The following is a 230,686-nucleotide window of genomic DNA, read 5'->3' as shown; positions in this document are numbered from 1 at the left end:
TCGCGGAAGTTCACGCCCGCCGCGCGCAGCGCGATCCGCACCTGACCGGGAGCCAGTCCCCGCAACTCCTCCGGCGTCTCCACCAGGGCGAGGTTGTCACCGGTCAACGTGCCCTTACCGGAATGGGCCAACCGCCATGCCCGCGAGCGGATCAGCTCGCTCGCGCCGACGAGATCGCCCGAACCTCGGCCCAGCCGGGGGGCGTACACCGCCCCGCGCCGGAGGGCCAGCTGGGGCTCGTCACCGATCGCCACAGCCACGGCCACCGCGCGCCGGTAATCGTCACGGTCGTCGACATCGACGACCAGGATTCGATCCGCGTGCTCACTCTGCGCCGTGCGCAACAGACCCCACGCCGCGGCCGCCGACAGATCCACCGATTCGCCCGGATGCGTGGCCACCGCGTGGTGGGTCACGACCACGATCGGTTCGTCGCGCACCAGCAGCCGCTGCATTCGCACTGTCAGCTCGGTAACCGAATCCCGCACGGCCGCAGGGAGATCGCCGGCGGCGCCACCGCTCGCGGGGTGAGCGGGGTCGAACCGCACGACCGCCACCCGCCGGCCCGCCACCGTCACGACTTCCTCGTCCTGCCCGGGACTCCGGGATTCGACGTCACCCGGTTCGTCCGGTGACACCGCTACCCATTCCACCCGGTAACCGACACCGTCACTGCGACGGCGGGCAGCGCCCAGGAGTGTGTCGGTCGAGAGTTGCCGCAGTGTCAGCGCCGCCACCTCGGCCACCAGCGCACCCGCGGCATCGGTCACGCTCACCGCGATCCGATCGGTGCCGGCGCGTGCCGCTCGTACCCGCAACGACGCCGCCCCGGTCGCGTACAGCTCGACGTTCTCCCAGAAGAAGGGAACGACCACCGTGTCGGCGCCGGCGTCGGAGAGCAAGTCGCTCAACAGGATCGCGTGCAGCGCGGCATCCAGCAGGGCGGGATGTATCCCGAACTCGCCGCCGTGCGGCCGCGCCGATTCCGGCAGCGCGACTTCGGCGAACACCTCGTCGTCGCGCCGCCACAACGCGGTGAGTCCCTGGAAGACCGGCCCGTACTCGTATCCGCGCTCGGCCAGAACCGCATACGCGTCCTCGACCGGCAACGCCGTCGCACCCGTGGGCGGCCAGGCGCCCGTCGCCGAGCCGACCGGCGGTGCCTCCGTCTGCGTGGTGATCGATCCTGCCGCGTGCCGGGTCCATTCCTCGGATTCGTCGGCGTCGTGCGCACGGGAGTACACCGACACCGGCCGTGCCCCGGTCTCGTCCGGACCACCCGCCATGACCCGCAATTCGACCGCCCCGGTGGTAGGCACCGGCAGCGGCGCCTCGAGCACCAGCTCCGCCACCCGCGGAGTTCCCAGCAGTGTTCCGACGTGCAACGCCAGCTCCACGAGCGCGGCGCCCGGAAGCAGGGCGACGCCCGCGACGGCGTGGTCGGCCAGCCACGGCTGATCGGCCGTCGAAAGCCTGGCGGTGAAGACCACATCCGGTGAATCCGGCAGTCGCAGCATCGCGCCCAGCAGTGGATGTCCGGCTTCGGCCAGACCCGACTGCCGTACGTCGGGCGCGGCGCCGGGCCGCAGCCAGTAGCGCCGGTGCTCGAACGCGTAGGTCGGCAACGAAACCCGATCGGCGGGGGCGGCCAGCGCCGTGGGCGCCACCGCCACGCCTGCGCAATGCGCCTGCGCCAAAGCCACGGCGACCTGCTCCGGACCGCCCCGATCACGCTGCAACGTCCCGAATACCGCCACCCGATCGGCCATCCCGAGCGATTCCACCGTCGAGGCCATCCCGACCGTCAAGACCGGATGCGGACTGACCTCGATGAATGCGTTCACTCCGCTCCGCGCCAATGCCGCCACCGATTCCGCGAATCGCACCGGTGCGCGCAGCCCCCGGTACCAGTAGCCGGCATCCAGCAGTTCGGTATCCACATAGTCCGCGGTCACCGTGGAGAAGAACGGCAGGGAACCCGATCCCGGCTCGACGGCGGCCAGCTCCGCTGTCACTCGATCCCGGATCGCTTCCACCGCCGCGGAATGCGATGCGTAGTCGACCGGAATCCGCCGCACCCACACGCCGTCGGCCGCACAGGCGGCGACGAACTCGTCCAATGCGGATGCCTCACCGGACACCACGGTTTCGCCCGGACCGTTCTCCGCCGCCACCGAAATCCGGTCGCCGAACCCGGCCGCACGCTGCCTCACCACCTCGGTGGTCGCGCGCACCGAGGCCATACCGCCGTGGCCCGCGAGCTCCTCGGCGACGATCCGGGAACGCAGGGCGACCACCCTGGCGCCGTCGGCCGTCGACAACCCGCCTGCGACCACCGCGGCGGCGATCTCGCCCTGCGAATGACCCAGCACCGCAACGGGTTCCACACCGTTCGCCCGCCACAGCCGCGCCAGCGACACCATCACCGCGAACAGCACCGGTTGGACCACATCCACCCGTTCCAGTGCGGCCGCGCCCGGTTCCCCGAGCAGCACCGCGGTCAACGACCAATCGACGAACGGTGCCAGCGCGGCCTCACATTCGGCGATAGACTCCGCGAATACCCCACCCGCGGCGAGCAATTCGGCGGCCATACCCACCCACTGGCTGCCCTGCCCCGGAAATACGAAGGCCACCCGCCGCGAGACGGCACGCCCGGACACGACGCCGTCGGCGGCAGCCGATTCGGCCAGTCGCGCCACACCGGCCGCCAGGTCCGCCGGTTCCCGTCCCACCACCGCAGCGCGCCACTCCAGCTGGGAGCGGTGCCGCAACAGTGAATGCGCGATATCGCCCGGTTTCGCATCCGGATGCGTCCCCAACCACTGCGCGAGGCGAACAGCCTGCTCCCGCAGCGCTTCCCGGCTCTGCGCGGACACCACCCAGGTGAAGGTGCGGCCGGCGTCGACCGGTCGCGTGTCGTCCGGCCCGGCCGGGGAGTCCGATGCGCCGGTCGGCACTGGCGCTTCCTCGAGAATCACATGCGCGTTGGTGCCGCTGATCCCGAACGACGACACCCCGGCACGCCGGACACGCCCGCTGTCCTGCCAAGGCCGAGCCTCGGTCAGCAACTCGACCGCACCGGCCGACCAATCCACGTGCGGGCTGGGCTCGTCCACATGCAAAGTGCGGGGCAACATCCGATGCCGCAGCGCCTGCACCATCTTGATCACGCCGCCCACCCCGGCGGCGGCCTGCGCATGGCCGATATTCGACTTCAACGACCCGAGCAGCAGCGGCTCCGACCGGCGCTGTCCGTAGGTGGCGAGCAGTGCGTTCGCCTCGATCGGATCGCCCAGTGGCGTCCCGGTCCCGTGCGCTTCCACCGCGTCCACATCCGGCGGTGTCAGGCCGGCATCGGCCAGCGCCGCCATGATCACTCGCTCCTGTGACGGACCGTTCGGCGCGGTCAGACCGTTGCTCGCGCCGTCCTGATTCACCGCCGACCCGCGCACGATGGCAAGAACGTCGTGACCCAGCCGCCGCGCATCGGACAGCCGCTCGACCACCAGCATGGCCGCCCCCTCCGACCAGGTGATTCCGTCCGCGGCCGCCGAGAACGACTTGCACCGGGCATCCCGGGCCAACCCGCGCTGCCGCGAGAACTCCACGAACACCATCGGTGTCGCCATCACCGTCGCGCCACCCACCAGCGCCAGTGAGCTCTCTCCTTGGCGCAGTGCGCGGCACGCGGTGTGCAACGCCACCAACGACGACGAGCACGCGGTGTCGACGGTCAGCGCCGGTCCCTCCAAACCCAGCGCGTACGACACCCGCCCCGAGGCCACGCTTCCCATGACACCGGTGACGGCATAGCCCTCGACCTCGGCCCCGGCCCTGCGCGTCACCTCCGCGTAGTCCTGGTACATCACGCCCGTGTAGACACCGGTATCGCTGCCCCGCAAGGACGCCGGGTCGATTCCCGCGTCCTCCAGCGCTTCCCACGCCACCTCGAGCAGTAGCCGCTGCTGGGGATCCATCGCCGACGCCTCCCGGGGCCCGATCCCGAAGAATCCGGCGTCGAAATCGCCTGCGCCGGTGAGGAATCCACCCTCCCGGATATAGGACGTTCCGGAATGCTCCGGATCGGGATCGAACAGCCGCTCCAGATCCCACCCGCGATCCGCCGGAAACTCGCCGATCGCGTCGGTTTCCGACACCAGCAGATCCCACAGCTGGTCCGGCGATCCGACGCCACCCGGATACCGGCACGCCATCCCGACGATGGCGATCGGTTCGTCCGCGCGGATCGGTGTCGCGCCGCGCTCTGCGGAGGCGGCGGATCCGTCCTTCTGTTCCACGAGCGACCGCACGAATGTCGCCACGGCCGCGGGGGTGGGGTGGTCGAATACCAGGGTCGAGGGCAGCCGCACGCCCGTCGCCTTGCCGAGCCGGTTACGGAACTCCACACCGCCCAGCGAGTCCAAACCCATGGCGCTGAACGGCTTTTCGACATCGACCTCGCCGGGCGAGGTGTAGCCCAGCACCGCGGACGCGTGCTCGCGCACGAGGTCGAGTATCACCTCACCGCGCCGGGCATCGGGCGCCGCGGCCAAGCGGGCGCCGAGCGCACCGGCCGTGCGGGCCACCGGCGCGGATGCGCGCCGCGCGAAGCCGCGCAGGACCGCGGGAACCGCGGCGACATCGGTCTGGCGGCGCACTGCCGTCGCATCGAACCGGATCGGCGCCGGCTGCGCCTCGGGGTGGACGAGGGCCTGGTCGAACAGCCGCACGCCCTCGGCCTCGCCGAGCTGACCGAAACCCAGTCGCTCCCAGCGCGCCATGGCCGCGCGGTCGAGATCACCGGTCATGCCGCTGTCCTGTTGCCACGGCCCCCAGGCCAGCGCTGTCGCCGGCAGGCCCGCTTCCCGCCGCTGCTGCGCCAGCGCGTCCAGGTAGCCGTTCGCCGCCGCGTAGTTGCTCTGCCCAGCCGAGCCGAGCGACCCGGCGATCGATGAGAACAGCACGAACGCCGAGACATCGCGGTCCCGGGTCAGCTCGTGCAGATGCCACGCGCCGTCCACCTTCGGCGCCAGCACTCGATCCACCTGCTCGTCGGTCAGCGACTCCACGGTGCCGTCGTCCAAGACCCCGGCCGTGTGAATGACGGCCAACCGGTCGTCGGATGCGATGGTGCCCAGCAGGTCTCGCACCGCGTCGCGGTCGGCGACATCACAGGCGACCACCCGGGCATCGGCGCCGGCCTGCGTCAACTCGCGCACCAATTCGGCCGCACCCGGCGCTTCGTGACCGCGCCGCGAGGTCAGCACCAGCCGTCGCACACCGTGTGCGGCGACGAGGTGGCGGGCGAACACGGCGCCGAGACCACCGGTGCCGCCGGTGATCAGCACCGTCGCGTCCGCCGGCGGCGCCGGCGGGGCAGCCGCCGGCGTGGGCACTCGTGTCAGCCGCGGCACCAGAATCTGCCCACCGCGCACCGCGACCTGGGGCTCGCCCGAACGCAGTACCGCGCCGATGCGGTCGGCCGACAGCGGCTCGGTGGGGTCCTCGTCGATCAGCACGAACCGATCCGGATGCTCCGACTGCGCGCTGCGCACCGATCCCCACACCGCCGCGGCGGCCGGGTGCGCGCCCGCGCCGACCGGCCCGGCGCCGCCCGTGGTGACCACCACCAACCGCACATCGGACAGAAGTTCCGCCGCGAGCCACGTCCGCAGCATCGCCAGGGTGGCGTGCACTCCGGTCCGGACCGGGCCCGGATCTCCCGCCATGGGATCGCCGACGGCACGGACGGGCGCCCGCCAGACGACGGCGCCCGGAAGATCCTCGGCCACAACGAGTTCGGCGAGCGAGGCATACGTCTCGCCGATACCGGCGATATTCGCGCCCGGCAGCGCAGCGAGGCCCGGTGCGGACGGATCCGCCGAATCCGACCGCGCCGCTTCCCAATCGATTCGATACAGGCCGGACCGATCCGCCGCCGCGTCGCCGAGTGCTCCCACGGGAATCGGGCGCATGGTCACCGCACCGATTTCGACAACAGGAACGCCGTGGGAATCCGTGAGCGACACCGTGATTCGCCGATCACCGCCCTCGAGATCGGCCGCCGCCAACCGGGCTCGCAGCGAGGTGGCCCCCACGGCACGGATGTCGATGTTCTCCCAGGAATACGGCACCAGAATCGTATCCGGCGCCGGCGCGTCCACCAGGCCGCCGGCGAGCAGCGCGTGCAGCACCGCATCCAGCAACGCCGGGTGCACACCGAATCGGCCCGCCGAGGTGTACCCCGTCGTGCGGCCGTCCGGGGACTGGGCCTGCTCCGGCAACGTCAATTCGGCGAAGACCTCGCCATCGTGCCGCCACAGTGCGGTCAGCCCACGGAAAGCGGGACCGTAGTCGTAGCCGCGCCCGGCCAGCTCCGCATAGGCGTCGTCGATCGACACGGGCTGCGCCGTGGCCGGCGGCCACCTGTCCGGCTGCTGCGCGGGCGCCGAGGGAGCTTCTGCCACAAGCGTTCCCGTGGCATGGCGCACCCACGGTGCCGCCTCCGCTTCGCCGTCGTGCTGGGGCCGCGAATGCACCGACAGCTGCCGGGAACCGCCGGCATCGGGACCGCCGACCATCACCCGCAATTCGACGGCGCCCGTCGCGGGCACGATCAGCGGGGCGGTCACGATCAGCTCGGCCGGCCGGGGACTGCCGACCACCGCCCCGGCGTGCAGCGCCAGCTCCACGAACGCCGTCCCCGGTACCACTACCGAACCGCCGATCGCGTGATCGGCCAACCACGGATGACTCGACAGCGACAGCCGGCCCGCCAGCACCACGCCGTCCGCTTCCGGCAGCCACACCGCCGCACCCACGAGCGGATGGTCGGTGCGATCCAGCCCCGTCAACCGCACATCGGCGCTGTCCGCGACATCGGGCAACCAATAGCGCCGACGTTGAAATACATACGTGGGCAGAGGAATTCGCTGCTGTGGACGACGCCGGAACAGCGCCGTCCAATCGACCCGGACACCGGACGTGTGGGCCTGCGCCACCATCGTCGACAACTGCACGGTCTCGTCGCGATCACGGCGCGCGGCCGCCATCACCACCGAATCCGCGCTTTCCCCGAGGGTCTGCCGGGCCAGCGCGGTGAGCACGGCGTCGGGGCCGACCTCCAGGAATCGACGCACTCCCGAAGCGTGCAACGTCTCGATCCCCGGCGCGAAGCGCACCGCGTCCCGCACGTGCCGCACCCAGTAGGGCGGCTCCAGCAGCTCGTCGCCCGCGAGCAGGCCGGACAGATTCGACACCACCGGCAGGCGCGGCCGATGATAGGTCAATTCCGCTGCCACAGAAGCGAATTCGTCCAGCATCGGCTCCATGAGCTCCGAGTGGAACGCGTGCCCGACCCGCAGCCGCGACGTCTTGCACCCGCGCCGGACGAACAGGTCCTCGATCTCGGCGACCGCCGCCTCCGCCCCCGACACCACGAGGGCCTCGGGCGCGTTCACCGCGGCGACGGACACGCGCCCGGAATACCGCTCGACGACCTCGGTCACGTCCGATTCGGCGGCCGCGACGGCCAGCATCGCGCCACCCGGCGGGAGCGCACCCATCAGGCGACCGCGGGCCGCCACCAGCCGGCAGGCGTCCGCCGTCGACCACAGGCCCGCGAGATAGGCGGCCGCGACCTCTCCGATCGAATGGCCGATCAGCACATCCGCAGTGACGCCGAACGATTCCAGCAGCCGATACAGCGCCACCTCGAAGGCGAACAGCGCGGGCTGGGTGAACTCGGTCCGAGCCAGCGCACCCTCGGTATCGGTGAACATCAGCTCGCGCAGGGAACGGCCGAGCAACGGATCGAAGTGCGCACACACCTCGTCCAACGCCACCGCGAATACCGGAAACGCCTGATACAGACCCGAACCCATCCCGACCCGCTGGGCGCCCTGCCCGGTGAACAGGAAGGCCGTGCGGCCCGAGCCGACGACGCCGTCGATCACCCCGGTGCCGGTTCCCGATTCGGCGAAAGTCGCCAACCTCTCGAGCACCTCGTCCCGGTCGCGCCCCAGGATCACACTTCGTGAATCCAGCTGCGCCCGCGACGTCGCGAGCGCGTAGGCCGCATCGGCGATATCCAGCTCCGGCCGCTCCGAGAGCCAGGCCCACAACCGAGCAGCCTGTGCCCGCAGTCCCGCCTCGCCCTTGCCCGACACCAGCAGCGGGACGACCGGCAGCGGGGCCGCGTAGTCGTCCTCGGCTGCCACGGGCGCGGCGTCCGGTGCTTCCTCGAGAATCAGATGCGCATTGGTGCCGCTGATCCCGAACGACGAGACCCCGGCTCGGCGCACCCGGTCGCCGGCGACCCACGGTTCGGCCTCGGTCAGCAGCCGCACCGCACCCGCGGTCCAATCCACATGGGGCGAGGGCGTTTCGGCGTGCAACGTGCGGGGCAGCCGCTCGTGGCGCAGGGCCTGCACCATCTTGATCACACCGGCGACCCCGGCGGCCGCCACGGTGTGGCCGATATTCGACTTCACCGAACCGATGCGCATCGGCTCCCCGGTATCACGCCCCTGGCCGTACACGGCGATCAGCGCCTGCGCTTCGATCGGGTCGCCCAGTGCGGTGCCGGTCCCGTGTGCCTCCACCGCGTCCACCGCGGCGGCCCGAATCCCGGCATCGGCAAGAGCCTGCGCGATCACCCGCTCCTGCGACGGCCCGTTCGGGGCGGTCAATCCGTTGCTCGCGCCGTCCTGGTTCACCGCGCTACCGCGGACCACGGCCAGCACGTGGTGGCCGAGCCGCCGCGCGTCGGACAGCCGCTCGAGGACGAGCACGCCCGAACCCTCGGACCACACCACGCCGTCCGCATCGGCCGAGAACGCCTTGCACCGGCCGTCGGGAGACAGGCCACGCTGGCGGGCGAAGTCCACGTACAGATACGGACTCGCCGCGACGGTCACACCGCCGGCCAGCACCAGCGACGTCTCGCCCTGGCGCAGCGCCCGGCAGGCCAGATGCACGGCCACCAGTGAAGACGAGCAGGCCGTATCGACCGTCACGGCCGGACCTTCCAGCCCGAGCACGTACGCGACCCGCCCCGAGACGACGCTGTGCGACGTGCCGGTCAGCCGGTATCCCTCCAGCTCACCGGTCACCCGTCGCGAGTAGCCCGAGGAGCAGGCACCGACGAAGACCGCGGTGTCGCTGCCGCGCAACGACGTCGGGTCGATCCCCGCGTCCTCCAGCGCCTCCCACGATGTTTCGAGAAACAGTCGCTGCTGCGGGTCCATCGCCGACGCTTCGCGGGGACTGATGCCGAAGAAGTCCGGGTCGAAATCGCCCGCATCACCGAGGAATCCGCCGCGGCGGGTGTACACCGTGCCGGGTTTCGCCGGATCGGGATCGAACAACCGCTCCAGGTCCCAGCCTCGGTCGGTCGGGAAATCGCCGATCACATCGCGGCCCTCGGCGGTCAGGTCCCAGAGGTCCTCGGCCGACCGCACCCCACCGGGGAATCGTGCGCCGATACCGACGATGGCGATCGGTTCGTCCGTGGTCGTCCGGCGCGTCACCCGGTGCGCCCCTCGGTCGGTGCCGGTGACCCGGGAGTGCAGCAGAGCGGCCACCGCCTCTGCGGTCGGATGGTCGAAGACGAGCGACGCCGGCAGCGCTACACCGGTGACCCGCTTCAGCCGGTTCTGCAGTGCGAGCCCGCTGACGGAGTCGAAACCGAGATCGGTGAACGGCAGGTCAGGGTGGATGGTCCGGGCAGAGTCGTGGCCCAATACCGCGGCAGCGTGTTCGCGAACGATATCGAGAGCGATTGTGCGGCGCTGATATTCGGGTGCAGCCAGCAGAAGGCGAGCCAGCGGGCTGTCGCCCGCCGCGCCGCCCGCGGAGATCGGAGCCACCGTATCGGTACCTGCCGTGTCGGCCGATGCACCGCTCCGGACGCTGCGCCGCTGGAACGCGTACGGCGGCAGTTCGACCCGCGCTCCGCCCGGCACCAGCGCGGCCGGATCCACCGGCACACCGTCGCAGTAGGCCTGGACCAGCGAGGTCAGGAATCGGGCTGGGTCCCCCGCGCCGCGCTGCAGCGATCCGACGACAGCAGGGCCGTCGGCGCCGACCGCCTCGGCGGTCCGGGCGATACCCATGGTGAGTACCGGATGCGGACTGACCTCGATGAATCCGGTGATGCCCGCGTCGATCAGCGCCGCGACGGCATCGGCGAATCGGATAGGTTCCCGTTCCGACCGATACCAGTACTCGGCGTCCAGTTCCGCCGTATCCAGCCGGTCGGCGACGACGGGAGAGAAATACGGCACCGAGCCGGACCGCGGGCGGATCGGCGCGAGTTCGGTGAGCAGCCGTTCCCGGATCCGCTCGACCGCCTGCGAATGCGACGCATAGTCGATCGCTACCCGGCGGGCCCGCACCTGCTCGCGAGCACAGTCGGCCAGGAACTCCTCGAGCGCAGACACGTCACCGGAAACGACGCTCTGCGCCGGTCCATTCACCGCGGCCAGCACCAGCCGGTCCCCGTACTTCGTCAGACGTTCTCGCACCGCCTCGGCGTCCAGCGCGATCGAGGCCATTCCGCCCTGTGCGACCAGCTCGTCGGCGATCGCCCGGGACCGCAGCGCCACCACCCGCGCCGCATCGTCCAGCGACAGTCCACCGGCAATGTGGGCGGCGGCCACCTCGCCGTGAGAATGGCCGACCACGACGTCCGGCTCGACACCGGCCGCTCGCCACATCCGGGCCAGCGAGACCACCACCGCGAAAAGAACGGGCTGCACCACATCCGCGGTCGCCGGCGCGGGCGCGTCCGCGTCGCCACGCAGCACCGCCGTCAGCGACCAGTCGACGTACGGGGCGAGGGCCGCTTCACATTCGGCGATCGACTCCGCGAAGGCGCGGTCCGAATCGAGCAGACCCCGCGCCATTCCCTCCCACTGGCTGCCGTTGCCCGGGAAGACGAAGGCGATGCGCCGCCGCTGCGCCCGGCCGGTGATCGGTTCGATCGCCGGGGCGGGTGCGGCCGGGTCGGCCAACGCCGCCAGGCCGGTCAGCAGTTCCGCGCGGTCCTGCCCGACAACGCCTCCGCGCCAAGGCATCCGGGCTCGCGTGGTGAGCAGCGAGTAGGCCACGTCGACCGCGTCCAGCTCCGGGTGACGCAGCAGCCATTCCCGCAACCGGGCCGCCTGGGCCCGCACGCCGCTCTCGCTCCGGGCCGAGACCACCCACGGCACCGCGGCCGGCGGCGCCACGATCGGACGGAGATCCGGGCGGCCCGGGTCGAACGACGACACGCCCGCGACCCGGAATTCCGCGACGGTCCATTCCTTGCCGTCGGCGTCGTCGCGGAACATATTGTCCGCGAATCGGTTTCGTCGATCCGACGCCGTGGAGTCCGGATCGGCACCCGACTCCGCGCCGCTCAGACGTAGTGCGGCCTCGATGAGGCTCGCGATACCCGGCGCGCTCGACGCTCGACTTCCATCACCCGCCGCACCTTCCCGGAGCACCGCATGGATCCGATCGCCGTCCGCGAGTGCCCGGGTGAGCGGTTTCAATACCACCATCCCGCCGCCCTCGCCGCGCTCCCACGACCCGCCGGCCAGCGCGAGCTCGCTGTCGCCGCCGCACACGCTCGCATATGCCAGCCGGACCGCCATCAGCGACGATGCGTGCGCGGCGCCGACCGTGACGCTCGGGCCCGCGAAGCCGAAGTGGCCAGATAGACGCTCAGCGATGCCGTGATCCTCGGCGCCGGATACGAAGACACCGCAGGGCAGTCCCTCGAGCGCGTTGGCGACCACCCCCGCGTTCTCGAGCGCCTCCCAGCCGAGTTCCAGCGCCGACAGATGCCGCGAGTCGATCGCCCGCGCCTCGTCGGGCGCGATCCCGAAGAAGTCCGCGTCGAATTCCGCTGCGATTCCGAGGAAATCGGCGCGCTCGGTGATGTCCTCCGGTCCGGCCGGGGCCCCGATCACGGCGGCGCGCCCGTCTCCGAGCATTTGCCGGTAACTGTCGAGATCGGCCGCCCCCGGCATTCTGCAGGACATACCGACGATAGCGACGGCATTTGCCGATCCGGTCACCTCTGAAATTCCTTCCTCGATGAACGCGCGAACTCGCGAACACCCTCGCCATTACTCGGGAGAGGGTACGAATTCTGCTTCTATACAACGTATTTCGACGCGTTCACGGCCCAGCGAAGAGTCCCGAACGATATATGAGCGCCATCCCCGCGCGGCCGGAGTCGACCCGGAGCAGAGGTTGCCGGCCGCTCCGATATGACGAGTTCGGCGCGGCAACCGACCCGCCGGCGACCGGAAGCCGGTGCGCTGCGGGGGTTCGCCGGAGTATCGGGGCGCGCGGAGAAGAGGTAGTGCCCGAGCGGGGTGCGTACGACGCATCTACGCTACGGCGCCGTGATCTATCACAAGGATCCCTTTCGGGGTTCGTACAACAGCACAGGACTCATAGTTACTGAACAGTATTTGGCCGCTCTCGGGCTTGCCAGCAGTGGGAATAGTGTGATGAGCGCCGCTGTCCGGTGACCGGTCGCACCACCGAGAACCGTCCACTGCCTGCGGGTTCGCCGCATCGACACCGCTTCGGCACCCGGATCGGGCAGTGTCGGCAGCTCCGCGACCGCTGAATAGCCGCCTCCGCCGCCCACGCGCTGCCATCGGCGCGAATCGAGGCGCGACCAGGCCCCGGCGGCATGACAGAAACGAAAAAGGTCCCGGAACCTTCTGGTTCCGGGACCTTTTCACTAGTAGCGGGGACAGGATTTGAACCTGCGACCTCTGGGTTATGAGCCCAGCGAGCTACCGAGCTGCTCCACCCCGCGTCGGTGAACACAACATTACACACGAGTCGACAGACGTAGCAAATCCTGTGGTCAGAGCGGTTTTCGAGAAGCGCAGACGCGATTTCGGCGCCGACCGCCGCGACCTCCATGAGCGGGTTCCACATCGCGGAATACCGTCGGCGACCCGGCTCTCACGGATCACGGGGGGCCATCGACCCGCCGAACAACGCGGGATCGCCACACGGATACGCCGAACCATTCGAACCGGCGACTCGATGCGGAAGCATCGCTTCACCCCGAATGACGGAGAACGTCTTGGGAAACGCGCGCGTTTCCAAAAGGCAGCCCGAAAAAACGTGACCCAGCCCACTATTTGCACGTGATTCATCGCACATAACGACCACATAACGAACGACTGGAATGTCCGACCACTGCATAGCCAACCTGCATCAACGCTGGAATCCGGTTATTCGCTTCATGCAATTGTGTCTGTTATCAAGACGTGATCTGTCGAGATCTCTTCGTTATGGTCGAACGCGGCCCGGAGCGAACCCGTGATGGGCATCCAGACCCGAACCGTTGCACACCGGCAACCCTGCCCCGCGGTTCGGGGATCCCCGACCTCCTGGGGGCAGGGACGCGGCGGACCATCGCCGAGCCGGCGGGCGCAGGGAGGGACACCACCATGAACAAGAACCGGAAGATCAGCAGTCGCGCCCTCGGCTTCGCCGCCGTCGCCGGCGCCCTTGTTGCCGTCCCGTTCGCAGCTTCCACCACTGCTTCGGCTGCGCCCGCCCACGACTGGGACGGTGTCGCGCAGTGCGAGAGCGGCGGCAACTGGAATATCAACACCGGCAACGGCTACTACGGCGGCCTGCAGTTCACGCAGTCCACCTGGAGCGCCAACGGTGGCAGCGGCTCGCCGCAGAACGCGAGCAAGGAAGAGCAGATCCGCGTCGCGGAGAACGTGCTGCAGACCCAGGGCTCCGGCGCCTGGCCGGTGTGCGGCCAGTACCTGCGCTACGCGCCCGCCGAGGAGACCCGGCCGGCCCCGCAGCCCGAGCCGACCGCTCCGGTCCAGCTGCCTAACGATCGCCAGGACCTGATCAACAAGGCCACCGACGCCGGCAAGCAGGCCGCGCAGCAGTTCGGTGTGGGCGAGCAGTTCCGGCAGATCCTCGACCAGAACAGCGGTCTGATCGACTCTCTCGGCCGCTGAGCCCGAGCGCGGTAGTACCGCGCACGCTTCTCATGCATTCGGCGCCGCCATCCGTGCGATGGCGGCGCCGAATGCCGTTTGTGGGTCAGGCCCGTCGTCGAGGCCGCCCGGCCAGGCACGGGCGCAGAACGCGAACGGCGCCCCGGGTGATCCCGGGGCGCCGTTGTCGTCGATCACCGGCCGCCGTTAACCGCCGGCCTTGTTGTAATCGTCGATGGCCTTCTGGAGCCCTTCCAGCGCCTTGCCCAGCTGGCCGAGGTCACCCGACTTCTGGGCGTCCTCGACCCCCTTCAGGGCGTCGTTGAGCTCCTTGACCGCCGCGTCCTTCCCGGCCGACCCGGTGGTCGGCGGCGGCGCTGTCGTGGACGGCGGTGGCGTGTTCTGATTCGACGGCGGTGGTGAGGTACTGCCCTGCTGGCCGGGCGGGTTGATCGCCGCCTGCCCCGGCTGCTGGGTGGTCGCGGCGCCCAGCCCGTCTTGCACGTCGTTGAGCGCATCACCCAGCGTGGACTGGTAGCCGACCTTGTCCCCATAGGAGGCGAGCACCTTCACCAGCTGTGGGAAGGACGCCGTGGTCGGTCCACTGTTGCGTTCCAGGTACCACGGTTCGACGTAGAGGATGCCGCCTTCGCCGATCGGCAGGGTGAGCAGGTTGCCGTATTTGATCTTGTTGGTGTTACCACCGGTCAGCAATGTCCGATCGTTCGAGACGCGGGCATCGGTGGTCATCGACGTCTGGACCTGTTGCGGCCCCGGCGTCTGCGAATCCGTCGGCAACTTGAGCACCGTGAACTTGCCGTAGTTCTCCGGATCGGAGGCGACCTGGATGTACGCCGCGAGGAACTGGCGTTTGAAGCCGACCATCGCACTGGTCAGATTGAACTGCGGCCGACCGGTTTTCGGATCACCGATGAGCACGTAGTACGGCGGCTGATGGGCGTTGGTCGGGGTGTCGGAGGTCGGATCGTTGGGCACCGACCAGAACGCGTTGTTGGTGAAGAACTCGCGCGGATCGTTGACGTGGTAGCGCGCCAGCATCTCGCGCTGCACCTTGAACAGATCCTCCGGATACCGGAAGTGGGCACGCAACTCCGGCGAGATCTCGCTCTGCGGCTTCACCGAGTTCGGGAACACCCCGCGCCACGCGTTGAGCACCGGATCGGTGGGATCCACGTCGTAGAGGTTGACCGTGCCGTCGTAGGCGTCGACCGTGGCCTTGACGGAGTTGCGGATGTAGCTGACTTCCTTGCGCGGCAGCGTGCGACCGGTGTTCTGATCGATGCTGTCCTCGGTGACTCCCTCCAGCGAGGTCCGCTGCGCGTACGGGAAGTTGTCGAGCGTGGTGTAGGCGTCGACGATCCAGAGGATGCGTCCGTTTACCACGGCTGGGTACATATCGCCGTCGGTGGTCAGCCACGGCGCCACCTGCTGTACGCGGCTGCGCGGATCACGGTTGTAGATGATCTTCGAATCCGAGCCGATGGCGCCGGAGAACAGGATGTTGCGTTCGGCGTACTTGGCGGCGAAGGCGAGCCGGTTGAACCAGTTGCCGATCGGGACACCGCCCTGGCCGGTGTAGGTGTACTGCTCGGTGCCGGTGTCGTATTCGCGCGGCGGCTGGTTGTTCCCGCCCACGATGGCGTAGTCGGCATCCGATTTCGAGATCATCTCGCCGTAGTAGATGCGCGGCTGATCGACCGGGATGGCCTGCCTGTCCTTCGGTGTGAACAGATCGCTGACCGTCGACTTGTCGCCGACGTTGAAGACCGGATATCCGTACCCGCCGCTGGAGCTGCTGGTGCCGGCGCCGGTGGCCGCCTGCTGGGTTTCCTTGGGCGGGGCCACGTTCACCCGGTTGGCCGGAGAGGCGACGAAGCCGTCACCGTGGGTGTAGACGGTGTGCTTGTTGATCCAGTCGGTCTGGTTACCCGACAGGTTCTGCGGCACCAGTTCGCGAGCCGCGACGATGTAGTCCTGCTTCTCGCCGTTGATGGTGTAGCGGTCGATGTCCAGCGGGTCCGGGAAGCCGTAGAAGTTCTGCAGCTGCTGGCGCTGGATGAAGGTCTGGGTCAGCAGATTCGGATCCAGCAGCCGGATGTTGCCGATGGTCTGCTGATCGGCCGGAATCGAACCCGGATCTTTCGTCTGCGAACCCTTGTAGTCGACGTAGGAGACCTTGTCGTCGGTGAGCCCGTAGGCCTGCCGCGTCGCCGTGATGTTGCGTTCGATGTACGTCGCTTCCTTGGTCGCGGCGTTCGGGCGTACCTCGAACTGCTCGACCACCAGCGGCCACACCGCGCCGACCAGGATCGACGACAGCAACAGCAGGGCGGCCGCCATCGCGGGCACGCGCAGATCGCGCAGCACCACGCCGGCGAAGAACGCGACGGCGCAGATGATCGCGATCGACATCAGGATCAGCTTGGCCGGCAGGACGGCGTTGATATCGGTGTAGGAACCGCCGGTGAAGGTGGGTTCCTTGCGGGTGCTCGACAGCAGCGAATACCGGTCGAACCAGTAGGCGACCGCCTTCAGCACCACGAACGTGCCCGCGATCAGCGCCAGCTGGATGCGCGCCGGGCGGGTCAGCGTGCCCTCCCGCCCGGACAGCCGCAGCCCGCCGAAGATGTAGTGGGTGACGAGGTTGGCGAAGAACGCGATCACCACCGCCACGAACAGCCAGTTCAGCAGCAGCTTGTAGAACGGCAGATCGAAGGCGTAGAAACCGACGTCGATGTTGAACTGCGGATCCTTGATCCCGAACGAGCCGCCGTGCAGGAACAGCTGCACCGTGACCCAGCTCGACTGTGCGACCAGCCCCGACAGCAGGCCGACCAGGACCGGGATGCCGATGCCGAACAGCCGCAACCGGCCCATCACGGTGGTGCGGTAGCGGGCGATCGGATCGCTGGGACCGGACACCGGGACGAAGACCGGGCGCGTTCGATAGGCGGCCAGCAGCGCCAGCCAGACCAGGGCCCCGACCACGATCGCGACGATGAGGAACAACAGGAGCCGGGTGACGAGCACCGTGGTGAACACCTGGCGGAAGCCGACCTCGCCGAACCACAACCAGTTGGTGTACGCGTCGGTCAACCGCGGGCCGACCAGCAGTAACGCCGCAATCACGAGCGCGGTGATCAGCAATATCCGGCTGCGGCGAGACAGCGAAGGTAAGCCTGTCGGGGGGCGCATGCCCACGATGCCACTCTCCCAGGTCCGGCGGCGTACCGAAGCGATTGTCGCCGATACACCGCAGTCCGATGATGCGTATGGTCCCTGCGGACCGTCTCTCGCGCCCCACTCTACGTAAAACGGGTCGGCTTGGATCGGGATGGCTCCGGTATGCCGTGGCGGGGACGCGGGCGCTCGCGCTGGACGTACAGTGTCGGCCGTGACTGTGGACAATCCCTCCTCCGCCCTGTACCGCTGCATCCGGGACGTGGCCGAGTTCGCCGACACCGAGGGCTGGGATCAGCCGCCGCAGTTGTTCGCGCTGGTGCCGACCGCCGACCTGGTGGCCGCCGAGCCGACGCTCGAGGATCAGCTCGACGACGGGGCCGCGTTGACTCCCATCGCCCAGGAACCGCTTCCGGACGATCTGAGCGGCGATTCGATGGCGCTCGACGAATTCCTCGCCACCACCAGCTGGCCGCCCGCCGTCGAGGGGGTGGTGCTGGTGCAGCAGATCGTGGTGCTGCCGCCGACCGCCGAACGCACGCTCGACGAGGCCATCGCACCGCTGCTGGCCGACCGCGACGCCGCCGACGCCGCCGGCCGCGACGCCGCGCAGACGCATCCCGAACGCCGCGACGCCCGGCTCTACGCGGGCGTGCTCCGCGACGGAGTCTCGTTGTGCCTGTTGCAGTTACGCCCCGAGGAGGACGAGGCCTTCCCCGAGCTGGATCTGCGCACCGCGCCGAACCTGGCCCCCAACCTGGTCGACGCGCTGCGCCACACGCTCGAGAACGAGCCGGATTAACCGCAGCTGGGGGCCGGGCGTCCGGCGTTGATGTCGTCCAGCGACTGCACCGCGGCGGTCAACGTGTCGACCTTCACGAGCTTCAGGCCCTCCGGGGTGCGCTGGCGTGCCTCGTTGCAGTTGTCGGCGGGGACCAGGAAGGTCTCCGCGCCGGCGTCGCGGGCCGCGATCATCTTGTACTGGATACCGCCGATCGGGCCGACCTTGCCCTGCGGATCGATGGTCCCGGTGCCGGCGACGAAGCGTCCGCCGTTGAGTTCACCGGGGCTGAGCTTGTCGACCAGGGCCAGGCTGAACATCAGGCCGGCCGAGGGGCCACCGATATCGGCGAGGTTGAAATCGACCTGCAGCGGACCGGCCGGCACCTGCTGCGGAGTGACGCCGAGGTAGGCCTTGTTCGAATCGTCCGGGCGCGCACCGAGTTTCACCTCGACCGTCTGTTCGGCGCCGCCGCGGCGGATCACCATCGGGATCGTCGTCCCCGGGGCGGCGCCCTGCACCGCGTCGATCACGTCCTTGGAGGTCGCGATCGGTTTCCCGTTCACGCTCACAAGTTCGTCGCCCTTCTGCAGCACCGCTTTGGCAGGGCCGTCGTCGGCCACCACGCGCACCTGAACCTTGGTCGGATACTTCAGAAAGTTCAGCGCCGCCAGTTCGGCGTTGTCCTCGGACTCCTTGAAATCGGCCTGGTTGGACTTGTCCACCTGGTCGCGCGGAACGCCGGGCGGGTAGACCTCGGCGCGCGGCACCAAGCCGTAGCGGCCGTCCACCCACAAGCCCATCGCCTCGAATATATTCAGCCCGTCGCGAACGGAGACCGTCGTCATGTTCAGGTGTCCCGAGGTCGGATCCACCGCGGCGCCCTGCACCGCGACGACCTGCTTGCCCTCCACCTCGCCGAGGGTATTGAAGGTGGGACCAGGGCCGAGAGCGACGAACGGCACCGTCACCGCACTGCCCACCACACCGAGGACGAGCACGGGCACCAGAGCCGCTATCAAGGTGATGATCCGACGATTCACCCGGCCCACAGTAGCGGCTCCACGATCACCATCCGCGTAGCCTTGGGGGCATGAGCGACGTGCCCTTCGGATTCTCGAACCGCGACGACGATCCCGACCGCGACAAGCGTGACGATCAGGCCGGTTCCGGAGCGAACAACCCCTTCGCCTTCGGCATGGGGTCTTCGGGCGCGGCCGGATTCGATCCCGCGGCCTTCGGGCAGATGCTGACCTCGCTCGGGCAGATGTTCTCCACCATGAGCCAGCCGGGCGGCCAGGCGAGTCCGGTCAACTACGACGTCGCCAAGCGGCTGGCTCGCCAGCAACTCGGTTCGACGGTCGCGCCGATCACCGACGGTGCGCAGCGCGCCGTCAGCGATGCCGCGCATCTGGCCGAACTGTGGTTGGACGCGGCGACCACCCTGCCCGCCGGGGCCACCAGGACGGTCGCGTGGTCGCCCAACGATTGGATCGAGCAGACACTGCCGACCTGGAAGCGACTGTGCGATCCGGTCGCCGAGCAGGTCTCGGGTATGTGGAGTTCGACACTGCCGGAGGAGGCCAAGCAGTTCGCCGGGCCGATGCTCGGCATGCTCGGGCAGATGGGTGGTCTGGCCTTCGGCTCGCAGCTGGGGCAGGCGTTGGGACAGCTCGCCCAGGAGGTGCTGACCTCCACCGATATCGGGCTGCCGCTGGGGCCGGCCGGAACCGCGGCGCTGTTGCCCAGTGCGATCAGCGAATTCAGCAAGGGCCTGGAACGTCCCGAAAGCGAGATCCTGGTCTATCTGGCCGCCCGCGAGGCCGCTCACCAGCGGCTGTTCGCCCATGTGCCGTGGCTGCGGCAGCAGGTGCTGGGCGCGGTCGAGGATTACGCGCGGGGCATCCGCATGGACTTCTCCGCGATCGAGGAGGCCGCGCAGAACATCGATCCGATGTCGCTGACCGATCCGTCGAAACTCGAGGAACTGCTGTCGCAGGGCACCTTCGAACCGCAGACCACCCCGGAGCAGAAGGCCGCGCTGGAGCGGCTGGAAACGCTGCTGGCACTGATCGAGGGCTGGGTTCAGGTCGTGGTGGCCGAGGCGGTCGGCGACCGGCTGCCCGGTGCGGGTGCGCTGGCCGAGACGCTACGCCGCCGCCGCGCCACCGGCGGTCCGGCCGAGCAGACCTTCGCCACGCTGGTCGGCTTGGAGTTGCGTCCGCGCAAGCTGCGGGAGGCGGCCACGCTGTGGCAGCGGCTGACCACCGACGCGGGAATGTCGGCGCGCGACGCGGTGTGGGCGCATCCGGATCTGCTGCCCAGCTCCGAGGATCTCGACAAGCCGAGCGGCTTCATCGACGGTGTGATCGGCGGCGGCGCCAATGTTTTCGACGATCCGCTGGCGCAGCTGGCCGAGACCGAGGCCCGCGAACGCCGCGAAGGCGCTGCGGCGCAACAGGAGCGGCCGAACGAGAACCCGGCAGGCGACAAGAGCCCGGAAGGCACTGCCGCCCAGGACGATTCCGGTTCGGGCACGAATCCGCCGGACGCCGGTGACGAGCGCGGCGAGAACGAGGATCGCTGACCGGCGGCGTCACCGAGGCCGGTCGGCCCGGCCTCAGCCCAGTCGAGCTTCGGCGGTCGCGTAGCCGAACAGCTTGCGCCCCTTGGACAATGCGTCGACCACGACGGTCACCATCCGGCGGCGCGAACTGAGCCAGCCGACCTGTCCGCCGAACAGGATCGACGCCGGAGCATCGGAGTCGACGGGCAGATAGTGCATCTTGGGCGCGTACTGCACCCGCAGTTTCGTCAGCGCGGTCGGATCGCCGAGCCAGCGACCGAGATATCCCGCGACCAGGCCGAACGTCAGCATGCCGGGCACCGTTCCCGTCGTGGTGCCGCACCGGTGCGGATCGACGACACCGGCGTGCCGCACCACATCGTCGGCCGCGACCGTGACGGTGTCGGCGGGCAGATCCGCGCCCACCGCCAGCGGGCCGAGATCCACGAGAGGGCGCGGCAGCGACGGTTGGATCCGGTCGCGCTGCGGCGTGCGCAGGCGCCGTGGCGCCGAAATCGGTTCGAGATCGTGCGGCCGGCCGGACGTCCCCGTTCGCGCACAGGTTCCGGGCTGGGTGTGCACCAGCAGCGTGGACGAGCCGCTGGTCACGACCTGGCCGTCGTCGTCGCGCAGCAGGGTGGTCACCGAGACCACGTCGTAGTCGCGGTAGTGGCGGAAGGATTCGAATCCGATTTCACAGCTGATGCGGTCGCCGGCCAGCAGTGGGCGCACGATTTCCAGCGTGCGGTCGGCGTGCACGACGCGCCCGTTGTGGAAGCCCGGCACGAGTGCCTCGAGCGTACTTTCCTCGGCGCGCATCCAAACCGTGGTGGCGAAGGTCGGCGGGGCCACCAGGGCATCGAATCCCCGAGCGGCGGCGGCACGTTCGTCGCAGTGGATGGGGTCGGTGGCGCCTATCGCCCGGGCGTACTCGCGAATCGCGTCCGCCGCGATCGGACGATCGCCGCGGCTCCGAAACCGATGTTCGCCGTGCAGCGATGCCACCGGTGGCACGTCGAGGGATGCGCTGACCATGTTGCTCCTTTAACCGACACGAATCGACCCGATTGTCGGCCGCCGGTGGCCGGGCGTTAGCACTCTCGGCGCCGGTCTGGAAAATTCACGGCGAGTCGTCGGCGAGTTTTGTGAAACGGTGCGTTCGGAGCGGGGCCGCGACTCGAGTCGAAGCACCCTGTGGACAACGTCGAACCTGTGGATAACCAGGGGTTTTCCTCCCGGTGCGAGCGGGGCCGGCGACAATACTGAGGCCCATGACGTTGTCACACGCACGTGGACCGATGTTGCATCCGCGGGTGGCGGTTCTGCGCCGGCCCTCGGGCGCGGTGCAATTGGGTTGGGATCCCGAACGCGCGGTACTCCTGCACCCGCCCGCCGTCGAGACCGATGCGGTCGTCGCCTTCGTCCGGCTGCTCGACGGTCTGCACAGCCATCCTCAGCTTCTATGGGAGGCCGGGCAGCTCGGTCTCGGTGGCGTGGCCCTGGAGCTGTTACGCGATATCGACGCGGCCGGACTGCTGGTGTGGCCGCGGGCGCGCCGCACTCGCGTGCGGACCGTGCACGTACACGGCCGCGGGCCCTTGGCGGATTCGCTGCACGGCGGTATTCGGCGACTGGGCATCACTCCGACGCGTTCGAGCGAGTACCGCGGCGGTACTTCGGATTCCCTGCCGTCCACCGATCTGGTGATACTCACAGATGCGCTGGTGCCGGTGCCGGAACTGGTCAGCATGCTGCTGGTGCGCCGGATCCCGCATCTGCAGGTTCGCATCCGCGACGGGCACGGTGTGATCGGGCCGCTGGTGCTGCCCGGCGGTACCAGCTGTCTGCGCTGCGCCGACCTGACCCGCACCGAATTCGACGCCGAATGGCCGCATCTGGCGGCGCAACTGCTCGGCCGGACCGGCTACGCCTCCCCCGCGACCATTGCCGCCACCGCCGCCCTGACACTGCGCGAGATCGAATCGATCATCGAGGATGCCGCCGACGACCCGCCCCGAACCCTGGACACCACACTGGAATTCGATCCACACACCCGGCGCGTCGCCCGGCGCCGCTGGACCCCGCACGCGGACTGCGCCTGCCGCCGAATCGCAGCCACGGTAACCGAAGCGGCGGCCGACGATCGCGCGGCATCCGTCGCCGGAGGATCGGTATGAGCGCGACGAAGGTGGCCCGCGCCGCAGCTCGGGCGGTGACAGAGTCTCGCCTCAGGGCCGCCGTGGTCTCGATCGCGAGGTGGGCGGGTTCGGTCGGATCAGTGCTCGCTGGTGGCCGAGTCGTTGAAGGACCAGACGGCCGCAGGCCGTCCGGTGGCCTTGGTTCGCATTCGTTCCCCGGTGCGGGTGAGGCCGGGGATCGCGGCCAGGGTGCGGTTGAGGTTGCCGGGGTCGGGACGAGTGCCGGCCAGCGCCGTCGCAAGGGCGACCGCGCGCGTGGCCGGGAACTGTTCGCCGATCAGGGGACGGGTGAAAGTGAGGTCCTTCCAGAGCATCTCGGCGAGCCGTTCCCGGGCGACCTCGACGATCATGTTGTGGTCGAAGGCCAGCGGCGGGACCGCATCGAACGAAACCCATCGAGCACCGGTGGGTGTTGCGGGGCCCCCGAGTACCGCCCACATCGCGATCGAGAGCGTCGGCCCGCGCGGATCGCGGTGCGGTTCGTCGAACGTGACCAGCTGACCGACGGCGAGAATCGCATCCTCGGGCACGCCCAGTTTGCTGTGTACCGCGCGGCGGGCCGCCGTAACGAGTCGCTCACCGCGGCCGAGCAGCACTCCGGGCAGGGCCAGCTCGCCGGCGAACGGCTCCCACTGCCTCGGCGCCACCCCGAAGGTGACGGCCGGGTCGTCGGCGCCGAATCGCAGGGCGAGGACATCGAGCGATACGGCGGATTGCTGCTCCACGGCCAACCATCATGCCGCAGCCGCGACCCGGGCCACGCGATCGGCGCGATCGGGGCCGTACCCGGTCAGCACCACCGGCGCGCCGAGCCGGCGTTCCAGGAATTCCGGAACGTCCGCCGGCAGCGGAACGAGATCCGGGGTGCTCTGCGCGAGGAGACCTGTCAGCCACCGCTGATGACCCAGATCCCGCCAGGCGCCACAATCGATCCGGTCCCGATATCCGTCCGGGGCGAAATATCCTGCGGCAGTGCGGAAGTCGTCACGACCGGCCACGAGATCCAGGTGGTTGACGGCGAGGGCGTCGACTCCCCCGCACGCCTCCACGGCATAGCGCAGCAGGACCGGATCCAGATGGCCGACGCGAAAGACGCCCTGATACGGGCCGGTGGCATTGTGCGGCTCCGGGACCGCCAATGCCGTGTCCTCGGTCGGAAAGGGGCCCGCGCCGTGGCGAGTCTGGTACGCACGTGTCACTCCCAGCACCGTGCCCGGTGCGCCGATGCGTGCCAGCATGGCGCGGGCATGGCGGGGTTCCACCGTCGACCAGGTGGTGTAGGGGTGCAGGCCCCGCCATTCGTCGAGCAGCACGCCCTGGGCGCCCTCGAAGACCAGCCGGCCCGCGGCGGCGAAGACCGCGAGCTGCTCGCCCGGCACCAGTGCGACCGTCCGCGCGAATTCCGTATACACCTCGACGAGGGCGTCGATCGGCTCCCAGCCGTGCCGCCCGCGCGCCAGCAGCGGCGCGTAGTGCCGCTCCAGCGCGATCAGCTTGCGGCGCAGGACATCCGGGCTCCGGCAGTCCCGGACCCGAGGCGCATCGTGCTCGAGTGCGTAGCGCACGGTCTCCCCGATGCCCATACCGCAGGAACCGTGCCGTGCGGCACCGCGCGCATCCTCGCGGCAGCGGTTGGCGGCTCCGTGGATCGGAGTGGTCAGCAGTGCGCGCTCGTCGACGACGATCGATCCCAGCGGATCCGCGACCCCCAACGCGGCCAACGCTTCGGCCTCGGCCGCCAGAGCGATCGGATCCACCAGCACATGCCGCGACAGCACCGTCGGCACGCCCGACAGCGTGCCCGATCCGAACTGCCGGAAGGTGTGGCGCCGGCCGTCGGCGATCACGGTGTGCGCGGCCTGCGCGCCGCCGTTGAAGCGCACGACGGCCGCCACCTCCAAGCCGGCCTGTGGCGAGCACAGCCAATCCACGGTGGCGCCCTTCCCGGCGTCGCCGAATCCCAGATCGACCACGATCACATGCCGGTCGCCGAACATGATGTGTTCCCTTCGCTTGTCGGATCGGGCTCGCGATCAGAACCGGACGTCGTCGTCGCCCGGGGTCGCCGCCGGCAGTGCGCCCGCACCGCGGGAGCGGACGGGAGTACCGATCGGGGCCAGCGCCTTACCGACGACCTCGGCGGCGTCGGATCCGATATCCCGCAGATCGGCCAGGCCGGCACCCAGATCGACGCGGTCCTCGCCGATCCCGATGGTCAGCGCGATGAGTTCGCACACCGCCGCCGGATCGTCCAACCGCAGCACCCGCTCTCCGAGCACTCCCCGCCAGTGCTCGAGAATCTCCGGGTCGGTGTAGTAATGGGACTGATTCGGCAGGATGTAGTACACATGCCACCGATCGGCCAGCTCGCGGTAGATCGAGGGAACCGAAATGTTTTGTGGCACATCGTCGCCGATTACCCGGCGTACATGCGCCGCCGCGAGTCGCGACTTGTTCAGCTCGTCACCCACGATGAACAGATAACCCTTGCGTCCGCGCTTGTCCCACGCGTCCGTCGCCGTGTGCCGGGCCATGAAATACGCTGCGAGTTCGTAACTTTCGGATTTCTGTCCGCCACCGCCCCCCTCCAGCAGAATCAGGCGCAGCTGTTCGTCCATCCGATTGTCGGACTCGAACTGCCCGATCTGCAGCGGCACCCGATCACAGTCCGCATCGCCGATTCCGCCGAACAGAATCTGCGGATCCTCCGCATATCCCTTGCGCTGCAACAGGCCGTGCAGGGTAGCCAGCTTCTCCTGCATGATGCGCGGGACCCGCCCCATCGACCCGGTGACGTCGAACAGCACCGCGATCGGCAGCGAGGCCCCGTGCTCGTCGGAATCGCGGGATTCGCGCACCCCGACGCCGAAGGGGTCGAGCAGCGGATGCGCGACCCATTCCGGATAGGGCTTGGCCCGCATGTCGGCGGTATAGCCGAAGTCGTCGAGTCCGCGGGCGGCGCGGAAGGTACGCGCGGCGTCGTAGGCACTGTCGTCCCACTGTCCGTATCCCATGGTGATCACTGTCCTTTCGGTAGTTCGAACGGCCGGAAGCGGCGGGCGCCGTACAGCCGGTCGAGCAGGTCGTCGAATTCGTCGAGCAGGGTGCGGGCGTCGGGCCGCAGCCGCGGCGCGGATTGCAGGCAGCCCTCGGCGAAGGCGCGCATCGGCGCGGGCGCGCGGTCGCCGAGCATGGTGAGCAGCAGCCGGTGGGCCAGATACACATCGGTGCGCGGGCAGACCCCGCTGCCCGTTTCGGGCGGATAGTCGATCGAGGCCGGCGTGGCCGCCGGCACCCGCCCGGGCCGGGTCGCGAACGACCAGCCGACCAGCACCACCCCGTGCAGACGGGGATGGATGAGCACGTTCTCCGCGGATACCGCGGTGTGCACCCAGTGCGCGGTCGCGGCACCGGCGAGGCAGCGCAGCAGCCGGCGGTGCATCCAGGCATAGTCGCGTGGGTCGAGTCCGCGCGGATACGCGGCGCGGACTCGAGCCAGCGTCACGAACCCTTCGGTCAGCGCGTCGAGCACGTTGATCGCGCGCACCTCGCCGGATTCGGTATCGGTGTGGTCGACGGTGTCGATCAGGCGCGGGTAGTACGGCGTCAGCCACTCGTGCTCGCCGGTGAGCGCGGCGATATCCGTCAGCGCGTTCCGCTCGTTCGCCAGCAGCGAATTCGCGGCCTGCCGCCGTGCGATCTTCACCACGGCGGCCGCCGAGTCGGTGCGGTACAGGTCCGCGACGGAACCGGCGGCGTGCAATGCGCCGAGGCGATACCGCCCCCGCATGCCACACACCTCGAAGGTGTGCTCGGCCGCCAGCCAGCTCCGATACAACTCGCCGAGGCGGACGAATGCCGCGGTGGCCCGCTCGGCGTCGGCCACGGCTACCCGGTCCGGATGCAGCGCGGCGGCCAGCCGCAGATACGTCCGATGCGCGATGCGGCGAGCGGTGGAATCCGTTGTCGCCACGCCGAACAGGTCTTCCGGACGCCGCACCTTCCGGAGGGTCGCCGCGGCTGCTCGCAGTGTCGTCATAGTTTTAGTCTAACCGACTAAAACACCAGGACACAGAGATTCGCGCCAACTTTTTGTCGTTATGACCAAAATAGGCGACGAACACCCGCCGACCACCACCGATAAGCCGTTTCCCAGGGATTCGCACACGCAGACCACGGCCCCGACCGGCCCGACTGTGACCGATGACACGTCTCGCTCCAGGGGTGGAGTTCACGCAATTCACATGGCACGCGACATGGTGGGTCAGCCATGATGGGGGTGTGTCTGAGATTGTGCGCCGTAGCTCATCCCGCAACGCCAAGTTGGCGAAGATTCCACTCGGTATCGCGGGACGGGCCGCTGTGGGGTTCGGCCGCAAACTCGCCGGCGGCGACAAGGGCGAGATCAATGCCGAGTTGAATCAGAAGGCCGCCGAGCAGATCTTCTCCGTTCTCGGCGAGCTCAAGGGCGGCGCAATGAAATTCGGCCAGGCGCTGTCGGTGATGGAGGCCGCCGTACCCGAGGAGTTCGGCGAGCACTATCGCGAGGCGCTGACCAAGCTGCAGGCCGCCGCGCCGCCGCTGCCGGCCGCCGCGGTGCACCGGGTGCTGGACCAGCAACTGGGCACGGCCTGGCGCAAGCGCTTCCGTTCCTTCGACGACGCCCCTACCGCCTCGGCCAGTATCGGACAGGTACACAAGGCCGAGTGGTCCGACGGCCGCACGGTGGCGGTGAAGGTCCAGTACCCCGGCGCCGACGAGGCGCTGCGTGCTGACCTCAAGACACTCAATCGGATGGCCGGCATGATCGCCGCCGTCGTCCCCGGCGCCGACGTCAAACCCATCCTCGCCGAGATCACCGAGCGCACCGAGGAAGAGCTCGACTACCGCACCGAGGCCGCCAACCAGCGCCGCTTCGCCAAAGCCTTCGACGGGCACCCGAGGTTCCTGGTACCCAAGGTGGTGGCCGGGGCACCGAAGGTGATCGTCACCGAGTGGCTCGACGGCACCCCGGTCTCCCAAATCATCAAGCGCGGCCACCAGGATCCGGCGGGCACGGTCGAGCTGCGCAACCGCGTCGCAACCCTGATGGGTGAATTCCACTTCTCCTCCCCCGCCCTGGCCGGCCTGCTGCACGCCGATCCGCACCCCGGCAATTTCATGATGCTCGACGACGGCCGGTTGGCGGTGCTCGATTTCGGCGCCTGCGCCCCGCTGCCCGACGGCTTCCCGCCCGTGCTGGGCCAGATGGTGGCGATGGCGGTCGAGGATCGGTTCGAGGAACTGACCGAGCTGATGTACAGCAACGGCTGGGTGATACCCGGCCGCAGCGTCACGCATGCCGAGATCGCCGACTATCTGCGCCCGTTCACCGATCCCATCCGCGAGGATTCGTTCCACTTCACCCGCAAGTGGATGCAGCGCGTGGCGGGCAAGGCAACCGACGTGAGCCGCCCGGAGATGAAAACGGGTATGTCGCTGCAACTTCCGGCCGAACACATCATGGTGTTCCGGGTGCTGATGGGTTCGATCGGCATCTGCGCGCAGCTCGACGCCGAGGTTCCGTTCATGAAGCTGATGCACGACTGGGTACCCGGCTACGCCGAATACCGAAGCGCCAGCTGATCGTTCACCTACCCCGAATATGGGACGAGCCCCGCATCCGACAAAGATGCGGGGCTCGTTCGTGCTCCCAGAGGTGGCCGAGGCGGATCCGCGCTCGGCCCGAACCGGCGCCGATCACGCCAGTGCGACCTTACGCGGGCGGCCGCGCGGCCGCTTGCGGGCGATCACGACGCCCTGTTCGAAGATCTCGCCGCCCCAGACACCCCAGGGCTCGGCGCGATCCAGGGCAGCCGCGAGGCAGCCCTTGCGGATCGGGCAGGAAGCGCACAGTGCCTTGGCCTCTTCCAGCTGGGTCGGGCTTTCGGCGAACCACAGGTCCGGGTCACCGACTCGGCAGGGCAGGGTCAGCGCGACACCGCGGGTGCGGGCCGGCCTCGAGGCCTGGGTCGATCGGCATGTCGCGCGAGTAACGGTCGCGGTGGACACGTCTTGCTCCTTCAGCTCGTGCAGCGGTGGTTTCGTTGTCTTCCGCGAAACCGGTGCCGGTGGCTGGAGGCCGAAAAGAACTATGGCCACGGTTTCGCTTCGGGCGATCCGTGGCCAGGAGGCTGTGGTAGTGGGTTCTACCTGAACCGACTTCGGTGTCGGTTACTGATCACGGTCGCTGGGTGTGCGTTGCGGAGGCGGGCTGCCTGCAGATTCGCCGTCATACGATCGGCTTCGACTGCGAAGGCGTGGGCTGCGTCGGTGTGGAAACCGACGTGTGCCGGGTGCCAACCCCACTCGGACTTGTCTGCGGCAATTGCATATGCGGGCGCTTGCGGTCGAGCACCGATAATGCTTGCGACAGACAGACCGGTCCCCTGCAAGGCGAGGACCCCCCGGGAGGCGGACACGACAGAAACCACCGGTGCCACAACGCTTCTCGAAGCGAGAGTCACGATGTTGTTCATTTTGTCTACCTCCCTCCTACTCGTTATCCGACTGATCACTGTGCGCGCCGGAATGCCCTCCCAGCGCGTGATCACCACCCTACGGGTGCGATACACAACCGCACAACCTATTTTTCACCTGCGGTTTTGTCACTCGCGCAGCCTCACCGAATCACCGGTTGCGCACCCGGGATCGCACGATCGCCAGCAGCTCCGGGCCGAACTGCTGCGACTTCTGCTGTCCGATACCCGGAATCGCGGCGAGCGCGTCCTCGTCCATCGGCACCTGTTCGGCGATCGCGGTCAGCGTTTTGACGCTCACCACCGCGAACGGTTTGATCTGCAACTCCTCGGCCCGCTGTCGTCGCCACTCCTGCAGCGCGCCGAGCAGTTCGGTATCCACCTCGGCCGGGCAGCCCGAGCAGCGGCCGAGCAGCGTGTCGGTCGAATTGAGCAGGGAACGCCCGCAGACCCGGCAGACCGGCAGCCGGCGGCCGCGACCACCCCGCGCACCGGCCTGCTGGGCGACCATCGACGCCGGAGAATCCTCCGGCACCAGCCCGGTGAGGAATCGGCTGCGCCGCCGGTTGCGGCGCCGGCCGTCGGCACGCGCCAGCGCCCACGACAACCGCAGATGTTCGCGCGCGCGGGTCACGCCCACGTAGAGCAACCGCCGTTCCTCCTCCAGCGCGGCCTCGTCGGTCACCGCGCCGCCCTCGCCCAGAACATGGGCGATGGGCAGGGTGCCGTCGGTGAGCCCGACCAGGAAGACCGCATCCCATTCCAGCCCCTTCGCCGCGTGCAGCGAGGCCAGGGTCACACCCTGCACGGTCGGTGGGTGGCGGGCCTCGGCGCGGGCGGCCAGTTCCCGCAGCAGTCCGGCGAATTCGAGGCCGGGATCGTGGGCGGCGAGTTCCTCGGTGAGCTGTACCAGTGCCACCAGCGACGACCAGCGCTCGCGGGCCTGCGCACCGGCCGGCTCCTCGGCCGTGAGCCCGAGCCGGGCCAGGACCGCGCGCACGAGCGTCACCACCTCGGGCCCGCGGGCCGCGGGCAGGTCGTCGCGGGCTCCGGCCTGCCGCAGCGCCTGCACCGCCTGCCGGACCTCGGCCCGCTGGAAAAACCCCTCACCGCCGCGGACCTGGTAGGGGATGCCCGCCTCGGTCAGCGCCTGCTCGTACACCTCGGACTGGGCGTTGATGCGATACAGCACGGCGATCTCGGCGGCCGGGACACCACGCCCGAGCAGACCGGCGATGCCCTTGGCGACGGCGGTGGCCTCGGCGACCTCGTCGTCGTATTCGGCGAACGACGGTTCCGGCCCGTCGGCGCGCTGGCCGACCAATTGCAGCCGGGTCCCCGCGATGCGTCCGCGCGCGGCGCCGATCACGCGATTGGCCAGCGACACCACCTGCGGCGTGGATCGGTAGTCCCGTTCCAGCCGGACCACGGTGGCGTCCGGGAACCGGCGAGAGAAATCGAGCAGATAGGCGGGGCTGGCGCCGGTGAACGAGTAGATCGTCTGATTGGCGTCGCCGACCACGGTCAGATCGTCGCGATCGCCGAGCCACGCGTCGAGTACCCGCTGCTGCAGCGGGGTCACGTCCTGATATTCGTCGACGACGAAGCACCGGTAGCGGCCACGGAATTCCTCGGCCACGGCCGGGTAGTCCTCGAGCGCGGCGGCGGTGTGCAGCAGCAGATCGTCGAAATCGAGCAGCAGACCGTCCGCGGTGTTCTTCAACGTCTCGTAGCCGGTGTAGACGGCCGCGACCTTGTCCGCCTGATACGGGATGTCGCGGTGGTGGCGGTGGGCGGCGCCGGGGTAGTCCTCCGGCGCGATGAGCGAGGCCTTCGCCCATTCGATCTCACCCGCCAGATCACGCACGTTCTCCGTCGCGGTCGGCAGGCCGACGCGCTGGGCGGCCTGGGCGACGACCGCGAATTTGGAGTCGATGAGTTTCCACGGCACGTCGCCGACGATCTGCGGCCAGAAATACTTCAGCTGCCGCAGCGCCGCGGCGTGGAAGGTACGCGCCTGGACGGTCTGCGCATCGCCACCCAGGCCGAGCGCACGCAACCGGGAGCGCAGCTCACCGGCCGCCCGGGCCGTGAAGGTCACCGCCAGCACCTGGTAGGCACGCACATGCCCGGCCGAGACCAGATGGGCGATGCGGTGGGTGATGGTCCGGGTCTTGCCGGTGCCGGCGCCCGCGATCACACACACCGGCCCACGCGGCGCCCGCACCGCGGCTGCCTGCTCGGGATCGAGCCCGTCGAGCCGCAGGCTGGTCGATGAGGTCGGGACAGGCACGCGCTCCATCATGACAGGCACCACCGACATCCGTGCCGCCGCGACGACGCCCCCGGTTGCCCGGCGCCACGGGGGTCCCGCCGCGGCTCCCCCGGCCGGCGCGCCCGTCGCTCAACTCCGCGCGTCCCGCAGCGTCCGCAACGACGCGGCGAAGTCGGCGGTACGGGCGTGCAACGGCCCGAAGAACTCCCGGTCGCAGTCCTCCACCGCGACGATCGCGCGATTGACCAGTGCCACACCGGCTTTCGTCGGAACCAGGGATTTCGCGCGCCGATCGTGCGGATGATCCCGCCGCTCGATCAGGCCCTTCTGTTCCAGGGCGCGCAACACCTGGGAGGTCATCATCGGGTCGGTGGCGGCATGGGCGGCGAGATCGCGCTGCGTGATCGGGGTGCCGGCGTCCGACCCGCCGAACCAGGTCAGCGCGGCCAGCAGAACGAACTGCACGTGAGTGAGATCGAACGGGGCCAGCGCCGCGCGCACCGCTGCCTGCCACCGGTTGGTCACCTGCCACAACAACAGGCCGGGGCTTTCGTCGGCGCTGCCGAATTCGGTTCGCAGGGCACGATTTTCGTCACTCACCGGGCGGCCGCCGACATCTCGCCCGCGTCCTCGCCCAGCATGGCCCGGGAGATGACCTCGAAGTCGTGCGCGCTCAGTTCCACCACGCCGCGCCGGAGGACGATGCCCCAATGGGGGACGCTGGTGAGATCGAGGTCACCGCGCACGGTATCGATCGCGACATCGCGCGCGTCCGGGCGGTAGGTCACCGCGCGCCGCCACGGCCGGAAGCAGCCGCCCTGATCGTCGGCCTGCCACACGGGCCGATCGTCGATCGTGCCGATTGCGGTGAACGACTTCACCGCGTCCCCCTCGCGCATCCCGGTTCTGGGCGAGTAGTAGACGAGCCCGTCACCCGGCCGCATCCGTTCGACCGCGGTTCGCTTGCCATGATTGGCCTGCGCGATGCCCAGCGCCACCCCGCGACGCACGTGATCGCGGGAGACGACGGCCAGCCAGTACTTGCTCATGAGTCCTCCTCGAACGATTCAGCGGGTGCCCGGAACAGCCCGGCGCGCCTCGGCCGTCTCGACCAGCGCCGCGAGGTCACGGTGGACCGAATCGGCCAGTCCGCCGCCCATCAACGCCGACCACAGCCGGCGCAGCGGGCCGGTCATCGAAATGGTCACCGACACCTCGGTGCCCGCGGCCGTCTCCACCACGTGGTGCGCGAAGATCAGCCGGGCGCCGAACAACCGGGAGACGTCGACGAACTCCTCGCCGGTCAGCTTCTCGATCACGAACGCGACCTTTGGGCCTCCCTTCGGCTTCAAGGTGCCCGTCGCCCCCTCGGCGAAGGGGCCGTCGAGCCGGACCCACTCGGTGTCGGCATTCCATTCCGGCCAGGTGGCCATATCGGCCCAGACCGCGAAGAAGTCGGCGGGTGCGGCGGTGGATACGGCGTGAGCTGCGGCAATCTGCGTCATGAATTTAGTATGCGCGCTTACTATCTGTTTTGGCAAGTCCCTTCCGGCGGACATCACAGCCAGCCGTGGGAACACGGAAAACCGATTCGATGTTCAATCAGGCGTGACTGCTACTGACCTGACCATGTACTCGACGACCTGGTGCGGCTACTGCCGCCGCCTGAAGAAGCAACTCGACGAGGCGGGCATCACCTACACCGTCGTCGACATCGAACAGGATCCCGACGCGGCCGAGTTCGTCGGCAGCGTGAACGGCGGCAACCACGTGGTGCCGACCGTCAAGTACTCCGACGGGTCCACCGCGACCAACCCGAGCCTCGCCCAGGTGAAGAGCGCCCTCGCCGCGATCGGCTGACCGACGGCGAGCGCGGGCGAATCAGCCTGCCGCAGCCCAGGATTCGACGATGGTGCGGGCGATCGAGATGGAGCCCGGCAGCAGGAGCCGTTGCTGCTCGGCGTTTCCGGTGTCGCCGGTGACCGAACCCCACGCGCCCGCGGCCAGTGCCGTGCGCACCTCGTCGCGGGTGAACCAGTGGGCCTCGGCGATCTCACCGTCGGAGAAGACCAGCGGTGCATCGGGATCGGCGACCGCGGCGAACCCCAGCATGAGCGAACGCGGCAGCGGCCACGGCTGACTGCCGAGGTAGCGGATGTCGCGCACCGCGACGCCGACCTCCTCGCGAATCTCGCGTTCGACGCAGCGTTCCAGCGACTCCCCCGCCTCCACGAAGCCGGCCAGCAGCGAGAACATCTTCTCCGGCCAGTTCTGCTGCCGGCCGAGCAGGACCCGGTCGCTACCGTCGTGCACCAGGCAGATGATGGCCGGATCGATACGCGGGAATTCCTCGTGTCCGGAGGCGTTGACACGCGACCAGCCGGCATTCGACACGGTGGTCGGGCTGCCGTCGACAGCGCTGTAGCGGGCGCGGTCGTGCCAGTTCAGCAGCGCCAGTGCGGTGGACAGAATGCCGAGAATCACGTCGTCGAGGTGCAGCGAGGTGCCCACCACCCGCAGGTCCATCAACTGACCCTCGAGCTCGTTGTCCCGAACCCCCCAGATGTGCGCGCCGTCGACCACACCGAGCAGGACCGCCTCGGGCACCGGCTCGGACGCATAATCCAACGCCGCCTCCAGCACCAGCTGATCACCGTCGATCCGAACCTGCCCCCGCCGGTTCATCCGCACCAGTTTGGCCTCGGCCCACCCTTGCTTCAATGCCTGCTCGTCCGAGCGCAACGTCTCCGCACGATCGAGGGCGGAACGAGACAGCAGTGGAAGACCATTCAGTTCGAATACCGACACGCTTCGAGGGTATCGCGGTGGTTGCGACCTGCGCGGAGCAGGCTTCCCCGGTCCGGGCTATTTGTGCACGCGGCGGATGTAGAGGAGTTTGTCGCCGGTTTCCAGGGCGTCCACCTCGGGCTCGTCGACCCGGATCAGCGTGCCCTCCCGGACCACGCCGAGCACGATATCCCGCAGATGCCGCGGCGAACCGCCGACCTCGTCGGATTCCACGTCGCGTTCGGCGATCGCGAACCCGGCCTCCGGGGTGAGCAGGTCCTCGATCATGTCGACGACGCTGGGCGTGGTGGTCGCGATACCGAGCAGCCGGCCCGCGGTCTCCGAGGAGACCACGACCGAATCCGCGCCCGATTGCCGCACCAGATGGGTGTTCTCGGCCTCCCGGATCGACGCGACGATCTTGGCCTTGGCATTGAGTTCCCGCGCGGTGAGCGTGACCAGCACCGCGGTGTCGTCCCGGTTCGCGGCGATGACCAGCGAGGCCGCGTGCTGAGCTCCGGCCAGCCGCAGCACATCCGATTGCGTCGCCGAGCCGTGCACCGTCACCAGGCCGGCATTGGCCGCGGCCTCCAAGACGGTCGCATCGGTGTCGACCACCACGATCTCGGCAGGTTGCACCCCGTCGCCGAGCATCGCGTCGACCGCGGTCCGGCCCTTCGTCCCGTATCCGACGACCACGGTGTGATTACGCACCTTCTGCCTCCATCGCTGAATTTTGAACGCCTGCCGGGACCGCTCGGTGAGGACCTGCAGGGTGGTGCCGACCAAGACGATCAGGAACAACACGCGCAGCGGGGTGATGACGATCGTGTTGATCAGGCGCGCCTGCTCCGTGATCGGGGTGATGTCGCCGTAGCCGGTCGTCGACAGTGAGACCGTCGAGTAGTAGGCGGCGTCGAGGAGAGTCAGTTCCTCGCCGCGGTTGTCGTGATAACCCGCGCGGCCGAAATAGACCACCAGCGTCGCCGCCACCAGCAGCAGCACCGCGAACGCGACCCGGCGGGTCAGCGAGACCCACGGGCTGGTCCGGATTTCGGGAATGCGGAGTATGCCGACCAGCGCGTAATCGGGACGATCCGTCAAACGGCCCAGACCTCGTGAGCTGTCACCGAACACGGTATCCCCCGGATATGTCGTTGCTCACCTGTGCCACAGATCGGCAGCGTACCGGCCGGAAGCCGGGTCGAGGGACTGGGCACGCGAGTAGGCAGGAGCGTAGCGTCACCACGGAGCGACCCCACTCGCGGCGGAGAGAGCGCGGAGCCGGGGCGGAGAAAGGAATACCGCATGAGTGACGCCGGTCGAGGCTCGCAGCGGCGAGCGGTGCTGATGAGTACCGCGCTGTTCGGCATGGGCACGCTGCATTTCGTGGCGCCCAAGCCCTTCGATTCGATCGTGCCGCCGGCTCTGCCAGGTCGGGCGCGCACCTACACCTACGCGTCGGGTGTGGCCGAAATCGGGGTGGCGGCCGCCTTGGCTGCCCCGCGGACCCGGCGGCTCGGGGGGCGGCTCGCGGTGCTGTTGTTCCTCGCGGTGTTCCCGGCCAACATCCAGTTCGCCGCCGATTCGGTGCGAAATCCGAAGGCGGCCAAGGCGATCAAGTGGGTATCGGTGCTGCGGCTGCCGTTCCAGGTGCCGATGATCACCCAGGCCCTGCGCATCAGCCGCGAAGCCGCCTGAGGCGCAACGGGTTTCACTCGGGCGGATAGTCGGGGGCGAAATCGGCTTCGGACATCAGGTCCGGGTCCGGCGGGGGTTCGGCACCCGGGTCGGCGCCGAACTCTTCGTCGGGCGGAAGGTCGTCGGCGGGCTCCAGGCCGTCCTGCGAGCCGGCGGGTGGCGCCCAGGCGGGCGCGACCTCGGCGATGAGTTCGGCCAGCTCGGCCGACCCCGGCAGTTCGGCGGGCGCGACCGTCCTGCCGCTGCGGACGTAATGGAATGCGGCACCGACCTTCTCCAGCACGAGCTCTTCGGCCTCCCCCGTCTGCGCGGCCATCATGCGAGCCCACGCGACCCGGTAGACGGCCAGCTGCATCGCGACCGAGCGTTCCTCCGCGCGTGTCGGTTCCGCGCCGGTCTTCCAGTCGACGACCAGCCAGCGGCCGCCGGGTTCGCTGAACACCGCGTCCATCCGGCCGCGAATGAGCGTGCCGCCGATGCTGGTCTCGAATCCCACCTCGACATCGACGGGGTTGCGGTCGGCCCACGGCGACGCCAGGAACGCCTCCTGCAGCCGGATCAGATCGGCGTCACCCGCATCACTGTCGGCGGCGCCGGGCAGTTCGTCGAAATCGAGCAGCCCGACCGCGCCGAACCAGCGCTGCAACCACGCGTGAAATGCGGTGCCGCGCCGGGCGAGTGGGCTCGGCGGATACGGCAGCGGCCGCCGCAGCCGGGCCGCCAGCTTGGCCGGATCGGCCCGCATATCCACCAGCGCGGTGGCGGGCAGCTGCGCGGGCAACTCCACTTCGTGAATGCCCTCGGCCGTCGTGAAGTGCTCGGTGAGCAGGGCGTCCACATCGGCCGCCCAGCCTTCGGGATCGGGGTCGGGCTCAGCGGGCGGCGCGCCTTCCTCCTCGCTCGCTCCGTTGCCGCCGTTCGTGCCGGAGGTCGCCGGGTCGTTGGTCAGGTCGGCGAAAAGGTCCAACTGGCGCGGAGTTTCGAGTGCGCCCGGGTCGTCGTGGGCCCGGCGGGAGGGAACCGAGGGAGCATCGTTCCGGACGGGAGCGGTGTGGCCGTTCGACGTCTGCTTGCGATGATCACGAGGGTCGGGCTCGGGCGGAAGGTGCGCGAGCGCGGTACGGACCAGGGCCGCCCCCGCTTCGACCGCCTGCCGCCGCACGCCGAGCGGGTCGCGGGGCCAGTCGGCCACGGCGGGATTGTCGGTGAAGGGGTTGGGCGCGTCGGGGGGTGGCGGGTCGGCCCAGATATCGACGCGCACGGTGCCGTGTCCGGGTGACTCCGGATGGTCGGTCCACCGCTTCAGTTCGAGCAGGAAATCCGAGGGGCCCTTCGGCGTCGAGCCGGTCTCGGCCCAGTGGTGGGCCGAAACGAACAGCGCGCGTTCGGTTCTGGTGAGGGCCACGTAGAACAGGCGGCGTTCCTCGTCGAGGCGGCGGCGGGCCAGCGCCTCCTTGTGCTGTTTGATCGCCCGTTCCAGATCCGTGCGGTCGTACAGTTCGGTGAGATCGAGGACCGGAACGCCGTCGCGCACCGGCGCGGAATCCGTCGTGTCGCCGTCGCTGTCGCGTTGCCGGTCACCACGCAGGGAGGTGGGGAGTTCGGCGAGCGCGCCGAGCCAGGTCGCGGCGGCGTTCCCGGAGGGAAACAGGCTCCGCGATACGTGCGGTACGGCCACCACCTCCCATTCCAGCCCCTTGGCCGCGTGCACGGTGAGTACCTGGACGCGGTCGTGGGCCACCTCCACTTCGCCCGGCTCCAAACCGTTTTCGACCTCTTCGGCGGCGGCGAGAAAGCTCAGCAACCCGGGCAGGGTGGCACGGTGGTCACCGGCGTAGCCCGCGACCACGTCGGCGAAGGCGTCCAGATGTTCACGCCCGGCGCCGGCGCCCGCGGCCGCGCGGCGGGTCTGGGTTTCCACCCCGACCCCGATCGTGCGTTCCACATCGGCGACCAGTTCGGGCAGCGACTGCCCGCTGCGCTCGCGCAGGGCTGCCAGCTCCCGCCCCAGGGCGACGATGCGCGCATAGCCGAGCTCCGAATACCGTTGCGCCGGACCGGGATCGGCGATGGCGTCCGCGATGCCCGCCTGTTCGGCGGGTTCGGGCGCCACGGCCCGCAACGCCTCCGACAACCCGGCCGCATCCGTGATGGCTTCCGCGCGACCCGGCGCCCCGACGATCGACAGTTCCCGCGCCCGCGCCGACAACGCCTTCAGATCGCTCACACCCAGCCGCCAGCGCGCGCCGGTGAGGATGCGCATCGCGGCGCTGCCGGCCGCCGGATCGGCGATCAACCGCAGCGTGGCCACGATATCGGCCACTTCCGGAGTGGCGAGCAGACCACCCAGGCCGACGATCTCCACCGGCAGCCCCCGCGCGCGCAGCGCCTCGGCCAGCGGCGCCGCGTCGGCGTTGCGGCGTACCAGGACGGCGGAGGTCGGCGGTGGCCGTCCGGCGTCGGCACACCGCTCCCATTCCGCGGCGATCCGCTCGGCGACCCAGTTCCGTTCCTCGGCAACGGTTTCGGTGAGAGCCAGTGCGACGGTTCCGGCCGTGGCCTGCGGCCGCGGGCGCAGCGCGTCGACCGTGACCCCGCCCTCGACACCGCGCAGCGGTTCGGCGACCAGATTCGCCAGATCCAGCGCCTCCGGCGGATTGCGCCAGCTCGTCAGCAGCGGCAGTACCGGCGCGGCGACGTTCGGCGCGGCCGGGAAATCGGTGGTGAAGCGGGGCAGATTGGCCGCCGACGCACCGCGCCAGCCGTAGATGGACTGCATCGGATCACCGACCGCGGTCACCGCCGGGCGGTTGGCGAATTCCGTCGCCGGCACCTCGTCGCCGAGACCGACCGCGCCGCGATCCCCGAACAATGCCGCGAGCAGAATGCGCTGCGCGTGCCCGGTGTCCTGATATTCGTCCAACAGCACTAGGCGGAACCGCTCGCATTCCGCCGCCCCGACCTCGGCGTGGGTGGCGGCCAGCCGCGCGGCCAGCGACATCTGCGAGCCGAAATCCAGTGCGCCGCGGCGCCGCAACTCCTCGCCGAGCCGCGCGACCAGCGGCAGCAGCGCCACCCGATCCTGCTGTGCTTTGACGATCGCGCGCAGCTCCTGATTCGGCCCGCCGCGTTGACGCGGGCCGGGCGGCAACGTCTCCACCAGCCGCTCCAGCTCCCGATGCGCTACCGCCAGTTGCTCGGGCGCCACCAGATGTTCGGCGAGCTGACCGGACAGCGCCAGCACCGCCTCGGTGACCGATACCGGCGTGCGCTCGGTATCGAGATCGCCGTCCCAGCCGGTGACCACGCGATGCGCGAGCTGCCACAACTGCGTTTCGGTGAGCAGGGTGGCCGAGGGCTCCACGGGCAGGAGCAGGCCGTGCTCGGACAGCAGCCGGCCGGCGTAGGAGTGATAGGTGCTGATCTCCGGTTCGGAGCCGACCAGTGTCGCGCGCAGACGACCGGTGCTGTCGATCTCGCGCAGCAGCGGCGATCCGGCCAGCCGCGCCAGACGGGTGCGAATACGAGTCGTCAACTGCTGCGCGGCTTTTCGGGTGAACGTCAGTCCCAGCACCGCGTCCGGGGCCACCAGCCGATTGGCGACCATCCAGACCACCCGGGCGGCCATCGTCTCGGTCTTGCCCGCGCCCGCACCGGCGACGACGAGCGTCGGGCCGAGCGGTGCTGCGATGACGGCGGACTGTTCGCCGGTGGGTGGCGGCAGGCCGAGTGCCTGCGCCAACTGCTCCGGCGTGATCGTCATCGATCCGTCACCTGGCGGCCGGTGTCCTGCACCGGGCAACTCCCGGCCACCTGGCAGTGCCGGCAGCCGTCGTTGCGCATGGCCAGGAAGCCGGGCCCGCGGGTGGCGGCCGCCGCATCGTGAATCGCCTTGCGCCACTGGGCGATACCGTCGGAATCCAGCGCGGTCTGCAACCGCTCGGTGGCCCCGTCGCGACTGGGTTTGGCGACGTAGACGAGGCGGGCGCCGCCCGGTTCGACACTGCCGCCGTCCACCTCGGCGGCGAATCCGCCCGCGCCCGCGGCCACCTGGTAGGTCGCGAGCTGGGCGTGATCCTGAGCGGCCTGTTTGGAGATCGGGGTCTTACCGGTCTTGACGTCGACGATGACGAAGCGCCCCAGCGCATCACGCTCCACCCGGTCTACCCGGCCGCGGATCCGCACCGGCACCTCGTCCGGATCGCGGGCCGGCAGCACACAGTCCACCGGCACCTCGACACCGACCTCGGCCAGCTCGGCGCGGGTGTTGCGCAACCAGGCCAGGAAGGTGTCGACCATGGATTCGGTGCGCCGCAACTCCAGCCGCGAGTGCCAGCTGTGCGGGCCGTCCTCGCCGGAAGCCGGGTCGACGGCCTTCCACGCCTTGACCAGCGCCGCCTTCACCTGATCCTCGGTCACCCGCCCGGCCAGCGCCTGGACCAGCGTGTGTACGAGATTGCCCTTGACGGCATGCGGGTTGTCCCCGTCGCTGCCACCGTGCCGCTCCAGTGCCCAGCGCAGCGGACAGGTCTGCAACAGCTCGACCGTCGACGGCGACAGGGCGACCGGGCCGTCACCGTCGTCCCACAGCGCCAGTTCCGAACTCGGGTCCGCGATGCCGTACCACTCGTCCGGATGCGCGCCGCGCACACCGGCCGCGGCCAGCCGGGCCAGCTGGGTGGCGGCCCGGTCCCGGCGGGCGGGATCGGCGCCGTCGTCACAGACCACACCGCGCAATTCGGCGATCAGGGCCTGCGCGACCAGTGCGCGCCCCGGATCGACCGGTGGCGGAATGCGTCCCGGCTCCCCCGGTTCGGCCTCCGGATCGAGTTCGGCCAGGAATCGGGAGGGCACCAGATCGCGGTCGCCGGTGACGGATTCGACCGCGGTCACCAGCAGGCTGTGCCGGGCCCGGCTGCACGCCAGCAGCAGCAGCCGGCGCTCCTCGGCGAGGATCGGCGCGGCCCGGCTGACCTGTTCGCCGGGATCGGCCACGCCCCCGACGAGGTCGACCAGTTCCTCGATGCCGAGCAGGGTCCCGCGCGGACGCAGGTTGGGCCAGATCCCCTCCTGCACCCCGGCGACGGCCACCACATCCCATTCCCGGCCGGCCGCGGCATGCGCGCTCACGATCGCCACCGCGTCACCGGGTTCGGTCAGCGGAGCCGAATCCTGGTTGATCTCCTGCTGTTCCAGATATTCGACGAACCCCTCGACCGAGGCGCCGGGCAGCCGGTCGACATAGGCGGCAGCGGCGTCGAACAACCCGACCGCGGCGTCCAAGTCGCGATCGGCCTGGACCGCACCGGCCCCGCCGCGCTCGGACTGCGCCACCCAGCGCTTCTCCAGCCGCGACGCGGTCCACAACGCCCACAGCGCATCCTCGACCCCGGCCCCGCGGCGCAGCGCCCGTCGCGCCCGGTCGACCGCCCGCAGCACCCGCACCAGCGGCGCCACCTCGACCTCGGTGAGCCGATCGAGCAGGGTGCGATCACCGACGCCGGTGATGAGGTCGCGCAGCACGACCGCCGAAGACCGGTCGAGTTCGGAGTAGGGGGCGAGGGCCTCCGGCGACTCCTCGACTGTCGACGCGCCGCGCGCCGGTGGTGCGGAATCGGCATCACCGGGCAGACTCGGCCCGGATTCGCCTGTCCGCGTAGGAGATTCGACTCCCGGCTCGCCGGCGCCCAGCTCCGCGTCGTCGTGGCCGGCCGTGCCAGGCTCGGTCCGGGGATACCCGCGGTCGATCAGCGCGCGGCGAACGCCTCGGCGCAGGCGGCGCAGACTGATCTGATCCGCGCCGCCGAGCGGGCCCAGCAACAGATCGAGCGCGTCGTCCTCGGAGAACATTTCCGGGCGACCGCGTTCGACCACCAGCAGGGCGCGCAGCGATTGCAGCATCCACGCCGCGCCGCGCCGCCGGGCCAGCGGGGTATCCGGTTTCGGTTGCAGCACCGGCACTCCCGCGGCGGTGAGCGCGCGGCGCAGCGGGCCCAGCGACAGCGGCACCGAACGCACCACGACCGCCATCCGCGACCACGGCACTTCCGCGGTGAGGTGGGCTCGCCGCAGGTGATCGGCGATCAGCGCCGCCTCTTTGGCCGGGGTCGTGAGTACCCGCACCAGCGCCTGCCCGTCGACGGACGGATCGCCGAGCAGATGGGGTCCACCGGTCCGCGCGTCGAAGCGGTGCTCGGTTCGCCCCGGCATGCGGGCGGCGATCCGGGCGACCGCGTCGTGGACCGCCGGCGCGCAGCGATGATCGTCGTGCAGGATGATCCGGCGTTCGGGCGGGGCGTCGGGTTCGGTGACGAAGCGGGTGTCCGCGCCCCGGAAACTGAACACCGCCTGATCCGGGTCGCCGGCCACGACAGTGGTCGCCGGGCCCGACCCGATCGCGCGAATCAGTTGCGCGGCAAGCGGATCCACATGCTGAGCGTCGTCGACCAAGAGGGTGCGGAGGCGTTCGCGCTCGGCGGCGAGCAGTTCGTCGTCCTCGATCAGCACGTCCAGTGCGGCGCCGACCAGTTCGGCGGCGTCCAGGGCGGGCGCACTGGCCTCGGGGGCTTGGACGCCGACCGACCAGCGCAACAGCATCGACTGTTCGTAGCGCTGCGCGAACGATCCGGCGGCCTCCCATTCCTCGCGTTCGTGCAGGCGCCCCAGCTCGATCAGATCCTCGGGTCCCAGGTCGCGCTCGGTGGCGCGCAACATCAGATCGCGCAGTTGCTCGGCGAAACCGTTGGTGCCCAGTGCGGCGTGCAGGCGCGGCGGCCACAGCACCTCACCGCCTGCCGACATGTCGGCGAGTTCGCCGCGCACCATCTCGCGCAGGACCACGTCCTGTTCGGCGCCGGTCAGCAGCCGCGGCGGCGGATTGCCCCGGGCGGCCGCGTGCGTACGCAGGATCGCGAAGGCATAGGAGTGCACCGTGCGCACCATCGGCTCGCGGCTGGCGCCCGGCACTCCGCCGAGTTCCGGCGCGAGGGCGGTCAACTGCCGGGTGAGGGCGTTGCGAACCCGCAGCGCGGCCTGTTTGGAATGGGTGAGCACCAGCACCGATTCCGGATCCGCACCCGCGACGATGCGATCGACGGCGAGATCGGTGAGCAGCGCGGTCTTCCCGGTGCCGGGACCCCCCAGCACCTGCCAGGGCCGCCAGCCCGGGTCGGCACCCGACCCACCCGCGAACAGCGTTCGGACATCGGCACCCCATTCGCGTGGCCGGGGTGCGGTCTCACTGCGGCGCACCAGTCGCACCGAGCTATCCGATCGCATCACACGCGCTATTTCAACAGACACCCCCGACAGAACTGAATTCCGTGACAGCAAACGCACCCCGTACATCCGATGTGTCCGAGCTGTGATCGGCGCCACGCCCCTCCGGGCGGTTTTCACGAATTCTCGACCGTCTCCTTCTGCGACCGATAATGCCTGGTAGAAGGCTTGTGAGTGAGGCCGCACGGCTGTGTCTCAGGGCCGCTGCGAATATCGGACCGAAAATCTCACCGCCGCAGTCCTTCCCCGGCAGTTCACCGGCGCGGCCAGCCCCCGGCTATCCCCCTGGCCGATTCGCGCGAACATTCGCCTGCGCACGAACACTTTCCGGGCCTCGGGTGTGCACCGGTCGCACCGCTGTGTCGCCGGCGGCACAATGATCGGGTGTCCGACGCCCATATTCATCGATTCGGCCCCGCCGACGGTCCGCTCGTCCTCGCCCTGCACGGGTTGACCGGACACGGGCGGCGGTGGGGCGCGCTGGCCGACGGGCACCTGCCCGAGGTGCGCGTCGTCGCTCCCGACCTGCGTGGGCACGGGCGGGCGAGTTCGCTCCCGCCGTGGACCTTCGAGCAGATCGTCGACGACCTGGTTCCGCTGCTCACCGAACCGGCGGTCGTGGTGGCTCATTCGTTCGGGGCGGCGGTCGCGATCCATCTGTCCCGTCACCGCCCCGACCTGGTCCGCGCGCTGGTCTTGCTGGATCCCGCAATCGGCCTCGATCCGGTACTGCTGCACGACATCGCCGAAGCGGGATTGGCCCGGCCCGACTACGGCGACATCGCCGAGGCACGCCGCGACAAGCTCGAGACGGCCTGGGCCGATGTGGACCCCGGACTCCTCGAGGCCGAACTCGCCGAACACCTGGTCGGCACTCCCGAGGGCCGGGTGACGTGGCGGATGAGCCTGCCCGCCGTCACCTCCTATTGGGGCCAGCTGGCGCGCGAGCTGGTTCTGCCGCCGCCGCGGATTCCGACCGTGCTGGTCCGGGCCGGCAAATCCCCGTTCGTCACCCCCGCGACCGTCGCGGCGTTCGCCACGCTGCCGCATTTCACGCTGCACGAATTCGACTGCGACCACATGGTCGCGCAGGCCCGGCCCGCCGAGACCGCCGACGTCGTGCGGTCGGTGCTCTGATGCCGACCACCGACGCCGAGATCGAGCGGGTGCGGGAGCTGGTCGCGGCCATTCCGCCCGGACGAGTCGCCACCTACGGGGATATCGCGGCGGCCGCCGGGCTGTCGACCCCGCGGACCGTCGGCTGGATCATGCGCACCGACTCCGCCGATCTGCCCTGGCATCGGGTACTGCGCGCCGATGGCACTCCGGCGGCTCATCTGGTGCGGCGCCAGTTGCGCCGGCTGGCCGAGGAGGGCTGCCCGATCCGCGGCGATCGCGTCGACCTGGCCGCCGCCCGGCATCGATTCGACGACTGACGACATCGCGAATCCGGCCTTCGAGCTCGGTGTCGACCCACGGATATCCGAATTCGCCCATTACTCCTGTTCCGCGGTTACCGTGGAGGCATGACCACCCGTCTGGCGTGCGTGGTGTTCGATGCGATCCGGCCACGGAACGTGGCGCGGTTCTGGGCGGAGTTGCTCGACTGGCAGATCACCGTGGACCGTCCGCACGCGGTCGAGGTGGCTGCTTCCGACCCGGATTCCGCTGATGTGTCGTTGATGTTCCTGCCGGCGGCCGGACCCAAGTCCGCGAAGAACCGCATCCATCTCGATGTGGTGGGTCGTTCGCTGGATCATCAACGCGTGCAGGTGGATCGGGCGCTGGCACTGGGCGCGCGGCCGATCGACATCGGGCAGGGCGCGGTGCCCTGGACGGTGCTCGCGGATCCCGAGGGCAACGAATTCTGTGTGCTCGAACCGCGCGAGGAATACGTGGATACCGGCGCGGTTGCCGCGATCGTCGTCGACACTCCGCATCCCACCCGGCTGGCCCGGTTCTGGGAGACCGCGGCCGGCTGGCCGCTGACCCACGACGAATCCCGCATGTCCGGCATTCGCTCGGCCACCGGCCAGGGTCCGTGGCTGGAATTCCTGCGCACCCAGGTCGCGGCCCGCGAAAGCGATCGCGTCCACCTCGATGTCGTCACCTACTCCACCGGCGATCCCGCGGACGAGGTCGCCCGGCTCACCGCCGCCGGCGCGGTTCCCTGCCAGGGCGCCGCGGTGCATCCGCCGGCTCAGGCGATGCTGACCGATCCGGAGACGAACCGGTTCCGGTTGCTGCGTGCGCCCTGCGATTGACGCGGCGGCGGCAGACGACGGGCGCGCGTCCGTCCGCGCCGTTCGCCGTCCGATGTGGGCGGATTACCATCGGTCCATGATCAACCTGCCGGGTGAGCCGCTGTGACGACTGTCGACGCGATCGTGCTGGCCGGTGGGCGGGCGACCCGGATGGGCGGGGTGGACAAGCCCGCGATCGCGGTCGGCGGGCGGGCGATGCTCACCGTGGCGCTGGACGCGGTCGCCGACTGCGTGCGCACGGTGGTGGTCGGCCCGCATCGGCCCGAACTGGCGCCCGAGATCCGGCAGGTGCAGGAGGTACCGGCCGGAGCGGGCCCGGTCGCGGCCGTCGCCTGCGCGGTGCGCGCCCTCGAGGAATGTGATTTCCCGGCCGATCTGGTCGTGGTCCTGGCCGCCGACCTGCCGTTCCTCACCGCCGCCGCGATTGGCGAATTGATCGGGCACGCAACGACTTCCGAGGCCGACGCGGTTTTCGCGACCGACGAATCCGGCCGACCGCAATATCTGGTCGGGGTGTGGCGGCGGGCGGCGCTGCTCTCGGCACTACGGCAACTGGATTCGGTGACCAATCAGCCGATGAAGGCGCTGGTTCCGGTCGACACCCTGATGGTGCCGCTGTCCGGTATCGCCGATTGCGACACGCCCGAACAGGTGCGCGCGGCCCAGGCCGCCGCACCGGCGTTGCCGTTGGCGCAGGCACGCGACATCCTGCGCACCGGTATCACGCGGCTGCCGGTGCACGAGGCCCGGCCGCCTGCGGTGCGGGGTGCGGCGCTGGCGGCCCCGCTGCGTGCCGCCTCGGCGCTGCCCCGCTTCGATGTGTCGGCCATGGACGGCTACGCGGTGGCCGGCGCGGAACCGTGGCGGCTGCGTCACGACGTCGGCTTCGCCGGCGGTGAGCGACCGGTGGGCCTGCTCGCCGGTGAGGCGGTCCGCATCGCCACCGGCGCCCATGTCCCGGAGGGCACCGACACCGTGGTGCGCGACGAATTCGTCCGGCTCGACGACGGGCTGCTGCGGCGACTGCCCGAGGCGCCGATCCGCGACGATGTGCGCCACCGCGGCGAGGACTGGCACACCGGCGATATCGTCGCCGCCGAGGGCACCCCCGTCGACGCGGCACTGATCTCCGTCGCGACCGCCGCCGAGGTGGTCACCGCCCAGGTCCGCGGGCCGGTCCGCGCGCGAATCGTCATGACCGGCGACGAGATTCGCAGCGAAGGCCCGCTGCGCAGCGGCCAGACCCGCGATTCGGTCGGCCCCGTCTTCCCGGAGTTGTTGTCCTGGCACGGAATAGAATCGTCGGACCGGGTGCATCTGCGCGATACGCCCAACGGCTTCGACGATGTGCTCTCCGATACGACCGACGACCATCTTCTGGTCGTGGTCGGCGCGACCGGCGGCGGCGCGGCCGACCAGCTGCGCGGCGCACTGGATCGGGCCGGGGCGCGCATCCTGGTGCACCGCTTGCGGATGCGGCCGGGAGGATCGACCGTGGTCGCGCAGATGCCCGCGGGCCCTGTGGTTCTCGGTCTGCCCGGCAACCCGTACGCGGCGGTGGCGACGCTGTGGGCGCTCGCCCCGGCCATCGTCTCCGGCCTCACCGGGCGCACACCGGCGCGGGTGCGCACCGGAGTTCTCCTGAATGCGGGACAGGTTTCCGGCCCGGTGCCGCGGGTCCTGCCGGCGCGCGCGGCCGACGAGGGCGGCTGGGTCGCCGACGGACATGTCCGCACCGCCCACCTGGCCGGGCTGCTCGATCGTGACGCACTGGTCGTCGTCCCCGCCGACGCCACCGACGGCGAGCTGGTCGAATATCTGCCGCTGCCGGGCTGAGGGAGACGCGCGGCAACTACCGCGTCGATCCGGCCGGCACGCCGTGGCCCCGGGCTATGCCGGGTAGTCGGTGGCCGGCCCGAAGGTGCCGTCCCCGTTGCCGTCACGCAGTGTGATGTTGCCCGTGAGGGTGTTGCCGATGACCACGTCGAGTTTCCCGTCACCGTTGAAGTCGGCGAGTGCCGGAGTGGACAGCGGGACCAGACCACCGGACGGATAGACCGCTGCCGGCGGGTCGAACGTGCCGCCGCCGTGACCGTGCAGGACCGCGATGTTCGAGGTGCCGCCGTTGGCTACCACCAGGTCCGGTTTCCCGTCACCGTCGACGTCGGCGACGTCGAAGCACTGCGGCAGCAGTCCACCGGTCGGATACGCGACGGCCGGTGAGAACGTGCCGTCGCCCCGGTTCGACAGGACCGAGACGGTCCCGTTGACGAGGTTGGAGAACAAGATGTCGGGTTTGCCGTCCCCGTCGACATCGCGCGCCATCCCGTACCACGCGGTCGCCGCCCCCGAATCGAAAGTGACCGGCGCATCGAAGGTTCCGTCTCCGTGGCCTCGATAGATCTGGATCGTGCTGTTGACGTAGTTGCCGCGGAGCAGGTCGAGGTTGCCGTCACCATCGAAATCGGCGACATCGGCCGAACCGGATCCGACACCGTCGGCGGTGGATATCGTCACCGCGGGCTGAAAGGTGCCGTCGCCGCGGCCGCGCAGCAGCGACCGCGACGGCGCCTGGTTCGAGGTCGCGATATCGAGGTTTCCGTCGTGATCGAAATCGGCGGCGACCAAGGCGCCCGGCGCGAAGTCGGTGGCGTAGTCGACCGCGGCGGCGAAGGTGCCGTCACCGTGGCCCAGCAGGATCGAGACGTCGCTCGAGGCGAAGTTCGTGACGGCCAGGTCCAGTGTGCCGTCATGGTCGAAGTCGGCGATGGCGACGTAGTCGGCTTGGCCGCCGGTGGCGTAGTGCACGGCCGGCCGCAGGCCACCTCCGGGCTTACCCAGGAAGACCGAGACGCCGCCGCCGAGAAGGTAGTCACTGAAGACGACATCGGGCACGCCGTCACCGTTGATATCGGCGATCGCCGGTACCGCCGGCCCCATGAGATCGGGCGGCACCGGATCCGCTTGCGCCACGGTGCTTGCGACCACCGCGTGAGCGGCGAGTGCCAGCGGCGCGAGAACGCCGGCAACGGTGATAGAGCGCGACATCGCTTCTCCTGCTGTTGGATTCGGGGGCAGCCTATGGCCTTCCCGCCGGTGGCGGCATCGCTGCGGCTATCCCCATCCGGTAGCGGTAATCGCCGTCACTTTCGCGTGCGCGCCGCTATCCCCTCGACTCGATCCGACGCCTCGACAATGTGTTAACAAATGTAAAACGCCCGCGAAGCGCCGGTTTCCAAAGCATCACCGGGGACGTGGACAGCGGCTCTCCACCGGTGGGCCGGCGCCGTGAGAATCGGTATCGCCGCAGGTCGGACCCGAATCACCCGGTGCGACCGGCAATTGCCCAGTGACCGGGACGTTTCCCCCACCTCACAGCTCACCGGTGACCCGCGCGCGGTGTGAGCGGATCGTTTTGCCGCCCCCGCGAGCGTCCTTACTCTCGGTCTGGTCAGCCCGGTTCATTTGTCTCGATGGGGGCGTTGTGGTCATTTCGCACAAGAAGGGTTCGGCCCCCTCGTCAGAGTCGAACGGCGTACCCGCAGCCTCGCGCGGCGCATCTACCGCGTCGAACGGCGTCCCCGAGTCGGCGGCCGACGCGCTGCTGAAGGTCGGGCGCTACTTCCAGCGCGGGGAGGTGTCGGATGACCTCCGCACCGTGCACAAGGTCGGCGGGCGCGAGGCCGACGAGTTCTATCGCGACCGCTGGGCCCACGACAAGGTGGTCCGTTCCACCCACGGCGTCAACTGCACCGGCTCCTGCTCGTGGAAGATCTACGTCTCCGACGGCGTGATCACCTGGGAGTCGCAACAGACCGATTATCCGTCGGTCGGCGCCGACAAACCGGAATACGAACCCCGCGGCTGCCCGCGCGGCGCCTCGTTCTCCTGGTACACGTATTCCCCTGCGCGCGTGCGGTATCCGTATGTGCGCGGGGTGCTGCTGGAGATGTACCGCGAGGCGAAGGCCCGGTTGAAGGATCCCGTACTGGCCTGGGAATCCATCGTCGAGGACCCGGAGCGGGCGACGACGTACAAGGCCGCACGCGGCAAGGGCGGATTCGTGCGGGCGGAATGGTGGGAAGCCGCCGAAATCGCCGCCGCCGCACACGTTTACACGATCAAACAGTACGGGCCGGACCGGATCGCCGGCTTCTCGCCGATCCCCGCGATGTCGATGGTGTCGCACGCGGTCGGCGCTCGGTTCATCTCCCTGCTCGGCGGATCGATGCTGTCGTTCTACGACTGGTACGCCGATCTGCCCGTCGCCTCGCCGCAGGTGTTCGGCGACCAGACCGACGTCCCGGAGTCCGCGGACTGGTTCGATGCCGGCTATCTGATCATGTGGGGTTCGAACGTCCCGGTCACCCGGACCCCGGACGCGCACTACATGACCGAGGCCCGCTACCGCGGTCAGAAGGTGGTGGTGGTCTCCCCCGACTACGCCGACAACACCAAATTCGCCGACGAATGGGTGCCGGCTCGCCCGGGCACCGACGCCGCCCTGGCGATGGCGATGGGCCATGTGGTGCTGCGCGAATTCTTCGTCGACCGGTCCACCGCCCGGTTCGACGACTACATCAAGCGCTACACCGACCTCCCGTTCCTCATCACGCTGGACGAACGCGACGGCGGCTGGAACAGCGAGGGCGAATACCGCGGCCACACCTGGCTGCCCGGAAAATTCCTCACCGCCGCCGACCTCGCCGCCGCCGGCGTCGCGGGCTTCGACGTGGACAACGCCGAGCACAAAACCGTGCTCCTGGACGCCGACGGACACCCCGTCGTTCCCAACGGAACCCTCGGCGACCGATTCTCCGAATCCGGCGCCGGGCGTTGGAATCTGGACCTCGGCGGCGTCGATCCGCTGCTGACGCTGTACGGCCGCACCGACGATGCTGCGGCCGTACAGTTCCCCCGCTTCGACGGTGAGACCGGCGTCGTCACCCGCTCGGTGCCGACCACCGTCGTGGCCGGACGCCGCGTCACGACCGTCTTCGACCTCCTGCTCGCGCAGTACGGCGTCGGGCGCCCGGATCTGCCGGGCGACTGGCCTACCGGTTACGACGACCCGAGCGCGCCCTACACTCCCGCGTGGCAGGAGTCGATCACGGGAGTGCCTGCCGCACAAGCGATTCGCATCGCCCGCGAATTCGCCGACAACGCCGATCGCTCCGGCGGCCGGTCGATGATCCTGATGGGCGCCGGGACCAACCACTGGTTCCACTCCGATCAGATCTATCGCGCCTTCTTCACGCTCACGCTGCTCACCGGATGCCAGGGCGTCAACGGTGGCGGTTGGGCGCATTACGTGGGCCAGGAGAAGTGCCGCCCGGTCACCGGCTGGTCCACCCTGGCGTTCGGCCTGGACTGGCAGCGGCCGCCGCGGCAGATGCAGGGCACGGTGTTCTGGTATCTGACCAACGACCAGTGGCGCTACGACCCCTTCACCTCCGAATCCTTCGCGTCCCCACTGGGTTCCGGCGCTTTCGCCGGGCGCACGGCCGCCGACAATATCGCCCTGGCCTCGCGGCTCGGCTGGATGCCGACGTATCCCACGTTCGATCGCAATCCGCTGGACCTGGTCGATGCCGCCGAGGCCGCGGGGCAGACGCCGCAGGACTATGTGGTCGGCAGCCTGAAATCCGGTGATCTCGAGTTCGCCTGCGAGGATCCCGACGCACCGCGGAACTTCCCCCGTGTTCTCACCGTGTGGCGGGCCAATCTGCTCGGCTCCTCGGGCAAGGGCAACGAGTACTTCCACCGCCATCTGCTCGGCGCGGATTCCAATCTGCAGGCCGACGATTCGGCCGGGGTCGCACCGCAGGAGGTGCGCCGGCCGGACCAGGCGCCCACGGGCAAACTGGATCTGCTGGTCTCGCTGGATTTCCGGATGACGTCGACGACGCTGTTCTCCGATATCGTCTTCCCGGCCGCCACCTGGTACGAGAAACATGATCTGTCCTCGACGGATATGCATCCGTTCGTGCACGCCTTCTCCCCCGCGATCTCGCCGCCGTGGGAGGCGAAGACCGATTTCGAGGCGTTTCACCGCATCGCGCGTGGATTCTCCTGGCTGGCCGAGAAACATCTCGGCGTCCGCAAGGATCTGGTCGCCGTTCCGTTGCAGCACGATTCGGCCGACGCCCTGGCCCAGGCGCGCGGGCGGGTGCTGGACTGGAAAGCCGGTGAATGCGAACCGATTCCGGGAAAGACCATGCCGAAGCTGGTGGTGGTGGAACGCGACTACCCGAAGCTGGCGGAGAAGATGGCGGCGCTGGGCCCGCTGATCGAAACGCTCGGGGTCACCACCAAGGGCGTCACCACCGTTCCCGACGCCGAGGTCGAGTACCTGCGCGGAGTCAACGGCACCGTGGTCTCCGGCGCCGCGCAGGGCCGCCCGTCACTGGCCAAGGATGTGCACGCCGCGGAGGCCATTCTGGCGTTGTCCGGCACCACCAACGGCCGGTTGGCGGTGGAGGGTTTCCACGCGCTGGAGCGCCGCACCGGTACCCGGCTGGCGGATCTGGCGGCCGAGCACGAGGGCAAGCGGATCACCTTCGCCGATACGCAGGCGCGGCCGGTGCCGGTGATCACCTCACCGGAATGGTCCGGATCCGAAACCGGTGGCCGGCGGTACTCCCCGTTCACCATCAATACCGAACGGCTCAAGCCCTGGCACACGCTCACCGGGCGCCAGCACTTCTACCTCGACCACGACTGGATGATCGAACTGGGCGAACAACTTCCGATCTTCCGGCCGCCGCTCGACATGTCGGCCCTGTTCCGCGAACCCGATGTGGGCGCGGTCGGCGAACGAGGGGTCACCGTGCGCTACCTCACCCCGCATTCGAAGTGGTCGATCCACTCCGCGTATCAGGACAACCTGCATATGCTCACCCTCTCCCGGGGCGGGCAGGCGATCTGGATGTCCGATCGCGACGCGGCGAAAATCGGTGTGGCCGACAACGATTGGATCGAGGCGGTCAACCGCAACGGGGTGGTGGTGGCCAGGGCGATCGTCAGCCACCGCATGCCCGAGGGCACCGTGTTCATGTACCACGCGCAGGATCGCGCGGTCGACGTGCCGCGCATCGAAGGCGGCCCGGAGCTTCGGGCCGGCCGCGGCAAACGCGGCGGCATCCACAACGCGCTCACCCGGATCATGATCAAGCCCACGCATCTGATCGGCGGGTACGCCCAGCAGTCGTTCGCCCTGAACTACCACGGGCCCACCGGAAATCAGCGTGACGAGGTCACCACGATCCGGAGACGCTCACAGGAAGTGGAGTACTGATATGCGTGTCATGGCACAGCTGGCCATGGTGATGAACCTGGACAAATGCATCGGCTGTCACACCTGCAGCGTCACCTGCAAACAGGCCTGGACCAACCGGGGCGGCACCGAGTACGTCTGGTTCAACAACGTGGAAACTCGTCCGGGACAGGGATATCCGCGGCAGTACCAGGATCAGGAGAAGTGGAAGGGCGGCTGGACGCTGGACCGCCGCGGCCGCCTCACCCTGAAGTCCGGTTCGCGCATGAAGCGGCTGCTCAACATCTTCGCCAATCCGGATCTGCCGACGGTGTCGGACTACTACGACCCGTGGAGCTACGACTACGACAATCTGCTGTCCGCACCGGCCATGGACACCACGCCGGTGGCGCGGCCGAAATCGCTGATCACCGGTGAGGATACGAAGGTCACCTGGGGCGCGAACTGGGACGACGACCTCGGCTCCGGACCGGATCAGGTCGGCCGTGATCCGTTGCTGACGCGGCTGTCGGAACAGGTCAAACTCGAATTCGAGCAGACCTTCATGTTCTATCTGCCGCGCATCTGCGAGCACTGCCTCAACCCGTCCTGCGGCGCCTCCTGTCCCTCGGGTGCGATCTACAAGCGCGCCGAGGACGGCATCGTGCTGGTCGACCAGGACAAATGCCGCGGCTGGCGGCAGTGCGTCACCGGCTGCCCGTACAAGAAGATCTATTTCAACCACAAGACCGGCAAGGCCGAGAAATGCACGTTCTGCTATCCGCGCGTGGAGGTCGGTATTCCGACCGTCTGCTCGGAGACGTGTGTGGGGCGACTGCGCTACATCGGCGTGATGCTCTACGACGCCGACGCGGTCCTCGAGGCGGCGTCGGTCACCGATCCGGAGCAGTTGTACCCGTCGCAGCTGGGCGTCTTCCTCAACCCGCACGATCCGCGCGTGATCACCGAGGCCGAACGCGCTGGGATCTCTCCGGAATGGATTGCGGCGGCGCAGGATTCGCCGGTGTACAAACTGATCGTCGACTACAAGATCGCGCTGCCGCTGCATCCGGAATACCGGACCATGCCGATGGTCTGGTACGTGCCGCCGCTGTCGCCCGTCGTGGATGTGCTGGCGGAGACCGGGCACGACGGTGAGGATGCCGGAAATCTGTTCGGCGCCATCGATTCACTACGGATCCCGGTGGAATATCTCGCCGAGCTGTTCACCGCCGGGGATATCGGACCGGTGCGCGCGGCGCTGCAGCGGCTGGCCGGGATGCGGTCGTTCATGCGCTCGATCAACCTCGGCCAGGAACCCGAACCGGCGATCCCGGGCGCCGTGGGCCTCGAGCCCGAGGAGATCGAGGCGATGTACCGGCTGCTGGCCATCGCCAAATACGAACACCGGTACGTGATTCCGTCGGGCGCGACATCCCGGGCGCACGAATTGGATTCGCTGGCGACGGGGTGCAGCCTGGAGGGTGACGGCGGGCCCGGGATGACGGCGTTCGATGTGACGTCGGAGAAGTTCGCTCTCGTCGACGCCAATACCGCTGCACCGGAGCGGAAGTCGTCGCGCATCAATCTGCTGAACTGGGACGGTGGGTCGACCGAGGGGCTGGTGCCCGAACGCGGCGGCAGTGACAACGGCAATGGCAACGGCGATGGCAACGGCGCCGCGCACACGAGTCCGGAAGCGAACGGGAACGCGGGCGATTCCGGACCCGGAGTAGCCGACGACACGCTGCCCGAGCCGACCGGAGCGACCCGATGAGGCCGTTTCGCCGCCCCCTGCCGAGCCCGGCCGGCCGCTCGAACGGCACCGCGCCCGCCGAGATCCATCGCCGCACGCTGCGCAGCTACGCATGTCCGGGCGGGCGACCCGGCCGACGAGGGATGTGACCGTGGGACTACTGACTCTCCGACGCCGGCCCGCACCCGTGGTCGAGATGTCCGAACGCGATCGCCGGCTGGTCTGGCGTATCGCCGCTCTCGTGCTGGACTACCCCGGTCCGGACACGCTGGCGATACTCGACGATCTGTCCGAGGCGGCAGCCGCCCTCCCGGAACCGGTGCGCACCGATCTCCTTCGGCCGCTCACCCATCTGTCCGGCACCGCACCGCTCACCCTGGCGCGCGACTATGTCGAAACGTTCGACCTGCGCCGGCGCGCCAGCCTGCATCTGACCTATTACGCCTACGGCGACACCCGCAAGCGGGGTATGGCGCTGCTCCGGTTCAAGCACGCCTACCGGCATGCCGGTGCGGAGTTGTCGGATCGCGAACTGCCCGATCATCTCCCGGTGCTGCTGGAGTTCGCGGCCACCGTCGACCCGATCGGCGGTGAACGCCTGCTCGGCGAACACGTCCCGGTACTGGAGATGCTGCGACTGTCGCTCACCGACAGCGAATCGCCGTATGCCGGCGCCCTGGCCGCCGTTCTCGCGACCTTGCCTCCGCCCACCACGGCAGACCGCCGCCGGATCGCCGAACTGGCGGCGCAGGGACCGCCGGACGAGGACGTCGGGCTGGAGCCGTATTCGATGAACGGCGAGTCGATGCATCCCGCCATGAACCCCGACCTGTACTCCCCGCCCGCAGCCGGAACCTCGGCGACCGCAGGGCTTTTCGCCGGATCCGGAGACCGACGATGACATCCACCGTCTGGGCGACCCTGCCCTACATCGCCTTCACCTCGTTCGTGCTGGGCCACCTGTGGCGCTATCGCAACGACCAATTCGGCTGGACCACAAGGTCTTCGCAGATCTACGAATCCCGGCTGCTGCGGCTGGGTAGTCCGCTGTTCCACTTCGGCATGCTCGGTGTGATCGGCGGACACGTTCTGGGCGTGCTGATTCCGGAGTCCTGGACCGATGCCGTGGGCATCTCCGAGCACCTCTATCACCTGGTCGCCGTCTCCGCGGGTACGGTGGCCGGCGTCGCGGTGATCGCCGGCATCGCCATCCTCGCCTATCGTCGCGTGCGTGTCCCGGCCGTCCGCCAGGCCACCACCACCAACGACACGTTCATGTACGTATTGCTCGCGGCCGCGCTGATCACCGGGCTGCTCAATACCGTCGGCAGCAATCTGCTGTGGGGCACCTACAACTATCGCGAAACCGTATCTCCTTGGTTCCGAAGCCTTTTTACGGCGCATCCGCAGCCGGATCTGATGGTCGGCACGCCCTGGACCTTTCAGGCGCACGGGCTCATCGTGCTGACGCTCATCGCCGTCTGGCCCTATACCCGGCTGGTCCACATGTTCAGCGCACCCGTCGGCTATCTGGTCCGCCCGTACGTGGTGTACCGCAGCAAACCCGCCGATGTGGCGAACAAGAAGAAGTATGCCCGCGCCTGGCAGAGCCCGGTCCTGCCGCCGTCGCGCTGACGAGGAGCCTTGACCTGGAGAGCACTCCACGGTCTAGCGTCGCCGGTATGAGCGATTCGGGCAGGCCCGCGCCGAGTTTCGGCATCAAGACGACACCCGCGCACGTCGCCTATGCGGAGATCCTGCGGGTGTGGCTGGAGGCCGACGGCATACCCGAGATCGAGCACGCCTGGTTGTACGACCATCTGCTGCCACGGGCAGCGGTCGGGCTGCCGGGTCACGACGGTGGCGCTCCGGAAGGACGTCGGTCGGCGGGGCCGGTCCTCGAGGGCTGGACGCTGCTGGCGGCGCTGGCGGCGCAGACGCGCCGACTGCGGCTCGGATTGCTGGTGTCCAACAACCGGATTCGCCACCCCGCGCTTTCGGCGAAGATGGCGGCCACCGTCGACGTGATCTCGGGTGGCCGGCTGGATTTCGGCATCGGCGTCGGCGGCTTCCCGCGCAACGATCCCCGCTTCGAGACGATGGTGGCGCCAGAATACGAGGCGTACGGAATTCCGGTCGGCACCTGGCGCGAGGCGGTGCGCAGATTGGACGAGGCCTGTGTCCTGATCCGGCGGTTGTGGACCGAGGACGTCTTCGATTTCCCCGGCGACCATTTTCCTCTCACCGGCGCGCAATGCGATCCGAAACCCGTCCAGCGGCCGCATCCACCGATTCTGCTCGCCGGTGCGGGCGCATCGACGCTGCCCATCGTCGCCGCCCACGCCGATCTGTGGAATGTGATCGGCCCACCACTCACCACCGTCGACGCGCTCCGCGAGCGCAGCCGAGCGCTGGACGAACACTGCGCGGCGATCGGCCGCGACCCCACCCACATCACACGCTCGGCGCAGCTACCCATTTCCTACGACGCCCCCGGCCGGGTACGCGAGACGCTGCTCGAACTGATCGACGCCGGTTTCACCCACCTGGTACTGAACCCGCCCGCCCCCTATCCGGACGGAGTCGCACATTGGATCGCCGACGACATCATCCGCCCCACGCTGAACGCCCTCGCCCGCTGAGCCGGGCATGTTTTTCCGGGCGACTCCCTATCATGGACACATGTCGAGCCCGCTCTGCGAACGCCCTGACCTCCCGGAATACATGACCTGGGAGGAACTGTCCGCTTTGCCGGAGGAGATCGCGGGCCAGATCGAACTGTGGGAGGGCCGGGTCGTGTGGGTCCGTCGCGGGCCCGCCGAACATCAGGACTGCACGAACCTGTTCTGGACCGCGTTCCGGCGATGTGTTCGCGAGGAACACGCCAGGCAGCCGGACCGCTGCTGGCGTGTGTCGACGGAAACCAACGTCTTCCTCGGCCGCAACGGCAAGTCCGATTTCCTCACGCCGGACTTTCTCGTCTACCGATGTCTGCCCGCCGAATATCAAGATGTTCGCGCGGACGACGTTTTCCTGGTGGGCGAGGTGTTGTCCCCGTCGAACACCGTCAGTGACATGGAAGCGAAGAAAGCCCGCTATGCGGAGGCCGGCATCGACTGGTATTGGGAGGTCAAGCTCGCCCGCAATCCTCGCGGGGTGGCCACCGTCCGCGCCTATGCGCTGCAAACACGCACCGGCAACCTCCCGCCCGGCGTGCACGCGCTCCACCCGATGAACTACATCCTGGCCGACGAGTGGACGCCACGAACACACCCGACCGGCATCAGCATCGAGTTCCCGTTCCCGATCACTATTTCGTGGGAAGAACTGGAACTGTAGGTCGATCCACGATCGGATCGCACCGGCACGCAGGAATGCCGGTGGCGCGGACAGCGTTGTCTTCCACTTCGAGGGCCGAGTTGTCGAATCGGAAGGAAACGTGCCGCATGTCACAGGATTTGGTCGATGGGCCGGGAATCCACCTGGACGAATTGTTTTCCGAATTTCGCGCGGGGTCGCTGACCCTGCGGAACCGATTCGCGATGGCTCCGATGACCCGGGCGAAATCGCCCGACGGTATTCCGAATGCGGAGAATATCGAGTACTACCGCGAGCATGCGGCCGGAGGCGTCGGTCTGATCGTCACCGAGGGAACCTATGTGCGGGGTCCGGCGGCTGGGCCGATCGCGAAGGTGCCGCGGTTCTACGGTGACGAGAGTGCCGCCGGCTGGCGTGCGGTGGTCGAGGCGGTACACGCCGAAGGGGCGTCGATTGTCCCGCAGCTGTGGCATACCGGTGTGGATCGCGGGAACGAGCCCCGCTTCGAGCCGGACACGCCCACCGTGAGTCCTTCCGGTGTCGACTTCACCGGAGCGCCGGTGGGGCGGGCGTTGACGACCGCGGACCTGGACACCCTCGTCGACTCGTACGTGGAATCGGCGCTGCTGGCCCGGGAGCTGGGATTCGACGGCATCGAACTGCACGGCGCACACGGTTATCTGCTGGATCAATTCTTCTGGGCCGCAACCAATCACCGCGAGGACGAATACGGCGGCAGCATCCGCCGGCGCGCCGTGTTCCCCGCCCGGGTGGTCGCAGCCGTCCGCGCGGCAGTCGGCCCGGATTTCCCGATCATCTACCGCTTCTCGCAGTGGAAGGGCGTCGACTACAGCGCGCGCATCGCCGAGAGCCCGTCGGACCTCGAAGAATTGCTGACTCCGCTCGTGGAAGCCGGGGTCGACATCTTCCACACCTCGCTGCGGCGGCATTGGCTGCCCGAATTCACCGACCACGCCGACGATCTCAGCCTGGCCGGCTGGACCAAGAAGATCACCGGCCTGCCGGTGATCACCGTCGGTTCGGTCGGCGTGGACAGCGTCTTCCGCGGCGACAGCATCGACGAGACCCAGGCGCAGCGCTTCGCTCTGCTGCGCGAGCAGTTCGAGCGCGGCGAATTCGATGTCGTCGCACTGGGCAGAGCGCTGCTCGCCGACCCGGAATGGGTGAACAAGATGCGCGGCGGGCGACTCGCGGAGATCACACCGTTCCGCTGACCCGGATCGGTGGAGCCGTGGACGCTCGCGTATGGGAGCGAGCGTCACGACCATGGGAACGCTCACCGCTTCCCGGTGTACTGAGTGCATGACAGCGACCACCGCCACCTCGACCACCTCCGGCTTCGCGACCGGTTCCCTGATCGGCGCGACCGTCACCACCGGCCTGCTGGCCGGCGTCTTCTACGCCTACGCCAGCTCGGTGATGCTCGCGCTGCGTCAACTCGACGACCGGACCTTCGTCGACGTGATGAACCGGATCAACACCGTCATCGTCAATCCGGTCTTCATGCTGAGCTTCCTCGGATCGGTCGCCTTCACCGGCCTCGCCGCCGTCCTGTACTGGCGCACCGACCAGCGCACCGTGCTGTGGTGGGTTCTCCTCGCCCTGGCGCTCAACGTGATCAGTTTCCTCATCACCTCGGGCGGCAACGTGCCCCTGAACAACCAGCTCGCCGACACCTCCTCCGGCGATTTCGCCGCCCTGCGCCACCAGTTCGAAGGCCCCTGGATCACCCTCAACATCCTGCGCGCCCTCGCCAACACCGGAGCCCTCGGCGTCCTCGCCTGGGCCCTGCGCACCACGAGCAAGGGGTGAGGGCACTGGCGACCTGCGATAATGCGGCCGGAAGAATCTTTCGGAAAATTTCGGCTGCCGTGTCGATCCATAGTGGGTGCCGTTCGACCTAGGGGTGAGAGGGTCCGGAGGGGATCCGCCAGACGAAGGAGACACACCATGAAGTACATGCTGATCATGCGCGCCACGGACGAGGCCTACGCGAGCATGGGCGAGGTCGATTTCGACACCGTGCTGGAGACGATGGGCAAGTTCAACGACGAGTTGATCCGGGCGGGCGTGCTGCTCGCGGCGGAGGGGCTCGACCCCGCCGACAGTGTGGTGGTCGATTACGACGCGGAGACCCCGGTCGTCACCGACGGCCCCTACGGCGAGACCAAGGAACTGTTCGGCGGGTTCTATCTTCTCAACGTCGCCTCGAAGGAGGAGGCGATCGAGTGGGCGAAGCGGATGCCGGTCATCGTCAAGGGGTGCAAGACCGAGATCCGGCGGGTGCCCACGATCGACGAATTCCCGCAGGACAACGTGTGGATTCAGAAGGAGCGGGCGTGGCGCGAGGCCACCGGGCAGCTCTGAGCGGAACCTGCGGATGACGGCCGATCCCACCGGACGCGAGGCGGTCGCCGCGGTGTGGCGGATCGAATCCGCGCGCATCGTCGGCGCCCTCGCCCGCTACACCGGCGATTTCGCCCTCGCCGAGGATCTGGCGCAGGAGGCACTGGCCGAAGCGCTGGTCACCTGGCCGCGGGAGGGGACACCGCGCACTCCGGCCGGCTGGCTGCTCACCGTGGGGCGGCGGCGCGCGATCGACACCTTCCGCCGCCGCTCCGCCCTCGACGATCGCTACGCCGCCCTCGCCCACGATCTGGGCGAGGGCGGTGCGCTGACCGGCGGGCCCGGTTCGGATCCGACGCGTGCGGCAGCCGAACCGCTGTGGGATCCCGACCGCATCGACGACGACGTGCTGGCCCTGATCTTCACGGCATGCCATCCGGTGCTCTCCCGCGAGGCGCGGGTGGCCCTGACGCTGCGGGTGGTCGGCGGTCTCACCAGCGACGAGATCGCCAGAGCGTTCCTCGTTCCGGCCGCGACGGTTCAGGCGCGGATCACCCGGGCGAAGAAAACGCTTGCCGCCGAAAACATTCCGTTCGCCGTGCCGGAGGCGAGTGAGCGCGCTGCCCGCCTGAGCTCGGTGCTCTGCGTGATCTACCTGATCTTCACCGAAGGTTCGTCGGCGAGCTCGGGCACCGAACTGATCCGCTTCGATCTGGCCGGGGAAGCGCAGCGGCTGGCGCGGGTGCTGTCTCACCTGATGCCGGACGAGCCGGAGGTGTACGGACTGCTGGCTCTGCTCGAGCTGACCGCGGCCCGCTTCCCCGCGCGGACGGGGCCGGACGGTGAGCCGGTGCTGCTGGAGGATCAGGACCGGCGGCGCTGGGACCGTGCGGCGATCCGGCGTGGCCGCGCCGCCCTCACCCGCGCCGGACAGGCCGGCCGCGGACTGGGCTACTACGGCGTGCAGGCCGCGATCGCCGAATGCCACGCCGTCGCCGGCTCGGTCGCCGACACCGACTGGGACCGGGTGGTGAGCCTCTACGAAGCGCTGGGCCGCCTCGCCCCGTCACCGGTGGTCGAGCTGAACCGGGCGGTCGCGGTCGCGATGGCGAAGGGCCCCGACGCCGGACTCGCGATCGTGGACGGTCTGCGCGCCGAGGGCGCACTGCCGAATTCCCAACTGCTGCCCACGGTTCGGGGGGAGCTGCTCGCCCGCCTCGGCCGCACGGGTGAAGCCCGCGAGGAATGGGAGCTGGCGGTGCGCCTGTGCGGCAACGACCGCGAGCGTGCGGTATTGCACCGCAAGCTCGACGACCTCGGCTGAGCCCCACACGAGCCCGACAGCCCCGTCACGCGGCGGTGAGAAAGCGTCCCGTGCGCTGCGAACCCAGCACCGGCGCGGCCGTACCGTTGCCGAAAACGTAACGGCCGCCGACGAATACGGCATGCACCGTGTCGTCGTTGCGGTTGACCATGCGCGACAGATTGCCGAAGTACGGCATCGTCTGTTCGGTGTAGCGTTCGAGTCCCCCGTCCAGCCGGGTCGGGTCGATCACCACCGCATCGGCGCGGTCCCCGACGCGCAGATGTCCCGCGTCGAGCCCGTACCAATCGGCCAGTTCCCCGGTGAGCCGGTGCACCGCATGTTCCACCGACATGAACGGGCGGCCCGCCAGCTTGGCCTCGCGCACCCGGCGCAGCAGCCGCAGCCCGAAGTTGTAGAAGCCCATATTGCGCAGATGCGCACCGGCGTCGGAGAAGCCGAGCTGCATCCCGGGGTCGGCGGCGAAGCGATCCAGCACGCCCGGCCGATGGTTCGAGATCGTGGTGCGCCAGCGCACCTTCGGCCCGTACTCCACCACCAGATCGAGAAACGCGTCGACCGGATGCGCTCCCCCACGTTCCACCCCGACCTGACCGAAGGTCTTGCCGACGACCGAGCTGTCCGGGCATTCCACGATCTCGGCGTCGAAGAAGTCGCGATGCCAGACCCGCGGGCCGAACTTGCGGTCGTAATCCTTGCGGAACTGGCGGCGGTAACTCTCGCTCTGCAGCATCCGGTGGCGCTCGTCCAGCTGATTCGACAGGTGCAATGCCGCCGCGCCGGAACCGAATTCCTCGAACACCACCAGATCGATACCGTCGGCGTACACCTCGAACGGCACCGGCAGATGCTGGAAGCGGAAGTCCCCGCCGCATGCGTTGATCGCCCGCGCCAATGCCGGAAATACGTGCGCCACCAGGGGAATCGCCTTGATGTCGGCCGCCGAGAGCAGACTCACCTTGAGATGCGGCTGCCCGATTCCCAGACTCGACAGCGCCATCGCCAGCAGGCTGTGCGGCCGCGCCACATCGGGACCGCCCTGCAGTGCCCGCCGGCGAGCCCGCAGGATCGAATTGAGCTGGTGCCGTTCGCGCATCGTCGCGTAGGTGGAGGGCAGGGTGCGGGAACGGCAGGTCTCGCCGTCGAGTTTGTCGAACATCAGCTGCTGCGAGGACATGCCGACGAAGCCGGCGTCGAGAGCCTCGTCCAGATGCCGGCGCATGGCGCTCAACTCACCGGCGGTCGGCTTCACCTCGGTGCGGGTCGCGCGGTCCAGGCCCATCTCCGCCGCGCGGATATCCGAATGTCCCAGGAACGCGGCCACATTCGGCCCCAGCGGCGAGGCATCCAGGGCGGCGGCGTATTCGTGTGCGCTGCGCCAGGTCTTGACATCACCGACCGCGTCGATCACATGTCCGCGCGGGATGGCCTCCACTCGTCCGAAGAGGTCGCCGGCGGTTTCGGCGCCGACGTGCACGGTGGACAGTGAACAGGAGCCGAGCAGTACGGTCGTGACACCGTGGCGCACCGATTCCGACAGCGACGGATCCAGCAGGACCTCCACGTCGTAATGGGTGTGGATATCGAGCATCCCGGGGATCACCCATTTGCCGGTGGCGTCGACGACGGTGTCGCAACCGGATTCGTCCAGGGGTTCGGCCGAGACGGCGGCCACCCGGCCGTCGCGAATTCCGACGTCGCGCACCGCCGACGGCGCGCCCGTGCCGTCGAACCAGGTACCGCCCTTGATGATGCTGTCGTACATGACAGTTCCTCTTTCACCCACCCGCCCCGGCGGGGCGCGTCAGATCTCTATCTCGCGCCGGACAACCTTGCCGGTCGCATTGCGCGGCAACGGTTGTGCCGTGATCACCCAGCGGGCCGGCACCTTGAAATAGGCGAGCCGCTCGGCGGTGAAGGCCCGCAGCTCGTCCTCGGTCACGGCGGCCGGATCGGCGACGACCACGACCGCGGCCACCTCCTGGCCCAGATCCGCATGCGGCACACCGAGTATCGCCGATTCCAGCACCGCGGGATGCTCGTCGAGCACATTCTCGATTTCGGTCGGGTACACGTTCTCCCCGCCACGCAGGATGAGATCCGATCGCCGGCCCGACAGACGCAGCCGCCCCTCCTCCAGGACGCCGAAATCGCCGGTGTGCAGCCATCTTTCGGCATCTATGGCGTTCGCGGTGGCGGGCGGATCGTTCCAGTAGCCGAGCATCACGTACGGGCTGCGCACACAGATTTCGCCCTCTTCGCCGTCGGGCAGCGTCCGGCCGTCCGGATCGCGAATCTCGATACTCACACCGATGATCGGCATCCCCACGGTGTCGGGGTGGGCGGCCAGCACCGGCGGTGTGGCCACCGTTGCCGCGGTACCGCTTTCGGTCAGTCCATAGCTCGTGGTGAGCGCGACCTCGGCCATCGGCAGTTCCCGGCGCAGCCGTTGATGGAAGGCGGGCGAGGACGGGGCGGCATTGAGTGAGAACGCCACCAGACTCGACAGGTCGTAGCGGGACAGGTCGTGTTCGAGCATGCGGCTGACCATCGTCGGCACCGCACCCCAGTTGGTCACCCGTTCCCGCTCCATCAGCGACAACACCCGCTGCGGGTCGAAGCTGCCGGTGTTCATCACCACGGTCGCGCCCGTGGCCAGCCGCGGAATGATCAGATTGTGCAGGCTGGCGATATGAAACAGCGGTGAGGTCAGCAGGAATCGGCGGTCGCTGGGCCCCGGGCCGAGCTGTTGCCCGCGGAAGGCGGCGGCCATGGCATCGGTGAAGCGGTGGTAGTCGCAGACCGCCAGCAAATTTCGCTGGGTGTGCACGACGCCCTTGGGCCGGCCGCTCGTGCCGCTGGTGTACAGGATGACCGCCGGGTCGTCCTCCGCGATCGACACCTCCGGCGCCGGGCCGGGATGACCGGAGATCAGCTGCGGCAGATCGGATTCCATGGTGAGTACCGGAACATCGGTCGCCACCTCGGCCAGCAGTGCGGCGCGTTTGGCATCGGCGACCACCACCGTCGGCTGGGTGTGCTCCAGACCGTAGGCGATTTCCCGCGGCGCCCACCACGCGTTGTAGCCGACCGGAATCGCGCCGAGTACCTGCGCCGCCCAGAAGGTCGTCACCCATTCGGGCGTGTTCGCCGCGAGAATCCCCACCCGATCACCCTTGCCGACACCGTAGCGATCGGCGAGCGCGCGCGCGAGGGCCGTTGCCGCGGCGCCGTGTTCGGCGAACGTGATCCGTCGGTCCGGGGTCACCAGATAGTCGTGGTCACCCCAGGCCGTACCCGCGTGGAACAGCTCGGCCATACTGCGCCGCCGATCGCGCATCACCGGAATCGGCGCGCCCAGAACCTCTTCGACCACCATCTCGAACGGCCCACCGGGACCGGTGAGGTCGGCGGTGATCCGGGCGGCGATGGCCTGCGGGTCGGCAGCTCGCGTCATAACCTTCACTTTCTGCTTACGGGATGAGCACGGCGCGACCGCGGATCAGGCCCCGGTCGAGTCGTTCGAATGCGGCGGGGCCCTCGGCGAGGTCGAAACGTTCCACCGACACGTCGATGGCGCCGCGCTGTGCGAGCGCGACCGACGCGTACAGGTCACTTCTGGTGCCGCCGTAGGACTTTCGGACGGTGGCTCCCCACGGCAGGCCGGCCCCCCCGGCTGGTCCGGCGTCGATGCCCGGAATTCCGCCGTCGAGTCCCACCATCCGGTAGGCGCCGTTCGGCGCGACCGATTCGACGGCGAGTTTCGCGGTGGCGTCGTTGCCGACGAAGTCGAATACGGCCTCGGCGCCCCGGCCGTCGGTGCAGTCCAGAATGCGGGCGGCGGTCTTCTCGTCGGCCGTCAGGGTGAGATCGGCGCCGCATGCCGTGGCGAGTTCCAGTTTCTCCGGCGAGATGTCGACCGCGATGATGCGGCAGGCGGTGGTGGCCTTCAAGATCTGCACCGCCACATGTCCGAGCCCGCCGATGCCGATCGCGACGGCGGTGGCGCCGGGCCGCAACTGGTCGGCGGCTCCGCGGATGGCGTGATACGGCGTGAGCGCCGCATCGGCCAACGGCGCCGCCCTCGCGAAGTCCAGCTCGCCGATCGGCACGAACGAATTGGCCGGAATGCGAACGTATTCCGCCATGCCCCCGTCGGGTCCGAGGCCGGGGCACGGCGGCATCGCGGTGCGACCGGCCGACAGGCAGACGTTCTCGTTACCGCTCACGCATTCCCGGCACACGCCACAGGACCAGCACAGGTAGACCAGCCCCCGCTCCCCCGCGCGACGCCCCTCCACCTCGGTGCCGACCGCCTCGACGGTTCCGGCGATCTCGTGCCCCATCGTCAGCGGATCCTCGCGCAACGGGAACGGCAATCCGAGAACGAAGGAGTCCGAATGGCAGATTCCGGCCGCCCCGACCTTCAACAGCAGATCGGCGGGCCCGATCTCGGGGATCGGGACTTCGCGAAGCTCCAGCATGCCGGGCCCGGTCAATTGCAATGCGCGCATCTTCTGTTTCCTCACCGCGGCGTTCGGCGGCAGCGCCGGACGTGACGTGGCACACACGGTAGCACTCACTGGACACAGCGTCCAGTGAGTGTGCGGGCGTCTATCATCGACGTCATGCCTTCGGAATCGACCGCCCGGCGCGGGTCGCTGCGCGATGAGCAGAAGCGGGCGACGCGGATGCGCATCGTGGAGGAGGCGCGGCAGTTGTTCGTGCGCGAGGGCTATCTGGGAGTGCGCGTCGACGACATCGCGGCCGCGGTCGGCTGCAGCCGCGCCACGTTCTATCTGCACTTCACCGGTAAGACCGAGGTATTGCGGGCGATCGCCGAACAGGGCACGCTCGCCAGCGTCCAATTCTTCTACCGGGATCTGGATCGGGTCCTGGCCACCGGTTCCCGCGCGGAGTTCACCACGTGGATGCGCCGGGCCATCGAATGGTTCTTCGACAACAAGGATCTACTCCCCGCGTGGGACGAGGCGACCGCGCTCGAGCCGGAGTTCCGCGACCTCGCGCGCGAAGGCATCATGCAGCTCGCCGACGGGATGCCGGCCTATCTGGCGCGCTGGCCCGAGGCCCGCCGCGACGAAGCGCGCCTGCGCATCGAGCTCCTGGTGGCGCAGCTGGAACGCTTCTTCACCCGGTGGGCGATGCAGGGCACGATCGAGGTCACCGCGGCCGCGGCTGCCGAAGTCCTCACCGATATCTGGTTCCCCGCCCTGCAGGCACCCGAATAGCGCTGGCGGACAACGTCTTCCGGCTATTTCGGCGGTAACGTCCGGGCATATCCGAGCCCACGGTCCAGCCAGGTGTGCAGCACCTCGTCGTCGTCGAGATACTCCGGCGCCACCCGCAGCCAGTTCCGCATCTCCCGTCCGCCCATCACCATCGGCGCGACCGCGGAGCCGTCGATGAGGTCCTCGGCCTGCGCGGGATCGACCCGGACCAGCAGTCCGCCCTGCCCGCTCGCCGCCACCGCCATATTGCCGCCGACCAGGAAGGCCAGCCCGCCGAACATGCGCTTTTCGACCGTCTCGGTCACGGCGGGCCCGAGCAGGTCCCGGATCCGCTCCGCCAACTCCTCGTCATAGGCCATACGGCATTCTCACACCGGGCACCGACAGGTTCGGCTGCGATGCCGAGGCGGCCCGTCCGAAGAATTCACCGAGAATTCGCGCCCGTGGGAACCCGCAGCGGTTGCTCCGGTCCGATGGTTGGACCAGCATCCAACCTCATGCGGAATCGCTTGAATCCTGCCGGTGACATCCCCGATACCGGAATCCCCGAGCAGTTGGCCGCCACCATGACGATGGCCGAACAGCACGAATGGCATCGGGGATATCTGCGGCGGCATGCGGTGTCGCGGCGGAACTTCCTGCGCGGTTCGGCCGCGGCCGCCGCGGTGGCCGCCGTCGGCACCTCACCGTTCGCGGGGCGGGCCTATGCCGATCAGGCGCAGCTCGCGGTGGGCGGCCGCCATGTCGGCTACGGCCCCGACGCCGCCAGCCAGTTGCGCTTCGCCGCGCAGCTGTCGCGTAATCCCAGCGGCACCAAGGTCTTTCTCGATCACGGCCCGACCCCGGCGCTCGGCGCGAGCGTCGAGGCGGAGGTGCGCGATCTGGTGACCCAGATCCCCACGAGCGACAGCGGCGTCCTCGCCGCCGAACAGTTCTACGTGCACGCGCCGGTCGACGGCCTGCCCGGACGGCTGCCGCATTTCTACCGGTGGCGTACCTCCGACGGATTCGTCGGTGACATCCGTGCCGCGTCGACCGCCATGCCGAGCGTGCGCAACGCGGTACTGCCCTTCCGGTTCACCATGATGGGCGATCAGGGCACCGACGACACGCCCGCCCAGCCGGCGGGCGTCGCTCCGGGCGACTACGACGACAAGTACTACAAGCCCGACAACGACCCCGCGGTCCCGCACGCGGACAACGTGATGCGTCAGATCGTGGCCTGTCAACCGGATTTCCATGTGCTGGCGGGTGATATCGCCTACGCCGACCCGTCGGGCGCCGGGAAGAAGCCGCGATACGTCGCCGCCGGCGGCAAACTGCCCGACGGATTCGACAAGTTCAATCCGTACGTATGGGACGTGTATTTCGGCGCCATCGAATCCAGCGCCTCGACTACGCCGTGGATGTTCGCCACCGGCAACCACGACATGGAGGCCGCCTACGGCACCCACGGATACGGCGGCCACCTCGCCCGCCTGGACCTGCCGGCCAACGGGCCCGCGGGCTGCCCGTCGGCGTACTCGTTCACCTACGGCAATATGGCGGTGCTCTCGCTGGACGCCAACGACGTCTCCTACGAGATCAAGGCCAACACCGGCTACTCGGGTGGCGCCCAGACCAGCTGGGTGGAACGAACTCTCGCGGACTACCGCGCGAATCCGAATATCGACTTCATCGTCTGCTTCTTCCACCACTGCGCCTACTCGACCACCGACTCCCATGCCAGCGACGGTGGCCTGCGTGATGCCTGGTGCGCGCTGTTCGACCGCTACCAGGTCGACTTGGTGCTCCAGGGGCACAACCACATCTTCGAGCGCACCGACCCGATCCGCGGCGGCCGCCCGACCAAGGCGGCGGGCGACAATTCGATCGTCTACCCGGACGCGGACGGCACCGTCTACTACACGGTGGGCGGCGGCGGACGTCCCCGCTACGGCTTCCAGCCCGGCTCACCGGAGACCTACCGGGGCCACGAGGTGCCCGACACCACGGTGCCCAACAGCTACGTGTGGACGCCGGCGGGCAGCAAACAGGACGAGGCCGCGCCCTGGTCGCGGGTGCGGTTCCGCAACTACTCGTTCATCCGGGTCGACGTGCGCCCGGGATTCTTCGCCAGCGAGATGGACGTGGTGGCCGTCGACGAGTACGGCCGCGAATTCGACAAGGTGACCTATCGCCGGCAGGTGGGTCGCTGAACGAGGGCCGGGTCAACCCGCCGGCCCGCTGAGTCGTCGCGGACGGCCGCTGACCGGGCCGCCGGGACCCCATCCGGCGGCCGGCGGCCACCATGGCGGTCATGCGTTTCCATTTCGCCGAGGCCGGCGGGGACCCCGCGCACTGGGTCGACCTCGCGCGGGCCGCGGAACAGGCCGGCTTCACCGGCGTCTGCCTGGCGGACAGTCTGGCCTATCCGCGCGACGGTGACCCGCGCTACCCCTATACCGCCGACGGGCGGCGAGAGTTTCTGCGCGGCAAGCCCTTTGCCGAACCGATGATCGCGGCCACCGCGATCGCCACGGCTACGACCACGCTGCGCGTCACACCGTTCGTGCTGAAACTGCCGGTGCGCCCGCCCGTGCTGGTGGCCAAACAGGCCGCGACGCTGGCGGTGCTGAGCGGCAACCGTCTCTCGCTGGGAGTCGGAATCAGCCCGTGGCCACAGGATTTCGCCATGATGGGCGTGCCGTTCGAGCGGCGCGGCGCACGACTGGACGAAGGTATCGATATCGTGCGCGGCTTGTGTGGCGGCGGCGAGTTCGCCTATCACGGCCGGGTGTACGACCTACCCGCCGTGGAGATCAATCCGGTTCCCACCGCGTCGATTCCGATCCTCGTCGGCGGGCACAGCGAGGCCGCGCTGCGGCGCGCGGTGCGTCGCGGCGACGGGTGGATGCACGCGGGCGGGACACCCGGGGAACTGGCCACGCTCCTGCGCCGCCTCGCCGAATTGCGTTCGGAATACGAAGCATCCGCATCGGCGCGGACCTCCGAATTCCAGGTTCACGTGGTAGCGCGCGACCCCTTCGACACCGCGGGTATCGCAGATCTGGCCGCCTCGGGCGTCACCGATGTGATCGTCGGATTCCGCAGTGTCCACGACGCCGCCCCGGATACCCGGGGTCTCGCCGAGAAGGTCGACACGATCACCCGCTACGGCGAGACCGTCGTCACCGCCTGCCGATAGGAGAGATATGGCCGACCGTTCTGGGATACCGCCATCGCCGAGAGCGATATCGCGTTCCGGATGCGCGACTCCTACGCCTGCGGCGCCGAGGTCGCCTTCGTCGGCACCATCACCAGCGTGCGCCGGGAGGTCACGGTCGAGGTCGACGGAGTGTTCACCTATCGGGTGGACGCCGACGGCCGCATCGCCGCCCTGCGCGCGTATTGGGAACTCGACCGGGCTCGCCGCACCACATCCGATCCCGCGGAGACGGCCGGCTGACCGGAATCCGGCCTACACTCCCAGCGCCGGGGCGAAGACCGACCACGAGTCGTGCAGATCGTCCTGCCAGTACACCCACGCGTGGGTGCCGTTGCGGTGCACGACGGTCGCCGGAATGCCCAGGGCGGCAAGGCGACCGGTGAGCTGTCCGGTGCAGGAGTCGACGACGCTCTCCATCACGCCGCCGACCGCGACCCGGTTGGCCAGCGCGCCCGCGTTGCCGCCGATCGAGGGATCGGCGAGGGTGTCGTGCACGCCGGGCACCCCGTTGCCCGAGGAGATGTAGAGGGCCGTTCCGCGCAACCGATCGGCGTTCACCACCGGATCGTGAGCGGCCCAGTCCGGATCACCGGGTATCCCCCACATATTCCCGGCATTCGCCCCGAAGACTCCGAGCTGCGAATACACGTACGCCTGCGGAATCGGGCCGTTGGTCAGCGGACATCCGCTGTAGGCGCCGACCGCCTGGTACAGGCCAGGCGCCCCGATCGCCAGATCGAGTGCCGAGGTCGCCGACATCGAGGTGCCCGCGACGGCATTGCGGCCCGTCATCTGGAACCGTGAGTTCAGCAGCGGCGGCAGCTCCCGGGTCAGGAATGTGGTCCATTCGTTGCGACCCAGGACCGGATCGTCGGACTTCCAGTCGGTGTAGTAGCTGGCCCGCCCACCCATGGGGACGATCACGTTGACCGGTTTGTCGGCGAAGAACTGCGCGACGTCGGTGCGGTTGGTCCACGGCCCGCCGTCCTCACCGCCGTCGACGGCGTTGAGCAGGTACAGCGCCGGCGCCGCGAAATCCGGATGCGACATCCACACGGTGATCTGCTTGTTCATCGCCGGGGAATAGACCACCACCGAATATTGGCGACCGCCCAGCGGATGGACGTCGACGATGGCGGGCGCGCCGGGATCCGCCGAGGCGACCGCGGGCACAATCGCGGCAATCGAGGCGAACGCGGCGAACAGGACAGCAAAACAGCGCGGGAGCCGGTGCATACGCGGAGTATTCCACCCTGTCGCGGTCTCCGCAGCGCACTCGGCAGGTGTGTTCACCGGAAGCCTCTGCCCGCAGGCGGCGACCTGCGCGGTTCCGGCACTCGCGGTCCGCATCCGCCGGGCTATCTTCGCGCGCGTCCGCACGCCACCGCCGGGACGGGTCCGGCGGTGACGTGCGCGGAGCCGGTCAGCCGGCGGCGACGGCGTCCCGGATCGCGGCAATATCGATCTTCGACATGGTCTGCAGCGCGGCGCCGGCCGCCGCCGCGTGCTCGCCGCCCATCAACGCCGGCAACTCGGCCGGCACGACCTGCCACGACAGGCCGTAGCGATCGGTCAGCCAGCCGCACGGCCCCGGCTTGCCACCCACGGTCAGAGCCGCCCACAGCCGGTCCACCTCGTCCTGCCCGTCGACCACCAACTGAATGGACGCCGCATCGGTGAAGGGGTGGCCGGGTCCGCCGTTCATCAGCGTGAGGGCGTGTCCGGCCAGATCGACCTGCACGATGAAGGCCGATCCGTCGGGGTTGCGAGTGACGCCGGTGATGCGGGCGGCGGGGATGTGCTCGGTGTAGAACCGGGCGGCTTCCTCGGCGGCAGTGTCGAACCAGAGGAAGGTGCTGATGTCGGTCATGATCGCTCCTGGGGTGTGTGTCCAACTCGCTGTCACCCCCTGGTCGAGGCCGATCCCGCACATTCGACACAGTTCGCGAATCTTCTCGAGATCTCTTTTCGCCGGTCCTACTCGGCGGCGAGCCGATCCAGCGCCGCCCGACTCGATTCGTCGGCGGCGCGGTAGATGATCAGCCGCTGATCGGGATCCTGCAGCGGCATCAGCGCTTCGTAGGCGACGGTGACCGCACCCACCCGAGGGTGGTGCATCGTCTTGCGGCCCCGGCCCTGCACCCGCACATCTCTGCGCTCCCACAGTTCGGCGAATTCGGCACTGCCCGTGCGGAATTCGTCGATGAGGTCGGCCAGGACGCGATCGTCCGGGTGGGCGGCCCAGGCGGCGCGCAGTCCCGCGATGCCCTCGCGCACGGTTCGTTCGCGGTCGGCGTAGAAATCGCCCATCCCCGGATAGAGAAGGCACAGCCACATGGAGTTGCGATGCCGGGGCGGCAGCGTGTCGAAATCGAGTAGCAGCCGCGACATCTCGCGGTTCCAGGCCAGGATGTCGTAGCGGTGGTTGAGCACCATCGCCGGGAGCGGCGCCAGATCCGCGACCAGCCGGGCCAGCTCCGGTGAGGCCGTGGTCGCCGGCTTGCCGTCGTCCGGTGGCCGCTGCCGGGCCAGATCGAACAGGTACATGCGTTCGTCGGGAGCCAGGCGCAGGGCCCGCGCGAGCGCGTCGAGCACCTCCGGCGAGGGCCGCAGTCCGCGCCCCTGTTCCAGCCGCACGATGTAGTCGGTGCTCACACCGGCCAGATCGGCGACCTCCTCCCGGCGCAGGCCCGGGGTGCGGCGGGAACGGCGGCGCAGCGGCAGGCCGAAATCACTCGGATCCAGTCGTTCGCGCCGGGTGCGCAGAAAGGCCCCCAGTTCCTGTGTCGCTTCCACGGTGCCGGTCATCGCTGTCGATCCTACGACGAGGCTGGTACCGGCGATCCCAGGAAAAACCTTCCCTTACCGCGCCCGTCCCGGCCGCGCAGACTTGCGGTCGAGATCGAATCCACACAGGAGGAAGATATGGCGCTCACTCTCGACACCTATCGGCTGCTCGGCCGGTCCGGGCTGCGGGTCTCCCCGCTCGCGCTGGGCACCATGACCTTCGGGGCCGACTGGGGCTGGGGCGCCGAGCGCGACGAGGCGCGCAAACTGTTCGACGACTACGTCTCGCGCGGCGGCAATTTCATCGATACCGCCAGCGTCTACACCAACGGCAGTTCCGAGCGGCTGCTCGGCGAATTCACGCGCGACAATCGCGAAAGCCTGGTCCTGGCAACGAAATACACCATGCTGCGGCGGCCCGGCGACCCGAACTCCGGTGGCAACAACCGCAAGTCGATGTTCGCCTCGGTGGAGGCCAGCCTGCGCAATCTGAACACCGACTACATCGATCTGCTGTACCTGCACGCCTGGGACTTCACCACGCCGGTCGAGGAGGTGCTGCGCGGGATGGACGACTTGGTCCGGCAGGGCAAGGTGCTCTACGTCGCCATCTCCGACACCCCGGCCTGGCAGGTGGCCCGCATGCAGACCATCGCCGACCTGCGCGGCTGGTCTCCGCTGGTGGCGCTGCAGGTGGAATACAGCCTGATCGAACGCACCGTGGAACACGACCTGTTCCCCATGGCGCGGGAACTGGGGCTCGGCGTGATTCCGTGGTCGCCGCTCGGCAGCGGTGTCCTGACCGGCAAGTACAGCGCGGCCGATCTGGACGCCTCGGCGGCGGAATCGCCGGAGGGCAGCCGCAAGAACGTCGCGCTGGCCAACGGTTCGCTGACCGCGCGGGGCCTGGCGATCGCCGAAGTGGTGAAGGAGGTCGCGGCGGAACTGGACCGGACGCCGGCGCAGACCGCACTGGCGTGGACGCTGCGGAATCCGGCGGTGACCGCCCCCATCATCGGCGCCCGCACCCCGGCTCAGCTCAGCGACAACCTGGGCGCGCTGGATGTGGAATTCGATGCGGCACACCTGGCTCGACTGGACGCGGCCAGTGCCGTCGAACCCGGATTCCCGCACAATATGCTCGCCCGCGCGATGACCGATACGGTGATCAACGGCGACCTGACGGTCGTCCGGCGCGCCTGACTCGTACGCCGTGCCCCTGCGGTCCGGCCACCACACCGGCCGCGGGGCCCGGGCCGGGCAGCGGCGTGACCCCCCACGCAGGCCGCGCACCGGGCCGCACCCGGACCCGCGGGGTCATACGCGGACTGCGCGCGAACTGCGCACCCAACAGGGACCTCCCCGATTCCGAATAGCCTCGCGTCCTACCGGCATGCAGGTGCCGCGGCGACGGGGGCTTCGCCGATGGTCCCGGCGTCCGATGCGGCGCCCGGAACCTCCGCGTCGCCGTAACTGTGTTTCTCGGCGAATCAGGCTGCGGTGGTGAGGAATTCGGCCGCCGCGGCGCGGTAACGGTCGACCAGCAGGCGCACCACCGCCGGATGCGCGCCGAGCGGTTCGGCGACTCCGTCGGCACCCGCCTCGCGCAAGCGTTGCTGGAACAGCCCGTGTGCCAAGAGGTACGAGCCGACGAACACCCGCTGCGCGCCGGATTCTCGCAGCGCGGCAACGACTTCCGGCACCCTCGGCTCACCGGTTGCGATATAGGCCGTACGAACCGCGACGCCCAGCTCCTCCGCCAGCATGGCCGTCGCCCGCCGCACATCGTGGCGCGCCCGCGCGTCGGAGGATCCGGCCGCCGCGAAGACCACCGCATCGCCGGAACGCATCCCGGCCTCGTGCAACCGCATCCGCATCACCCGGGCCAGCATCGGGTCCGGGCCCATCGCGGGAGTCACCACGACATCCGGATGCCCGCTGTCGCGCACCTCGCGCGGAACATCCTGGTAGACGTGATATCCGGAGGCGAGGAAGGCCGGAACCACCACGGCCGGAACACCCTTCAGCTCGCGCAGCACCTCGGCGGGTGTGGGGCCGAGCACGTCGACGAAGGCGGTCCGCACCGGCACGTCGGCACCGGTACGTCCCAGCTCCGCACGCATCGCGTCGGCCACCGCGGCGATCATCTGCACCCCTGTCGCACTGCGGGTGCCGTGCGCCACCAGCACCAGCGCGGGGGCGCTCACCAGACCCCCGCCATGGGCGCGGGTCGCTGCGGACGCAGCGAGGGGGCGTAGCCCACCGGCGGGCGGGTGTTGTTGTCGACGCATTCGGCGGGGTCGAGAGCGAGCCGATAACCGCGCTTGACCACCGTCTGGATCGCCTTCGGCGTACCGAGACCCGCACGGAGACGCGCGATTCCGGTCTCCACCGCGTGGGTGTCGTCACCGCCACCGGGCAGCGCCGCCAGCAGATCCTCCCGCGACACCACCCGGCCGGGCTGGCGGGCCAGTGCCCGCATCAACGCCATCGGCGCGGGAGCGAGCTGGCGCACCGAACCGTCGACCACGACACAGCCGCCGCGCACGCTCAATTCGTGCCCGGCGGCGTGAATTCGATTGGCGCGCCGGGGAAGTTCCTCGGCGACGTGGCGGGCCAGCGCCCCGAGGCGCGCCCGGCCCGGCATGGACGTCGGCACTCCGAGTTCCTCGAGCGGCGCGGCGGTGATCGGGCCGACACACGCCGGCAGCACGCGGGAACGCATCGCCTGCAGGACGCCCTCGAGCAGCCCGGTTTCCTTGGCCCGCATCAGCATCGAGGCCACCGCGGGCGCGCTGGTGAATGTGACGCAATCCAATGCCGAGGTGACCACGCCCTCGATCAGGCGGTCCATCGGCACGCGGTCGTCCGGTGGCACCCAGCGGTACACCGGCACCGGCACGACATCGGCTCCGGCGCAACGCAGTACTTCACAGAAGTCGGGTACCGGCTCCCATTCGGTGGTCGCACCGTGCAACTGCACCGCGATGCGCACGCCCTCGACACCCGCCGCCAGCAGGTGATCGAGCACCTCGGCCGACGATTCGGAGGCCGGCGACCATTCCTCGCGCAATTCGGCGGCGCGGATCGCTCCCTTGGCCTTGGGACCACGGGCCAGCAATCGCGTGGAAGCCAGTGTCTCCCGGAGGTTTTCGGCCAGACCCCAACCTTCGGCCGCCTCCATCCAGCCGCGGAATCCGATGCCGGTGGTGGCGACGGCGATCTGCGGCGGATCGGCGACCAACTGCCGGGTGACCCGCTCCAGCTCGGTGTCGTCGGACAGCGGGATGATGCGAATCGCCGGGGCGGAAACGATATTCGCGCCTCGGCGACTCAACAGCGTGGCCAATTCGTCGGCCCGGCGGGCGGCCGTCACACCGATGGTGAAGCCGTCCAGGGGTTTCAATTCGGTGGGTCGCGCTTCGCTCACGGCGTACCGCCGTACTGCACCGGTTCGTTGGACACCGCGACGACCCCGTCGACAACGCGCACGCCGTAGACGGGCAGTGCGACCGAGTCGTCCTCGAGGCAATGGCCGTCCAGCAGGGAGAACGCCTGCTTCAGCAGCGGCGACGCGACGACCGGCACACCGGCGCGGTCACCGACGATGCCGCGCGACATGACCGCCGCCCGCCCGAACGGATCGATATTGCCGACGGCATACAGCGTGCCGTCGGGCAGCAGGAAGAGCGCGGCCTGCCGTCCGCCTCTCAGTAGCACCGCCACGCCGCGGCCGGGGATCAGATAATCGAGCCGGCAGGCCGAGGTCCAGCCGGTGGTGGTTGCCGGTGCGAAGCCCGGCGTGTCGATAACGGTCATCGGTAATCTCCTCCGAACGCCTTACCTAATAGGTACCGGTGTCCTGTTTCCGCACGATTACGTGGCTATTTCCCGGGCGTGGCAGTTGCGGCCGGCATGGCGGGAAGTTCGGGCATACCGTGTCCATCGCGGCCTGCCCGGTGCCCTCCGTGGTTACGCAGGCTGCCGCCTCCGGGCACGTCGGGCAGGCCGAGCAGAACCGGCGTCTTGCGCTCCCCGCTCTCGTCGAAGGCGATCGTCGGATCGGCCTCCTCGGGCGCGTTGACGAAGGTGACGAAGCGCGAGAGCTTCGCGGGATCCTCCAGTACCGCGGCCCATTCGTCCTTGTAGCCGGCGACGTGGCGGGCCATGCTCTCCTCCAGTTCGGCGGCGATGCCGAGGGAGTCCTCGCACACGACCTGCTTCAGATGTTCGATGCCGCCCTCGAGTGATTCCTGCCACGGCGCGGTCCGCTGCAGCCGGTCGGCGGTGCGGATGTAGAACATCAGATAGCGGTCGATGTAGCGGATCAGCGTCTCGTCGTCGAGGTCGCCGGCCAGCAGCACCGCGTGCTTGGGAGTCAGGCCGCCGTTGCCGCCGACGTAGAGGTTCCAGCCGTTCTCGGTGGCGATGACGCCGACATCCTTACCGCGCGCCTCGGCGCATTCGCGGGCACAGCCCGAGACCGCCAGCTTCAGCTTGTGCGGCGAGCGCAGTCCGCGGTAACGCTTCTCCAGCAGCACCGCCATGCCGACCGAATCCTGCTGGCCGTAGCGGCACCAGGTGGAACCCACGCAGCTCTTCACGGTGCGCAGCGATTTGCCGTAGGCGTGGCCGGATTCCATCCCCTTGTCGACCAGTCGCTGCCAGATCTGCGGCAGCTGCTCGACCCGCGCGCCGAACAGGTCGATGCGCTGACCACCGGTGACCTTGACGTAGAGGCCGAAATCCTTGGCGATCTGCCCGATTTCGATCAGCTGCTCGGGCGTCACCTCACCGCCGGGCATCCGCGGCACCACCGAATAGGTGCCGTTCTTCTGCAGGTTGGCCAGGAAGTGGTCGTTGGTGTCCTGCAGCGCGGACTGCTCACCGTCGAGGATGTGGTCGCTCGAGGTCGAGGCCAGGATGGAGGCGACGGTCGGCTTGCAGATATCGCAGCCGATTCCGGTGCCGTGCTTGGCGATCAGTTCCGAGAAGGTGCGGATGCCGGTCACCTGCACGATCTGGAACAGTTCGGACCGCGACTGGGTGAAGTGCTCGCACAGCGCCTTCGACATCTCCACGCCGGACTGCTCGAGCAACTTCTTGATCATGGGAACGCAACCGCCGCAGGAGGTTCCGGCGGAGGTGCAGCTCTTGACGCCGGCGATATCGCAGGCGCCTTCGTGAATAGCTCCGACGATGGCCCCTTTGGACACGTTGTTGCAGGAGCAGATCTGCGCCTCGTCGGGCAGGGCGTCGGCGCCCAGTTCGGCGCCCGCGGGCGAGATGAGCGCGGCCGGTTCGGCGGGCAGTTCGCTGCCGACCAGCGGGCGCAGCGCCGCGTACTGCGAGGCGTCGCCGACCAGGATGCCGCCCAGCAGCGTCTTGGCGTCGTCGGAGATCACCAGCTTGGCGTAGGTGCCCTTGGCGGCGTCGTGTAGCACCACCGACAGCGCGCCCTCGGTGGTGGCGTGGGCGTCACCGAAGCTGGCCACGTCCACACCGAGCAGTTTCAGCTTGGTCGACAGGTCGGCGCCCGGGAATTCGCCGGCGCCGCCGAGCAGCCGGTCGGCGACGATCTCGGCGGTGGTGTAACCGGGAGCGACCAGGCCGTAGCAGGTGCCCTCCACGGCCGCGACCTCGCCGACGGCGTAGATGTTGGGGTCGGAGGTGACCATGCCGAGGTCGGTGAGCGCACCACCGCGCGGCCCGATCTCGAGTCCGGCGTCGCGGGCGATCTGATCGCGCGGGCGCACACCGGCGGAGAACACCACCAGCGAGGCGTCGATCACCGACTCGTCGGACAGCGAAACCCGCAGGCCCGCACCGTCTTCGGCGGGTTCGATGGCCGAGGTGCCGACCCCGGTGTGCACGTGCAGGCCCAGATCGGTGACCAGCTTCTCGAGGATCGCGCCGCCACCCTCGTCGACCTGCACCGGCATCAGCCGCGGCGCGAACTCGACGACGTGCGGCGTCATTCCCATGAGCCGCAGGGCATTCGCCGCCTCCAGACCGAGGAGACCACCGCCGACGACGACACCGACCGCACCGGGGCCCGCGTTCTGCGCCGCGGCGCGGATGCCGTCGAGGTCCTCGAGGGTGCGGTAGACGAAACATTCGGGGCGGTCGTGGCCCGGTACCGGCGGCACGAACGCATACGATCCGGTCGCGAGAACCAGTGCGTCGTAACCGATCACGTCACCGGAGGAGGTGGTCACCTTGCGGGCGGCGCGGTCGATCTCGTCGGCGCGCACGCCGAGGCGCAGATCCACCAGCGCGTCGCCGGCGTATTCGTTGCCGGGCAGGGCGAGCGCGCTCTTCTCCCAGGCGCCGACGTAGGACGACAGGCCGACGCGATCGTAGGCGGCCTGCGACTCCTCGCTCAGCACCACGATCTGCCAGCGCCCGGCCTCGTCGCGGGAGCGCAGCGCCTCCACGAACCGGTGCCCGACCATGCCGTGGCCGACAACCACCACGGTCTTGCGCTGCGTGGGTTCGACTGTCGTGTTCATGACTGTCCTCCGATGCTTTCCGATGGTCAGGCGCGAGCCGAGGTGGTGGACTGGGTGGTATCGGTTTCCGGCGACCGTTCGGCCTCGAGCACCAGGGCCTCCGCCTCGGCGACGACACCGGAACCGCTTCGCGGCGAACGCATTCCGGGCCGACGCAGGAAGACCGACCAGACGACGGTCGCGCAGACGACGTAGAAGCCCAGGAACACCCAGAACGCGGTGGTGGCGGAATTGGTGGAGGCGTAGGAGGAGCGCAGCACCAGGTTGATGGCCACCCCACCCAGGGCGCCGATCGCGCCGACGAAGCCGATCAGCGCGCCCGAGGTGTTGCGCGACCAGGCGGCCTGCTCCGCGGGGCTCACCGGGAGGCTCTTGGACTTCGCGTCGAACACCGACGGGATGATCTTGGTGACCGACCCGTTGCCGATGCCCGAGAGCACGAACAGGGCGATGAATCCGCAGACCAGGGCGACCATGGTCGCCCCCGAGGCCACGCCGCCGTTGTGGTCGGCGGCCACACTGGAGACCGCGACCACGACCGCCGCGACCATCATTCCGGCGAAGCCGGCCAACGTGACGCGGCTGCCGCCGAAGCGGTCGGCCATCTTGCCGCCGTAGGGGCGGGCCAGCGAACCCAGCAGCGGGCCGATGAAGGCGATCTGCGCGGCGTGCAGACTCGCCTGGGCGGCCGAATCACCCCCGGCCTTGAAGCCGATCTGCAGAATCTGGCCGAAGGCGAAGCTGAAGCCGATGAACGAGCCGAACGTGCCGATGTACAGGAAGGCGATCGCCCAGGACTGCGGAACCTTCAGCGACTCCAGCATGTAGCCCAGGTCGGCCTTCTGATTGCGCAGATTGTCCATGTAGAGCGCGGCGCCGAGTCCGGCGATCGCGATGAACGCGAGGTACACCAGGCAGACGACCGACGCGTACGAATTGCCGAGCGTGGCGATCACCAGCAGGCCGATCAGCTGGATCACCGGGACGCCGATATTTCCGCCGCCGGCGTTCATGCCGAGCGCCCAGCCCTTGAGCCGCTGCGGGTAGAAGGCGTTGATATTGGTCATCGAGGAGGCGAAGTTGCCGCCGCCCAGGCCCGCGAACGCCGCCACCACCATGAACGTGGTGTAGGACGTGCCCGGCTGATTGATGAAGTACAGCGTCAGCAGCGTCGGGACCAGCAGCATCAGCGCGCTGAAGATCGTCCAGTTGCGGCCGCCGAAGCGCGCGGTGGCGACGGTGTAGGGAATGCGCAGAATGCCACCGACCAGCGTCGGCATGGCGACGAGGAAGAACTTTCCGGCGGCGTCGATGCCGAACTTGTCCGTCGGCATGAACAGCACCATCACCGACCAGATCGACCACACCGAGAATCCGACATGTTCGGCGACGACCGACCAGATCAGATTGCGACGGGCGATGTTCTTGCCGCCGGCCTCCCAGGCCGCGACATCCTCGGCATCCCACTGCTCGATGTCGTGGTTACGCGTCAGCGTGCTCAACAGGGCCTCCTGAAATCCGGTTGGCCCCAAGGTAGGAAACGGGTATTGCCGCGATGCTGCGCCACATGACGCGCAAATCAACGGTTGCTCACGAATTCGGCGATTTACCGGTGAGAACCGGGGCATTGTTTCGCCCATATGACACAACGGTTTCCGTGCGTCACAAAGTACCGACGCTCACACACGAACTCGGTGAGGTCGATGCCGGCGAGTGGTCCGGGCCACAATAGTCGGGCGTCGGCTCACATCATGGACAGAAGCTCACCGCGGCGCAACCCGAGCGGTGAAATTGCCGAAAGGTCGCGGCCCCGACGCCGATCAGTGCCAGGTGTCCTCGAGCATGCGCGGCTTGCACGCCTGCCAGGCACCGGCCACGAGCACCAGGACGGCGACCGCCAGCAACGCGAAGGGCGCGCCCCACCCGCCGACCGCACTGTGCAGCACACCGAACAGCAGCGGACCCACACACGCGACGGTGTAGCCGATGCCCTGGGTGAAGCCGGACAGCGCCGCCGAACCGGCCTGGGTGTGGGTCCGCAGATTGATCAGCGTGAGCGCCATCGGGAAGGTGCTCGGTCCCATGCCCAGCAGCAGCACCCACAGCCAGGGCGCGCTCATCGGCGCGATGAGCAGTCCGGCGAAGGCGGCGAAAAACGCGATGGCGCAGACGATCACGACCGGAAACGGATTGCGGATACGGGCGGTGAACGAGGGCGCGGTCAGCGCGGCCGCCAAACCGATGAAGGAGAAGAAGGCGACCATCGTGCCGCCGTAGGCCGCGTCGGCGCCCGCATCGGCGAGAATCTTGGGCAGCCAGGTGAACATGGAATAGGTGATCAACGAGGTCATACCGAACATCGCGGCCATCCCCCACGCCAGCGGCGAACGCCGGATGTTCCCGGCGCGCGCGGGCTGTTCGCCCGGCACCTCGGCGAGCGCGGTGGTGTCCACACGATCGCGGCCGCGCCGCTCACGCAGCACACCCAGCCACGGCACCGCGGCCGCGAAACCGAGCAGCGCCCACAACCCGAGCGAGACCCGCCAGCCAGCCGCGTCCGCGACCGGGACCGCGATCAGCGCCGGCACCACGGTGCCGATCTGCACCATCGTGATGTACACCGAGCTCAGCACCGCCAGCCGATCGGCGAAATAGCGCTTGACCAGCGGCGGAATCACGACATTGCCGATGCCCATACCGGCCAGCGCCAGCGCGGACAGACTCAGCAACTCCCAGGTGTCGGGCACCAGCGCCCGGGTGAGCTGCCCGGCCCCGGCCATGCACATGGCGACCAGCGCGGTGCGTTCCAGGCCCAGCCGGCGCACGAAGATCGGGGTGATCAATCCGGCCAGCGCGAACATGGCGGTCGGGATCATGCCGAAGACACCGACGATGGCCGTGGAATAGCCGATATCGGCGCCGATCCGCTCGGCGAGCGGGGTGAAGGCGGTGACCGCCACACGCAGCGTGAGCGCCGAGACGACGATCGCGACCAGGACGAGAATCCGGCCCTCGGCCAGGCCGCGGCGCCGGATATCGGTAGTCGACTGCAGATTGGTAACCGTCACCGAGAAATCATAGGATGATTGGATGAAAGCGAGCAACAAATGTGAGGAGGGGTACTCTGTTGGCCGTGCAACCAGTCCGGCGCACCAGCCTCATCGCTCAGGTCACCGAACAGCTGCGCGCTGAAATCCGTTCGGGGCGTTGGCCGATCGGTTCTCGCATCCCGACCGAGCCGGAACTCACCGAATTGACCGGCACCGGCCGCAATACCGTGCGCGAAGCGGTGCAGGCGCTCGTACACGCCGGCATGCTCGAACGCCGGCAGGGTTCGGGCACCTACGTCATCGCCGCGTCCGATCTGGGCGGCACCCTCACCAAATACTTCGCCGACGCCGTGGAACGCGACGTCCTGGAACTGCGCCAGGCCCTCGACGTACAGGCCGCCCGGCTGGCCGCGCAGCGCCGCGACGACAACGACGTGCAGACCCTGCTGCGCTTGCTCGACCGGCGCAGCCAGGTCTGGGATACCGACAGCACCGCGGCGGTCGACGCGGACGTGGCCCTGCACCGCGCGATCGTCGCGGCCAGCCACAACACCGTCTACCTCGAGTTCTACGATTCGCTGCTGCCGGTGATCGAGGACGTGATCCGTTCCCGCACAACCAAATACGGCAACCAGTATCACGACGAACACGCCGAACTGGTCCACGCCGTGATCGACGGCGACTCCGATCGGGCCGCTCGCGCCGCCAACTGCTTCCTCGGCTCGCTCATCGCCGAATACCCCGAACGGTGACGGATTCCGCCGCAGGTAAACGATTCGTCACCGTGGCGCCGGTCGCGGGGTGAGCGAGTGTTGCTGCGAACGTCACGGAGCGTGAATCGGACGTAATTTCGCCTTCCTACCGTGGATGCGACCGCCGGACCCGCACCTCAGGGTCCCCGAGATGAGGGCGGTCGCACCCCAGCGAGAGGAACGCGCCGATGACTACCACCGACGCCGCGATATCGGCCACCGCCGCTCCCGACTTCCACTATCGAGCCCGCGGCCGCTGGCTCGATCACTGGGAGCCCGACAACGAAACCTTCTGGGAGAACGGCGGAAAACGCACCGCCCGTAAGAATCTCGCCTTCTCGGTCTTCTCCGAGAATCTCGGATTCAGCGTCTGGGTGCTGTGGGCCAGCGTGGTCACCGCCATGGGTTCGGCGGGCTTTCATTATCTGAGCGGCCCCGACGCCGTCGCCAATTCGCTACTGCTCACCTCCACCCCCACACTCGTCGGCGCCGCGTTGCGCGTGCCCTACACCTTCGCCATCCCGAAATTCGGTGGCCGCGCGTTCACCGTCTTCAGCGCGGGAATGTTGCTGCTGCCGACGCTGGGCCTGGTCTATTTCGTCAATCAGCCCGGCACGCCGTTCTGGGTGTTCATGGTGCTGGCCGCGCTCGCGGGCGTGGGTGGCGGCAATTTCTCCTCGTCGATGGCGAATATCAATTTCTTCTATCCCGAGGGGAAGAAGGGCGCCGCGCTCGGAATCAACGCTGCGGGCGGCAATATGGGCGTTGCGCAGACCCAGCTGCTGGTGCCGCTGATCATCACCCTCGGCACCCATCTCATGGCCAAGGATCCGGCCGGTTACCGGTTCGGCATCACCCTCGCGGTGCTGGTGTGGATTCCGTTCATCCTCGTCGCCATGTTCGGCGCGCTGCGGTACATGGATTCGATCACCGGCGCGAAATCCGACGGCAGCTCCTATCGGCTGGCCCTGACCAATCGGCACACCTGGATCATGGCGGTGCTCTACATCGGCACCTTCGGATCGTTCATCGGCTTCTCGTTCGCCTTCCCCACCCTGCTCAAATCCACCTTCCCCGACCTGGCGAAGATCGGCTGGATGTCCACGATCGGCAATCTCGCCTTCCTCGGCGCGTTCGTCGGATCGCTGAGCCGGCCGTTCGGCGGCTGGATCGCGGACCGGTTCACCGGCGCCCGGATCACGGTCTACGTCTTCGCCGGTATGGCCGGCGCCACCGCGCTGATCGTAGCCGCGCTCTCGGTGAAGAACTTCCCGCTGTATCTGATCTCGTTCCTGCTGCTGTTCGTGCTGTCGGGCATCGGCAACGGTTCCACCTACCGCATGATCCCCTCGATCTTCGGCGCCGAGGCCAAGCGCCGCGCCGCCGAACACGGCCAGGACCCGGCGACCGCGCTGGCCGCGGCCAAGCGGCAGGCGGGTGCGGCGATCGGTGTGGTCGGCGCGGTGGGCGCGGCCGGCGGGTGGGTGCTGCAGCAGGCGCTGCGGGAATCCAACATCCACTTCGGCGGGATGGCACCGGCCTTCTGGGCCTACGCCGTCGCCTTCCTGATGATGGGCGGGCTCACCTGGTGGTTCTATCTGCGCTCGTCGTTCGCCGTCGGGCGGGTGCCGTCACTGGCCCACGCGGGCATCTAGGACTCTCGTGTAACTGCGGGCTCGCCGGTCGCATCCGATCGGCGGGCCCGCTAGAGCATCAACCGGATCATGTCGGCGGTATGCGCCAGACCGGGAAACGCCTCCGCCGTCGACCGCGGATGCAGCGCGTGCACCGCGAGCCGGAACATGACCGCGCGCAACAACATCTGCGGCCACTCCGGCAGATCCGACCATCGCTCGAGCAGACCCGGATCCGCACCTCCCCAGGAGAGCGCGTCGACCACGATCACCCCGGCTGCCCAGGACGCGGGCCGCCAGTAGGGGGTGATGTCGGTGAGCCCTGGCGCCTGGCCGTTCGCGAACAACACCGTGCCGAACAGATCGCCGTGCACCAGCTGCGACGGGATCTGCACCGGTTTACGCAGCGTCGCCAGCTGAGCCAGCATATCGATGCTGTGGCGGCCGTCCGGCGTGGTCACCGGCAGCATGCCGCCGGCTTTCAGGCTGCGCAGCGGCACCGACTCCCACGCGGCCCGGTCCGCGGCGACGAACACGTCGACATCGACCCACGGTGCGATCGGCTGCTGGACCAGGAAGCGCGGGCGCTCCAGCCGGGCGGTGGCGTGGTGCAGGCGTAGTGATACCGACACCACCTCGTCGTGGCGCGGTTCCGGGGTGCCGTCCATATAGGTATCGGCACGCCAGCCGGACACCACGTAGCGACCGTCGGTGGCGCGCACCGGCCGCGCCAGCCGCACCCCGTCCACCTGCAGTGTTTCCCGGACCTTCGCCGACCACGCCGCCCGGGCGTGGTCGGCCACCGGGCTGAGCACGACCTCTCCGCACCGCCACCCACCGTCCCAGTCGCCCAGCGCGACCGGGGACACTTCGCGCAGCCCGAAGGTGGCCCGCACATGCTCCGGAGGTTCGACAGATGTCACGGCCGTACCGTAACCCCGCTGCCCCGCCTCCCCGCGTATTCAGGCCATACGAGTCGTGAGCCACATACGTTGATCACAGGTCCTGCGTCGGAAATCTGTCCAGTGTCGGGCGTACCCGACGCGTTACCCCTGTACTCGCGAGATCAGTCGTCTCAGCGCCGAGACCTTTTCCTAGTACACCGGCAGGCTCTGGTCGACCTGGTTGGCCCAGGCGACGATTCCGCCCTGGAGGTGGGTCGCGTCGGAGAATCCGGCGCGCTTCAAGGCGGCCAGTGCCTCCGCTGAGCGGATGCCGGTCTTGCAGTGCAGGACGATCGGTGTGTTCTGCGGAAGTTCGGCGAGCGCCTCGCCGGACAGGATGCGGTCCTTGGGGATCAGGGTCGCGCCGTCGATGCGGACGATGTCCCACTCCACCGGTTCGCGGACGTCGATGATGGCGACGTCCTTGCCCGCGTCGAGCATGTCCTTGAGCTCGCGCGCGGTCACCGTGGAACCCACGGCGGCGGCCTGGCCCTCCTCCGAGACCACACCACAGAACGCCTCGTAGTCGATGAGCTCCGTGATGGGCTGACGCTCGGGATCGCGCCGCAGCTTGATGGTGCGGTAGTTCATATCCAGTGCGTCGTAAACCATCAGCCGGCCGAGCAGGGTCTCCCCGATGCCGGTGATGAGCTTGATGGCCTCGGTGACCATGATCGAACCGATCGACGCGCACAGCACACCCAGCACGCCGCCCTCGGCGCAGGACGGAACCATGCCCGGCGGCGGCGCCTCGGGGTACAGGTCGCGGTAGTTGATGCCGCGCTTCTCACCGTTCGGGCCGTCGGGGGCATCCTCCCAGAACACCGACACCTGGCCCTCGAACCGATAGATCGACCCCCACACGTACGGCTTACCGGCCAGCACGGCGGCGTCGTTGACCAGATAGCGGGTGGCGAAGTTGTCGGTGCCGTCGACGATCAGGTCGTACTGCGCGAACAGTTCGACCGCGTTCTCCGGCTCCAGGCGGATCTTGTGCAGCACCACCTCGACGCCGGAATTGATCTCCAGAATCGAATCGCGCGCACTGTCGGCCTTGCTGCGGCCGATATCGGATTCGCCGTGGATGATCTGCCGCTGCAGATTCGACGCGTCCACCTCGTCGAACTCCACGATGCCGAGCGTGCCGACACCGGCGGCGGCCAGATACAGCAGCGCCGGCGAGCCCAGACCACCCGCACCGATCACCAGCACCTTGGCATTCTTCAGGCGTTTCTGCCCGTCCATCCCGACATCGGGAATGATCAGATGCCGGCTGTAGCGGGCGACCTCATCCCTGGTCAGCTCCGCGGCCGGTTCGACCAGTGGCGGCAGGGACTGTGGTGATGACACGTCGCAGACTCCTCGAATCGAATTCGCCGTTAGGGCTGATCGGTGCAACGCGGCGAATCGGGCCGTTCTTCCCTGTGCCGCCTCTTTGCAACTTTAACGTGTCGCCGACTGCCGCGAGATTTGCCTGTCGGGCCGGCGGTTGGCTGCCCGCTCGGCGTAGCCCGTACCCGGCGAGTCACCCATGTACTCCCGAGATCAGCGGTGGCGTTGGCAAGCCGTTGTCACCCGCGGGGGTACGGCCAAGGGTTGAACCGGCATTTCTTCCCGTCCATCGGCACCACACCCTGCGGGTCCAGGGTCGCGATGTCGTTGTTGCGGGTGCCGAAGGTCTGCTGCATCATCACCGGCGCCAATCCGCCGTCGATCTCGCACGGCTGATGTTCGTGGTAGCCGATGGCGTGACCGACCTCGTGGTTGATCTGATACTGCCGGTAGGAGCCGATATCGCCCTCGAAAGCGGTGGCGCCGCGCACCCAGCGCACCTCGGAGAGAACCACGCGGCCCAGATCGGAGTTGTAGCAGGAGGAGTCGATCGGGATTTCGAAACCGCAGGCCGATTTGGTGGTCTGCCGGGAGGTCAGCGAGACCCGGAAATCCGGTTCGCCGTTGTCGATCCGGCGGAAGCCGAAGCGCGGATCGTGGGTCCAGCTCTTCGGGTTGGCCAGGGTGGCGTCCACCATCTTGGCCACCGAATCGTCCCCGCCGAGCGACGTGGTGTCGACTCCGTTCTCGACCTCGACGGTGTAGGTGAACAGATGCGCCTGACCGGCCCCGACCTGCGCCGATGCGCCGGGAACGATATGCCAGGTGCCCGCCGCGGTCTCCGTGAACGCCCCGCCCGCGGGCAGCGCGCCGGAGGGCGGATCGCCGGCGAACTTACCGTCGCCCTTGGGTGGTGCGCCGATGATGCCGGCGTTGCTGGTGTGCTGGCTGAGCCGGCCCAGGGCGGGGGTGGAGCCGCCGGAGGTGTCGGTACCCCCCTTGACGGCGTCCACGATCACCAGCACGGTGATGATCACCAGTACCGGAAGCGCGTAGGCCCGCCAGCCGTAGGTGGAGACGAACCGCCCCAGCGCGCTCTGCTTCTTCGTATCGCGTTCCGGCCGTGGCCGATTCGCCGCATCGTGGGCGCCGGTCGGATCCCATTTCGCACGCAGCGGTTGATGGGAACGATCGCCGTGGCCATTGCCGGAATACAGGCCGAGCGGATCGTAGAATTCGGAGCTTTCCGTAGGTTGCTGCCGGTCACGCCGACCGGTAGCGGCCGATTCCGCGCGCGCGGCCAGAACACCTGCGGGGCGAGGCGAATCGGGCCCGCCGGTCGTTCTGCCCCGTTGTTCGCTCACCCGAACAGATTCTCACAGGCCGTTCGGCGACATCTACGTACCTGCCGTTGACCGGCCGGGGTTGCGAGAAATCTCACCACTGTGCGAGATTTCTCACGGCGGCCAGTTACTGACAGGTTGCCAATAGGTGTGGAAGGTTATTCGAATACCACAACGGCAGGAACGGGATCGGCTTCCCAGCCAGTGCAGCCGACCCGCAGCGGGCTGCATCACGAACGAGTATCGTTCGTTGAATACCGTGCACATCCACGTTCCCGCCGGGAATCGACTGGGAGAACCGAAATGACTGACCTCGTGGACCGGATGACGTCCTCGCGACTGTCGTCCGAGGCCATGGCACCGAGCAAGCGCGGAACTCGCCTACCCCGGGAGGCGCGCCGTGCCCAGCTGCTCGCCGCGGCCAGCGAGGTCTTCGTGCTGCGCGGCTACCACGCCGCCGGCATGGACGAGATCTCGCAATGCGCCGGCGTCTCCAAACCCGTTCTGTACCAGCACTTTTCGAGTAAGCTCGAACTGTATCTGGCGGTCCTGCAGAACTACATCGACGCTTTGGTGTCGAGTGTCCGCCAGGCGCTGCGGTCGACCACCGACAACCGGCAGCGCGTCCGGGCCGCCGTCGCGGCGTACTTCGACTTCGTCGACCACGAAACCCAGGGTTTCCGACTGGTTTTCGAATCCGACCTGACCAGCGAGCCGCAGGTGCAGCGGCGCGTCGAACAGGCCACCGAGGCCTGCGTGGACGCGGTCTTCGACCTCGTCGCCCACGATTCCGGACTGGACCCCTACCGCGCCCGCATTCTGGCCGTGGGACTCGTGGGCGCCAGCCAGATCACCGCGCGCTACTGGCTCGAGGCGGACCGGCCGATCCCGAAGGAAGAGGCCGTCGACACCACCGTCCAGCTCTGCTGGGGCGGTCTTTCCCGCGTGCCGCTCTCCCAGCGCTGAGAGCGCTCCCCCGCCTCTCCGCGTATTTTGCGTACAAGTGAGTGCCGCGTAGGTTTCTGCCCGGTCCTGCGTTGAGTGCGCATGCGCCTTCTGGGCGTGCCCGGCGAGTTACCCATGTTCTCGGGAAATCAGGCAGACGTTTCGGCCCCGGCTTGCTTCGACAGCAGGCCGGGGCCTTTCGTTCATCATGCCCGCAGCTACTTCGACCGCGGGCGCCTTCTACACCGCGGCGAAACCCACGCGGCCGCTGGTGGAGGTGCCGATTTCGACGTAGGCCACCTTCGCGGCCTGGATCAGGTACTTGCGGCCCTTCTCGTCCTCGAGGGTCAGCACACCGCCCGAACCGCTCAGCGCGCCGGATACCAGCGCCTCGACCTCCTCCGGGGTCTGCGAGCTGGCGATGACCAGTTCCCGCGGGCTATCCGAAATGCCGATCTTGACCTCCACGGCCAACCTCCTAGAGTCCAGATGGTGTCGCTGCCCAGGCTAGTGCAGCGAACGGGTCGGAGACGATGCGCCTGCCTGTGCTGTCAGCGAACAGCCGCCGGTCCCGACGGCCGCCGCGAGCGGCTCATCCCAGGCTCAGCACCCGCATCCGCTCGGCATGCGAGTTCTGCATCCGTTCGAACAGCGCCGCCACCCCGTTGAGGTCGCCGGTCGCGGTGAGCACCAGTTCGGTCAGCTCGTCGCGCTGGGCCATCACGTACTGCGCCTGGGTGATGGCCTCGCCGAGCAGCCGACGGCCCCACAGCGTGAGCCGGTCGCGCTCGGAGCGGCTGACGGTGACCGCCCGGCGCACCTCCTCGATGACGAATTCCGAGTGGTGGGTCTCGGCCAGCACATCGCGCACGACCGCGGCCACCTCCGGCGCCAGCGCATCGGCGAGCACCGCGTAGAAGTCAGCGGCGATACCGTCGCCGACATAGAACTTGACCATCGACTCGAGCCAGTTCGAGGGATCGGTCGAGGCGTGGTAGGCGTCCAGGGCCCGCACGAACGGCGCCATCGCGTCGAAGACGTCGACGCCGCGCCCCTGCAGCGCCCGCTCGAGCGTCTCGAAATGCTCCATCTCGGCCGCGGCCATCTTCGCCACCGCCACCTTGCCCCGCAGCGTGGGCGATAATTTCGCCTCTTCCGCCAGGCGGTAGAACGCGGAGATCTCACCGTAGGCGAGAACCGCGAACAGATCGGTGACACCGAGATGGTCGGCGGGGATTCGATGATCGGATTCGGTCGAAACACCCAGCGCGCCAGATGTGTTTGCACCCATGGCCACCACCCTAGTGGGTCGGCGCCCGGAGGGGGCGGCGGCGCGGCGCCGAAAAGAGTTCCCCCGCCGGCCGCGCTTCACACCGGCATGTCCGAACCGGCGGACAGCTGTCGCTGCCGCGCCGCCGGATCATGCCTGGTCGCCCAGAAATTTCTCGAGGTAACCCCACGTGGTGTCGCGGGCGATCAGGATGCCCAGATGACTGCCGGGCGAGGTCTCGTATCGCACCTCGCGGGCGCCGGTCAGCGTTCGCTGCCCGTGCGCCACCGCCGCCGCCGGAGTGATCACGTCGTCGGTCCCGCCCACCAGCAGTACCGGCGCGGTGATCTCGGCCAGCTCGATCGGCCGGGTGCCGACGTGCACCACGCCCCTGCCGATGTCGTTGGCGAGCATGAACCGGCTCCACAGCTGGTTGTAGAAGCGGCCGGGGTAGCCGGGCAGCCGGGACTGGAACCGGTCGATCGTCTCCATCCGGGCCAGCGTCGCCGAATCGGTCAGATTGCCGGCCAGGAACATCGGCCGGCGCAATTCCCGCTCCCAGGCGGCGGCGCGGTAGGCCAGGCGGGTCAGCGGCGCCGGAACACCGCCGGCCGCCCGGACCAGGTTCGACACCGTGCGCCCGCCGTCGATGCGCGCCAGCGCGCGCACCTGCGGGACCCCGTTAACCCGGTTGTAGTCCAGCGGTGCGCCGACGGCGGTGACGGAGCGAATCGGCAAGGTCGCGTCGGCCGCGGCGGTGAGCAGCGACAGCACGCCGCCGAGGGACCATCCGACCAGATCGACGGGAGCTCCGTCGCGATCGGCCGAGACGCGGCGCACCGCCTCGGGCAGAATGTCGTCGACCCAATCCTCGAATCCCATGCGGCGGTCGGCGAAGCCGATCTCGCCGTAGTCGACCAGATAGGGGCGGCGGCCGATCTCCAGCAGGAAGCGGGCCATACTCTGGTCCGGGCGCAGGTCGAAGCACACCGCGGGGGCCGCCAGCGGCGGAACCATCAGCACCGCCGTGTCGTCGGCGGGCGAGGGCCCGGCGGGATCGACGTCGTAGCGTCGCAGCAGCCGGTGCGGTTCGTCCCAGAGCACCGTCGAGGGAGTGGGAACAGGCGCTTCGATGCCGTCGCCGAAGGTCAGCGCCCATGCGTTGCGGGCCGCGGCGCCCACGGTCTCTGCCAAGCTCACGGCGACCAATTTATCGTGTGACACACCGTCTCACATATGTGGGCTGGGCCACGCCCGGCCGGGACCGCCCGCGGAATCCGCTCGCACCGAGCGGAAAAGCGGACATATCGAACCCGCGGCGCGCCTGTACATACTTCCGCGAAATCCTCGTTCTCATCGACCGCACAATTTCGCCGGTCACGACGAATTACCGTGTGCCGCAGCCGGACCGGACACCGAGCAGCCGCCCACGACAGCGGGAGCGAGGCGAAGAAAGCTATCACGCTACAATCTCTATGGGCAACGGAAATTTTCGCTCGCACCGCCATATCCCGGCCGGCATATCGGGACCGGTGGTCGAGGCAGTGCGACAAGGGGTAACCGAAGCCCGCCGAAAATGTGCGCGCACCAGATCCGCGACCCCTTTGCGCCGCGCCCGGACAGCGATCCGGGTGGCGAGAGTGCAGGTGGAACCCGCCGGAAATGTGGTGGCCCGGAAATCCGGTCCCAATCCACCCTCGTGCGCGCTGGATGCGATCAACACGAGGAAGGCACGAATCCTGAGCAAGATCACCGTCGAACAAGAACCCGGGTTGGCGGACACGCTGCTGACAGCGGAACTCGACTCCACCCACACCACTCCGACATTCGCCGAATTGGGCGTTCGCCCCGAAATCGTGCGCGCTCTCGGCGAGATCGGAATCGAACACACATTCGCCATTCAGGAGTTGACCCTCCCCCTCGCGCTGGCCGGCGACGATCTGATCGGCCAGGCCCGCACCGGTATGGGTAAGACCTTCGGATTCGGCGTACCGCTGCTGCACCGAATTTCCACCGCCGATTCCGGCACCACGGCATTGGACGGCACGCCCCGCGCGCTCGTCATCGTGCCGACGCGGGAACTCTGCGTCCAGGTCACCCAGGATCTGGAGAACGCCGGCAAATACCTGAGCAATCAGCAGGGACGCCTGCGCGTCACCTCGATCTACGGCGGTCGCCCCTACGACGCGCAGATCGCCGCATTGCGCGAAGGGGTCGACGTCGTCGTCGGCACCCCGGGCCGTCTGCTGGATCTGGCCGAACAGCAGCATCTGATCCTGGGCAAGGTCGGCGTACTCGTGCTCGACGAGGCCGACGAAATGCTCGACCTGGGCTTCCTGCCCGATATCGAGCGCATTCTGTCGATGGTTCCCGAACAGCGACAGACCATGCTGTTCTCGGCGACCATGCCGGGCCCGATCATCACGCTGGCCCGCACGTTCCTGCACAAGCCCACGCATATCCGGGCCGAGGAACCCTCCGATTCCGCGGTGCACGATCGCACCGCGCAATTCGTCTACCGCGCCCACGCGCTGGACAAGAGCGAATTGGTCGCGCGCATCCTGCAGGCCGAGGCGCGCGGCGCGACCATGATCTTCACCCGCACCAAGCGCACCGCCCAGAAGGTCGCCGACGATCTGGCCGACCGCGGTTTCGCCGTCGGCGCGGTTCACGGCGATCTGGGTCAGATCGCGCGTGAGAAGGCGCTGGACAAATTCCGCAAGGGCAAGATCGACGTGCTGGTCGCGACCGATGTCGCCGCCCGCGGTATCGATATCGACGACGTCACCCACGTCGTCAACTACCAGTGCCCGGAGGACGAGAAGACCTACGTGCACCGCATCGGCCGCACCGGCCGGGCCGGGCGCACCGGTGTCGCGGTCACCCTGGTCGACTGGGACGAGCTGCATCGCTGGGAGAGCATCAATTCCGCGCTGGGCCTGGGGATGCCCGAGCCGGTGGAAACCTACTCGCGCTCCGAGCACCTGCGCAGCGATCTCGGCATTCCGGAGAACGCGACCGGAACCGTGCGGCGCGCACCCGCGCGCGAAACGGATGCGGTCGTGGTGGAGCGGGAGGCACGCCAGCCGCGCAAGCGTAATCGCCGCCGCACCCGCGGTGGTAGGGCGGTCGACGCACCCGAGGGCGCCACGGCGGAGTCGGCCGAGTCCGCGACCGACACCGCGGAAAGCGCTGCGGCACAATCGGTTCCGGCCGAACAGCCCGCGGGCGAAGCGGCCGAGGGCGACAAGCCGGCGCGGCGTCGTCGCCGCCGGCGCCGCAAGCCCGCCGCGGAGGGCGGCGACACCACCGGCGGTGACGTCTCGGCAGACGAGTCCGGTAGCGCGGCAACGGGTGGCGATCAGACTGCCGCATCGGCCTAGTCGCCGGATCGGTTAGTCTCGCTGACGTGCTCGCACCCGAGCGGCGGACGCGCGCCGACCTCTATGCCGCAGTCGCGATCGCCGTTGTCGTGGCGATCGCGGCCGCTGTCGCGTGGTCGACGAGCGACGCCCGCGGCACCGAATCCGATCCCGCGGCCCATCCGGCCTCGGTGGCGCCGGCGGCCGATCGGCTGCCGGACGCCCTCACCGAACGGTGGCAGGCACCCGACGGCGTCTCCGCGCGGGCGCTGACCTCCAGCGGCGTCGCCGTCACCGGCGACGGCGGCACCGTCCGCGGTCTCGATGCGACCACCGGGCGAGAGCTCTGGAAATACCAGCGCGATCTGCCCCTGTGCGCGCTGGAGAGCCAGTTCGCCACCGTGATCGCCACCTACCGCGATCCGCGCGGGTGCAGCCAGACCACGATGCTCGGCGCGGAGGACGGGCGCCGGCGCACCGCGCGCAGCAGCTATATGGACTCGCAGGTCCGGCTGTCCACCGACGGCACCTATGTGCTGGCCCAGGGACCACGCCGGCTGGAGATGTGGCGTTCGGATCTGGTCCGCACCCTCGAATACGGCTACGTCGACGCGCAGGTGAACCCGCACACACAACCCCGGCACGGCTGCACGCTGCTGTCGGCGGCCTCGGGTGGCAGCCGCCTGGCCGTGTTGGAACGCTGCCCCGACGACGCCGCGGACCGGCTGACGGTGCTGAATCCGGCGCCGAAGGACGCCTCCGCCCCGGAGGAGTACGGCTCGCACGTCCTGACCGAACCCGGTGCGGCGGCCGGCAACGCCCGGGTGATCGCGGTCGCGGACAACCGGATCGCCCTGTATCTTCCCGGAACCGACGCCGCCCCACCGGAATTCGCGATCTACGACGCCAACGCGAATTCACTTGCGGTGCACCGTCTCTCCGCGCCGATCGCCGACAACAGCACGGTGACCCGGCTCGGCTCGGCGTATTTCGTGTTCACCGGCAACAGCGTGATTGCCTTGAGCGCGAGCACCTTCGAGCCGCTGTGGACCGCACCGGACGCCCTGGGCGCGCCGGCGATGATGGCGGGCAACGTCCTGGTGCCGGTGGCCGACGGGATCGCGGCCCTCGATCCCGGCAGCGGCGCCCAGCAGAAGCGGATCCCGTTGCGGCGCAGCGACTACCACGGGGAGCCGATCTCACTGGCCGTGAGCGGTCCGGTGGTGCTGGAGTTGCGGGGCGGCCGACTCTACGGAACCAGCTGAACCCTCGCGTCGATCCGTCCGGCCGGTCGCTCCCGCGGTGCGGCATGATCGGAATCATGAGTGCATCGGACAGGGACTATCGGCTGGTGCTGCTGCGGCACGGCGAGACCGCGTGGTCGGCGGCACGCAAACACACCGGGCGCACCGATATCGCGCTCACCGAACGCGGCGAAGCTCAGGCGCGAGCAGCCGGAAAGGTCCTCGCCGGTCTCGACCTCAGCGATCCGCTGGTGCTGACCAGCCCGAAGAAGCGTGCCGTGCACAGCGCCGAACTGGCCGGGCTGCCCGATCCGCGGATCGACGACGAACTGGTCGAATGGGATTACGGCGACTACGAGGGCCTGACCACCCCGCAGATCCGCGAAACCGCCCCCGGCTGGACCGTCTTCACCGGCGACGTACCGGGCGGCGAATCCGTCGACGCGGTCGGCGCGCGGGCCGACCGGGTGCTGGAATCGGTGGCGTCGGCGCTGCGCACCCGCGATGTGGTGCTGGTCGGGCACGGACATTTCTCCCGGGTGCTGATCGCGCGCTGGGCGGGTTTCCCGGCCCGGGAGGGACGGCGCTTCTTCCTGTCCACCGCCGCGATCAGCGTGCTCGGCCACGATCATCAGGCCGCCACGATTCTGGCGCACAATATCGTGCCGCCCGAGACCGGCCGATGATCCGCCGCGCCACGCCCGAGGATGTGCCCGCCCTCGTCGAACTGGTCTACGACCTCGCCGAATACGAGAAGGCACGCGACCAGTGCGCGCTGACGGCCGAGGACCTGCACGCCGCGCTTTTCGGTCCGGCGCCGGCGGTGTTCGCCCACGTCGCGACCGTCGATGGGCGGATCGCCGGATGCGCGATCTGGTTCCTGAACTATTCGACCTGGACCGGTAAGCACGGCATCTACCTGGAAGATCTCTACGTCCGGCCCGAGGCGCGCGGTCGTGGCCTGGGCAAGGCGCTGCTCGCCGAGCTGGCCCGCGAGGCCGTGGCCCACGGCTACACCCGGGTGGACTGGTCGGTGCTGGACTGGAATACGCCCTCGATCGAGTTCTACCGCGGGCTGGGCGCGGTGGCACAGGACGAGTGGACCGGCTTCCGGCTCGCCGGTGACGCGCTCGCGCGGCTCGCCGATTCCGGAAATTCCTGAGAATCTCTCGCGCCGGTGTCGATTCCGCGGCGGGGTGCGCGTCGAAGAGTTGAATGGCTCGAAAGGCGGGCCACCTACTCGGAGGACGAAATCATGTCGCAGTATCTGATCCTCATCTATCAGGACGAGCGTGCCGCGGCCGAACCGGAGTCCGGCAACGCGATGGCGGAGAGCCACCGGCAGTTCGGCGAGGACCACGCGGCAGCGATGCGCGGCGGAAACGCGTTGCACCACAGTCACACCGCCACCAGTGTGCGGCCGGACGGCGCCGGCGACTTCGTGATCACCGACGGCCCGTTCGCCGAGACCAAGGAGCAGCTCGGCGGCTACTACCTGGTCGAGGCCGAGGACCTGGACGCCGCGATCGCCATCGCCCGGCGGGTGCCGATGGAATTCGGGGGCGTGGAAGTGCGCCCGATCCTCGAATTGAGCTGAGCCGCACCCGTGCTCGACAACTGCTCCGACCACGGCTCGACGGATCGCGGCGGCCCCGACCGGGTCGCCGCGGCGGTGGCCGACGCGCATCGCCGGGAGTGGGCGTTCGTACTGGCGGCGACCGTGCGGGTGACCCACGACCTCGAACTCGCCGAGGAATGCGTTCAGGACGCGTACGCCCAGGCGTTGATGCGATGGGCCGCGGACGGAATTCCGTCCCGGCCCGCGGCCTGGCTGACCACGGTGGCGCGCAACCGCGCATTGGATCTGCTACGCCGCCGGTCCACCGCGCGCCGGGCGTTGCCGCTGCTTATCGCGGACGAAAAGACCACCGAGACAGGTATTTTCGATGCGATCGACCCGTACGACCCACAGTTCCCCGACGACCGTCTGCGACTGATCTGCACCTGCTGCCATCCGGCACTGGCCCCACAGACCCAGGTCGCGCTGACCCTGCGCCTGGTCTGCGGACTCACCACGGCCGAGGTCGCGCGCGCCTTCCTGGTGGCCGAGCCGACGATGGCCGCGCGGATCACCCGCGCCAAGAAGAAGATCGCCGCCGCCCGGATCCCCTACCGCGTGCCGGACCCGGCGGAATTGCCCGAGCGCATCGAGGCCGTGCTGGCGGTGGTGCATCTGCTGTTCACCACCGGGCACACCGCGCCGTCGGGCGAGAACCTCATCCGCCGCGATCTCACCGAACGCGCCCTCGATCTGGCGCGGATGCTGCACGGTCTGCTGCCCGAGGATCCGGAGATCGCCGGCCTGCTCGCCCTCCTGCTGCTCACCGACGCCCGCCGCGCGGCGCGGGTGACCCCCGAGGGCGCCATGGTCGCGCTGGCCGATCAGGACCGCGCGCGCTGGGACCGGGAGGAGATCGGACAGGGCATCGCGCTGGTCCGCTTCGCACTGGAACGGCGGCCGGGCCGCTACGCGCTGCAGGCCGCGATCGCCGCCGTTCACGCCGAGGCGCCCAGTTACGCCGCAACCGACTGGCAGGAGATTCGCGGGCTCTACGACGTCCTGAGCCGGATCTGGCCCTCGCCGGTGGTGGCGCTCAACCGGGCCGTCGCGATCGGGATGGCCGGCGATCCCGCCGCCGGTTTCGCCGCGCTCGACGCACTCGCCGCCGAACCGCAGCTGGCCGGGTACAGCTATCTCCCCGCCGCCCGCGCGCACTTCCTCGCCGAACTCGGGCGGCTCGACGAGGCCCGGCTCGCCTACTCCGAGGCCCTGTTGCTGACCGAGAATGCGGCCGAGCGCGAATTTCTCGACCGCCGCCTGGCCGACCTCGACCGATAGGGTGGACCGATGGAGGTCACCGTTCGTCCCGTGACGGAATCCGAAGTGCCGGAACTGGCCCGGGTACTGGGTCTGGCCTTCGACGACGATCCGATCATGCGGTGGTGCCTACCGGCCGACCGCACCCGGCCCGCCCGCGCGGCGACCATGTTCGGCGCGCTGATCCGGCATCTGTACCTGGCGCACGGGGCGGTCGACGCGGCCTTCGACGAATCGGGCCGGATCGTCGGGGGCGCGGTGTGGTCGCCCCCCGGGCAGTGGGATTCGTCCGGTGGCGATCAACTGCGGATGCTGCCCGCATTGGCACGTGCTTTCCGATTGCGACTGCTCGCCGTCGGGCGGATGTCGGACCGGATGAGCAAGGCGCATCCGCACGAACCGCATTGGTATCTCGCCATCGTCGGCACCGATCCCGCGGTCCGCGGCAAGGGGTACGGGCACGCCCTGCTGGCGCCGCGGCTGGCGCACTGTGACGAAACCGGCGCGCCCGCCTACCTGGAATCCAGCAAGTTCGCCAATATCGCCTATTACGAGCGCTACGGCTTCGATCTGCGCGGCGAACTCGACGCCACGGGTGGCGGACCGCTGCTGTGGCCGATGTGGCGTCAGTCGGCGACGTCGTAGGCCTGGGCCATCCAGCGCACCGACGGCGGCGAGAAGACCAAGCCGAGGGTGACGAGGGCGACCAGCCCGACCGGGATGCCCAGTTCGAACCGATGCGAGCTGAGCATGTACCACGCGGCGGGCAGCAACAGCACCTGCGCGATGACCACGATGGCCCGGCCCCAGCGCTTACCGCGCAGCAGGCCGATACCGGCGGCCAGCACCGCGCCGGCCAGGATCACGAACCAGGCGGCGGTGCCGTACGCCGATTTCGCGGAGGTGTCCGCCGACGTGATGCCCTGCACCACGAGCACGATCGCGATGATCACCCCGATCAGGCCCTCGAGCGCGGCCAGCGCACCCGCGCCGCGCACCGTGCCGGGAGTCGGGTCGGCCGCGCCGCCGGTGGTGCCGCCGGTGCTCTCACTGTCCGCGTTCTGCTTCGCCACCTGCCCAGCGTAGAACCGCGCGAACCGGGCCTCGCACGCGTGGTCGCCTCCGCGGGATCCGGTGGCGATCGCTCAGTAGGCTGCTGAGGGTGCGGACGCTGTTGATCGTGAATCCGAATGCCACCTCGACCACTCCGGCCACGCGGGATCTGCTCGCCCACGCGCTGGAGAGCCGCACCCAGCTCATCGTGGCCCACACCCAGCATCGCGGCCACGCCGCCGAATTGGCGCAGTGGGCGACCGATGCCGAGATGGACCTGATCGTGGTGCACGGCGGCGACGGCACGGTCAACGAGACCGTCAACGGATTCCTCCCCCTGCCGAAACAGGCCACGTCCGGGCCGGACTCGGCCGGCGCCGCGGAATCGGCCGCCGTGCAACGTTCGGGCACCTGGATCCCGCGACTGGGCGTGATCCCGGGCGGCTCGGCGAACGTGTTCGCGCGCTCGCTGGGTATCGAAGCGGATCCGGTGGCCGCGACCAATCAGCTCATCGATCTGCTCTCGCTCGACGACGGCGAGGCGCATGCCGGCGATCGCCGGATCGGCCTGATGGTCGCCGACGGCCGCTGGTGCGCGTTCAGCGCGGGCGTCGGGCTGGACGCCGACGTGTGCGAGGCGATCGATCGCAGCCGCGCCGCGGGCCACGCCGCGACCCCGGCCCGTTATCTGCGCACCACCGTCCGGCAATTCTTCCGGGCCAAGCGGCGCGAGCCCGCGATCACCGTGCGTGTTCCCGGACGCGAACCGGTGCCGGGCGTGCATTACGCCTTCGTGACGAACACCAGCCCGTGGACGTATCTGGACAACACCCCGGTGCGCACCAATCCCGGAACGACGTTCGAACGCGGACTGGGTGTGTTTGCGATGCGGACGATGAGGGTATTGCCGACACTGTCGGTCGCCAGGCAACTCCTGGCTTCCGACGGAGATCCGAAGGCCCGCAATTTGTTTCGCGTCGACGATGTATCTTCGGTGCGAATCGAGGCCGACGACGAGGTCGGTCTGCAAATCGATGGCGACTTCATCGGCCGGCGCAACGTGGTGGATTTCACCTCGGTGCCGGAGGTGCTCGAAGTAGTCGCTCCCAAGCCGGAATCCAGCCGACACAACTGAGAAACATCGCAGTTGTGCTGCGGAAACCAGCGCAAGCGAGTACAAAGGACTCCGCAGGCCCGGCTTTTCAGGGCTTTAGAGCGTGAGCTTCCCCACGGTGCACCCGAAGGCTATTGACATCTACGGTGTTCGTGAAAGCATTCACAAGCAACCGTGCGGAAACATTCGAGACGCACAAGTGAACGGACCACAAACCAGCGGCGCCTTGCGGCGCCCATGCAAAGGAGCAGAGGAATGGACTGGCGCCACAAGGCCATCTGTCGCGACGAGGACCCCGAGCTGTTCTTCCCGGTGGGTAACAGTGGTCCGGCGCTCGCGCAGATTGCCGATGCCAAGCTGGTCTGCGCCCGCTGCCCCGTGACCGCCGACTGCCTGTCCTGGGCCCTGTCCTCCGGACAGGATGCCGGCGTGTGGGGTGGTATGAGCGAAGACGAACGCCGGGCGCTGAAGCGGCGCAACGCCCGCACCCGCACTCGCAGCGTCGTCTGAGACGCGCGGCGTTACCGGCTCGTAGTAAACCGCACAACCTCGACCGGTAACGCATTTCGGCCCGGCACCGGAAAGGTGCCGGGCTTCACTGTTTTTGTTGCCGGATTGTTTTCCCGCCCTATTTCACATAACCGTCCGACGGCGATTCGGACTTATCCGATTTCCGCGAGTGGCGGTGCTTGCGCGGGACGCTTTCAGCGTGAGTTGCGACGGCCCAGCGGCACCCGCAGCACCGCGTCGGTGCCGATATCGGCGCCCGGGTGCAAACCGATCGAGCCCCCGAGTTCCGCGGTGACCAGAGTGCGCACGATCTGCAATCCCAGCCGATCGGAACCCTCCAGGCTGAATCCCTCCGGCAACCCGCGCCCGTCGTCGCTGATGATGACGTCCAGCCAGCGCGCCGAACGCTCGGAACGTATTGTGACAGTTCCGTTTTCGCCGGCATCGAAGGCGTGCTCGATGGCGTTCTGCACCAATTCGGTCAGCACCATCACCAACGGGGTCGCGCGTTCGGCGGAGAAAACTCCCAGCGAACCGTCGCGGCGGACCTTGATGCGGGCGGTGTGCACGGTCGCCACATCGGCCATGATCGGCAGCAGGCGATCCACCACCTCGTCGAGGTCGACCTCCTCGTCCACCGACATCGACAGCATTTCGTGCACGGAGGCGATGGAGGTGACGCGGCGCACCGATTCGGTGAGCGCCACCCGGGCCTCCTCGTTCTCGGTGCGGCGGGCCTGCAGGCGCAGCAGCGCGGCGACGGTCTGCAGGTTGTTCTTCACCCGGTGATGGATCTCGCGGATGGTGGCGTCCTTGGACAGCAGCGCCCGGTCGCGGCGCTTGACCTCCGTGACATCGCGGACCAGCACCGCGGCCCCCGCCAGTTCACCGTGCGGGCGCAGCACCAGCGTGCGCAGCAGCACCGTCGCACCGCGGGCCTCGACCTCCATCCGCCGCCCCGATTTGCCGGCCAGCGCGGCCTGGATGTCGCTGACGACCTCCTGCGCGTCGAACGGATCGGTGATCAGGGAACGGGTCGACTGGGCCAGATCCTGTCCGGCCAATTCGCTCTGCAGGCCCATGCGGTGATACGCCGACAGCGCGTTCGGGCTGGCGTAGACGACCGACCCGTCGGTGTCGAGACGGATGAAGCCGTCCCCGGCGCGCGGACTGGAATGTGAGCCGGTGCGGTCCTCCAGCGTCGGGAAGGTGCCGTCGGCGATCATCTGGCACAGATCGTCGGCGCAGCTCATATAGGCGTGTTCGAGGCTGCCGCGGACCTTCGAGCGCTGCATATCGGTATCGCGGCCCAGCACGGCGATGACGTCGGTGCCGCAGCGCACCGGAATACCCTCGCGGATGACTCGTGCGGGGGTCGGGTGGTAGACGCCGGTGGATTCGCCGTCGCCCTCCACACGCACGATCTCGCCCGAGCTCAGGGCCTGGAAGATCTGCGGATGATCCTGGCGGGAGGCCAGCGACCCGACCAGATCGTCGGGCTGAACCGTCGGGGCGGTCGTGGGCCGGCACTGGGCGACGCACACCACATCGGCACCGTCGGTCACCGGGCCGATGCCGACCCACAGTTGCAGATCGGCGAACGACAGATCGGCCAGCAACTGCCAATCCCCCACTACGCGCTGCAGATGATCCACCGCCGCACCGGGGAGATCGGTGTGTTCGGCGAGCAGATCACTAAGAGTGGACACGGGAACAAAGGCTACGGCACGCGCCCGCGGGCCGAAGTCGTGTCGCGGCCGAAGCTACGAGATGACGGCGATCAGATCGCCCTTCTGGAGGACATCGCCGGGTTTCACATTGATCGAGGCCACGGTTCCGTCCGACTCGGCCACCACCGGGATCTCCATCTTCATCGATTCCAGCAGGACCAGGGTGTCACCCTCATGCACCGCCGCACCCTCCTGCGCGACGATCTGGAAGACGGTCGACACCATCTCCGCGAGCACTTCCTCAGCCATGACACCCTTCCGGTCGATCGGCCCGTATCCGCTGACGGTACAGCCAACCACATCCGTACCGAGAGCGTTCGATCGCTCGAAAGATACCGGGCCGTAGGCGCTGTCGCGCCGGCTACGCGGTGGCGCTCACCGTGACCCAGGTGTTGTTGACCGCGGCCGTGCCGGACAGCGGGTCGACCAGCGCCGGGTCGTGGAGGAGGTTGACATTGGCGCCCGGGAGGGAGGCGGCGACCCGCCAGCCCACGCCGGGTTCGCGGTGGCCCCAGCCGTGCGGGATCGCGACCGTGCCGGGGCGGATGTCGTCGCCGACCTCGAGGGTCACCACGATCGAACCGCTCGGCGAGGAGACCGTGACCGGTTCGCCGTCGGTCAGCCCGCGCGCGCCGGCGTCGACGGGATGCATGAGCACGGTGCAGCGATCGCGGCCCTTCACCATGGCCGGGACGTTGTGCAACCAGGAGTTGTTGCTGCGCAGGTGGCGCCGGCCGATCAGGCGCAGATCGTATCCGTCGGCCGTGGTGTGCGGCGTGGCCGGCAGATCGGCGAGCAGCTTCGCCACCTCGGCACGGAAGTCCTGCGGCGCCAGCCGGACCTTGCGGTCGCGAGTGCCGATCAGCGTGCGCAGGCGCGGGCGCAGCGGTCCGAGATCCACACCGCCCACGGAAGCGCGCAGCTTGGTGATCGTCAGGCCCGCACGTCCGCGGCGCAGCACGCCGTACGGCCCGGCCGCGATGCCCAGGGCCGCTAACCGCAGGGGCGAGAGTCGTTCGAATACCGCGTTGAGCGCCTTGCCCGTGAGGCGTCGCGCGGGCAGCGGCACCACCTCGGTGACCAGCCGGGCCATGATCTGCCAGTCCTCGAGCCCGTCGGCCGGCGGCTCGAAAACCTTGGCGTCGTAGCGCAGGTTGTTGCGCACACTGAAGACCGGGAACAGCAGATTGACGTCCTCGCGCTCGAGCTGGGACACCGGCGGCAGGATGATGTCGGCGTGCCGAGTGGTCTCGGTGACGTACATGTCCACGGCCACAAAGAAATCCAGCGATTCCAGCGCCGCGTCGAGGCGCCCGCGCTGCGGCGTCGACAGCACCGGATTGCCGGCGTAGGTGACCATCGCCCGGATCTGCCCGCGGCCCTCGGTGAGAATTTCGTCGGCCAGCGCCGCCACCGGCAGTTCGGATCGGAAGGACTTGTAGCGACCCGAGCGATCGGTCCACGCCCCGTGACCCATCGGCAGGTATTTGGCGTACCGGGCGGCGTCGACCGGCGCGGTCGCGAACATCTGGCCGCCCGCCCGGTCCAGATTGCCGGTCACCGCGTTGATCGTGTTCACCAGCCAGTGCGTGAGCGTGCCGGTCACCTGCTGACACACCCCGATCCGCGCGTAGAGCACGGCCGAGCGGGCCGCGGCATGGTCGTGGGCGAAACCGCGGATGGTCTCGGCGTCGACACCGGCGTGCGGGGCCGCGAGTTCGGGAGTGCACTGCGCGACGGTCTCGCGCAGCTCGTCCCAGCCCGAACAGCGCGCCCGCACCGCCCGCTCGTCGCACAGCTTCTCGTCGATCAGCACATGGAGCACGGCCAGCAGCAGGTAGACGTCACCACCGGGGACGACCGCGATGTGCTGGTCGGCCAGCCGCGCGGTCTCGGTGCGGCGTGGATCGATCACCACGACCGTGCCGCCCCGCTCCCGCACCCGCTTGATGCGCTGTTTGGCGTTCGGCATGGTGGTCACCGACCCGTTCGACACGGCCGGATTGGCCCCCAGGATCACCAGCCGGTCGGTGCGATCGATATCGGCGACCGGCATGAGGACATTGGATCCGAACATCCGCCAGGCCGCGAACTCCTGCGGGAACTGATCGATCGACGAGGCGGAGAAGAAGTTGCGGGTCAGCAGCGCCACCCGCAGCAGCACGCCGTACAGCACCGAGGAACTGTGTGCCGCAGGGTTTCCCAGATACATGCCGATCGCGCTCGGACCGTGTTCGGAGCGGATCTCGCGCAGCCGCTGCCCGATCTCCCGGAACGCCTCGTCCCATCCGATCGGCTCGAACCGATCGCCGACTCGGCGTACCGGTGTGCGAAGCCGGTCCGGGTCGTGGTGCAGTGCACCCATCGCCGTGGCCTTGGGACAGATATATCCCTGGGACAGCACATCGTCGGGATCTCCCTCGATCCGGACGACGCGGTCGTCCTCGACGGTGACCCGGATTCCGCAGTGCGCCTCACATAGGGTGCACTGCCGAGAAACAATGCGAGTATCCATGGCACATCCTCTCAGCGCGGCATCTCGCAGCGTACCGGCGCCCGCGGCATCGGTACAGCCCCGCCGGATCGGCGCTACCGCCCGCGGATCTCGTAGAGCAGGGTGCGGCCGTCGCGGACGACCGTGCGCACGGATTGCCGGTAGGTCGTGTGACCGCCGTCGGGCCGGTACTCCTCGATATCCACATCGAACAGCTCCGGCTCGCGCGTGGTGATGTGGACGCAGTACGTGGTCCCGACCGGGATCACGGTGTCGATCGCCTGCTGCAGCCCCACGGCGGGAGCGACGTTGACGGTATCCGGCGCGACGAAGGCCTGGGCGCGCGCGCCGCTGCGCTCGGTGTAGTACGAATATTCGAATCCCAGAATCGAATTCGGCCCGTCGGTGACGCCGCCGGCGCCGTTGCCCACCACGATGCCGTCGTGCGCCTCGGCCGGGCATGCCGGAGTCTGCGGCCCGGGAGCGGGGGCGGACGTTGCGGTGGAGCCGACCGGAGCGGAGGTCGTCGAGGTCACGATCGCGGCGGCGGTACCCGGTTCCTTTCGCGTGGCCGTGACGGCCAGCGCGATTCCGCCACCGGCCAGCGCGAGCACGACGACGGTCGCCGATGCGGCGATCCACCATTTGCGGCCACGGGGCCGGCGCGGCGGACGCGTGGCCGGGCCCAGTGCGAGCTGGATGGCATCGGGATCGATTGCCCATTCCGGCGACTCGGACGGGCGCCGGACGATCCGCGGCGGCGAGGCCGCGGGACGCGAATCGCGCAGCGGAGGCGGCTGCGGCGAACGGGGCGGCGAATACCAATCGGCGGAGCCCACCGGCGGCCCGAACGGTTGCGGCGCGTGCCCGGGCGGCCGGTTGGATTCAGAACTCATCACATCCCTCACGCCCGCTGCTGTCCCGCGGGGAAAACGATGCCAGCACTTGCCCCGGCGCACAACCGGAAGCCGCTCCCAGCAGTGGGAGGCACTACTTGCAATTCACGAGCGATCTTGGCTATCGAACCAACTCGGGCGCGCTCGCGGCAATCATGCGGATAACGCATCGGCTATGACACTGCCGAACCAAAATAATGCGCGATACCTATTACTGTTCGGAAGGGTGTGAACAGCTCGATGGCGCCGCCGGAATCTGCACCGGGCGGTAGCGGTCCCGGTTCGCCGAAGTTCTCGCCATTCATGGCGGCGGTTGTGGCCATTGTTCGAAGTCCGCGCATCACCGCGCCGGATATGCCGACCGCCACCGACGTATCCGTCGACGCCGACGGTAGTATCCGCCACAGAAAGAATTGTGCGGACCTATTCTCCTTCGCCCGCACAATGTCCGGTCAGGAGTAATTCATGACGACGAAAACGAGCCGCGATACGAGCAGCGCTCCGCACGTCACCGCCGAACAGCTGAGTCCGCGCGATGCGGTATTCGTCTACGACGAGTTCGAACGGCACCCGTCGAATATCGTCGCCGCCTATGTGTTCGCCGGCGCGACGGACCCGGCCGGATCGGACGGCCGAGCGGTGAGCCGGGCACAGGTGCGGGCCTGGATGCGGGAGCGGCTCGGCTACGCACCGCTGTTCCACCGCCGGCTCGAGCGCGTACCGGGCGATGTCGACCTGCCGTACTGGGTCCCCGACTCGGGCTTCGACATCGACCATCACGTGACGATCGAGGAACGCGCGTCGTGGCCCTGGGACGAGGTGCGCGGTCGCTTGGCCGAGATCGCCGCGGCCCGTATGGATCTCAGCCGTCCGCCGTGGGAACTGCACCTCTTCGACCGCGTACACGGCTTTCCCGAGACCAACAAGCCGGTGACGATCGTGGTGCTGAAGTTCCATCACAGCGTCGGCGACGGTGTGGCCACCCGCGAACTCGAGCGGAAACTGTTCGGCGCCGCGGACACTCATCCGCCGCTCCCCACGATCGATCGCCGCTGGTCGCAGCCCTCCGCGCTGCTGCGCGCCGCCGCCGTCACGCCGTATCGGTTCGCACGTTTCGTCTCCGGCGTGGCCCGCACGCGGGCGGCGGCCCGCACGGTCCAGGCGGAGGTCGCGGAAAACGCGCTCCGCGAACCGATTCCGCTGCGCCCCGCCACCCGCTTCAATCGCCGCATCGGCGCGACACCCGCCTTCGATCTCGTCACCCTGCCGCTCGCACAGGTCAGGGCGGCGAAAGCGGCCTCCGCCGAGCGCATTACGGTCAACGACCTGCTGTTGGCCGTCGTCTCGGGCGCGCTCTCGGCCTATCTCACCGAGCAGGCCGAAACCCCGTCCGCGTCCTTGAGCGCGATGGTGCCGATCTCGATGCGCGGGCTCGCCCGGTGGAATTCGGCGAATCAGCTGTGTCAGATGTCGGTGGACCTGCACACCGATCTCACCGATCCGCTGGAACGGCTGCGCGCGATCCGGCAATCGGCCCAGGAGGAGAAGCGGCGCTGGGCCGACCCGGCGGTGATCGTGCGCGAGAGCCGGATGCAGACCTCACCCGCCTGGCTGTTGCGACTGGCCGGATGGGCTCGCGCGCAGCGGGTTTTCGACAACGTCGACACAGTGCCGCTGTCCAACACCACCATCAGCAATGTGCCGCCGGTCGCGGACCGGCTGGAATTTCTCGGCGCACCGGTGATCAGCGCCTTCGGCGTCCTCCCGATCATGGACGGCGACGGCCTGCGGCATCTGATCACCTCCCAGGGCGATCAGGTGGTGATCGCGGTCAGCTCCGATACCGGCATGCTCCCGGATCCGGCACGGTACGCGGAACTGCTGCTGCGCTCGTTCCGCGAACTGAGTGAACGGCTCACGACACAGGGGTGATGGCCGCGCGGCGGCGCGGAGCGGCTCAGTTCGCGCCGATGGCCGCGGCCATCATCGGCCACGATTTGTGCAGGTCGTCCTGCCAATAGCCCCACGAGTGGGTTCCCGCCGGGTGGAAGTTGTAGGTGATGCCCGTGTGTCCGAGTTCCCGGGTGCGCTCGGCGAGTTTGGCCGTGCAGTAGTTGGCCGCCGATTCGATACCGCCGCCGAGGAGAACCTGATTCGCCAAAACCCCGGTGTCGGCCCGCACGCTCGGGTCGGCGAGACTGTCGTGGCGGCCGGGAAGTCCGCTGGCACTGGAGATGTACATCGGAATTCGCGGCAGCCGGTCGGCGTGCAGATAGGGGTCGTGCGCCTTCCAGCCCTCACCCCCGACCGGTCCCCACATATTCGTCGCATCGCCCTTGCCCAGGCTGATCACCAGGCTGACGAACGACTGGCCGATCGGATCGCTGGTCATCGCACAACCGCTGTACGCGGAGACGCTCCGATAGAGCGCGGGCGCCTCGATCGCCAGATCCAGCACCGAGGTACCGGCCATCGAGATGCCGGCCAGCGCATTGGCGCCGGTGGTGCCGAAGGCCGAATCGATCACGGGCGGAAGCTCTTCGGTGAGGAAGGTGGCCCACATGTTCCGGCCGTTGTTCTTCAACTTCTTCGCCAGGCCGGGGTCGTCGCGCTGCCAGTCGGTGTAGTAACTGAACGCGCCCTCCATCGGAATCACCACGTTGACGTTCTTGTCGGCGAAGAAGTCCGCGGCATCGGTCTGCGCCAGCCAGGTCGCGGCGTCCTCGCCACCGCCGGCGCCGTTGAGCAGATACAGCGTGGGCGCCGGGGTACCGGCGTCCTTCGCACGCAGCACTTGCAGCGGGATGTCGCGATCCATCGACGGTGAGTGGACGCTGATCTGGAGTACACCTCCAGGACCTGTGGTTTCGCTGACGACATGCGCCGCCGGCGCGGCCGAGACGGTCGGTGCGACCGACGTCCACAGCAGGGCGGCCGCGCCGAGATATGCCACCAGACAGGCGATCGCGCGCCCCACGCCGCTCCTCGTACCGCTCGACACCACTACCACCTCTACACACCACTGTGGGGGCGCACCCGGTTCGAGTGAGCCCCCACAATCGACAACTGGACTATTTTCCGGCGGCCGGGGTACCACCGCTGAGGGTGATGAGCGCATTCACGATGGTGGTTCCGACGGAACCGGCGCTCTGTGAGCCCATTCCCAGAATGTCGATGAGCGATCCCATTTCCTTCTCCTAAATATCCGTGCATCGAGTCACCGCGCGCAACTCGATGAATACGAGCGGTTACGCCGAATTACTTGACGATGCTTCCGAGCGAGCCGAGGAAGGTCTCCCACAGTCCGTCTCCCGCAACTGCGGAGCCCAGGGCCGGAATCAACGCGGTAAGCAAGTCGCCCATCGAACCCATCGATGAATCTCCTTTGTGAGCGTGTTCAATCGCCTCTCAGTCGCCGGAATCACGCCTGAGAGTTATCAGTCACGGCCGGTACCGGTTAGTGACCGAGGCAACATATCAAGCGTCCACTTTTCAAGCAAGCACCTCCTCTAAAACCGGAAGCCGTCTTCCCGCTCGTTTATAGCTACTTTTCGGCAACTTCCGGCTGGAATCGGTTACGCCGAACCGGACCAGGGTCCGCGGCGCGAACCGCCCACCGCCCGGCGAGTTACCTTGCTCGACAACACGTTTCACTTCCGGCCGGAAGTTTCACCTCACGCGGAACCGGGTACGGAATTGTGCACGCACCACATCGCCCGACGGGCTCGACAGCTCTTCGAGACCCTTCGTTTCGCTAGGAAATTTTTTTCCGAAACCTCGCCGGAGACCCGTCACACCCGGGAATCGGGCTCACAACGCTGCGCGAGACCGGTGATCCCGGGCGCGCGGACGGTGTGCGATGATCATGGCGAACAGCTCGGACGGCCGGCCGCTTCCTCGTCGCGGAGGCCAAAGTTGTTCTCTCCATGAGCTTTTCTGGTCAACAGACCGAGTGCTAGTGCTCGACCCTCACCGATGCCTGCCCGGCCGAACGCTGTCCACAGCTGCGTCGTCGCCCTGGGTTTGCCGCGCCGTTACGCCGTGTCGACTCGTCATGTCTCCGGCCTGCCCGCGGAGCCGCATCGGCTGTACGTCGGATTTCGATCGAACATCGAAAGGACTTTGGCACGTGACATATTCGGATTCGGTGCAGGCCGCGGACGCGATCCTCGAACTGACCGACGACTTCTACCAGGACCCGCACGCGGTCTACCGGGAGCTCCGGGCCCGCGGTCCGATCCATCGCATCCGGCTGGACGGGGTGGTGGGCTGGTTGGTGGTCGATCACGAGGTCGCCAAGCAGGCCTTCCTCGAGCCCGGCATCAGCAAGAAGATCGGGTCACCGGAGGGACAGGCCGTGCTCGCGCGGAACGGCGCGGTCGACCGGTTCAACGGCGCGATCAACGACAACATGCTGTTCGCGGATCCGCCGCAGCACACCCGCCTGCGCAAACTCGTGACGAAGGCCTTCACCGGCCGCGCCGTCCGGGAGCTGGGTCCCCGCATCACCACCATCGCGGACGAACTGCTCGCGGAGATCGGCACCCGCGATCGGGCCGACCTGCTGGACGCCTATGCCTTTCCCCTACCTGTCGCGGTGATCTGCGAACTGCTGGGAGTACCGGACGACGACAAGCACGACTTCCGCGCGTGGACAGCGGTGGTCGTCAACGATTCCGCGCCGATCGAGGAGCGCACCACCGCGGGCATCAGCTTCTTCAGCTATATGACGAAGCTGATCGCCGCACGCACCGACAGCCCCGGAGACGATCTGCTCTCGGAACTGATCATCGCCAAGGAGGACGGTGACCAGCTGGACCAGAGCGAGCTGATCTCGATGTTGTTGCTCCTGCTGGCGGCCGGGCACGAAACCACGGTCAATCTGATCGGCAATGCGGTCTACGAGATGCTGCGGAATCCGCGCATCGCCGAGCGGCTGCGGGCCGAGCCGGAAACCGTTCCGGCCTACGTCGAGGAAATTCTGCGCAGCCAGGGGCCGGTGCACCTGGCCACCGCGCGCTACACCACCCGGCCGATCGTGCTGGGCGACCGGGAGATAGGCGCCGGCGAATTCATCCTGATCTCGCTCGCGGCCGCCGACCGCGATCCGGACCGCTTCACCCACCCGGATCGGGTCGACGTCGATCGTGCGGACAATCGGCATATCGCATTCGGGCACGGCATCCACTTCTGTCTCGGCGCCGCACTGGCCCGGACGGAGGCCACCATCGCGATCAACCGGCTGCTCGACCGGATTCCGGAGCTGTCCCTCGACCCCGAGTACGGGGAACCGATCTGGCGTAGGAGTCTGCTGATTCGCGGGCTCGCGGCGCTGCCGGTGAGCATGGTGCCGGCGAACGAGCCGGAGTTGGAGTTCTCGGCGGTGTGATCGGCGGATGACGCCGGGCGGCCGGTCGGCCGCCCGGCGTGCGCCTCACCGTCGTCGCACCACGATCACCGGGCATTCGGACGACTGCAACAGGGCATGGCCGGTCGAACCGAGCAGCATTCCGGTGAATCCGCCGCGGCCGTGGCTGCCGACCACCACCAGCTGGGAATGTTCGGATTCGGCGAGCAGCGCCCGAGCCGGCCGATCGGCCCAGACCACCGGCCGCACATCGACATCCGGATACTGTTCCCGCCATCCGGCCAGACTCTCCGAGAGAGCGGCGCGCTCCGATTCGCGCACTGTGTCCCAGCCGGCCACCGCGACCTCGGGCAGGCTGATATCGCTCCACGTATGCACGGCGATCAGCGGCACCTTCCGCCGCGACGCCTCGTCGAAGGCGACGCCGATCGCGGGTTCACTGTTCTCGGTGCCGTCGACGCCGACCACCACCGGCTTCGCCGCGGTCACCATGTCGGTCGCGGAATTTCCAGGAATCACCGCGACCGGGCAGTGTGCCCGCTGCACCACCGCCGAACTCACCGAACCGAGCAGCGCCCGCCGGACGGCGCCGCGCCCGCGACTGCCGACGACCACGCGGTAGGCCCGTTCCGACCGTTTGATCAGGGTCGGGATGATCGGATCGAACACCAGCTCGGCATTGGTCTCCAGCGGCCCCTCGACCAATCCGGCGATCCGGCGCGCCTCGGCGACGATGCGCTCGCCGTCCTCGCGCACCCAATCGGCGCCACCGGTCCATACTTCCGAGCCGAAACCGGTCGGCAGCGTGGCCGAGGTGACGATGTCCAGACGCCGCCCGTGCATGACGGCATCGACCGCGGCCCAGGCCACCGCCTGATAGGAGATCTCCGAGCCGTCGACGCCGACCACGATGGGCCGGTCGGGTTCGTCGGCGGTATGCGCGTCAGCTGATTCCGTCATAGTGGCTCCACTTCGTCTCGGCGAGCGGTATCCGCGCCGAGATTACCGGGGAGAGCGGGAGGCAGCATCGTTCGTTCCGAATGAACGGCGGATTCGCGGGCGCACAGGCTGATGGGATCACGCCGTCGCAGGCATCGAGTACCGTCAACTCAGCAATTTTTCAGCGCACAGCGTCGCGCTTCCCGCCACGACCGCCGAACCGGCGAGTTGCGCGCAGGTATCGATATGCAGACAAGTTGAGCCACAATGATTCCGGCGCGGTGGTCGGCCGTCACACGGCACGGATATGTTGGACCCATGTCTTGCGATTCCACACCGACCAAGATCGCCCGCAATCGCCGGGCACGACACGGTCCGCTGGTGGTCGTCGCGGCATTGGCCTCGATCGCGGCCGCGACCGTCGGCGCGTCGGCGGACCCCACCGGCGCGACGGCCGTACCGGAGGGGCAGGCGTTCTACGACGCACCCGCCGAGGCGATCGCCGGACCGCACGGCTCGGTGATCCGGGCCCGCAGTATCACCGGTGATCCGGGCCTGCCCGGGGCGCGGAATCTGCTCGTTCTCTATCGCTCGGTGGATCTACAGGGCCATCCGGTCGCCGTCTCGGGAACCCTGGCGGTGCCCGGCGGCACACCACCACCGGACGGTTGGCCGCTCATCTCGTGGGCGCACGGCACCACCGGGGTGGCCGATATCTGCGCACCCTCGCGCGACACCGGTCCCGACTACCCCGACCACGACTACACCGCGCAGGTGCGCGACGTACAGCAGCGCTGGCTCGCGGCCGGATACGCGGTGGCACAGACCGATTATCAAGGGCTCGGCACCCCGGGCCCGCACGGATACCTGATCGGCACCACCGAGGCGCGCGCCGTGGCCGATATGGCCCTGGCCGCCCGCGAACTCGACGCATCGATCGGCACGCGGTGGGCGGCGATCGGCCACTCACAGGGCGGCCAGGCGGCCGTCTTCACCGATGCGCAGGCCCGCGCCTGGGCTCCCGGACTCGATCTGCGCGGTGTGGTGGCACTCGCCCCGGCATCGCAGGTGGAATTCGGCATCGGAGCGCAGCGGGTGGTGAGCACCGTCGGGGCGGGCGAAGTCCTGGCCGGCACGCTCGGCAACTCGAATGCGTTCCTGCCGTTGCTGATTCGCGGCGCGCAGACCGCCGAGAACATCGATCCGTCCCGCTTCCTGACCCCGCGCGCACTGAGCCTGCTGCCCGAGGCCGACACCGGATGCCTCGGCTCCTTGCGCGCACCGGACAGCTGGGGCGGCCTGCCCGCCGATGCGGCGTTCAGCCCGCTCGGCGACGCCACACCCCTGCTCCGCGTACTGACCGACAACGACCCCAGCACCCAGCGCGTCGACGTACCGCTGCTGGTGTTGCAGGGCAGCGCCGACACGACGGTGCCCCCGCGCGCGACGGATGCGATGGTCGCCCGCTTGCGCCTGGCCGATCAGCAGGTCGCCTATCGGACCTACCCCGGCGTCGACCACCGCGGCATCCTGCAGGCATCACTTCCCGACGCCCTCGCCTGGGTCGACGCGCGCTTCACCTCCTGAACCCGCACGCGAATTCGGCTCGGCTCCACGTCGTTCGGACACCCGAGCCGTCGCCACCGTCTATTTCCCGGCGTACATCTCTCGCATGTTCTTTCCCATGAGGGCGACGGCTGTCCTGCGCGGCAGAATTCGGGACAGCAGTGTGCCGTTGAAGCGGTTGGCCCGGCCGGGAATCACCGAGGGTTGTCTGCCGAGTGCGGCCAGGCCCGCGGCGACCACCGGGGCGACCGGCATCACCTTCGGGGAATTGCGGACAGTGCGCGGTTGGTCGGCGCGGTAGCCGGGGGTGTCGGTGGGGCCGGGAACGACCGCGACGACGTCGACACCGTGCGGACGCCATTCGTCCCACAGTGATTCGGCCAGATTCAGCGTCAACGCCTTGGTGCCCGCGTACGAGGCGTACATGGGGGTGCCGAGCAGGCCGGACATGGAGCTGAGCAGGATCACCCCGCCGCGGCCCCGTCCGATCATCGGCGGCACGAATCGGTGCAGGACGGTCATCATCGCGGTCACGTTGATGTCGATCGTCTTCAGATGCCGTTCCAGCGGTGTGTCCAGCCACATGCCACAGACCGAGAGCCCGGCGTTGTAGACGACCAGGCCGAGTTCGACGTCGTCGACCAGCAGCGCCACCGATTCCAGCACCTCCGGCGCGGTGATGTCGCCGGTGACCGCGTGGGTGCGGATTCCGTAGCGGTCGGCCAGATCCGTTGCCAGCGTGTCGAGTTCGTCCTTCTCCAGCGCGACCATGACGAGGTTCAGGCCGCGTTCGGCGAGCTGACGGCAGAATTCGGCCCCCAATCCCAGCGCGGCACCGACCACCAACGCCCACGGCCCGTACCGCTGCGGAAAGCTCATCTGCTGTCTCCTCGACCTCGATCAGAAACGGGTGCGAGTCCGATCATTGCATCCAGGAGACGAACTCGCCTCCGGCGCGGTCCCGAGGCGCCGGCCGGGCCTTCGCGATCCGCCTGCGCGACAACCGGTTCAGGTGCGGGCGGGCAGACTTTCCCAGCCGCGCACGGTCGAGGTCGGCGACAGCCGCGCCTGCGACATATCGACCTCCCACTCCGGGAACCTCTTCAGGATCTCCTCGAGTGCGATGCGACCCTCCAGCCGCGCCAGCGCCGAACCCAGGCAGAAGTGGGTGCCGACGCTGAACGCCAGATGCGGTTGCGGTGCGCGCCGGATGTCGAAAACGTCTCCGTCCGGGGCGAAGTGGCGGTGGTCGCGGTTCGCCGCGCCGATCAGGAACATCAGCACCGACCCCTCGGGCACTTTCTGCCCGTAGTACTCGACCTCGCGGGTGACGTAGCGGCAGGTGTGCGGAGCTGGCGATTCGAAGCGCAGCAGTTCCTCGATCGCCTGCGGGACGAGCGCCGGATTCTCGACCAGCAGCCGGCGCTGGTCGGGATGATCGGCGAGAACCTTTCCGGCCCAGCCGATCAGGCGGGTGGTGGTCTCGTTCCCGGCGCCGGACACCACATTCACGTACATGAGCAGTTCGTCGCGGGTGAGACGGCGCTCGGTTCCTGTCTCGTCGACGAATTCGACGTTGAGCAGTTCGGTCATGATGTCGTCGGAGGGATGTTCGGCGCGCCAGTCGATATAGGGGCCGAAGATGTCGCCGGACACCATGCCCTCGGAGGCGGCCTTCATCGGCTTGCCCTCCTCCGTGCGCATCTGCTCGTTGGCGAAATCGCGGATGGCCTCCTGATCCTCTTCCGGGATGCCGAGCAGCATGCCGATGGTCCGCATCGGCATCCGGGCGCCGATATCGGCGATGAAGTCCAGGCGGCCGGTACCGACCAGCGGATCGAGACTTTCGGCACAGAAGTCCCGCACCTTCGATTCCAGCGCCTTGATCTTGCGCGGCGTGAACATCCGGGAGAGCAGTTTGCGGTGGATCGTATGCACCGGCGGATCCTCGAAAAGCAATACGCCGGACGGTATTTCGATATTCGCCTTGATGAGCTCCAGGATCGCGCCGCGGCCGGAGATGAAGGTGTCCTTGTCGATCAGGCCGGCGTTGACGTCCTCGAATCGGCTCAGCGCGTAGAAGTCGTGCTCGGCGTTGTAGTAGAGCGGCAGCTCGTCGCGCAGGCGCTTGAACATGGGATAGGGATCGGCGTTGAGTTCGACGTCGTACGGGTCGTAGTGGACGTCACTGGCCGCGCTGATGGTCACTGGTTCACCCCTTGCGGAAATCTCCGGAATGCGGCTCGGCCGCGGACAGGCACACGGGCAGGCGGCTGCGGACCTTGGGTCATGGCGCCTCCCTCCCACCGTGAGAGAAGGATATTCTCTAAAACTGGGAATGACAATCCCGCAGGTTACATGCAGATCCCGCTATATCTAGGGCGTTCGCTGCGCGTCGCAGGTAGAGTAAGGTTCTCAATGTGTGGAAGTATTGTTCTCGCAGGTCTGCCAGCCACCGGCCCGACGAACGGAGCGCGCAGTGACGTCCGGAACACACCACTCGCCGCCGGATACCGGTGATATCTCCGATCGCGATCTGCTGCTGGCCGCCGCCGAAGCCGAGGCCGAGGCCGAAGCCGCCGAGGCGGTGGCAGCCGCTGCCCGCGCCCGAGCTCGCGCGGCCACGCTGCGCCGTCGCGCCGGATCCGCCGCACCGGCGAGCACACACCCGAACGCGAACGACACGCCGGACAGCGACGACCCCGCACCTGGCCCGCAAGACAATGGCTCGGAAGACAGGCGAGCCCGGCAGCCCGCGACAGCCGCCGAGCGGACCCTCGACGATGACCATGCCGACGCGGCTACCGATCTCGAGCCCGAGTCGGATCTCGAGCCCGCCGCAACGAACGATCCCGGCTCGGAGCCCGAGGAAAGCAGACGCCACAAGAGACCACGGCTGGGGGCCGTTCGGCATATCCGGCGGCGCACGGCCGGTGCGGCGGTCGCGGCGATCGTCCTGTGCGCCGGACTGGGCAGCAGCGGATACATGATGTGGCGGCATCACGATGTGACCGCGAAGCAGCATCGTGAGGCGGAGTTCGTGGCGGCGGCGCGGCAGGGCGTGACCACGCTGACCTCACTGGATTTCAATCATGCCGCCGATGACGTGAAGCGCGTGCTCGACGATTCCACGGGTGCCTTCCGCAACGATTTCCAGTCGCGCGCAGACGATTTCGCCAAGGTGATCCAGCAGTCCAAGGTCGCCACCCAGGGCAGGGTCGACGCGGCCGCGGTGCAGTCGATGACCGACGACTCGGCGGTGGTCCTGGTCGCGGCGACCTCCGAGGTCACCAATTCGGCCGGCGCGAAACAGGAACCGCGCGCCTGGCGGTTGAGCGTCACCGTGGAACGCGTCGACGGCCAACTCAAGATGTCGAAAGTGGAGTTCGTCCCGTGAGCACATCCTCCGATTCCCGGCCCGAGCACATCGACGAGCGCGAGACCGGCGCGAACACCGAAACGACCGGAGCGCCTGCGCCTTCCGAGAAGGACGCGCGGAAGCTCCCGCGCCCGCGTGCGGCGCTGACCTGGGTGCGCGGCCATCGCGCCGGGGTGGGGGCCGGGCTGCTCGGCGGACTCGCCGCGGCCTCCGTGGTGGCGGCGACCAGCCTGTACTTCACGCAGTACCGCCCCGATCAGCAGACCGACGACGACGCTCAGCGCGCGGCGATCGCCGCCGCCTCGAACGGCTCGGTCGCGATTCTCTCCTATGCTCCCGATACCCTCGACCACGATCTCACCGCCGCGAGGTCCTTCCTGACCGGAGACTTCCTCACCTATTACGGGCAGTTCACCCAGCAGGTGGTCGCGCCGGCGGCCAAGCAGAAGGCGGTGAAGACCTCAGCTGCCGTGGTGCGTTCGGCGATCGAGCAGATCCGTCCGGATTCGGCCGTGGTGCTGGTGTTCATCAATCAGACCACCACCACCTCCGACAAGCCCGATCCGTCGATGACCTCGAGCAGTGTCAAGGTCTCGCTCTCGCACATCGACGGCAAGTGGTTGATCTCGTCCTTCGATCCGGTGTGAGTCCGCACCGCGAGCGAGGTAGGCGTCGAATTCAGTGCGCCACCATGTCTTTCCAGCTCGCCGGGCGGGTACCGGCCAGATCGTCCTGCCGATACATCCTTCCGTCCGGCGCCAGGTAGTTCCCGGTGCGCGGGTCGTAGTGGGCGAAGCCCACCGACGGTGCGGTGGTCGAGCGCGATGCCGCGGGCGCGTTCAACCCGGGAATCCTGGGCAGCTCGATCTGCGGCAACTGCGGCAGGGGAACTCCCGGTGCGGCCGGTGCGGGTGGCGGCGCGTTCCACCGCGAATCCGGCGGGATGCCTTGTGCTTCCAGATTCGGATCGCGCGGATACGGTCCCACCACCGGCTGGTCCGGCGCCACCGGTTCGTACTGCTGGTCGCTGTTGCAGATCTCCGCTGTCGGCGCTCGCTTTCCCGGTTTCCCGGCACACGGGAAATTGCGCGCGCCGCGGACCGCGACGGGCGAATCCTGTGGCAGCTTGCAGTACAAGCCGTCGGGGGTGTCGATGGTGGTGGTGTCCGACGGCGGCCGCCATGCCGACGGCGGCAGGAAGCCGACCGTACAGGCCGGCGGATCCGAGACCCCGCTGATCCGAAAGTCTCCGGGTCCCAAGCCCTGTGCGTTCTTCGTGGGTTGTACCGCCTGCACGATCGAGACCTCGGGCGGCAGCAACACCAGCACCTGTTCCAGCCCGGCGTGATAGGTCACGCCCAGCTGCGCGACCGAGGTCAGATTCGACAGGAGCACGGGCAGTGTGAGCTTCACCGAATCCAGAAGTTTCGTCGCCTCCTGCGCCGCACCCGGCCCGGTGTTCAGCAGCGTCCGGACCTGCTCGTCGTCGGTGGCGATCTGTCCCGACACTCCGGCCAGGCTGCGCGCCCAGATCCGGATCGCGTCGGCCGAGCGGTCCTGCGAGTCCATCAGCGGCTCGGCCTTCGCCAGCAGGTCGCGGGTGGTGTCACCGGTCCGGTTCGCATCGGCGGCCACGGTCGACGCGGAGTTCAGCAGCGACTGCAGGTCGTATCGGGCGCCGTTCACGCCGGTGAACACCTCGTCGAGCATGTCGTGCAGCCTGTCCTTGGGAATGCTGCCGACCAGAGTGTCGAGTTCGTCGAGCATCGGCCCCACCGGTTGCGGAACGGTGCTGTCGCGCACGTCGATCACGGATCCGTCGTGCAGATACGGCGGTGCGTCGGTGCGCGGTTGCAGATCGACGTACTGCTCGCCCACCGCCGACACGCTGCGCACCTGCGCCCGCAGATCCGCGGGGATCTTGTGCCCGCCGTCGATGGACAGGGTCGCCTTCACCCCGTCGTCGGTCAGATCGACGGAGGTGACCTTGCCGATCTGAACGCCGCGATAGGTGACATTGCCGAATCGATACAGCCCGCCGGAGGTCGGAAGTTCCAGCGTCACCTTCATGGTGCCGATACCGGCGAGGGTCGGCAGCCGCATGTACTGCACGGCCATCGACACCATGCCGATCACGGCCAGGATCGAGAAGATCACCAGCTGCGCTCGGACGAATCGGGTGAGGATCATCGGCCGCCTCCGTTCGGGTCGGGCGGGTTCACCGGCGCACCCAGCGGGTCGTTGGTCTGGGTGCCGTAGCCGGGGTCGCCGACCATCGCCTGCAGCACGGCGTTCGGGTCACCCAGCGGGGTGCCGAGCAGTAGTTCGCGCCGCAACCGCGGCACGGTGAGGTCGATGGTGGCGAACAGATTGACGTAGTCGCCGCGGATACCGTGGTCGATGCCGTATTGCCCGTACGGGAACACGGTGAGGAAGGAGACCGCGCCGTCGATCTTCGACCCGACGTCGGCCAATTCCCGCAGGGTCGGTTCGAGGTTGTGCAGATTCGTGAGCAGATCCGACTGCACCTGCGAGATCACCCCGGTCGCGGTGTCGCTGAAGGTGCGCAGCTTGTCGAGTGCGGTGGTGATCTTCGGCCGCTCGGTGAGCAGCACCTCGAGTGCGGGGCCGACCTCGCGCAAGGTATCGCTGACCGTATCCCGTTGCTGGGCGAAGGTTTCCGCCATCCGGTTCAGCCCGGTCACGGTGGCGAGCAGATTGTCGCGCTGCTGATCCAGCACGGTCATGAACGCGTCCAGGCGCGGGATCAGATCGTGGATGGCGCCCTCACGACCGGAGAACGCGGCATCGAGATTGTGGATGATGTCGTTGATCTGCCCCATCCCGCCGCCGTTGAGCACCACCGACAGCGACGCGAGGGTCTGTTCGGTCGACGGATAGGTCGAGGTCCGGTTCAGCGGTACCGTCGCCCCGGGCTGCAGGCGCCCGCTCGGCGCCTGTCCGGCCGGCGGATTCAACGCCAGATGAGTCGAGCCGAGCAGACTGGTCTGGCCGATCGTCGCCGCCACATTCGCGGGCACGACCACATCCGGCTTCACCGAGACGTCCACGACGGCGTGCCAGCCGTGCACGGTGATCGACCCGACGCTGCCGACCACCACGTCGTCGATCATCACGGGCGAATTCGACACCAGCGTCCCGACATTCGCCATCTCGACGTGATAGATCGCGGCGTCCGCACCGCGACCGGGGGCGCCGGGCAGCGGCAGCGAATCCACGCCGTGCCAGCCACATCCGGTGACGGTGACCAGTGCGCACGCGCACAGGACGAGCAACCGCGCGATCATGACGGTGGCCTCCCCCAGGGCTGGAGCAGTTCGGTGACCGATGTCGGCGCCGACGGGCCGGGCTGCTGTCCGACGATCTTCGGCACCAGGTCGGGTTCGCTGTAGATCACGTTGTTCGGGTCCGGCGCCGGCCCGGTCACCGGGCTCACCGGGAACGGCAGATAGTTGAAACTGAGCAGGGGCAGAATCGGCCCCAGATACTGGCGGCACTTCTCCCCCGATTCTGCGGCCGTCGCGTTCTCGATACTCGCCACCCCGGCGCAGATGAACTGCATCGGATTGGAGAAGTTGTTGAGCTCGAAAACCCCTGCCTCCGTGCCGGTGTCGGGGTTGTAGATGTGATAAAAGTTCGCGATGCTGTTCGGCGCGATATGCAGCAGATTCTCCAGATCCGCGCGATGATCCACCAGATTCTGGGTGACATTCGCCAGCCGCTGCACCTGTTCGCCGGCCTTCGCGCGGTTCTCGGAGACGAACCGCTGGACCTCACCGACCGCGACCGACAGTTCGCGCAGGGCCGCGTCCAGATCGGACTTGCTGTCGTCGACGACGCTGGACAGTGTCGCCAGCCGATTCTCGAACTCGACGATCTGGGTACTGCTGCCCTTCAGCGCGTCCACGAACGTCTGCAGATTCTGCAGGATGTCGACGATATTGCCGCTGCCGTCGGCCAGGATGCGCCCGACCGCGGACAACTGGGCCAGCATCTGCCGCAGCTTCTCCCCGTTCCCGTCGCTCAGTGCGGCGGCGGTGCTGTCGACGAACCGGCCCATCGAACTTCCCGCGGCGTCGCCGCCCGGGCCCAAACCCGTTGCCAGCTTGGTCAATTGCGTCTTGATCTCGTCCCATTCCACCGGCACCGCGGTGCGCTCGACCGGGATCACCGCACCGTCGGCGAGCGTGGGGCCGCTGGTTCGATAGGCGGGAGTCAACTGGACGTAGCGGGCCGCGACCAGGCTCTGTGCCACGATCACCGCCTCAGCGCCGGCGGGCACCCGAATGTCGCGGTCGACGGCGAGCACCATCCGGGTCGTCGTGCCCTGCGGACGGATCGATTCGATATGCCCCACCTTCACCCCCGCGACGCGCACGTCGTCGCCGGGATAGATCGCGGTCGTGGTGGTGAATATCGCGGTGAAGTGCTTGGGCCCGAACAGTTCTCGATAACCGATCACGCCTCCGGTCACCACGACCGCGACGATCACCACGGCACCGACGATCCGGACCATCCATCTCGTACTCATCGCGGCGGCTCCGGATGCGGTAGCGGGAACTGGGCCGGCGGGTTCACGCCGAACGCCCGGTCGATGAAGGGCTGAATATCCTGGCCGTCGATCAGATTGGCGACGTAGGCGTTGTAGAAGCGGCCGCCGGAGACTGCTTCACCCTGAGTCAGAGCGACTTTCGAGTATCCCGGGATGGCCTTGCCGATATTGTCGCGATTCTTCTCGAGCATCGCGGCGATCGAGTTCAGCCGATCCAGTGTCGGCCCGAGCGCGGCCTCGTTGTCGGCGACCAGGCCCGACAACTGCTTCGCCACCGCCGAGGTGTTGGCGAGCAGGTCGACGATTTCCTGGCGACGCTGCGCGAGCACGTCGACCAGCGCATTCGCGTTGAGAATCAGCGTATTCACCTGCTCGCTGCGCTGGGCGAGCACCGAGGTGACCGTGCCCGCGCCGGTCAGCAACTGCCGTAGCGATTCGTTGCGGCTGTTGATCGTCTTGGACAGCTGTGTCAGCCCGTCGAATGCCGGGCCCACCTGCGGTGCGATCTGATTCAGCGTCGAGGACAGCATGTCGAGGGAGCGGTTGAGTGAATCGATGTCGATCGCCGAGGTCTTGGTGCTCAGATCACCGACGGCATCGGTCAGGGAATACGGCGAGGAGGTCCGCGAGGCCGGAATGGTGTCGAGTGAGCGCATCCGGCCGGTTCCCGCGGAAACGACCGTGAGGTCGCGTTTCCCCAGCAGCGAACTGGTCTTGATGTGCGCCGAACTGTCGGCGCCGAGCCGGATGGTCGAGTTCACCGAGAACACCACCAGCGCATCCCCGTTGTGCAGCACCACCTTCTGCACGGTGCCGACCCGCACGCCCGAGACGATCACGTCGTCGCCGACCGCCAGTCCGGCGGCCTCGCCGAACAGCGCCTGATAGCGCACGGTGGTGCCCCATGCCATGAACTTCTGCGACTGCAAGCCGATGAGGATGACGCAGACCATCACCACGATCCCGACCAGTCCGGGACGTAACAGATGAGCGCCGCGATAATGCAGCATCTACGGTGCACACCTCCCCGTCTCGGTTTTGATCCAGGGCAGCTGGACGACCTGCCCGGACGGATCGCTGACTCGGATGGTCAACGCGCACACGAAGTATTGGATGAAGTTGCCGTAGGAGCCGGTCCGCACCATCTTCCGGAAGTTCTCCGGCGCCCGCTGCAATGCGTGGTCCACCTTGTCCTTGCCGTCGTCCACGGCGGGTGCCAGCCGCGCGAGCTGTTCGACGCTGTCGGCCAGGGGAGCTCGGCTCTGCGTGAGAAGATCTGCGACGGAAGCGGTTCCGCGGTCCAGTGCGTCGATCGCGGAGCCGATCGGATCGCGGTCCTGCGACAGCTGGGTCACCAGTTGCTCGAGGCGGCCGATGGCATCGGAGAACTGGGTGCCGTTGCTCGCCAGAGTCTCCATCACCTGGTTCAGGTTGTCGATCAGCTTGCCCACCACATCGCTGGTGTCGGCGAGCCGGGAGGAGAAGGAGGCGGTCTTGGTCAGCAGCGAATCCACCGTGCCCTCCTGCCCCTGCACGATCTGCACCAGCGACCAGGTGAGCGAATTGACCTCCTGGGCGTTCAGTCCCTGCAGCACCGGTTTCAGGCCGCCGAGCAGAAGATCGAGATCCAGTGCGGGCGTGGTGCGTTCGAGCGGAATCCGCGCACCGGGCCGCAGGGTCGCGGTGGATCCCGGACCGTCGGTCAGTTCGAGATAGCGGTCGCCGACGAGGTTCAGATAGCGGATGGCGGCCTTGGTGCCCCCGGTGAGCACGATGTCGCGGTCGGCGTCGAAGGTCACCACCACCCGCTGATCCGGGCGCAGCGTCACCCCTTGCACCCGGCCCACCTCGACGCCGGCCACCCGCACACTGTCTCCGGAGCGCAGTCCCGACGAGTCGGTGAATTCCGCCGAATAGCCGTTGGTCGAACCGGTGCGGTACTGACCGAAGACCAGGACCAGGAATCCGGAGAGAACCACCATCACCACCGCGAAGGCGCCGAATTTCAGCAGCGGCGTATCCCGTTGTCTCATCGCGGACCTCCGGCGGCGGGATCGACGGCCCCGAACAGCACGCTCTGCAGCAGATCCGGATTCACGCGCAGGGTCCGGTTGGTATTCGGGAACGGGACGGCGCCGTCGTCGACCACCACGAACTTGGGCTTGCCGTTGTAGGGCACCGGCAGCACCGAACACTGCGGGCCACCGGATGCGGCGACCTTGGGCAGATCGCGCGGATATCGGTACGGTTCGGCGCCCCACAGGAAATTGACCGTCAGTCCCATGCCCGGAACCTGCACCGGTTTCACATTGTCCATGTAGTCCAGGCCCTCGATCGAACATTTCAGCGCCGGTGCGTATTCGGCGGCCAGATCGGTGGTGGGTACCAGCAGGTGCAGCATCGAGGCCAGCGGCGCGCCGTTGTCGCCGAGCACCTGGTTGCCGACATCGGCCAGGCCGATCGCATTGACCAGCAGCGCATCCAGATTCGCTTGTTCGTCCACCACGGTCCGGCTGATCGTGGCGGCATTGCGCGCGGTGGACAGCAGGTCCGGCGCGGCATCGCCGTAGGAGGCGGCCACATTCGGTCCGGCCGCGATCTCGTGACTCAGCGAGGGCAGAGCGGGCTCGATCTTGGCCAGGAACGAGTCGAGATCGGTCAGCATCTGCCCGACCTGTTCGCCGCGGCCGTTGGTCGCACCGGCGATCGCGCCCAGCGTCTCGTTCAGCTTCTCCGGTTCGATCTGCCCCAGCACCGCGGTCAATCGTTCGAAGATGGTGTTGATCTCGACCGTCACGTGCCGGGAGTCGAAGATCTGGCCGGCGTGGATCGAGGACGCGGATTTCTCCGCCGGCGGCAGGAATTCGACGAATTTGGCGCCGAACACGGTGGTGGAGGCGATGTCCACGGTCACATTCGACGGAATGCGTTTCACCTGATCGGCGTCGATCGCCAGCTGGATCGCGGCGAGCCCGTCGGGCCGCTCGTCCACCGCGGCCACCCGGCCCACGGCCACTCCGCGCATCTTCACCTTCGCGTCGGGGTACATGACCAGGCCCGCACGCGGTGACAGGACGGTGACCCGCACGGTGTCGGCGAATCCGCCGCGGAACATGACCACCGCCAGAGCGACCACCCCGGCGATCGCGGCGATCGACAGCAGACCCACGATCGGACGTAAAATGCTGCGCAACACGGCTTCTCCCCTAGCCCGACAGGTTGAAGTTGCCGTTGGAGCCGTAGATGGCCAACGAGACCAGCAGGGTTACCGAGACGACGGCGATCAGCGAGGTCCGCACCGCGTTGCCGACCGCGGTACCCACTCCGGACGGCCCGCCGGCGGCGAAAAAGCCGAAATAGCTGTGTATCAGCAGAATTGTCAGTGCCATCAGGATCGCCTGCACGAACGACCACACCAGATCGAGCGGATTGAGGAAGGTGGTGAAGTAGTGGTCGTAGAGCCCCGAGGACTGGCCGAGCAGGAAGACGGTGGTGACCCGGCTGGCGAGGAAGGAGGCCACCACCGCGAGTGAGTACAGCGGCGTGATCGCGATCATCCCGGCCACGATGCGGGTGCCGACCAGATAGGCGATCGGCTCGATCGCGATGGATTCCAGTGCGTCGATCTCCTCGTTGATCCGCATGGCGCCCAACTGCGCGGTGGCTCCCGCGCCGAACGTGGCCGCCAGTCCGATGCCGGCCACCACCGGCGCCGAGATGCGCACGTTGATGAAGGCCGACAGGAATCCGGTCAACGCCTCGATGCCGATATTGCCCAGGGAGCTGTAGCCCTGCACGGCCAGGGTGCCACCGGTGGCGAGGGTGAGGAATCCGACGATCACCACGGTGCCGCCGAAAACCGCCAAAGTGCCGGAGCCCATGCTGAATTCGGCGATGAGCCGGATGGTCTCCTTCTTGTAGCGCCACGCGGCGAACGGAGCGCCGAACAGCGCCCGCACGTAGAAGAGCGTGTGATCGCCGATGCTGCCGAGGCTTTTCACCGGCCGGCGCGCCCGCCGCACGGCACGCGGATATCTCGCTTCCAGTACCACAGCCGTTCCCCCTCATCTGGCCGTCATCTGGATGCCGATCGCGGTCACGACGACATTGATCACGAACAGCGCCATGAAGGCATAGACCACGGTTTCGTTCACCGCATTACCCACGGCCTTCGCGCCACCGGAGACGATCAGCCCGCGATAGCAGGCGATGAGCCCGGCGACGAGGCCGAACAACAGCGCCTTGACCGCCGAGATCACGACTTCGTTCAGCCCGGTCAGCAGGGTGATGCCGTTGGCGAAGGCACCGGGGTTGACGTTCTGCACATAGACGGAGAAGACGTAACCACCGGCGATGCCGATGATGCAGACCAGACTGTTCAGCAGCAGCGCGACCAGTCCCGAAGCGAGCATGCGCGGAGTGACGAGTCGCTGCACCGGATTGATGCCGAGCACCTCCATGGCGTCGATCTCCTCGCGGATGGTCCGCGAGCCCAGATCCGCGCACATCGCGGTCGCACCGGATCCGGCCACGATCAGCACGGTCACCATGGGACCCACCTGGGTGACCGCGCCGAATGCCGCGCCCGCGCCACTGAGGTCGGCCGCACCCAGTTCGCGCAGCAGAATGTTGAGCGTGAAGCTCACCAGCACGGTGAACGGAATCGCCACGAGCAGGGTCGGAATCAGCGACACCCGGGCCACGAACCAGGACTGCTCCAGGAATTCGCGGGTCTGAAAGGGACGGCGGAAGGCGAACTTCACCGCATCGGCCGACATGGCGAACAGTCCGCCGATGGTCTGCAGTCCGCCCGCCGAACGGCGGGACATACTCCGGGACCAGCCCGGCAGAGTTATCGCCATGCCGCCACCTCCCGGAACCCCGCTACGTCGCGACAACCTGGGGGAAATCGCATTCTCGGTTTCGATAATGCTACATCCGCAAGACAAGAACGCAATAGCTATTGCGAGTAGGTAGCGTTTCGGATCACCAGCGGTTGCGCGCCTCTTCCGCCCAGCCGGTGAGGCCGTCGAGCTCCACCCATTCCCCGTCGTCGGTGCGGGCTCGGCCGGTGAAGTGCCCGAAGCACTGATGAGTGTCGTTGGCCAGCACACCCAGCGCCGTCCGGGATTCGCGTACATGGAAGGGCGTGAACTCGACGGCGACGCGCGGGCCGCGAATCCGCCACGGCCGCAACCAATCCCGGCGGTCGTAAACCCATTCCAGCTCATCGTCGATCTTGTGCAGCCGGCCACGCACGAACAGCGCGTTCTCGGTCGAACCGGTGCCGTCGGTCCACTTGCCGCCGAGCTGGATCGCCGTCTCCGGGCCGCAGCCGGCGGCCCAGTTCCACGCGATCGAGTACGGCCACTTCCCGCGTCCGTGGTCGAGGACGGCGAACCCGTCGGCGACCACGTAGGCGACGCCGTCCACGGTGAGGGTGCCCGACACCGGACGGCCGAGATCCTTGACGGTGTACTGGAAGCGCTTCGCACTCCACGGCACCACGACACCGAGCGATTCGTGTCCCGCCGGCGACCCGGCCGTCAGATCGATATCGATGCGCGGGGTGGCGGCGTGAATCCTGGTGCCGGCCTGATCGTTTCGCAATTCGATCACCAGATCGCCGGCATGTCCGGTCGCGGTGCCGGCACCGCTGCGATCGGGAAGGTGCACACCGCGGGCGAACGGCGTCACCACATCCTTGACGATCTCGGTGCCGCTCGCCCGATCGAGCACGTAGATACCCTGCAGACCGGCGTAATCCAGCGACGTCAGCACGATTCCGATGATGTGGTCCGGGGTGACGATGCCCCAGTACTCCCACCGTTTGGTGCGACCCCAGCCACGCAGATTCGCCCGGTGCAGCGGCCGACGCGTCCAGCCCACCGCGTCGGGATTCAGCCGGCCCCGCGACGTGCACAGATCGACACTCGCGGTGATCTCGCGCTCCGTGGTCACCCGTTCGGCCATCGTGGCCCTCCTTCGCTGCCGCGGTCGACGCGACCGCGGTCGGTCCATTGTCGCGGCCGGGCCGGTCATCACGAACGGGCCACGCCTGCGACGAGGCCGGCACTCGCGCACGTGGCCGACGTCACGCTGGACGTGTTGCACTTCCGATAGCTCTGAGTATGCTCATTAATGAGCGCACTCATTATTATCGGCCGATAGGAGGCGTCGGGTGGCAAGTACACAGCAGAGCCGGCAGGTCGGGCGGCGGGTGCGCAATATGCGCGAGAAGCAGAGCCGAATCTTCGAGGTGACCGCGCGGTTGTTTGCCGAACGCGGTTTCGCCGCGGTCACCACCCAGCAGATCTCCGATCGGGCCGATATCGCCGCGGGCACGCTGTTCCGCTACGCCTCGTCCAAGGGACAGCTGCTGCTCATGGTCTACAACGAGGACTTCCGGTCGGCGCTCGAGGCCGGCACCCGCCGTGCCCGCGACATCGCCGATCCGGTGGGCGCGATCACGGCGTTGCTGCGGCCGATCCTGGACGCGGCGGCGCGCAATACCGAGAACACCATCGCCTACCAGCGCGAATTGCTGTTCGGCCCGCCCGAGGAGACCTACCGGGAACAGGGGCTGGCATTGGTGGCGCAGCTCGAGTCGGCCCTCGCCGAGATTCTGCTGACCGCGGTCGCGAACTCCGGTGAGCCCACGGCCGCGCAGCGGGAGGCGGCCCGCGTGGCGGGCCGCGGTCTCTTCGCGGTACTGCACATGGCGCTGGTGCGCCCGTCCACCGGCGTCCACCCCCACCACGATCCGATCGACGATCTGCACGCCCAGATCGCTCAGCTCGTCGCCGGTTTCCGCAGCGCCGCGGTCACCGGAGCCTGAAAAACCAACGCGGGCCACGGCCCGCAGAACGGAGTCGACATGTCCGGCACGATTCGCAAGGTGAGCGTCCTCGGGACCGGCGTCCTGGGATCCCAGATCGCCTTCCAGACCGCCTTCAACGGTTTCGAGGTAACCGCCTACGACATCAACGACGAGGCGCTGACCGCGGCGCACGAGCGTTTCGACAAACTCGCGGCCACCTACCGTGAGCAGGTACCGGGCGCGGGTGACGGCAAGGCCGAGGCCACCGCCGCGGGCATCGCGCTCACCAGCGATCTCGCCGAGGCGGCCCGGGACGCGGATCTGATCATCGAAGCGGTGCCCGAGGTGCTGTCGATCAAGCAGGACACCTATCGCGGGCTCGGTGAGCTCGCGCCCGAGCACACCATCTTCGCCACCAACTCCTCGACGCTGCTGCCCAGCGACATGAAGGACGCCACCGGCCGCCCGGACCGTTTCCTCGCCCTGCACTTCGCGAATCAGGTGTGGCACTTCAACACCGCCGAGGTCATGGGCACCGAGGACACCGATCCGAAGGTGTTTGAGGCGGTAGTGGAATTCGCCCGGGCCATCGGCATGGTGCCGATCGAACTGCACAAGGAGAAGGCCGGCTACGTCCTCAACTCGCTGCTCGTGCCGTTCCTCAACTCGGCGATGGCGCTGGCGGCGGGCGGCTACGCGGAGCCGAAGGCGGTCGACGAGACCTGGCGCATCGGCACCGGCGCGCCCGCGGGCCCCTTCCAGATCCTCGACATCGTCGGTCTGACCACGCCGTACAACATCCTGGTCAACAGCGGCGAGGACGGCCGGAAGCTGGCGCAGTGGCTGAAGTCGGAATACATCGACAAGGGCAGGCTCGGCCTGGCCAGCGGCGAGGGCTTCTACCGGTACAACGCGTAAGACGTTACGGCACAGCCACATTCGACAGTCGGGGCGGACAACCACAGGCAGGAGAGACCCGGATGTACTACAGCAGCGGCAACTACGAGGCGTTCGCCCGCCCGCGCAAACCCGAGGGCGTCGACGACAAGACGGCGTGGTTCGTCGGGGCGGGCCTGGCCTCGCTGTCGGGCGCGGCCTTCCTGATCCGCGACGGGCAGATGTCCGGTGACCGGATCACCATCCTGGAGCGATTGAAGCTGCCCGGTGGCGCGCTGGACGGAATCAAGGAGCCTGCAAAGGGTTTCGTCATCCGTGGTGGCCGCGAAATGGAGAACCACTTCGAGTGCCTGTGGGACCTGTTCCGCTCGGTGCCCTCGATCGAGATAGAGGGCGCGAGCGTCCTCGACGAGTTCTACTGGCTGAACAAGGACGATCCGAACTACTCGCTGCAGCGTGCCACGGTGGATCGCGGCCAGGACGCGCACACCGACGGCCTCTTCGCGCTGAACGACAGGGCGCAGAAGGACATCGCGAAGATCTTCCTCGCCACTCGCGAGGAGATGGAGAACAAGCGCATCGACGAGGTGTTCGGAAAGGACTTCCTGCAGAGCAACTTCTGGCTGTACTGGCGCACGATGTTCGCCTTCGAGGAATGGCACAGCGCGCTGGAGATGAAGCTGTACCTGCACCGGTTCATCCATCACATCGGCGGCCTGCCGGACTTCTCGGCACTGAAGTTCACCAAGTACAACCAGTACGAATCGCTGGTACTGCCGCTGTATCGGTGGCTGCTCGATCAGGGCGTGACGTTCCGGTTCGATACCGAGGTCACCGATATCGACTTCGACATCACCGCGGATCGCAAGCAGGCCACCGGTATCCACTGGGTCTCGGACGGGGTCGAGGGCGGCGTCCGGCTGGGCCCGGACGATCTGTTGTTCACCACGATCGGTTCGCTGGTGGAGAACTCCGACGAGGGCGATCACCACACCCCCGCGACACTGAACGAGGGACCGGCGCCCGCTTGGGAACTGTGGCGGCGGATCGCGGCCAAGGATCGCGCCTTCGGCCGCCCCGACGTCTTCGGATCCCATATTCCCGAGACCAAATGGGAATCGGCGACGGTCACCACACTCGATCAGCGCATACCGGAGTACATCCGCAAGATCTGCAAACGCGATCCCTTCAGCGGCAAGGTCGTCACCGGCGGCATCGTCACCGCCCGGGATTCCAGCTGGCTGCTGAGCTGGACGGTGAACCGGCAACCGCACTTCAAACAGCAGCCGGCCGATCAGATCGTGGTGTGGGTGTACTCGCTGTTCGCCGACAAGCCGGGTGACTACGTGCACAAGACGATGCAGGAGTGCACCGGCGAGGAGATCACCCAGGAGTGGTTGTACCACTTGGGCGTTCCGCTCGACGACATCCCGGAGCTGGCGGCCGAGGCCGCGAAGTGCGTGCCGGTGATGATGCCCTACGTCACCTCGTTCTTCATGCCGCGCCAGGCCGGTGATCGGCCCGACGTGGTGCCCGAGGGCGCGGTGAACTTCGCCTTCATCGGCCAGTTCGCCGAAACGAGCCGGGACTGCATCTTCACCACCGAGTACTCGGTGCGCACCGGTATGGAGGCCGCCTATCGGCTGCTGGGCATCGAGCGTGGCGTGCCCGAAGTGTTCAACTCCACCTACGACGTGCGCAGCCTGCTCAATGCGGTCGGCCACATGCGCGACGGGGACGCGCTGAAGATTCCGGGCCCGGAGGCGTTGCGGCGCAGGCTCATCGGGAAGCTGGAGAGTTCGGAGGTCGGGCTGCTGCTCGCCGAGTACGGGCTCATCACCGACAAGTAACCGGCATTCATTCGCGGGGATCGGCCGACGGCCGGTCCCCGCTTCGGCGCGCGAAGGTGGACAGCAGTTCTCGTGCCTGCTCACCTCCGTCGAGCAGACGGCCGGTGCGGCGGGCGATGCGCCACCCGTCGGATTCGCGGCGGAGTTCGAGCCGGTGCACACTCGCGCGCAGTACCTCGTAACCGTCCGATTCGCGATGCACCAGCAGTGATTCGAAGACCGCGAGCGCCTCGTCACCGTCGATGTCGATGCGTGCCGGACCCTGGAAATGCGCCGACCCGGCGGCGATGAGCGTCCGATGTGCGGGCGATTCCACCATCGCGCGCACCTGGTCACGCCCCCGCATCCGCCAGCCCTCGACGTCGTATTCGCCTTCTGCACACCATAATTCGGCGGTCGCCTGGGCCTCCCCAGCGTCGACCAGCGGTCCGTAGGACGCGATGATGCGCAGGATCGCGAGTTCGTCCTCGACCCGTCGCAGCCGGCGGAGAATATCCGCGAGTTCGACCTCGGTCATCTCGTCCTCCTCTGGTCCGCCCGTGGCGATATCGGGCTCACCGGTTCGCCAGCTCGGCCAATGCGGCCAATTGGTCGCAGTAGTGTTCGGCCGAGTTCGCGGTGACGGCGCATCCGGCCAGTGTCGCACCCGCATCCGCCAGGGCCGCGAGCCGCCGCGTCACCCGGTCCGGCTCACCGAGCGGATCCAGCGGGCCGGTGGGCAGGACCACCTCGAATCCGGGTGGCGAATCGACTTGCGAGAGCATCGTTTTCAGCTCCGCCATCGGCAGGCCGAACGGCATCCACCCGTCGCCGAAGCGGACCGCGCGGCGCAGCGAGCGCATCGTTCGCCCGCCCACCCAGATGGGCACCCGAGATTGCACTCCGGCGGGCTCGACGATCATCCCGGAGAAGCTGTAATGCGTTCCGGTGTAATCGGGTTCGCGCACGCCGAATGCGGCGCGCAGGGCGGCTATCGCATCGTCGGCGCGCTCTCCGCGCCCCTCCCAGGTCGCCCCGAGCAGATCGAATTCCGCGCGCAGAGATCCCACTCCGACACCCAGGACGACCCGGCCGCCACTGATCCGGTCCAGTGTGCCGTAGCGCTTGGCGATCTCGAGCGGGTGGTGATACGGCAGCACCAGCACCGAGGTGGCGAGCCGGATCCGGGTGGTGCGGGCGGCCAGATACGCGAGCGTGGCCAGCGGATCCCAATAGGTCGCACCCCGGGAAGCGGCCACCGACGCCGGTACCGCGGTGTGTTCACTGCAGGTGAGATGGTCGAAGCCCAGGCGGTCGGCGGTCTCGGCGATGCGGGCGAGTTCCGCCATGCCGGCATCGGCCTCCCACGGCGAGTACTGCCCGGGAAACCGCACCACGATCGGCGACGACAGGGCCAGGCGCACCGGGCCGGTCATCGCGGATCCGGTTCGGCGCCGATCAACTTCTGCATCCGGCGATGCCCGCCCAGCACGATCGCCGCCCGATCCGGACCGCTGCTGCGCGCCGCCGTTTCGGCATTGCCGCCCGCGACGAACACCGGTCCGTTGGCCAGCTGCTCGAGCCCTTCGCGCGCCACATCGGCCGGTTCGGCCACGAGCATGCCGGGGATGTCGAAATTCAATCCCGCACGTGCCATCGCCGGTGTCCGGGTGACACCCAGCACCAGATGCAGCACGTCGACGTTGTAATCCCGCAGTTCCAGCCACAGGCTCTCGGCGAAGATCCGCAGATACGCCTTGGAGCCGCCGTAGACGGTGTGGCGGGCCGAGCCGCAGTAGCCGGTGAGCGAGCCGACCAGCACGATGCCGCCGCGGCCCCGCTCGCGCATGCCGCGCCCGAAATGGTGCACGAGCGCCAGCGGTGCGGTGACATTGAGCGCGTTCATGGCGGCGAACGCGTCGAGGTCACCGTCGAGGAATTCGGCGCTGTGGGTGTTGGCGCCCGCGTTGTAGACGAGCAGGCCGACCTCCACGTCGGCGGTCGCGGACGCGACGCGCGCCGGTGCGTCGGGCGCGGTCAGATCGACCGCCAGGGTCCGTACCTGGACCCCGCGCGCGGCGACACGTTCGGCGGTCTCGGCCAGCGGGCCCTCCCGCCGCGCCAGCAGGACGATATTGATTCCCGCGGCGGCGAGCCGGTCGGCGAACTCCGCGCCGACCCCCTCCGAACCGCCGGCGATGACGGCCCACGGCCCGTAGCGGTGCGGATCGATGATGTCGTTCGGTTCTGCGGCCATGCCCGGACGGTAACTGAAACAGGTTTCGGTGCGGCGCGCACTCCCGCTCACCGGACACTCGTGTCGCGAAGAAAAGCACTGCTCAGGGTGAAATGAACGCTGTTCACTGAATTGCCGAAAGATAGTGCGCCGCAACGTTTTCAGTTCGTGATCGTGCCGTTCGCGCGCACGACACATTCGCCAGTATTTTCGAACATGGTCGCTGAGCGGTGTTTTCGCGGAAACGGGGCACTCGACATCACATTCCTTCATTTCGAAAACTCGCAGTGAAACTTCCATTTCGAAGCCGCCGGACGGCGCGAACACTTCGGGTAGCGCACCCTCGGGGTCGGCGTTATGCTCGTGCGCGAATTTCGAAATCGTCTGGCGGTCCGCGCATTCGAGTCAGCCGTGCACAGCGGAAGGTGGGGGAACTGTGCCATCTCCGCACATGTGGATGTGGATCCGGAAGTATCGATAGTGACCTATTCAGTCAATTCGCAGCAGGCGCCCGGGGGCGCCGCCACATCCCGGCCACCGCGACGAGTACCGGCCTTTCTCCTTCCCGCGACGATCTGTGTCTTCGTCGGCGCCGCGGCTTGCCTCGCCATGCTCCGGTTCGCGCCCGAGACCGAACGAGTGGCCTCGGCCGTCGCCGCCGGGGTCGTGGGGCTGGCCTTGGCCGTGACGTCGGGATTCGCCGGTCACTACCGTGACCGGGCGATTCGCTATCGTGAGGCCAACGATCGCGCCGAGCGTGCGGTCGCGAACTACGTCGCCGAGAGCGAGGCGCGCTTGGCCGCCGCCCACGACACCGCGGTCGCGGCGGGGCGGGAGGCGGGCGGCAGCGAGAACCGCCGGGTGGCCGCGATGGCGGCGTTCGCCGGCGCCGCCGGGCGGATGCAGGCGATGACCACCTCGATGCTGGCCGAACTGCGCGAAATGGAACATCGGCACGCCGATCCGTCGGTGCTGGCCGATCTGCTGACCCTCGACCATCGCACCGCACAGGCCGGACGCCTGGCCGACAGCATCGCGGTGCTCAGCGGCGCCCGCTCGGGCCGACGGTGGGCGAAACCCATTGCGATGGAATCGATTCTGCGCGGCGCCATGGGTCGCGTCGCGGGCTACCGCCGGGTGCGCCTGCGCGCGGTCGCCGAAATCGCGATCGCCGGTCATGCCGCCGAGGGCGTCATGCACGCGCTGGCCGAGCTGATCGACAACGCCTGCAATTTCTCCCCGCCCACCACCGAGGTCCACGTCTACGCCGCCGAAGTGCCGGCCGGCGTCGTCGTCACCATCGAGGACAGCGGACTGGTGATGAGCGAATCCGCCCTGCGCCGCGCCGAACAGGCGGTGTCCGGCACCCGGACGGCACGCGGAGCGGACACCGATCTGTCCTCGCTGACCGGCACCCGGCTCGGGCTCGCGGTGGTCGGCAATTTGGCGCGCAAACACGCGCTCACCGTGTCGTATCGCCCGTCGGCGATCGGCGGCACGGCGGTCGTCGTGGTGGTTCCGCGCGATCTGACCACGCGCCTGGACCGCTCCCCCGGCTCCACCGCGACGATCGAACTGCCGCCCGCCGCGCGGGTCGCGACCCCGGCCGCCCTTCCGGCGATCCCGTTCGGACCGCCCGTCACCGACGACCGGGACGCCGACGCCACCACCACGGCCGCGAAACACTCTGCCACGCAGGCGGTTCCGTACCCCGAGCGGTCGGCCGAACCCTTACCGAAGCGCCGCCGCGGCAGCACTCTCGCCGCGGTCCATCCCGACGGCCTGCGCAGCGCCGCCGTCGAGGATTCGGCCTACCCGCGGACGCGGCCGTCGGCCCTCGGCGCCTTCCAGCGCGCGGTCTCGGCCCCGGATTCCCCCTCCCCTTCGATTGCCCTGGAGAACGATCGATGACCACTTCGGTACCGGCGCACCTGGATTGGCTCCTGGACCAGCTGCTGGCCCGCACCCCGCACAGCCGGCACGCCCTGCTGCTGTCCAGCGACGGTCTCAAGATCTGCCACACCCCGGAACTGTCGGTGGACAAGGCCGATCAGCTGGCCGCGATCGCGGCCGGAATCCAGAGCCTCTCGCACGGCGCCTCGGTGGAATTCGGCGACGGGCGCAGTGGCGTGCGGCAGTCGATGACGGAGTTCTACGGCGGCATCCTGTTCATCGTCGAGGCCGGATTGGGCGCCCACATCGCGGTCGTCGCCGATGCCGAGGCAGATGCCGGGCTGGTCGGCCACAACATGAGCGAACTGGTCGAACAGCTCGGCGAACACCTCTCCGCCGCGCCGCGCGGCCCGCGGCCGTGAGGCGGGCGCGATGACCAGGCCGGGCCGCGACGACACCCCGGACCGGCTCTACACCCTCACGGGCGGCCGCAGCCACCCCGATACCGACGCCTTCGATCTGGTGACACTCGTGGTGGCCGAATCGGAGCCTGCCCCGGGGATGCAGTCCGAGCAGGTCGCGATCCTCGAGATCTGCCGGGCGCCGACGGCCGTGGTCGAGATCGCCGCCGAGCTGCGGCTACCGGTCGGCATCGCGATGGTGTTGCTGGCCGACCTGCTCGACGCCGGAAAGATCACCGTGCGCCACCCGCATTCCGCGCCCGCGTGGGAGCCGTGGAATGCCCTGCCCGACACCGAAATACTGGAGAAGGTGCTCGTTGGACTCCGCAACCTCTGATCCCCTCCGCACCGGATTCGGCGACCGTCCGGCCCGGGCCCAGGCGCCGCTGGCCGACACCGCCCGGCACGGGCTCAAGGTCGTCATCGTCGGCGGTTTCGGCGTTGGTAAAACCACCATGGTCCGCGCGGTCAGCGAGATCCGCCCGCTCGACACCGAGGCGACGATGACCTCGCTGGGCATCGGCATCGACGATCCCACCGGCGCACCGGCCAAATCCACCACCACGGTCGCCTTCGACTTCGGCCGCATCACCATCGACGCGGAACACGTCCTGTATCTGTTCGGCGCACCGGGGCAGGAGCGCTTCTGGTTTCTGTGGGACCGGTTGTTCACCGGCGCGCTGGGCGCGATCGTGCTGGTCGACCCGCGCCGGATCACCGACTCCTGGTACGCCATCGACCGGCTCGAACATCAGCAGACCCCGTTCGTGGTGGCGTGCAACATCTTCGGGCCTGCCGGCCACGACGACACTCAACTGCGTGCCGCCCTGGATCTGGATCCGCACGTGCCACTGGTGGAATGCGATGCGCGCTCGCGGGATTCGGGCAAGCGGGTGCTGATCGCCCTCGTCGAACATCTGCACGCCGCCGGCCTGCGGGCCGCCGCCCGGGGAGCGGCCCGATGAACGCGCCGCAGCCCGGTCTCAGCGCCGATGGTTGCCCGGTCTCGCCCGCCGATCCGATGCCGTTGAGCGGCCCGCGTTTCCACACCGACCCGCACGAGTTGTACCGGGAGATGCGGCGGGCCCACGGCCCGGTGGTCTCGGTGGAACTGCCCGGCGGAATTCCGGCCTGGCTGGTGATCGGTTATCGCGAAGTTCACCAGGTCACCAGCGATGCGGAACTGTTCCCGCGCGATGTGGCGCGCTGGAACCAGTGGCCGAACATCCCCGAGGACTGGCCGCTGCTGCCGATGGTCGGCCGCCCGATGCCGTCGATCTACTTCACCGCCGGGGCCGAGCATCTGCGGCATCTGGCCATGGTCGAGCCCGCGCTCGAACAGGTCGACCCGTTCGGATTGCGCCGGGCCTGCGAGGATCTGGCCGATCAGCTGATCGACCGCTTCTGCGGGCGCGGCACCGCCGACCTGATCGCGGAATTCGCCGAACCACTGCCGGTGCTGGCGCTGGCCTGGGTGATCGGATTCCCCGACGATCAGGGCGCGGATCTGGCCTGGACCATGAAGACGCTCGCCGACGGTGGCGCCGAGGCGCAGGCGGCCTACGGCCGATTCGCCGAACATATGCAGCGACTCGTCGCGATGAAGAAGTCGCGCCCGGGCAACGATCTCACCTCGCGGATGCTGCACTCGCCCGAACGGTTCAGCGACGAGGAATACGCACTCGACCTGATGGCCGTCACCGCCGCGGGCCAGCTGCCGACCAGCGACTGGCTGGGAAATTCGGTGCGGCTGATGCTCACCGACGACCGCTTCGCGGCCGCCCTCGGCGGTGGCCGCCACAGCATCGGGCAGGCGATGAACGAGGTGCTGTGGGAGGACACCCCCACCCAGATCCTGGCCGGGCGCTGGGCCTCGCGCGACACCCGGCTGGCCGACAAGACCATCCGGCGCGGCGATATGCTGCTGCTCGGCCTAGCGGGCGCGAACGCCGATCCGCATGTGCGCCAAGATCTTTCCGATTCCCTCGCACCCGCGCACAGCGGCAACAGCGCGCATTTCGCGTTCAGTTACGGCGAATACCGCTGCCCCTTCCCGGCCCAGCAGATCGCGGAGATCATCGCGCGCACCGGGATCGAAGTGCTGCTGGATCGGCTGCCGGATCTCGACCTCGCCGTCGCCGCCACCGAACTGACTCGCCGGCCGTCGCCGTTCCTGCGCGGAATGACGGCGCTGCCGGTCACCTTCACACCCGTTCGTACCGTGGGAGGTACCCCGTGAATGCCAGTTGCCCGCACGCCGCACCGCTCGTGATCGATCCGATGGTCGGCGACCTCGGCGGTGAGACCGCCCGATTACGCGATGCCGGACAGCTGACCCGGATCGAACTGCTGGGGGTGCCGGCCTGGACCGTCACCGGCCACACCCTGGCCCGGCAGTTGCTCATCGACCCGCGACTGGTCAAGGACATCAACTCCTGGTCGCTGTGGCGCGACGGCGTGGTCACCCGGCAGTGGCCGCTGATCGGCATGATCGACGTCGGGGTCTCGATGTTCACCGTCGACGGCCCCGAACACCGCCGCCTGCGCATCAAGACCACCCAGGCGCTGACCGCGCGCCGCCTGACCTCCCTGCGCCCGTTCATCGAATCGACCGTCGCCGCACTGCTGGACGATCTGGCCGCCGCCGGCGACGGCACGGCCGACCTGAAATCGGTCTTCGCCTATCCGCTGCCGATGCGCGTGATCAGCGAGCTCATGGGCGTCGACCACGCCGATCATCCGATGCTGCTCGACTGGTACAAGGCGTTCTTCTCCCTGCTGACCCCGCAGGACGAGCGGCTCGCGGTGATCGAGCGGATGGGCGAGTACTTCACCGAGATGGTGCGCAAGAAGTCCGCCGACCCGGCCGACGACCTGACCAGCGCGCTGATCCTGGCCACCGACGGTGGCGAACCGCTCAGCGAGGCCGAGGTGGTCGGCAATCTGCAGGCGCTGGTCGCCGCCGGGCACGAGACCACGGTGTCGCTGATCCTCACCACCGTGCGCGCCCTGCTCACCCATCCGGAGCAGTTCGAGCTGGTGCGCTCGGGGCAGATCGATTGGGAGACAGCGATCGAGGAGACGCTGCGCTGGGACGGTCCGGTGACACATCTGCTCATGCGGTTCGCGACCGAGGACATCACCGTCGGTGACGCCGTCATCGAACGCGGCGAGGGGGTGGTGATGTCGTATCGGGCCATCGGCCGCGACACCACGGTGCACGGCGCCGACGCCGACGCATTCGACATCACCCGGCCGACGGCCAAGCGCCACATCAGTTTCGGTCACGGACCGCACATCTGCCCGGGTGCCGCGCTCGCCCGGCTGGAAGCCTCGATCGCACTGCCCGCGCTGTTCGAACGGTTCCCGCAGCTGTCGTTGGCCGTACCGGTGGAGGAGATTCACAACCTTCCCGTGCTGACGCAGAACGATCTGGCCCAGTTCCCGGTCCGGCTCGGCGACTGAGTTCCGCGCGCGACACCAGGGCCGCGCTACCGAAATTTTCGGTAGCGGATTGCTATCGTCGATGACCGGCCCAGTCGTGCGCGAAAACTCAACCGAGAAGGGGCGTGATGTTCGGGCAGCTGCGATCGCGCAAACCCGTCGTGCCCGTCCGAACCCTTATTGCCGTTGCGGCAGTGGGGATTTCCGCGACCGCCACCGCCCTCTTCGGTGGCCTACCGCACTCCGCCGCCCCCGGCCTCGCCGGCCGCGAGGACCAGTGGACCGCCGTGCACGACGGCCCTCAGCAATATCCGGACGTCCATCTGGACTCCGATGTGCCGATCCGGATGAGCGACGGGATCGTGCTGAAGGCCGACGTGTACCGGCCGGTCGACGCCTCCGGAGCGGTGGTTGCCCAGCCGCTGCCGACCATCGTCAATCTCACGCCCTACACCAAGCTGATGACCGATCTGGTCGGCTCGGCGGTGGAGAATCCCGCACTGCAGCCCCTGGTCATGTCCCTGGTGCGGCAGATCAACCTCTCCGGCACCCCGATCAGCAGCTTCGGCGATCTGCTGCACGCCCTCGACGGCGGCACCGTGCCGACCGTCCTCGGCCTGGACCGCAATCTGATTCGCAGCGGCTACACGCTGGTGGTCGCCGATGTGCGCGGCACCGGACAGTCCCAGGGCAATTGGGAGACCCTGGGCGCGCGGGAACAGCTCGATACCCGCGAGGTAATCGATTGGGCTGCGGCACAACCGTTCTCGAACGGCAAGGTGGCGATGAGCGGCGGCTCGTACGCGGCCATCAATCAACTGCGAGCGGCGGAGGACGCCCCGGCTGCGCTGCGCGCCATCTTCCCGGTGGTGCCCGGCAGCGATCTCATGCGTGACGTGGTGGCGCCGGGCGGTGGCGTCGGCACCACCTTCCTGCCGATGTGGCTCCAAACGGTCAATCAGCTCAAGCTGATCCCCGATCTGAAGGCGATCCTCAACGGAACCTTCGACTGGAAATGGCTCAGCGCCCGCGTGGCGGATCCGGCCACCAATGTGGACCTACTCGCTCAGGCCCTGTTGACGCCGTCGATGGACGATATGCCGCCCGCCCTCTCGGACGCATTGGACTCCGGTAGTGATTTCCGCCAGGCCCTCACCGGACATCCGGAACGAGTTACCGTGCCCACCTTCGTCTACGGCGGCTGGCACGACATCTTCGCCAACAGCGCCACCAAGATCTACCAGGCCATCCCGCTGCCGGCCGGGCGGAAACAACTCGTGGTCGGCGACACCTATCACGCCAATCCCGGTGCCGGCACCGGCGTACCCGGCGCCCCGCCGCGGCTCGAGGTGTTGCAGCGAGCGTGGTTCGACAAGTGGCTCAAGGACATCGACAACGGTATCGACAGCTACGGCCCCATCGTGCTGAAGGAGCAGGGCGGCGGCTGGGTGACGCTGCCGCAGTATCCGCAGCCGGGAGCCGACCACCGCCGGGTCTACCTGACCGCCGGGCCCAGCGGCACCACCGATGCGGCGGTGCACGACGGGTCGTTGAGCGCACAGCCGCCGGCCGAGGTCGCCACACTCACCGTGGCGCCGGGACTGGCGACCCTCTGCTCCCGGGACGCGGCCCAAGGTTCGGCCGGTTCCGCGGCGATGCTCGATGCCTGCGCCAAGGACTCCCGGGTCGCCGAACACGACGCGCTGACCTTTACCAGCGCCCCGGTCTCCGCGCCGACCGCCATCTCCGGGCCCATCGACATCCACCTCGAGACCGTGCAGGACGCCACCGACGGATTCTGGAGCGCCACCGTCAACGACGTCGCGCCCGACGGCACCTCCACCGCACTGACCACTGGCCAGCTCACCGTCTCCATGCGCGCCGTCGACGATGCCCGCAGCAGCCGATCCGCCAACGGCGACTACACGATTCCGTTCCATCTGCTCACCGCCGCGGCGCGGCAGCCGGTGACACCCGGTGAACCCGTGGGCCTCGACATCGCGGTGATCCCGACCCAGGCTCGGCTGCAGATCGGGCATCGGCTGCGGATCGACCTGTTCGCGGCCAATGCGCCTAAGGCCATGCCGTTCCGTCCGATGCTCAACGATTCCGAGCTCAAGCCCCAGCATCTGCGCCTGGATCCGAACGCACCGAGTTACGTCAATCTGCCCACCGATCGGGCTATCGGCTGAATTACACAGTGCACGAACAGTTTTCGAGCCGCACCCGAGTTTCGGTACCGCCCGCCGGTTAACGTCGCGCAGTCGACGGTCGATAATGACCGCGAGAAGCCGGTGCGCGCCGACGTCGCACCGCTCGGCGGGGAGGTGCGGCTGATGTCCGGAGAACAACCACAGGGCGCTGCGGGTCCGGTGGAATTCGCGACCGTGGGCCTGGGTTGGGACCCCGCCCGCGGCCGGCGCTGGTTCGGCGCCCGCCGCACCGCGATCGACCTCAACGCGGCCGCCGTCCTGCTGGCCGGCGACGACCCGGTGGAGGTGGTGTATCACCAGCACCTGATCTCCGCCGACGGTGCGGTGCGACTGCTCGGCGACAGCGTCAACGGCGAGGACGAGGGCGACGACGAGATCATCACCCTCGACCTGACCCGGGTGCGCCCCGAGATCACCGGCGTCGTCGTGGTCGTCACCTGCTACAGCGGCCAGACCTTCGCCGAGGTCGAGAACGCGCGCTGCCGCGTCACCGCCGGTGACGGCATCGTGCTCGCCGATCGCGACCTCGGCGCGGGCGGCGATACCGGCATGGTGGTGGGAGTTTTCCGCCGCGGGCGCCACGGCTGGGAATTCCGCGAGATCGCCGCCGGAATCGCCGCCGCACATCCCGTCGAGGCACTACCCCACCTCGCCGGCCTGCTGCGCTGACGCGCTCAGTGGACCTGTCGCTCCGAATCGCCCCAATACTGTTTGCGCAGTTCGCGTTTGAGGATCTTGCCCGCACCGGAGACCGGCAGGGCGTCGACCAGCTCGATGGTGCGCGGGGTCTTGTAGCCGGCGATCGATTGCTTGGCGTGGTCGCGGATCTCCTCGACCGTGACCGTGGCGCCGGGATGGCACACGATCACCGCGTGCACCCGCTCGCCCCATTCCTCGTCCGGGACACCGATCACCGCACACGCGGCCACCGACGGATGTCCTGATACGGCGTTCTCCACCTCGGCGGAGTACACGTTCTCGCCACCGCTGACGATCATGTCCTTCATCCGGTCGACGACGTAGACGTACCCCTCGTCGTCCATGTAGCCGCCGTCGCCGGTGTGCATCCAACCGCCCCGCAGCGCCGCCGCGGTCTCCTCGGGCCGGTTCCAGTAACCGAGCATCACATGCCCGCCGCGGACCAGGATCTCGCCGACCGTGCCGCGCGGCACCTCGTTGTCCTCGGCATCGGCGATGCGCACCTCGGCATGCGGGGCCGCGCGGCCCGCCGAACGCAATCGGCCGGCCAGGTGGTCCTCGGGGCCGAGAAGTGTTGCCACGGGCGACAATTCGGTCATTCCGTAGGCCTGGGCGAAGCGCGCCTGCGGAAACGCCCGCATAGCACGCTCGAGCACGGCCTGCGCGATCGGCGAGGCCCCGTAGACGATGCCGCGCACACTGGACAGATCGAAGTCGCGCGCCCGCGGGTGGTCGACGATCAGCTGGATCATCACCGGCACCAGCAGCGTATCCGTAACCTGGTGATCGGCAATCGCTTTCATCACCGCGACCGGATCGAAGGCCGGAACCATCACCTGCGCGCCACCCATCATGATCTGGGTGACACAGCCGGCCAGATCGGCGAGGTGGAACATCGGGGCGGCGTGCAGATAGCGGGCGCCGGGTTGCGCCAGATATCCGGTGGACAGACTGCCCAGCCCCGAGATCTGCAGTCCGGCGTGGCTGAGCACCACACCCTTGGGGTGACCGGTGGTCCCGCCGGTATAGAAGATTCCGGCCGGTGCGTCACCGCCGCGGCGAACATCCTCGACGGGGTCCGCGCCCGCGATCAGTGCCTCGTACAACAGCATGCCGTCGGGCGCGGGACCGTCACCGCAGTGGATCACGGTGCGCAGCACCGGCGCGGCCGCCCGCAGCGCGGGCACCATCGCGGCGAAGGTGTCGTCGACCAGCAGGACCGCCGTCTCGGAATCCTCCAGCGAATAAGCGATTTCCGCCGGACTCCAGCGAATGTTGACCGGATTGAGCGCTGCCCCGGCCCACGGCACGGCCAGCACGTACTCCAGATACCGATCACTGTTGAGCGCCAGAATCGCGACGCGATCACCCTCGCCCACACCCAGCTGCCGCAACGCCGCGGCGAGCCGCGCGACCCGGTCGGCGCCCTCGGCGAAGGTGCGAACACGATCGCCGCAGATCGACATGACCCCGTCGGGGTTCTGCTGAACGGCCCGGTGCAGGCCCTGAGTGAGATACATGCGCGTCTCTGCTTTCTGCCTTCGCTTCGCTCCGGCGGGGTCTCGGCCTCTTGGCCTCGATTTTTCCCTCCTCCGCTCAGTCGCTGCGCTCCCTCGCTCCGTCAGTCCAAAATCGAGGCGGCCGAGCCCCACGGAGGAACTCCGATGAGTGTCGTACGCCACAGGCTGGGCAGCCATGGATTTTGCGTCGAAGTTCGGGGGCTGCGATTTGTTGGTTTCTCCAAAATCGCGTCGTATTCTCGGGCCTGTCATGACTGAGTCGTCCGAGTCCTCGAGTGCCCCGCGGCAACGCTTGCTGGCGCGGATGCGGGCCGAGCGCGACGCCCTCGCCGCCCGCATCGTCGACCGGGCCCGCGCCGAGATTCCGGATTACCGCACGATCGATGCGGCCGATCTGCTGCCCACGACGATGGCGATCATGGACCGGCTGTTCGCCTCCCTCGCCGGTACGGCCGATGTCGAATCGTCCGAAGGCACCCGGCTGACCGATTACGGCCGGATCCGCGCCACGCAGGCGGTGTCCATGGAGGCGCTGCTACGCGCCTGGCGCCTGGCCGAACGCCTGCATCTCGAGACGCTGAGCGCGGTGGCGGCCGAATGCGGCGCCGACGACGCGGTGCTGTTCGAGATCACCCGTGATCTGCTCGAATTGGTCGACGATGCGACGGCCTCGTTCTCCGACGCCCACCACGAGGTCGAGCGCACCCGGTCCGGTCACGACCGCATCCAGCGCGCGGAATTCACGCGGGCCGTGCTGGCGGGCACGATTTCGGCCACCGAGCTGACATTGGGCATTCAGCGCTACGGCCTGCGCGCCGACGCCGACTATCGCGCCTTCCGCGCCCGCGCCGACGCGGCGCCGCCGACCGAATTCGACCGTCTGCTGCGACCCCAGGGCGCGGATTACGCCTTCCGCACCGTGATCGACGGCGACTATGCCGGGTTCACCGATCGCACGATCCACATTCCGGGTGCGGCACTGCTGGCGTTCGGACCACCGCGCCCGCTCGCCGAGGCCCCGCGGTCGTTTCGGCTGGCGGGGCGCGCCCTGGCCACGGCGGCCGCGCTCGGCCATACCGGGACCTGTGAATTCGACAGTCTCGGCCTGCTTCCGGGCGTCGCCGCCGATCCCGAACTCGGCGCCGAACTCGTGCGTCGCTATCTCGCGCCGCTGGGCAGCGGCGGCTCGGCCGCGACGCTGATCGACACCGTGACGGCGTATCTCGATACCGGCATGCGCATCGAGGCGACCGCACAGCGACTGATCGTGCATCCCAATACGGTCCGCTATCGCATCGGCCGTTTCGAGGAGCTGACCGGGTGCGATCTGCGCCGGGCGCACACGGGTGCGCAGGTGTGGTGGGCGATTCAATACGACCGTCTGGTACGGCCTGGCGCAACGAATTTCGCGTCTGCGAATTAGTGAAGTTTCCTCCGAAATGCCGTGCGGTCGCTCCGGGGTGGCTTAGGCTCTGACTGCCTCGATAGCTCGGGGCTTGCAGAGCGGGTCGCCATGCCCACAGCGTCCCGCTGTCGCAACATCAGGTCAGGTGGGGGCTGCGTCCCCGACAGCCCCCATCGCCCCTGAACAACACCGTAGTGTGAAACATCGATAAATCGAGGGACAGTATGCGCGGATTCCACGCCCCGTCGCCCGCCGAACGATTGCTGGCCGAGATCTACGAGGCCGGATACACCTCCGTCGATGACTTCATCGATCGACTACGGTTTCGCCCGCGCCACGCCGCGCCGGAACCGGCCCGTCACGCCGCGGTGATCGACCCGTTCACCGACACCATCGAGTTGCAACTCGACATCCCCGATGCGGCGGATTCCCTCGCGGGCATGACACATTGGTATCCGGAGTTCGATGCGGACGTCGAGGTCGACCCCAGCGCCGACACCACGGAATTCCCTGCGGTGCAGCGCATCTGGGTCGTCCCGGAACGCCACGCGAGCTGACCGGTCGCACCGGCCCGGCCCGCCGCTACATCTGCGGTAGCGAATCTCCCTGCACCAGTTCGATATCCAGCTCGATCTTCACGGTGGTGCCCACCGCGGCCACACCGGCGCGCACGACGGCGTTGTAGTCGATCGCGAAATCGTTGCGGTGCAAATGGGTCTCGGCATGGAATGCGGCGCGGACCCCGCCCCACGGGTCGGGTCCCGACCCGCCGTAGGTCAGGTCCAGCTCCACCGGGCGGCGCTGACCGTGCAACTCCAGTTCACCGGGCATCACCCAGGTGTCGGCGCCGGTGCGCCGCAATCCGGTTCCGGTGAATCCGATCAGCGGGTAGCTCTCGACATCGAGGAAGTCGGCCGAGCGCAGATGGTCGTCGCGCATCCCGATTCCGGTGTCGATGCTGGCCGCCTTGATCTCGGCGAAACCCGTTGTCTGCTCGAAGTTCCGGGCCACGTCCAGCCGGCCGCCGACCTCGGCGAACCGCGCCTTGATACTCGCGATGCCGAGGTGGCGGGCGGTGGCCACGACCGTGGAATGCACCGGGTCGATGGTCCACGGGCCCGGTGCCGGCGTGCCGAGGGAATTCGCCTCCGACTGCAACGCCACCGCACCCAATTGCCCGCTGCCGGAAGCCGATATCCGCGCGATCTGCGCCACCGGCTGATAACCGGGGGCGGTCACCACCGCGGTGTGCATACCGGCGGGCAGCGGCTCGGTCGCCGCGGCCCCGGTTTCGTCGGCCACCGCACGGGCGAGCTGACGACCGTTCAGATCGGTCACGGTCAGCAGCGCACCCGGCACCGGCCAGCCATCGGAATTGCGAACCTGTGCGGTCAAACCGCTCATGCCTGCGCCTCGCTGACGCTCGGCTCCGGCATGCGCGGGGCGCCCTGTGACATTGATTCGCTCGCAAGCTCGCTCATGACAGCTCCGTGTTCTGATCGACACCACTGGGCTCGACACCATTGTGCCGGACCCCGTTCCGTTCTCCGTTCGTCGCGGCACCGTTGGTGCCGGCGACTCCGGTGGGCCCGGCGGCCGGGCGCTCGCCCTCGTCACCGTCGTCGTAACCCAGCCGGACATCGTGCTCGACCTCGCCGCCGCCGACGGCGACCCGGCTGGTCACCGGCGGATATCCGCGCGCGACCACCGTGTACTCACCCTCGCTGAGGTCGGTCAGTACATACTGCCCGTTCTCGTCGGTGCGAGTGGTCCCGATCGGGGTTCCGGAGCGATCCAGCACCGTGACCTCCGCGTCCGGCACCGCACCGCCGTCGGCGAGCACGGTTCCGGTCAGCACCGCCATCGGCGAGAGCTCGATGTCGTGGTGCAGCAGGCCACTGTCGGGCACGACCAGCGCGGTCGCGCTCGGGCGCATGTGTTCGGCCACCGCGACCAGGGTGTAGGTCCCCGAGACCACACCGTGGCAGAGGTAGTTGCCGGACTCGTCGGTGACGGCCGCGCCCACCACTTCACCACGCAGATCGGTGAGGGTGACGGTCGCACCGGCCAGCGGCTGACCCGTCACAGTGGTCCGGACCATGCCCGACAGCTCGCCCGAACCCTGCAGGGTCAGGTCGAGGCGCTGAGTGCGGCCGTCGGCGGTGACATTGACCGCGGCGGGCTGGTGACCGTTCGCGGAGACGATCAGCACATAGTTGCCCGCGCCGGGCGGCTCGATCGAGTAGCGACCGCCGCTGTCGCCGGTCGAACGCGAAACCTGGTGTCCGCGTTGGTCGATCAGTGTCAGCGCGGCGCCCGCGACCGGTCGGCCGTCGGCCCGCTGCACCTGCCCGCCGATGGCGTGGCCGCTGCCGTGGGAGTTGACGACAGGAGTGTTTGTCATCGCCGAAACCTCCGCAATTCGATGTGATTCGTGCCCGTTGGCCGCGGCGGGCCGACCCGCCGCCGCGGCGGCGAGAACCGGTTCGGGCTCGGAGAGCGCCTGGGCGGCACCCTCCCACACCTGGTTCTCGGCCCATTCGGCTTCGGCCGTCTCGACCGGATCCTTCGGCGCCGGGGCGGGCGCCGAAGCATCCTGCAGCGGAATCTCTTTCATGAACATCATGACGATGCAGGCCAGCAGGGCCACGCCCGCCGCGGCGTAGAAGACGCCGTGCATCGAGTTGGTGAATCCGATCAGGATCGGATCCTTGATCTGCTGCGGCAGCGCGCCGATTCCGGCGGTGTTGGCCTGCAACTGGTTCAGCTTGCCGGCGTCCAGTCCGGGCGGCAGGTGACCGCCGAAGGCATCGGTGATCTTGTGCGGCAACAGATTGAACAGAATCGTCAGGAAGACCGCGACACCCAGCGTGCCGCCGACCTGCCGGAAGAATGTCGCCGACGCCGTCGACACACCCATATCCGAACGCGGACCGGCATTCTGCGCCGCGATGATCAACGTCTGCATACAGCAGCCCAAGCCCAGACCGACCAGCGCGCCGATCGCGAGCACCTGCCACATCGCGCTGTCGAAGTGCAACTGGGCGTAGAGCAGCGCGCCCACGGTCACCAGGAAGGTGCCGACCACCGGCAGGATCTTGTAGCGGCCGGTGCGCTTGACGACCTGACCGGAGATCATCGAGCCGATCATGATGCCCAGCACCAGCGGCAGCATCAGCAGACCCGCCTCGGTCGGCGAATAACCGCGCACCACCTGCAGATACAGCGGCACCATACTGATCGCGCCGAACATCGCGATACCGACGATGAAACCGCCGATCATCACCACCGAGAAAGTGGAGTTCTTGAACAGCCGCAGCGGAATCAGCGCGGCGTCCTTCATCAGGTACTCCACCCCGATGAACAGCACCAGGCCCACCGCGCCGACGGCGTAGCAGATCACCGAATTGCCGGAACCCCAGCCCCAGGTGCGGCCCTGTTCGGCCACGATCAGCAACGGCACCACACAGATCGCCAGCGCGATCGCACCCCACCAGTCGACATTCAACTTCTGCCGCTGATGCGGGACGTTGAGCACCTTGGCCACGACCGCGAGGGCGACCACGCCGATCGGCACGTTCACCAGGAACACCCAACGCCAGCCGTCGATACCCCACAGGGTGTCGTAATCGGAGAACAGACCGCCGAGCACCGGGCCGAGCACGGTCGAAGTGCCGAAGACCATCATGAAATAGCCCTGGTAGCGGGCCCGTTCACGCGGCGGGACGATATCGCCCACGATGGTCATGGCCAGCGACATCAGGCCACCGGCGCCCAAACCCTGAAACGCCCGGAACGCCGCCAACTCGTACATCGACGTCGCGAACGTACACGCCGCCGACCCCACCACGAAAATACCGATCGCCAGCAAATAAAACGGCTTACGACCATAAATATCGGCCAACTTGCCGTACAACGGCGTCGAAATCGTCGCCGTGATCAAATACGCCGTCGTCGCCCACGCCTGCTGATCGAAACCATGCAAACTATTCGCGATCCGGACAATCGCCACACTCACAATATTCTGATCCAGCGCCGCCAAGAACATCCCCAGCAACAAACCGGACAAAATAGTCAAAATCTGGCGATGCGACAGAGACGGTCGCACGTCCGCCGGCGGCGCGACGGTCGGAGCGTTCGGCTGCGCCGGCGGAGCCTCACTGGTCGAAGTCGTCATGTGTATGTAAGCCCTAATTCGAATCGGCTGTTGCAGTGGATTTTTCGGCTGTGGACTCCTCGATGCCGCTGACGAGCAGCTCGAGGAGATCGGTCAATCTGGCCCGCTCGCCGGCAGGCCACTCGGCCATCACCTCGGCCAGCCAGCGGTTGCGGTTTCGACGGTTCTCCTCGAAGACCCGCACCCCCTCGGCGGTGGGCGCCAGCACGCAGGCCCGGCCGTCCACGGGGTCGGCCCGGCGTTCCACCAGGCCGTGTGCCACCAGCGATCGAGTCTGCCTGCTGATGGTCGATGTTTCGGTATGCAGGGTGTCCGCCAGCTTCCCCGTCCGCTGCGGACCGTCGTGGACCAGGCAGAACAGTACAGAATAGGCCGATCGCTCCAGACCGTCCGGACCGTACTTGGCTATGTGCGATTTGGTTCTGCCGATCGCCCGCATCAACCGGATCAGCTGGCCGCCGAGTCGATCGGCCACATCCTGTTCGGTGACGCCGGCGCTGTGTTCGATGCCGTGTTCGCCAGGGCCTACGTGGTTACGCAAGCTACCGCCTTCGGCCCGCGCGCTCACACGGGGATCACGGGCATCGACGACCATGACCGAGCTTCCTTCTCCCCACGACGCATTTGATTAGCATGTACAACTAGTTGCTGAGGCCAACTATACATACGTTCGGAACCCCCTCGCACGTACCCCGGGCCACACCCGGGAACGCCGGACCGGACACGCCGAGCGCAATCCGGACATCCCGTGATTACCGATGGTTTGCTCGAACTGTCGCATTTCCGACTCTGATCGATCGGCAAGTCGACGCGGAAGGACCGAGCTGACCATGTCTGCGCCAATCGAGCCCGCCCGAATTCCGGCCCAGCCGACAAATCAGACCCCGAACACCGCTGATTCCGCAACGCATTTTCCGGCCGCCTTCGCAGCGCCGATCGACTCGGCAACCTCGCCGCCATCTTTCGACCCCACCCGGACCGCAGGCCAAATTGTGACCGAGACGACACCGGCGCCTCAGCTTCGCCGCGCCGCTCTCGCCGCATTCTGCGCGCTGTGGCTGGTCGGCGCGCCGGTGGCCCTCGCCGCGACGGCCGGCGCCGACTGCGGGCCCGCGTGCGCCGACACCTCCGGATCGGCATCCGGTTCGGCCTCGGGTTCGGCGGGATCCTCCGGTTCCGCCACTGCGGGTCTGCTGCTGGGCCTGCCGATGAAGACGGTCGCCCTGACGATCGTCCCGGCTCCGCAGTTCCCGTCGTTCGACAACGTGATCACGCACGAGAGCAGCTGGAATCCGTTCGCGGTCAATCCGGAATCGGGCGCCTACGGTCTCGGGCAGGCGTTGCCGCCGGAGCGGATGGCCTCGCACGGGGTGGACTGGATGATCAACCCGGTGACCCAGATCCGCTGGACCTACGACTACATGGTCGAGCGGTACGGCAGCCCCGACGGAGCCTGGGCGTTCTGGCAGTCCCACCACTGGTACTAGCTCTCCCACCACTGGTACTAGCTCTCGATTGTCGCCGGACCACTTCAACTGTCACAATCGAAGGCAGGGTTGCGAGCACTCTGAATGCTGTAACCCGCGAGGTCATACCCCCCGCGGGTGTCGAATTGACGAAAGGCATCGGCATGTTCGTGCGAGTTTTCGCCCTGTCGTTCCTGGTTGCCGCGGCGTCTCTAGTCGTCGCGCTGCTGTACGGCGGGCCGGAGGCCGTGGTGCTGGTCGCGGCCCTCGGCGTTCTCGAGGTATCACTGTCGTTCGACAACGCGGTGGTCAATGCCAGTGTCCTGCAGCGGATGAGCGCGTTCTGGCAGCGCATCTTCCTGACCGTGGGCATGGTGATCGCGGTCTTCGGTATGCGCCTGGTGTTCCCACTGGTGGTGGTCGCGATCGGGGCGCATCTGGACCCGATCGAGGCGCTGCGGCTGGCGATGAACCCTCCCGCCGGCGGCGCGCCGTTCTTTCCGGACGGCCGGCCCAGTTACGAGACGCTGCTCAACGACGCCAATCCGAAGATCGCCGCCTTCGGCGGCATGTTCCTGCTGCTGCTGTTCCTGAACTACATCTGCACCCAGCGTGAGGTCACCTGGCTGAGCTGGCTGGAGCGACCGCTGGCGCGGATCGGGCGGTTCTCGATGTTCACGGTGGTGATCGCGCTGATCGCGCTGGTGCTCACCGCCGGTGTGCTCGCCCCCAACAACAAGGCCGACGTCGTCATGGTCTCCGGCGCTCTGGGCATGGCCACCTACTTCCTCGTCGACGGTCTCGGCGCGCATTTCGAGAACGAGCAGCCCGGCCAGGGCCCCTCGCGCGCCGCCGTTCTGACCGGGCGCGCCGCCTTCTTCGGCTTCATCTATCTGGAAGTGCTGGACGCCTCGTTCTCATTCGACGGCGTGATCGGCGCCTTCGCCATCAGTGCGGATCCGATCGTCATCGCCTTGGGACTGGGTCTGATCGGCGCGATGTTCGTCCGTTCGATCACCGTCTACCTGGTCCGGCGCGGCACCCTGGCCGAGTACATCTACCTCGAACACGGTGCGCACTGGGCGATCGGCGCGCTCGCGGCGATCCTGCTGGTCTCCACCGGCCACCATCTGAACGAGGTGGTCACCGGCCTGCTGGGAGTAGGGATCATCGCCGCGGCCTACCTCAGCAGCATCGTCCACAACCGGCGCCACCCAGCGCCCGCCGCCACCGAGACCGAGCTGGAGCATCTGTCCCTCGGCGGGGACGAACTGACGCTGCGCGGCGACACCGGCAAGCTGTCCAGCCTCGACGCCGGGTTCCCCATCGATCGGGTCACGCTGCCCGGCGACGCGCTGCCGCCGCGGGACAAGCTGAATACCGAAGCGTTCTGACGACTACTGCGCGAGTTCGCTGTCGACCCCGGTCGTATTCTCGGAGCATGAGGTCGCGGCCGCTGACACTGATCCAGGACGAACTCGTCGACTACGACAAGGCCATGGAGCGCATGGCCGAACTGGTGGAACAGCGCCAGCGCGACGAACGACCGGATACGTTGTGGCTGCTGAGCCACCCGCAGATCTATACGATCGGGCGCCGGACGCCGAGTGCGCATCTCCCCGATCCCGACCACGGGATTCCGGTGGTCGAGACCACCCGCGGCGGGCAGCTCACCTATCACGGCCCGGGACAGCTGGTCGGATATCTCGTGGTGAAACTCGGGGACGGCGAGGGCGTGGTGGACTACATCCGCGAGGTCGAGCACCGCCTGGTCGCCGCACTCGACCGGCTGGGCATCCGGGCGCAACGCCGCGACACCCCGCCGGGTTCGGAACTGCTCACCGGCGTGTGGACCGTCGAGACCGGCCGCAAGATCGTCTCCATCGGCATGCGGCAGAGCCGCGGCGTCACCAGTCACGGATTCGCGCTGAACGTCGACGGCGATCTGGAGCCGTGGCAGTGGGCCGTCGCCTGCGGACTGCCCGATGTGGATATGACGTCGGTGCGGCGCGAACAGCCGGGCGCGCGAATGGATCAGGTCCGGCCGATCGTGGCGGAGGCGTTCGAGGCCGTCTGAGCCTCCGGCAGCCCGGAGTCCGCCAGTCGCAGTATCGACGCGGTTACCGCCGCGCTGTAGGCCCGGCTGGCCGGAGCCGGTCGGCGCGCCGGATAGTTCGAGCGGTGGGTCACCACGACGCCGTTGCCCAGCACCACGGTCGCGTCGGTGACGGTCGCCGCGCAGTTGCCACCGGCCTTGGCGGTCAGGTCGACCACGACCGCACCGTCCCCGAGCGCGTCGAGTGCGGTCCGGTCGACCAGCAGCGGCGCCCGTTGTCCACGGCGTACCGCGGCGCAGAAGACCAGATCCGGTTTGTCCGCGCGGATCCGCTCCAGGACCCAGGCGGCGTCGACCTCTTCGGACCAGTGAAAAACATTGGGGCCCTGCGCATCCAGTGCCCGCCGCAGTTCGGGCCGGCGCCCCAGCACCACCGGCGGTTCGGCCCCGCAGGCGGCTGCCGCCGCGACGGCGGACAGTCCCGCCTGGCCGCACCCCAGGATCAGTGAGCGGATCGGCCGGCGCACGGTGCGCGGCACCAGCCGCCGGCCCGCGAGATAGGCCACGCTGCCGGCGATCCGGCTCATCGCCGAGAGCGCGTCCAAATCACCGGACTCGTGCGAAAAGAGTTCGAACGCAATCGATTCCACGCCCAATTCGCGCAGTTCGGCGATCTGCGGGGCTCGCCGCAGCGGGTCCTGGAAGCCGATCAGCGTGAGGTGCGGCCGCCGCGACATCGTGCGCAGGTCGTGGGTCGCCGGCTTCACCCACGCCAGCACATCGCAGGCCGCGACCACGGTGCCGGGATCCACCGCGACGGCAGCCCCCGCGGACCGGTAGGCCGCGTCGCCGAAGCCCGCCGCCCGCCCGGCATTCGCCTCCACGACAACTCGCATCCCCGCCGCGGTCAGGCATCGCACACCGTCCGGTGTCAGCGCCACCCGCCGTTCCCGGGCGGCGGTTTCGCGCAGCACGCCGACGATCACGCCGGCGGCTCCGCGATACCGCGCCGACGCAGGATGTCGCGGTAGGTGGCACCACCGGCCAGGTCGGCGACGAGCCCGCCGAGCCGGTCGAACAGTTCGTCGATCAACTCCCGGGACTCGGTGCCGGGGCCGTGCCGGGGCGCGAGGACGTTGAGCCGCACACCCCGCCGCGGTGATCCGGTGCGGCCCAGCGCGACGCTGTCGATTCCCGCGCCGGCCAGCAGCAGATCCTCCAATGCGGCGCTGTCTCCCACCCCGGCCGCGTCCAGAAGGGCGGATTCGGCGACCACGGACAGGAACATGCTGGCCCCGGAACCCAACGGCCGCAGTGTGTTCGATCCGAATTCGGCATTGATCGCCGCGATCCGCTCCAAGGCGGTGTCGAACTGTTCGCGCACCAGCTTGCGGTTGTGCTCGAAATACGCGTCAGGCGTATGGTCCAGCACCGCGCGCACCAGATGCGTACTCTCACGCTGAAAAGCGATCGTGAGTCGCGCCCGGATACGCTCCAGCCACCGCGAGTCCCCGGAGCAGGCCGCGCCGAGCTTGCACGGACCGAAGGCGTTGTAGCCCTTGGAATTACCGGTGACGGTCACCATCCGGTCGTACAGCCGGACCGGGCCCTGCGCGGTCGGCACCTCCAGCGCGGCGAGCGGAATGTGCCCGCCGACGATCCGGTCGAAGGCCATATCGCAGACCACCGGAACATCGGCGGCGACCAGAACCGCCGCCAGTTCGCGCAATTCGTCCGAGGAGTACCGCGTGACGACGGGATTGCCCGGCAGCGTGAGCAGCACCGCACAGACGGCGTCACCGTGCCGTTCCAGTTCGCAGGCCAGTGCCATCGGATCGATGCGGAACGAGTCGTCCGGCGTCGCCTCCGGAACCACCACTCGCACATCGAATTTCGCGATGTGGGTGGCGAAGTTCTTGTAGAAGCCCTCGGGACAGACGATCACGCCGCCGGGCCGCACGACCGTGGCGATCACCTCCTCGAGCATCAGCATGCTCGAATACGGGCAGACGACAACCTCTTCGGGACGGACCCGGACGCCGGCCACTCCGTCGGCGGGGCGGTGCAGCCGGTCGAACAGGTGGGCGGCGGCCGACTCTCGCAACTCCAGCGGTTGCCGCTTGTCGTAGTCCGGCAGGCCGCGGCGCCGGATCCGATGGGGCGCCAGATCGTTCCACGCCCGCCGCAGGGCGCGGGCCGCCGCCGGATCGATCTCGAATCCGGTCTCGCCGTGATACGCGTCCAGCACACCGTGGTACCGGCGACCGGATCGGCCGAGAAACGGCACGCTCTCCGGCAGCTGCCGGCGCAGTTCCTTCTTGCGCTCCTCCGAACGCAGAATCAGCGCGGCGGCGGCGCGCTCGGCATGCCGGGGGCCGGTCGTCACAGCCGCCCTGTTTCCAGCGGCGCTTGGCCCGGCGTCGGGATTTCGTCCCACGCTCGAACGAGCTTCTCGCGGAACAACTCCCGTCCCTCGCCGTCACCCAGACGCTCGAATCGGGCCAGTCGCGGATCGGCCAGCAGATCGTTGACCACGATCGCCGAACCGATGCGCCGCAGGTCGTAGAGCTTCTCGAAGCGCCGGACCGCGAAGGCCACATCATGTTTGAGCACCGAGAAACGCGTCGCGACCCGGGTCTGCCGCGAATAGTCGTATTCCCCTACGCAGACGTATCGGTCGTCGACGACGAGCATGCTCTGCGCGTTGCGCGCGTGCTCACGCTTGACCAGCACACTCTCGACACCGGAGCGCGCCTGCCACCACAACTTGTCGTCGTAGGGCCACACATCCTCGATGCGATCCAGAACGTACATGCGCCGCACCGTGACTCGCGGCTCGTGCACCGAATCGGCGAGGCGCACGATCGCGGCGTGGTAGTCGTCGCCGACGTCACCACCGATGGTGCCCAGGTCGGCGGTGTGTATCGCGCGAACGGACTGCTCGGCCTGCTCCAGAATGGTCAGCCAGTCGTTGACCGTATTCCACTCCCACACCGTCGCACTGCGCGAAGGTATCTGCGCCAGCAGCTCTTCCGCGCGTTCGAGCTGGCGGGCGGCGATGAGGCGCAGTGGCTCCACCTCCTCGCGCGCACCCCGGGCGTCGAGCACGGTCTGGGCGATCGTCAGCACCCGATCCACCACCGCGGGATCCTTGCCGAGGAGCACGTTGAAACGCATCCGCAGGTCGTAATGCCCGCCGGGTTCGGACGAGCCGGCGACGCCGTCCATCGGAAGTTCCTGCCCCAGCGCCGAACTCAAACGTTCCCGCAGCGGCAGCGGCGGCACCCGGGTGCCGTTCTCGATCTGCTGTACGAGGCTGCGTGAACAGTCCGCCTGTTTGGCCAGCGCGGCCTGGGTGAGACCGGACTCGATACGGAGCCGGCGCACCAGTTCGCCGATCCGTTCGCCACCGTCTGGGTCAGATTGTGTCACGATGCGGAATTCTAATCACATGTGGCCCATTGCATCATCAGCTAAACATCAATTTTTCATTACTCCGATGAACGCACCTCGAACACCGCTCGTCGATAACTCGAATGCGCTGGGCCCGCTGCGGATTCTGCCACAAGGCGCCCGAACTCCTTCCGCGAAGCCAACTTTCACCCCTTCGTACCCACCACTGGTAATCAATGCGGATATTCGCTGGGCATATCTGATTCAAGATGGGCATTGAGGTCCCGAAGATATCTCAGATAAGCACAGATGCTTAGTTGACAGCCCCGGAAAGCCGTCCTTAGCATTTAGCTATAGCCACCGGCTCTCCGTTTATCGGAGCGGCAACGACCGCCGCAGCGGCCGGCTTGGTGGAAGGGGAATGCCATGACGCTTCATATCACCGACTGGTTGATGACCAGCGATGTCACCCCGGAATCTGCCCAGCGTCTGCCCTCACTTCCCGGGCAGTGGCTGCTGAGCTGGCTGCCCGGCGAGCTTCTGACCCAGGAGCAGGCGCTGAGCGGCATGATCGTCGACGAGATCCTGTCCGATCCAGCTTTCGTGGACGATCTCGGGGCCGTCGAGATGGCCACCCTGCACGCCGCCGAACTCGGCATCACCCTGGACGAGGCGGTGATCCGGCTGTGCGCCCGGGTCCTCGAGCGCACCGCCCTGCGATCCGGCGAAATCGGACCGGGCGATATCGAGCCCGGGGATATCGGGCCGGGCGACAGGGAGGCGAGCACCACGGAATACGGCCCGGTCCGAGGCCACCCACACCTACCGCACGCCCACCGCACCCCGGTCTCGCCGCACCGGCCGCGGCATACCGATCACGATCTGTCGGCGGCGCCGTCGTAGCAGAGCCGCAGGTCGTGGGCGATCCGCTCGCCGTCGACCGCGACGCGCGCACTGGCGGGCGGATAGCCGCGACCCACCACCGTGTAGTCCCCGGCGGGAAGATCGTCGATCCGGTAGCGACCGTCGCCGTCCGTCAGCGCGACGGCCACCACCGTGCCGCCCGAGTCCAGCACCGCGACGTGGGCATGGGCGACCGGGCCGCACTCGGAGCGCACCCGGCCCGACAGCACCGCCGTCGGCGCGAGTTCGATGTCGTAGCGCAGCATGCCGGTCGCGGGCACGGTCAACGTCGTGGCATCGGGCCTGCGATGTCCGGCGACCGCGACCAGGGTGTAGGTGCCGGCGACGATGCCGTGACAGGCGTAGGCGCCGTCGGGTCCGGTCACCGCCGCACCGACGACCTCCCCCCGCCGATCGGTCAGCGTGACGGTCACGTCCGCGAGGGGCCGGCCCGGCCCCTCGGTGACGATGCCGGACAGCTTCCCGGCGCCCAGCAGGGTGAGGTCGGCCGTCTGCGGCTCGGCACCGATCGCGACGTTCACCGCGGCGGGCTGATGCCCCTCGGCGGAAACGATCAGCACATGGTTCCCCTGGTCCGGCGCGCTCAGGCGGTAGGCGCCCGCGCCGTCGGTCGTGGCTCGGGAAACCTGATGTCCCCGTTGGTCGATCAGGGTCAGCGCCGCGCCGGATACCGGTTGCCCGTCTTCGCGGTGAATGCGTCCGGACAGGGGCGCGTCGCCGGCGCTCTCCGGGAACGCGGCGTGCGCCCCCGTTCCGGCGGGTGCCGGCTCCGGCCGGGCGGCTCCCTCGTCGTCCTCCCACAACGGCTCTCGCTCCCAGGCTTCCGGCTCCGACCCGGCCGTCTCGGCGTCGCCGGCGGGCGCGGTGTCGAGGTCGAGCACGGCCGGCTCGTCCGGTGCCGACTCCGCGCGCTGCGGCTGCGCCGGTGGCGTCGGACTGTCCTGCAGCGGAATCTCTTTCATGAACAGCAGCACCACACAGGCCAGCAACGCCACCCCGGCAGCGGCGTAGAAGACGCCGTGCAGGGATTCGGTGAAGCCGATGAGAATCGGATCGCGCACCTGCGCCGGCAGCGCCGCGATGCCGCTGGTGTTGGCCTGCAACTGGTCGAGTTTCCCGGCGCCGAATCCGGGTGGCAGCACACCACCGAAGGCGTCGATGATCTTGTGCGGCAACAGATTGAACAGAATCGTCAGGAAGACCGCGACGCCCAGCGTGCCGCCCATCTGCCGGAAGAATGTCGCCGACGCCGTGGACACACCCATATCCGACCGCGGACCGGCATTCTGCGCCGCGATGATCAACGTCTGCATACAGCCACCGAGTCCGAAGCCGATGACCGCGCTGTACACCAGCGGTTGCCAGAGCGGGCTGTCGTAATGCACCTGCGCGTACAGCGCCGCCCCGCACGCGATGACGAAAGTACCCAGCACGGGCAGGATCTTGTACCGGCCGGTGAGCTTGGTGATCTGCCCGGCGATCAGCGAGCCGATCATGATGCCCAGCACCAGCGGCAGCATCAGCAATCCCGCCTTGGTGGGCGAATAGCCACGCACCACTTGCAGATACAGCGGCACCACACTGATCGCGCCGAACATCGCGATACCGACGATGAAACCGCCCAGAATGGTGATGGAGAACGTCGAATTCCGGAACAGCCGCAACGGAATCAGCGCGGCGTCCTTCATCAGGAATTCCACGAGGAGGAACAACACCAGGCCGGCGGCGCCGATCCCGTAGCAGAGCAGCGCCCGCGGCGATTCCCAGCCCCAGCCGCGGCCCTGTTCGGCGACGATCAGCAACGGCACCACACAAATCGCCAGCGCGATCGCGCCGAACCAGTCCACGCGATGCCGCTGCCGCTCGTGCGGCACGTTGAGCACCTTCGCGACCACGGCCAGCGCGAGCACGCCGATCGGCACATTCACCAGGAACACCCAGCGCCAGCCGTCGATCCCCCACAACGTGTCGTAATCGGAGAAGAAGCCGCCGAGCACCGGGCCGGCGACCGTCGCGGTGCCGAACACCATCATGAAGTAGCCCTGATACCGCACGCGTTCGCGAGCGGGCACGATATCGCCGATGATGGTGAACGCCAGCGACATCAGGCCACCGGCGCCCAAACCCTGAAACGCCCGGAACGCCGCCAACTCGTACATCGACGTCGCGAACGTACACGCCGCCGACCCCACCACGAAAATACCGATCGCCAGCAAATAAAACGGCTTACGACCATAAATATCGGCCAACTTGCCGTACAACGGCGTCGAAATCGTCGCCGTGATCAAATACGCCGTCGTCGCCCACGCCTGCTGATCGAAACCATGCAAACTATTCGCGATCCGGACAATCGCCACACTCACAATATTCTGATCCAGCGCCGCCAAGAACATCCCCAGCAACAAACCGGACAAAATAGTCAGAACCTGCCGATGCGAGAGTGTGCCCGGCGCGGCGCCCGGGGCCGGCTGCGCCGCCGGCTCCCGGGTGGTCGAAGTGGTCATATTTCCAAGCCCTGTTTCGGTTCGGCCGTCGATGGCGGGGTTGATTCGATACCGCAGTTGAGCCGATCGAGCAATACGATCAGCGTGGACTTGTCCGCGTCTGGCCAATCGGCCATCACCTCGGCGATCCAAAGGTTGCGCAAGCGCCGATTCTCGGCGAACACCCGGACACCCTCGTCGGTCGCGGCCAGTACGCATGCCCGGCCGTCGATCGGATCGGCGCGACGCTCGACCAGGCCGTGTGCCACGAGAGATCTGGTCTGCCGGCTGATGGTGGAGATCTCGGCGTGCAATTGCTCGGCCAGCTTGCCCGTCCGCTGCGGTCCGTCGTGAACCAGACAGAAGAGCATGGCGTAGGCGAGCTTCTCCAGTCCGTCCGGGCCGGTCTTGGACAGCTGCGTCTTGGCGCGATTCACCGCGCGTACGAACCGGATCAATTGGGCGCCTAGTCGATCGGCGTCGTCGAGCGCTGTGGCAGTGACGGTGCGGTCAAGGCCGGCAGCGGTCATCGGGTGTCCCCTTTTCCCAGATCTGCAGACTTGCTCAGCGCGTACAAGTAGTTGCCGACGCCAACTATACAGACGGCGTACGGCGGTGGTTCATTTCGTTCAGAACAGGGTCATCGGCTCGATCGGCGCCGGATCCACGAGGGCCGGCAGTTCCGCGCCGGCGGACCGCACGTCATCGTAGAACCGCCGGGCCAGCAGTAGCGAATCCGCATTGTCGGGAGTGTGGACGAATACCGTCGGCGACCGCCCTTCCCGCAACCACTCGACGACGAGGTCGCGCCACGGCCGCCAGCCGGCGACGGTCGCCTCGACATCGTCGTTGCCGTGATACCGCACGATCGGATAGTCGGTCAGTGCGCGCAAGCGGCGCGGCAGCCGCGGCTTCTTCGCGCTCGCCTCGTACTCGGCCGGGCTGCGCGGCGGTGCGGCGAACAGGGTGGTGGTGTCGAACGGAATCCATTCGGCACCAACCCGTTCCAGCACGTACTCCAGCCGGTCGGCCGCCTCGGGATCGGCGAAGAACGCGCGGTGGCGCACCTCGACCGCGCAGCGGTACCGGCGCGGCAGGCGCTGCAGCAGTCCGGCGAGCACGCCGAGATCGTCCGGCCCGAACGAGGCCGGCAATTGCGCCCAGAGCGCGTGGATGCGCGGCGCCAGCGGTTCCACCGCGCGCAGGAATTCCGCCAATTCCGTTTCCGCACCGCGCATCCGGCGTTCGTGGGTGATGGTCCTCGGCAGCTTGAGCACGAATCGGAAATCCTCGGGCGTCTGCTCGACCCACGACCGCACGGTGGCCGGACTCGGCGTCGCGTAGAAGGTGGTGTTGCCCTCCACCGCGGTGCAGTACCGGGCATAACCGCCCAGTCGCCGCCGCGAATCCGGCTGATACGCGCGCCACGCCTCGTGGGTCCACTGCGCGCATCCGACCGAGAGTGTCATGGTGTCGACGGTAACCGCCCGCGGTGACAGGGAACGCGGGGCAGCTCAGTCCTGCCGCGTGCCACCACGGAAGAACAGGATCTGGTCGCCGTAATCGGCCAGGGCACGCGCCTGCCCCGCCTGCCGGATTCCACTGGCGGGCAGGTTGGTCAGCTTGGCGAACATGCCGGAGTTGCCGAACGCCGCCCGGACCTGGGTTTCGGAGGCGTAGTCGGCGCCGTAGTCGGCGAGCATCGCGAAGTCCAACGGCGCCAGCGGAGTATCCAGCGGCTCCTGTCCGGCCGGGCGGCCCAGAGCGGCGAACTGTCGCGCGGCACCGTCGGCGTACCAGCACAATTCGTAGGTCAGATTCTCGATGGTGTTGACCGCGAGCACCGGCCACTGCCGCGAAAGCCGCAGCGCCAGTGGGTTTTTCCCGGTGGGCGCGAGTTCCCAGAACAGGCTCAGCACATGCACCCAGCTGCCCGCGCGTTGCAGCAGCACCACATCGTCACCGAGGTTCGGAGCGGCGTTGAGGACGGGATCGGGCATATGCCAATGGGTTTCGCCGACCCCGGCGAAGGCGCTGCTGTCCACCGGATGCGCGCCGTCGGCGGCATAGGCCTCGATCACCGCCGCGCGCACCCGGGCCACCGCGTCGGCGGCGGCGCAGCGCACGCTCAACGCACCGTAGGAGGTGGCGATCTCCATGGGCTTGGACGGCGGGTCCGCCAGCGCACCGGCGGCGAGGGGTTTGAGCCCGACCAGGCCGAGCTTCCAGTTGATCTCCTCGATCGTGGTCAGATCGCCGGCGGTTTGGTAGAGGATCTGCTGCTGGGTGAGATATCCGGCGCGTTCGAGCGTCGGGCATTCCAATTTCACCAGGGCGCCATGGGTTTTGCTGGTGAATTCGAGTTCGTCGATCGAGGTCTCACGCAACCGCGTGGTCATCTCCGGCGTGGTCCACGCGGAATACCGTTCGCGATACATCGCCAGCGCCTGTTTGCGCGCGCGGCCGATCATCAGGGTGCGCAGCAGCATGTTCAGGCTGGCCAGATAGCGGCCCGCCTGATCGGGATTGGCGGCGAACAGGCCCGCGCGGATGCGCACCGCCTCGGCACTGGCCGCCACCGCCGACTCGGGATCCAGCCGGCACAGCCACACCCCGCATTTGGACAGACCGTCGGCGCACACCCCGGCCGCCATCGGATAGTTCTGCGCCACTTGGTGATACGCGTCGCAGGCCTGGCGGATGGTCGCGGTGGCCAGTTCACGATGGCCTATGGTGCGGGCGGCCTGTTCGAACAATCGCAACGCCTCGGTGACCTGCCCGGCGAATTGCGCGGTCACATGACCGGCGGTCAGCCAGTGCAGCCGGATCAGCACCGCCTCCTGGGCGGGTTCCAGCGCTGCGGGCGCGCGGTCGCGGTCGGCGCCTTCGGTCTTGGTGTCCAGGCAGGCCTTGGCCAGCTCGCACAGCGACGTCGCCAGGCGCAGTTCGGCCTCGGCCGATCGTTCCTGAGCGGCGGCCCGTCTGTGGTCGGCCACCTGCTGTTCGATCGCGCTCAGCGCACTCGCCATCCCAACTCCCGCATCACCTTCCACATACGGTCGTCGACCGGCCGCATCGTGCCGTGCCGAGTCTGCCACATCCGGGGACCGCGCAGCAGCCGACGACGCCCGCGTGCCGCGCCGCCGCCGGGTCGCAGACCGCCCCCAGACCGGGCCCACTCTCGGAAAAGAAGCGAATCGGTGTTAACTTATAGCAGAACCTCGAGTAACTTTGATCGATCGGAGTGGCTATGACCACGGCAGTCGTCGTCGATGTCGTCCGGACCCCGTCCGGTAAGGGAAAAACCGGTGGCGGCCTGTCCCAGGTCCACCCGGCCACCCTGCTGGCCGGAGTGCTGTCCGACCTGGTCGCACGCAACGACCTGGATCCGGCGCTGGTCGACGATGTGATCGCCGGCTGCGTGACGCAGAGCGGGGAACAGGCGTTCAACATCGCCCGTACGGCGGTGCTCGCGGCCGGATTTCCGGAGGCCGTCCCCGCTACCACCGTCGACCGCCAGTGCGGCTCCAGTCAGCAGGCCGCGCACTTCGCCGCTCAGGGCGTGATCGCCGGCGCCTACGACATCGCCATCGCCTGCGGTGTGGAGTCGATGTCGCGGGTGCCGATGTTCTCCAACGGCCAGGGCGCCGACGCCAATCGCGGTCCGATCGCCCATCGCTACCCCGAAGGGCTTGTGCAGCAGGGTATTTCGGCAGAGGTGATCGCCGCGCGGTGGAAGTTCGACCGCGCCGCACTGGACGAATTCGCGGCCCGGTCGCACCGGCTGGCCGCCGAGACCGCCGCTTCGGGCGGGTTCGATCGCGAGATCGTCGCGGCCGGAACCCTGCAGGCCGACGAGACCATTCGCCCGTCCACCACGGTCGAGGGCCTGGCCGGTCTGCGTCCCGCCTTCGCCGACGACCAGTACCTGGCCCGCTTCCCCGAGATCGACTGGTCCATCACGCCGGGCAACTCCTCCCCGCTCACCGACGGTGCCTCCGCGGCCCTGATCATGAGTGAGGAAAAGGCCGCCGCACTCGGCCTGCGCCCGCGCGCCCGCTTCCATTCCTTCGCCGTCACCGGCGACGACCCGCTGCTGATGCTGACCGCGGTCGTCCCCGCGACCCGGAAAGTGCTGGCGCGCGGCGGTCTGTCGATCGACGACATCGACGCCTACGAGGTGAACGAGGCCTTCGCGCCGGTCCCGCTGGTGTGGGCGCACGAACTGAACGCCGACCCGGCCAAGCTGAACCCCCGCGGCGGCGCCATCGCACTGGGGCATCCGCTCGGCGCCTCGGGCGTCCGCATCCTCGCGACGCTGGTCAACCACCTCGAACAGTCGGGCGGCCGCTACGGCCTGATGACCATGTGCGAGGCCGGTGGTCTCGCCAACGCCACCGTCATCGAACGACTCTGAGGATCGATCGGATCACGTGTGCCGGTCGGCGTCCCCGACGCCGACCGACGCACGCTACCCGCGGCGCCGGCAACTGTCGGGCACGATATGCCCGGCGGTTACCAGCGCGTCGAACGCCGCCTGCTTGATACCGCAGCCGTCGGTCGAACAATCGGTGTGCAACTGCATCACCTGATGCGCACGCTCCACTGTCAATGGCCGGGTGGGCGCCGAATGTGCCATCACCACAATGAGATAATCGGTAGACAACTCCATGACATTGCCCCATATCCGGTTCTACATGTTGATGTAGCTACACGGTAACTCCGCAACGCGGCCTCGCCGACGGACAAGTACCGGACAATCCGGTGCCCAGAGGACATCTCAACGGGCACACGAGGATTGCCTCACCTAATCAGCCTCCCCCGCTCCGCCACGGCTAGTCGTCGCAGACGTCCGGGAAGGCCTGCTGGCGGTGGCCGCCGCGCAGGGTTCCCGTCAGATATGCGGCCTTACAGGCACGTCGGGCGATCTTCCCGCTCGACGTGCGCGGAATCGATCCGGCCGGCACCAGGAGCAGTTCGCGCACGGTGACCCCGTGGCGCGCCGAAATCGCCGCCCGCACCACCTCCGCCACCGGCCCCGTATCGAGTTTCGCTGCGCCACTTCCCCGTTCGGCCACGATTACCAGATGTTCGCCTCCGTCCCCGGAGGCGGCGAGTTCGGCGGGCAGCTCGTCACCGCGCACCGAGAACGCCGCCACGAAACCCGGCCGCAGTGCGGCCGACGACTCCTGTGCCGACATCTCCAGATCCTGCGGATAGTGGTTGCGCCCGTCGACGATCACCAGATCCTTGACCCGGCCGGTGATGTACAACTCGCCGTCGTGATACACGCCGTAGTCCCCGGTGCGCATCCAATATGCCTGTGGCGCAGCGCCTTCGGCACGGCTGGCGGCGGGCTGCCGGGCGCTGAGCCGGTTGTGGAAGGTCGCCTCGGTCTCCTCGGCACGACCCCAGTAGCCGATGCCCATGTTCTCCCCGTGCAACCAGATCTCGCCCACCCGGCCGTCCGGCAGTTCGGCGCCGTTGTCGTCGACGATCACCGCCCACTGTGAACGCGCCACATATCCGCAGGACACCTGTGCCACGGCGTCTTCCGCATCCGGGGCGACCTCGACGAGGTCTCCGGCATTGAGGCGGGTGCGGTCGGCGTAGACGACCCGCGCGGCGTCCTCACGCCGGGTGGCCGACACGAACAGGGTGGCCTCGGCCATCCCGTAACACGGCTTGATCGCCGTCTTCGGCAATCCGTAGGGCATGAAGGCATCGTTGAATTTCGCCATCGACGACACCGACACCGGCTCACTGCCGTTGATCAGACCGATCACATTCGACAGATCGAGGTGCTCACCCGCCTTCGGTCGTCCGCGCGTCGCAGCATGCTCGAACGCGAAATTCGGTGCGGCGGCATAGGTTGCGGCGCCGTCGGAGGCGGCGGCCAACTCCTTGATCCAGCGATAGGGCCGCCGGACGAACGCACTCGGCGACATGATGGTGATGAACTTGCCGCCGATCGCCGGCAGAATCACACACAGCAGGCCCATGTCGTGGAACAGCGGCAACCAGGTGACGCCGCGGGCGGTTTCGTCGATGCCGAGCGCGTCGATCATCTGCAGCAGATTCGTGCCGACCGAGCGATGCGTGATCTCCACGCCGGCGGGCGTGCGGGTGGAACCGGAGGTGTACTGCAGATACGCGACGCTGTCGATATTGATATCCGGTTCGCTCCAGCCCGCGCCGACGCTGTCGGGAATCGCGTCGACGGCGATGATGCGCGGACGCTGACCCGTCGGCATGCCGCGGAAGAATTCGCGTACCCCGGCCGCCGCGGAACTCGCGGTCAGAATCGCTGTCGGCCGGCAGTCGCCGAGGACGGCGTGCAGCCGGTCGGTGTGGCCGGGTTCGTCCGGATCGAACAGCGGTACAGCGATATTGCCCGCGTACACCGCCGCGAACATCGCCACCACGTAGTCCAGGCCCTGCGGCGCCAGAATGGCCACTCGATCCCGCGGCCGGGTCACCTGCTGCAACCGGGCCGCCACCGCCCGCAACCGCGCACCGAACTGACGCCAGGTGAGCTCGTGGTACTCACCGTCGCGCTCGCGCGAATAGTCGATGTAGCGGTAGGCCAGCTCGTCCCCGTTCGCCGCACTGTGCTTGTCGACGAATTCGATCAGGGTCGCATCGCCCAGGATCTTGATGTTGCCGTGTTCGTCCAGATAGTCATCGAAGGTCTCGCCGATCATTCCCTCATCCTTTTCACGCACGAACGTCACGCACGAACAGTCACGCAGGAACGAAAGCCCGGAGCCCGCACTCGGCGGAGCTCCGGCGGGCAACTCAATACCGGCCGAAGGTCAACGACACGTTGTGGCCGCCGAATCCGAAGGAATTGTTGACCGCGTAGTCGATCCGCCCCGCCCGGGCCTGGCCCTTGACGATGTCCAGATCGACATCCGGATCCTGGTTGTCCAGGTTGAGGGTGGGCGGGACGACGCAGTCGCGAATGGACAGCACCGTGAGCACCGATTCCAGTGCCCCGACGGCGCCGATGGAATGTCCCAGCGCCGATTTCGGCGCGTAGACCGAGGCGTGATTGCCGACCGCCGCGGCGATGGCACGGGCCTCCGCGGTGTCGCCGATCGGGGTGGCGGTGGCATGCGCGTTCACATGTCCCACATCGGTTTTCGACAATCCGGCGGTCTGCAGCGCGCGGGTGATGGCCCGCGCCGCGCCCGTGCCGTCCGGATCCGGCGCCACCAGGTGGAAACCGTCGGAGGTAAGGCCGGCGCCGAGCAGCCGGGCATGCACGGTGGCGCCGCGAGCCCGGGCGTGTTCCTCGGATTCGAGCACCATCATCGCGCCGGCCTCACCGAAGACGAATCCGTCACGATCGGTATCGAAGGGACGCGAGGCGCGTTTCGGATCGTCGTTGCGCGTACTCATCGCCCGCATCATGGTGAACGCGGCGATCGGCACGGCCTGGATCGACCCCTCCACACCGCCGGTCACGACCACGTCGGCGTCGCCCATCACGATCATCTTCCACGCGTTGGCGATGGCCTCCGACCCCGAGGAACACGCCGAAACGGGGGTCGCGATACCGGCTTTGGCGCCCAATTCCAGCCCGACCACCGCGGCCGCGCCGTTGGGCATGATCATCTGGACCGCGAGCGGGCTGACCCGGCGATATCCGCCGTTGGCCATCTTGTCCTTGACGTCGATGAGCGCCTCCACACCACCGAGCCCGGTGCCGATGGAGACGCCGAGCCGCTCCGGATCGACCTCGGGCGCACCGGCGTTGCGCCACACCTCGCGCCCCAGCACCAATGCCATCTGCTCGACGTAGGACAGCCTGCGGGTCTCCTCACGGCTCAGAACGGTGGACGGAACGACCTTGAGGTGACCGCCGATGCGGACCGGAAGTTCGAACTGGTCGATGAAACCGTCGTCGAGTACGTCGATTCCGCTCTCACCGTTCAACAGTCCCTTCCACGTGGAGTCGACATCACCGGCGATGGACGTGGTCGCGGCCAGGCTGGTGACGACGACGTCGCGGTAGCGCATACGGCTGGAAACCGTCATTCTCGGCTCACTTTCGACAGGCAACACTGCGGAACAGGGGCAACACTGCGGCGAATACAAGCTGGAGCGACAACGGTGGCGATGGAGCGGCTACATTAGCGAGACGAAACACGACCGGCACAGCCCTGAGTGCCACCCGGCAACCCGGTCGTGACTGCACTGTACCGGTTTCCTCCCGCAGCGTCGCACGGCGATCCACAACGAGGAAGGGCAACACCGTGGTCAGGAATCTCACCCAACTCGAGCTGCTACTGGAACTCGAGCCCGTGGCGGAGAGCAACGTGCATCGGCATCTGTCGATGGCGAAGACGTGGCATCCGCACGACTACGTCCCGTGGGATGCGGGACGCAATTTCGCGGCCCTCAGCGGAACCGATTGGGACCCCGCCCAGTCACGGCTGAGCGAGGTCGCCCGCGCCGCGATGGTCACGAATCTTCTCACCGAGGACAATCTGCCGTCCTACCATCGCGAGATCGCCGAGAACTTCTCCACCGACGGCGCCTGGGGAACCTGGGTGGGACGCTGGACGGCCGAGGAGAACCGGCACGGCATCGTGATTCGCGACTATCTGGTCGTGACCCGCGCGGTCGACCCCGTGGCCCTGGAACGGGCCCGGATGGTCCACATGACCAACGGTTACGACGCGATGAAACTCGTGCGCGAAAGCGACAAGGCCAGCGTGGTGGAGCGGGCCGACACCGGATTCCTGCACTCGGTCGCCTATGTGACCTTCCAGGAACTGGCCACCCGCGTCTCACATCGCAACACCGGGAAGGTCTGTGACGATCCGGTCGCCGACCGCATGCTGGCGCGCATCTCCGCGGACGAGAACCTGCACATGATCTTCTACCGCAATATGTGCGCGGCGGCTTTGGATCTGGCGCCCGACCAGGCGCTGGAGGCGATTTCCGATATCGTGTGCAATTTCCGGATGCCGGGTGCCGGAATGCCGGATTGGCGGCGCAACGGCGTGCTGATGGCAAAACACGGAATCTACGATCTGCGCCAGCATCTGGAGGAAGTGGTGATGCCGGTGTTGCGCAAGTGGAATGTGTTCGATCGCAACGACTTCACCGCGCGCGGCGACCGGGCGCGCAATACCCTCGGGGAATTCCTGGAGAAACTGCGAAACGATTGTGCGCGTTTCGAAGAACAGCGGGACCGGGCGCTGGCCCGGGAGGCCCGCAAACGGGAGCCGGTGGGCTCCCGGTCGTGAGCGGCGGCAGCGCGGCGGTGTAAGCGACTGCATCCCCGAGCATTTCGATTGGGTTTCGAAAGCGACAGAGCGGCAGAACACATTGCCAGAAAATAGCCGCGGGTGCACACTGGGAGTTATGACCGCTTCACCCCGCGCTGCTCACTCCACGGACCGCGAAACCGTGGCGCTGATCGACGCATCCCATCCCGTCGTGCACGTCGAATTCCGGATCGGCGATCCGCACCGGCAAGCCAAGATGCGCGCGGTCATGGACCGGCTGCGCGTGGGAAACCGGTTCCGGAACCGCTGATTTCGCCTGCCGCCCCGACCGCCCGCTAGACCGCGATACCGACCAGGTGGCCGACTACATAGGTCGTCGCCATCGCCAGCGCACCGCCCGCCAGCACGCGAATCGTCGCGCGCCCCACCGGCGCCTGCCCCAGACGGGCGCCGATGGCGCCGGTCGCGGCCAGTGCCACCAGAACCGCCGTCGCGGTGACCGGAACCCGGATCGCCGCCGGTACCAGCATGGCCAGCAGCGGCAGCAGCGCCCCGATGGTGAACGCCGAGGCCGACGACAGCGCGGCATGCCACGGGTTGGTCAGTTCGCTCGGATCGATGCCCAATTCGGCCTCGGCATGGGCGGCGAACGCGTCCTTGGCCGTCAACTCCTCGGCGACCTTCCACGCGGTGGCCGGCGTCAGGCCCTTGCCCTCGTAGATGGCGGCCAGCTCGGCGAGTTCACCCGCCGGGTCCTCGGCGAGTTCCCGCCGTTCCACGTCCAGCACCGCGCGCTCACTGTCGCGCTGTGTGCTCACCGACACATACTCGCCCAATGCCATCGACACCGCGCCCGCCGCGAGTCCCGCGACGCCCGCGGTGACGATCGCCGACGTCGACGTAGTGGCGGCCGCCACACCCACGACAATCCCTGCGACGGAGACGATTCCGTCGTTGGCACCCAGCACCCCGGCCCGCAGCCAATTCAGTCGTACCGACAAACCCGGTCCGTGAGTTTCCGGCCGGACCACACTCTCCATTACCGCCGTATCCGCTTGCACCAGACAAAAATAACCCGGCCGCCTTTTCCTCGCCAGCAAAGAAAGGCTGCCCGAATTTAGGTAAACCATTGCACAGGAAGGTATCCCATACCTTATTTCGAAAAGCCGGAACACTCCGCCGATTATTGCGCCGGATATCGAATTGCGTTCGTCGCCAAGACTTTCGGCGATGTCGCCCGGCGGGACCCGCACGGGTTGCGGCGCTGTCCGATTCGCGTCGATCGCCCGGGGACCGGGGGCGGCCCCGGCCGGGTGGTGTGCACCACCCAGCCATGAGAGGGCCGGATTGCGGGGTGATTGCGGCTCTCGGCGCTTACACTTTGCGAGACCAACTGGAAAGGGACTGGCGCAGAATGGACGCGGTCGTCACGGAAGTTGCGGTCGAAGGTAAGCGGCTCATCGACGAGGTGTGGCTGGGGCGGATCAGTCGCGAGCAGGCGGTACATCGGTTCGTGCAGGTGGGCGACGGTTTGGTCGAGTTCGACACGGCCGCCGACATCGTCGACGACGGACTGGCCTGGCTCGATTCCCACGCCTCCCGGCTACGACTACTGGCCTGGTGCTCCTGGCTGGAACTACCGGTCTTCGGCGGCCTGGCCGTGCTCGGCGTGCTGACCGAGGACTACCTGTCCACCGGATTCTCGCTGATCCTGCTGGCCGCCCTGCAATTGGTGCACCGGCACATCGGTCCGCCCCGGCCGCCGATCCGGCGGCGGCAGCGCAGCATCTGAGCGCGCGGATTTCCAGCGCCGATACGCCTCCGGCAGACACCGCGCGCACGGCCGGTATCCGGCGGCGACAGCGGTGGCCTCGTCGGCGAAGAACACGCGGTATGCGGCGTAGTTGCCGCGGCGCAGGGCGCGCAGTGCCGCCGGGCAGTCCAGCCGCCCGTAGATGCGCTGACGCCGATGCCCGCCGACCGTGCCCGCGGTCGGGCTGCGGTACGGCACGGCGTCGGAGCCGAGCAGCACGTAATACCGCGCCGGAGCACGGTCCCCGTCATCCATCGACACCCCTGTCGACGCCGCCCTCACGCATCGTGGAATACGAGGCCGAGGGTATGGCGGTGCCCGCTGCGCACCACGCTCACGCCGTGGCGCATGGGCGCGGCCGACCAGCCGCGGGTGGACCGTACCGGGCGCTCCCGGGTGGTGAAGACCAGCGCGTGCCCCTGCGGCAGAGTGACTGCCGCGCCGCGGGATTGGGCGCGCGGGCGCTGTTCGACCATCAGGAATTCGCCGCCGGTGTAGTCCGCGCCGGCGGCATCCAGTCCGACCACCACCTGCAGTGGAAAGATCATGTCGCCGAAGAGGTCTCGATGCAGTGCGTTCCAATCGCCCGGGCCGTAGCGCAGCAGAATCTGCGCCGAGCGGTTCTGCCCGGCCCGGTGGCACTGGGCGATCCAGTCGTCCAACTCGTCCGGCCACGAACCGGGGCGGCCCAGTCGTTGCGCCCACATCCGCGCGATGGGCAGCAATTTCGGATACAGCGCGGCGCGCAACTCGGAGACCACCGGAGGCAGATCGTGGGTGAAGTAGCGATATTCGCCGGACCCGAAACGGTGGCGCGACATCTCGATGGTGGAGCGGAAGCGGTGGGCCTCGCCGTACAGGGCCGCGAGCGAGCGGCATTCGTCCGCGCTCAGCAGGCTGCCGCTGAGCGCGTACCCGTGCTCGTCGAGGTCCTCCGCCATCCGCGTCCAGTCCTGCGCATCCACCCGAGCGCCGAACGACGTCGCGGTAAGCCCCGGTCCGGTCGCTGCCGGACCGTTCTCACGCGGCATGTTCGAGCTCCAGCAGTTGCCGCTTGCGCTCGAGCCCGCCCGCGTAGCCGGTCAGGCGGCCGTTCGCGCCGATCACCCGGTGGCACGGTCGCACGATCAGAACCGGGTTGGCACCGATCGCGGCCCCGACCGCCCGCACCGCAGCCCGCGGCGCACCGACCCGGGCGGCGATGTCACCGTAGGTCACCGTGCGGCCGTACGGGATGTCGTCGAGCGCCTGCCACACCCGACGCCGGAATTCGCTGCCCTCGACCGCATAGTCGAGTTCGAAGCGGGTGCGCTGCCCGGCGAAGTAGCTGTCTAGCTGACACACGACCGATTCGAACGGCGCGCGATCCTCGGTCCAATCAGGTTGCACTACAGCGCCTTTCCCGCCCGCGATGGACAGGGCGGTGAGGGCGACACCACCCGGGCGCACCTCGCCGACGAGCATGAGCTCACCGAGCGGACTCGCCGTCGTCGTGTAGACCGTCATTGCTGATCCTTTCGGTATTCGATCCGTACGCTCCCCAATCTGCCGGAGCCCCGGATCGAATACCGGCGGAAATCAGACATCGCGTCCGAGCCGCGCGGCGGGTGCGCGCACCGCGGGAATGAAACGATTCGCGCAGGCGTCGGACCGGATATGCGACTTCCCGATTCCGCGCGCGAATTCGTCGGCGCCGGCGCCAACGCGACCCTGGTCACCCTGAATGCCGACGGCAGCCCGCAGATTTCCGTCGTCTGGGTGGCGTTGCAGTCCACTCCCGAGGGCGACGAGCTGGTCAGCGCACATCTCGGCGAATATCTGAAGGTGCGCAACGTGCGCCGCGATCCGCGAGTGGCGCTGACCATCGTCTCGGATCAGCCCAGCGAGTTCATGCGGCCGTATCTGTCGGTCACCGGCACCGCGCGCATCGTCGAGGGCGGGGCGCCCGAACTGCTGAAGGAACTGGCCGCCGTGCTCGCCGCACCGGGTCTGAACTTCCCTCCTGCCGACGCACCGCCGGGACTGCTGACCCGCGTACGGATCGACAAGATCGGCGGCGTCGGCCCCTGGGCGAGCTGACCGGGACCGGCGCTGCACTCAGGCGTTCGACAGCGCCGCCGTGCGCCGGACCGGCTGCAGCGTCTTGTCCAGATTCGTGCGCATGGTCGTGGCCGAATCCAGCAGGTAGTTCTGCCGCACCTTCCACGGATGCCGATCGCCCTGCCGCGGGAAGTCGCCGATGGACCGCTGGATATAGCCGGAGGCGAGGTCGAGCAGCGGATGTTCGGTGAGCTCGCCCTGCGGTTGCGGTACCACCGCGTCGTATCCACGCCGGTCCATATGGGCGATCACCTTGCAGACCAGCCGTGAGGTCAGGTCGGCGCGCAGCGTCCAGGACGCATTCGTGTAGCCGATGCAGACCGCGAAGTTGGGGACGCCGGTGAGCATCGTTCCCTGCCAGACGAACCGGTCGGACAGGTTCACCGGCTCGCCGTCGACCTCCAGCGTGATACCGCCGAAGGCCAGCAACTTCAGGCCGGTCGCCGAGATGACGATGTCGGCGGGGAGCACCCGGCCCGATGTCAGCCGGATGCCCTCGGGCACGAAGGTGTCGATGTGATCGGTGACCACCTCGGCCTTACCCTTGCGCATCGCCTTGAAGAAGTCGGCGTCCGGCACCGCGCACAGCCGCTGATCCCACGGGTTGTACTCCGGGGTGAAGTGTTCGGCGACCAGCTTCTCGTCCTTGAGAATGCGAGTGGTCAGCGCGGTGAGCAGCTTGCGCGCCGCCTGCGGACGACGTCGGCAGTACTGATAGAAACCGACGTTGAACAGGATGTTCTTCGTGCGGATCACACGGTGCGCCAAGCCCGCCGGCAGCAGTTCCCGAATCTTGTCGGCCTGCTTGTCCCGGCCGGGCACCGCGGAGATCCAGGTCGGTGAACGCTGCAGCATGGTCACCAGTTCGGCCTGCTCGGCCATCGCCGGAACCAGCGTCACGGCGGTGGCGCCGCTGCCGACGACCACGACCTTCTTGCCGGCGTAGTCGAGATCCTCCGGCCAGAACTGCGGATGCACCATGGTGCCGGAAAAGGTCTCCACGCCCGGGAATTCGGGCGCGTGGCCCTCGTCGTAGTCGTAGTAGCCGGCGCACGAGTAGAGGAAGCGGCAGCTCAGCGTGCGCTCCGCATCGCCCTGCCGCAGGGTCAGCGTCCATCGCGACTCGGCGCTGGACCATTGTGCCGCAACGACTTTGGTGCCGTAGCGAATATGCTTGTCGATCCCGTAGCGGCGCGCCGTCTCGGTGATGTAGCGCAGAATCGAGGGACCGTCGGCGATCGATTTGGCATCGCGCCAGGGCTCGAACGGGTAGCCGAGGGTGAACATATCCGAATCCGAGCGGATGCCGGGGTACCGGAACAGGTCCCAGGTGCCGCCCAGCGACTCGCGCGCCTCGAGAATCGCATAGGACTTTCCGGGCAATTCGGTCTGCACGCGGTAACCGGCGCCGATTCCGGACAGACCAGCGCCCACGATGACGACGTCGACATATTCACCAGCTGCGGTCATGGTTCCAGTCTCCTGGTTCCGCCCGCGGCATTCTTGACTTTGCGCGACAAGTATTTGATTCTGGACGACATGTCGGTGATCCGCTCGGCCGGTTTGCGCGGTTTTCGCGCGACCGTGGCCGAACTCGGGGGAAATGCGGAGGAATACGCGGCCGCGGCCGGTTACCCGATCGCCGCCCTGGACGCGGACGATCTGCTGGTGTCGGACGAGGCGATGGCGCTGGTGCTGGAGATCGCCGCCGACCGGCTGCGGTGTCCCGATCTGGGCCTTCGGATCGCCGCCCGGCAGGACCTCGGCATGCTGGGACCACTCGCGCTGGCCATCCGCAGCTCGCCGACCCTGGCCGATGCGCTGGAGTGCACCTCGCGCTACCTGTTCGTGCACGCGCGCTCGCTGAGCCTGACCATCGAACCGGATCCCTACGGCGACCGTGGTGTGACGGCCCTGCGCTACGGCGTCGAACCGGGGTTCCCCCAACCCGTCCAGGGCACCGATCTCGGCCTGGGATTTCTGCATCGCACGCTGATCCGGCTGGTGGACGGCCCGTACGGCCTGCGCTCAGTGGAGCTGCCGTACCGCCCGCCGGGTCCGCGCGCGGCCTACGAGAATTTCTTCGGCGTCCCGGTGCGCTTCGAGCGACCGGCGGCCATGCTGCGGCTGCCGAGCAACCTCACGAGCCGGGCGATCGCGGGCGGCGATGCGAATCTGCGCCGGCTGGCGGTGGCATTCCTGGCCGAACAAGCCGGTGACACCGGCGCCTCCACGGTGCCGGGGGTGCGGGCCGCCGTACAGCAGCTGCTGGGCACGACCGCACCGCAGATCGATTCGGTGGCAAGGCTTTTGACGATCCATCCGCGCACCCTGCAGCGGCGCCTGGCGGCCGAGCACACGACCTTCGCCGCCATCGTCGACGATGTGCGCCGCGGTGAGGCCCGACGCTATCTGACCACAACGGATCTGCCGATGAGCCAGATCGCCTCACTGCTCGGCCTCGCGGAACAGGCCACCCTGACCCGCTGCGCGCGCCGCTGGTGGGACAGCACTCCCACCGCGATCCGGCGCACCGCCCGGCCCTGAGCGGCCGACCGGATCAGTGCGTGACGCTGGGGTCCCAGCGGCTGGCGGTGATGGTGAATCCCTGGATCGAGGACAGCGGCATCATCGCCTCGTAGTTGCGTTGATAGCCGGTCTTCGTGATGCGCCAGCGGCCGTCGGATTCACGGCGATAGGTGTCGCGGTAGTACGCGGCGCCGCGAATCATGATCCCGTGCTCGGGAACGATGACCGTATCCTCGAGACACCAACTGCCGGAGGCGGAATCGCCGTCCACCGCGATCTCGGGATGACTGCACACATGCGAGGTGATCATGGTGCCGGTCATCGCGCCGCTGAGATAGCCGACGATGGCGTCGCGGCCCTCGAACTGCAGCGGCTTACCGCCCGACGGCGAGCCGTAATCGGCCACCGCGTCCGCGGCGAGGGTATCGGCGAACTCGTCCCACTCCCGCAGATCCAGCGTCCGCAGATAGCGGTATTTCAACGCACGAATCTCTTCCAACGCAACCAGATCCATCGCGGTCACCTCCTGGTTTCGGCCCCGCCAGCACAATAGAACACGTTTCTGTTTCGGTCCGGGCTTTCCCGATGACCGGGACGGCCCGGACCGATTCGCCACATCAGGCGTGGGTGCCGCCGTCGATGCGCACCTCGGTGCCGGTGATGAAGGCGCCGTCGTCGGAAGCGAGCATGGCCACCACGCCGGCGACCGTGTCGGGCGAGGCGAAACCCTGGCCGAGCATCGGCATGAGCTTGGTGAACAGCGAGAAGTCGGCGTCCTCGGGCAGGCCCGGGCCGCGGCCGTCGGTCATATCGCTCGAGATCGAGCCGGGCGCCACGGCCACCGCGCGCAGGTTCTGCTTGGAGTACTCCGAGGCCAGCGCATGGGTCATCGACATGATGCCGCCCTTCGACGCGGCATAGGCAGCCATATACGGGTGCGCGAAGTAGGTGGACGTGGAGGCGAAGTTCACGATGACGCCGCGGCCGCTGTCCAGCAGCGCAGGCAGCGATTCCCGGATCATCAGGAAGGTGCCGGTGAGGTTGGTGGTGATGATGCGGTTCCAGTCCCCCAGCGGCATCTCGTGGGTGTGCGCCGAGCGGAGAATGCCGGCCGCGTTGACCAGCGCGTCCAGCCCGCCCAGGGTCTCCACGGCCCTGGCGACCCCGGCCTGCACCGAGGACTCGTCGGAGATGTCGATCGTGACGGTGGTCAGCCGATCGGCGCTGCCCTTCTCGGCGGCCTGCTTCGCGGTTTCGGCCAGTCCCGCCTCGTTGACGTCGGCGGCCACCACGGTGCCGCCCTCGGACAGGATGCGATGCACGGTGGCGCGGCCGATCCCGGATCCGCCGCCGGTGATCAGAACCCGGCGGTCTGCGAAACGCTCCATTGCGAAACTCTCCTCAACTGCGATTTTCTCGTCTGTTTGACACAGTACGCCTGAGTGGCACGTTGTGCCAGAGTGACAATTCGCGCTTAGACTGTGCGGACAGGAGGTGACTCATGCCCGAGTCGAGAACCGGCCCATCCGCCCCCGCATCGCCGCGCCCGAACCTGGCCGCGCGGCGCAAGTCGGCGACCCGGATGGAGATCGCCCACACCGCCGCCCGCTTGTTCGCCGAGCGCGGCACCGCGGCGGTCACCGCCGAGCAGATCGCCGCCGCTTCCGGCGTCGGCCTGCGTACCTTCTATCGCTATTGCCGTACCAAAGAGGATGCCGTGGAACCGATGCTGTCGGCGGGTGCGTCTCGCTGGCTGGACATCCTGGGCGACGGACCGGACCGATTGCCTACGATCGCGGAACTGGAGACCGCCGCGATCCGCGCCCTGAACGTGGTGGACCGCGACGAACTCGACATCACCCGCGGCCTGTTGCGCGCGATGGCGGACGATTCGGCCCTGCGCGCGGTCTGGTTCCGGGTCAACCTCACCGGTGAGCACGCCCTGCTGGAGTTGCTGACGAAACTGTCCCCGGACACCGATCCGCTGCGCCTGCGCACCCTGGCCGCCGCGGCCGCCGGCGCGATCCGCATCGGACTCGAGCAATGGGCCGACGACCACGGCCCGGTGGCACAGCCGGGTAGTGTTGCCGAAACATCCTCGGCCGCAGCGCGAACCGATACGCGAGCGGGCGGACCGGCTCCCCTGGTGGTCAGATGTATGCGCGAACTGACCGCCGGCGTCTACGCACAAGCCCCTGCGGACACGACAACGGGCTAAAGACGGCCACGGCGCCGGACCGCGCGATCCGCCCACGGCGACGTGTCGGCCTGCGCCGATCCGCCGCACGACAGGTCCATGAACTCCGCCGGAGTGATCCGTCAATCCACCTGTGCGGCATCATGTTTCAGCTTGCGCCAACCGCCCGCGCGATTGTTCGCGATGATCTGCCGCAGCATCGCCGACAGCGCGGGGGCATTGATCGTCTCCCCCTCGCGAATCGCCACGGTGCGCGCCGTCGTGTTGTCGTGACCGCCCGTGATGATGCCCTCGTGATCGGGCACCATCGCCCCGTCGTAGAGGAATATGTCGACGTGCGTCTTCGTCGCCAGAAGCGCGCAGATGTTGCCGTCGAGGACGAAATACGGTCGCACTCTGCGCTTTACGGTCTCGGCGACATCCCGGTCGGCGGCGTGGACGAGTTCGCGCACCTGGCGGCAGATATCACGCTGCCACGCCGGTAGCGCGTCGATGTAGGCGTCGACGCGCGGATCGGCCACGTAACTCACTATGCCGGACTCCTGGCGGAGGTCAGCTCTTTCCGGACTTCGCTCCGGACTTCTTCTCGGACTTGGCATCGGACTTGGCATCGGACTTACCGTTCGCCTTCCTACCCTTCGGCTTCTGGCCGTTCGCGGAAGCGTCGAGCGAGCGTTCGGCCCCGGATCCGGCCACCGCGGCGACGAGCAGCCCGGACTCGTCGGCATCGACGCGCACGGTGTCGCCCGGGTTCAGCTCGCCACCGAGCACCAGCCGGGACACCTGATTCTCCAGCTGCTTCTGCACCGTCCGGCGTAGCGGGCGAGCGCCGAATTCGGGCTGATAACCATTCTCCGACAACCAATCCCGCGCCGCGTCGGTGACGTCGAGTTCGATGTCCTGGGCGCGCAGGCGGCGCCGGGGGCCGTCGAGAACCAGATCGACGATGCGGCGCAACTGTTCCTGGTCGAGCCGGTGGAACACGATGGTCTCGTCTATGCGGTTGAGGAATTCCGGCCGGAAATGCTGTTGCAGCCGCTCCATCAACCGCGGGGTGATGGCGTCGAGCTCCGCCGAAGTGGCCTTCAGAATCAGATCCGAACCGATATTGCTGGTCATGATCACGATGGTGTTCTTGAAATCGACCGTGCGACCCTTGGCGTCGGTGACGCGCCCGTCGTCGAGCAACTGCAGCAGCACATTGAAGACGTCCGGATGAGCCTTCTCCACCTCGTCGAACAGGATCACCGAATACGGCTGGCGGCGAACCTTGTCGGTGAGCTGTGCGGCATCCTCGTAGCCGACATATCCGGGCGGTGCGCCGACCAGCCTGGACACCGTGTGCTTCTCCTGGAATTCGCTCATATCGAATCGGATCAGCCGGTCCTCGTCGCCGAACACCGCCTCCGCCAGCGCTTTCGCCAATTCCGTCTTGCCCACACCGGTCGGGCCGAGGAACAGGAACGAGCCGATCGGACGGTTCGGATCCTTCATCCCGGCGCGGGCGCGGCGTACCGCCTCGGCGACGGCCACGATCGCCTCGTCCTGCCCGATCACCCGCTTGTGCAGCACGTCCTCCAGCTGCAGCAGGCGCTGTCGTTCCTCGACCGTCAACTCCGACACCGGAATTCCGGTCTGCTTGGACACCACCTCGGCGATGTCGTCGAGAGTGACCGTCGGCGCCTCGTCGGCGGTGATGTGGCCGACCCGTTCCTCGGCGGCGGCGATCTCGCTCTTGAGTTCGTCCGCGCGGGCGTAGTCCTCGGCCGCGACGGCGGCATCCTTCTCGCGCTCGAGGCGCGACAATTCCTCCTGTGCCGCACGCAGATCCGGGCCCGGCATGCGGGTGCGCAACCGGACCCGGGCGCCGGCCTGGTCGACCAGGTCGATCGCCTTGTCGGGCATGAACCGGTCGGTGATGTAGCGGTCGGACAGCTCCGACGCGGCGACCAGCGCCTCGTCGTCGTAGTGCACCTGATGGTGCTCCTCGTAGACGTCGGCGAGTCCGCGCAGTATTTCGATGGTGTCGGCGACCGACGGTTCCGGGACCAGCACCGGCTGGAAGCGGCGCTCCAGGGCGGCGTCCTTTTCGATGTAGCGCCGGTATTCGTCGACGGTGGTGGCGCCGATGGCATGGAGTTCGCCGCGGGCCAGCGCCGGTTTGAGCAGGTTGCCCGCGTCCATCGAACCCTCGCCGCCGGTGCCGGCGCCCACGATGGTGTGCAACTCGTCGATGAACAGCACCAGTTCGTCGGAGTGCTCGCGGACCTCGTCGAGAATCTTGGTCAGCCGCTCCTCGAATTCGCCGCGATATTTGCTGCCCGCCACCAGCGAGCCCACATCGAGGGCCACCACCCGCCGGTCGGCCAGGGTGCTGGGCACATCGCCGTTGACGATGCGCTGCGCCAGGCCCTCGACGATCGCGGTCTTGCCGACACCGGGATCGCCGATGAGTACCGGATTGTTCTTGCGCCGCCGGGAAAGGATTTCCACGGTTTGCTCGATCTCCTCGGCGCGGCCGACGACCGGGTCGACCTTGCCCGCGCGGGCCTCGGCGGTCAGATCCCGGCCGTATTCGTCGAGCGTCGGTGTGTCGGTGGGCTTCTTCTGCCCCTCGCCGACGGGCAGTTTCGCCCCCGAAAGAGACTGCGCGGCAGGACTTTCCAGATTGTCGGCGATGCCCAGCAAGATATGCTCCGGGCCGATGTAGCTCGATCCCGCTTCGGCGGCGTTGCGCTGCGCGGTGCGCAGGGCCAGTTTGGCGCCGGGGCCCAGGACGACTTGGCCGCCCGCGGTCGCGGTGGCCTCTCCGCTGCCGGCGGCACCGCGCATCTGCGCGGCGACCTGGTCCGGATCCCGGCCCAGCTGGGCGATGATCCCGCGCGACGGTTCGACCTGGGTGGCGGCGTAGAGCAGATGTTCGGCGGTGACCTCCGGATTACCCCAGTCCTGCGCGGCCGAGCGGGCGATCGCGATCAGCTCCTTGGCGCTGTCGCTGAGCAGCCGGCCCAGATCGATGCGCTGTACCGGTGGCTGCGCGGCCATCCCGGGGCCGAAGAAGCGATTGAACAGATCGTCGAAGGAGTTGAACGAACTGGGCCAGGCAGCGGTCATGTCCACACCTCGTATCTCGGAATCTCGTCGTCGCAGCGGCGAGCGAACGGACAGCTACGGTCCGCACCGCCGCACTCACCTCAGAACCACTCCGAAACGGTCGGGTCCAACCGTACTCCCGGCCGTCGTTTCCGTGGAAGTCACCGAAGCATCCGTTACTTCCCAGCGATCCCCGTAGAAGTTTCCGGCGATCCATCTGCCGGGAAGTGGGTATCGATGGGAGCATGGGCGCGTCCGGCGAAGATCACGACCGATCGCGCACCGATACCCGGCGGGATTCGACACGTTGATCTTGCCGCGGTGCCACACTCGAAGATGGTTGGGCTCGAGGAGGAACTGTGACTACAGCACCATCTCGCGGCGCCGCCGAGATCGAAGCCGCAAGGCCTTATCCCCGGCGGATCGCCCCGAAGGGTTCGCAGCTCTGGACGATCGTCACGACGACCGATCCGAAGCTGCTCGGCATGATGTACATCGTCAGCTCGATGGCGTTCTTCCTCGTCGGCGGGCTGATGGCGCTGCTGATGCGGGCCGAGCTCGCTCGCCCGGGTCTGCAGTTCCTGTCGCCGGAGCAGTTCAATCAGCTGTTCACCATGCACGGCACCCTGATGCTGCTGTTCTATGCCACGCCCATTGTGTTCGGCTTCGCCAACTGCATCCTGCCGCTGCAGATCGGCGCGCCCGATGTGGCGTTCCCGCGGCTGAACGCGCTCAGCTACTGGCTCTACCTCTTCGGCGCCTCGCTCGCCACCGCCGGATTCGTGACTCCCGGCGGCGCCGCGGACTTCGGCTGGACCGCCTACACCCCGCTGTCGGATATCGTGCACTCCCCGGGCGTGGGCTGCGATATGTGGATTCTGGGTCTGGCCGTCTCCGGTCTGGGCACCATTCTCGGCGCGGTCAATATGCTCACCACGGTGGTCGTGCTGCGCGCGCCGGGAATGACCCTGTTCCGGATGCCGATGTTCACCTGGAACATCGTGGTCACCAGCGTGCTGATCCTGCTGGCCTTCCCGATTCTCACGGCGGCGCTGATGGCGCTGGCCTTCGACCGTCATCTCGGCGGCCACATCTACGATCCCGCCACCGGTGGCAATCTGCTCTATCAGCACCTGTTCTGGTACTTCGGCCATCCCGAGGTGTACATCATCGCACTGCCGTTCTTCGGCATCGTCACCGAGATCTTCCCGGTGTTCAGCCGCAAACCGGTCTTCGGCTACACCGCGCTGGTCTACGCCACGATGAGTATCGGAGCGCTGTCGGTGGCCGTGTGGGCACACCACATGTTCGCCACCGGAGCGGTCCTGCTGCCGTACTTCTCGTTCATGACCTTCATGATCGCCGTCCCGACCGGAGTGAAGTTCTTCAACTGGATCGGCACCATGTGGAAGGGGCAGCTGACGTTCGAAACGCCGATGCTGTGGGCGCTGGGATTCCTGGTCACCTTCCTGTTCGGCGGCCTGTCGGGTGTCATTCTCGCCAGCCCGCCGCTGGACTTCCACGTCACCGACACGTATTTCGTCGTGGCGCACTTCCATTACGTGCTGTTCGGGACGATCGTGTTCGCGACCTTCGGCGGTATCTACTTCTGGTTCCCGAAGATGACCGGCCGGCTACTCGACGAGCGGCTCGGCAAGATCCACTTCTGGACCACCTTCCTCGGTTTCCACACCACCTTCCTGGTGCAGCACTGGCTGGGTAACGAGGGCATGCCGCGCCGCTACGCCGACTATCTGCCCTCCGACGGATTCACCACACTCAACACCGTGTCCACGATCGGCTCGTTCATTCTCGCCTTGTCGATGATCACCTTCGTGTGGAACGTGTTCCGCAGCTACCGCTACGGCGAGGTGGTCACGGTGGACGACCCGTGGGGGTACGGCAATTCGCTGGAGTGGGCGACGACCTGCCCGCCGCCCCGGCACAACTTCTACGAACTGCCCCGAATCCGGTCGGAGCGGCCGGCATTCGAGTTGCACTATCCGCACATGATCGACCGCCTGCGCGCCGAATCGCATATCGGCTGGGGCGCCCCGCATGCGGAGGTGCACGAGACCGCCCCGGCCGAACAGGAACGGGCCTAGATCGTCGGTACCGCCGGTGGCGGCAGCGGTTCCAGCGGGCCGAGCCTGCGATGGACCACGTGCTGCTGCACGAAGGTCCAGGTATTGCTGGTCGCGAAGTAGACCAGGATGCCGACCGGCATCACCAGGCCCGCGACCAGTGTGCCCAGCGGAAACAGCCACAACGTCATCGCGTTGATCAGCCGCATCTGCGGGGTGATCTCGAGCTGGCGAGCGATCGACGCCCGCGCGGTGCAGTGGGTCGCGACGGCCGCGATCAGTACCAGCGGGATCGCCACGACGGCCACCGACGCCACGCTGTCGGTGGAGGTCAGCGTCGCCGACAGCGGTGCGCCCAACAGATCGGCGTGCAGGAACGACCGCACCTGCTCCGGTGCGAACACGTAATTCGCGGTATCGGCGTTCTGCGCCGCGGACATCGCCGCGGTGCTGCCGAGGAACGGCACATACGAGCCGCCGCCGGTGCGGTCGAAGGAATGCAGCACATGCAGTAGTCCCAGGAACATCAGCAGTTGCACGAGCACCGGCAGGCAGCCGCTGAGCACGTTGAAGTTGTGCTGCTGCTGCAATTTCCGGGTCTCGACGGCCAATCGCTCGCGGTCGTCGCCGCATTCGGCGCGCAGCTGCCGCATCTTCGGTTGCAGAACGGCCATCGTGCGGGAGAACCGGACCTGAGCGAGGAACGGCCGATACAGGGCGGCGCGCAGGGTCACCACCAGCATGACGATCGCCAGGGCCCAGGACAGGCCGCTCGGGGCGCCGAACAGGACGGCGAATCCGGTGTGCCAGAGCCAGAGAACGGCGGCGACCGGGTAGTACACGAAATCGAGCATGGGATATCACCTCACTTCGAGGCACCCGTGAAGGTACGGGCGAGTGAACAGGGGCGGCTGGACAGCTGCGCGTTCACTGCGGCCGGCTGGGAGCACCGGCGTGGGTGACGCGCTATCAGCTCCAGCGACCCGGTGCCCTGGGCCGCACCCGGCCCGCCGTATCCGGATTGCTCTGTCGCAGAAAAGATCCCCGCCGCCGCTGCTGCGCCGACACGGGTGGTCCACTGCTGCCACCGATCGGCTGCAGTCGCACCCGGCTGGAGTAGGCGGCGACCACCGCCAACGCGAGAACCGCCGCGGCGGCAACCGCCAGCAGTGAATTCGGTTCGCCCGCAGGCATGATCGTGGCGGCGACCACGGACAGTACGAGGGCGCACAGCATCAGCGCCGTCGAACGGATCCGCATCACCATGACGATCAGGGTACCGAACGGCACGGCGCACCGAGCTGAGCCGACGGCCTGGTGTCCGGGCACAGGGACCGACGGCAGACCCGGCAAAACGCCCACAGCGAACCAAGCACTTGCTAGTGTCGGAGCGATGATCTCGACGATCGTCTGGGGTACGGGCAACGTCGGCCGTGCCGCGATCCGCGCCGTGCACGCGCACCCCGAACTGGAACTGGCCGGGGTGCTGGTGCACGATCCGGCCAAGGTGGGGCGCGATGCGGGCCGGCTGGCCGGACTCGACCACGACCTCGGTGTCCCGGCCTCGGCCGATGTCGATGCTCTGCTGGCACACCATCCCCGCGCGGTCGTGTACGCGGCGTCCGGCGATATCCGGCCCGACGACGCCCTGCGCGATATCGTGGCCGCGATCCGCGCGGGCGCCGTGGTCGTCACCCCCGCCCTCTACGCGCTCTACGATCCCCGCAACGCTCCCGCCGAGGTGCGCGAGCCGGTGCTGGCGGCGATCGCGGCGGGCGGTGGTTCGCTGTTCGTCTCGGGTATCGATCCCGGGTGGGGCAACGATGTGCTGCCGCTGCTGGTGAGCGGGCTCGGTCACCGGGTCGACACGATCCGCTGCCAGGAGATCTTCGACTATTCCACTTACGACCAGCCGGATTCGGTGCGCTACCTGGTCGGGATGGGACAGCCGATGGACTACGAGCCGCCGATGACCGCGCCCGGTGTCCCGACGATGGTGTGGGGCGGTCAGATTCGCCTGATGGCACGCGCCCTGGGCGCCGAACTCGACGGCATCCGCGAGACGCTGGACCGGCGTGCCCTCGACACCACGGTGACCACCGCGGCGATGGGTGACTTCGACGCGGGCACCCAGGGTGCGGTGCGGTTCGAGGTGCAGGGCATGGTCGGCGGCCGGCCGCGCATCGTGATCGAACACGTCACCCGCATCCACCCCGACTGCGCACCCGACTGGCCGCGCCCGCCCGACGGCGCGGGCGCGCATCGCATCATCGTGGAGGGCGATCCGCGCATCGAGGTGACCGTCGAGGCCGAGACCGAGGGCGGTAACCGCGCGGCCGGCGGAAATGCCACTGCCGTCGGCAGATTGGTCAACGCCATCGACTGGCTGGCCGCGGCCGAGCCCGGCCTCTACGACGCCCTCGACGTCCCCTTGCGCCCCGCGGTCGGCAGATTCGCGAGCGACCCATCCGAAAGGACACCGCAATGAACATCGACATCCCCGAGGGGAAGGATCCGATCGGCTACGTCTGGGGTGAGATGGTGCCGGGGATCGGGCCCGCCGCCTCGAAACTGTCGCTGGCGGTCTACTCCCACAGCACCCTCGGACTGCGAGAGTTCGAGGCGGCGCGGCTGCGGATCGCACAGATCAACGGCTGCCTGTTCTGTCAGGACTGGCGCACCGAGCGCGACGGGCAGAAGGTGGAGATCGGCTTCGAGCAGGCCGTCACCGATTGGCGCACAACCGATTCCTTCGACGACCGAACCCGGCTGGCCGCCGAATACGCCGAACGCTACGTCCTCGACCACCACAATCTGGACGACGAGTTCTGGGCCCGGATGCGTGCGCACTACAGCCAAGCCGAGATCGTCGAGCTGAGCATGTGCATCGGTTCGTGGCTGGCGTTCGGCCGGCTCAACCGCGTCCTCGGACTCGACACCGTGTGCGTGCTGCCGGGCCACTGAGGGTCCGGGCGCTGCCCGGGGGTGCTACTGCTCGGGCGAGGCCGTCACTGTTTGGGCAGGGCCCCGGCCATTCCGCCGACGTCGGTCACCTTCCAGCCGCTGCCGGGATCGACGTCGACCGTGTAGGTGACGGTGGTCCGCGCGCCCTGCGGCGTCTGTGCGCTGATGGAGTTCACGTCGCCGCCATGCTGTTATCAGCAACGAACGGCTATCACTATGACCCGCGTCACGTGTGACCGGCCACAAGGCGGTCACCAGAGACCGGGGACGAGCCGCCTCGTGCGAGCGCGGTAGTCCTCGTAGGAACGGCCCAGGGTGTCGACCATCGCCCGTTCTTCCACATCGATACGACGCAGAAATGCCAGGGTGGGCACGACGATCAGCAGCAGCAGCGAGATCCAGTTCCCCGCAGCGACACCGAAACCGATGGTGAGCAGCAGAACTCCGGTATAAGAGGGGTGGCGCACCCAGTGGTACGGCCCGCGATCGACGACGGCCTGATCGGCATCGACCTCGACGGTGGTGCGAAAGGCCACGCCCAGCACCGTGATCGCCCAGATTCGCACACCGAGCCCCACGACCATCAGCGCGACTCCGGCAACCTGCCAGACAACCTCGCGATGGGTGGTGAAGCGCAGATCGCTGTCGGCCGGCAAGGCGATCGAGACCACGTTCGCCACTGCGATCGATACGGCGACGACGATCATGATGGTGGTCCGGGTCCCGCGGTCGCGGGTGGTGGATCCTTTGCGGCGCAATCGGTCCCGAATCGCCAATCCGATCTCGAAGAGCAACCAGATCCACGTCGTCACCACCGCGGCATTCACGACGACCCTCCCATGGGCTCGCGGCGGACCGGGCGCCCGCCGGTACCGAATAGACCACCGCCACCGCGTCCGGCACATCGGGAAAGTCCCGGAGATCTCCCCCGATCTCATCCCAGGAGGCCTCGCGCCGTTCCGACAGAGCTGCGCAGTATTACTGTATTGATCCGACGGCGAACGGGCGTGCCGCGTGAAGGGGAGCCGATGACCGCCGAACTGATTCCGGGCGAGCTGACCCATGACGGCCGGCGCCGTAGCTTTCATCTGCGACCACCCCGGGACCCGGACAGTCCGCTGATCGTCGCGTTGCACGGGAATATGGGACCGGATGCCCAGGGCGGCGGTCTGCTCATGCACGACTGGACCCGATTCGCCGATCACGCCGAGGAATGGGGTGTCGGTGTCGTCTATCCGGACGGCTGCCACGGCAGTTGGGCGGACGGCCGCGGCGTCACGGCCGCGGAGGAAAACGGGGTGGACGATGTGGGGTTCCTGCGCACCCTGATCGACTGGTGCGCGGAGAAGTTCCGGACCGCATCCGATCGAACGCTGGTGGCCGGAATATCCAACGGCGCCTTCATGTCCCATCGTCTCGCGCTCGAATGCAGCGAACGGGTCGCCGTCTTCGCCGCGGTGGCCGGGGCACTGCCCGCCGATCTGACCGCGGTGCGGCCGACCCACGCGGTGTCGGCGATGCTGATCAACGGCGACGCCGATCCCCTGGTTCCGCTCGCCGGCGGCCATTCCCGCCACCGCGGGCCGGACGGCGAACCGCGCGGGCAGATTCTCGGCGCCGCCGCGACCGCCGAGCACTGGGCGAACCTCGACCGATGCGCGGACGAACGAACTACCGTCACGACCGCCGGATCGCGACGCGTCACCGCCGCACACGGCATCGGCGATACCGCCGTGACGGCATGGACGGTAGTCGGCGGCGGTCACACCTGGCCGGGTGTCGCCGTACCGGAGGAGTGGGCCGGTGCTCCCGGTGCGGTATCCACCCTGGAATTCGATGCCACGGTCGAAATCCATCACTTCGCCCGCCCGCTGCTGCGACCGGCGGCGCGGCGGCTACGTCCACCTCGGTCGGAGAAGGAGAACCGATGAGCATTCTCGGCAAACTGCTCGCCAATCGCCGCGCCGGTACATCGGAGCTGGCGTGGAATCAGCCGAACCTGAGCAGCGACAGCGTCTTTCGGCTCACGAGTCCGGATTTCGAGCCGGAGACCACGCTCGACATCCGGCATGCCTCCCACCGAATCGGTGGCGCCGACGAGTCCCCGGCGCTGGATTGGAGCGGCGCGCCCGACGACGCGACGGGCTTCCTGCTGGTCGTCGAGGATCCCGACGCTCCGATGCGGAAGCCGTTCGTCCATTGCGTCGCGCTCCTCGAGCCGTCGCTGCGGAGCTTGGCACGCAACGCATTACGTGCCGATACCACCGAGCCGAGGGTACGGGTGCTGCGCTCCGGTTTCGGCAGCGGGTACATGGGTCCCGCGCCGATCAAAGGACACGGTCCGCACCGGTACGTCTTCCAGTTGTTCGCCCTCGGCGCGCCCCTCACCACAGCCGCGGGCAAACCTGTCGAGAACGCGAAACCCCGGGATGTGCTGGCGGCCGCGCAGGCCGTGGGCCGGGCCCGGATCGACGGTTTCTACGAACGTCGTTGAGGCTCAATCGCCGTTCGGCCGATAGCTGCGCAGGACCTGCCGCAGTACCGCCAGTCGCTGGTCGCGAAAGTCCGTGCGGCCCTGTTCGATCGCGTCCAGTACGTCGAGGGCGGGGTCGGCGCATGCCCAGAAGCGCAGCTTGGTCTCGGTGACGGGCTCGAGATCCCGTGCGCGACAGCGCTGGATCTCGCGCACGAAGTCGCGCCCCGCCTCCGGGTACAGATAGCAGAGGTCGTAGTCGGGATCGCCGATCTCCACATCGCCGAAGTCGATCAGGCCGCTGATCGCGCCGTCGGTGATCAACAGATGATCCAGGCTCATATCGGCATGGATGAGGGTCGGTTCGTAGTCGAAGTTCGCGTCGTCGTCGAGATATCGCTGCCAGGCCGCGGACAACTCCTCGGCCTCGGACGCGTCCAGCAACGGAAGCACCTCGGCGCGAACGGCCTTCAGATCCGCGGCGAAATCACCCCGCAGATCGGTGACCTCGACACCGAAGCTTCGTGCCCGGTCCACCGGAAACGAATGGATCCGATCGATCAACTCCGCGATCGTCCACGCCGCGTCGGAGTGCAGCAATCCCCGCTCGGCCCATTCTTCTTCGTCGAGCGATTCGCCCGGTACCAGCGGATACACGCAGAACTCGCCCGGCCCCAGCGGATTCGGCGCGGTGAACAGGAACTGCGGAATCGGCACCGGCAGCAACGGGGCCAATTCCGGAAGCAGACCGGCCTCGCGCGCGATTCCTTCCGCGCCGTGCGGGTCCTGGGGCAGACGCAACACGTAGGGCTGTCCCGCCCAATCCAGCTGCAGCGCAACGCTGTCCAGCCCGGCGCCCAGCAGACACAGTGAACCACTCGCCAACTCCGGCCGGGGCGAGCCGGCGAGGGCGCCGCGTACCCGGTCCTGCCAGCCGGGGGGAAGTTCCACGCTCGCGCGCATATCCATGTCCGAATCGTAGAACCGGTGTCCACCGGTTATCGCCGGGCGGCGATCGGCGCACGCCGGGCGGCCGGGATGACGGCCATCTAAGATTGGCGACGTGCCGGAATCCGGGAGCTCAGTACCCGCCTCGGTCCAGGTGTGGCGGGCGTTGCAGCGGGTGTACGTCGACCTGCGCCCGGAGCTGGATGCCCAACTGCGTCGCGGCTACGGCATGCCCGCCAGCTGGTACGACATGCTCGTGGAACTCGCGGGCACGCCGCGTCTGCGGATGAGCGACCTCGGCGCGACCATGGTGCTCAGTCGCACCCGGGTGAGCCGCCTGGTCACCGAACTGGAGGCGCGCGGCCTGGTCACCCGCGAAACCAATCCCGCGGACGGCCGATCGGCGTACGTCGCCATCACCGTGGCCGGGCGGCAGCGGTTACACGAGGCCACCCCCCACCATCACGCGGTCGTCGACCAGCATTTCGCCGGTCTGGGCGCCGACGAACTCGGCGCTCTCGCCACCGCCCTGCACAAGGTGCTCGCCGACGACAGTCCGTGACCCGGTGGCGCACAATGGACCGATGTCCGCTCTCTCGACGGTGCTCGATCCGCTTCGGCACACCGCCGGCTATGCCCGCTACTTCCTGAACAAGAGCGCGCGCGACCGCGAGGATGCGCAGGCATTGCGCGAGCTCGAAGCCCGGCCGCTGACGCTGCCCGCCGGTCTCGAACTCGAATGGCTGGGCACCGCCGGGTATCGGATGACCTACGAGGGCGCGACACTGCTCGTCGATCCGTTCCTCACCCGGGTGCCGTTGTCGACTGTGGTGCGCCGCCGCACCGCGCTTCCCGATCCCGCATCGATCGACCGCTTCCTGCCCGGCCTCGGCGACGTATCGGGAATTGTTGTCGGACACGGCCATTGGGACCACGCGCTGGACGCTCCCGAGCTCGCGCGCCGTTTCGGCTGCCCGGTCTACGGCTCACGGTCGGTGCGCAATCTCATGGCCCTGCACGGACTCGGCGAACGGGGTGTGGAGGTGGAGCCGTACCGCCGCTACGAACTCGGACCGTTCACGGTGACCTTCGTGCCGAGCGTGCATTCGAAGATCCCCTTCGGCACCCGGATCCCCTCCCCCGGCGACACCAGCTGCGAATCCCTGGCCGCGCTGGCGCCGATGGCGTACGGCTGCGGACAGACCTGGGGCATCCACATCGCGGTGGCAGGTATCGAGATCTACCACCAGGGCAGCGCCGATCTCATCGATGACGCGATCCGGCACCGCGAGGTCCACATATTCCTCGCCGGAGTGGCCGGACGGTCGGTGACGCCGGACTACTGGCACCGGATCCTGACGCGGCTGCGCCCCGCCACCGTCGTGCCGATGCACTACGACGACTTCCTCCGGCCGCTGGACGCGCCCATGGGCTTCACGGTCGATATCGCCCTGGCCGCGGTGCCCGACGAGATCGGCGCCGTGAGTCGCGCGATCGACGTGGTCGCCCTGCCGGCGCTCAGTCCTCGCGAACCGGACGCCCGATGAGCAGATGAGCCGGAATCGGCTGCCGGTCGATCTGCCGGTGTTCGACCGCCAGCCCTGCTCGTTGCAGCGCGCCCGATACCTCGTCGACCGGCCGCAGCCGGAAGCCGTGCGCGGTGAACGGCATCTTCGCCATCGCCGCCGGATCTCCGATGCCGACCACCACCCGGCCACCCGGGCGCAGCACCCGAGCCAGCTCCGCGCAAGCCCGGTCCAGATCGTCGATGAAATAGACGGTATTCACCGTGATCACCGCATCCAGGCTCGCCGATGCGAGCGGCAGTTCGGTGAGCGCGCCTTCCACGATCCGCAACCGGCCGGTGCCGATATCGCGGGCGAAGCGAGAACGGGCACGCGCCGACATATCCGGAGAGATCTCCACGCCGTGCACGGTCCCCGCCTCACCGACGGTGCGCAGCAGGATCGACAGCCCCACGCCCCCACCGAAGCCGATATCGGCCGCGGCCTGTCCCGCGCCCACCTCGGCCGCCTCGACCGCGGCGTCGATGGCGAAGCGATTGGCCCGGTTCAGCATCCGCGCGACCACCTTGCCCAGCACCCCGTGCGGATTGCCCAGCTGTTCGGCGACCGTGGACATAGCGCGTGCGACAAGGGAATTCATGGCACGCATGCTACCGATCCGGGCTCGCCTCGGCGGCGGACGCGGCTCGCCTGCGGCGCAGGTCCACCACCCGGCCCGCTCGGCGGCCTACGCTGCATCCGTGAACGACTCCGACAATGTGCGCGACTCCGGAAGCTGGAAGCATCCGCACGAACCCCACGGCGGCGGTTTCGCCTCCCGGCTGAACTGGTTGCGGGCCGGAGTGCTGGGCGCCAACGACGGCATCGTGTCGACCGCGGGCCTGGTGGTGGGCGTCGCCTCGGCCACCGCGGCCACCACACCCATCCTCACCGCCGGTGTGGCCGGGCTGGTCGCGGGTGCGCTGTCCATGGCGGCCGGCGAATACGTCTCGGTCAGCACCCAGCGTGACAGCGAACGTGCCCTGCTCTCGCTGGAGAAGCGGGAACTCGCCGAAGATCCCGATTACGAACTGACCGAGTTGACCGAAATCTATCGGCACAAAGGACTGTCGGAGGCGACCGCGCGGCAGGTCGCGCAGGAATTGACCGCCCACGACGCCTTCGCCGCGCACGCCGAGGCGGAATTGGGTCTGGACCCGAACGAGCTGACCAACCCGTGGCAGGCCGCGTTCTCCTCCGCGCTGGCGTTCACCTGCGGCGCCCTGTTGCCGCTGCTGGCGATTCTGCTGCCGCCGGCGAACTGGCGCATTCCGGTGACCTTCGCCGCCGTGCTGGTGGCGCTGGCCGCGACCGGATCGCTGAGCGCGCGCCTCGGCGGCAGCAATCGACGCCGGGCCGTGCTCCGGGTGGTGATCGGTGGTGCGCTGGCCATGATCGTGACCTACGGTATCGGCCAGATCCCGGGCGTATCCAGCGGCTAATCGCGGATTCGATTGTCGCGCACGATGATTCCCGCCGCCCGCGCGAAGGCGGGTGCCATCTCCATCAGCTGGGGTGTGGTGATGATCGCCCCCTTCAGCGTTCCGATATCGGCGATGAGGTCCAGGGCGGCCGCGCCCCGCAGGTCCACATCCTTCAAGGTGGCCCCGTGCAGGGCGACGCCTTCGAGCCGCGATCCGGGAAAGTCGACCTTCCGAAGTGTGGCGGCGGAGAAGTCGGTATCGCGAAACACGCAGTCGGCGAAGGTCACGTCCTGCAGTGTGGCCGCACGGAAGTTCACCGATTCGAATTTGCACCCCTCGAACCGGATGCGACGCAGCTGCGCGTCGACGGCGATGACTCCCGACCACGCGGAGTCGACGAATTCGGCATTCAGCCACCGAGTTTCGCAGGCGTCGATCCCGATCCACCGCACCCCGCGCAGCCAGACGTCGTCGAATCGGCAGTGATTCAGGCTGCCGCCGCCGAGGACCACACCGGTCAGCGCCGACTCGCTGAACCAGGAGCCGCCCGCCGACACCTCGTCGAGGGACGTGGCGTCGAGGTGGACCCGCTCGTACTCGGTGTCGGGTGCGAGCGGTTCCAGCAGCGGCGTCAGACTCGGGGCATACGGCAGATCGGCGAGGTCGCGAGGCATTCCTGCACCCTAGACATGCGCACCGACAGGCCCGCGGCGGCTCACTTCACGAATTGGTGGTCGGTGCGCACCCTCCCGTCGGTGTCGAAGGTCAGCACCTCGAGTCCGGATCCGGCGACCGTGCCGTCCGCGCGCGAACGCATCACCCAGGTCAGGGCCACGGCGGCCCCGGCGTGCCGAACCGGCTCGCCCTCGGGCTCGAAGACATGCTCACCGTCGGCGACGAACATGTCGTATGCCCGGGTGACACGGGTGAACATCGCGTCGTAGCCGCGGACCTCGATCGCCGGAGCGGAGACCCCGTAGTGGCGGGCGGTGTCGCGAATGCCCTCGGGCGGATTGACCATGACCTGATAGCCGTCCTCGGCCCAGACCTCGCGGATCAGCTCGCGACGCCGGTCGGCATCGGGTTCGTTCCACTGGCCGACCCAGCGGTCGAGCAGATTCTTCAATTCGATATCGGTGGGTTCGTAGCTCATGCCGCCGAGTCTGTCCGCCGGCCCGCACTCGCGCGATTCCCTCCAGGGTATGGCGGGGCGCCACGCCTAGGGCGACGATGATCCCATGACGACAGTCGCGCAACCGGGACCCTTCGCGCAGGAACTGCGACGCTGGCGGGGGCTGCGGCGGTGGAGCCAGCTCGACTTGGCCATCCGCGCCGATACCACGCAGCGCCACCTCAGCTATCTCGAACAGGGCCGCTCCCGGCCGGGCCGATCCATCGTGCTGCGGCTGGCGGAATCACTGGAACTGTCGCTGCGCGAACGCAATGCGCTGCTGGCGACGGCCGGCTACGCCCCCGCCTACGACGAATCCGGTGTGGACGCACCGCAATTGGCTCCGGTGCGCGCGGCGCTGCGCACGATCCTGTCCGGGCATATGCCCTATCCGGCGCTGATCGCCGACCGCTACGGCTGTTTGATCGAAGCGAACGCCGCGTTCGACGTCTTCACCGTTGGCTGTGCGCCCGAACTGCTCATCGCGCCGATCAATGTGCGCCGCTTGGCATTACATCCGGACGGCTTGGCGCCTCGGGTGGTCAACTTCGCCGAATGGGGCCGCCATGTCACCGAATCCATGCGGGCACGCAACCGCCACTCACCGGATCCGCGCGCCGAGGAACTGGTCGCCGAATTCGAGAGCTACCTCCCGGACACCGACCCCGGGCCCGGCTATCTTGGCTTCGCGGTGCCGCTGCGACTGCGCGGCGAGGCCGGCGAGTTGCGTTTGATCACCACGCTGACCTCGTTCGCCACCGCCACCGACGTCTCGCTGGCGGAACTGCATCTGGAGGCCTTCCTGCCCGCCGACGAATCCACCGCGGAACTGCTCCGCCGGCGCGCCGGATGACCGATCGCGCTCGACCGGCCGGCGCCGAAACCTACTGCACCGGTTCGAAATCCATGCGGCCGTCTTCGGTCACCGCGTAGATGCCCGAGGCCAGATCCAGCGCGACCACGGTCCGTGCCGCGGCCTCGGCGATATGAATGCGCGGCGGATCGGGCCGGTCCGCGTCCTCCGGATAGTAGGTTCCGGGACCGTAGAACTGGCCGTAGCGCAGGACGACGCCACCGATCCCGAGCACCGCATCCTCGAGGAACTGCTTGGCGGCCTGTCCCTCTCCGGTCATCTCCCACGCGACGCTCTGGGCGAGAAAGCGTTTCGCGCCCGCTGCCTGTGCCGCGGCGATCAAATTCGCGGTGCCCTCGCGGCGCATCCGCGAATTCGCCGCCCGTCCGGCGGGCAGATCGGCGGGATCGTCGGGCAGGTCGGTGAGCTGGTGCATCACCAGATCGGGCGCGAAATCGCGTACCGCCTGTTCCAGCGCCGCCGCGTCGTAGACATCGCAGACGACCGGCCGCGCACCGAAGCCGGTGAGCATCGACGTCTTCGACTCCGAGCGCGTGAGCCCGGCTACCTCGAACCCGGCCGAGACCAGCAGAGGTGTCAATCTGGCGCCCAGCACACCGGTCGCGCCCGCCACAAAGATCCGCACGACGAATCACCATAACCGCCCGACTGCGGTCGGCCGGTCCGACACTCTCGACTGCGCGGTGCGTGCGCTCCTTCGTTCGTCTCCCTCTTGCCGAGTCATACTCGTCGACGTATATTCGTAGACGAGTAGGGAGGTGTGGGCGATGCCCGAGAAGCGGAAAGTCGCCAATCTGCTGGCCCTGGCGGTCCTGGCGACGCTGATCGAACGTCCCATGCACCGCTACGAGATCGCGGCCCAGATGCGCGAACGCGGCAAGGACCGCGATATGGACATCAAATGGGGTTCGCTCTACACGGTTGTGCAGAATCTCGAGAAGCACGGATTCGTCGAGGTCATCGGCAGCGAGCGCGACGGCGCCCGGCCCGAGCGGACGATCTACCGGCTCACCGACGCCGGCCGCGCCGAGGCTGAGGACTGGATCCGGGAACTGATCTCGACCCCCGAACCCGAACCCCATCGGTTCGTGGCGGGCCTGTCCGTCGTTGCCCTGCTGCCGCCGGACGAGGTGATCACACTGCTCGACGAGCGCACCCGGCTGCTCGCGGCGGAGATCGCCGAGCGCCGCCGCGAAATCGAGGAGCAGACACGATTTCTGCCCCGGCTCTTCCTGGTCGAGGCCGAATTCGGCGTGGCGATGCTCGAGGCCGAGGCGGCCTGGGTCGCCGAACTGCGTACGGAACTCGCCTCCGGCACCTTCCCCGACATCGATTTCTGGCGGCGCGCCCACTCGGAACAGATTCCGCCCGCCGAGGTCGCCGCGATGGTGGAAGGAGGGACGTTCCGACAGCCGACCGACGACTGAAATCCACGCTACGACAATCCACCGACGAACCGGGCCCGGCGCAGTGCGGCAACACCGCGCCGAGCTCGATCCACTTACCTCTCGAACCGCATTCACGCAGGCGAACCCAGCCCGAGTATGGCAACTTCAGGATAACTGGGCAGCGCGTGCGCGGATCGGATCGGGTTCGTCCACTCGAGGAGATTTCCCATGTCCGCAATCACATCCGCCCTCGTCATCGGCGGCGGTGTCGCCGGCCCCGTCGCCGCCACCGCCCTGCGCAAAGCCGGAATCGAGGCGACCGTCTACGAGGCCTATCCGGGACCGGCCTACAACATCGGCAGCGCCCTGGGTTTCGCACCCAACGGCCTGGCCGCCCTGGACACCATCGGCGCCGGCGATGCCGTGCGGGCCGTCGCTCTGCCGATCACTCGCACGGTGATGTCGTTGGGCCACAAAGATATCGAGCTGCCGACGGCCGCCGGCCTGGAACCGCTGCACGCGATCGATCGCAGCGCCCTGCATCAGGTCCTGCACGATCATGCCGTCGACACCGGCGTGGCGGTCGAATACTCCAAGCGCCTGGTCGGCGTCGAGGAACATCGCGACGGCGTGACCGCCCGGTTCGCCGACGGCTCCACCGCCACCGCCGACATCCTCGTCGGCGCCGACGGCATCAAGTCGCGCATGCGGACGCTCATCGATCCGAACGCCCCGGGCGCCGACTACACCGGCATGCTCGGTTTCGGCGCCTACACCGCATGCTCGCATCCGGTCACCCCGGAGACCATGGTGTTCGCCTACGGTCGCAACGCCTACTACCTGTATTGGTCGATGCCCGACGGCCGGATCGCCTGGGGCGCCAATCTGCCCCACAAGCAGTATCTTTCGCTGACCGAGGCGCGGGAGGTCCCGGCCGAACGGTGGTTGCGGACCCTGCGCGAGGTCTACGGCGAGGACACCCCCGGCGCCGAACTGGTTCGCAACACCCGACCGGAAGAGTTGGTCGTCACCGGCGGCCTGCACATCATGCCGCCGGTGCCGCACTGGTATCGCGACCGCATGGTGCTGGTCGGCGACGCGGTGCACGCGCCGTCCAACAGCACCGGCCAGGGAGCGTCGATGGCGATCGAGAGCGCGGTGCAGCTCGCTCGCTGTCTGCGCGATTTCGATTCACCGGCAACGGCTTTCGCCGCCTACGAACGGATCCGTCGCCCCCGGGTGGAGAAGGTCGCGGCCCGCGGAGCCAAGATCAACCAGTCGAAGACGGTCGGCCCGGTGATGCGCCGGATGATGCCGCTGGTCATGCCGCTGGCGACCAAACTCTTCAAAATGGAGGAGGTCATGGCCCGCGAACAGAGCTACACCATCGACTGGGACGCGCCGGTCGACGAGCGCGCCGAACTCGCTGTCGCGTGAGCGTATTCACCTGGAGGGCAAGGTAATCGAGCCCGGGCGCAGCGGCCGGCGGTGATCACACCGTCAGCCGCAGCGCCTCCGGCCGTTCCACTTCCTCCAGCAGTTTCGCCGCGATATTGTCCAGCGCGCGATCGAAGAGTGCGCGATCGTCCGGGTCGGCGCAATCCCAATCGTCGAGATAGCGGCACAGCCATCTGCGCCAAGCGGCGAGAATGCGGTCGTACTCGGCCTGGCCACTCGCGGTCAGATCCATTCGGTCGCCGTCGAATTCGATGTAGCCGGATCGCACTGCCTTGTCGTACACCGGTTCCAGCACTTCCGGCGGCATCCAGTGCGCTCGCGCCACCGCCGCGAGCTCGGCCGAACCGCGGGCGCGCTGCAACATCTTCACCTGCCCGATGGCCCAGGCCTGATCCCGGCCGAGCGGACTGTCCGCGGCCGCCAGGATCTGCGGATCGGGCAGCTCGTCGTCGCGCAGTCTGCGCAGCACGTTCGCCAGCGAATGCTCCAGGCGGACAATACGATCCGGAGAATCGGGCACCGAGAAACCGCCGCCCACATCGGCCGCCTCCGCGCGGACGCTGTCGCGCAACGGAACCTGCTTCAGGAACCACGCCACGACGAAACCGACCACGGCCACCGGCACCACCCAGCGGAAGACGTAGTCGATGGTGTCGGCATAGGCGTCGATGATCGGGATCGCCTGGGCGTACGGAAGCTGGTGCAGCAGTTGCGGACTCTGCGCCACCGCGGGCGGCACCCCGGGCACCTCGGTGAGCGCCTGGCGCAGATTCGGTTCCAGCTGATTGCTGTAGAGCGTGCCGAAGATCGCGGTGCCGAAGGTCGACCCGACGGTCCGGAAGAAGGTGACACCCGACGTGGCGGTGCCCAGGTCCTGGTACGGGACGGTGTTCTGCACGACGATCGTCAGCACCTGCATCGCCAGGCCGATGCCCAGACCGAGGATCAGCATGTACAGCGATTGCAGCCAGAATCCGGTGGTCCGGCCCATGGTCGACATCAGATACAGCCCCACCGCCATGACCGCGGTGCCCGCGACCGGGAAGTATTTGTAGTAGCCGGTCCGGCCGACCACCTGCCCGGAGATGATCGAGGTGGTGAACAATCCCACCACCAACGGCAGGGTGCGCAGTCCGGACGCGGTGGCCGAGACACCGTTGACGTATTGCAGATAGGCCGGCAGATAGGTCATCGCGCCGAGCATCGCGAAGCCGACGATGAAGCTGAGGATCGAGCAGACGGTGAAGATATTGCTGCGGAACAGATGCATCGGCAGCATCGGCTCGGCCGCGCGGGTCTCGACGAAGACGAACGCTGTCAGCAGGACCACCGCGGCCGCGAACAGTCCGATGATGGTCGCCGAACCCCACGGATACTCCTGGCCGCCCCATTCCAGTCCGAGAATCAGACAGCTGACGCCGATCGCGACCAGTGCGATGCCGGCGTAGTCGACCACCGGCCGCACCGCGGCGCGGATCGACGGAATCGCCCGTGCCGCAACGGCGATCATCAGAATCGCCAGCGGCACGTTCACGTAGAAGCACCAGCGCCAGCTGGCATGGTCGGTGAACAGCCCGCCCAGCGTAGGGCCGACCACGGTGGTGATGCCGAAGACCGCGCCCAGCGCACCCTGATATTTGCCCCGGTCACGCAGCGGGATCACATCGGCGATCAGCGCCATCGAGGTCACCATCAGCCCGCCCGCGCCGACTCCCTGGATGCCGCGCGCGACGATCAGCAGCGTCATGCCGTGAGCGAGCCCCGCCACCATCGATCCGATGATGAAGATCAGTCCGCTGAGCTGGAAGATCAGTTTGCGGCCGAACAGGTCGCCGAATTTTCCCGCCAGCGCGGTGGCGACGGCCTCGGCCAGCAGATACGCCGTCACGACCCAGGCCATATGCCCGGCGCCACCCAGGTCGGCGACGATGGTCGGCAACGCGGTCGACACGATGGTCTGGTCGAGCGCGGCCATCAACATCCCCAGCACGACGGTGGCGAAGACGACGTTGACGCGGGTATGGCTCACGGGTGCGGGCGATTCGGCGACTGCGGCGACACCGGACATTAGCTCAGTATGTGCCCTTGGCCCGATTCGATCGGCGTAACACGGGAATACGCCAGCTCGCGTCCTTCATCCGCAAATCCCCGGCATTCACACAGCGCATACCGGAGTCATGGTCGATACCCTGACGACACGGCGACCGAACCCTACCGCCGGAACTTACTCTGGAGTAAGATCACGCGGTGAGGATGCGACGAGGCTCCTACTCCCAAACGTAAACAGTGAGGTCTCACCATGGCGTGGAATCCCAGCGAGATCCCGGCGCAGCACGGACGCACGTTCGTGATCACCGGAGCCAACGGCGGTATCGGCAAGCACACCACCCGAGCACTGGCCGCCAAGGGGGCGACCGTGATCATGGCCTGCCGCAACACCACGACAGCACAGCAGGTCGCCGACGGTATCGAGGGTGATGTCCGAGTTTCCGCACTGGATCTGGCCGATCTCGCCTCGATTCGCGAATTCGCCGAGCGCACCGGGGAATTCGATGTGCTGATCAACAACGCGGGACTGATGAACATCCCCTTCTCGCGGACCGAGGACGGCTTCGAAACCCAGTGGGGGGTCAACCATCTCGGTCACTTCGCGCTGACCGGACTGCTGCTGGACCGTATCGGCGACCGGGTGGTCACTCTCGCCAGCATCGCGCACCGGCAGACGCCGAAGTTGTGGATCGACGACCTCAACTACGAGAACCGCCGCTACCAGCGCAACCTCGCCTACGCACAGTCGAAGTTGTCGAATCTGATGTTCGCGCGCGAACTGCAACGGCGCCTGGCCGAGTCCGGATCCGCCAAGCGGTCCTATGCCGTCCACCCCGGCGTCTCGCCCACCGATCTGTTCACCCGGACCGAGACCCCGCTCGACAGGGTCGCCAAGCCCTTCATCGCATTGGCCGGGCACTCCCCGCGCAAGGCGGCGGAGTCGAGCCTCTACGCGGCCACCGTGCCGGACGCCGATCCGAACACCTACTGGGGACCGACGCTGCTGTTCGGTTCCCGCGGTCCGGTGCGGCCGTCACCGTCGAGCGGGCTGTCGAAGAACACCGATCTGCAGCGGCGGCTGTGGGAGGAATCCGAGCGGCTGACCGGCGTGACCTACAAATTCTGACCAGCGCCGATCGCCGGGCACCTCACACTACGGCCTGTGTAGTAGACCGGGTACCGTGGTAGGCGTGTCCGCTCCACATCGTCGCCCGGCCCTGATCATCCTGGTGGTCGTGGCCGCGCTGGCGTGCCTGGGGTTGGGCTGGTGGCAGTGGGGACGGTTCGAATCCTCGTCCGGAACCGCGCAGAACCTCGGTTACGCGCTGCAGTGGCCGCTGTTCGCCGGATTCGTGGTCTTCGCCTATTTCCGGTTCGTGCGACTCGAACGCGATACCGCCGCCCAGCACACCGAGGCGACGGAACCGGCCGAGGCATCGAGCCCGGCCGACTCCGCGACCTTGGCTCGGCGGAAGACCAAACGGGCTGCTCCGCGCGAGATCCCGGCCAGCATCCTGCCCGAACGGCCGACCGCCGCCCGCGACGACGACCCGGTGCTGGCCGAATACAACAAATACCTTGCCGATCTGCACGCACAGGATGTGCGCGAGCGGATGCACGCCGTGGGGCTCGACGGCCCCGACACCGAGAGGAGAGCCGGTTGAGCGCCGACCGCCCCACCACCCCGGCCGCCACCACCACACCGGCACCGGCCGGCACGCCCGCCCCCGCGGCCCGCGACACCGGCCGCATCCGGTCGGCGCTGACCCGCTACCGCGTGCTCGCCTACATCACCGGTGTCTGGCTGCTGCTGTTGTGCGCGGAGATGGTGTACAAATACCTACTGCTCGACGACAGCAGCAAGGCGCCGCACTGGCTGTTCTACATCGGCCAGATCCACGGCATCTTCTACATGCTGTACCTGGTGTTCACCATCGACCTGGGCATCAAGACGCGCTGGAAGCCGCTGACGCTGGTGATCACCGCGCTCGCCGGAACCATCCCGTTCCTGTCCTTCGTCTGCGAGCACTACCGCACCCGCCAGGTCCGAGCCGAGTTCTCGAGCTGAGCCGCTGAGCCGCGCTCAGGACTCGGCGAGTTCGGCCAGTGCCGGGAGCAGGGCGCGCAGAGCTCGGCCGCGGTGGGAGGCGGCGTCCTTGTCCGCCGGAGTGAGCTGGGCCGCCGAGACCGATCCGCCGGCCGGGACGAACAAGGGGTCGTAGCCGAAACCGCCGTCGCCGACCGGCTTTCGCGCGATCCTGCCCGGCCATTGGCCGAGGGTGACGACCTCACGGCCGTCGGCGACCAGGGCGCAGGCCGAGACGAAGCGGGCGCCGCGGCGTTCGTCGGGGACGTCTCCCAGCTGGGCGAGCAGCAGCTCGTTGTTGGCCGCGTCGTCGCCGTGGCGGCCCGCCCAGCGCGCGGACAGCACGCCCGGCATACCGTTGAGAGCGTCGACCGCGAGGCCGGAATCGTCTGCCACACAAGGCAATCCGGTGGCCGTCGCACCGTCGCGAGCCTTGGCGAGAGCATTTTCCTCGAAGGTCGCACCCGTTTCGGGGGCCTCCGGGAACGGCGGCACCTCGTCCAGGCCGATGATCTCCAGACCCGCGACGCCCGCCTCGGCGAGGATGCGGCGCAATTCGCCGAGCTTCTTCGCGTTGCGACTGGCCACCAGTACCCGGCGCGCCATTACTTCCTCTTCTCGCCCGGCTCGGGCAGATGTCCCGGATACGGCAGCGCGAGCGCCTGCTTCTGGACCTCGAACAGCTGCTCACAGCCGGCCAGCGCGGAATCCAGCAGCTTGTCCAGGGTCGAGCGGGGGAAGGTGGCGCCCTCGCCGGTGCCCTGGATCTCGACCAGGGTGCCGGTGTCGGTGGCGACCACGTTCATATCGACCTCGGCGCGCGAATCCTCCTCGTACGGCAGGTCCAGGCGCACCCGCCCGTCCACCACACCGACGCTGACCGCGGCGATCATGCACGAGATCGGCTGCGGATCGGCCAGGCGGCCGGCGGCTCCGAGGTAGGTGATCGCATCCGCCAGCGCCACGTAAGCGCCGGTGATCGCCGCGGTGCGGGTGCCGCCGTCGGCCTGCAGGACATCGCAGTCGAGGGCGATGGTGTTCTCGCCGATCGCGGCCAGATCGATGCACGCCCGCAGCGATCGGCCGACCAGACGGCTGATCTCCTGGGTGCGCCCGCCGACCTTGCCCTTCACCGATTCGCGCCCGCTGCGGGTGTGAGTGGCGGCCGGCAGCATCGCGTATTCGGCTGTGAGCCAGCCCAATCCGGAGTCGCGCCGCCACGGGGGCACGCCCTCGGTGACGCTCGCGGTGCACATCACCCGCGTCTGACCGAATTCGACCAGTACCGAACCCGCCGGATGCGTGGTGAATCCCCGGGTAATCCTTACCTCGCGGAGTTCGTCGTCCGCTCTGCCATCGGCTCGTCTAGACACCACGCCAGCCTAAGGGATAGGTACGACGCCCCTCCCCCGGCGGGGCACCAACATCTCCACCCGGCGGGGTCGGCGCTCAGATGTCGATGACCTCGCCCGGCGAGACCGCGTGCACGGGCCCGCTGAACTGCTCCTTGGCCTCGGCGATGACGTCCTCGCGCGAGGTCCACGGCGGAATGTGGGTGAGCAGCAGTTCGCCGACACCCGCACGGTCGGCGATCATTCCGGCCTCGGTGCCCGAAAGGTGAATCCCCGGTGGGCGATTGGCCGGATCGTGCGTCCACGAGGCTTCCGACAGCAGGATGTCGGCCCCCTCCGCGAGTTCGAAAACGGCGGGGCACAAGGCGGTGTCACCCGTGTAGACCAGGGTGCGGCCGGTGGCGGTGGTGATGCGCAGGCCGTAGGACTCCGGCGGGTGGTACATCCGGCGGGCGACCACCGTGTGGCCGGGACCGAAGCGCACCTCGGCGCCCTCCTCCCAGGGACGCATATCGATCACGTCGGACCAGTCGTCGCATTCGCCGCCGATCTCGGCCGAGGCGTTGCCGATTCGCAGCGCCGAATCCGAGGGGCCCTGCACGATGGCCTTCCCGGTCGGCGGGTTCGGGTGATACCGCCGCCACACCAGCAATCCGGGCAGGTCCAGGCAGTGATCGGCGTGCAGGTGGGTGAGGAAGATGTCGACCTCGCCGGGATCCAGGTGGCGCTGCAACGCACCCAGCACGCCGGGACCGAAATCGATCACGGTGGGGGTCATATCCGGACCGGTCAGCAAATAGCCCGACGCAGGGGAATCCGGGCCGGACACACTGCCCGAACACCCGAGGACGGTGAGGCGCATTCCCCCATGCTGCCACGCTGCATTCTCACTCAACTGGGGATCCCCCAAATCGCCGGCCGGGTTCCGCAGTCACCCCGACGATGCGAGGCGGCCGGCACTCTCCCCGCGACGATGACGACGTTCATTCGATGAGAGTACCCAGCCGGCCAGCAGTCCACCCAACGCACCGAAAAGATGCCCTTGCCAAGAGATTCCGGACTGTCCGGGCAGCACACCCCACAGAATCGAGCCGTAGAGCAGACCCACGACGACGCCCACGAGGATCTGCCACAGGTTGCGGGTGAACAGGCCGCGCGAGATCAGATAGGTGAGCCAGCCGAACACCAGGACCGAGGCGCCGATATGCACCGAACCGCTCGCCCCGGTGAGCCAGGTGCCGATCCCGGCCACGATCCAGACGATGGCGGTGGCGGCCAGACCGCGACCGATCCCGGTGAGCAACGTCAGCAGTCCGAGCACGATCACCGGCAGGGTATTGCCGATCAGATGCGCCCAATTCGCGTGCAGGACGGGGGCGAAGACGATGCCCTCCAGACCCGCGGCCGTCCGGGGCCGCACCCCCGCACCGTCGAGGTCGTGGTTCGAGACGGTGTCGACCCCCTCGACCGCGTACAGCAGCGCCACGAAGCTGAGGGTCATCGCAATCGCCCGCTGCCACAACAACTTCAGCGCGGCGGTGCGTCCGGCCTCGGATGCCGGCGTGGCGGGAACGGACCGCGGCGAGGGAGATTGCGAACCGGGCGGTACGGAACCGGCGGGTGTTCCCGCGGACTTCTGCAGTTCGGCCCGCAGCGCGGCAATCCGATCCGGGTCGAAGGACGGGCCCATCTGCTCGGCCACCGCCATCACCTCCTCGCGAGACCGGCCGTCCGGTCGCTCGCCCTCAACGGTACCGCTGCGGCGAGGAACCGGACTCGGACCGGCGCTGCGGCCGGTCCGCCGGGATTACGCCCAGAGCTGGCCTTCGAGCCGTTCTTCGGCATCCTCGAGCGTGCCGTCGTACGCGCCGGTCGACAGGTATTTCCAGCCACCGTCGGCCACCACGAACGCGATATCGGCCCGCTTGCCCGCGCGCAACGCCTTGTTGCCCACACCGAGGGCGGCGTGCAGGATCGCACCGGTGGAGATGCCGGCGAAGATGCCCTCCTCCAGTACCAGCTCCCGGGTGCGCCGCACCGCGTCGTAGGGCCCGACGGAGAACCGCGAGGTCAGCACCGATTCGTCGTAGAGCTCCGGAATGAAGCCCTCGTCGATGTTGCGCAAGCCGTAGACCAGTTCGCCGTATCGCGGCTCGGCGGCCACGATATCGATCTCCGCGACCTTCTCGCGCAGGTAACGACCGGTTCCCATCAGAGTCCCGGTGGTGCCCAGACCGGCGACGAAGTGGGTGATCTCCGGAAGGTCCGCCAGGATTTCCGGGCCGGTGCCCTGATAGTGCGCGTCGGCATTGGCGGGATTGCCGTACTGGTACAGCATCACCCAGTCGGGATGTTCGGCGGCGATCCGCTTGGCCTTCGCGACGGCCTGGTTGGAACCACCGGCGGCCGGCGAGTCGATGATTTCGGCGCCGAACATGGTCAGCAGCTGCCGCCGCTCGACCGAAGTGTTCTCCGGCATCACACAGACCAGGCGATAGCCCTTGAGCTTGGCTGCCATGGCCAGCGAGATGCCGGTATTGCCACTGGTCGGCTCCAGAATCGTGCAGCCGGGCCGCAGCGTGCCGTCGGCCTCGGCCTGTTCGATCATGCGCAGGGCGGGTCGGTCCTTGATCGACCCGGTCGGGTTGCGGTCCTCGAGTTTGGCCCACAGCCGGACGTGGTCGTCACCGTCCCATTTGGGCGACAGCGTCCGCAGACCCACCAGCGGGGTGTTGCCGAGGGTCTCGATCAGCGATTCGTAGCGTGCCACGGAAATCAGCGGCCGAGCGCGCCGCCGGCGACGGTGCTGTCCAGGCCGCCTCCGGCGACGGTGCTGTCCAGGCCGCCTCCGGCGACGGCAGGAAGAATGGTCACCGATCCGTTGGCCGGAACCTCGGCCTCCAGCCCACCGGCGAAGCGCACGTCCTCGTCGTCGACGTAGATGTTGACGTAGCGGTTGAGCTTGCCGTCGGACAGGAGGCGCTGTTCGAGTCCGGGGTAGTTGGTCTCGAGGTCACCGATCACCTCGGCGAGGGTGGAACCGGTCGCCTGGACCCGCTTCTCACCTCCGGTGAGGGTGCGCATGATGGTCGGGATGGACACGGTTACCGACATGGGTGCTCCTGTTTCTTCTGGTCGCCTGGTTCGCGGACGCGTCGGGCTCAGGCCCGGGGGTATTCGGTCACGATCTTCACCGGTTCCTCGGTGACCACACCGTCGAGGATCCGGTAGCTGCGCAGTTCGTGCTCGTGCGGGTCGCGGGTGGACACCAGCACGTAGTGGGCGTTCGGCTCGGAGGCGTACGAGATGTCCGTCCGGCTCGGATAGGCCTCCGTGGCGGTGTGCGAGTGGTAGATCACCACCGGCTCCTCGTCGCGGTCGTCCATCTCCCGCCAGACCCGCAGCTGTTCGCCGGAGTCGAACCGGTAGAAGGTGGGCGAGCGCTCGGCGTTGATCATCGCCACGAATCGCTCGGGGCGGTCGGAACCCTCGGCGCCGGCGATCACACCGCAGGCCTCGTCGGGATGATCGGCGCGGGCGTGCGCCACCATCGCATCCACGAGATCGGCCCTGATCACCAGCACAGTTCGAATCCTTCCGCTCACGCCCGCGACGCGCCCGGCCCGCGCGGGTCGTATCGCTGCCGTCAACGGCCGAGGATATTCGGCTATTCCCACCCACCGCGCGGCCGGGCCTGATATAGCACGTCGGAGGGCGGCGAAATACCTCGATCGGCGCGGACGACACTCAGCCGAACAACTCGCGGTAGGTCGGAATGCCCGCCACCGGGTTCGCCCGCAGGACCGCGTCCACGATCGCCCGCTCCACACAGACCGCGGCCGCGGTGCACAGTTCGTCGAGCAGCAGCAGATCCGCCGGAAACGCGGGCGGCAGCGCGATATTCGATTCCGCGGTCGCCGTGCCGGTGGCCAGCGCGAACAGAGTGTCACCGTCCAGCGGGGAATGGGCGGGACGGATCGCGCGGGCCAGCCCGTCGTGCGCGGTGACGGCGAGGCGGCGACATCCCGCCGGATCCAGCGCGGCATCGGTGGCCACCACACCGATGGTGGTGTTGAGCACGGTTCCCTTCACCGGCAGGGCATTGGCGCGGGCCAGCGCTTCGGCCGTGGCGGGTGCCAGACCGAAATGCTCCGGTCCGTCGGTACCCGCTCCCCACGGCAGACCGGTCCGCGGATCGAATACCGAGCCGACCGGATTGGCGACCACCAGCGCACCGACGGTATGACCGGCGGCCGGGCCCGCGGTGAAATGCACACTGGCCGTGCCGATTCCGCCTTTGAGGGAACCGGCACGCGCGCCGGTACCGGCGCCCACACTGCCGCGCTCGAACACCGCACTCGCCGATTCCGTTGCGCGATAGCCGAATTCCGCGGTCGGCCGGATATCCCACGCCCCCACCGGGAGATCGAAGATCACCGCGCCCGGAACGATCGGCACCACCCGCGAGGGATCAGCCGGATCCATCGGAATGCCCTCGCCGTCCTCCTCCAGCCGGCGCATCACCCCGTCGGCGGCCGCCAGCCCGTAGGCGCTGCCGCCGGTGAGCAGTACCGCATTCACCTGCCGCACCGTCTGTCCGGGATCGAGCAGATCGGTCTCGCGAGTGCCCGGTCCCCCGCCGCGCACGTCGACCGAGGCGGTGGCGCCGCCCGGCACGCGCACCACGGTGCATCCGGTCGCGGCGCCCGAACCCAGCGTCGCGTCCGGATCGAGTTCGTGATGATGGCCGACGAGCACACCGGCGACATCGGTGATCGAATCGCGAGGTCCCGGCACCGAAGTCACATGTCCTCCTGCAGAGGTCGGCATCCGCGCGGCGAGAGCGGAGTCAGGGAGCCAGGGCGTGCAGCAGCGAATCCTGCATCCAGGTGAGCCAGTGGTAGACGTCCAGGTGCGGGGCGCGGGGGTCGTCCGGATCGAGTTGATCCGGCGTGTCGGGATCTATGCCCAGTGCGGTGCCGAGCGCGAGCCGCACGTCGTTGAGCGCGTTCAGCCAGGCGTCGGCCTGTTCGGGGGTGAGCACGATCTTGCCGCCGCGCTCGGGCAGGGTTTCCAGAACCACCGTGCCGGCGGCGACCTTCGCGTCGATGATCTCGGGTTCGTGCAGGCTGCGCAGAGCGCTGTTGAGATCGGCGCGGTCGGCGTCCGGGGAACCGGGTTCCTTGCGATGGAAGTCGGGCAGCAGCCGTGCCAGCCGCGGGTCCTCCGGCGCAGCGCTGTTGCCGGTGCGAAGTCCGGTCAGCTCCGCGAGATCGTCCTCGGGGGTGGACCGGGCCCGATCGGTGAGCAGTCCGGTTACCGCCCCCACCAGCGAACGCAGAACGTCCGCCTCCCTGGGGTCCATTTCCGACCGCAGCTTGAGCCCGCTCAGCGAGTTCTTCCTGCTCCACTTGCGCACGGGGCTACCGTAGCCGTCGCGGTCACTGGTCACGTTGCATGGTCGCCCAGAGTCCGGCGGCATGCAGACGCTGAACGTCGTGCTCCATCCTGTCCCGGGACCCCGACGACACCACCGCCTTGCCCTCGTTGTGTACCTGCAGCATCAGTTCGGTTGCCTTGGCTTTGCTGTAACCGAACAGCTTTTGGAAGATGTAGGTGACGTAGTGCATCAGGTTCACCGGGTCGTCCCAGACCACCGTGACCCACGGCCGGTCCTCGGCCTCCAGGATCTCGGTGACCTCGACGGTTTCCGGTGTGGCCTGAGCCGCCGACAACTGTCCGGCTACGGCGCATACGCGGCTGCTCCGCCCCGCCCACGACTGCCCCGGCCATGCCGTGTCCTGCGGGCCCGTCGCTCGCGCCGCTGCCTGGTTCGCGCCGACCGGACCGGCGGCGATCCGGACGGCGTCTCTCATGCACAGACCCATACCCTCAGAGTACGACGCGCCTCCGGATAAACAACACCCGCGCCGAGCAGGTCCCGAAGGCCATCCGCGCCGCCGCGCGTCCGGTATGTCTACAGTGGCCGCGTGGACACATCGGCCGCCGCCGCGAGCACCGCCCTGCTGACCGACCAGTACGAGCTGACCATGCTCGCGGCCGCCCTGGCCGACGGTTCGGCACAGCGGCAATGCACCTTCGAGGTATTCGCTCGCCGGTTGCCACACGGCCGCCGATACGGCGTCGTCGCGGGTATCGACCGGTTGCTCACCGCGTTGCGGGACTTCCGTTTCGGCGAAGCCGAACTCGCTGTGGCAGCGCGATTCCTGGACCCGCGCACCCTGGAATGGCTGCGCGATTTCCGCTTCACCGGCGATATCGACGGCTATCTGGAAGGCGATCTCTACTTCCCCGGCTCGCCGATCCTGTCGGTGCGCGGCAGTTTCGCCGAGTGCGTGGTGCTGGAAACGCTGATCCTGTCGATCCTCAACCACGACAGCGCGATCGCCGCCGCGGCGGCTCGGATGGTCAGCGCGGCCGCGGGACGCCGGATGATCGAGATGGGTTCGCGCCGCACCCACGAACTGGCCGCTCCCGCCTGCGCCCGCGCCGCCTATCTGGCCGGATTCGACGCCACCTCGAATCTGGAGGCGGTGCGGCGCTACGGGATTCCCGGCGCCGGCACCAGCGCTCACGCCTTCACGCTGCTGCACAGCGGCCCGGACGGGCAGCACGAGGCGGCGGCGTTCCGCAGTCAGGTCGACGCGCTGGGCATCGGCACCACACTGCTGGTGGACACCTTCGACATCACCGCCGGAGTGGCCCGGGCCATCGAGGTGGCCGGGCCCGAATTGGGCGGTGTGCGTATCGATTCCGGCGACCTGGGCGTCCTGGCGCGGCAGGTGCGCGATCAGCTCGACACCCTCGGCGCGAAACACACCCGGATCGTGGTGTCCGGCGATCTGGACGAATACGCGATCGCCGCCCTGCGCGCCGAACCGGTCGACGTCTACGGCGTGGGCACCTCCCTGGTCACCGGGTCGGGCGCGCCGACCGCCGGAATGGTCTACAAACTGGTGGAAGTCGAGGGCGTACCGGTGGCCAAGCGCAGCAGTCACAAACAGTCGCGAGGCGGCACCAAGCGCGCCGTGCGACTGTCCCGCGACACCGGCACCATCGTCGAGGAGATCGTGTATCCGGCCGCGGCGCCCCGACCCACCGGCAACGGGTACGAGGTGCGGGATCTGCTGATTCCGCTCATTCGCAAAGGCGAGCCGGCAGCCGATTCACCGGACCTGGCCGGCAGCCGGGAGTTGGTGGCACGCGGGCTGGTCAGCCTCCCCTGGGAAGGTTTGAAATTGTCCGCGGGCGAACCGGCTGTCGCGACCACATTCCTACAATGAAGGAGAGGCAACCGGCGCGAAACGAGGTGCGGGAGATGGGTAGAGCACTCATCGTCGTCGATGTGCAGAACGACTTCTGCGAGGGCGGCTCCCTCGCGGTCGCGGGCGGCGCCGCGGTGGCCCGGCAGATCAGCGAGTATCTGGTTGCCCTGGGCGACGACTATGCCGCCATCGCCGCCACCCGCGATCTGCACATCGATCCGGGCGGCCACTTCTCCGATCGGCCCGACTTCGTGGACACCTGGCCGCGTCATTGCGCCGCCGGCACTCCGGGTGCGGATTTCCACCCGAACCTGAAGACCACACATTTCGAGGCGGTGTTCTCCAAGGGCGCCTACAGTGCCGCCTATTCCGGCTTCGAAGGGGCGACCGAAGAGGCGGTCGGATTGGCGGAGTGGTTGCGCGCCAAGGGCATCGACGCGGTGGACGTCTGTGGCATCGCCACCGACCACTGTGTCCGCGCCACCGCCGCCGACGCCCGCGCGGCGGGTCTGTCCACGCGGGTTCTGCTCGATCTCACCGCGGCGGTGTCGGCGGAGACGACGCAGATCGCGCTGGATCGTCTGCGTGCGGCCGGTGTCGAGTTGTCCGGACAGGTCCCTTTGCTGAACTGAACTGAGCCTTGCTGAACTGACCCGACCCGCCCCGCGGTCCCGGGCGGACCGGACTTCGGCCCCGCCCGATCAGCCGGCCAGGAAGTCGACCAGCGCACCGGCCACCGCCTCGGGGTTCTCGACTTGGGGATAGTGACCCGTCGCGGGCGGTTCGTCCAGCACTTCGAAGCGCGCTCCCGGCAGCCGTTCCCGCAGGCGCGGAAGGAGATGGCCGCCACTGATCGGATCGGCCGGACCCCATACGAAAAGCGTGGGCCCGGAATACGTTTCGAGCGCCTGCTGCCAGCGTTCGGCATTGGCCCGGCGCTCGGCGTGGTAGCGATTGAGCGCCCATTGCACGTGCTTACCGCCGCCGTCGGTCATCGCCAGCCACATCTGATGCAGATCGGCATCGGGGACCGGGCGCCCCAGGATCCTGCGCAGGGTCATCCGGAAGGTCGTCTCCGACATGAGCGGATTCAGTATCTTGCCGATCGGGGTGGTCATCAGATGCTGAATCGGCAAGGGCCGGTACAGGTCCGGGTACAGGCCGCCGTTGAGCCAGGCCATCCGCTGTACCCGCGTACTGTCGCGGGCCAGTAACTCCTGTGCCACGCTGACCCCGTAATCGTGTGCCACGAGCGCGGTGCCGGTGATTCCGAGCCGCTGCCAGAGCTGTTCGACCAGCGTGGCCTGTTCGGTCATCCGGTACTCGTGCCCGCGCGGTTTGTCGCTGGCACCGAAGCCGAGGAAATCCAGAGTCGTTACCCGGCAGCCGGATTCGGTGAGGGCGGGCAGGATCGAGACCCAGTCGTGCGAGGACGTCGGATATCCGTGCAGCAGCGTCACCGGCCGCCCGTCGATCGGGCCGTCCTGCCGGTGGAAGATCCGGTGGCCACTCAGTTCCAGGTGTGAACCCCCGGCGATCCAGGTGCGGTAATCCGGCTCCACGCGCGTCTCCTTCCCCGTACCGCACCCCCTGATGCGGATTACCGCCAACCCTACTGGCCGTCCCGGACGCGGCCACCGGATCCGGCGTCACCGCGACGGCCCCTGTGGACAACCGCCGGCCTGTGCACAACCTCGCGCGGACGGGAGCGGGCAGGCACGGGCGACCGCCGCCGGTCGGGTCGATTGTCGGCAGGGGGCGCTAGTCTTCCTGGGTGCCCGAACTCCCGCCCGTACCGACCCTGCTGGCGACCGCCGTGGAAGCACTCGGCGGTACGGCGCGTACCGGTCAGCAGACGATGTCGGCCGCGGTCGCGCACTCCATCGACACCAAAGAGCACCTGGCCGTCCAGGCCGGAACCGGCACCGGTAAGTCGCTGGCGTATCTGGTGCCGAGCCTGCGGCACGCGGTGCAGAGCGGACGCACGGTCGTGGTGTCGACGGCCACCATCGCGCTGCAGCGGCAGCTGGTCGACCGCGATCTGCCGCGGTTGGCGCAGGCGCTGGAGAAACCACTGGGCCGGCGCGCCCGGTTCGCGATCCTCAAGGGCCGCAACAACTATCTGTGCCTGCACAAGATCAACAGCGCGATCCCGGACGAACCACCGGAGACCGAACTGTTCGACGCCTTCGCGATCTCCCGGCTCGGGCGCGAGGTGCAGCGACTCAACGAGTGGGCCTCCGATACCGAGACCGGCGACCGGGACGAACTGGTCCCCGGCGTCAGCGACCGGGCATGGCGCCAGGTCAGCGTGTCGGCGCGGGAATGCCTGGGCAAATCGCGCTGTCCGTTCGGCACCGACTGCTTCGCCGAACGCGCTCGCGCGGAATCCGGACAGGCCGATGTGGTGGTCACCAACCACGCGCTGCTGGCCATCGATGCCATCAGCGGCATCCAGGTGCTGCCCGAACATGATGTGGTCGTCATCGACGAGGCGCACGAACTGGTGGACCGGGTCACCGGCGTGGCGACCGCGGAACTGTCCACCGCCACCATCACCGCGGCGGCCAAGCGCTGCACCAAACTCGTCGACGAGGGCGATCTCGACCGGCTCGAGGGTGCGGCGGAGGCTTGGCACGAATTGCTCGAGGATCTGCCGGCGGGCCGCTGGGACGAGTTACCCGCCGGCGGCGATCAGGTTCTGGCGCTGCTGCGCGACGCCGCCTGGACCGTCCGCACCGCCCTCGCACCTTCCGGTTCCGGTGCGCCACAAGGCGATCCGGAGGCCGCCGCGGCCCGCAACATGGCGGTGGCCGCGGTCGAGGAGGTGCACGATACGGCCGTGCGCGCGCTGACGGCGTTCGAGGAACCCGATCCCGCGGCCCGCCGCGATGTGCTGTGGCTGGCGGTGGACGAGGTGCGCGGCGTCGCCCGGCGCACGCTGCACATGGCCCCGCTCTCCGTGGGCGGGTTGCTGCGCAGCCGGTTGTTCGGCACCGCGACGGTCATTCTCACCTCGGCCACGCTGCAGGTCGGCGGATCCTTCGACGGATTGGCCGTCACCTGGGGCCTGCCCCCGCAGACACCCGATCGCGCCGGAACCGACGTCCCGGGCGCCGACCGCGCGGACAAGGGCATCCGCCGCATCGACCCGGCCATGGCCAACGGAGCCGAAGCGCCCGCCGACACGTCGGCCATGCGCTGGAATTCGCTGGATGTGGGCTCACCCTTCGATCACGCGAAATCCGGCATCCTCTACGTCGCCAAACATCTCCCGGCCCCAGGCCGCGACGGCCTGGCCCCGTCCTATCTGGACGAGATCGAGCGGCTGATCGAGGCGGCCGGCGGGCGCACGCTGGGGCTGTTCTCCTCGATGCGGGCCGCCAAGGCCGCCAGCGAGATCCTGCGCGAACGCCTGGACACGCCGATCCTGTGCCAGGGCGAGGACGCCACCGGCACGCTGGTCCGCCGCTTCGCCGACGATCCCGCGACCTCGCTGTTCGGCACGCTCTCGCTGTGGCAGGGCGTGGACGTTCCGGGACCGTCGCTGAGCCTGGTCATTCTCGACCGAATTCCCTTTCCCCGGCCCGACGATCCACTGCTGGTCGCCCGGCAGCAGGCCGTCCAGGCGCACGGCGGCAACGGCTTCCTGACGATCGCGGCCAACCACGCCGCCCTGCTGCTGGCTCAGGGCACCGGACGGCTGCTGCGCAGCGTGCACGATCGCGGCGTGGTGGCGATTCTGGATTCCCGGCTGGTGACCGCCCGGTACGGCGGATATCTGCGCGCCTCGTTGCCGCCGTACTGGGAGACCTCCGATCCCGAAGTCGTCACCAAGGCGCTGCGGCGCCTGACCGCCACGGCCGCCGATCTGACCGCCGCCGCCGAAAAGTGAACCGAACCGTTATGTGACACCACCCACATTAGCTGGGAAATTACTTCTATCCAGAAGTAAGTTGGCGGGCGATACTTCCGGTGCACCCCCAATTCCCACATCGGAGTATCCGAGGTCCCCGCGTCGCGAACCCTGCACGCGACGTGGGGACACTCATATCGCCCGGGTCGCGAAACTACTTCACCAACAAGGTGATCACCGCGGCCACCACACCGATCACGACCGCGCCGACTCCCCAGACGATGCCGTGCCGCTGCCACGGCCGCCCGTGGTCGACCGAGAACCGGCCCGGGCCGGTGAAGCCCAGTGCCACCGCGACCACCGCGAACAACAGGGCGGATTCGTATCCGGCGAGGCCGTGCGGCCAGGTCACATGCATCGCATTGATCATGGTGCCGAGCACGATCGCGGCAGCCAAGGGCGTCACCAGCCCGAGAAACAGCAGTCCGCCGCCGACGGCCTCACACAGCCCGGCCAGGGTGGCGAAGAATCTCCCGGGGTCGTAACCCATCTGCTGGAATCCGTCGGCGGTCGCGGACAGGCCGTAACCGTTGAACCAGCCGAAGAGTTTCTGGGTGCCGTGCACGAACAGCAGTCCGCCGAAGACCAGCCGCAGCAGTAGGAGGCCGATATCGGCGGCGACGGGATCGGCGACCGTCCGGAATTCCAGCGAGCGGGCGGTCCGGGTTTCGGTGTTGGCAGTCATGATCGCGGAGTCCTCATCTCGTTAGTTGGCGAAAGCAAAACGGACTGCGGTCCGATTGATAACACGGTCACCAACCGAACCGGGTTCACGGGGTTGTTCCGTGCGGTTCGTTCCGTCCGGCTTGCTCATAGGACGAGGAATCCCCGCCGAACTCATCGGCGGCCGCCGAGCGGTCTACTCGGCGAGGAAGAAGAAGTACGCGAGGAAGACCGCCATCAGCACCCACATGACCGGGTGCACCTCCCGCCCGCGCCGCCGCGCGACCATGACGACGGGATAGAAGGTCAGCCCCATCGCGATTCCGTTGGCGATCGAGTAGGTCAGCGGCATCATGATCACGGTGATGAACGCCGGAATCGCGAATTCGAGCTTGCTCCAATCGATGTCGCCGAGCGCGCGCGACATCAGCACACCCACCACGATCAGCGCCGGCGCCGTCACGGCGGGAACGTCGGCCACCACCGCGAAGATCGGGAAGAAGAACATGGCGGCCAGGAACCACCCCGCGGTCGACACCGCGGTGAGCCCGGTACGCCCGCCCGCACTGACGCCGGCCGTGGATTCGACATAGGCGGTGGTCGTCGAGGTGCCGATGATCGCCCCCGCGGCGGTACCGATCGAATCGGCGGCCAACGCCTGCGCGGCGCGCGGCAGTTTCCCGTCGGGCCCGAGCAGCCCGGCCTGGTTGGCGATTCCGATCAGCGTGCCCGAGGCGTCGAAGAAGTCGACGAACAGCATGGTCAGCACGACGATCGCCATCTGGCCGGTGAAGGCGTGCGGCAGATTCACGATGGCCTGGCCGAAGGTCTGGTCCAGCCCGTGCGGCAGCGCCACCACCTGATGCGGCAGATGCACCAGCCCGCTGACGATGCCGACGACCGTCGTGCAGACGATGCCGTACAGCACCGCGCCGTGCCAGCCCAGCACCAGGAAGACCACCGTCACCAGCAGTCCGAACAGAGCCAGCAGCGTGGTCCCCTTGGTGAAATCACCCAGGTGTACGAAGGTCGCCGGATCCGAGACCACGATCCCGGCGTTCTTGAAGCCGAGGAACGCGACGAACATGCCGATCCCCGCACCGACGGCAAGTTTCAGCTGCAGCGGAATCGCGTCGATGATCTTCTCGCGGATCTTGGTCACCGCGAGGATGAAGAAGATGATGCCCGACAGCAGCGTGCCCGACAGCGCAACCTGCCAGTCGATCCCCATCCCCAGCACGACCGAATACGCGAAGAAGGCGTTGAGCCCCATCCCGGGCGCCAGCGCGATCGGATAGCGCGCCCACACCCCCATCACCAGCGTGCCCACCACCGCGGCCACCGCGGTCGCGGTGAACACCGCCTGGGTCGGAATGCCGCGCGATCCGAGCTGGCCGTGGTCGCCGAGAACCGCCGGGTTGACCGCGAGCACATAGGACATCGCCAGGAAGGTGACGGTGCCGGCCATCAACTCGCGCTTCATGGTCGATCCGAGCCTCGCGATTCCGAAGTAGGAATCGAGGCGTCCCTTGGACCGTGACAGGACGTCGACACTGCTCATGTACTGCTCTCCACCCTCGCCCCGGACCTATCGGACTGTGCCGAGGGCACCGTATCGGTCCCGGACCGGTCGATGCCATTCAGATCGGCGAACATGCGGCAAATCACGTTCCCCGATATCCGCGCTGACCAGCCGTTCTACGGCCGCGCCGCGGCGACTAATCCGAGTTCTGCCGGGCCCGACAGCAAACGGTGTCTGGGCAGCACGCGGACGGTATACCCGACGGCACCGGAATGCGGCACCGGCGTGGTGACCGCGAACTGCTCGGTGCCGGCATCCGTGGCGATGTGGTCCATGTCGACGACCTCGGTATCGGTCAGCTCGTCGTCGGAACCGACCCGGCCCAATACCGCCTGCACCACCACGTCGCCGACGGACAGCCCGGCGAGATCGATGCGGGCCCGCAGCGACAGTTCCGCACCGATCACCGGAATATCGGGCAGGCCGGAGCTGTCGACCTGCAGGACCTTCACCTGCGACCACGCCCCCTCGAGGTGGCGGCGGTAGTCGGCCAGCTCCCGCGCCCCGGCGAAGTCGTCGGCCGCGACCGCGGCGTACGACGCGGCGGCCGGAAGGTAGTAGCCGGTGGTGTAGTCGCGGACCATGCGCGAGGCGAGCACCTTCGGGCCGAGGGTGCGCAGCGTGTGGCGCACCATTTCCATCCAGCGCACCGGCAGGCCGGAGTCGTCGCGCTCGTAGAACCGCGGCAGCACCGAGCGCTGCAGCATCTCGTACAGCGCGGCCGCCTCCAGATCGTCGCGCCGATGTTCGTCGCGGACGCCGTCGGCGGTCGGGATGGCCCAGCCGTTGTCGCCGTCGTACATTTCGTCCCACCAGCCGTCGCGGATGGAGAGATTGAGGCCGCCGTTGAGTGCGGCCTTCATCCCGGAGGTCCCACAGGCTTCCAGCGGACGCAGCGGATTGTTCAACCACACATCGCAACCCCAGTAGAGGTAGCGGGCCATCGACATGTCGTAGTCGGGCAGGAACACGATGCGGTGCCGCACCGCCGGATCGTCGGCGAACCGCACCACCTGCTGGATCAATGCCTTACCCCCGTCGTCGGCGGGATGGCTCTTACCCGCGACCACCAGTTGCAGCGGCCGCTCCGGATCCAGCAACAGCGCGCGCAGCCGGTCCGGATCGCGCAGCATCAGCGTGAGCCGCTTGTAGGTGGGCACCCGCCGGGCGAATCCGACGGTCAGCACCCCGGGATCGAAAACCTCGTCCACCCAGCCCAATTCGGCCGGGGCCGCGCCGCGTTCGAGCCAGGAATCCCGCAACCGGCGACGCACCTCGGCGACCAGCACCGCACGCAGCGCCGCCCGGGTCTCCCACAGCTCGCGCAGATCCACCGACCGCAGCTGTTCCCAGCCGCGCGCCTCGGCCACGAGCTCCGGCCCGACGAGATCGCGCGCCTTGTCTATCCATTCGCGAGCCGCCCAGGTCGGGGCGTGCACCCCGTTGGTCACCGAACCGATCGGCACCTCGGCCGCGTCGAATCCGGGCCACAGCGGCGCGAACATGTCGCGGCTGACCTCGCCGTGCAAGCGCGAAACACCGTTGGCGCGCTGGGCGAGTCGCAAACCGAGGTGGGCCATGTTGAACACCGAAGGATCGGCCTCACGTCCCAGCGCCAGGATCCGGTCCACCGAAATTCCCGGCAGCAGTGGCGATTCCCGTTCCCCGTGGGCGCCGCCGAAGTAGCGGCGGACCAGCCCGGCGGCGAACCGGTCGATACCGGCGGGCACCGGAGTATGCGTGGTGAAGACGGTCGCGGCCCGCACCGCGGCGAGCGCGGAGTCGAAATCCATTCCGCCCGACATATATTCGCGGATCCGCTCGATCCCGAGAAATCCCGCGTGGCCCTCGTTCATATGCCACACGTCCGGATCCGGCAGACCGCGAGCCCGGGTATAGGCGCGGATCGCGCGCACGCCGCCGATGCCGGCCAGAATCTCCTGTTTGATGCGGTGGTCCTGATCGCCGCCGTAGAGCCGATCGGTCACCGCCCGCAGTTCCGGATCGTTGTCGCTGATATCGGAATCGAGCAGCAGCAACGGAATTCGCCCCACCTGCGCGATCCACACCCGGGCGCGCAGCACCCGGCCCTCGGGCATGGGCACGTGGACGAGCACCGGGGCGCCCTCCTCTGCCAGCAGTCGCAGCGGCAGGCCTTGCGGATCGAGGTCGGGATAGCGCTCGGCCTGCCAGCCGTCGGCGGTGAGCGACTGCCGGAAATAGCCCGACCGATACAGCAGGCCGACGCCGATCAGCGGCAATCCCAGATCCGAGGCCGCCTTGAGATGGTCACCGGCCAGAATTCCCAGCCCGCCCGAGTAATTCGGCAGCACCTCGGTCACACCGAATTCCATGGAGAAGTAGGCGATACCGCGCGGCGCCGGGGTTTGCGGTTGCGCGGCGTTATGTTCGGCGAACCAGCTGGGTCTGGTCAGATAGTCCCGCAGGTCGGCCTCGGCGGCGTCGACGGCCGCCTGATAATCGGGGTCCGCGGCCCACTCGTCGAGCCGCTCCGCGTCCACCTCGCCGAGCATCCGCACCGGATCGCGGCCGACCCGCGCCCACAACTCGGGATCCAGCTGCGCGAACACATCCTGAGTAGGCCCGTGCCACGACCACCGCAGATTGGCGGCCAGCTCACCGAGGGCGGCCAACCGCTGTGGCAGATGGGCACGGACGGTGAAACGACGCAATGCCTTCACCGGGTAGACCCTACACGGCGGTATCGGGCCGCACCCCGCACGCCGAGACCGGGCCAGCGCGCTGACCTGCTGCGAAAGGTGTTATCCCCGCAGCGTCCGAGCGAGCAGGGCCAGCAGTTCGCGCCGGTGCCGCGCATCGGCTTCGCGGTCGTAGGCCGCGGTGTCGGTCTGGGTGTAACCGTGGTGTGCGCCGGGGTAGACCTCGGTGCGGTAGCGCACTCCGGCCGCGGCCAGCGCCTTGTCGAACGTCTCGATCTGGTCGGGCGTCAGCGAGCGGTCCTGGTCGGCATGGCCGAAATACATTTCCGCCGTGGCACTCTCGACGGCGAGATGCGGGCTGTCGGGGCCGTCGACGACCAATCCCCCGGTGTGGAATCCGGCCGCGGCCGCGATTCGGTCACCGAACGCGCCGGCCGTGTACACCGCCAACCGGCCGCCCATGCAGTAGCCGGCGGTGGCCATCGGCCCGTCGGCCGTGTGCTCGAACGCCATGAGCCAGTCCAGATAGGCACCGGCGTCGCGGACCACGAGATCGCGGGTGAGTTCCCGCAGCATCGGGACGATCGTGGCGAACAGGTCCGGACGCTGCTGCGGGTCGATGAAATCCGGCAGCTCGACCAGCGGCGCCCGGCCGTGCCGGTAGAAGACGTTGGGCACCAGCACCGTGTATCCGGCCGCGGCGACATCGTCGGCCAGCGCGCGCAGGCTCGGACGCAGTCCGAACGCGTCCATGTACAGCAACACACCGGGGTACTTCCCGCCCGCCGCGGGATAGGTGACGTACGCGTCGGCGACACCGTCGGGCGTCGCGATCTCCACGGCCTGCCCCTGCACCGCTGTCATGCGCAATTCCCTTTCTCTCGGCTCTCTCGGCGAATTCGTTCGTGCCGGTAGTGCGCACCGGCGTCCACAGAAACGGAACCAACGCCCCGGAAAGTCTGCCACGGGCACCTCCGGCCCGCAATCGCCCAGGCCCACGTCGCGCGTGTTCGTGGTCGCGCCCGGACTACCGGTACGGTTGGTGCCGTGACCGGTCGCATCGCCATCGATGACACCGCCCCGGCCGTCGCGGGCGGATATCCGGCCAAGGCCGTGGTCGGCGAGGTGGTGCCGGTACGAGCCGTGGTGTGGCGCGAGGGCCACGACGCGGTGGCGGCCACTCTGGCCGTGCGCGGACCGGGCGGCGGACGCACCCAGCGGATCCGGATGGCGCCCGAGTTCGAACCCGATGTCTTCAACGCGGTCTTCACCCCGAATACGCCGGGGCTGTGGGCCTTTCGCGTCGAAGGCTGGGGCGATCCGATCACCGGGTGGCGGGCCGCAGTCGAGGCGAAACTTGCCGTCGGCCAGAGCGCGGCGGATCTGGCCAACGATCTCGAGATCGGTGCCCGGCTGTTCGAACGGGCGGCCCAGGCGGTGCCGAAACGCCAGTGGGAGAAATTGCGCGCCGCCGCGGCCGCGCTGCGCAGCGACGGGCAACTGCCGGCGCGGGTGGCACCCGCCTTCAGCGCCGAGGTGGCCGAGATTCTGCGCGAGACGCCGCTGCGCGATCTGGTGACCCGCGGTCCGGCCCACACCGTGCTGGTCGAGCGGCGGCGAGCGCTGGTCGGCTCGTGGTACGAATTCTTCCCCCGCTCCACCGGCGGCTGGGACGCCGACGGAAATCCGGTGCACGGCACCTTCGCCACCGCGACGAAAGAACTGCCACGCATCGCGGCCATGGGTTTCGATGTCGTCTACCTGCCGCCGATCCACCCGATCGGAACGGTGAATCGCAAGGGCCCCAACAACTCTCTGACCTGCGGTCCCGATGATTTCGGTTCCCCCTGGGCGATCGGCTCGGCCGAGGGCGGCCACGACGCGGTCCACCCGCTCCTGGGGACCGAGGCGGATTTTGCCGAATTCGTCCGTGCCGCAGGCGAACTCGGTCTCGAGGTGGCGCTGGATCTGGCGCTGCAGTGCGCGCCCGACCACCCGTGGGTGCGCAGCCATCCGGAATGGTTCACCACCATGCCCGACGGCACCATCGCGTTCGCGGAGAATCCGCCGAAGAAATATCAGGACATCTACCCGCTGGATTTCGACAACGATCCGGACGGGCTCTACGCCGCCGTCCTGGGCGTCGTGCGGCACTGGATCGCTCTGGGAGTCACCATTTTCCGGGTCGACAATCCGCACACCAAACCGGCCGACTTCTGGGAATGGCTCATCGCGCAGGTGCGCCGGACCGATCCCGACGTGATCTTCCTGTCCGAGGCATTCACCCGCCCGGCCCGGCTCTACGGTCTGGCGCGGCGCGGATTCTCGCAGTCCTATACCTATTTCACCTGGCGCACCGGCGCCTACGAACTGGCCGAATTCGGTCGCGAACTCGCCGCCAAGGCCGACGAGGCCCGGCCCAATCTGTTCGTCAACACTCCCGACATTCTGCACGAGAGCCTCCAACACGGCGGTCCGGGCATGTTCGCCGTGCGCGCCGTGCTGGCGGCGACGCTGGGTCCGAGCTGGGGTATGTATTCCGGCTTCGAACTTTTCGAGCACCAGGCGGTGCGCGCCGGCAGCGAGGAATATCTCGATTCCGAGAAGTACCAGTTGCGCCCGCGACGATTCGCCGAGGCCGCAGCCCGCGGCGAGTCGCTGGAACCGTTGATCACCCGGCTGAACGAGATTCGCCGAGCCCATCCCGCGCTACAACAATTGCGCTGCATCGCCTTTCACCACGTCGACAACGAGGCACTGCTGGCGTACTCGAAGATCGACCCGAGCTCCGGAGACGCGGTGCTGGTCGTGGTCAACCTCAACCCGTTCGGCGCCGAGGACGGGATGATCTCGCTCGATATGCCGGCCATCGGACGCGAATGGCACGACCGGCCGACGGTCCACGACGAGATCAGCGGCGAGGAATACCACTGGGCGCAAACGAATTACGTGCGGCTCGACCCCGTGCGCGCGCCTGCTCACATCCTCGCCCTCCCGGCGGTCTCCGCGGCCGCGCGCACCGAATCGGCCTACCGCAGGACCTTCCGGTGACGGCACGCCGGACCACGGCACGGCGGCCGCGCCGATGAATCGGCGCGATCTGATGTTGCTGGCCGCCGGTACCCACACCGACCCGCACACGGTCCTCGGCGCGCATCCGCATCCGGACGGTACGGTGATCAGAACCCTTCGCCCCCATGCCGATTCGGTGTCGGCGCGCATCGGCGGCGTCGACCATCCGCTGCGCCCCATCGGCCACGGGGTCTTCGAGGGCGTGGTCGGCTTTCCGGATCTGTGGGACTACCGCCTGATCGTGTCGTATCCGGGCAGCCGGACCGTGCTGACCGCCGACGGATACCGCTTCCTGCCGACCGTCGGCGAACTCGATCTGCACCTGCTCGGCGAAGGACGACATCGGCGGCTCTGGGAGGTACTCGGCGCCCATCCGCGCCGCTACACCACCCTCGACGGCGAGGTCACCGGCACGTCGTTCGCGGTATGGGCGCCGAATGCGCGCGGCGTGACCGTCTTCGGCGATTTCGACAGCTGGAGCGGAACCAGTGCACCGATGCGCCGGCTCGGATCGTCCGGGGTGTGGGAGGTGTTCGTACCCGGCATCGCGGCGGGCACGCGCTACAAATACCGCATCCACGGCGCCGACGGACGGATCGCCGACCATGCCGATCCTCTCGCCTTCGCCGCCGAGACCCCGCCCGCGACGGCGTCGGTCGTCGCAGACGCCGGCTACCGGTGGACCGATCAGGACTGGTGCGCCACCCGTGCCCGGCGCGACCCCACCCGCGAGCCGATGAGCGTCTACGAGGTTCATCTCGGCTCGTGGCGGCCCGGGCTGGACTATCGCACCGCCGCCGTACAGCTCGCGGAATACGTTCGAGCCCAGGGCTTCACCCACGTCGAACTGCTACCCGTGGCGGAACATCCCTTCGGCGGCTCCTGGGGTTATCAGGTCACCTCCTACTACGCACCGACCGCTCGCTTCGGCTCCCCCGACGATTTCCGCGCCTTCGTCGACCACCTGCACGCCCACGGGATAGGTGTCATCCTCGATTGGGTGCCCGGCCATTTCCCGCGCGACGAATGGGCCCTGGCCCGCTTCGACGGTACCGCCCTCTACGAACATCCCGATCCTCGCCGCGGCGAGCAATTGGAATGGGGCACTTACATTTTCGACTACGGCCGCAACGAGGTGCGCAACTTCCTGGTCGCCAACGCGCGGTTCTGGCTCGAGGAGTTCCATATCGACGGGCTGCGCGTCGACGCCGTCGCCTCGATGCTGTACCTGGACTATTCGCGTCCACCGGGCGGCTGGGAGCCCAATGTGCACGGCGGACGGGAGAATCTGGAGGCCGTCGCCTTCCTGCGCGAGTTGAACGCCGCCGTCCACGCCGATCATCCCGGCGTGGTGACCATTGCCGAGGAATCCACCACCTGGCCGGGCGTCACCCGGTCCACGGAGGTCGGCGGGCTGGGCTTCGCCCTGAAATGGAATATGGGCTGGATGCACGACACCCTCGGCTACTTCGGACGCGATCAGGTGCATCGCAGCTGGCACCACAACGAGATCACGTTCTCGGCGGTCTACGCGTGGAGTGAGAACTATCTGCTACCGATCAGCCACGACGAGGTGGTGCACGGCAAGGGCACGCTGTGGACCCGCATGCCCGGCGACGACTATGCCAAGGCTTGCGGCGTTCGCGCGTTGCTGGCCTATATGTGGGCGCACCCGGGCAAACAGCTGCTGTTCATGGGCCAGGAGTTCGGCCAGTTCCGGGAGTGGTCACACGATCGCGGACTGGACTGGGACGAACTCGCCAACCCCCTGCACGACGGTATCCGCGCTCTCGTCGCCGATCTCAACACCGTCTATCGCGCCCACCCCGCGCTGTGGACCCAGGACACGGCGCCCGGTGGCTACGCCTGGATCGAGGCCGACGACCACGCGCACAACCTGCTCGCCTTCCTGCGCTACGGCACCGACGGCTCGGTCGTGGCCTGCGTCTTCAATTTCTCCGGCGTCGAACACCGCGACTACCGCATCGGCCTGCCGGCGTCGGGCACCTGGCGCGAAATCCTCAACACCGACGCCACCTCGTACGGCGGCAGCGGCACCGGCAACCTCGGCGCGGTATCGGCATCCGCCTGCCCCTGGCACGGCCGGCCCTATTCGGCGGAGGTCACCGTCGCCGCCAACAGCGCGATCTGGCTGACCCCGGTCACCACCGCAGCATCGGCAACGGCCGCAACGGATGATGCAGCGCGCACCGCGTTGCGTTCTCGGTGGTGACGATCGGATGGGCGGCGCGCACGGTCGCCCCGGGCTCAGAACTTCCAGGGCGCCGGTAGGTCCGGGACCACACACCCATAGGTGTGCTCGATCGACACCGGGGTGCCGCGAACCGTACCGTGCGCACGCAACTCCACGGGGTAGTACCGGAAACAGCGAACTCCGGAATCCGAATCGGGTAACGCCAGTTCGGCATCGGCCAGATATGCGCACGCGGCGGCGGCCTCGGGATGTGAGCCGCCGGTCGGATCGCAGGTCAACGTGACCGTGCGAGGCGAGCGATCGGGTTCGGTGCGGGTGAAGATCAATTGGGTGGCCGCATCATGGGCCGCGGCGCTGCCCACCGGCATCAGCACTGCCGCGGCGCATGCGGCGCCGATCAGACCACGCATCGTCGCCTTCACATCGGCCTCCCGTCCCCGCGCCGACGGCGGATTCCGCCGGCGCCTGCGCCGATTATCGGTCGTCGCGGCCGATCGATCGACCACCGCGACGACCGGGCGTGGCTCAGTACAGTGCCGGGCTCAGTACAACGCGGTCGCCAGCTTGCGCCGGGCCGCGACCACCACCGGATCTGCGGTGTCGAACAGCTCGAACAGTTCGACCAGGCGGGTGCGCACGCGGTTGCGGTCGTCGCCCGCGGTCCGCTTGATCAATCCGATCAGCCGATCGAAAGCGGCCTCGGGCTGCTGGTTGAACAGTTCGGCATCGGCGGCGGTGAAGGCGGCGTCGATATTGCCGGGATCGGCGTCGGCCACCGCGATCGCATCGGCCGGCAGCTCGCGGGCACGGCCGAAGAACCGCACCTGGCGCAGCGCCGCCTTGGCTTCCTCGTTGGCGGGTTCGGCGGCCAGAATCGCCTCGTAGGCTGCTTCGGCCCCGGCGATATCACCGCGATCGAGCGCCTCTTCGGCGGCCACGAACCGCGGATCCTCGGGCACGGGCGCCTGGCCTTGGTCGTCACCGGCGCCGGGGAGTTTGCCCCGCACCGCGTCGACGACCGCGGCCAGCCACTGCTTGACCTGTTCCTCGGGCTGCGAGCCCTGGAAGTCGGCCAGCGGCTGCCCGGCGGCCACCGCGATCACGGTCGGAATGCCCTGTACCCCGAAGGCCTGCGCGATCCGCATATTCGGCTCGGCCTCGATGGTGGCCAGCTCCCAGCTGCCCCCGGCGCTGCCGACCAGCCGCTCGAAGAGCTTGACCAGTTCGACACTTCCCGGGCTGCGCTGCGAATACAGGACGACGACAACCGGCACCTCGAGCGATCGCCGCAGCACCTTGGTCTCGAAATCGGCCTCGGTGACGGCGTGATCGCCCGGGACGTCCGTGGCGGCCGGCTGTTTCAGAGCGGAGAGATCCACCGCGCCGGACATGGCAGCGGCAGCGGCGGGCGAGGGACGACGTGCAGCAGGTCGAGTCACGGCATCCAGTTTGTCACGACGCGGCGGACGCCGGGGCCGCGGCCGGGCTCAGCTCTCCCAATTGTCCGGTCCGAATCGCCCAGCGCTCGAACCACACCGAGGAGAACGGCACCACCGACGAGACGAGACCCAGCAGGATCGTCTTACCCGGCCATTCGTATTCGCGCCACGCCAGCAGCAGGCTCACCGCGTACAACACGAAGATGAGCCCGTGCAGCATGCCGAACACCATCACCGGCCAGGTGATGGGTTCGGGCAGCCGCTTGAGCACGGAACCGAGCAGCAACAGCGCCCACGACGGCGCTTCCAGCAGTCCGAACAGACGCACCCGCTTGGCCACGGTGCTCACGTCGAAGAATTCGCCCATGGCCACCATTGTGCCCAACGACTACGCAGCGTCGTAGTAGGTGTGGGTCATGCCACAGCGCGAATCGAGGTCAGACGCGGACGATGAGCGCGTCGCCCTGGCCGCCGCCACCACACAGCGCCGCCGCACCCACACCGCCACCGCGGCGCTTCAGCTCCAGCGCCAGATGCAGCACGATCCGCGCGCCCGACATGCCCAGCGGGTGACCGATCGCGATCGCACCACCGTTGACGTTGACCTTCTCCGGATCGATCCCGAGCTTGCGGGTCGAGGCGATCCCGACCGCCGCGAAGGCCTCGTTGATCTCCACCAGATCCAGATCCGCCGGCGAGATACCTTCCTTCGCGCACGCTTTCGCGATGGCGTTGGCGGGCTGGTCCTGCAGCGTGGAATCCGGACCGGCCACCACACCCGCGGCCCCGATCTCCGCGATCCAACTCAACCCCAGCTCCTGGGCCTTGGCCTTGCTCATCACGACCACCGCGGCCGCACCGTCGGAAATCTGCGACGCCGACCCCGCGGTGATGGTCCCGTCCTTGGCGAAGGCCGGGCGCAGCTTGCCCAGCGACTCCACCGTCGTATCCGCGCGCACGCCCTCGTCCTCACTCACCACGATCGGATCGCCCTTGCGCTGCGGCACCGACACCGGCACCACCTCGTCGGTGAACACACCGTTCTTCCACGCCGCGGCCGCCTTCTGATGCGAAGCGGCGGCGAACGCGTCCTGCTCGGCACGGCCGATCCCGTCACCGGCGTTGCGCGACTCGGTCAACGCACCCATCGCCTGGTCGGTGAAGATGTCGTGCAACCCGTCGTAGGCCATGTGGTCACGCAACGTGACATCGCCGTATTTGAAGCCCTCCCGCGACTTCTCCAGCATGTGCGGGGCCCGGCTCATCGACTCCTGACCACCGGCCACCACGATCTCGTACTCACCGGCGCGAATCAGCTGATCCGCCAACGCGATCGCGTTGATACCCGACAAGCACACCTTGTTCAGCGTCACCGCCGGAACATCCATCGGAATACCGCCGGCCACCGCGGCCTGACGCGCCGGAATCTGGCCCGCACCCGCGGTCAGCACCTGACCCATGATCACGTAGTCGACCTGCTCGGGCGCGACCCCGGCCTTTTCCAGCGCCGCCTTGATGGCGAAACCACCCAGATCCGAACCGGAGAACCCGGACAACCCACCGAGCAGCCGACCGACCGGAGTACGGGCGCCGGAGAGGATGACAGAGGTGGTGGCCACGATGAACCTCGCTTCTCACATTCGGGGACGCAGCGGCGTGCCGCCCTCGTACTCGGCGACGGGCCGCTCTCGTACTCAACGGTAACCCTTCCCGTCCCGGCAGCTCCAGGTAGGTGCGCGCTACCTTCGTAGAGTGAGCACTACCGATACGTCCGCTTTCATTCCCGCCGATTACGTCATCGCCGTCGATCACGTCGGCGTCGCCGTGCCCGATCTCGATACCGCCGTGGCGTGGTATTCGGACAATCTCGGCATGGTCGAAACCCACCGTGAGGTCAACGAGGCCCAGGGCGTGCACGAGGCGATGCTGTCGCTGCCCGGTTCCGGCGACGACGCCACTGCTCTGCAGTTGCTGGCGCCACTGAACGAGGAGTCCACGATCGCCAAGTTCATCGACCGCAACGGCCCCGGATTGCAGCAACTGGCCTACCGCGTGACCGATATCGACGCGGTAGCTACTTTCCTGCGAGGCCGCGGCGTCCGTTTGCTGTACGACGCTCCCCGCGCCGGAACCGCGAACTCACGGATCAATTTCATCCACCCCAAGGATGCTGGCGGTGTGCTCGTCGAACTAGTCGAACCGGCCGCGAATCCTACTCACTAGTACCGCAATCCGGCCACGGAAACAGTTCATAACGACATTCGCAGTCGACTCACCATGGTGGGTCGACAGGCTGTAGTTTGTGGGGCATGTCGTCCACTGAGCCCGATCGCAATCGCTTCGTCGCGTTGCCTTTCACGGTAGTACGTAAAGGCTACGACCGTGACGAAGTACGCAATTACTTCGACCGTTTCGATGCCGAGCTGAGGGTCACCGCAACAGATCGCGATGCCGCCGCCGCTCAGGCCCGTAACCTGGCCGCCCAGCTGGAGGACGCCCGCGACGAGATCGATGAGCTTCGCAAGGAAGTAGATCGCCTGTCGGTTCCGCCCACCACCGCGGAAGGCATGAGCGACCGAATCTCCCGGATGCTGCGATTGGCATCCGACGAGGCGTCCGAGGTCCGCGCGCAGGCGCAGGCCGAGGCAGCCGAGATGATCTCCATCGCGGAGCAGCAGGCCACCGAGATGCGTGGCAAGTACGAATCCCTGCTGGCCGAGACCAAGGAGAAGCGCGAGGCGCTCGAGGTCGAATTCGAGCAGACGCTGTCGAACGCGCGCGCCGAGTCGGCCAAGATCGTCGAGGCCGCCCAGGCCGATGCCACCCGCATCACCAAGGAGGCCGAGGCCAAGCGCAAGGCCGCCCAGCAGGACTTCGAGGCCACGATGGCCGAGAAGCGGACCAAGCTCACCAAGGCCATGGAGGAGCTGGAGGCATCCAGCCGCTCCGACGCCGCCCAGCGCATCAAAGAGGCCACCGACGAGGCCAACCGCCTGGTCACCTCCGCCACCCAGTCCGCCGATCGCAAGATCGCGCACGCCAAGGAACTGGCCGAGGAGATGCGCGTCCTGCGCGGCCGAGTTCTGGCCCAGCTGCTGGGTATCCGCGGCCAGCTCGATTCGGTCCCGGCCATGCTGGCCGCGGTCAACCGCGAGAGCGAGCTGCTCGACGGTGCACCGGAGCAGCGTTCGCTGTCCGGTAAGCAGTCCGGTTCCGGCCGGCAGAAGGCCATCCCCGAGGTCAAGGCGGAAGACGAAGAGTCCGTCGACGAAGAGCGCGAAAGCGCCGAAGTCTCGAGCTGACAACACGCGCCACCCCCTCAGGGCGACACATTCACCACCCGTTTCGAGGCCGCTCCCGCACCGCGGGGGCGGCCTTCCCTATGCCCGCACCCAGGGCCGGGTTACGACCAGCGCCGCGTGATCGTGCGGGTATGGCGCCCGCGCCAGCAACCGGAATGCCAATGGCGACGGTCGTTTTCGCCGCCGTCGGCCGGCCACGCCACGATATGCGCTGTGCCGGGCGGGATCTCGTGATCGCAGCCCGGACATCGGTAGGTCTTCACCGCGCGGGAGCCCGGGATCGTGCGCACCACGAAGGTTTCCGCGCCACCGGGCCCGTCCTCGGTGCGCCCGAAGACGTCACCGATGGGCCGCGGTTCCCGAGGGAGCCGCGATGATGTCGGACGAGGTTTCCGGCGTGGCACGAGCGCCCTCAGAACAACCGGAATTCGGTGCTGTCGGTGCCGCGCAGGGCGTCGTAATCGAGTGTGACGCAGCGGATCCCGCGATCGGTCGCCAGGGTCCGCGCCTGCGGTTTGATCTGCTGTGCCGCGAAGACACCGGTGACCGGCGCCAGCAGCGGATCCCGGTTCAGCAATTCCAGATACCGGGTGAGCTGCTCCACCCCGTCGATCTCGCCCCGGCGTTTGATCTCCACCGCCACCGTGGCGCCGGCGGCGTCGCGGCACAGGATGTCCACCGGGCCGATGGCGGTCATGTATTCGCGGCGGATCAGCGTATAGCCGTCACCCAGCGTGCCGATGTGTTCGGCGAGCAGCTCCTGGAGATGGGCCTCGACGCCATCCTTCACGAGCCCGGGATCCACGCCCAGTTCGTGCGCGGAGTCGTGTTCGATGTCCTCGACAGTGATCCGCAGCTCCTCACCGGCTTTGTTGGTCACCACCCAGAGCTGGGAGCCGTCGGGCATCGTCTCGACATCGGTCTCGCGCTCTTCCATCCAGCAGGGCGGGCTCATCCAGTTCAGCGGCTTGTAGGAACCGCCGTCGGAATGCACCAGCACCGAGCCGTCCGCTTTCATCATCAGCAGCCGGCGGGCCATCGGGAGATGTGCGGTGAGCCGACCCACGTAATCGACCTGGCAACGAGCAATCACAAGGCGCACCGGTCGAGTTTAGGCCCTCCCCGAGACCGCTTGCGCGCGGGGCGATCAGCCGACGAGCAAGATATATCCGAGTACGGCCGCGATGACGAGCAGACCCGTCTCGAACCGGTTGAGCCGGTGTGCGCGGGCATGACCACTGCGCAACAGCAGCCACCCGGTGAGCAGCCCGATCGTCAGGGCGATCAGATGCCCGACATTGGTGAAGGTGTGGCCCATGACGACGCCCGCGACGGCGACGGCACCGAGCGAGATGGCCCATGTCGGTCGCCACTTGGCGGGCAGAACCACCATCAGCGAACCGATGACCGCCAGCGCGCCGTAGCTGACCCCGACGTCCTCGGCGAGGGAGATACTCGTCGGCAGCCATTTCACGCTCACCGCCACCCACAGGCCGCCGGCGACGAGGAGTGTGGCGCCGATATGGCCGGCGATGAAGATGCGCAGCAGCGACAGGGCGCCGAATCGCCATTCCGCCAGAATGAGCAGACAGACCAGCAGCGGGATGAGCAGTGCGCCCGCGGTGCCGTCACCGATCACGAACGCACTGGAGAACAGGGTGCCGAACCGTCCGGCCAGCAGATTGTGCAGATTGGTGCTCGCATGCTGGATGACGCGGGTCTGCTGCGTATCGCTGAGTACCGACACCAGCACGGTCACCGCGATGAGCAGGGCGCCGTAGCTGTAGGTCATCGGCAGCTTGAATCGATCCCGCAGCGTGAGGGAACGGCCGGCCTGCGCGGGGCCGGACTCCAGTGCTGACTGTGTGGCCGGCTCCTGGAGTAGAACCATTCGGATCACCTTCCGCTACCAGACCGGTACCGATTGCACCGGGTCGACACCATCCATGATCCCGATCGATCCCCCGAATGGTGTCAGGCTTACTTAGGAAAGTCCTGTGAACCCGGGGATACCCACCCGAACCGATCCCATTCGCCCGAAAATCCGCCGGGCGAGTCGCAAGTCGACTCGGCCGGCGACGCACGCATCGACCCGACC

200 protein-coding genes, 1 tRNA gene and 1 pseudogene (1 of these 202 cut by a window edge) are annotated in these 230,686 nt (G+C 68.2%); 88 read left to right on the top strand and 114 right to left on the bottom strand.

Annotated features, from left to right (window positions below; translation table 11 throughout):
- Both ACPCUW_RS13040 and ACPCUW_RS13035 read right to left on the bottom strand, forming a co-directional pair.
- Positions 1 to 12,068, bottom strand: partial view of an SDR family NAD(P)-dependent oxidoreductase gene (locus ACPCUW_RS13040; protein ID WP_423424994.1) — the 5' portion only. The gene continues 2,152 nt to the left of window position 1, outside the view; 12,068 of the gene's 14,220 nt are visible here — the first part of the coding sequence; it begins with the start codon at positions 12,066 to 12,068; its stop codon lies beyond the left edge, outside the window.
- A gap of 684 nt (positions 12,069 to 12,752) precedes the next feature.
- Positions 12,753 to 12,826: transfer RNA gene (locus tag ACPCUW_RS13035), tRNA-Met, on the bottom strand.
- Positions 12,827 to 13,472: 646 nt separating this feature from the next.
- Between ACPCUW_RS13035 and ACPCUW_RS13030 the strand changes: the two genes are divergently transcribed.
- Complete coding sequence (locus tag ACPCUW_RS13030) at positions 13,473 to 14,006, top strand: transglycosylase family protein (RefSeq protein ID WP_064906559.1); 534 nt, start codon at positions 13,473 to 13,475, stop codon at positions 14,004 to 14,006.
- A gap of 186 nt (positions 14,007 to 14,192) precedes the next feature.
- On the opposite strand, the gene ACPCUW_RS13025 is transcribed toward ACPCUW_RS13030, so the two are convergent.
- The gene (locus tag ACPCUW_RS13025; RefSeq protein WP_082856692.1) at positions 14,193 to 17,207 is read right to left on the bottom strand and encodes a UPF0182 family protein; all 3,015 of its coding nucleotides are present in this window, start codon (positions 17,205 to 17,207) and stop codon (positions 14,193 to 14,195) included.
- A 133-nt stretch (positions 17,208 to 17,340) separates the two neighbouring features.
- Here ACPCUW_RS13025 and ACPCUW_RS13020 point away from each other — a divergent pair, with 133 nt between their 5' ends.
- The gene (locus ACPCUW_RS13020) at positions 17,341 to 17,988 is read left to right on the top strand and encodes a PPA1309 family protein (protein ID WP_228795381.1); all 648 of its coding nucleotides are present in this window, start codon (positions 17,341 to 17,343) and stop codon (positions 17,986 to 17,988) included.
- Here ACPCUW_RS13020 and ACPCUW_RS13015 read toward each other — a convergent pair.
- Complete coding sequence (locus ACPCUW_RS13015; RefSeq protein WP_181064132.1) at positions 17,985 to 19,010, bottom strand: YlbL family protein; 1,026 nt, start codon at positions 19,008 to 19,010, stop codon at positions 17,985 to 17,987. The genes ACPCUW_RS13020 and ACPCUW_RS13015 overlap by 4 nt on opposite strands.
- 50 nt (positions 19,011 to 19,060) lie before the next feature.
- Between ACPCUW_RS13015 and ACPCUW_RS13010 the strand changes: the two genes are divergently transcribed.
- Entirely contained in the window at positions 19,061 to 20,554 is a 1,494-nt protein-coding gene (locus tag ACPCUW_RS13010) for a zinc-dependent metalloprotease (RefSeq protein WP_423424991.1), read from the top strand.
- A gap of 33 nt (positions 20,555 to 20,587) precedes the next feature.
- Here the strand turns inward: ACPCUW_RS13010 and ACPCUW_RS13005 are convergent, their stop codons facing one another.
- Positions 20,588 to 21,568, bottom strand: a complete 981-nt coding sequence (locus ACPCUW_RS13005; RefSeq protein WP_423424990.1) for an FAS1-like dehydratase domain-containing protein — start codon at positions 21,566 to 21,568, stop codon at positions 20,588 to 20,590.
- A 236-nt stretch (positions 21,569 to 21,804) separates the two neighbouring features.
- Between ACPCUW_RS13005 and ACPCUW_RS13000 the strand changes: the two genes are divergently transcribed.
- Positions 21,805 to 22,710: a TOMM precursor leader peptide-binding protein gene (locus ACPCUW_RS13000; RefSeq protein WP_063910648.1), complete on the top strand. Its 906-nt coding sequence runs from the start codon at positions 21,805 to 21,807 to the stop codon at positions 22,708 to 22,710.
- Between the two features lie 98 nt (positions 22,711 to 22,808).
- Here ACPCUW_RS13000 and ACPCUW_RS12995 read toward each other — a convergent pair whose 3' ends face one another.
- From ACPCUW_RS12995 to ACPCUW_RS12980, 4 genes are read right to left on the bottom strand one after another with little or no spacing between them, the layout of a single operon-like run.
- Positions 22,809 to 23,456 (bottom strand): NUDIX domain-containing protein, encoded by a 648-nt coding sequence (locus tag ACPCUW_RS12995; protein ID WP_245925292.1) that lies wholly within the window; start codon positions 23,454 to 23,456, stop codon positions 22,809 to 22,811.
- Positions 23,457 to 23,465: 9 nt separating this feature from the next.
- On the bottom strand, positions 23,466 to 24,728 hold the full coding sequence (locus ACPCUW_RS12990) for an adenylosuccinate synthetase (protein ID WP_423424988.1): 1,263 nt from the start codon (positions 24,726 to 24,728) through the stop codon (positions 23,466 to 23,468).
- Positions 24,729 to 24,764: 36 nt separating this feature from the next.
- The gene (locus ACPCUW_RS12985; protein ID WP_423424987.1) at positions 24,765 to 25,745 is read right to left on the bottom strand and encodes a hypothetical protein; all 981 of its coding nucleotides are present in this window, start codon (positions 25,743 to 25,745) and stop codon (positions 24,765 to 24,767) included.
- A 5-nt stretch (positions 25,746 to 25,750) separates the two neighbouring features.
- On the bottom strand, positions 25,751 to 26,770 hold the full coding sequence (locus ACPCUW_RS12980) for a J domain-containing protein (protein WP_423424986.1): 1,020 nt from the start codon (positions 26,768 to 26,770) through the stop codon (positions 25,751 to 25,753).
- A 242-nt stretch (positions 26,771 to 27,012) separates the two neighbouring features.
- Between ACPCUW_RS12980 and ACPCUW_RS12975 the strand changes: the two genes are divergently transcribed.
- Positions 27,013 to 28,356 (top strand): ABC1 kinase family protein, encoded by a 1,344-nt coding sequence (locus ACPCUW_RS12975; RefSeq protein WP_063010479.1) that lies wholly within the window; start codon positions 27,013 to 27,015, stop codon positions 28,354 to 28,356.
- Between the two features lie 114 nt (positions 28,357 to 28,470).
- On the opposite strand, the gene ACPCUW_RS12970 is transcribed toward ACPCUW_RS12975, so the two are convergent.
- From ACPCUW_RS12970 to ACPCUW_RS12950, 5 genes are all read right to left on the bottom strand, one after another.
- Entirely contained in the window at positions 28,471 to 28,782 is a 312-nt protein-coding gene (locus tag ACPCUW_RS12970) for a WhiB family transcriptional regulator (RefSeq protein WP_081879546.1), read from the bottom strand.
- 618 nt (positions 28,783 to 29,400) lie between these two features.
- Positions 29,401 to 31,551, bottom strand: a complete 2,151-nt coding sequence (locus ACPCUW_RS12965) for an ATP-dependent DNA helicase UvrD2 (protein ID WP_423425071.1) — start codon at positions 31,549 to 31,551, stop codon at positions 29,401 to 29,403.
- 102 nt (positions 31,552 to 31,653) lie between these two features.
- Positions 31,654 to 32,124 (bottom strand): MarR family winged helix-turn-helix transcriptional regulator, encoded by a 471-nt coding sequence (locus ACPCUW_RS12960; RefSeq protein WP_063010329.1) that lies wholly within the window; start codon positions 32,122 to 32,124, stop codon positions 31,654 to 31,656.
- Positions 32,121 to 32,573, bottom strand: a complete 453-nt coding sequence (locus tag ACPCUW_RS12955; protein WP_423424984.1) for an EVE domain-containing protein — start codon at positions 32,571 to 32,573, stop codon at positions 32,121 to 32,123. Before ACPCUW_RS12955 ends, ACPCUW_RS12960 begins: the two co-directional genes overlap by 4 nt.
- An 18-nt stretch (positions 32,574 to 32,591) precedes the next feature.
- The gene (locus tag ACPCUW_RS12950; RefSeq protein ID WP_195076174.1) at positions 32,592 to 33,029 is read right to left on the bottom strand and encodes a hypothetical protein; all 438 of its coding nucleotides are present in this window, start codon (positions 33,027 to 33,029) and stop codon (positions 32,592 to 32,594) included.
- A gap of 103 nt (positions 33,030 to 33,132) precedes the next feature.
- On the opposite strand from ACPCUW_RS12950, the gene ACPCUW_RS12945 reads away from it, so the two are divergent.
- The gene (locus tag ACPCUW_RS12945) at positions 33,133 to 33,384 is read left to right on the top strand and encodes a mycoredoxin (protein ID WP_281207748.1); all 252 of its coding nucleotides are present in this window, start codon (positions 33,133 to 33,135) and stop codon (positions 33,382 to 33,384) included.
- Between the two features lie 21 nt (positions 33,385 to 33,405).
- Here ACPCUW_RS12945 and nudC read toward each other — a convergent pair whose 3' ends face one another.
- Positions 33,406 to 34,332, bottom strand: coding sequence for an NAD(+) diphosphatase (nudC, locus tag ACPCUW_RS12940; RefSeq protein ID WP_423424982.1), 927 nt, complete (start codon positions 34,330 to 34,332; stop codon positions 33,406 to 33,408).
- 57 nt (positions 34,333 to 34,389) lie between these two features.
- Positions 34,390 to 35,448, bottom strand: coding sequence for a potassium channel family protein (locus ACPCUW_RS12935; protein WP_063010321.1), 1,059 nt, complete (start codon positions 35,446 to 35,448; stop codon positions 34,390 to 34,392).
- Positions 35,449 to 35,619: 171 nt separating this feature from the next.
- Between ACPCUW_RS12935 and ACPCUW_RS12930 the strand changes: the two genes are divergently transcribed.
- On the top strand, positions 35,620 to 36,012 hold the full coding sequence (locus tag ACPCUW_RS12930) for a DoxX family protein (RefSeq protein ID WP_423424981.1): 393 nt from the start codon (positions 35,620 to 35,622) through the stop codon (positions 36,010 to 36,012).
- A 13-nt stretch (positions 36,013 to 36,025) separates the two neighbouring features.
- Here ACPCUW_RS12930 and ACPCUW_RS12925 read toward each other — a convergent pair whose 3' ends face one another.
- Both ACPCUW_RS12925 and ACPCUW_RS12920 read right to left on the bottom strand, forming a co-directional pair.
- Entirely contained in the window at positions 36,026 to 39,775 is a 3,750-nt protein-coding gene (locus tag ACPCUW_RS12925) for an ATP-dependent helicase (protein WP_423424980.1), read from the bottom strand.
- The gene (locus tag ACPCUW_RS12920; RefSeq protein ID WP_423425069.1) at positions 39,772 to 43,290 is read right to left on the bottom strand and encodes an ATP-dependent helicase; all 3,519 of its coding nucleotides are present in this window, start codon (positions 43,288 to 43,290) and stop codon (positions 39,772 to 39,774) included. Before ACPCUW_RS12920 ends, ACPCUW_RS12925 begins: the two co-directional genes overlap by 4 nt.
- 384 nt (positions 43,291 to 43,674) lie before the next feature.
- Between ACPCUW_RS12920 and ACPCUW_RS12915 the strand changes: the two genes are divergently transcribed.
- From ACPCUW_RS12915 to ACPCUW_RS12900, 4 genes are all read left to right on the top strand, one after another.
- The gene (locus tag ACPCUW_RS12915; RefSeq protein WP_063010315.1) at positions 43,675 to 44,427 is read left to right on the top strand and encodes an alpha/beta fold hydrolase; all 753 of its coding nucleotides are present in this window, start codon (positions 43,675 to 43,677) and stop codon (positions 44,425 to 44,427) included.
- Entirely contained in the window at positions 44,427 to 44,726 is a 300-nt protein-coding gene (locus ACPCUW_RS12910; protein WP_423424979.1) for an MGMT family protein, read from the top strand. Before ACPCUW_RS12915 ends, ACPCUW_RS12910 begins: the two co-directional genes overlap by 1 nt.
- A gap of 90 nt (positions 44,727 to 44,816) precedes the next feature.
- Positions 44,817 to 45,554, top strand: coding sequence for a VOC family protein (locus ACPCUW_RS12905; protein WP_063010313.1), 738 nt, complete (start codon positions 44,817 to 44,819; stop codon positions 45,552 to 45,554).
- A gap of 102 nt (positions 45,555 to 45,656) precedes the next feature.
- Complete coding sequence (locus ACPCUW_RS12900; protein ID WP_423424977.1) at positions 45,657 to 47,390, top strand: NTP transferase domain-containing protein; 1,734 nt, start codon at positions 45,657 to 45,659, stop codon at positions 47,388 to 47,390.
- 54 nt (positions 47,391 to 47,444) lie between these two features.
- Here the strand turns inward: ACPCUW_RS12900 and ACPCUW_RS12895 are convergent, their stop codons facing one another.
- The gene (locus ACPCUW_RS12895) at positions 47,445 to 48,602 is read right to left on the bottom strand and encodes an FG-GAP repeat domain-containing protein (protein ID WP_423424976.1); all 1,158 of its coding nucleotides are present in this window, start codon (positions 48,600 to 48,602) and stop codon (positions 47,445 to 47,447) included.
- A gap of 553 nt (positions 48,603 to 49,155) precedes the next feature.
- On the opposite strand from ACPCUW_RS12895, the gene ACPCUW_RS12890 reads away from it, so the two are divergent.
- From ACPCUW_RS12890 to ACPCUW_RS12845, 10 genes are all read left to right on the top strand, one after another.
- Positions 49,156 to 52,851 carry a nitrate reductase subunit alpha gene (locus tag ACPCUW_RS12890; RefSeq protein WP_423425067.1) on the top strand — a complete coding sequence of 1,232 codons (3,696 nt, stop codon included), beginning with the start codon at positions 49,156 to 49,158 and terminating at the stop codon, positions 52,849 to 52,851.
- Positions 52,852 to 52,861: 10 nt separating this feature from the next.
- Positions 52,862 to 54,586: a nitrate reductase subunit beta gene (gene narH, locus ACPCUW_RS12885; protein WP_423425066.1), complete on the top strand. Its 1,725-nt coding sequence runs from the start codon at positions 52,862 to 52,864 to the stop codon at positions 54,584 to 54,586.
- A gap of 130 nt (positions 54,587 to 54,716) precedes the next feature.
- The gene (gene narJ, locus ACPCUW_RS12880; protein ID WP_063010470.1) at positions 54,717 to 55,466 is read left to right on the top strand and encodes a nitrate reductase molybdenum cofactor assembly chaperone; all 750 of its coding nucleotides are present in this window, start codon (positions 54,717 to 54,719) and stop codon (positions 55,464 to 55,466) included.
- Positions 55,463 to 56,200, top strand: a complete 738-nt coding sequence (gene narI, locus ACPCUW_RS12875; RefSeq protein ID WP_423424974.1) for a respiratory nitrate reductase subunit gamma — start codon at positions 55,463 to 55,465, stop codon at positions 56,198 to 56,200. Before narJ ends, narI begins: the two co-directional genes overlap by 4 nt.
- Before the next feature lie 47 nt (positions 56,201 to 56,247).
- On the top strand, positions 56,248 to 57,207 hold the full coding sequence (locus ACPCUW_RS12870) for an LLM class flavin-dependent oxidoreductase (protein ID WP_063010305.1): 960 nt from the start codon (positions 56,248 to 56,250) through the stop codon (positions 57,205 to 57,207).
- A 40-nt stretch (positions 57,208 to 57,247) separates the two neighbouring features.
- Positions 57,248 to 57,904 carry a Uma2 family endonuclease gene (locus tag ACPCUW_RS12865; protein WP_423424973.1) on the top strand — a complete coding sequence of 219 codons (657 nt, stop codon included), beginning with the start codon at positions 57,248 to 57,250 and terminating at the stop codon, positions 57,902 to 57,904.
- A 107-nt stretch (positions 57,905 to 58,011) separates the two neighbouring features.
- On the top strand, positions 58,012 to 59,118 hold the full coding sequence (locus ACPCUW_RS12860) for an NADH:flavin oxidoreductase (protein ID WP_423424971.1): 1,107 nt from the start codon (positions 58,012 to 58,014) through the stop codon (positions 59,116 to 59,118).
- Between the two features lie 88 nt (positions 59,119 to 59,206).
- Positions 59,207 to 59,716 carry a DUF1772 domain-containing protein gene (locus ACPCUW_RS12855; protein ID WP_423424970.1) on the top strand — a complete coding sequence of 170 codons (510 nt, stop codon included), beginning with the start codon at positions 59,207 to 59,209 and terminating at the stop codon, positions 59,714 to 59,716.
- Between the two features lie 138 nt (positions 59,717 to 59,854).
- Positions 59,855 to 60,271, top strand: a complete 417-nt coding sequence (locus ACPCUW_RS12850; RefSeq protein WP_030515967.1) for a YciI family protein — start codon at positions 59,855 to 59,857, stop codon at positions 60,269 to 60,271.
- A 13-nt stretch (positions 60,272 to 60,284) separates the two neighbouring features.
- Positions 60,285 to 61,574: an RNA polymerase sigma factor gene (locus tag ACPCUW_RS12845; protein WP_423424968.1), complete on the top strand. Its 1,290-nt coding sequence runs from the start codon at positions 60,285 to 60,287 to the stop codon at positions 61,572 to 61,574.
- A gap of 25 nt (positions 61,575 to 61,599) precedes the next feature.
- Here ACPCUW_RS12845 and ACPCUW_RS12840 read toward each other — a convergent pair whose 3' ends face one another.
- The 3 genes from ACPCUW_RS12840 to ACPCUW_RS12830 are packed head-to-tail and all read right to left on the bottom strand — an operon-like array spanning position 61,600 to position 66,088.
- Positions 61,600 to 63,339: an N-acyl-D-amino-acid deacylase family protein gene (locus ACPCUW_RS12840; protein WP_423424967.1), complete on the bottom strand. Its 1,740-nt coding sequence runs from the start codon at positions 63,337 to 63,339 to the stop codon at positions 61,600 to 61,602.
- Between the two features lie 39 nt (positions 63,340 to 63,378).
- Entirely contained in the window at positions 63,379 to 65,031 is a 1,653-nt protein-coding gene (locus ACPCUW_RS12835) for a class I adenylate-forming enzyme family protein (protein ID WP_423424966.1), read from the bottom strand.
- A 16-nt stretch (positions 65,032 to 65,047) separates the two neighbouring features.
- On the bottom strand, positions 65,048 to 66,088 hold the full coding sequence (locus ACPCUW_RS12830) for an NAD(P)-dependent alcohol dehydrogenase (RefSeq protein WP_423424964.1): 1,041 nt from the start codon (positions 66,086 to 66,088) through the stop codon (positions 65,048 to 65,050).
- A 114-nt stretch (positions 66,089 to 66,202) separates the two neighbouring features.
- Here ACPCUW_RS12830 and ACPCUW_RS12825 point away from each other — a divergent pair, with 114 nt between their 5' ends.
- A complete protein-coding gene (locus ACPCUW_RS12825; protein ID WP_063031564.1) occupies positions 66,203 to 66,823 on the top strand; it encodes a TetR/AcrR family transcriptional regulator in 621 nt (206 codons plus the stop codon).
- A gap of 23 nt (positions 66,824 to 66,846) precedes the next feature.
- Here the strand turns inward: ACPCUW_RS12825 and ACPCUW_RS12820 are convergent, their stop codons facing one another.
- The gene (locus tag ACPCUW_RS12820; protein WP_063010291.1) at positions 66,847 to 67,182 is read right to left on the bottom strand and encodes a TfoX/Sxy family protein; all 336 of its coding nucleotides are present in this window, start codon (positions 67,180 to 67,182) and stop codon (positions 66,847 to 66,849) included.
- A 138-nt stretch (positions 67,183 to 67,320) separates the two neighbouring features.
- On the opposite strand from ACPCUW_RS12820, the gene ACPCUW_RS12815 reads away from it, so the two are divergent.
- The 3 genes from ACPCUW_RS12815 (at position 67,321) to ACPCUW_RS12805 (ending at position 70,271) form a co-directional block, all read left to right on the top strand.
- On the top strand, positions 67,321 to 69,021 hold the full coding sequence (locus ACPCUW_RS12815) for a metallophosphoesterase family protein (protein WP_423424961.1): 1,701 nt from the start codon (positions 67,321 to 67,323) through the stop codon (positions 69,019 to 69,021).
- Between the two features lie 101 nt (positions 69,022 to 69,122).
- Positions 69,123 to 70,010, top strand: coding sequence for a TIGR03619 family F420-dependent LLM class oxidoreductase (locus tag ACPCUW_RS12810; RefSeq protein ID WP_423424960.1), 888 nt, complete (start codon positions 69,123 to 69,125; stop codon positions 70,008 to 70,010).
- 60 nt (positions 70,011 to 70,070) lie between these two features.
- Positions 70,071 to 70,271 (top strand): hypothetical protein, encoded by a 201-nt coding sequence (locus tag ACPCUW_RS12805; protein ID WP_423424958.1) that lies wholly within the window; start codon positions 70,071 to 70,073, stop codon positions 70,269 to 70,271.
- Positions 70,272 to 70,283: 12 nt separating this feature from the next.
- Here the strand turns inward: ACPCUW_RS12805 and ACPCUW_RS12800 are convergent, their stop codons facing one another.
- From ACPCUW_RS12800 to ACPCUW_RS12790, 3 genes are all read right to left on the bottom strand, one after another.
- The gene (locus tag ACPCUW_RS12800) at positions 70,284 to 71,267 is read right to left on the bottom strand and encodes an alpha/beta hydrolase (RefSeq protein WP_064904124.1); all 984 of its coding nucleotides are present in this window, start codon (positions 71,265 to 71,267) and stop codon (positions 70,284 to 70,286) included.
- Between the two features lie 187 nt (positions 71,268 to 71,454).
- On the bottom strand, positions 71,455 to 71,901 hold the full coding sequence (locus ACPCUW_RS12795) for a VOC family protein (protein ID WP_423424956.1): 447 nt from the start codon (positions 71,899 to 71,901) through the stop codon (positions 71,455 to 71,457).
- Positions 71,902 to 72,008: 107 nt separating this feature from the next.
- Complete coding sequence (locus tag ACPCUW_RS12790) at positions 72,009 to 72,839, bottom strand: helix-turn-helix domain-containing protein (RefSeq protein WP_423424954.1); 831 nt, start codon at positions 72,837 to 72,839, stop codon at positions 72,009 to 72,011.
- Positions 72,840 to 72,956: 117 nt separating this feature from the next.
- On the opposite strand from ACPCUW_RS12790, the gene ACPCUW_RS12785 reads away from it, so the two are divergent.
- Entirely contained in the window at positions 72,957 to 74,021 is a 1,065-nt protein-coding gene (locus ACPCUW_RS12785) for an aldo/keto reductase (protein ID WP_423424953.1), read from the top strand.
- Positions 74,022 to 74,308: 287 nt separating this feature from the next.
- Here ACPCUW_RS12785 and ACPCUW_RS12780 read toward each other — a convergent pair whose 3' ends face one another.
- The 6 genes from ACPCUW_RS12780 to ACPCUW_RS12755 form a co-directional block, all read right to left on the bottom strand.
- A complete protein-coding gene (locus ACPCUW_RS12780) occupies positions 74,309 to 75,025 on the bottom strand; it encodes a sirohydrochlorin chelatase (protein WP_423424951.1) in 717 nt (238 codons plus the stop codon).
- Positions 75,022 to 76,248 carry a uroporphyrinogen-III synthase gene (locus ACPCUW_RS12775; RefSeq protein WP_030515982.1) on the bottom strand — a complete coding sequence of 409 codons (1,227 nt, stop codon included), beginning with the start codon at positions 76,246 to 76,248 and terminating at the stop codon, positions 75,022 to 75,024. The genes ACPCUW_RS12780 and ACPCUW_RS12775 overlap by 4 nt, the downstream gene beginning before the upstream one ends.
- The gene (nirD, locus tag ACPCUW_RS12770; protein WP_030515983.1) at positions 76,245 to 76,637 is read right to left on the bottom strand and encodes a nitrite reductase small subunit NirD; all 393 of its coding nucleotides are present in this window, start codon (positions 76,635 to 76,637) and stop codon (positions 76,245 to 76,247) included. The genes ACPCUW_RS12775 and nirD overlap by 4 nt, the downstream gene beginning before the upstream one ends.
- A 65-nt stretch (positions 76,638 to 76,702) precedes the next feature.
- Positions 76,703 to 79,330, bottom strand: a complete 2,628-nt coding sequence (nirB, locus tag ACPCUW_RS12765) for a nitrite reductase large subunit NirB (protein WP_423424950.1) — start codon at positions 79,328 to 79,330, stop codon at positions 76,703 to 76,705.
- Between the two features lie 26 nt (positions 79,331 to 79,356).
- Entirely contained in the window at positions 79,357 to 80,835 is a 1,479-nt protein-coding gene (locus ACPCUW_RS12760; RefSeq protein WP_227463199.1) for a nitrate/nitrite transporter, read from the bottom strand.
- Positions 80,836 to 81,150: 315 nt separating this feature from the next.
- Positions 81,151 to 82,398, bottom strand: a complete 1,248-nt coding sequence (locus ACPCUW_RS12755; RefSeq protein ID WP_423424948.1) for a CynX/NimT family MFS transporter — start codon at positions 82,396 to 82,398, stop codon at positions 81,151 to 81,153.
- Between the two features lie 65 nt (positions 82,399 to 82,463).
- On the opposite strand from ACPCUW_RS12755, the gene ACPCUW_RS12750 reads away from it, so the two are divergent.
- Positions 82,464 to 83,132 (top strand): FadR/GntR family transcriptional regulator, encoded by a 669-nt coding sequence (locus tag ACPCUW_RS12750; RefSeq protein ID WP_030515987.1) that lies wholly within the window; start codon positions 82,464 to 82,466, stop codon positions 83,130 to 83,132.
- A 188-nt stretch (positions 83,133 to 83,320) separates the two neighbouring features.
- Entirely contained in the window at positions 83,321 to 84,787 is a 1,467-nt protein-coding gene (locus ACPCUW_RS12745) for an MFS transporter (RefSeq protein ID WP_104366531.1), read from the top strand.
- A 50-nt stretch (positions 84,788 to 84,837) separates the two neighbouring features.
- Here the strand turns inward: ACPCUW_RS12745 and ACPCUW_RS12740 are convergent, their stop codons facing one another.
- From ACPCUW_RS12740 to ACPCUW_RS12730, 3 genes are all read right to left on the bottom strand, one after another.
- On the bottom strand, positions 84,838 to 85,689 hold the full coding sequence (locus tag ACPCUW_RS12740) for a TIGR02569 family protein (protein WP_030515989.1): 852 nt from the start codon (positions 85,687 to 85,689) through the stop codon (positions 84,838 to 84,840).
- Positions 85,690 to 85,860: 171 nt separating this feature from the next.
- Positions 85,861 to 87,060 carry an adenylyltransferase/sulfurtransferase MoeZ gene (moeZ, locus tag ACPCUW_RS12735; RefSeq protein WP_064904133.1) on the bottom strand — a complete coding sequence of 400 codons (1,200 nt, stop codon included), beginning with the start codon at positions 87,058 to 87,060 and terminating at the stop codon, positions 85,861 to 85,863.
- Positions 87,061 to 87,281: 221 nt separating this feature from the next.
- Positions 87,282 to 88,259 carry a DUF3152 domain-containing protein gene (locus ACPCUW_RS12730; protein ID WP_063010459.1) on the bottom strand — a complete coding sequence of 326 codons (978 nt, stop codon included), beginning with the start codon at positions 88,257 to 88,259 and terminating at the stop codon, positions 87,282 to 87,284.
- Positions 88,260 to 88,688: 429 nt separating this feature from the next.
- On the opposite strand from ACPCUW_RS12730, the gene ACPCUW_RS12725 reads away from it, so the two are divergent.
- A complete protein-coding gene (locus ACPCUW_RS12725) occupies positions 88,689 to 89,351 on the top strand; it encodes a TetR/AcrR family transcriptional regulator (RefSeq protein ID WP_030515992.1) in 663 nt (220 codons plus the stop codon).
- 219 nt (positions 89,352 to 89,570) lie between these two features.
- On the opposite strand, the gene ACPCUW_RS12720 is transcribed toward ACPCUW_RS12725, so the two are convergent.
- From ACPCUW_RS12720 to ACPCUW_RS12710, 3 genes are all read right to left on the bottom strand, one after another.
- Positions 89,571 to 89,798, bottom strand: a complete 228-nt coding sequence (locus tag ACPCUW_RS12720; protein ID WP_030515993.1) for a DUF3107 domain-containing protein — start codon at positions 89,796 to 89,798, stop codon at positions 89,571 to 89,573.
- Between the two features lie 124 nt (positions 89,799 to 89,922).
- Positions 89,923 to 90,621, bottom strand: a complete 699-nt coding sequence (locus ACPCUW_RS12715) for a ferritin-like fold-containing protein (protein ID WP_063010276.1) — start codon at positions 90,619 to 90,621, stop codon at positions 89,923 to 89,925.
- Between the two features lie 129 nt (positions 90,622 to 90,750).
- Positions 90,751 to 91,800 carry an alpha/beta fold hydrolase gene (locus tag ACPCUW_RS12710; RefSeq protein ID WP_423424945.1) on the bottom strand — a complete coding sequence of 350 codons (1,050 nt, stop codon included), beginning with the start codon at positions 91,798 to 91,800 and terminating at the stop codon, positions 90,751 to 90,753.
- Positions 91,801 to 92,372: 572 nt separating this feature from the next.
- Between ACPCUW_RS12710 and ACPCUW_RS12705 the strand changes: the two genes are divergently transcribed.
- The 7 genes from ACPCUW_RS12705 (at position 92,373) to ACPCUW_RS12675 (ending at position 98,729) form a co-directional block, all read left to right on the top strand.
- Entirely contained in the window at positions 92,373 to 93,983 is a 1,611-nt protein-coding gene (locus ACPCUW_RS12705; RefSeq protein WP_305780877.1) for a DEAD/DEAH box helicase, read from the top strand.
- 26 nt (positions 93,984 to 94,009) lie between these two features.
- Entirely contained in the window at positions 94,010 to 95,227 is a 1,218-nt protein-coding gene (locus ACPCUW_RS12700; RefSeq protein ID WP_305780823.1) for a PQQ-binding-like beta-propeller repeat protein, read from the top strand.
- A 56-nt stretch (positions 95,228 to 95,283) separates the two neighbouring features.
- A complete protein-coding gene (locus ACPCUW_RS12695; protein ID WP_423424944.1) occupies positions 95,284 to 95,892 on the top strand; it encodes an acid phosphatase in 609 nt (202 codons plus the stop codon).
- On the top strand, positions 95,889 to 96,368 hold the full coding sequence (locus tag ACPCUW_RS12690; protein WP_305780822.1) for a GNAT family N-acetyltransferase: 480 nt from the start codon (positions 95,889 to 95,891) through the stop codon (positions 96,366 to 96,368). Before ACPCUW_RS12695 ends, ACPCUW_RS12690 begins: the two co-directional genes overlap by 4 nt.
- Positions 96,369 to 96,461: 93 nt before the next feature.
- Complete coding sequence (locus ACPCUW_RS12685) at positions 96,462 to 96,803, top strand: YciI family protein (protein ID WP_423424942.1); 342 nt, start codon at positions 96,462 to 96,464, stop codon at positions 96,801 to 96,803.
- Positions 96,804 to 96,812: 9 nt separating this feature from the next.
- Entirely contained in the window at positions 96,813 to 98,105 is a 1,293-nt protein-coding gene (locus ACPCUW_RS12680; protein ID WP_423424941.1) for an RNA polymerase sigma factor, read from the top strand.
- Positions 98,106 to 98,135: 30 nt separating this feature from the next.
- Positions 98,136 to 98,729, top strand: coding sequence for a GNAT family N-acetyltransferase (locus tag ACPCUW_RS12675; protein ID WP_423424940.1), 594 nt, complete (start codon positions 98,136 to 98,138; stop codon positions 98,727 to 98,729).
- Here ACPCUW_RS12675 and ACPCUW_RS12670 read toward each other — a convergent pair.
- On the bottom strand, positions 98,711 to 99,157 hold the full coding sequence (locus ACPCUW_RS12670; protein WP_423424938.1) for a hypothetical protein: 447 nt from the start codon (positions 99,155 to 99,157) through the stop codon (positions 98,711 to 98,713). The two genes, ACPCUW_RS12675 and ACPCUW_RS12670, sit on opposite strands and share 19 nt — an antisense overlap.
- A gap of 89 nt (positions 99,158 to 99,246) precedes the next feature.
- On the opposite strand from ACPCUW_RS12670, the gene ACPCUW_RS12665 reads away from it, so the two are divergent.
- The gene (locus tag ACPCUW_RS12665) at positions 99,247 to 100,272 is read left to right on the top strand and encodes a diacylglycerol/lipid kinase family protein (protein ID WP_423424936.1); all 1,026 of its coding nucleotides are present in this window, start codon (positions 99,247 to 99,249) and stop codon (positions 100,270 to 100,272) included.
- Between the two features lie 234 nt (positions 100,273 to 100,506).
- Positions 100,507 to 100,761 (top strand): WhiB family transcriptional regulator, encoded by a 255-nt coding sequence (locus ACPCUW_RS12660; RefSeq protein ID WP_030516005.1) that lies wholly within the window; start codon positions 100,507 to 100,509, stop codon positions 100,759 to 100,761.
- A gap of 194 nt (positions 100,762 to 100,955) precedes the next feature.
- On the opposite strand, the gene ACPCUW_RS12655 is transcribed toward ACPCUW_RS12660, so the two are convergent.
- The 4 genes from ACPCUW_RS12655 to ACPCUW_RS12640 all read right to left on the bottom strand — a co-directional run bounded on the left by ACPCUW_RS12655 (position 100,956) and on the right by ACPCUW_RS12640 (position 105,881).
- Positions 100,956 to 102,470: a sensor histidine kinase gene (locus ACPCUW_RS12655; RefSeq protein ID WP_104392523.1), complete on the bottom strand. Its 1,515-nt coding sequence runs from the start codon at positions 102,468 to 102,470 to the stop codon at positions 100,956 to 100,958.
- A 54-nt stretch (positions 102,471 to 102,524) separates the two neighbouring features.
- Complete coding sequence (locus tag ACPCUW_RS12650) at positions 102,525 to 102,740, bottom strand: biotin/lipoyl-binding carrier protein (protein WP_062963647.1); 216 nt, start codon at positions 102,738 to 102,740, stop codon at positions 102,525 to 102,527.
- Positions 102,741 to 102,852: 112 nt separating this feature from the next.
- The gene (locus ACPCUW_RS12645) at positions 102,853 to 105,006 is read right to left on the bottom strand and encodes a molybdopterin oxidoreductase family protein (RefSeq protein ID WP_305780818.1); all 2,154 of its coding nucleotides are present in this window, start codon (positions 105,004 to 105,006) and stop codon (positions 102,853 to 102,855) included.
- Between the two features lie 74 nt (positions 105,007 to 105,080).
- Positions 105,081 to 105,881: a hypothetical protein gene (locus ACPCUW_RS12640; protein ID WP_423424934.1), complete on the bottom strand. Its 801-nt coding sequence runs from the start codon at positions 105,879 to 105,881 to the stop codon at positions 105,081 to 105,083.
- Positions 105,882 to 106,346: 465 nt separating this feature from the next.
- Here ACPCUW_RS12640 and ACPCUW_RS12635 point away from each other — a divergent pair, with 465 nt between their 5' ends.
- Positions 106,347 to 107,813, top strand: a complete 1,467-nt coding sequence (locus ACPCUW_RS12635; protein ID WP_423424932.1) for a wax ester/triacylglycerol synthase family O-acyltransferase — start codon at positions 106,347 to 106,349, stop codon at positions 107,811 to 107,813.
- A gap of 25 nt (positions 107,814 to 107,838) precedes the next feature.
- On the opposite strand, the gene ACPCUW_RS12630 is transcribed toward ACPCUW_RS12635, so the two are convergent.
- Positions 107,839 to 108,885, bottom strand: coding sequence for an alpha/beta hydrolase (locus ACPCUW_RS12630; protein WP_423425065.1), 1,047 nt, complete (start codon positions 108,883 to 108,885; stop codon positions 107,839 to 107,841).
- Between the two features lie 1,125 nt (positions 108,886 to 110,010).
- On the opposite strand from ACPCUW_RS12630, the gene ACPCUW_RS12625 reads away from it, so the two are divergent.
- Complete coding sequence (locus ACPCUW_RS12625; RefSeq protein ID WP_423424930.1) at positions 110,011 to 111,270, top strand: cytochrome P450 family protein; 1,260 nt, start codon at positions 110,011 to 110,013, stop codon at positions 111,268 to 111,270.
- A gap of 45 nt (positions 111,271 to 111,315) precedes the next feature.
- Here ACPCUW_RS12625 and ACPCUW_RS12620 read toward each other — a convergent pair whose 3' ends face one another.
- Positions 111,316 to 112,209, bottom strand: coding sequence for a universal stress protein (locus tag ACPCUW_RS12620; protein ID WP_063010252.1), 894 nt, complete (start codon positions 112,207 to 112,209; stop codon positions 111,316 to 111,318).
- A gap of 297 nt (positions 112,210 to 112,506) precedes the next feature.
- Between ACPCUW_RS12620 and ACPCUW_RS12615 the strand changes: the two genes are divergently transcribed.
- The gene (locus ACPCUW_RS12615; protein WP_423424928.1) at positions 112,507 to 113,775 is read left to right on the top strand and encodes a lipase family protein; all 1,269 of its coding nucleotides are present in this window, start codon (positions 112,507 to 112,509) and stop codon (positions 113,773 to 113,775) included.
- Positions 113,776 to 113,835: 60 nt separating this feature from the next.
- On the opposite strand, the gene ACPCUW_RS12610 is transcribed toward ACPCUW_RS12615, so the two are convergent.
- Together ACPCUW_RS12610 and ACPCUW_RS12605 are read right to left on the bottom strand one after the other, a co-directional pair.
- Positions 113,836 to 114,633, bottom strand: coding sequence for an SDR family NAD(P)-dependent oxidoreductase (locus ACPCUW_RS12610; protein ID WP_064903004.1), 798 nt, complete (start codon positions 114,631 to 114,633; stop codon positions 113,836 to 113,838).
- Positions 114,634 to 114,762: 129 nt separating this feature from the next.
- Positions 114,763 to 115,962 carry a cytochrome P450 gene (locus tag ACPCUW_RS12605; protein ID WP_063010246.1) on the bottom strand — a complete coding sequence of 400 codons (1,200 nt, stop codon included), beginning with the start codon at positions 115,960 to 115,962 and terminating at the stop codon, positions 114,763 to 114,765.
- Between the two features lie 271 nt (positions 115,963 to 116,233).
- Here ACPCUW_RS12605 and ACPCUW_RS12600 point away from each other — a divergent pair, with 271 nt between their 5' ends.
- Together ACPCUW_RS12600 and ACPCUW_RS12595 are read left to right on the top strand one after the other, a co-directional pair.
- The gene (locus ACPCUW_RS12600; RefSeq protein ID WP_423424926.1) at positions 116,234 to 117,151 is read left to right on the top strand and encodes a hypothetical protein; all 918 of its coding nucleotides are present in this window, start codon (positions 116,234 to 116,236) and stop codon (positions 117,149 to 117,151) included.
- Positions 117,148 to 117,780 carry a twin-arginine translocation pathway signal gene (locus tag ACPCUW_RS12595; protein ID WP_423424925.1) on the top strand — a complete coding sequence of 211 codons (633 nt, stop codon included), beginning with the start codon at positions 117,148 to 117,150 and terminating at the stop codon, positions 117,778 to 117,780. Before ACPCUW_RS12600 ends, ACPCUW_RS12595 begins: the two co-directional genes overlap by 4 nt.
- A gap of 31 nt (positions 117,781 to 117,811) precedes the next feature.
- Here the strand turns inward: ACPCUW_RS12595 and ACPCUW_RS12590 are convergent, their stop codons facing one another.
- From ACPCUW_RS12590 to ACPCUW_RS12550, 9 genes are all read right to left on the bottom strand, one after another.
- Complete coding sequence (locus ACPCUW_RS12590) at positions 117,812 to 119,320, bottom strand: MCE family protein (RefSeq protein WP_305780875.1); 1,509 nt, start codon at positions 119,318 to 119,320, stop codon at positions 117,812 to 117,814.
- Positions 119,320 to 120,441, bottom strand: coding sequence for an MCE family protein (locus ACPCUW_RS12585; RefSeq protein WP_063012100.1), 1,122 nt, complete (start codon positions 120,439 to 120,441; stop codon positions 119,320 to 119,322). The genes ACPCUW_RS12590 and ACPCUW_RS12585 overlap by 1 nt, the downstream gene beginning before the upstream one ends.
- Entirely contained in the window at positions 120,438 to 121,685 is a 1,248-nt protein-coding gene (locus ACPCUW_RS12580) for an MCE family protein (protein WP_305780810.1), read from the bottom strand. Before ACPCUW_RS12580 ends, ACPCUW_RS12585 begins: the two co-directional genes overlap by 4 nt.
- On the bottom strand, positions 121,682 to 122,716 hold the full coding sequence (locus ACPCUW_RS12575; protein ID WP_423424923.1) for an MCE family protein: 1,035 nt from the start codon (positions 122,714 to 122,716) through the stop codon (positions 121,682 to 121,684). Before ACPCUW_RS12575 ends, ACPCUW_RS12580 begins: the two co-directional genes overlap by 4 nt.
- Positions 122,717 to 123,739, bottom strand: a complete 1,023-nt coding sequence (locus ACPCUW_RS12570; RefSeq protein WP_063012106.1) for an MCE family protein — start codon at positions 123,737 to 123,739, stop codon at positions 122,717 to 122,719.
- Complete coding sequence (locus ACPCUW_RS12565; protein WP_245658620.1) at positions 123,736 to 124,902, bottom strand: MCE family protein; 1,167 nt, start codon at positions 124,900 to 124,902, stop codon at positions 123,736 to 123,738. Before ACPCUW_RS12565 ends, ACPCUW_RS12570 begins: the two co-directional genes overlap by 4 nt.
- 10 nt (positions 124,903 to 124,912) lie before the next feature.
- Positions 124,913 to 125,758: an MlaE family ABC transporter permease gene (locus tag ACPCUW_RS12560; protein WP_030516025.1), complete on the bottom strand. Its 846-nt coding sequence runs from the start codon at positions 125,756 to 125,758 to the stop codon at positions 124,913 to 124,915.
- 12 nt (positions 125,759 to 125,770) lie between these two features.
- Positions 125,771 to 126,568: an MlaE family ABC transporter permease gene (locus ACPCUW_RS12555; RefSeq protein ID WP_030516026.1), complete on the bottom strand. Its 798-nt coding sequence runs from the start codon at positions 126,566 to 126,568 to the stop codon at positions 125,771 to 125,773.
- A gap of 124 nt (positions 126,569 to 126,692) precedes the next feature.
- A complete protein-coding gene (locus ACPCUW_RS12550) occupies positions 126,693 to 127,679 on the bottom strand; it encodes a DUF2804 domain-containing protein (RefSeq protein ID WP_305780808.1) in 987 nt (328 codons plus the stop codon).
- A gap of 208 nt (positions 127,680 to 127,887) precedes the next feature.
- Here ACPCUW_RS12550 and ACPCUW_RS12545 point away from each other — a divergent pair, with 208 nt between their 5' ends.
- The 3 genes from ACPCUW_RS12545 (at position 127,888) to ACPCUW_RS12535 (ending at position 131,273) form a co-directional block, all read left to right on the top strand.
- Entirely contained in the window at positions 127,888 to 128,544 is a 657-nt protein-coding gene (locus tag ACPCUW_RS12545; RefSeq protein ID WP_305780807.1) for a TetR/AcrR family transcriptional regulator, read from the top strand.
- A 39-nt stretch (positions 128,545 to 128,583) separates the two neighbouring features.
- A complete protein-coding gene (locus ACPCUW_RS12540; protein ID WP_423424921.1) occupies positions 128,584 to 129,444 on the top strand; it encodes a 3-hydroxyacyl-CoA dehydrogenase in 861 nt (286 codons plus the stop codon).
- Between the two features lie 62 nt (positions 129,445 to 129,506).
- Positions 129,507 to 131,273 (top strand): oleate hydratase, encoded by a 1,767-nt coding sequence (locus ACPCUW_RS12535; RefSeq protein WP_064911471.1) that lies wholly within the window; start codon positions 129,507 to 129,509, stop codon positions 131,271 to 131,273.
- Between the two features lie 7 nt (positions 131,274 to 131,280).
- Here the strand turns inward: ACPCUW_RS12535 and ACPCUW_RS12530 are convergent, their stop codons facing one another.
- Genes ACPCUW_RS12530 through ACPCUW_RS12520 form a run of 3 tightly spaced genes read right to left on the bottom strand, consistent with a single transcriptional unit; the run spans position 131,281 to position 133,488 of the window.
- A complete protein-coding gene (locus tag ACPCUW_RS12530; protein WP_423424919.1) occupies positions 131,281 to 131,790 on the bottom strand; it encodes a nuclear transport factor 2 family protein in 510 nt (169 codons plus the stop codon).
- 37 nt (positions 131,791 to 131,827) lie between these two features.
- The gene (locus ACPCUW_RS12525; protein WP_063012288.1) at positions 131,828 to 132,676 is read right to left on the bottom strand and encodes a TIGR03619 family F420-dependent LLM class oxidoreductase; all 849 of its coding nucleotides are present in this window, start codon (positions 132,674 to 132,676) and stop codon (positions 131,828 to 131,830) included.
- A gap of 8 nt (positions 132,677 to 132,684) precedes the next feature.
- Positions 132,685 to 133,488: an SDR family NAD(P)-dependent oxidoreductase gene (locus ACPCUW_RS12520; RefSeq protein ID WP_063012290.1), complete on the bottom strand. Its 804-nt coding sequence runs from the start codon at positions 133,486 to 133,488 to the stop codon at positions 132,685 to 132,687.
- 480 nt (positions 133,489 to 133,968) lie between these two features.
- Here ACPCUW_RS12520 and ACPCUW_RS12515 point away from each other — a divergent pair, with 480 nt between their 5' ends.
- The 8 genes from ACPCUW_RS12515 to ACPCUW_RS12480 all read left to right on the top strand — a co-directional run bounded on the left by ACPCUW_RS12515 (position 133,969) and on the right by ACPCUW_RS12480 (position 142,168).
- Positions 133,969 to 135,399: a sensor histidine kinase gene (locus tag ACPCUW_RS12515; RefSeq protein ID WP_423424917.1), complete on the top strand. Its 1,431-nt coding sequence runs from the start codon at positions 133,969 to 133,971 to the stop codon at positions 135,397 to 135,399.
- A complete protein-coding gene (locus tag ACPCUW_RS12510; protein ID WP_036506268.1) occupies positions 135,396 to 135,803 on the top strand; it encodes a roadblock/LC7 domain-containing protein in 408 nt (135 codons plus the stop codon). The genes ACPCUW_RS12515 and ACPCUW_RS12510 overlap by 4 nt, the downstream gene beginning before the upstream one ends.
- Positions 135,804 to 135,813: 10 nt before the next feature.
- Positions 135,814 to 136,179 carry a DUF742 domain-containing protein gene (locus ACPCUW_RS12505; RefSeq protein ID WP_104407490.1) on the top strand — a complete coding sequence of 122 codons (366 nt, stop codon included), beginning with the start codon at positions 135,814 to 135,816 and terminating at the stop codon, positions 136,177 to 136,179.
- Between the two features lie 49 nt (positions 136,180 to 136,228).
- Positions 136,229 to 136,807: a GTP-binding protein gene (locus ACPCUW_RS12500; RefSeq protein ID WP_255401793.1), complete on the top strand. Its 579-nt coding sequence runs from the start codon at positions 136,229 to 136,231 to the stop codon at positions 136,805 to 136,807.
- Positions 136,804 to 138,081, top strand: coding sequence for a cytochrome P450 (locus tag ACPCUW_RS12495; protein ID WP_423424915.1), 1,278 nt, complete (start codon positions 136,804 to 136,806; stop codon positions 138,079 to 138,081). Before ACPCUW_RS12500 ends, ACPCUW_RS12495 begins: the two co-directional genes overlap by 4 nt.
- Positions 138,078 to 139,307, top strand: coding sequence for a cytochrome P450 family protein (locus ACPCUW_RS12490; RefSeq protein WP_423424913.1), 1,230 nt, complete (start codon positions 138,078 to 138,080; stop codon positions 139,305 to 139,307). Before ACPCUW_RS12495 ends, ACPCUW_RS12490 begins: the two co-directional genes overlap by 4 nt.
- Positions 139,308 to 139,414: 107 nt before the next feature.
- Positions 139,415 to 141,478, top strand: coding sequence for a CocE/NonD family hydrolase (locus ACPCUW_RS12485; protein WP_423425063.1), 2,064 nt, complete (start codon positions 139,415 to 139,417; stop codon positions 141,476 to 141,478).
- Between the two features lie 144 nt (positions 141,479 to 141,622).
- Complete coding sequence (locus tag ACPCUW_RS12480; RefSeq protein WP_063012292.1) at positions 141,623 to 142,168, top strand: TerD family protein; 546 nt, start codon at positions 141,623 to 141,625, stop codon at positions 142,166 to 142,168.
- Between the two features lie 5 nt (positions 142,169 to 142,173).
- Here ACPCUW_RS12480 and ACPCUW_RS12475 read toward each other — a convergent pair whose 3' ends face one another.
- A complete protein-coding gene (locus tag ACPCUW_RS12475) occupies positions 142,174 to 143,718 on the bottom strand; it encodes a long-chain-fatty-acid--CoA ligase (protein WP_423424911.1) in 1,545 nt (514 codons plus the stop codon).
- 250 nt (positions 143,719 to 143,968) lie between these two features.
- On the opposite strand from ACPCUW_RS12475, the gene ACPCUW_RS12470 reads away from it, so the two are divergent.
- Positions 143,969 to 145,141 (top strand): PucR family transcriptional regulator, encoded by a 1,173-nt coding sequence (locus tag ACPCUW_RS12470; RefSeq protein ID WP_227462664.1) that lies wholly within the window; start codon positions 143,969 to 143,971, stop codon positions 145,139 to 145,141.
- A 206-nt stretch (positions 145,142 to 145,347) separates the two neighbouring features.
- Complete coding sequence (locus ACPCUW_RS12465; protein WP_063012126.1) at positions 145,348 to 145,680, top strand: hypothetical protein; 333 nt, start codon at positions 145,348 to 145,350, stop codon at positions 145,678 to 145,680.
- 25 nt (positions 145,681 to 145,705) lie between these two features.
- Here the strand turns inward: ACPCUW_RS12465 and ACPCUW_RS12460 are convergent, their stop codons facing one another.
- The 3 genes from ACPCUW_RS12460 to ACPCUW_RS12450 all read right to left on the bottom strand — a co-directional run bounded on the left by ACPCUW_RS12460 (position 145,706) and on the right by ACPCUW_RS12450 (position 149,895).
- A complete protein-coding gene (locus ACPCUW_RS12460; RefSeq protein WP_030516045.1) occupies positions 145,706 to 146,527 on the bottom strand; it encodes a YceI family protein in 822 nt (273 codons plus the stop codon).
- Positions 146,528 to 146,600: 73 nt separating this feature from the next.
- Positions 146,601 to 149,300 carry an MFS transporter gene (locus tag ACPCUW_RS12455; protein ID WP_423424909.1) on the bottom strand — a complete coding sequence of 900 codons (2,700 nt, stop codon included), beginning with the start codon at positions 149,298 to 149,300 and terminating at the stop codon, positions 146,601 to 146,603.
- 13 nt (positions 149,301 to 149,313) lie between these two features.
- Entirely contained in the window at positions 149,314 to 149,895 is a 582-nt protein-coding gene (locus tag ACPCUW_RS12450) for a MarR family winged helix-turn-helix transcriptional regulator (protein ID WP_423424907.1), read from the bottom strand.
- Between the two features lie 397 nt (positions 149,896 to 150,292).
- Here ACPCUW_RS12450 and ACPCUW_RS12445 point away from each other — a divergent pair, with 397 nt between their 5' ends.
- The 3 genes from ACPCUW_RS12445 to lipB all read left to right on the top strand — a co-directional run bounded on the left by ACPCUW_RS12445 (position 150,293) and on the right by lipB (position 152,843).
- Entirely contained in the window at positions 150,293 to 150,787 is a 495-nt protein-coding gene (locus ACPCUW_RS12445) for a transglycosylase SLT domain-containing protein (protein WP_051756357.1), read from the top strand.
- A 143-nt stretch (positions 150,788 to 150,930) separates the two neighbouring features.
- Positions 150,931 to 152,160 (top strand): DUF475 domain-containing protein, encoded by a 1,230-nt coding sequence (locus ACPCUW_RS12440; RefSeq protein WP_081879556.1) that lies wholly within the window; start codon positions 150,931 to 150,933, stop codon positions 152,158 to 152,160.
- Positions 152,161 to 152,207: 47 nt separating this feature from the next.
- Positions 152,208 to 152,843 carry a lipoyl(octanoyl) transferase LipB gene (lipB, locus tag ACPCUW_RS12435; RefSeq protein ID WP_423424904.1) on the top strand — a complete coding sequence of 212 codons (636 nt, stop codon included), beginning with the start codon at positions 152,208 to 152,210 and terminating at the stop codon, positions 152,841 to 152,843.
- Here lipB and ACPCUW_RS12430 read toward each other — a convergent pair.
- Genes ACPCUW_RS12430 through ACPCUW_RS12420 form a run of 3 tightly spaced genes read right to left on the bottom strand, consistent with a single transcriptional unit; the run spans position 152,801 to position 156,254 of the window.
- Positions 152,801 to 153,808, bottom strand: a complete 1,008-nt coding sequence (locus ACPCUW_RS12430) for a hypothetical protein (RefSeq protein ID WP_423424902.1) — start codon at positions 153,806 to 153,808, stop codon at positions 152,801 to 152,803. The genes lipB and ACPCUW_RS12430 overlap by 43 nt on opposite strands.
- The gene (locus ACPCUW_RS12425; RefSeq protein ID WP_423424900.1) at positions 153,805 to 155,208 is read right to left on the bottom strand and encodes an aminotransferase class I/II-fold pyridoxal phosphate-dependent enzyme; all 1,404 of its coding nucleotides are present in this window, start codon (positions 155,206 to 155,208) and stop codon (positions 153,805 to 153,807) included. The genes ACPCUW_RS12430 and ACPCUW_RS12425 overlap by 4 nt, the downstream gene beginning before the upstream one ends.
- Complete coding sequence (locus ACPCUW_RS12420; protein WP_423424898.1) at positions 155,205 to 156,254, bottom strand: helix-turn-helix domain-containing protein; 1,050 nt, start codon at positions 156,252 to 156,254, stop codon at positions 155,205 to 155,207. The genes ACPCUW_RS12425 and ACPCUW_RS12420 overlap by 4 nt, the downstream gene beginning before the upstream one ends.
- A gap of 387 nt (positions 156,255 to 156,641) precedes the next feature.
- Here ACPCUW_RS12420 and ACPCUW_RS12415 point away from each other — a divergent pair, with 387 nt between their 5' ends.
- Positions 156,642 to 157,118: a hypothetical protein gene (locus tag ACPCUW_RS12415; RefSeq protein ID WP_051756361.1), complete on the top strand. Its 477-nt coding sequence runs from the start codon at positions 156,642 to 156,644 to the stop codon at positions 157,116 to 157,118.
- Here the strand turns inward: ACPCUW_RS12415 and ACPCUW_RS12410 are convergent.
- From ACPCUW_RS12410 to ACPCUW_RS12395, 4 genes are all read right to left on the bottom strand, one after another.
- Positions 157,091 to 159,643: an MFS transporter gene (locus tag ACPCUW_RS12410; protein ID WP_423424896.1), complete on the bottom strand. Its 2,553-nt coding sequence runs from the start codon at positions 159,641 to 159,643 to the stop codon at positions 157,091 to 157,093. The genes ACPCUW_RS12415 and ACPCUW_RS12410 overlap by 28 nt on opposite strands.
- A complete protein-coding gene (locus ACPCUW_RS12405) occupies positions 159,640 to 160,152 on the bottom strand; it encodes a MarR family winged helix-turn-helix transcriptional regulator (protein WP_423424894.1) in 513 nt (170 codons plus the stop codon). The genes ACPCUW_RS12410 and ACPCUW_RS12405 overlap by 4 nt, the downstream gene beginning before the upstream one ends.
- 99 nt (positions 160,153 to 160,251) lie before the next feature.
- Entirely contained in the window at positions 160,252 to 161,091 is an 840-nt protein-coding gene (locus tag ACPCUW_RS12400; protein ID WP_423424892.1) for a DUF72 domain-containing protein, read from the bottom strand.
- A 45-nt stretch (positions 161,092 to 161,136) separates the two neighbouring features.
- Entirely contained in the window at positions 161,137 to 162,651 is a 1,515-nt protein-coding gene (locus tag ACPCUW_RS12395) for a hypothetical protein (RefSeq protein WP_104364641.1), read from the bottom strand.
- Positions 162,652 to 162,872: 221 nt separating this feature from the next.
- On the opposite strand from ACPCUW_RS12395, the gene ACPCUW_RS12390 reads away from it, so the two are divergent.
- On the top strand, positions 162,873 to 164,039 hold the full coding sequence (locus tag ACPCUW_RS12390; protein ID WP_063012146.1) for a thiolase family protein: 1,167 nt from the start codon (positions 162,873 to 162,875) through the stop codon (positions 164,037 to 164,039).
- A gap of 54 nt (positions 164,040 to 164,093) precedes the next feature.
- On the opposite strand, the gene ACPCUW_RS12385 is transcribed toward ACPCUW_RS12390, so the two are convergent.
- The 3 genes from ACPCUW_RS12385 to ACPCUW_RS12375 form a co-directional block, all read right to left on the bottom strand.
- Positions 164,094 to 164,294, bottom strand: a complete 201-nt coding sequence (locus tag ACPCUW_RS12385; RefSeq protein WP_030516058.1) for a hypothetical protein — start codon at positions 164,292 to 164,294, stop codon at positions 164,094 to 164,096.
- A 163-nt stretch (positions 164,295 to 164,457) separates the two neighbouring features.
- Positions 164,458 to 166,326: a long-chain-fatty-acid--AMP ligase FadD32 gene (gene fadD32, locus ACPCUW_RS12380; protein ID WP_423424889.1), complete on the bottom strand. Its 1,869-nt coding sequence runs from the start codon at positions 166,324 to 166,326 to the stop codon at positions 164,458 to 164,460.
- 94 nt (positions 166,327 to 166,420) lie between these two features.
- Positions 166,421 to 167,665: a KasA/KasB family beta-ketoacyl-ACP synthase gene (locus tag ACPCUW_RS12375; RefSeq protein WP_104364640.1), complete on the bottom strand. Its 1,245-nt coding sequence runs from the start codon at positions 167,663 to 167,665 to the stop codon at positions 166,421 to 166,423.
- A 218-nt stretch (positions 167,666 to 167,883) separates the two neighbouring features.
- Here ACPCUW_RS12375 and ACPCUW_RS12370 point away from each other — a divergent pair, with 218 nt between their 5' ends.
- Complete coding sequence (locus ACPCUW_RS12370; RefSeq protein WP_423424887.1) at positions 167,884 to 168,882, top strand: acyl-ACP desaturase; 999 nt, start codon at positions 167,884 to 167,886, stop codon at positions 168,880 to 168,882.
- Between the two features lie 118 nt (positions 168,883 to 169,000).
- The gene (locus tag ACPCUW_RS12365; RefSeq protein WP_156055668.1) at positions 169,001 to 169,174 is read left to right on the top strand and encodes a hypothetical protein; all 174 of its coding nucleotides are present in this window, start codon (positions 169,001 to 169,003) and stop codon (positions 169,172 to 169,174) included.
- A gap of 25 nt (positions 169,175 to 169,199) precedes the next feature.
- Here ACPCUW_RS12365 and ACPCUW_RS12360 read toward each other — a convergent pair whose 3' ends face one another.
- Positions 169,200 to 169,904 carry a VIT1/CCC1 transporter family protein gene (locus ACPCUW_RS12360; RefSeq protein ID WP_104394048.1) on the bottom strand — a complete coding sequence of 235 codons (705 nt, stop codon included), beginning with the start codon at positions 169,902 to 169,904 and terminating at the stop codon, positions 169,200 to 169,202.
- A gap of 374 nt (positions 169,905 to 170,278) precedes the next feature.
- Between ACPCUW_RS12360 and ACPCUW_RS12355 the strand changes: the two genes are divergently transcribed.
- Complete coding sequence (locus tag ACPCUW_RS12355) at positions 170,279 to 170,656, top strand: hypothetical protein (RefSeq protein WP_030516063.1); 378 nt, start codon at positions 170,279 to 170,281, stop codon at positions 170,654 to 170,656.
- On the opposite strand, the pseudogene ACPCUW_RS12350 reads toward ACPCUW_RS12355, so the two are convergent.
- The 3 genes and pseudogenes from ACPCUW_RS12350 to ACPCUW_RS12340 all read right to left on the bottom strand — a co-directional run.
- A pseudogene (locus ACPCUW_RS12350) lies at positions 170,657 to 170,932 on the bottom strand (Ada metal-binding domain-containing protein); the annotation flags it as partial.
- A gap of 23 nt (positions 170,933 to 170,955) precedes the next feature.
- A complete protein-coding gene (locus tag ACPCUW_RS12345) occupies positions 170,956 to 171,708 on the bottom strand; it encodes a 2OG-Fe(II) oxygenase (RefSeq protein WP_423424885.1) in 753 nt (250 codons plus the stop codon).
- Complete coding sequence (locus tag ACPCUW_RS12340; protein WP_104394045.1) at positions 171,698 to 172,183, bottom strand: methylated-DNA--[protein]-cysteine S-methyltransferase; 486 nt, start codon at positions 172,181 to 172,183, stop codon at positions 171,698 to 171,700. The genes ACPCUW_RS12345 and ACPCUW_RS12340 overlap by 11 nt, the downstream gene beginning before the upstream one ends.
- 150 nt (positions 172,184 to 172,333) lie before the next feature.
- On the opposite strand from ACPCUW_RS12340, the gene ACPCUW_RS12335 reads away from it, so the two are divergent.
- The gene (locus ACPCUW_RS12335; protein WP_030516066.1) at positions 172,334 to 172,756 is read left to right on the top strand and encodes a PPOX class F420-dependent oxidoreductase; all 423 of its coding nucleotides are present in this window, start codon (positions 172,334 to 172,336) and stop codon (positions 172,754 to 172,756) included.
- 18 nt (positions 172,757 to 172,774) lie between these two features.
- Here the strand turns inward: ACPCUW_RS12335 and ACPCUW_RS12330 are convergent, their stop codons facing one another.
- Positions 172,775 to 174,247: a flavin-containing monooxygenase gene (locus ACPCUW_RS12330; RefSeq protein WP_423424882.1), complete on the bottom strand. Its 1,473-nt coding sequence runs from the start codon at positions 174,245 to 174,247 to the stop codon at positions 172,775 to 172,777.
- A 39-nt stretch (positions 174,248 to 174,286) separates the two neighbouring features.
- Here ACPCUW_RS12330 and ACPCUW_RS12325 point away from each other — a divergent pair, with 39 nt between their 5' ends.
- Positions 174,287 to 175,324, top strand: coding sequence for an AraC family transcriptional regulator (locus ACPCUW_RS12325; RefSeq protein ID WP_423424880.1), 1,038 nt, complete (start codon positions 174,287 to 174,289; stop codon positions 175,322 to 175,324).
- A gap of 13 nt (positions 175,325 to 175,337) precedes the next feature.
- On the opposite strand, the gene ACPCUW_RS12320 is transcribed toward ACPCUW_RS12325, so the two are convergent.
- Together ACPCUW_RS12320 and ACPCUW_RS12315 are read right to left on the bottom strand one after the other, a co-directional pair.
- Complete coding sequence (locus ACPCUW_RS12320) at positions 175,338 to 175,820, bottom strand: nuclear transport factor 2 family protein (RefSeq protein WP_030516069.1); 483 nt, start codon at positions 175,818 to 175,820, stop codon at positions 175,338 to 175,340.
- A gap of 103 nt (positions 175,821 to 175,923) precedes the next feature.
- On the bottom strand, positions 175,924 to 176,694 hold the full coding sequence (locus tag ACPCUW_RS12315) for an SDR family NAD(P)-dependent oxidoreductase (RefSeq protein ID WP_423424878.1): 771 nt from the start codon (positions 176,692 to 176,694) through the stop codon (positions 175,924 to 175,926).
- A gap of 113 nt (positions 176,695 to 176,807) precedes the next feature.
- On the opposite strand from ACPCUW_RS12315, the gene ACPCUW_RS12310 reads away from it, so the two are divergent.
- The gene (locus tag ACPCUW_RS12310; RefSeq protein ID WP_423424876.1) at positions 176,808 to 177,524 is read left to right on the top strand and encodes a TetR/AcrR family transcriptional regulator; all 717 of its coding nucleotides are present in this window, start codon (positions 176,808 to 176,810) and stop codon (positions 177,522 to 177,524) included.
- A 101-nt stretch (positions 177,525 to 177,625) separates the two neighbouring features.
- Here the strand turns inward: ACPCUW_RS12310 and ACPCUW_RS12305 are convergent, their stop codons facing one another.
- Positions 177,626 to 178,024 carry a DUF1801 domain-containing protein gene (locus ACPCUW_RS12305; protein WP_423424874.1) on the bottom strand — a complete coding sequence of 133 codons (399 nt, stop codon included), beginning with the start codon at positions 178,022 to 178,024 and terminating at the stop codon, positions 177,626 to 177,628.
- 31 nt (positions 178,025 to 178,055) lie between these two features.
- Entirely contained in the window at positions 178,056 to 180,617 is a 2,562-nt protein-coding gene (locus ACPCUW_RS12300) for an ATP-dependent Clp protease ATP-binding subunit (RefSeq protein ID WP_423424872.1), read from the bottom strand.
- A gap of 338 nt (positions 180,618 to 180,955) precedes the next feature.
- Here ACPCUW_RS12300 and ctaD point away from each other — a divergent pair, with 338 nt between their 5' ends.
- On the top strand, positions 180,956 to 182,701 hold the full coding sequence (gene ctaD, locus ACPCUW_RS12295; protein WP_423424871.1) for a cytochrome c oxidase subunit I: 1,746 nt from the start codon (positions 180,956 to 180,958) through the stop codon (positions 182,699 to 182,701).
- On the opposite strand, the gene yidC is transcribed toward ctaD, so the two are convergent.
- Both yidC and ACPCUW_RS12285 read right to left on the bottom strand, forming a co-directional pair.
- Positions 182,698 to 183,534 (bottom strand): membrane protein insertase YidC, encoded by an 837-nt coding sequence (gene yidC / locus ACPCUW_RS12290; protein ID WP_423424869.1) that lies wholly within the window; start codon positions 183,532 to 183,534, stop codon positions 182,698 to 182,700. The genes ctaD and yidC overlap by 4 nt on opposite strands.
- Positions 183,535 to 183,649: 115 nt before the next feature.
- Entirely contained in the window at positions 183,650 to 183,946 is a 297-nt protein-coding gene (locus ACPCUW_RS12285) for a DUF6412 domain-containing protein (RefSeq protein ID WP_030516076.1), read from the bottom strand.
- A gap of 127 nt (positions 183,947 to 184,073) precedes the next feature.
- Between ACPCUW_RS12285 and ACPCUW_RS12280 the strand changes: the two genes are divergently transcribed.
- A complete protein-coding gene (locus tag ACPCUW_RS12280; protein ID WP_423424868.1) occupies positions 184,074 to 185,168 on the top strand; it encodes a dihydrodipicolinate reductase in 1,095 nt (364 codons plus the stop codon).
- Positions 185,165 to 185,644, top strand: coding sequence for a carboxymuconolactone decarboxylase family protein (locus tag ACPCUW_RS12275; RefSeq protein ID WP_030516078.1), 480 nt, complete (start codon positions 185,165 to 185,167; stop codon positions 185,642 to 185,644). Before ACPCUW_RS12280 ends, ACPCUW_RS12275 begins: the two co-directional genes overlap by 4 nt.
- Before the next feature lie 44 nt (positions 185,645 to 185,688).
- On the opposite strand, the gene ACPCUW_RS12270 is transcribed toward ACPCUW_RS12275, so the two are convergent.
- Both ACPCUW_RS12270 and ACPCUW_RS12265 read right to left on the bottom strand, forming a co-directional pair.
- Positions 185,689 to 185,820: a hypothetical protein gene (locus ACPCUW_RS12270; protein WP_423424866.1), complete on the bottom strand. Its 132-nt coding sequence runs from the start codon at positions 185,818 to 185,820 to the stop codon at positions 185,689 to 185,691.
- Between the two features lie 75 nt (positions 185,821 to 185,895).
- Positions 185,896 to 186,471, bottom strand: a complete 576-nt coding sequence (locus tag ACPCUW_RS12265) for a methyltransferase family protein (protein WP_423424865.1) — start codon at positions 186,469 to 186,471, stop codon at positions 185,896 to 185,898.
- A 201-nt stretch (positions 186,472 to 186,672) separates the two neighbouring features.
- Here ACPCUW_RS12265 and ACPCUW_RS12260 point away from each other — a divergent pair, with 201 nt between their 5' ends.
- Both ACPCUW_RS12260 and ACPCUW_RS12255 read left to right on the top strand, forming a co-directional pair.
- Positions 186,673 to 187,575 carry an alpha/beta hydrolase family esterase gene (locus tag ACPCUW_RS12260; protein WP_423424864.1) on the top strand — a complete coding sequence of 301 codons (903 nt, stop codon included), beginning with the start codon at positions 186,673 to 186,675 and terminating at the stop codon, positions 187,573 to 187,575.
- Positions 187,572 to 188,138, top strand: a complete 567-nt coding sequence (locus tag ACPCUW_RS12255; protein WP_423424863.1) for a YbhB/YbcL family Raf kinase inhibitor-like protein — start codon at positions 187,572 to 187,574, stop codon at positions 188,136 to 188,138. Before ACPCUW_RS12260 ends, ACPCUW_RS12255 begins: the two co-directional genes overlap by 4 nt.
- 3 nt (positions 188,139 to 188,141) lie before the next feature.
- Here ACPCUW_RS12255 and ACPCUW_RS12250 read toward each other — a convergent pair whose 3' ends face one another.
- Positions 188,142 to 189,086 (bottom strand): phosphotransferase, encoded by a 945-nt coding sequence (locus ACPCUW_RS12250; RefSeq protein ID WP_423424861.1) that lies wholly within the window; start codon positions 189,084 to 189,086, stop codon positions 188,142 to 188,144.
- A gap of 94 nt (positions 189,087 to 189,180) precedes the next feature.
- On the opposite strand from ACPCUW_RS12250, the gene ACPCUW_RS12245 reads away from it, so the two are divergent.
- Together ACPCUW_RS12245 and ACPCUW_RS12240 are read left to right on the top strand one after the other, a co-directional pair.
- Positions 189,181 to 189,627, top strand: coding sequence for a MarR family winged helix-turn-helix transcriptional regulator (locus ACPCUW_RS12245; protein ID WP_423424859.1), 447 nt, complete (start codon positions 189,181 to 189,183; stop codon positions 189,625 to 189,627).
- Positions 189,628 to 189,649: 22 nt separating this feature from the next.
- Positions 189,650 to 190,612, top strand: a complete 963-nt coding sequence (locus tag ACPCUW_RS12240; RefSeq protein WP_423424857.1) for an MBL fold metallo-hydrolase — start codon at positions 189,650 to 189,652, stop codon at positions 190,610 to 190,612.
- On the opposite strand, the gene ACPCUW_RS12235 is transcribed toward ACPCUW_RS12240, so the two are convergent.
- Complete coding sequence (locus ACPCUW_RS12235) at positions 190,584 to 191,231, bottom strand: class I SAM-dependent methyltransferase (protein ID WP_423424855.1); 648 nt, start codon at positions 191,229 to 191,231, stop codon at positions 190,584 to 190,586. The genes ACPCUW_RS12240 and ACPCUW_RS12235 overlap by 29 nt on opposite strands.
- A 100-nt stretch (positions 191,232 to 191,331) precedes the next feature.
- Here ACPCUW_RS12235 and ACPCUW_RS12230 point away from each other — a divergent pair, with 100 nt between their 5' ends.
- Positions 191,332 to 192,072, top strand: a complete 741-nt coding sequence (locus ACPCUW_RS12230; RefSeq protein WP_036524962.1) for a VIT1/CCC1 transporter family protein — start codon at positions 191,332 to 191,334, stop codon at positions 192,070 to 192,072.
- On the opposite strand, the gene ACPCUW_RS12225 is transcribed toward ACPCUW_RS12230, so the two are convergent.
- Positions 192,069 to 192,728 carry a pentapeptide repeat-containing protein gene (locus ACPCUW_RS12225; protein ID WP_423424853.1) on the bottom strand — a complete coding sequence of 220 codons (660 nt, stop codon included), beginning with the start codon at positions 192,726 to 192,728 and terminating at the stop codon, positions 192,069 to 192,071. The two genes, ACPCUW_RS12230 and ACPCUW_RS12225, sit on opposite strands and share 4 nt — an antisense overlap.
- Positions 192,729 to 192,769: 41 nt before the next feature.
- Positions 192,770 to 193,207 carry a hypothetical protein gene (locus ACPCUW_RS12220; protein WP_423424851.1) on the bottom strand — a complete coding sequence of 146 codons (438 nt, stop codon included), beginning with the start codon at positions 193,205 to 193,207 and terminating at the stop codon, positions 192,770 to 192,772.
- Positions 193,208 to 193,292: 85 nt separating this feature from the next.
- On the opposite strand from ACPCUW_RS12220, the gene ACPCUW_RS12215 reads away from it, so the two are divergent.
- Complete coding sequence (locus ACPCUW_RS12215; RefSeq protein WP_423424849.1) at positions 193,293 to 194,078, top strand: helix-turn-helix domain-containing protein; 786 nt, start codon at positions 193,293 to 193,295, stop codon at positions 194,076 to 194,078.
- Positions 194,079 to 194,109: 31 nt separating this feature from the next.
- Here the strand turns inward: ACPCUW_RS12215 and ACPCUW_RS12210 are convergent, their stop codons facing one another.
- Positions 194,110 to 194,724 (bottom strand): NAD-dependent epimerase/dehydratase family protein, encoded by a 615-nt coding sequence (locus tag ACPCUW_RS12210; RefSeq protein ID WP_064906770.1) that lies wholly within the window; start codon positions 194,722 to 194,724, stop codon positions 194,110 to 194,112.
- Between the two features lie 142 nt (positions 194,725 to 194,866).
- Here ACPCUW_RS12210 and ACPCUW_RS12205 point away from each other — a divergent pair, with 142 nt between their 5' ends.
- Together ACPCUW_RS12205 and ACPCUW_RS12200 are read left to right on the top strand one after the other, a co-directional pair.
- On the top strand, positions 194,867 to 195,526 hold the full coding sequence (locus ACPCUW_RS12205) for a PadR family transcriptional regulator (protein ID WP_063012201.1): 660 nt from the start codon (positions 194,867 to 194,869) through the stop codon (positions 195,524 to 195,526).
- 189 nt (positions 195,527 to 195,715) lie between these two features.
- The gene (locus ACPCUW_RS12200; protein ID WP_423424847.1) at positions 195,716 to 196,924 is read left to right on the top strand and encodes an FAD-dependent monooxygenase; all 1,209 of its coding nucleotides are present in this window, start codon (positions 195,716 to 195,718) and stop codon (positions 196,922 to 196,924) included.
- Between the two features lie 55 nt (positions 196,925 to 196,979).
- On the opposite strand, the gene ACPCUW_RS12195 is transcribed toward ACPCUW_RS12200, so the two are convergent.
- Positions 196,980 to 199,013: an MDR family MFS transporter gene (locus tag ACPCUW_RS12195; RefSeq protein ID WP_423424845.1), complete on the bottom strand. Its 2,034-nt coding sequence runs from the start codon at positions 199,011 to 199,013 to the stop codon at positions 196,980 to 196,982.
- A gap of 231 nt (positions 199,014 to 199,244) precedes the next feature.
- Here ACPCUW_RS12195 and ACPCUW_RS12190 point away from each other — a divergent pair, with 231 nt between their 5' ends.
- Genes ACPCUW_RS12190 through ACPCUW_RS12180 form a run of 3 tightly spaced genes read left to right on the top strand, consistent with a single transcriptional unit; the run spans position 199,245 to position 201,062 of the window.
- Entirely contained in the window at positions 199,245 to 200,120 is an 876-nt protein-coding gene (locus tag ACPCUW_RS12190; RefSeq protein WP_423424844.1) for an oxidoreductase, read from the top strand.
- A 55-nt stretch (positions 200,121 to 200,175) separates the two neighbouring features.
- Positions 200,176 to 200,658 carry a transcriptional regulator gene (locus ACPCUW_RS12185; protein WP_423424843.1) on the top strand — a complete coding sequence of 161 codons (483 nt, stop codon included), beginning with the start codon at positions 200,176 to 200,178 and terminating at the stop codon, positions 200,656 to 200,658.
- Complete coding sequence (locus tag ACPCUW_RS12180; RefSeq protein WP_423424841.1) at positions 200,655 to 201,062, top strand: DUF3817 domain-containing protein; 408 nt, start codon at positions 200,655 to 200,657, stop codon at positions 201,060 to 201,062. Before ACPCUW_RS12185 ends, ACPCUW_RS12180 begins: the two co-directional genes overlap by 4 nt.
- A gap of 15 nt (positions 201,063 to 201,077) precedes the next feature.
- Here the strand turns inward: ACPCUW_RS12180 and ACPCUW_RS12175 are convergent, their stop codons facing one another.
- From ACPCUW_RS12175 to clpS, 10 genes are all read right to left on the bottom strand, one after another.
- Complete coding sequence (locus ACPCUW_RS12175) at positions 201,078 to 201,686, bottom strand: non-canonical purine NTP pyrophosphatase (RefSeq protein WP_063012213.1); 609 nt, start codon at positions 201,684 to 201,686, stop codon at positions 201,078 to 201,080.
- Positions 201,686 to 202,453: a ribonuclease PH gene (rph, locus tag ACPCUW_RS12170; protein WP_030516106.1), complete on the bottom strand. Its 768-nt coding sequence runs from the start codon at positions 202,451 to 202,453 to the stop codon at positions 201,686 to 201,688. Before rph ends, ACPCUW_RS12175 begins: the two co-directional genes overlap by 1 nt.
- A 76-nt stretch (positions 202,454 to 202,529) precedes the next feature.
- Positions 202,530 to 203,294, bottom strand: coding sequence for a cyclic nucleotide-degrading phosphodiesterase (locus tag ACPCUW_RS12165; protein WP_063012215.1), 765 nt, complete (start codon positions 203,292 to 203,294; stop codon positions 202,530 to 202,532).
- A gap of 69 nt (positions 203,295 to 203,363) precedes the next feature.
- Positions 203,364 to 204,134, bottom strand: coding sequence for a rhomboid family intramembrane serine protease (locus ACPCUW_RS12160; RefSeq protein ID WP_423424838.1), 771 nt, complete (start codon positions 204,132 to 204,134; stop codon positions 203,364 to 203,366).
- A gap of 105 nt (positions 204,135 to 204,239) precedes the next feature.
- The gene (locus tag ACPCUW_RS12155) at positions 204,240 to 205,202 is read right to left on the bottom strand and encodes a PLP-dependent cysteine synthase family protein (RefSeq protein ID WP_063012217.1); all 963 of its coding nucleotides are present in this window, start codon (positions 205,200 to 205,202) and stop codon (positions 204,240 to 204,242) included.
- A gap of 5 nt (positions 205,203 to 205,207) precedes the next feature.
- Complete coding sequence (locus ACPCUW_RS12150) at positions 205,208 to 205,546, bottom strand: MoaD/ThiS family protein (RefSeq protein ID WP_104364631.1); 339 nt, start codon at positions 205,544 to 205,546, stop codon at positions 205,208 to 205,210.
- A gap of 47 nt (positions 205,547 to 205,593) precedes the next feature.
- Entirely contained in the window at positions 205,594 to 206,016 is a 423-nt protein-coding gene (locus tag ACPCUW_RS12145; protein ID WP_030516111.1) for a Mov34/MPN/PAD-1 family protein, read from the bottom strand.
- A 163-nt stretch (positions 206,017 to 206,179) separates the two neighbouring features.
- On the bottom strand, positions 206,180 to 207,262 hold the full coding sequence (locus tag ACPCUW_RS12140) for a P1 family peptidase (protein WP_104367266.1): 1,083 nt from the start codon (positions 207,260 to 207,262) through the stop codon (positions 206,180 to 206,182).
- A 19-nt stretch (positions 207,263 to 207,281) separates the two neighbouring features.
- Positions 207,282 to 207,851 carry a DUF2017 domain-containing protein gene (locus ACPCUW_RS12135; RefSeq protein WP_063012315.1) on the bottom strand — a complete coding sequence of 190 codons (570 nt, stop codon included), beginning with the start codon at positions 207,849 to 207,851 and terminating at the stop codon, positions 207,282 to 207,284.
- A gap of 22 nt (positions 207,852 to 207,873) precedes the next feature.
- The gene (gene clpS, locus ACPCUW_RS12130; RefSeq protein WP_369817606.1) at positions 207,874 to 208,308 is read right to left on the bottom strand and encodes an ATP-dependent Clp protease adapter ClpS; all 435 of its coding nucleotides are present in this window, start codon (positions 208,306 to 208,308) and stop codon (positions 207,874 to 207,876) included.
- 114 nt (positions 208,309 to 208,422) lie between these two features.
- Here clpS and ACPCUW_RS12125 point away from each other — a divergent pair, with 114 nt between their 5' ends.
- Positions 208,423 to 209,736, top strand: coding sequence for a nicotinate phosphoribosyltransferase (locus ACPCUW_RS12125; RefSeq protein WP_423424835.1), 1,314 nt, complete (start codon positions 208,423 to 208,425; stop codon positions 209,734 to 209,736).
- 35 nt (positions 209,737 to 209,771) lie between these two features.
- Positions 209,772 to 210,350 carry an isochorismatase family protein gene (locus ACPCUW_RS12120; protein WP_423424834.1) on the top strand — a complete coding sequence of 193 codons (579 nt, stop codon included), beginning with the start codon at positions 209,772 to 209,774 and terminating at the stop codon, positions 210,348 to 210,350.
- A gap of 69 nt (positions 210,351 to 210,419) precedes the next feature.
- Here the strand turns inward: ACPCUW_RS12120 and ACPCUW_RS12115 are convergent, their stop codons facing one another.
- Entirely contained in the window at positions 210,420 to 211,280 is an 861-nt protein-coding gene (locus ACPCUW_RS12115) for an alpha/beta fold hydrolase (protein WP_064909581.1), read from the bottom strand.
- A gap of 212 nt (positions 211,281 to 211,492) precedes the next feature.
- On the opposite strand from ACPCUW_RS12115, the gene ACPCUW_RS12110 reads away from it, so the two are divergent.
- Positions 211,493 to 213,613 (top strand): ATP-dependent DNA helicase, encoded by a 2,121-nt coding sequence (locus ACPCUW_RS12110; RefSeq protein ID WP_423424832.1) that lies wholly within the window; start codon positions 211,493 to 211,495, stop codon positions 213,611 to 213,613.
- Positions 213,614 to 213,788: 175 nt separating this feature from the next.
- Here the strand turns inward: ACPCUW_RS12110 and ACPCUW_RS12105 are convergent, their stop codons facing one another.
- The 4 genes from ACPCUW_RS12105 to ACPCUW_RS12090 form a co-directional block, all read right to left on the bottom strand.
- Entirely contained in the window at positions 213,789 to 214,319 is a 531-nt protein-coding gene (locus ACPCUW_RS12105) for a DoxX family protein (RefSeq protein WP_423424830.1), read from the bottom strand.
- A gap of 174 nt (positions 214,320 to 214,493) precedes the next feature.
- On the bottom strand, positions 214,494 to 215,858 hold the full coding sequence (locus ACPCUW_RS12100; protein WP_063012229.1) for an NCS2 family permease: 1,365 nt from the start codon (positions 215,856 to 215,858) through the stop codon (positions 214,494 to 214,496).
- 137 nt (positions 215,859 to 215,995) lie between these two features.
- Complete coding sequence (gene glgP, locus ACPCUW_RS12095; protein ID WP_423424829.1) at positions 215,996 to 218,581, bottom strand: alpha-glucan family phosphorylase; 2,586 nt, start codon at positions 218,579 to 218,581, stop codon at positions 215,996 to 215,998.
- 81 nt (positions 218,582 to 218,662) lie between these two features.
- Positions 218,663 to 219,424, bottom strand: a complete 762-nt coding sequence (locus ACPCUW_RS12090) for a dienelactone hydrolase family protein (protein ID WP_423424827.1) — start codon at positions 219,422 to 219,424, stop codon at positions 218,663 to 218,665.
- Between the two features lie 183 nt (positions 219,425 to 219,607).
- On the opposite strand from ACPCUW_RS12090, the gene ACPCUW_RS12085 reads away from it, so the two are divergent.
- Both ACPCUW_RS12085 and glgB read left to right on the top strand, forming a co-directional pair.
- On the top strand, positions 219,608 to 221,611 hold the full coding sequence (locus ACPCUW_RS12085; protein ID WP_423424826.1) for a maltotransferase domain-containing protein: 2,004 nt from the start codon (positions 219,608 to 219,610) through the stop codon (positions 221,609 to 221,611).
- A 34-nt stretch (positions 221,612 to 221,645) separates the two neighbouring features.
- Complete coding sequence (gene glgB / locus ACPCUW_RS12080) at positions 221,646 to 223,865, top strand: 1,4-alpha-glucan branching protein GlgB (RefSeq protein ID WP_423424825.1); 2,220 nt, start codon at positions 221,646 to 221,648, stop codon at positions 223,863 to 223,865.
- 35 nt (positions 223,866 to 223,900) lie between these two features.
- Here glgB and ACPCUW_RS12075 read toward each other — a convergent pair whose 3' ends face one another.
- The 4 genes from ACPCUW_RS12075 to ACPCUW_RS12060 all read right to left on the bottom strand — a co-directional run bounded on the left by ACPCUW_RS12075 (position 223,901) and on the right by ACPCUW_RS12060 (position 226,905).
- Entirely contained in the window at positions 223,901 to 224,269 is a 369-nt protein-coding gene (locus tag ACPCUW_RS12075; protein WP_146098814.1) for an SSI family serine proteinase inhibitor, read from the bottom strand.
- A 120-nt stretch (positions 224,270 to 224,389) separates the two neighbouring features.
- Positions 224,390 to 225,238 carry a tetratricopeptide repeat protein gene (locus ACPCUW_RS12070; protein ID WP_063012269.1) on the bottom strand — a complete coding sequence of 283 codons (849 nt, stop codon included), beginning with the start codon at positions 225,236 to 225,238 and terminating at the stop codon, positions 224,390 to 224,392.
- 61 nt (positions 225,239 to 225,299) lie between these two features.
- Entirely contained in the window at positions 225,300 to 225,653 is a 354-nt protein-coding gene (locus tag ACPCUW_RS12065) for a DUF3817 domain-containing protein (protein ID WP_423424823.1), read from the bottom strand.
- 70 nt (positions 225,654 to 225,723) lie between these two features.
- The gene (locus ACPCUW_RS12060; RefSeq protein WP_423424821.1) at positions 225,724 to 226,905 is read right to left on the bottom strand and encodes an acetyl-CoA C-acetyltransferase; all 1,182 of its coding nucleotides are present in this window, start codon (positions 226,903 to 226,905) and stop codon (positions 225,724 to 225,726) included.
- Between the two features lie 133 nt (positions 226,906 to 227,038).
- On the opposite strand from ACPCUW_RS12060, the gene mce reads away from it, so the two are divergent.
- Together mce and ACPCUW_RS12050 are read left to right on the top strand one after the other, a co-directional pair.
- Positions 227,039 to 227,509 carry a methylmalonyl-CoA epimerase gene (mce, locus tag ACPCUW_RS12055; protein WP_030516129.1) on the top strand — a complete coding sequence of 157 codons (471 nt, stop codon included), beginning with the start codon at positions 227,039 to 227,041 and terminating at the stop codon, positions 227,507 to 227,509.
- 86 nt (positions 227,510 to 227,595) lie between these two features.
- Entirely contained in the window at positions 227,596 to 228,588 is a 993-nt protein-coding gene (locus tag ACPCUW_RS12050) for a hypothetical protein (protein ID WP_030516130.1), read from the top strand.
- 101 nt (positions 228,589 to 228,689) lie between these two features.
- Here the strand turns inward: ACPCUW_RS12050 and ACPCUW_RS12045 are convergent, their stop codons facing one another.
- From ACPCUW_RS12045 to ACPCUW_RS12035, 3 genes are read right to left on the bottom strand one after another with little or no spacing between them, the layout of a single operon-like run.
- Entirely contained in the window at positions 228,690 to 228,992 is a 303-nt protein-coding gene (locus tag ACPCUW_RS12045; protein ID WP_063012273.1) for a hypothetical protein, read from the bottom strand.
- Positions 228,993 to 229,000: 8 nt separating this feature from the next.
- Positions 229,001 to 229,690: an endonuclease NucS gene (gene nucS, locus ACPCUW_RS12040; RefSeq protein WP_063012275.1), complete on the bottom strand. Its 690-nt coding sequence runs from the start codon at positions 229,688 to 229,690 to the stop codon at positions 229,001 to 229,003.
- A gap of 45 nt (positions 229,691 to 229,735) precedes the next feature.
- A complete protein-coding gene (locus ACPCUW_RS12035) occupies positions 229,736 to 230,479 on the bottom strand; it encodes a rhomboid-like protein (RefSeq protein ID WP_030516133.1) in 744 nt (247 codons plus the stop codon).
- Positions 230,480 to 230,686: the final 207 nt, after the last annotated feature.

Source organism: Nocardia sp. AB354 (assembly GCF_049538315.1).
Classification (GTDB): domain Bacteria; phylum Actinomycetota; class Actinomycetes; order Mycobacteriales; family Mycobacteriaceae; genus Nocardia; species Nocardia nova.
Note: the sequence above shows the minus strand (reverse complement) of the source record. Positions and strands in the feature narration are given on the sequence as shown.

Excerpts from the sequence above, each read along its gene's own strand:
- nirB (WP_423424950.1), bottom strand. The coding sequence starts at position 79,330 with ATGAACACGACAGTCGAACCCACGCAGCGCAAGACCGTGGTGGTTGTC.
- ACPCUW_RS13030 (WP_064906559.1), top strand. The coding sequence starts at position 13,473 with ATGAACAAGAACCGGAAGATCAGCAGTCGCGCCCTCGGCTTCGCCGCC.
- ACPCUW_RS12315 (WP_423424878.1), bottom strand. The coding sequence starts at position 176,694 with ATGGAGCGTTTCGCAGACCGCCGGGTTCTGATCACCGGCGGCGGATCC.
- ACPCUW_RS12585 (WP_063012100.1), bottom strand. The coding sequence starts at position 120,441 with ATGATCGCGCGGTTGCTCGTCCTGTGCGCGTGCGCACTGGTCACCGTC.
- ACPCUW_RS12860 (WP_423424971.1), top strand. The coding sequence starts at position 58,012 with ATGTCACAGGATTTGGTCGATGGGCCGGGAATCCACCTGGACGAATTG.
- ACPCUW_RS12925 (WP_423424980.1), bottom strand. The coding sequence starts at position 39,775 with ATGACGATCACGCCGGAGCAGTTGGCGCAGGCACTCGGCCTGCCGCCA.
- ACPCUW_RS12635 (WP_423424932.1), top strand. The coding sequence starts at position 106,347 with ATGACGACGAAAACGAGCCGCGATACGAGCAGCGCTCCGCACGTCACC.
- ACPCUW_RS12255 (WP_423424863.1), top strand. The coding sequence starts at position 187,572 with ATGAGCATTCTCGGCAAACTGCTCGCCAATCGCCGCGCCGGTACATCG.
- ACPCUW_RS12535 (WP_064911471.1), top strand. The coding sequence starts at position 129,507 with ATGTACTACAGCAGCGGCAACTACGAGGCGTTCGCCCGCCCGCGCAAA.
- ACPCUW_RS12320 (WP_030516069.1), bottom strand. The coding sequence starts at position 175,820 with ATGGATCTGGTTGCGTTGGAAGAGATTCGTGCGTTGAAATACCGCTAT.
- ACPCUW_RS12695 (WP_423424944.1), top strand. The coding sequence starts at position 95,284 with ATGAGTGCATCGGACAGGGACTATCGGCTGGTGCTGCTGCGGCACGGC.
- ACPCUW_RS12825 (WP_063031564.1), top strand. The coding sequence starts at position 66,203 with ATGCCTTCGGAATCGACCGCCCGGCGCGGGTCGCTGCGCGATGAGCAG.
- ACPCUW_RS12910 (WP_423424979.1), top strand. The coding sequence starts at position 44,427 with ATGCCGACCACCGACGCCGAGATCGAGCGGGTGCGGGAGCTGGTCGCG.
- ACPCUW_RS12475 (WP_423424911.1), bottom strand. The coding sequence starts at position 143,718 with ATGTATCTCACTCAGGGCCTGCACCGGGCCGTTCAGCAGAACCCCGAC.
- ACPCUW_RS12480 (WP_063012292.1), top strand. The coding sequence starts at position 141,623 with ATGTCCGGAGAACAACCACAGGGCGCTGCGGGTCCGGTGGAATTCGCG.
- ACPCUW_RS12400 (WP_423424892.1), bottom strand. The coding sequence starts at position 161,091 with ATGACACTCTCGGTCGGATGCGCGCAGTGGACCCACGAGGCGTGGCGC.
- clpS (WP_369817606.1), bottom strand. The coding sequence starts at position 208,308 with ATGAGAGACGCCGTCCGGATCGCCGCCGGTCCGGTCGGCGCGAACCAG.
- ACPCUW_RS12610 (WP_064903004.1), bottom strand. The coding sequence starts at position 114,633 with ATGAGCTTTCCGCAGCGGTACGGGCCGTGGGCGTTGGTGGTCGGTGCC.
- ACPCUW_RS12470 (WP_227462664.1), top strand. The coding sequence starts at position 143,969 with ATGACTGAGTCGTCCGAGTCCTCGAGTGCCCCGCGGCAACGCTTGCTG.
- nirD (WP_030515983.1), bottom strand. The coding sequence starts at position 76,637 with ATGACCGTTATCGACACGCCGGGCTTCGCACCGGCAACCACCACCGGC.
- ACPCUW_RS12725 (WP_030515992.1), top strand. The coding sequence starts at position 88,689 with ATGACTGACCTCGTGGACCGGATGACGTCCTCGCGACTGTCGTCCGAG.
- ACPCUW_RS12410 (WP_423424896.1), bottom strand. The coding sequence starts at position 159,643 with ATGACCACTTCGACCACCCGGGAGCCGGCGGCGCAGCCGGCCCCGGGC.
- ACPCUW_RS12870 (WP_063010305.1), top strand. The coding sequence starts at position 56,248 with ATGAGCGATTCGGGCAGGCCCGCGCCGAGTTTCGGCATCAAGACGACA.
- ACPCUW_RS12555 (WP_030516026.1), bottom strand. The coding sequence starts at position 126,568 with ATGGCGATAACTCTGCCGGGCTGGTCCCGGAGTATGTCCCGCCGTTCG.
- ACPCUW_RS12905 (WP_063010313.1), top strand. The coding sequence starts at position 44,817 with ATGACCACCCGTCTGGCGTGCGTGGTGTTCGATGCGATCCGGCCACGG.
- ACPCUW_RS12275 (WP_030516078.1), top strand. The coding sequence starts at position 185,165 with ATGAACATCGACATCCCCGAGGGGAAGGATCCGATCGGCTACGTCTGG.
- ACPCUW_RS12035 (WP_030516133.1), bottom strand. The coding sequence starts at position 230,479 with ATGGTTCTACTCCAGGAGCCGGCCACACAGTCAGCACTGGAGTCCGGC.
- ACPCUW_RS12950 (WP_195076174.1), bottom strand. The coding sequence starts at position 33,029 with ATGACGCAGATTGCCGCAGCTCACGCCGTATCCACCGCCGCACCCGCC.
- ACPCUW_RS12065 (WP_423424823.1), bottom strand. The coding sequence starts at position 225,653 with ATGGGCGAATTCTTCGACGTGAGCACCGTGGCCAAGCGGGTGCGTCTG.
- ACPCUW_RS12485 (WP_423425063.1), top strand. The coding sequence starts at position 139,415 with ATGTTCGGGCAGCTGCGATCGCGCAAACCCGTCGTGCCCGTCCGAACC.
- ACPCUW_RS12190 (WP_423424844.1), top strand. The coding sequence starts at position 199,245 with ATGGCGTGGAATCCCAGCGAGATCCCGGCGCAGCACGGACGCACGTTC.
- ACPCUW_RS12815 (WP_423424961.1), top strand. The coding sequence starts at position 67,321 with ATGCGGAATCGCTTGAATCCTGCCGGTGACATCCCCGATACCGGAATC.
- ACPCUW_RS12280 (WP_423424868.1), top strand. The coding sequence starts at position 184,074 with ATGATCTCGACGATCGTCTGGGGTACGGGCAACGTCGGCCGTGCCGCG.
- ACPCUW_RS12865 (WP_423424973.1), top strand. The coding sequence starts at position 57,248 with ATGTCGAGCCCGCTCTGCGAACGCCCTGACCTCCCGGAATACATGACC.
- ACPCUW_RS12120 (WP_423424834.1), top strand. The coding sequence starts at position 209,772 with ATGGGTAGAGCACTCATCGTCGTCGATGTGCAGAACGACTTCTGCGAG.
- ACPCUW_RS12250 (WP_423424861.1), bottom strand. The coding sequence starts at position 189,086 with ATGGATATGCGCGCGAGCGTGGAACTTCCCCCCGGCTGGCAGGACCGG.
- ACPCUW_RS12830 (WP_423424964.1), bottom strand. The coding sequence starts at position 66,088 with ATGCGCGCATTGCAATTGACCGGGCCCGGCATGCTGGAGCTTCGCGAA.
- ACPCUW_RS12455 (WP_423424909.1), bottom strand. The coding sequence starts at position 149,300 with ATGACGACTTCGACCAGTGAGGCTCCGCCGGCGCAGCCGAACGCTCCG.
- ACPCUW_RS12795 (WP_423424956.1), bottom strand. The coding sequence starts at position 71,901 with ATGACCGACATCAGCACCTTCCTCTGGTTCGACACTGCCGCCGAGGAA.
- ACPCUW_RS12050 (WP_030516130.1), top strand. The coding sequence starts at position 227,596 with ATGTCGTCCACTGAGCCCGATCGCAATCGCTTCGTCGCGTTGCCTTTC.
- ACPCUW_RS12395 (WP_104364641.1), bottom strand. The coding sequence starts at position 162,651 with ATGGCGAGTGCGCTGAGCGCGATCGAACAGCAGGTGGCCGACCACAGA.
- ACPCUW_RS12685 (WP_423424942.1), top strand. The coding sequence starts at position 96,462 with ATGTCGCAGTATCTGATCCTCATCTATCAGGACGAGCGTGCCGCGGCC.
- ACPCUW_RS12965 (WP_423425071.1), bottom strand. The coding sequence starts at position 31,551 with ATGGAGCGCGTGCCTGTCCCGACCTCATCGACCAGCCTGCGGCTCGAC.
- ACPCUW_RS12550 (WP_305780808.1), bottom strand. The coding sequence starts at position 127,679 with ATGGCCGAACGGGTGACCACGGAGCGCGAGATCACCGCGAGTGTCGAT.
- ACPCUW_RS13020 (WP_228795381.1), top strand. The coding sequence starts at position 17,341 with ATGGCTCCGGTATGCCGTGGCGGGGACGCGGGCGCTCGCGCTGGACGT.
- ACPCUW_RS12195 (WP_423424845.1), bottom strand. The coding sequence starts at position 199,013 with ATGTCCGGTGTCGCCGCAGTCGCCGAATCGCCCGCACCCGTGAGCCAT.
- ACPCUW_RS12405 (WP_423424894.1), bottom strand. The coding sequence starts at position 160,152 with ATGACCGCTGCCGGCCTTGACCGCACCGTCACTGCCACAGCGCTCGAC.
- ACPCUW_RS12205 (WP_063012201.1), top strand. The coding sequence starts at position 194,867 with ATGCCCGAGAAGCGGAAAGTCGCCAATCTGCTGGCCCTGGCGGTCCTG.
- ACPCUW_RS12335 (WP_030516066.1), top strand. The coding sequence starts at position 172,334 with ATGCGACTTCCCGATTCCGCGCGCGAATTCGTCGGCGCCGGCGCCAAC.
- ACPCUW_RS12745 (WP_104366531.1), top strand. The coding sequence starts at position 83,321 with ATGACTACCACCGACGCCGCGATATCGGCCACCGCCGCTCCCGACTTC.
- ACPCUW_RS12690 (WP_305780822.1), top strand. The coding sequence starts at position 95,889 with ATGATCCGCCGCGCCACGCCCGAGGATGTGCCCGCCCTCGTCGAACTG.
- ACPCUW_RS12460 (WP_030516045.1), bottom strand. The coding sequence starts at position 146,527 with ATGAGCGGTTTGACCGCACAGGTTCGCAATTCCGATGGCTGGCCGGTG.
- ACPCUW_RS12505 (WP_104407490.1), top strand. The coding sequence starts at position 135,814 with ATGACCAGGCCGGGCCGCGACGACACCCCGGACCGGCTCTACACCCTC.
- ACPCUW_RS12990 (WP_423424988.1), bottom strand. The coding sequence starts at position 24,728 with ATGTTCGGCGACCGGCATGTGATCGTGGTCGATCTGGGATTCGGCGAC.
- ACPCUW_RS12355 (WP_030516063.1), top strand. The coding sequence starts at position 170,279 with ATGGACGCGGTCGTCACGGAAGTTGCGGTCGAAGGTAAGCGGCTCATC.
- ACPCUW_RS12805 (WP_423424958.1), top strand. The coding sequence starts at position 70,071 with ATGCGCGACTCCTACGCCTGCGGCGCCGAGGTCGCCTTCGTCGGCACC.
- ACPCUW_RS13000 (WP_063910648.1), top strand. The coding sequence starts at position 21,805 with ATGACGTTGTCACACGCACGTGGACCGATGTTGCATCCGCGGGTGGCG.
- ACPCUW_RS12465 (WP_063012126.1), top strand. The coding sequence starts at position 145,348 with ATGCGCGGATTCCACGCCCCGTCGCCCGCCGAACGATTGCTGGCCGAG.
- ACPCUW_RS12715 (WP_063010276.1), bottom strand. The coding sequence starts at position 90,621 with ATGGGTGCAAACACATCTGGCGCGCTGGGTGTTTCGACCGAATCCGAT.
- ACPCUW_RS12220 (WP_423424851.1), bottom strand. The coding sequence starts at position 193,207 with ATGAGCTACGAACCCACCGATATCGAATTGAAGAATCTGCTCGACCGC.
- ACPCUW_RS12530 (WP_423424919.1), bottom strand. The coding sequence starts at position 131,790 with ATGACCGAGGTCGAACTCGCGGATATTCTCCGCCGGCTGCGACGGGTC.
- ACPCUW_RS12820 (WP_063010291.1), bottom strand. The coding sequence starts at position 67,182 with ATGGCCTATGACGAGGAGTTGGCGGAGCGGATCCGGGACCTGCTCGGG.
- ACPCUW_RS13010 (WP_423424991.1), top strand. The coding sequence starts at position 19,061 with ATGAGCGACGTGCCCTTCGGATTCTCGAACCGCGACGACGATCCCGAC.
- ACPCUW_RS12850 (WP_030515967.1), top strand. The coding sequence starts at position 59,855 with ATGAAGTACATGCTGATCATGCGCGCCACGGACGAGGCCTACGCGAGC.
- ACPCUW_RS12985 (WP_423424987.1), bottom strand. The coding sequence starts at position 25,745 with ATGGGATACGGACAGTGGGACGACAGTGCCTACGACGCCGCGCGTACC.
- ACPCUW_RS12930 (WP_423424981.1), top strand. The coding sequence starts at position 35,620 with ATGAGTGACGCCGGTCGAGGCTCGCAGCGGCGAGCGGTGCTGATGAGT.
- ACPCUW_RS12810 (WP_423424960.1), top strand. The coding sequence starts at position 69,123 with ATGCGTTTCCATTTCGCCGAGGCCGGCGGGGACCCCGCGCACTGGGTC.
- ACPCUW_RS12260 (WP_423424864.1), top strand. The coding sequence starts at position 186,673 with ATGACCGCCGAACTGATTCCGGGCGAGCTGACCCATGACGGCCGGCGC.
- ACPCUW_RS12615 (WP_423424928.1), top strand. The coding sequence starts at position 112,507 with ATGTCTTGCGATTCCACACCGACCAAGATCGCCCGCAATCGCCGGGCA.
- ACPCUW_RS12225 (WP_423424853.1), bottom strand. The coding sequence starts at position 192,728 with ATGCCTCGCGACCTCGCCGATCTGCCGTATGCCCCGAGTCTGACGCCG.
- ACPCUW_RS12790 (WP_423424954.1), bottom strand. The coding sequence starts at position 72,839 with ATGACCGGCACCGTGGAAGCGACACAGGAACTGGGGGCCTTTCTGCGC.
- ACPCUW_RS12650 (WP_062963647.1), bottom strand. The coding sequence starts at position 102,740 with ATGGCTGAGGAAGTGCTCGCGGAGATGGTGTCGACCGTCTTCCAGATC.
- ACPCUW_RS12580 (WP_305780810.1), bottom strand. The coding sequence starts at position 121,685 with ATGAGTACGAGATGGATGGTCCGGATCGTCGGTGCCGTGGTGATCGTC.
- ACPCUW_RS12570 (WP_063012106.1), bottom strand. The coding sequence starts at position 123,739 with ATGAGACAACGGGATACGCCGCTGCTGAAATTCGGCGCCTTCGCGGTG.
- ACPCUW_RS12620 (WP_063010252.1), bottom strand. The coding sequence starts at position 112,209 with ATGACGGAATCAGCTGACGCGCATACCGCCGACGAACCCGACCGGCCC.
- ACPCUW_RS12365 (WP_156055668.1), top strand. The coding sequence starts at position 169,001 with ATGACCGCTTCACCCCGCGCTGCTCACTCCACGGACCGCGAAACCGTG.
- ACPCUW_RS12150 (WP_104364631.1), bottom strand. The coding sequence starts at position 205,546 with ATGTCGGTAACCGTGTCCATCCCGACCATCATGCGCACCCTCACCGGA.
- ACPCUW_RS12330 (WP_423424882.1), bottom strand. The coding sequence starts at position 174,247 with ATGACCGCAGCTGGTGAATATGTCGACGTCGTCATCGTGGGCGCTGGT.
- ACPCUW_RS12300 (WP_423424872.1), bottom strand. The coding sequence starts at position 180,617 with ATGACCGCTGCCTGGCCCAGTTCGTTCAACTCCTTCGACGATCTGTTC.
- ACPCUW_RS12175 (WP_063012213.1), bottom strand. The coding sequence starts at position 201,686 with ATGGCGCGCCGGGTACTGGTGGCCAGTCGCAACGCGAAGAAGCTCGGC.
- ACPCUW_RS12845 (WP_423424968.1), top strand. The coding sequence starts at position 60,285 with ATGACGGCCGATCCCACCGGACGCGAGGCGGTCGCCGCGGTGTGGCGG.
- ACPCUW_RS12140 (WP_104367266.1), bottom strand. The coding sequence starts at position 207,262 with ATGCCGACCTCTGCAGGAGGACATGTGACTTCGGTGCCGGGACCTCGC.
- ACPCUW_RS12800 (WP_064904124.1), bottom strand. The coding sequence starts at position 71,267 with ATGCACCGGCTCCCGCGCTGTTTTGCTGTCCTGTTCGCCGCGTTCGCC.
- ACPCUW_RS12215 (WP_423424849.1), top strand. The coding sequence starts at position 193,293 with ATGACGACAGTCGCGCAACCGGGACCCTTCGCGCAGGAACTGCGACGC.
- yidC (WP_423424869.1), bottom strand. The coding sequence starts at position 183,534 with ATGCTCGATTTCGTGTACTACCCGGTCGCCGCCGTTCTCTGGCTCTGG.
- ACPCUW_RS12285 (WP_030516076.1), bottom strand. The coding sequence starts at position 183,946 with ATGGTGATGCGGATCCGTTCGACGGCGCTGATGCTGTGCGCCCTCGTA.
- ACPCUW_RS12360 (WP_104394048.1), bottom strand. The coding sequence starts at position 169,904 with ATGGAGAGTGTGGTCCGGCCGGAAACTCACGGACCGGGTTTGTCGGTA.
- ACPCUW_RS12105 (WP_423424830.1), bottom strand. The coding sequence starts at position 214,319 with ATGACTGCCAACACCGAAACCCGGACCGCCCGCTCGCTGGAATTCCGG.
- ACPCUW_RS12345 (WP_423424885.1), bottom strand. The coding sequence starts at position 171,708 with ATGCCGCGTGAGAACGGTCCGGCAGCGACCGGACCGGGGCTTACCGCG.
- ACPCUW_RS12340 (WP_104394045.1), bottom strand. The coding sequence starts at position 172,183 with ATGACGGTCTACACGACGACGGCGAGTCCGCTCGGTGAGCTCATGCTC.
- ACPCUW_RS12575 (WP_423424923.1), bottom strand. The coding sequence starts at position 122,716 with ATGCTGCATTATCGCGGCGCTCATCTGTTACGTCCCGGACTGGTCGGG.
- ACPCUW_RS12835 (WP_423424966.1), bottom strand. The coding sequence starts at position 65,031 with ATGACGCGAGCTGCCGACCCGCAGGCCATCGCCGCCCGGATCACCGCC.
- ACPCUW_RS12920 (WP_423425069.1), bottom strand. The coding sequence starts at position 43,290 with ATGCGATCGGATAGCTCGGTGCGACTGGTGCGCCGCAGTGAGACCGCA.
- ACPCUW_RS12640 (WP_423424934.1), bottom strand. The coding sequence starts at position 105,881 with ATGAGTTCTGAATCCAACCGGCCGCCCGGGCACGCGCCGCAACCGTTC.
- ACPCUW_RS12645 (WP_305780818.1), bottom strand. The coding sequence starts at position 105,006 with ATGGATACTCGCATTGTTTCTCGGCAGTGCACCCTATGTGAGGCGCAC.
- ACPCUW_RS13005 (WP_423424990.1), bottom strand. The coding sequence starts at position 21,568 with ATGGTCAGCGCATCCCTCGACGTGCCACCGGTGGCATCGCTGCACGGC.
- ACPCUW_RS12090 (WP_423424827.1), bottom strand. The coding sequence starts at position 219,424 with ATGACAGCGGTGCAGGGGCAGGCCGTGGAGATCGCGACGCCCGACGGT.
- ACPCUW_RS12200 (WP_423424847.1), top strand. The coding sequence starts at position 195,716 with ATGTCCGCAATCACATCCGCCCTCGTCATCGGCGGCGGTGTCGCCGGC.
- ACPCUW_RS12240 (WP_423424857.1), top strand. The coding sequence starts at position 189,650 with ATGTCCGCTCTCTCGACGGTGCTCGATCCGCTTCGGCACACCGCCGGC.
- ACPCUW_RS12840 (WP_423424967.1), bottom strand. The coding sequence starts at position 63,339 with ATGTACGACAGCATCATCAAGGGCGGTACCTGGTTCGACGGCACGGGC.
- ACPCUW_RS12895 (WP_423424976.1), bottom strand. The coding sequence starts at position 48,602 with ATGTCGCGCTCTATCACCGTTGCCGGCGTTCTCGCGCCGCTGGCACTC.
- ACPCUW_RS12540 (WP_423424921.1), top strand. The coding sequence starts at position 128,584 with ATGTCCGGCACGATTCGCAAGGTGAGCGTCCTCGGGACCGGCGTCCTG.
- ACPCUW_RS12375 (WP_104364640.1), bottom strand. The coding sequence starts at position 167,665 with ATGACGGTTTCCAGCCGTATGCGCTACCGCGACGTCGTCGTCACCAGC.
- ACPCUW_RS12510 (WP_036506268.1), top strand. The coding sequence starts at position 135,396 with ATGACCACTTCGGTACCGGCGCACCTGGATTGGCTCCTGGACCAGCTG.
- narI (WP_423424974.1), top strand. The coding sequence starts at position 55,463 with ATGACATCCACCGTCTGGGCGACCCTGCCCTACATCGCCTTCACCTCG.
- ACPCUW_RS12660 (WP_030516005.1), top strand. The coding sequence starts at position 100,507 with ATGGACTGGCGCCACAAGGCCATCTGTCGCGACGAGGACCCCGAGCTG.
- ACPCUW_RS12980 (WP_423424986.1), bottom strand. The coding sequence starts at position 26,770 with ATGACGACACTGCGAGCAGCCGCGGCGACCCTCCGGAAGGTGCGGCGT.
- ACPCUW_RS12785 (WP_423424953.1), top strand. The coding sequence starts at position 72,957 with ATGGCGCTCACTCTCGACACCTATCGGCTGCTCGGCCGGTCCGGGCTG.
- ACPCUW_RS12235 (WP_423424855.1), bottom strand. The coding sequence starts at position 191,231 with ATGAATTCCCTTGTCGCACGCGCTATGTCCACGGTCGCCGAACAGCTG.
- ACPCUW_RS12165 (WP_063012215.1), bottom strand. The coding sequence starts at position 203,294 with ATGCGCCTCACCGTCCTCGGGTGTTCGGGCAGTGTGTCCGGCCCGGAT.
- ACPCUW_RS12855 (WP_423424970.1), top strand. The coding sequence starts at position 59,207 with ATGACAGCGACCACCGCCACCTCGACCACCTCCGGCTTCGCGACCGGT.
- ACPCUW_RS12310 (WP_423424876.1), top strand. The coding sequence starts at position 176,808 with ATGCCCGAGTCGAGAACCGGCCCATCCGCCCCCGCATCGCCGCGCCCG.
- narH (WP_423425066.1), top strand. The coding sequence starts at position 52,862 with ATGGCACAGCTGGCCATGGTGATGAACCTGGACAAATGCATCGGCTGT.
- ACPCUW_RS12955 (WP_423424984.1), bottom strand. The coding sequence starts at position 32,573 with ATGAGCAAGTACTGGCTGGCCGTCGTCTCCCGCGATCACGTGCGTCGC.
- ACPCUW_RS12100 (WP_063012229.1), bottom strand. The coding sequence starts at position 215,858 with ATGAGCAGTGTCGACGTCCTGTCACGGTCCAAGGGACGCCTCGATTCC.
- ACPCUW_RS12450 (WP_423424907.1), bottom strand. The coding sequence starts at position 149,895 with ATGGTCGTCGATGCCCGTGATCCCCGTGTGAGCGCGCGGGCCGAAGGC.
- ACPCUW_RS12415 (WP_051756361.1), top strand. The coding sequence starts at position 156,642 with ATGACGCTTCATATCACCGACTGGTTGATGACCAGCGATGTCACCCCG.
- ACPCUW_RS12495 (WP_423424915.1), top strand. The coding sequence starts at position 136,804 with ATGAACGCGCCGCAGCCCGGTCTCAGCGCCGATGGTTGCCCGGTCTCG.
- ACPCUW_RS12385 (WP_030516058.1), bottom strand. The coding sequence starts at position 164,294 with ATGGAGTTGTCTACCGATTATCTCATTGTGGTGATGGCACATTCGGCG.
- lipB (WP_423424904.1), top strand. The coding sequence starts at position 152,208 with ATGAGGTCGCGGCCGCTGACACTGATCCAGGACGAACTCGTCGACTAC.
- ACPCUW_RS12440 (WP_081879556.1), top strand. The coding sequence starts at position 150,931 with ATGTTCGTGCGAGTTTTCGCCCTGTCGTTCCTGGTTGCCGCGGCGTCT.
- ACPCUW_RS12070 (WP_063012269.1), bottom strand. The coding sequence starts at position 225,238 with ATGTCCGGCGCGGTGGATCTCTCCGCTCTGAAACAGCCGGCCGCCACG.
- fadD32 (WP_423424889.1), bottom strand. The coding sequence starts at position 166,326 with ATGATCGGCGAGACCTTCGATGACTATCTGGACGAACACGGCAACATC.
- ACPCUW_RS12390 (WP_063012146.1), top strand. The coding sequence starts at position 162,873 with ATGACCACGGCAGTCGTCGTCGATGTCGTCCGGACCCCGTCCGGTAAG.
- glgB (WP_423424825.1), top strand. The coding sequence starts at position 221,646 with ATGAATCGGCGCGATCTGATGTTGCTGGCCGCCGGTACCCACACCGAC.